Annotated in this window: 172 protein-coding genes and 7 pseudogenes; 81 read left to right on the top strand and 98 right to left on the bottom strand. The window is 57.2% G+C overall.

The annotated features are described in order from the left end of the window. Nucleotides 1–224 precede the first annotated feature (224 nt). The 10 genes from DYL61_RS04190 (at nucleotide 225) to DYL61_RS04145 (ending at nucleotide 9,328) form a co-directional block, all read left to right on the top strand. Entirely contained in the window at nucleotides 225–731 is a 507-nt protein-coding gene (locus DYL61_RS04190) for a CinA family protein (RefSeq protein WP_027616378.1), read from the top strand. After that, nucleotides 731–1,249, top strand: coding sequence for a hypothetical protein (locus DYL61_RS04185; RefSeq protein WP_135307307.1), 519 nt, complete (start codon nucleotides 731–733; stop codon nucleotides 1,247–1,249). The genes DYL61_RS04190 and DYL61_RS04185 overlap by 1 nt, the downstream gene beginning before the upstream one ends. 7 nt (nucleotides 1,250–1,256) lie before the next feature. After that, on the top strand, nucleotides 1,257–1,703 hold the full coding sequence (locus tag DYL61_RS04180; RefSeq protein ID WP_135307306.1) for a DUF421 domain-containing protein: 447 nt from the start codon (nucleotides 1,257–1,259) through the stop codon (nucleotides 1,701–1,703). Nucleotides 1,704–1,798: 95 nt separating this feature from the next. Further along, the gene (locus tag DYL61_RS04175) at nucleotides 1,799–2,026 is read left to right on the top strand and encodes a PLD nuclease N-terminal domain-containing protein (RefSeq protein ID WP_027616381.1); all 228 of its coding nucleotides are present in this window, start codon (nucleotides 1,799–1,801) and stop codon (nucleotides 2,024–2,026) included. Between the two features lie 98 nt (nucleotides 2,027–2,124). Next, nucleotides 2,125–3,054: a ZIP family metal transporter gene (locus DYL61_RS04170; protein WP_135307305.1), complete on the top strand. Its 930-nt coding sequence runs from the start codon at nucleotides 2,125–2,127 to the stop codon at nucleotides 3,052–3,054. 153 nt (nucleotides 3,055–3,207) lie between these two features. Continuing rightward, on the top strand, nucleotides 3,208–3,708 hold the full coding sequence (locus tag DYL61_RS04165) for a YciE/YciF ferroxidase family protein (RefSeq protein ID WP_078828204.1): 501 nt from the start codon (nucleotides 3,208–3,210) through the stop codon (nucleotides 3,706–3,708). A gap of 157 nt (nucleotides 3,709–3,865) precedes the next feature. Further along, nucleotides 3,866–4,882, top strand: coding sequence for a zinc-binding metallopeptidase family protein (locus tag DYL61_RS04160; protein ID WP_238704524.1), 1,017 nt, complete (start codon nucleotides 3,866–3,868; stop codon nucleotides 4,880–4,882). 944 nt (nucleotides 4,883–5,826) lie between these two features. After that, nucleotides 5,827–7,206 (top strand): iron-containing redox enzyme family protein, encoded by a 1,380-nt coding sequence (locus DYL61_RS04155; protein ID WP_135307303.1) that lies wholly within the window; start codon nucleotides 5,827–5,829, stop codon nucleotides 7,204–7,206. Nucleotides 7,207–7,225: 19 nt separating this feature from the next. Beyond that, complete coding sequence (locus DYL61_RS04150; protein WP_045792175.1) at nucleotides 7,226–8,203, top strand: methyltransferase; 978 nt, start codon at nucleotides 7,226–7,228, stop codon at nucleotides 8,201–8,203. 6 nt (nucleotides 8,204–8,209) lie between these two features. After that, nucleotides 8,210–9,328: a carboxylate-amine ligase gene (locus DYL61_RS04145; RefSeq protein ID WP_078828207.1), complete on the top strand. Its 1,119-nt coding sequence runs from the start codon at nucleotides 8,210–8,212 to the stop codon at nucleotides 9,326–9,328. Between the two features lie 38 nt (nucleotides 9,329–9,366). Here DYL61_RS04145 and DYL61_RS04140 read toward each other — a convergent pair whose 3' ends face one another. Together DYL61_RS04140 and DYL61_RS04135 are read right to left on the bottom strand one after the other, a co-directional pair. Then, nucleotides 9,367–9,621 carry a metallothionein family protein gene (locus DYL61_RS04140; RefSeq protein WP_078828208.1) on the bottom strand — a complete coding sequence of 85 codons (255 nt, stop codon included), beginning with the start codon at nucleotides 9,619–9,621 and terminating at the stop codon, nucleotides 9,367–9,369. A 318-nt stretch (nucleotides 9,622–9,939) separates the two neighbouring features. Further along, nucleotides 9,940–10,122 (bottom strand): con-10 family general stress protein, encoded by a 183-nt coding sequence (locus tag DYL61_RS04135; protein WP_057428464.1) that lies wholly within the window; start codon nucleotides 10,120–10,122, stop codon nucleotides 9,940–9,942. Nucleotides 10,123–10,478: 356 nt separating this feature from the next. Between DYL61_RS04135 and DYL61_RS04130 the strand changes: the two genes are divergently transcribed. The 4 genes and pseudogenes from DYL61_RS04130 to DYL61_RS04115 all read left to right on the top strand — a co-directional run. Next, the gene (locus tag DYL61_RS04130; protein WP_073637678.1) at nucleotides 10,479–10,739 is read left to right on the top strand and encodes a hypothetical protein; all 261 of its coding nucleotides are present in this window, start codon (nucleotides 10,479–10,481) and stop codon (nucleotides 10,737–10,739) included. A gap of 166 nt (nucleotides 10,740–10,905) precedes the next feature. Further along, nucleotides 10,906–11,790 (top strand): manganese catalase family protein, encoded by an 885-nt coding sequence (locus DYL61_RS04125; protein WP_078828209.1) that lies wholly within the window; start codon nucleotides 10,906–10,908, stop codon nucleotides 11,788–11,790. A gap of 65 nt (nucleotides 11,791–11,855) precedes the next feature. Beyond that, nucleotides 11,856–12,365, top strand: a complete 510-nt coding sequence (locus DYL61_RS04120) for a ferritin-like domain-containing protein (RefSeq protein WP_027616390.1) — start codon at nucleotides 11,856–11,858, stop codon at nucleotides 12,363–12,365. Nucleotides 12,366–12,497: 132 nt separating this feature from the next. Then, nucleotides 12,498–13,994, top strand: a pseudogene (locus DYL61_RS04115) (histidine kinase famiy protein); the annotation flags it as partial. On the opposite strand, the gene cyoE reads toward DYL61_RS04115, so the two are convergent. The 5 genes from cyoE to cyoA are packed head-to-tail and all read right to left on the bottom strand — an operon-like array spanning nucleotide 13,927 to nucleotide 18,761. Continuing rightward, nucleotides 13,927–14,946, bottom strand: a complete 1,020-nt coding sequence (cyoE, locus tag DYL61_RS04110) for a heme o synthase (protein ID WP_420825061.1) — start codon at nucleotides 14,944–14,946, stop codon at nucleotides 13,927–13,929. The pseudogene DYL61_RS04115 and the gene cyoE overlap by 68 nt on opposite strands. Further along, nucleotides 14,904–15,242: a cytochrome o ubiquinol oxidase subunit IV gene (gene cyoD / locus DYL61_RS04105; RefSeq protein ID WP_135307302.1), complete on the bottom strand. Its 339-nt coding sequence runs from the start codon at nucleotides 15,240–15,242 to the stop codon at nucleotides 14,904–14,906. The genes cyoE and cyoD overlap by 43 nt, the downstream gene beginning before the upstream one ends. Before the next feature lies 1 nt (nucleotide 15,243). Then, nucleotides 15,244–15,858 (bottom strand): cytochrome o ubiquinol oxidase subunit III, encoded by a 615-nt coding sequence (gene cyoC / locus DYL61_RS04100; RefSeq protein WP_027616394.1) that lies wholly within the window; start codon nucleotides 15,856–15,858, stop codon nucleotides 15,244–15,246. Nucleotides 15,859–15,861: 3 nt separating this feature from the next. Further along, entirely contained in the window at nucleotides 15,862–17,835 is a 1,974-nt protein-coding gene (cyoB, locus tag DYL61_RS04095; protein ID WP_034103402.1) for a cytochrome o ubiquinol oxidase subunit I, read from the bottom strand. A 2-nt stretch (nucleotides 17,836–17,837) separates the two neighbouring features. Further along, on the bottom strand, nucleotides 17,838–18,761 hold the full coding sequence (cyoA, locus tag DYL61_RS04090; RefSeq protein WP_027616396.1) for a ubiquinol oxidase subunit II: 924 nt from the start codon (nucleotides 18,759–18,761) through the stop codon (nucleotides 17,838–17,840). A gap of 401 nt (nucleotides 18,762–19,162) precedes the next feature. On the opposite strand from cyoA, the gene DYL61_RS04085 reads away from it, so the two are divergent. Further along, the gene (locus DYL61_RS04085) at nucleotides 19,163–19,477 is read left to right on the top strand and encodes a hypothetical protein (RefSeq protein ID WP_135307301.1); all 315 of its coding nucleotides are present in this window, start codon (nucleotides 19,163–19,165) and stop codon (nucleotides 19,475–19,477) included. A gap of 133 nt (nucleotides 19,478–19,610) precedes the next feature. Further along, entirely contained in the window at nucleotides 19,611–20,942 is a 1,332-nt protein-coding gene (locus DYL61_RS04080; protein ID WP_167497933.1) for an APC family permease, read from the top strand. 90 nt (nucleotides 20,943–21,032) lie between these two features. Here the strand turns inward: DYL61_RS04080 and DYL61_RS04075 are convergent, their stop codons facing one another. After that, entirely contained in the window at nucleotides 21,033–22,202 is a 1,170-nt protein-coding gene (locus tag DYL61_RS04075; RefSeq protein ID WP_054068926.1) for a zinc-dependent alcohol dehydrogenase, read from the bottom strand. Next, nucleotides 22,202–22,975: an SRPBCC family protein gene (locus DYL61_RS04070; RefSeq protein ID WP_238704523.1), complete on the bottom strand. Its 774-nt coding sequence runs from the start codon at nucleotides 22,973–22,975 to the stop codon at nucleotides 22,202–22,204. Before DYL61_RS04070 ends, DYL61_RS04075 begins: the two co-directional genes overlap by 1 nt. A 508-nt stretch (nucleotides 22,976–23,483) precedes the next feature. Between DYL61_RS04070 and DYL61_RS31515 the strand changes: the two genes are divergently transcribed. Next, the gene (locus DYL61_RS31515) at nucleotides 23,484–23,753 is read left to right on the top strand and encodes a DUF6555 family protein (RefSeq protein WP_073637676.1); all 270 of its coding nucleotides are present in this window, start codon (nucleotides 23,484–23,486) and stop codon (nucleotides 23,751–23,753) included. Nucleotides 23,754–23,803: 50 nt separating this feature from the next. Here DYL61_RS31515 and DYL61_RS04060 read toward each other — a convergent pair whose 3' ends face one another. The 8 genes from DYL61_RS04060 to DYL61_RS04025 form a co-directional block, all read right to left on the bottom strand. Continuing rightward, nucleotides 23,804–24,019 carry a hypothetical protein gene (locus DYL61_RS04060; protein ID WP_027616401.1) on the bottom strand — a complete coding sequence of 72 codons (216 nt, stop codon included), beginning with the start codon at nucleotides 24,017–24,019 and terminating at the stop codon, nucleotides 23,804–23,806. Between the two features lie 196 nt (nucleotides 24,020–24,215). After that, entirely contained in the window at nucleotides 24,216–24,455 is a 240-nt protein-coding gene (locus tag DYL61_RS04055) for a DUF2934 domain-containing protein (RefSeq protein WP_027616402.1), read from the bottom strand. Between the two features lie 29 nt (nucleotides 24,456–24,484). After that, on the bottom strand, nucleotides 24,485–25,036 hold the full coding sequence (locus tag DYL61_RS04050) for an ATP-dependent Clp protease proteolytic subunit (RefSeq protein WP_027616403.1): 552 nt from the start codon (nucleotides 25,034–25,036) through the stop codon (nucleotides 24,485–24,487). 53 nt (nucleotides 25,037–25,089) lie between these two features. Further along, entirely contained in the window at nucleotides 25,090–25,440 is a 351-nt protein-coding gene (locus DYL61_RS04045) for a con-10 family general stress protein (RefSeq protein ID WP_027616404.1), read from the bottom strand. 331 nt (nucleotides 25,441–25,771) lie between these two features. Then, complete coding sequence (locus DYL61_RS04040) at nucleotides 25,772–25,945, bottom strand: con-10 family general stress protein (protein WP_027616405.1); 174 nt, start codon at nucleotides 25,943–25,945, stop codon at nucleotides 25,772–25,774. A gap of 536 nt (nucleotides 25,946–26,481) precedes the next feature. Next, nucleotides 26,482–26,721: a hypothetical protein gene (locus tag DYL61_RS04035; RefSeq protein WP_054068923.1), complete on the bottom strand. Its 240-nt coding sequence runs from the start codon at nucleotides 26,719–26,721 to the stop codon at nucleotides 26,482–26,484. Continuing rightward, on the bottom strand, nucleotides 26,718–27,020 hold the full coding sequence (locus tag DYL61_RS04030; protein WP_081010148.1) for a hypothetical protein: 303 nt from the start codon (nucleotides 27,018–27,020) through the stop codon (nucleotides 26,718–26,720). The genes DYL61_RS04035 and DYL61_RS04030 overlap by 4 nt, the downstream gene beginning before the upstream one ends. Before the next feature lie 191 nt (nucleotides 27,021–27,211). Then, nucleotides 27,212–31,357, bottom strand: coding sequence for a CheR family methyltransferase (locus DYL61_RS04025; protein WP_135307300.1), 4,146 nt, complete (start codon nucleotides 31,355–31,357; stop codon nucleotides 27,212–27,214). Nucleotides 31,358–31,654: 297 nt separating this feature from the next. Between DYL61_RS04025 and DYL61_RS04020 the strand changes: the two genes are divergently transcribed. From DYL61_RS04020 to DYL61_RS03955, 14 genes are read left to right on the top strand one after another with little or no spacing between them, the layout of a single operon-like run. Then, complete coding sequence (locus DYL61_RS04020) at nucleotides 31,655–32,512, top strand: SDR family oxidoreductase (RefSeq protein WP_054068921.1); 858 nt, start codon at nucleotides 31,655–31,657, stop codon at nucleotides 32,510–32,512. A gap of 17 nt (nucleotides 32,513–32,529) precedes the next feature. Next, nucleotides 32,530–34,323 carry a thiamine pyrophosphate-requiring protein gene (locus DYL61_RS04015; protein ID WP_135307299.1) on the top strand — a complete coding sequence of 598 codons (1,794 nt, stop codon included), beginning with the start codon at nucleotides 32,530–32,532 and terminating at the stop codon, nucleotides 34,321–34,323. 59 nt (nucleotides 34,324–34,382) lie between these two features. Continuing rightward, the gene (locus DYL61_RS04010; RefSeq protein WP_135307298.1) at nucleotides 34,383–35,039 is read left to right on the top strand and encodes a cytochrome c3 family protein; all 657 of its coding nucleotides are present in this window, start codon (nucleotides 34,383–34,385) and stop codon (nucleotides 35,037–35,039) included. Continuing rightward, the gene (locus DYL61_RS04005; RefSeq protein WP_135307297.1) at nucleotides 35,036–37,906 is read left to right on the top strand and encodes a TAT-variant-translocated molybdopterin oxidoreductase; all 2,871 of its coding nucleotides are present in this window, start codon (nucleotides 35,036–35,038) and stop codon (nucleotides 37,904–37,906) included. Before DYL61_RS04010 ends, DYL61_RS04005 begins: the two co-directional genes overlap by 4 nt. Further along, nucleotides 37,896–39,260, top strand: a complete 1,365-nt coding sequence (gene nrfD, locus DYL61_RS04000) for an NrfD/PsrC family molybdoenzyme membrane anchor subunit (protein ID WP_135307296.1) — start codon at nucleotides 37,896–37,898, stop codon at nucleotides 39,258–39,260. Before DYL61_RS04005 ends, nrfD begins: the two co-directional genes overlap by 11 nt. After that, on the top strand, nucleotides 39,253–39,777 hold the full coding sequence (locus DYL61_RS03995; protein ID WP_167497932.1) for a DUF3341 domain-containing protein: 525 nt from the start codon (nucleotides 39,253–39,255) through the stop codon (nucleotides 39,775–39,777). The genes nrfD and DYL61_RS03995 overlap by 8 nt, the downstream gene beginning before the upstream one ends. Continuing rightward, nucleotides 39,774–40,307, top strand: a complete 534-nt coding sequence (locus DYL61_RS03990; protein ID WP_135290143.1) for a c-type cytochrome — start codon at nucleotides 39,774–39,776, stop codon at nucleotides 40,305–40,307. The genes DYL61_RS03995 and DYL61_RS03990 overlap by 4 nt, the downstream gene beginning before the upstream one ends. After that, the gene (locus DYL61_RS03985; protein ID WP_135290142.1) at nucleotides 40,304–41,296 is read left to right on the top strand and encodes a hypothetical protein; all 993 of its coding nucleotides are present in this window, start codon (nucleotides 40,304–40,306) and stop codon (nucleotides 41,294–41,296) included. Before DYL61_RS03990 ends, DYL61_RS03985 begins: the two co-directional genes overlap by 4 nt. Then, nucleotides 41,286–41,636, top strand: coding sequence for a hypothetical protein (locus DYL61_RS03980; protein ID WP_135290141.1), 351 nt, complete (start codon nucleotides 41,286–41,288; stop codon nucleotides 41,634–41,636). The genes DYL61_RS03985 and DYL61_RS03980 overlap by 11 nt, the downstream gene beginning before the upstream one ends. Then, complete coding sequence (locus tag DYL61_RS03975; RefSeq protein ID WP_135290140.1) at nucleotides 41,626–42,426, top strand: SCO family protein; 801 nt, start codon at nucleotides 41,626–41,628, stop codon at nucleotides 42,424–42,426. Before DYL61_RS03980 ends, DYL61_RS03975 begins: the two co-directional genes overlap by 11 nt. Then, the gene (gene coxB / locus DYL61_RS03970; RefSeq protein WP_135307294.1) at nucleotides 42,423–43,355 is read left to right on the top strand and encodes a cytochrome c oxidase subunit II; all 933 of its coding nucleotides are present in this window, start codon (nucleotides 42,423–42,425) and stop codon (nucleotides 43,353–43,355) included. The genes DYL61_RS03975 and coxB overlap by 4 nt, the downstream gene beginning before the upstream one ends. Further along, nucleotides 43,352–44,950 (top strand): cytochrome c oxidase subunit I, encoded by a 1,599-nt coding sequence (locus DYL61_RS03965; RefSeq protein ID WP_135307293.1) that lies wholly within the window; start codon nucleotides 43,352–43,354, stop codon nucleotides 44,948–44,950. The genes coxB and DYL61_RS03965 overlap by 4 nt, the downstream gene beginning before the upstream one ends. Next, nucleotides 44,937–45,563, top strand: a complete 627-nt coding sequence (locus DYL61_RS03960; protein WP_135307292.1) for a cytochrome c oxidase subunit 3 — start codon at nucleotides 44,937–44,939, stop codon at nucleotides 45,561–45,563. Before DYL61_RS03965 ends, DYL61_RS03960 begins: the two co-directional genes overlap by 14 nt. 1 nt (nucleotide 45,564) lies before the next feature. After that, entirely contained in the window at nucleotides 45,565–45,819 is a 255-nt protein-coding gene (locus DYL61_RS03955) for a hypothetical protein (protein WP_135307291.1), read from the top strand. On the opposite strand, the gene DYL61_RS03950 is transcribed toward DYL61_RS03955, so the two are convergent. Beyond that, nucleotides 45,791–48,103, bottom strand: a complete 2,313-nt coding sequence (locus DYL61_RS03950; RefSeq protein WP_135307290.1) for an FdhF/YdeP family oxidoreductase — start codon at nucleotides 48,101–48,103, stop codon at nucleotides 45,791–45,793. The genes DYL61_RS03955 and DYL61_RS03950 overlap by 29 nt on opposite strands. A gap of 178 nt (nucleotides 48,104–48,281) precedes the next feature. Here DYL61_RS03950 and DYL61_RS03945 point away from each other — a divergent pair. Next, nucleotides 48,282–49,207, top strand: a pseudogene (locus DYL61_RS03945) (NADP-dependent oxidoreductase). A 231-nt stretch (nucleotides 49,208–49,438) separates the two neighbouring features. Here the strand turns inward: DYL61_RS03945 and DYL61_RS03940 are convergent. The 5 genes from DYL61_RS03940 to DYL61_RS03920 all read right to left on the bottom strand — a co-directional run bounded on the left by DYL61_RS03940 (nucleotide 49,439) and on the right by DYL61_RS03920 (nucleotide 52,510). Further along, the gene (locus tag DYL61_RS03940) at nucleotides 49,439–49,678 is read right to left on the bottom strand and encodes a hypothetical protein (protein ID WP_135307289.1); all 240 of its coding nucleotides are present in this window, start codon (nucleotides 49,676–49,678) and stop codon (nucleotides 49,439–49,441) included. Continuing rightward, nucleotides 49,678–49,932, bottom strand: a complete 255-nt coding sequence (locus DYL61_RS03935) for a DUF6555 family protein (protein ID WP_135307288.1) — start codon at nucleotides 49,930–49,932, stop codon at nucleotides 49,678–49,680. The genes DYL61_RS03940 and DYL61_RS03935 overlap by 1 nt, the downstream gene beginning before the upstream one ends. A 101-nt stretch (nucleotides 49,933–50,033) precedes the next feature. Then, the gene (locus tag DYL61_RS03930; RefSeq protein ID WP_078828226.1) at nucleotides 50,034–50,315 is read right to left on the bottom strand and encodes a hypothetical protein; all 282 of its coding nucleotides are present in this window, start codon (nucleotides 50,313–50,315) and stop codon (nucleotides 50,034–50,036) included. A 41-nt stretch (nucleotides 50,316–50,356) separates the two neighbouring features. After that, nucleotides 50,357–51,667, bottom strand: a complete 1,311-nt coding sequence (locus DYL61_RS03925; RefSeq protein ID WP_135307314.1) for an SDR family oxidoreductase — start codon at nucleotides 51,665–51,667, stop codon at nucleotides 50,357–50,359. Between the two features lie 81 nt (nucleotides 51,668–51,748). Beyond that, entirely contained in the window at nucleotides 51,749–52,510 is a 762-nt protein-coding gene (locus tag DYL61_RS03920; protein WP_135307313.1) for an OBAP family protein, read from the bottom strand. 188 nt (nucleotides 52,511–52,698) lie between these two features. Here DYL61_RS03920 and DYL61_RS03915 point away from each other — a divergent pair, with 188 nt between their 5' ends. Beyond that, nucleotides 52,699–53,199, top strand: coding sequence for a CinA family protein (locus DYL61_RS03915; RefSeq protein ID WP_135307287.1), 501 nt, complete (start codon nucleotides 52,699–52,701; stop codon nucleotides 53,197–53,199). On the opposite strand, the gene DYL61_RS03910 is transcribed toward DYL61_RS03915, so the two are convergent. Both DYL61_RS03910 and DYL61_RS03905 read right to left on the bottom strand, forming a co-directional pair. Then, entirely contained in the window at nucleotides 53,196–53,723 is a 528-nt protein-coding gene (locus DYL61_RS03910; RefSeq protein ID WP_054068900.1) for a cupin, read from the bottom strand. The two genes, DYL61_RS03915 and DYL61_RS03910, sit on opposite strands and share 4 nt — an antisense overlap. Before the next feature lie 25 nt (nucleotides 53,724–53,748). Next, nucleotides 53,749–54,186, bottom strand: a complete 438-nt coding sequence (locus tag DYL61_RS03905) for a hypothetical protein (RefSeq protein WP_078828228.1) — start codon at nucleotides 54,184–54,186, stop codon at nucleotides 53,749–53,751. 269 nt (nucleotides 54,187–54,455) lie between these two features. Between DYL61_RS03905 and DYL61_RS03900 the strand changes: the two genes are divergently transcribed. Beyond that, nucleotides 54,456–54,698 (top strand): hypothetical protein, encoded by a 243-nt coding sequence (locus DYL61_RS03900; RefSeq protein ID WP_238704520.1) that lies wholly within the window; start codon nucleotides 54,456–54,458, stop codon nucleotides 54,696–54,698. A gap of 336 nt (nucleotides 54,699–55,034) precedes the next feature. On the opposite strand, the gene DYL61_RS03890 is transcribed toward DYL61_RS03900, so the two are convergent. Further along, the gene (locus DYL61_RS03890) at nucleotides 55,035–55,289 is read right to left on the bottom strand and encodes a hypothetical protein (RefSeq protein ID WP_135307286.1); all 255 of its coding nucleotides are present in this window, start codon (nucleotides 55,287–55,289) and stop codon (nucleotides 55,035–55,037) included. 191 nt (nucleotides 55,290–55,480) lie between these two features. On the opposite strand from DYL61_RS03890, the gene DYL61_RS03885 reads away from it, so the two are divergent. Both DYL61_RS03885 and DYL61_RS31505 read left to right on the top strand, forming a co-directional pair. Next, nucleotides 55,481–56,191 carry a glycosyltransferase family 2 protein gene (locus DYL61_RS03885; RefSeq protein ID WP_135307285.1) on the top strand — a complete coding sequence of 237 codons (711 nt, stop codon included), beginning with the start codon at nucleotides 55,481–55,483 and terminating at the stop codon, nucleotides 56,189–56,191. A 4-nt stretch (nucleotides 56,192–56,195) separates the two neighbouring features. Continuing rightward, nucleotides 56,196–56,444 (top strand): hypothetical protein, encoded by a 249-nt coding sequence (locus DYL61_RS31505; RefSeq protein WP_054070033.1) that lies wholly within the window; start codon nucleotides 56,196–56,198, stop codon nucleotides 56,442–56,444. Between the two features lie 7 nt (nucleotides 56,445–56,451). Here DYL61_RS31505 and DYL61_RS31500 read toward each other — a convergent pair whose 3' ends face one another. Then, nucleotides 56,452–56,655 (bottom strand): hypothetical protein, encoded by a 204-nt coding sequence (locus DYL61_RS31500; RefSeq protein WP_135307312.1) that lies wholly within the window; start codon nucleotides 56,653–56,655, stop codon nucleotides 56,452–56,454. A 227-nt stretch (nucleotides 56,656–56,882) separates the two neighbouring features. Between DYL61_RS31500 and DYL61_RS03870 the strand changes: the two genes are divergently transcribed. Both DYL61_RS03870 and DYL61_RS03865 read left to right on the top strand, forming a co-directional pair. After that, nucleotides 56,883–58,022, top strand: a complete 1,140-nt coding sequence (locus DYL61_RS03870; protein ID WP_054070027.1) for a glutathione-independent formaldehyde dehydrogenase — start codon at nucleotides 56,883–56,885, stop codon at nucleotides 58,020–58,022. Nucleotides 58,023–58,326: 304 nt separating this feature from the next. Beyond that, complete coding sequence (locus DYL61_RS03865) at nucleotides 58,327–58,704, top strand: termination factor Rho (RefSeq protein WP_073637659.1); 378 nt, start codon at nucleotides 58,327–58,329, stop codon at nucleotides 58,702–58,704. A gap of 437 nt (nucleotides 58,705–59,141) precedes the next feature. Here DYL61_RS03865 and DYL61_RS03860 read toward each other — a convergent pair whose 3' ends face one another. From DYL61_RS03860 to DYL61_RS03835, 6 genes are all read right to left on the bottom strand, one after another. After that, nucleotides 59,142–59,375 (bottom strand): hypothetical protein, encoded by a 234-nt coding sequence (locus DYL61_RS03860; protein WP_027616433.1) that lies wholly within the window; start codon nucleotides 59,373–59,375, stop codon nucleotides 59,142–59,144. A 58-nt stretch (nucleotides 59,376–59,433) separates the two neighbouring features. Then, nucleotides 59,434–59,652, bottom strand: a complete 219-nt coding sequence (locus DYL61_RS03855; RefSeq protein WP_033865887.1) for a hypothetical protein — start codon at nucleotides 59,650–59,652, stop codon at nucleotides 59,434–59,436. A gap of 453 nt (nucleotides 59,653–60,105) precedes the next feature. Continuing rightward, nucleotides 60,106–60,471, bottom strand: a complete 366-nt coding sequence (locus tag DYL61_RS03850) for a hypothetical protein (RefSeq protein ID WP_135307284.1) — start codon at nucleotides 60,469–60,471, stop codon at nucleotides 60,106–60,108. 26 nt (nucleotides 60,472–60,497) lie between these two features. Further along, nucleotides 60,498–61,115: a hypothetical protein gene (locus DYL61_RS03845; RefSeq protein ID WP_135307283.1), complete on the bottom strand. Its 618-nt coding sequence runs from the start codon at nucleotides 61,113–61,115 to the stop codon at nucleotides 60,498–60,500. A gap of 38 nt (nucleotides 61,116–61,153) precedes the next feature. Continuing rightward, nucleotides 61,154–61,426 carry a hypothetical protein gene (locus DYL61_RS03840; RefSeq protein ID WP_135307282.1) on the bottom strand — a complete coding sequence of 91 codons (273 nt, stop codon included), beginning with the start codon at nucleotides 61,424–61,426 and terminating at the stop codon, nucleotides 61,154–61,156. A gap of 399 nt (nucleotides 61,427–61,825) precedes the next feature. Beyond that, nucleotides 61,826–62,155, bottom strand: coding sequence for a hypothetical protein (locus DYL61_RS03835; protein ID WP_135307281.1), 330 nt, complete (start codon nucleotides 62,153–62,155; stop codon nucleotides 61,826–61,828). 251 nt (nucleotides 62,156–62,406) lie between these two features. Between DYL61_RS03835 and DYL61_RS03830 the strand changes: the two genes are divergently transcribed. Continuing rightward, nucleotides 62,407–63,237 (top strand): hypothetical protein, encoded by an 831-nt coding sequence (locus DYL61_RS03830; protein ID WP_135307280.1) that lies wholly within the window; start codon nucleotides 62,407–62,409, stop codon nucleotides 63,235–63,237. 54 nt (nucleotides 63,238–63,291) lie between these two features. Here the strand turns inward: DYL61_RS03830 and DYL61_RS03825 are convergent, their stop codons facing one another. Then, nucleotides 63,292–65,298, bottom strand: coding sequence for a UvrD-helicase domain-containing protein (locus DYL61_RS03825; RefSeq protein WP_135307279.1), 2,007 nt, complete (start codon nucleotides 65,296–65,298; stop codon nucleotides 63,292–63,294). Next, the gene (locus tag DYL61_RS03820) at nucleotides 65,295–67,469 is read right to left on the bottom strand and encodes an ATP-dependent nuclease (RefSeq protein ID WP_135307278.1); all 2,175 of its coding nucleotides are present in this window, start codon (nucleotides 67,467–67,469) and stop codon (nucleotides 65,295–65,297) included. The genes DYL61_RS03825 and DYL61_RS03820 overlap by 4 nt, the downstream gene beginning before the upstream one ends. A gap of 280 nt (nucleotides 67,470–67,749) precedes the next feature. Between DYL61_RS03820 and DYL61_RS03815 the strand changes: the two genes are divergently transcribed. Further along, the gene (locus DYL61_RS03815; protein ID WP_135307277.1) at nucleotides 67,750–69,081 is read left to right on the top strand and encodes a DUF5623 domain-containing protein; all 1,332 of its coding nucleotides are present in this window, start codon (nucleotides 67,750–67,752) and stop codon (nucleotides 69,079–69,081) included. Nucleotides 69,082–69,249: 168 nt separating this feature from the next. Here DYL61_RS03815 and mobH read toward each other — a convergent pair whose 3' ends face one another. Beyond that, nucleotides 69,250–70,968 (bottom strand): MobH family relaxase, encoded by a 1,719-nt coding sequence (mobH, locus tag DYL61_RS03810; RefSeq protein ID WP_135307276.1) that lies wholly within the window; start codon nucleotides 70,966–70,968, stop codon nucleotides 69,250–69,252. A gap of 221 nt (nucleotides 70,969–71,189) precedes the next feature. Between mobH and DYL61_RS03805 the strand changes: the two genes are divergently transcribed. After that, nucleotides 71,190–71,387: a DUF7740 domain-containing protein gene (locus tag DYL61_RS03805; RefSeq protein WP_014338715.1), complete on the top strand. Its 198-nt coding sequence runs from the start codon at nucleotides 71,190–71,192 to the stop codon at nucleotides 71,385–71,387. Between the two features lie 130 nt (nucleotides 71,388–71,517). Here the strand turns inward: DYL61_RS03805 and DYL61_RS03800 are convergent, their stop codons facing one another. Beyond that, nucleotides 71,518–72,480, bottom strand: a complete 963-nt coding sequence (locus tag DYL61_RS03800) for an ArdC family protein (protein ID WP_135307275.1) — start codon at nucleotides 72,478–72,480, stop codon at nucleotides 71,518–71,520. Between the two features lie 131 nt (nucleotides 72,481–72,611). Next, nucleotides 72,612–72,941 (bottom strand): hypothetical protein, encoded by a 330-nt coding sequence (locus tag DYL61_RS03795; RefSeq protein ID WP_135307274.1) that lies wholly within the window; start codon nucleotides 72,939–72,941, stop codon nucleotides 72,612–72,614. Nucleotides 72,942–73,396: 455 nt separating this feature from the next. On the opposite strand from DYL61_RS03795, the gene DYL61_RS03790 reads away from it, so the two are divergent. Further along, nucleotides 73,397–73,762: a DUF3742 family protein gene (locus DYL61_RS03790; RefSeq protein ID WP_135307273.1), complete on the top strand. Its 366-nt coding sequence runs from the start codon at nucleotides 73,397–73,399 to the stop codon at nucleotides 73,760–73,762. A gap of 8 nt (nucleotides 73,763–73,770) precedes the next feature. On the opposite strand, the gene DYL61_RS03785 is transcribed toward DYL61_RS03790, so the two are convergent. The 5 genes from DYL61_RS03785 to DYL61_RS03765 form a co-directional block, all read right to left on the bottom strand. Further along, nucleotides 73,771–75,327, bottom strand: a complete 1,557-nt coding sequence (locus DYL61_RS03785; protein ID WP_135307272.1) for a conjugal transfer protein TraG N-terminal domain-containing protein — start codon at nucleotides 75,325–75,327, stop codon at nucleotides 73,771–73,773. A gap of 10 nt (nucleotides 75,328–75,337) precedes the next feature. Continuing rightward, complete coding sequence (locus DYL61_RS03780) at nucleotides 75,338–75,646, bottom strand: hypothetical protein (RefSeq protein WP_135307271.1); 309 nt, start codon at nucleotides 75,644–75,646, stop codon at nucleotides 75,338–75,340. A gap of 3 nt (nucleotides 75,647–75,649) precedes the next feature. After that, nucleotides 75,650–77,038 (bottom strand): integrating conjugative element protein, encoded by a 1,389-nt coding sequence (locus DYL61_RS03775; RefSeq protein WP_135307270.1) that lies wholly within the window; start codon nucleotides 77,036–77,038, stop codon nucleotides 75,650–75,652. Further along, nucleotides 77,035–77,991, bottom strand: a complete 957-nt coding sequence (locus DYL61_RS03770) for a TIGR03756 family integrating conjugative element protein (protein WP_135307269.1) — start codon at nucleotides 77,989–77,991, stop codon at nucleotides 77,035–77,037. Before DYL61_RS03770 ends, DYL61_RS03775 begins: the two co-directional genes overlap by 4 nt. Nucleotides 77,992–78,096: 105 nt before the next feature. After that, on the bottom strand, nucleotides 78,097–78,351 hold the full coding sequence (locus tag DYL61_RS03765; RefSeq protein WP_135307268.1) for a helix-turn-helix domain-containing protein: 255 nt from the start codon (nucleotides 78,349–78,351) through the stop codon (nucleotides 78,097–78,099). 169 nt (nucleotides 78,352–78,520) lie between these two features. Between DYL61_RS03765 and DYL61_RS03760 the strand changes: the two genes are divergently transcribed. Further along, nucleotides 78,521–78,772 (top strand): LasR-specific antiactivator QslA, encoded by a 252-nt coding sequence (locus DYL61_RS03760; RefSeq protein ID WP_135307267.1) that lies wholly within the window; start codon nucleotides 78,521–78,523, stop codon nucleotides 78,770–78,772. A 47-nt stretch (nucleotides 78,773–78,819) separates the two neighbouring features. On the opposite strand, the gene DYL61_RS03755 is transcribed toward DYL61_RS03760, so the two are convergent. Genes DYL61_RS03755 through DYL61_RS03715 form a run of 9 tightly spaced genes read right to left on the bottom strand, consistent with a single transcriptional unit; the run spans nucleotide 78,820 to nucleotide 86,287 of the window. Further along, nucleotides 78,820–81,573, bottom strand: a complete 2,754-nt coding sequence (locus DYL61_RS03755; RefSeq protein ID WP_135307266.1) for a conjugative transfer ATPase — start codon at nucleotides 81,571–81,573, stop codon at nucleotides 78,820–78,822. After that, nucleotides 81,573–81,989, bottom strand: a complete 417-nt coding sequence (locus tag DYL61_RS03750) for a TIGR03751 family conjugal transfer lipoprotein (RefSeq protein ID WP_135307265.1) — start codon at nucleotides 81,987–81,989, stop codon at nucleotides 81,573–81,575. The genes DYL61_RS03755 and DYL61_RS03750 overlap by 1 nt, the downstream gene beginning before the upstream one ends. Further along, the gene (locus DYL61_RS03745; protein ID WP_135307264.1) at nucleotides 81,952–83,469 is read right to left on the bottom strand and encodes a TIGR03752 family integrating conjugative element protein; all 1,518 of its coding nucleotides are present in this window, start codon (nucleotides 83,467–83,469) and stop codon (nucleotides 81,952–81,954) included. The genes DYL61_RS03750 and DYL61_RS03745 overlap by 38 nt, the downstream gene beginning before the upstream one ends. Next, nucleotides 83,459–84,271, bottom strand: coding sequence for a TIGR03749 family integrating conjugative element protein (locus DYL61_RS03740; protein ID WP_135307263.1), 813 nt, complete (start codon nucleotides 84,269–84,271; stop codon nucleotides 83,459–83,461). Before DYL61_RS03740 ends, DYL61_RS03745 begins: the two co-directional genes overlap by 11 nt. Further along, entirely contained in the window at nucleotides 84,268–84,909 is a 642-nt protein-coding gene (locus DYL61_RS03735) for a PFL_4703 family integrating conjugative element protein (protein WP_135307262.1), read from the bottom strand. The genes DYL61_RS03740 and DYL61_RS03735 overlap by 4 nt, the downstream gene beginning before the upstream one ends. Continuing rightward, nucleotides 84,906–85,319 carry a TIGR03750 family conjugal transfer protein gene (locus DYL61_RS03730; protein ID WP_135307261.1) on the bottom strand — a complete coding sequence of 138 codons (414 nt, stop codon included), beginning with the start codon at nucleotides 85,317–85,319 and terminating at the stop codon, nucleotides 84,906–84,908. Before DYL61_RS03730 ends, DYL61_RS03735 begins: the two co-directional genes overlap by 4 nt. Before the next feature lie 7 nt (nucleotides 85,320–85,326). Further along, a complete protein-coding gene (locus DYL61_RS03725) occupies nucleotides 85,327–85,698 on the bottom strand; it encodes a TIGR03745 family integrating conjugative element membrane protein (RefSeq protein WP_020300904.1) in 372 nt (123 codons plus the stop codon). A gap of 17 nt (nucleotides 85,699–85,715) precedes the next feature. Beyond that, the gene (locus DYL61_RS03720; protein WP_029290855.1) at nucleotides 85,716–85,955 is read right to left on the bottom strand and encodes a TIGR03758 family integrating conjugative element protein; all 240 of its coding nucleotides are present in this window, start codon (nucleotides 85,953–85,955) and stop codon (nucleotides 85,716–85,718) included. Then, nucleotides 85,952–86,287, bottom strand: coding sequence for an integrative conjugative element protein, RAQPRD family (locus DYL61_RS03715; RefSeq protein WP_135307260.1), 336 nt, complete (start codon nucleotides 86,285–86,287; stop codon nucleotides 85,952–85,954). The genes DYL61_RS03720 and DYL61_RS03715 overlap by 4 nt, the downstream gene beginning before the upstream one ends. 307 nt (nucleotides 86,288–86,594) lie before the next feature. On the opposite strand from DYL61_RS03715, the gene DYL61_RS03710 reads away from it, so the two are divergent. Next, on the top strand, nucleotides 86,595–86,966 hold the full coding sequence (locus tag DYL61_RS03710; protein ID WP_135307259.1) for a histone-like nucleoid-structuring protein, MvaT/MvaU family: 372 nt from the start codon (nucleotides 86,595–86,597) through the stop codon (nucleotides 86,964–86,966). Nucleotides 86,967–87,252: 286 nt separating this feature from the next. Here DYL61_RS03710 and DYL61_RS03705 read toward each other — a convergent pair whose 3' ends face one another. The 33 genes and pseudogenes from DYL61_RS03705 to DYL61_RS03535 form a co-directional block, all read right to left on the bottom strand. Then, the gene (locus tag DYL61_RS03705; protein WP_135307258.1) at nucleotides 87,253–87,984 is read right to left on the bottom strand and encodes a TIGR03747 family integrating conjugative element membrane protein; all 732 of its coding nucleotides are present in this window, start codon (nucleotides 87,982–87,984) and stop codon (nucleotides 87,253–87,255) included. A gap of 89 nt (nucleotides 87,985–88,073) precedes the next feature. After that, entirely contained in the window at nucleotides 88,074–90,179 is a 2,106-nt protein-coding gene (gene traD / locus DYL61_RS03700) for a type IV conjugative transfer system coupling protein TraD (protein ID WP_135307257.1), read from the bottom strand. Between the two features lie 9 nt (nucleotides 90,180–90,188). After that, on the bottom strand, nucleotides 90,189–90,704 hold the full coding sequence (locus tag DYL61_RS03695; RefSeq protein ID WP_135307256.1) for an integrating conjugative element protein: 516 nt from the start codon (nucleotides 90,702–90,704) through the stop codon (nucleotides 90,189–90,191). Continuing rightward, the gene (locus DYL61_RS03690; RefSeq protein ID WP_135307255.1) at nucleotides 90,701–91,249 is read right to left on the bottom strand and encodes a lysozyme family protein; all 549 of its coding nucleotides are present in this window, start codon (nucleotides 91,247–91,249) and stop codon (nucleotides 90,701–90,703) included. The genes DYL61_RS03695 and DYL61_RS03690 overlap by 4 nt, the downstream gene beginning before the upstream one ends. After that, nucleotides 91,231–91,950: a TIGR03759 family integrating conjugative element protein gene (locus DYL61_RS03685; protein ID WP_135307254.1), complete on the bottom strand. Its 720-nt coding sequence runs from the start codon at nucleotides 91,948–91,950 to the stop codon at nucleotides 91,231–91,233. The genes DYL61_RS03690 and DYL61_RS03685 overlap by 19 nt, the downstream gene beginning before the upstream one ends. A 9-nt stretch (nucleotides 91,951–91,959) precedes the next feature. Continuing rightward, the gene (locus tag DYL61_RS03680; RefSeq protein WP_135307253.1) at nucleotides 91,960–92,631 is read right to left on the bottom strand and encodes a chemotaxis protein; all 672 of its coding nucleotides are present in this window, start codon (nucleotides 92,629–92,631) and stop codon (nucleotides 91,960–91,962) included. Next, a complete protein-coding gene (pilL2, locus tag DYL61_RS03675) occupies nucleotides 92,628–93,170 on the bottom strand; it encodes a PFGI-1 class ICE element type IV pilus protein PilL2 (protein ID WP_135307252.1) in 543 nt (180 codons plus the stop codon). Before pilL2 ends, DYL61_RS03680 begins: the two co-directional genes overlap by 4 nt. Before the next feature lie 183 nt (nucleotides 93,171–93,353). Next, nucleotides 93,354–93,698, bottom strand: coding sequence for a hypothetical protein (locus tag DYL61_RS03670; protein WP_135307251.1), 345 nt, complete (start codon nucleotides 93,696–93,698; stop codon nucleotides 93,354–93,356). Nucleotides 93,699–93,814: 116 nt separating this feature from the next. Further along, entirely contained in the window at nucleotides 93,815–94,309 is a 495-nt protein-coding gene (radC, locus tag DYL61_RS03665) for a RadC family protein (RefSeq protein WP_135307250.1), read from the bottom strand. 100 nt (nucleotides 94,310–94,409) lie between these two features. Continuing rightward, nucleotides 94,410–94,667 carry a hypothetical protein gene (locus DYL61_RS03660; protein WP_135307249.1) on the bottom strand — a complete coding sequence of 86 codons (258 nt, stop codon included), beginning with the start codon at nucleotides 94,665–94,667 and terminating at the stop codon, nucleotides 94,410–94,412. A gap of 70 nt (nucleotides 94,668–94,737) precedes the next feature. Continuing rightward, nucleotides 94,738–95,319 carry an STY4534 family ICE replication protein gene (locus DYL61_RS03655; RefSeq protein ID WP_135307248.1) on the bottom strand — a complete coding sequence of 194 codons (582 nt, stop codon included), beginning with the start codon at nucleotides 95,317–95,319 and terminating at the stop codon, nucleotides 94,738–94,740. Nucleotides 95,320–96,410: 1,091 nt separating this feature from the next. Beyond that, complete coding sequence (locus DYL61_RS03645) at nucleotides 96,411–98,378, bottom strand: DNA topoisomerase III (RefSeq protein ID WP_135307247.1); 1,968 nt, start codon at nucleotides 98,376–98,378, stop codon at nucleotides 96,411–96,413. A gap of 225 nt (nucleotides 98,379–98,603) precedes the next feature. Beyond that, complete coding sequence (locus DYL61_RS03640) at nucleotides 98,604–99,074, bottom strand: single-stranded DNA-binding protein (RefSeq protein WP_090454352.1); 471 nt, start codon at nucleotides 99,072–99,074, stop codon at nucleotides 98,604–98,606. Then, nucleotides 99,071–99,589 carry a DUF3158 family protein gene (locus DYL61_RS03635; RefSeq protein WP_135307246.1) on the bottom strand — a complete coding sequence of 173 codons (519 nt, stop codon included), beginning with the start codon at nucleotides 99,587–99,589 and terminating at the stop codon, nucleotides 99,071–99,073. Before DYL61_RS03635 ends, DYL61_RS03640 begins: the two co-directional genes overlap by 4 nt. Next, entirely contained in the window at nucleotides 99,586–100,341 is a 756-nt protein-coding gene (locus DYL61_RS03630) for a PFL_4669 family integrating conjugative element protein (protein ID WP_135307245.1), read from the bottom strand. Before DYL61_RS03630 ends, DYL61_RS03635 begins: the two co-directional genes overlap by 4 nt. A 146-nt stretch (nucleotides 100,342–100,487) precedes the next feature. Beyond that, nucleotides 100,488–101,678, bottom strand: a complete 1,191-nt coding sequence (locus DYL61_RS03625) for an STY4528 family pathogenicity island replication protein (protein ID WP_135307244.1) — start codon at nucleotides 101,676–101,678, stop codon at nucleotides 100,488–100,490. Then, on the bottom strand, nucleotides 101,675–102,223 hold the full coding sequence (locus tag DYL61_RS03620; protein ID WP_135307243.1) for a DUF2857 domain-containing protein: 549 nt from the start codon (nucleotides 102,221–102,223) through the stop codon (nucleotides 101,675–101,677). The genes DYL61_RS03625 and DYL61_RS03620 overlap by 4 nt, the downstream gene beginning before the upstream one ends. Beyond that, on the bottom strand, nucleotides 102,220–103,806 hold the full coding sequence (locus DYL61_RS03615) for a ParB family protein (protein WP_135307242.1): 1,587 nt from the start codon (nucleotides 103,804–103,806) through the stop codon (nucleotides 102,220–102,222). Before DYL61_RS03615 ends, DYL61_RS03620 begins: the two co-directional genes overlap by 4 nt. A 14-nt stretch (nucleotides 103,807–103,820) precedes the next feature. After that, entirely contained in the window at nucleotides 103,821–104,030 is a 210-nt protein-coding gene (locus DYL61_RS03610) for a hypothetical protein (RefSeq protein ID WP_135307241.1), read from the bottom strand. 83 nt (nucleotides 104,031–104,113) lie between these two features. Next, a complete protein-coding gene (locus tag DYL61_RS03605) occupies nucleotides 104,114–104,956 on the bottom strand; it encodes a ParA family protein (protein ID WP_135307240.1) in 843 nt (280 codons plus the stop codon). Nucleotides 104,957–104,960: 4 nt separating this feature from the next. Then, nucleotides 104,961–105,191, bottom strand: a complete 231-nt coding sequence (locus DYL61_RS03600; RefSeq protein ID WP_135307239.1) for an AlpA family transcriptional regulator — start codon at nucleotides 105,189–105,191, stop codon at nucleotides 104,961–104,963. Between the two features lie 115 nt (nucleotides 105,192–105,306). Then, nucleotides 105,307–106,056 (bottom strand): hypothetical protein, encoded by a 750-nt coding sequence (locus DYL61_RS03595; protein WP_135307238.1) that lies wholly within the window; start codon nucleotides 106,054–106,056, stop codon nucleotides 105,307–105,309. Nucleotides 106,057–106,293: 237 nt separating this feature from the next. After that, nucleotides 106,294–106,858: pseudogene (locus tag DYL61_RS03590) on the bottom strand (TetR/AcrR family transcriptional regulator). Nucleotides 106,859–108,050: 1,192 nt separating this feature from the next. After that, nucleotides 108,051–109,499: an NAD(P)(+) transhydrogenase (Re/Si-specific) subunit beta gene (locus DYL61_RS03580; RefSeq protein ID WP_135307237.1), complete on the bottom strand. Its 1,449-nt coding sequence runs from the start codon at nucleotides 109,497–109,499 to the stop codon at nucleotides 108,051–108,053. After that, nucleotides 109,499–109,822 carry an NAD(P) transhydrogenase subunit alpha part 2 gene (locus tag DYL61_RS03575; RefSeq protein WP_003187010.1) on the bottom strand — a complete coding sequence of 108 codons (324 nt, stop codon included), beginning with the start codon at nucleotides 109,820–109,822 and terminating at the stop codon, nucleotides 109,499–109,501. Before DYL61_RS03575 ends, DYL61_RS03580 begins: the two co-directional genes overlap by 1 nt. A 15-nt stretch (nucleotides 109,823–109,837) precedes the next feature. Beyond that, the gene (locus tag DYL61_RS03570) at nucleotides 109,838–110,959 is read right to left on the bottom strand and encodes a Re/Si-specific NAD(P)(+) transhydrogenase subunit alpha (RefSeq protein ID WP_135307236.1); all 1,122 of its coding nucleotides are present in this window, start codon (nucleotides 110,957–110,959) and stop codon (nucleotides 109,838–109,840) included. Nucleotides 110,960–111,067: 108 nt separating this feature from the next. Then, entirely contained in the window at nucleotides 111,068–112,009 is a 942-nt protein-coding gene (locus DYL61_RS03565; protein WP_135307235.1) for an electron transfer flavoprotein subunit alpha/FixB family protein, read from the bottom strand. Beyond that, a complete protein-coding gene (locus tag DYL61_RS03560; protein WP_135307234.1) occupies nucleotides 112,010–112,759 on the bottom strand; it encodes an electron transfer flavoprotein subunit beta/FixA family protein in 750 nt (249 codons plus the stop codon). A gap of 53 nt (nucleotides 112,760–112,812) precedes the next feature. After that, nucleotides 112,813–113,964, bottom strand: a complete 1,152-nt coding sequence (locus DYL61_RS03555; RefSeq protein ID WP_135307233.1) for an acyl-CoA dehydrogenase family protein — start codon at nucleotides 113,962–113,964, stop codon at nucleotides 112,813–112,815. Beyond that, the gene (locus DYL61_RS03550) at nucleotides 113,964–115,061 is read right to left on the bottom strand and encodes an enoyl-CoA hydratase/isomerase family protein (protein ID WP_135307232.1); all 1,098 of its coding nucleotides are present in this window, start codon (nucleotides 115,059–115,061) and stop codon (nucleotides 113,964–113,966) included. Before DYL61_RS03550 ends, DYL61_RS03555 begins: the two co-directional genes overlap by 1 nt. Next, complete coding sequence (gene mmsB, locus DYL61_RS03545) at nucleotides 115,058–115,957, bottom strand: 3-hydroxyisobutyrate dehydrogenase (protein WP_135307231.1); 900 nt, start codon at nucleotides 115,955–115,957, stop codon at nucleotides 115,058–115,060. The genes DYL61_RS03550 and mmsB overlap by 4 nt, the downstream gene beginning before the upstream one ends. A gap of 33 nt (nucleotides 115,958–115,990) precedes the next feature. Next, nucleotides 115,991–116,764 carry an enoyl-CoA hydratase gene (locus DYL61_RS03540; RefSeq protein ID WP_135307230.1) on the bottom strand — a complete coding sequence of 258 codons (774 nt, stop codon included), beginning with the start codon at nucleotides 116,762–116,764 and terminating at the stop codon, nucleotides 115,991–115,993. Between the two features lie 46 nt (nucleotides 116,765–116,810). Beyond that, nucleotides 116,811–118,334, bottom strand: coding sequence for a CoA-acylating methylmalonate-semialdehyde dehydrogenase (locus tag DYL61_RS03535; protein WP_135307229.1), 1,524 nt, complete (start codon nucleotides 118,332–118,334; stop codon nucleotides 116,811–116,813). Between the two features lie 154 nt (nucleotides 118,335–118,488). Between DYL61_RS03535 and DYL61_RS03530 the strand changes: the two genes are divergently transcribed. Further along, nucleotides 118,489–119,394: a LysR family transcriptional regulator gene (locus DYL61_RS03530; protein ID WP_135307228.1), complete on the top strand. Its 906-nt coding sequence runs from the start codon at nucleotides 118,489–118,491 to the stop codon at nucleotides 119,392–119,394. A gap of 142 nt (nucleotides 119,395–119,536) precedes the next feature. Here the strand turns inward: DYL61_RS03530 and DYL61_RS03525 are convergent. Next, nucleotides 119,537–119,646 (bottom strand): annotated as a pseudogene (locus DYL61_RS03525) (methyl-accepting chemotaxis protein); the annotation flags it as partial. A 522-nt stretch (nucleotides 119,647–120,168) separates the two neighbouring features. Between DYL61_RS03525 and DYL61_RS03520 the strand changes: the two are divergent. From DYL61_RS03520 to DYL61_RS03395, 26 genes and pseudogenes are all read left to right on the top strand, one after another. Next, entirely contained in the window at nucleotides 120,169–121,368 is a 1,200-nt protein-coding gene (locus tag DYL61_RS03520; RefSeq protein WP_135307227.1) for an NAD(P)/FAD-dependent oxidoreductase, read from the top strand. Nucleotides 121,369–121,396: 28 nt separating this feature from the next. Beyond that, nucleotides 121,397–122,674 (top strand): aromatic ring-hydroxylating oxygenase subunit alpha, encoded by a 1,278-nt coding sequence (locus DYL61_RS03515; RefSeq protein ID WP_135307226.1) that lies wholly within the window; start codon nucleotides 121,397–121,399, stop codon nucleotides 122,672–122,674. Nucleotides 122,675–122,676: 2 nt separating this feature from the next. Continuing rightward, on the top strand, nucleotides 122,677–123,165 hold the full coding sequence (locus tag DYL61_RS03510) for an aromatic-ring-hydroxylating dioxygenase subunit beta (RefSeq protein WP_135307225.1): 489 nt from the start codon (nucleotides 122,677–122,679) through the stop codon (nucleotides 123,163–123,165). Between the two features lie 13 nt (nucleotides 123,166–123,178). Next, nucleotides 123,179–124,078 (top strand): VOC family protein, encoded by a 900-nt coding sequence (locus DYL61_RS03505; protein ID WP_135307224.1) that lies wholly within the window; start codon nucleotides 123,179–123,181, stop codon nucleotides 124,076–124,078. Continuing rightward, nucleotides 124,075–124,851 (top strand): SDR family oxidoreductase, encoded by a 777-nt coding sequence (locus DYL61_RS03500; RefSeq protein ID WP_193559421.1) that lies wholly within the window; start codon nucleotides 124,075–124,077, stop codon nucleotides 124,849–124,851. Before DYL61_RS03505 ends, DYL61_RS03500 begins: the two co-directional genes overlap by 4 nt. Next, on the top strand, nucleotides 124,848–125,237 hold the full coding sequence (locus DYL61_RS03495; protein WP_135307223.1) for a non-heme iron oxygenase ferredoxin subunit: 390 nt from the start codon (nucleotides 124,848–124,850) through the stop codon (nucleotides 125,235–125,237). Before DYL61_RS03500 ends, DYL61_RS03495 begins: the two co-directional genes overlap by 4 nt. Beyond that, nucleotides 125,234–125,944 (top strand): class II aldolase/adducin family protein, encoded by a 711-nt coding sequence (locus tag DYL61_RS03490; RefSeq protein ID WP_135307222.1) that lies wholly within the window; start codon nucleotides 125,234–125,236, stop codon nucleotides 125,942–125,944. The genes DYL61_RS03495 and DYL61_RS03490 overlap by 4 nt, the downstream gene beginning before the upstream one ends. Before the next feature lie 78 nt (nucleotides 125,945–126,022). After that, nucleotides 126,023–126,658: a TetR/AcrR family transcriptional regulator gene (locus DYL61_RS03485; protein WP_135307221.1), complete on the top strand. Its 636-nt coding sequence runs from the start codon at nucleotides 126,023–126,025 to the stop codon at nucleotides 126,656–126,658. Nucleotides 126,659–126,759: 101 nt separating this feature from the next. Then, entirely contained in the window at nucleotides 126,760–127,626 is an 867-nt protein-coding gene (locus tag DYL61_RS03480; protein ID WP_135307220.1) for an alpha/beta fold hydrolase, read from the top strand. Between the two features lie 8 nt (nucleotides 127,627–127,634). Then, complete coding sequence (locus DYL61_RS03475) at nucleotides 127,635–128,429, top strand: 2-keto-4-pentenoate hydratase (RefSeq protein WP_135307219.1); 795 nt, start codon at nucleotides 127,635–127,637, stop codon at nucleotides 128,427–128,429. Between the two features lie 14 nt (nucleotides 128,430–128,443). Then, a complete protein-coding gene (locus DYL61_RS03470; protein ID WP_420825062.1) occupies nucleotides 128,444–129,385 on the top strand; it encodes an acetaldehyde dehydrogenase (acetylating) in 942 nt (313 codons plus the stop codon). Nucleotides 129,386–129,388: 3 nt separating this feature from the next. Next, nucleotides 129,389–130,408 carry a 4-hydroxy-2-oxovalerate aldolase gene (dmpG, locus tag DYL61_RS03465; RefSeq protein ID WP_135307217.1) on the top strand — a complete coding sequence of 340 codons (1,020 nt, stop codon included), beginning with the start codon at nucleotides 129,389–129,391 and terminating at the stop codon, nucleotides 130,406–130,408. A gap of 291 nt (nucleotides 130,409–130,699) precedes the next feature. Beyond that, nucleotides 130,700–132,652, top strand: a complete 1,953-nt coding sequence (gene prpE, locus DYL61_RS03460; protein ID WP_135307216.1) for a propionate--CoA ligase — start codon at nucleotides 130,700–130,702, stop codon at nucleotides 132,650–132,652. Between the two features lie 104 nt (nucleotides 132,653–132,756). Further along, the gene (locus DYL61_RS03455; protein WP_135307215.1) at nucleotides 132,757–133,512 is read left to right on the top strand and encodes an SDR family NAD(P)-dependent oxidoreductase; all 756 of its coding nucleotides are present in this window, start codon (nucleotides 132,757–132,759) and stop codon (nucleotides 133,510–133,512) included. 45 nt (nucleotides 133,513–133,557) lie between these two features. Beyond that, complete coding sequence (locus DYL61_RS03450) at nucleotides 133,558–135,042, top strand: aldehyde dehydrogenase family protein (RefSeq protein WP_135307214.1); 1,485 nt, start codon at nucleotides 133,558–133,560, stop codon at nucleotides 135,040–135,042. Nucleotides 135,043–135,100: 58 nt separating this feature from the next. Then, nucleotides 135,101–136,231 carry an alkane 1-monooxygenase gene (locus tag DYL61_RS03445; RefSeq protein WP_135307213.1) on the top strand — a complete coding sequence of 377 codons (1,131 nt, stop codon included), beginning with the start codon at nucleotides 135,101–135,103 and terminating at the stop codon, nucleotides 136,229–136,231. A gap of 15 nt (nucleotides 136,232–136,246) precedes the next feature. Then, the gene (styC, locus tag DYL61_RS03440) at nucleotides 136,247–136,753 is read left to right on the top strand and encodes a styrene-oxide isomerase StyC (protein ID WP_338053099.1); all 507 of its coding nucleotides are present in this window, start codon (nucleotides 136,247–136,249) and stop codon (nucleotides 136,751–136,753) included. Between the two features lie 24 nt (nucleotides 136,754–136,777). Then, entirely contained in the window at nucleotides 136,778–137,827 is a 1,050-nt protein-coding gene (locus DYL61_RS03435; protein WP_135307211.1) for a 2Fe-2S iron-sulfur cluster-binding protein, read from the top strand. 38 nt (nucleotides 137,828–137,865) lie between these two features. Continuing rightward, complete coding sequence (locus DYL61_RS03430; RefSeq protein WP_135307210.1) at nucleotides 137,866–139,248, top strand: OmpP1/FadL family transporter; 1,383 nt, start codon at nucleotides 137,866–137,868, stop codon at nucleotides 139,246–139,248. A 395-nt stretch (nucleotides 139,249–139,643) separates the two neighbouring features. Further along, nucleotides 139,644–140,948, top strand: a complete 1,305-nt coding sequence (locus tag DYL61_RS03425) for a phytoene desaturase family protein (RefSeq protein WP_135307209.1) — start codon at nucleotides 139,644–139,646, stop codon at nucleotides 140,946–140,948. Nucleotides 140,949–140,970: 22 nt separating this feature from the next. After that, a complete protein-coding gene (locus tag DYL61_RS03420; RefSeq protein ID WP_135307208.1) occupies nucleotides 140,971–142,275 on the top strand; it encodes a protoporphyrinogen/coproporphyrinogen oxidase in 1,305 nt (434 codons plus the stop codon). Between the two features lie 524 nt (nucleotides 142,276–142,799). Next, nucleotides 142,800–144,143 (top strand): FAD-dependent oxidoreductase, encoded by a 1,344-nt coding sequence (locus DYL61_RS03415; RefSeq protein ID WP_135307207.1) that lies wholly within the window; start codon nucleotides 142,800–142,802, stop codon nucleotides 144,141–144,143. 339 nt (nucleotides 144,144–144,482) lie between these two features. Then, nucleotides 144,483–146,132, top strand: coding sequence for a methyl-accepting chemotaxis protein (locus DYL61_RS31400; protein ID WP_135307206.1), 1,650 nt, complete (start codon nucleotides 144,483–144,485; stop codon nucleotides 146,130–146,132). A gap of 223 nt (nucleotides 146,133–146,355) precedes the next feature. Further along, nucleotides 146,356–146,670: pseudogene (locus DYL61_RS03405) on the top strand (group II intron maturase-specific domain-containing protein); the annotation flags it as partial. A gap of 145 nt (nucleotides 146,671–146,815) precedes the next feature. Next, a pseudogene (locus tag DYL61_RS03400) lies at nucleotides 146,816–147,319 on the top strand (IS66 family transposase); the annotation flags it as partial. Continuing rightward, on the top strand, nucleotides 147,316–147,624 hold the full coding sequence (locus tag DYL61_RS03395; protein WP_135307205.1) for a peptidylprolyl isomerase: 309 nt from the start codon (nucleotides 147,316–147,318) through the stop codon (nucleotides 147,622–147,624). The pseudogene DYL61_RS03400 and the gene DYL61_RS03395, both read left to right, overlap by 4 nt. Before the next feature lie 168 nt (nucleotides 147,625–147,792). Here DYL61_RS03395 and DYL61_RS03390 read toward each other — a convergent pair whose 3' ends face one another. From DYL61_RS03390 to DYL61_RS03370, 5 genes are all read right to left on the bottom strand, one after another. Then, entirely contained in the window at nucleotides 147,793–148,755 is a 963-nt protein-coding gene (locus DYL61_RS03390; RefSeq protein ID WP_135307204.1) for an alpha/beta fold hydrolase, read from the bottom strand. 29 nt (nucleotides 148,756–148,784) lie between these two features. Continuing rightward, the gene (locus DYL61_RS03385) at nucleotides 148,785–149,183 is read right to left on the bottom strand and encodes a helicase (protein ID WP_135307203.1); all 399 of its coding nucleotides are present in this window, start codon (nucleotides 149,181–149,183) and stop codon (nucleotides 148,785–148,787) included. A gap of 22 nt (nucleotides 149,184–149,205) precedes the next feature. Further along, a complete protein-coding gene (locus DYL61_RS03380) occupies nucleotides 149,206–150,090 on the bottom strand; it encodes an alpha/beta fold hydrolase (RefSeq protein ID WP_238704518.1) in 885 nt (294 codons plus the stop codon). 73 nt (nucleotides 150,091–150,163) lie between these two features. After that, nucleotides 150,164–151,423, bottom strand: a complete 1,260-nt coding sequence (locus DYL61_RS03375) for an NADH:flavin oxidoreductase/NADH oxidase family protein (RefSeq protein WP_135307202.1) — start codon at nucleotides 151,421–151,423, stop codon at nucleotides 150,164–150,166. A gap of 205 nt (nucleotides 151,424–151,628) precedes the next feature. Beyond that, nucleotides 151,629–152,288, bottom strand: a complete 660-nt coding sequence (locus DYL61_RS03370) for a winged helix-turn-helix transcriptional regulator (protein WP_202978022.1) — start codon at nucleotides 152,286–152,288, stop codon at nucleotides 151,629–151,631. Between the two features lie 452 nt (nucleotides 152,289–152,740). Between DYL61_RS03370 and DYL61_RS03365 the strand changes: the two genes are divergently transcribed. Both DYL61_RS03365 and acuI read left to right on the top strand, forming a co-directional pair. Beyond that, on the top strand, nucleotides 152,741–153,640 hold the full coding sequence (locus DYL61_RS03365) for an alpha/beta fold hydrolase (RefSeq protein WP_135307201.1): 900 nt from the start codon (nucleotides 152,741–152,743) through the stop codon (nucleotides 153,638–153,640). Nucleotides 153,641–153,733: 93 nt separating this feature from the next. After that, nucleotides 153,734–154,719 (top strand): annotated as a pseudogene (gene acuI / locus DYL61_RS03360) (acrylyl-CoA reductase (NADPH)). A 126-nt stretch (nucleotides 154,720–154,845) separates the two neighbouring features. Here the strand turns inward: acuI and DYL61_RS03355 are convergent. The 4 genes from DYL61_RS03355 to DYL61_RS03340 form a co-directional block, all read right to left on the bottom strand. After that, nucleotides 154,846–155,040 carry a hypothetical protein gene (locus DYL61_RS03355; RefSeq protein ID WP_135307200.1) on the bottom strand — a complete coding sequence of 65 codons (195 nt, stop codon included), beginning with the start codon at nucleotides 155,038–155,040 and terminating at the stop codon, nucleotides 154,846–154,848. 56 nt (nucleotides 155,041–155,096) lie between these two features. Beyond that, nucleotides 155,097–156,095, bottom strand: coding sequence for an NADP-dependent oxidoreductase (locus DYL61_RS03350; RefSeq protein ID WP_135307199.1), 999 nt, complete (start codon nucleotides 156,093–156,095; stop codon nucleotides 155,097–155,099). A 106-nt stretch (nucleotides 156,096–156,201) separates the two neighbouring features. Next, the gene (locus DYL61_RS03345; protein WP_135307198.1) at nucleotides 156,202–156,990 is read right to left on the bottom strand and encodes an SDR family NAD(P)-dependent oxidoreductase; all 789 of its coding nucleotides are present in this window, start codon (nucleotides 156,988–156,990) and stop codon (nucleotides 156,202–156,204) included. Between the two features lie 72 nt (nucleotides 156,991–157,062). Next, on the bottom strand, nucleotides 157,063–158,163 hold the full coding sequence (locus DYL61_RS03340; RefSeq protein WP_135307197.1) for an alkene reductase: 1,101 nt from the start codon (nucleotides 158,161–158,163) through the stop codon (nucleotides 157,063–157,065). 148 nt (nucleotides 158,164–158,311) lie between these two features. On the opposite strand from DYL61_RS03340, the gene DYL61_RS03335 reads away from it, so the two are divergent. After that, nucleotides 158,312–158,899 (top strand): TetR/AcrR family transcriptional regulator, encoded by a 588-nt coding sequence (locus DYL61_RS03335; protein ID WP_135307308.1) that lies wholly within the window; start codon nucleotides 158,312–158,314, stop codon nucleotides 158,897–158,899. 158 nt (nucleotides 158,900–159,057) lie between these two features. On the opposite strand, the gene gcvA is transcribed toward DYL61_RS03335, so the two are convergent. Further along, on the bottom strand, nucleotides 159,058–159,996 hold the full coding sequence (gcvA, locus tag DYL61_RS03330; RefSeq protein ID WP_135307196.1) for a transcriptional regulator GcvA: 939 nt from the start codon (nucleotides 159,994–159,996) through the stop codon (nucleotides 159,058–159,060). A gap of 186 nt (nucleotides 159,997–160,182) precedes the next feature. Between gcvA and DYL61_RS03325 the strand changes: the two genes are divergently transcribed. The 3 genes from DYL61_RS03325 to DYL61_RS03315 all read left to right on the top strand — a co-directional run bounded on the left by DYL61_RS03325 (nucleotide 160,183) and on the right by DYL61_RS03315 (nucleotide 162,109). Next, nucleotides 160,183–160,956, top strand: a complete 774-nt coding sequence (locus tag DYL61_RS03325) for an SDR family NAD(P)-dependent oxidoreductase (protein WP_135307195.1) — start codon at nucleotides 160,183–160,185, stop codon at nucleotides 160,954–160,956. Between the two features lie 39 nt (nucleotides 160,957–160,995). Continuing rightward, nucleotides 160,996–161,373 (top strand): carboxymuconolactone decarboxylase family protein, encoded by a 378-nt coding sequence (locus DYL61_RS03320; protein ID WP_135307194.1) that lies wholly within the window; start codon nucleotides 160,996–160,998, stop codon nucleotides 161,371–161,373. Between the two features lie 67 nt (nucleotides 161,374–161,440). Beyond that, nucleotides 161,441–162,109 carry a cupin domain-containing protein gene (locus DYL61_RS03315; RefSeq protein WP_135307193.1) on the top strand — a complete coding sequence of 223 codons (669 nt, stop codon included), beginning with the start codon at nucleotides 161,441–161,443 and terminating at the stop codon, nucleotides 162,107–162,109. Nucleotides 162,110–162,480: 371 nt separating this feature from the next. Here the strand turns inward: DYL61_RS03315 and DYL61_RS03310 are convergent, their stop codons facing one another. After that, nucleotides 162,481–163,749 (bottom strand): tyrosine-type recombinase/integrase, encoded by a 1,269-nt coding sequence (locus DYL61_RS03310; RefSeq protein ID WP_135307192.1) that lies wholly within the window; start codon nucleotides 163,747–163,749, stop codon nucleotides 162,481–162,483. 152 nt (nucleotides 163,750–163,901) lie between these two features. Then, complete coding sequence (locus DYL61_RS03305) at nucleotides 163,902–164,816, bottom strand: LysR family transcriptional regulator (RefSeq protein WP_135307191.1); 915 nt, start codon at nucleotides 164,814–164,816, stop codon at nucleotides 163,902–163,904. A 247-nt stretch (nucleotides 164,817–165,063) separates the two neighbouring features. On the opposite strand from DYL61_RS03305, the gene DYL61_RS03300 reads away from it, so the two are divergent. The 4 genes from DYL61_RS03300 to pgm all read left to right on the top strand — a co-directional run bounded on the left by DYL61_RS03300 (nucleotide 165,064) and on the right by pgm (nucleotide 171,367). Then, nucleotides 165,064–166,086 carry a zinc-dependent alcohol dehydrogenase family protein gene (locus DYL61_RS03300; RefSeq protein ID WP_135307190.1) on the top strand — a complete coding sequence of 341 codons (1,023 nt, stop codon included), beginning with the start codon at nucleotides 165,064–165,066 and terminating at the stop codon, nucleotides 166,084–166,086. A gap of 706 nt (nucleotides 166,087–166,792) precedes the next feature. Next, nucleotides 166,793–168,217 carry a hypothetical protein gene (locus tag DYL61_RS03295; protein WP_238704517.1) on the top strand — a complete coding sequence of 475 codons (1,425 nt, stop codon included), beginning with the start codon at nucleotides 166,793–166,795 and terminating at the stop codon, nucleotides 168,215–168,217. Beyond that, the gene (locus tag DYL61_RS03290) at nucleotides 168,214–169,620 is read left to right on the top strand and encodes an aminotransferase-like domain-containing protein (protein ID WP_135307189.1); all 1,407 of its coding nucleotides are present in this window, start codon (nucleotides 168,214–168,216) and stop codon (nucleotides 169,618–169,620) included. Before DYL61_RS03295 ends, DYL61_RS03290 begins: the two co-directional genes overlap by 4 nt. 103 nt (nucleotides 169,621–169,723) lie before the next feature. Beyond that, nucleotides 169,724–171,367, top strand: a complete 1,644-nt coding sequence (pgm, locus tag DYL61_RS03285; protein ID WP_135307188.1) for a phosphoglucomutase (alpha-D-glucose-1,6-bisphosphate-dependent) — start codon at nucleotides 169,724–169,726, stop codon at nucleotides 171,365–171,367. Nucleotides 171,368–171,414: the final 47 nt, after the last annotated feature.

Here is a 171,414-nt window from a genome sequence, read left to right as displayed (position 1 = left end):
GGGGGGAACCGTGCGAATTTCATGATTGTGGACCCCTGTTGTGTGTACAAATAGACCGCCCAAAAGCTTGAAATTCTTTCTTACATTTTAACCGTTCGTCGGCTACCGAAGTTACCGCATAAGAGGTGGGCGTCCCATTGCGCTCTAAATTTTATTCTTGGAAATCTTTGGAATGTTCCGCTTCTGTAGTGGTCGATCGAACAACGCCCTGTTGAGTTCAGCTCATGCCCATCGCAAATGAAATAGTCCAATACTTGCGTGAGCACGCCTTGGTCGTGACCACTGCAGAGTCCTGCACCGCAGGTAAAATCGTCACGCTGTTGTCTGGAGTGGAAGGCAGCGGCGAATTCATCGAATGTGGTTATGTGGTCTATTCGCCACAGGCCAAGCAACGATTGCTCCATGTCAGCCCCCAGACTATCGAGACGTTCAACTTGACGAGCGTCGAGGTCGCTAAGGAAATGGCGAAGGGGGCTTTACGAGACAGCACTGCAAATGCCGCCATCGCGACTACGGGGATACTCGGCCCCGACGATGTGGATGGAATTCCTGCGGGCACAATTTGTTTTGCCTGGGCGTTTCAGTCCGATGAAAAGTGCTATCTCTTCAGTCACGAGCACCGATTCTCCGGCGGACGTTGTCGGGTTCAAGAGGAAGCCACGGAATACGCATTACGCCAGCTTCCTCACTTTCATCGCCGCGCACGGCTCGGCGATACAGGTGAAGCCTGATGAGCGAAGACGCCGATCATCCAGACTTGAAAAGCCGAAACCGTCCCCTTCGTGAGGACATGGCCTATCAATTGAAAGTTTGGCGTTTCGAGCGGGTCGGCTGGTACGTGTTGGTTCTAATTTTGGTGATGGCGCTCGGGGGCGTGTTTTCCAGAGGACTGCTCAGTTCGAGAGATGTGCGTAGCGACGATGGGAAGGTGAGGGTCGAATATGAAATGCTTCATCGAAACGGCTCTACCAACTCAATGAAAATCACGCTAACAGAAAGGCCAAACTCACCCGTTGAGCTGGAGCTGGCTGGGCAGTTGCTAGAGGGCTTCAGCATTGAAACATTACAACCTCAACCGTTGCGCTCACGAAGCTCTTCTCAAGGCATGAAACTCTGGATGCAAACTGATGCTGATGGACAGGCGACGCTGTACATCACTTTGCGCGGCGACGCGGTCGGTCTCTTCCGCAGCCAAATCACCTCAGCTGGCACTCGCAGCGTAAGGCTTGTTCAATTCATTTTTCCTTAGGTGGCCTATGGACTCTGTCTTGCGTGCAGGAGCAATGTATTTAGCCCTTATGGTGCTCTTCAAGATTGCTGGGCGTCGCTCATTGGCAGAGCTGACGACCTTCGATTTCGTCTTGCTGATGATGATCGGCGAAGCCACCCAGCAAGCGCTGCTGGGCGATGATTTTTCCATTACCAACGGCATACTCGTCATCGTGACGCTGATCGCCATTGATGTCGGTCTATCGCTGCTTAAACAGCGTTCTGGCTGGGTATCAAGGCTGATCGATGGTGAGCCAACGATCATCGTCGAGAATGGCAAGCTCCTGCACAGACGCCTGCGGCACGCCCGATTAATCGAAGCTGATGTAATGGAGGCTGCGCGCTCCAGCCAAGGTATCGAGAGGCTGGAAGAGATCAAGTTCGCGATAATTGAGCGCAACGGAAAAATCTCCATCATTGCCAAAGAAAATTAAAACTCAGATCCGTGCTTGCTGGAGGCCTGTGATTTTCTTGGAACGTCCGTATTCGAGCGGGGCCTAAGCGTTAACACCCTAAGGAGGGCTAAACCATGTCTGAAGCCACCAGCTATTTTGCGATTGCTGTCGCCGTGTTCATTCTGCTTGTCGATCTATGGGCCATTGTCAGCGTGTTTCGGAGCGACAAAACCGTAGGGATAAAAGCCGCGTGGGCGCTCGGTCTGATCATTTTCCCGGTATTGGGTTTGGTCGTCTGGGGAGTCGCCGGACCACGGGGTATTAAGGAGGGGCCATCTTCGCCCGAGCACAGTAAAGGCTGACTGCAATCTTTGCGGATCAGAGCCTCTGCATTTAACGCGAAAGGTGGTTTCCCATTGCTGCGTTTCATGCTCATAACGCAGAAAGCTGTGGAGGAAAAATGTCAGAGCCCTCTCCATCGTTTGGAGCGCCTTTGCGCGCTTGGTTTGTACACATTTCCCGCTCGGGGTGGGGAGGATTGTCGTTCTGGATACTCTTGTTGTGTGTGGCTGTTTTCCTAATCATCTCCGGTTATGGCGCATTAATCGGTGCCAATAAGGCGAATCTCCACCTTGCTTTTCTGGGCGGACTTTCCGGTTTCGCTGCGACAGCTATCGGCGCAGCCGCAGCCATAGCATTGCGAGATATCGCCGCCCGTACGCAAGACATCATGCTTGGCTTTGCCGCCGGCATGATGCTGGCCGCCAGTTCCTTCTCGCTCATTCTCCCTGGTATTGAAGCAGCACAGGCCCTTTGCGCAAACCAATTGCTCGCAGCATGCGTTGTTGTTGCGGGATTGGGATTGGGCGTAGCGCTGATGGTCGGCCTTGATCGTTTCGTCCCTCACGAACACGAGAAAAGCGGACGCAGGGGACCGGGTGCGCAGCGTATCAATCGGGTTTGGTTGTTCGTCTTGGCAATCACGCTGCATAACCTGCCAGAAGGCATGGCTATTGGGGTGAGCTTCGCCAACGGCGATATGAAGGTGGGGCTGCCTCTGACAACCGCAATTGCCATACAGGACATTCCGGAAGGGTTAGCAGTCGCCCTGGCATTACGAGTGACAGGCATCAGCGCGCTTCGAGCCGCGCTGATTGCGGTTGGTTCGGGGCTGATGGAACCCTTGGGGGCAATTGTTGGTTTAGGGATTTCCAGTAGCTTTGCCTTGGGGTATCCCATCGCTCTCGGCTTGGCAGCTGGCGCCATGATTTTTGTAGTGTCCCATGAGGTCATTCCCGAGACACATCGCAATGGTCATGAGACACCAGCGACCTTAGGCCTGATGCTGGGTTTCGGCGTCATGATGTTTCTTGATACAGCCCTGGGCTAGCTCTGAACCTTTTATCAGTCACCCCGAAAATTTTCGGAACACCTCTTAAATTGAGCAGGTCGGTTTTCATGCACGGCAAATATTGCTTGCCGGTGAATCCCATACGGACGCCGCGATTAGGCGACGCCCGACTGACCAGAAGGAAGTCTCGAAATGGCTAGAAAAACTGTCGAAGATTTGTTTATCCACGAACTCTCTGATGTTTACAGCGCGGAAAAGCAAATCACCAAAGCCTTGCCGCGCTTGGCGAAAGCGGCGACCAACCCGCTGTTGGCGGAGGCCTTTACCTCACACCTGGAAGAAACCCAGGGCCAGATCGAGCGCATTGATCAATTGGTGGAACTGACCGGGATAAAATTGAAGCGCATGAAATGCGTGGCGATGGAGGGGTTGGTTGAAGAGTCGAAAGAGCTCTTGGAAGAGATCGAGAAGGGCGCCGTTCTTGATGCAGCGTTGATTGGCGCGGCGCAGAAGGTGGAACACTATGAAATAGCCGCCTATGGCACCCTGATAGCGATGGCCAAACACCTCAAATATGACGACGCTGCAAAGTTGTTGGCTGCGACGCTCGCTGAGGAAAAAGGCGCCGATGAAAAGCTGACAAAGATTGCTGAGCAGGGTGGCAATCAGGCTGCAACATTGGAATCCAAGTGACGGCCGTGATTTGAAACCAGGCGGCGCCGCAATGGCGCCGCTTGCCACTTATAAGTGCCTGCGCGAGAGACCGAAAATGTCTGATGCACAACGTGGAGCTATTTCCAGAGCCTCCAACCCGCAAAACACGCTTTCCGAGTTGTTAGCTCAACTCCTGATGGCTCGCGGGCCAGGTGGGCAGGAAGATGAGGTTCGCGAAATATGCTTGCAAACCATTACTCCTCTCTGCGACGAAACATGGGTTGATGCCGCAGGTAACGTCATAGGACTTATTAAGGGGAAGCGGAAGGCTACCGAATCGCGCGGAGCTGTAAGGGTCATGGCGCACATGGATGAAATCGCGATGGTGGTTAAGAGCGTCAATGAAGATGGCACATTGAGAGTTATCGCCCTGGGAGGCGCGAACCCGGTGAATTTCGGTATGTGTCCGGTTGATATTCTGGGTGATAACGAAATTATCCCAGGCGTTTTGTCTTTCGGCTCAATGCATGCGACGCAGAATGCGCCTCAAGGCGCTGATGTGTTATCGGGAGATGTGCATTGGAATGACGTTCATGTGATTACGCGATCTTCACCCCCGGTCCTGCGCATTCAAGGCGTACGTCCAGGTACGCGGGTCGTGTTGAGTCGTCATTGGCGTGAACCGTTTCGAGTGGGTGACGCCATCGCGGCGCATTTTCTGGATGACCGCGCACCCTTGGCGGCCATAATTGATGCCGCGCATCAATTGAGCCATCGCCGAGATGAGCTGGCATGTGATGTATATTTTGTATTTACGACGTCGGAAGAAGAATCCAATGCAGGGGCGATGTTCGCATCCGCGTCCCTACCAGGTGAAACCACCATCGCTGTAGAGGTCGGGCCAGTGATGGATGAGTATGGAACGAAGCTTAGCGTCGATCCAATCATCAATACCGGCGACGAAAAGGGTTATTACACACGCGACATCGTGATGGCCTTAGCCGCCGCAGCAGAGCGCTGTGGTTACAGCCCTCAATATGCGTTACTCGTCGATTTTGCCTCAGATGCGAGCGCCGTATTAAGCAATGGCTCGTCGGCTAGAGCGGGGTGCGTAGCAATACCTACCGAAAACACTCATGGTTATGAGCTGATTTTAGACGGCGCAGTTCGGGCTTGTTCGGCGACGCTTTGCGAGTACCTGATGACTTGCTAAAGGCAGGAAATGAACCCGGTGTGCGCTTCGATAGATTTGGTTTATCTACCCAACTTCCATGCGTTTATCTTAAAGCATCGACTTACCATATGATTTTACGCTTCGCTTGTTAATCGCGCCTTTCGTCGCCTTTCGTTGAAAAAAATAAACCGCTGAATAGTTTTTGGCTTCTTAATACTGAGCCTGTTCACTCAGACAGCCTCTAGGTATAACTCCTTTTTGCCCGTACTCAGTGCGGGCTTTTTTTCTATGGGTTTTATATGGCTAAAGAGTTACCAGCTAATGGCGAGCGCCCATCGAGCGGTTGTAGCCACCCTTATATACGTAAAGGTTATTATCTTGGCTTAAGCCCAGATGTTTATGTGTGTATGTATTGCGCAGAGCAACGAAAACCTGAGCAATGGGACAATTTTGAGCACCGACGTCGGCCACCTACAGGAATGCTTAATGATGTGGAGCGATAATAAGCTTTCGCTGGCCGGACCCTGTATTTGATCGTTCTGTGATGGTCAACTGCGCAACGATGCCGGCATAGCCTGCCAGCGTTTGACAGCGTCAGCCTTGGCTCAATGACGATGATCGCGTACCCCTGAGTAGATGAGGGCAAACCGATTCAGCAACTGGTGGCGCACGCTTCAGCCACCGCTTGAAGCCTTCCAAAATTAGCCGCCAAGGGTTAACCCATCACTTTGTCAGAACTTAGCGCATGCCGATGGAATTATTGCGTCGTGTGCGGCTCTTTCTGAATAGGACGCGCAAAAAAGCGCCCCCCGTAATAGGTGCCGGCAGTCGCTGGCGCTTGAAAAAAACAAGCGGATGGAGCCAGTCATGCGTGCGTTGCCCGGTTACTTAGTTTTTCTGTTTTGTCCCGTTGCTCTCGGGGTGTATTTGCCTGCCGGTGGCCGTTGGCGGATATGCCTTGCACGCCATCAAAGGAGTCTCTCATGACTGTCTTTCAATCCCTGCTTAGTAGTTCTGACCAGAGGCTACGGGAAGGCCCATTGCGCAGCCAGTACCAGCGTCTCCTCACAGATTGGAACACGGAATCTTCCCAATGGGCGGCCGAGTTTTTGCAAGCGCAGTTGGACTGCCTCGGTCCCGTTGAAGACAATCCGCTGCCTACGTCGCCCGACCAACTTATGGATTGGGTGGTGCTCAACTGCTCTAGCGTTGCTCAGGAATACGCGCGTTACTTGCATGGTCGGATGCAAGGAGGCGGCCGCCGGTATTTTCTAAACAAAGCTCATGCCTTGTACTTTTTGCAATGCGTGGCACCCACCAAACAAGTGGACGGTGCCTGGCTATACGGTGTACTTGCGCACTGGCGGGACTACCGCTACGACGGGCTTTTGACCACTTATTTGGAAGAGCTCGGCGATGGTGAACCAATGCAAAATCATGTCGCGATATACCAGCGTCTGCTGGCCGAGCAAGGCTGCGACGGCGATTTCGCATGGCAAGACCAGCACTTTCACCAAGGCGCCATCCAGCTGGCATTGGGTCAAAGCGCCGAGTCGCACTTGCCGGAGATCCTCGGGTATAACCTGGGTTATGAGCAACTGCCGTTGCACTTGCTCATCTGCGCCTACGAGCTCAAGGAACTGAGCATCGACCCCTATTACTTCAGTTTGCATGTGACCATCGACAACGCCAGCAGTGGCCATGCTCGCCGGGCCGTGCAAGCGGTCCTGGCATTGATGCCGCGCGGGATGGACGCGCAGGAATATTGGCAACGGGTACGGCGGGGTTATCAACTGAACGACCTTGGACTGGGCTCTACGGCGGTGATCCAGGCGTTTGACTTGGAAGACGAGTTGGTAGCAATGCTTGAGCGCAAGCGACTGTTCGGCCAGCACATGCATTCGGATTACTGCCGCTTTGAAGGTAAGAGTGTCAACCAATGGCTGGCGCACCCCGGGCAGGTTCGCGGCTTCTTGCAGGCCCTTCAGGACAAAGGCTGGATCAAGCGCAACCGCGCCCCTGAAGACAGTCGTTTCTGGCAATTGATCGAAGGCGCGGGTGCCGCCATGTTCGGCGTGTTCAGCGGTTATGAAAAACAATTGCTGCGGGACTGGATCGCCGGTGACTGGCGTGATGAAAAAAGTACTGCGCACGCGCGCCCGGCGCGGCCCGTATCGCTGGACGCAAACACGCAAATGTTGGATGACCCTGAAACTCAGGCACTCCGTAAGGCACTGCAGGAGCCCGACGGCGAGCAACTGCTTTCCCTGTTATTACCGTGGCTGGGCCCTGACCGCCATCATCGGCCCGCCGGCTTGTTTGCCACCCGCCGTTTTATCGCATTACGCGCAGCTCTGCGCTGACTGACAAGGAGCCCTGCCAATGGTCGACTCACTGTGCCCAACGCCCTCCGGGTCATCGGCCCAATCGCATGCTGATCGGGTACTGCTCAATCTGGGCCGCCGCCTGCAGGCGCAGGGCTATCGCTTTATAACGCCCACACCGCTGACCCATCAACGGGTCATGGCGCGTTGGGATAATGCACCGGCTAGCGATACGCGCGGGATATTCGGTTGGTCGCGGCCCTTCGATGCTGAGGTTTTCGAGGCTGCCGAACGACAGGAACTGCAACAGGCTGAAATTATCGTCAAGACGCATGGCCGCTGGCGGAGCCGGGTGCGGTGGTCGAATCTGGGCCCGTTGCTGTTGGCGCATTCGGCGTTTCCGACAGAAGCCGCTGATGCGGTTTTTTTCGGCCCCGACACTTACCGCTTCGCCAGCGTAATCGAAGAGAGCTTGCGCCAACGCTTCGCGCCGATCCGCCGCGCCGTGGACATCGGCTGCGGTTCGGGCGCCGGTGCCTTGCTGGTGGCGCGCGCCCGGCCTGACGCAGAGGTGCTCGCGGTGGACATCAACCCAAAGGCGTTGCGCATGAGTGCGGTCAACGCCGAACTCGCCAACGCACCGAACGTCAGCGTATACCACAGTGATGTGCTCGACGGCGTTGATGGTCGCTTTGACCTTATCCTCGCCAATCCGCCCTACATGAAGGACAGTCAGCAGCGGTCCTACCGCCACGGTGGTGGTGAATTGGGCGAAGCGTTGTCGCTGCGCATTTTGCGCGAAGCGCTGCCCCGTTTGGAACGCGATGGCACTTTATTGCTCTACACCGGGGTGGCAATGGTCGATGGCCGCGATTTGTTCCTTGAATCCGCTCGCGCCTTGTTGAGTAGCGATGCTTTTGGCTGGACCTACCATGAGCTTGACCCGGACGTGTTTGGCGAAGAGCTGGAAAAACCAGGGTACGAGCGCGTCGAACGCATCGCAGCGGTGGCGCTTTCCGTTACTCGACTGAGTTGACTGCGTATGGATCGCACTCAGCGCTTTGGCATTGAAGAAGAATATTTCATTACAGATCTGCGCAGTCGGCGAATGCTCGCCGAGCCGCCAGCTCATGTGCTTGCGGCGTGCCGCGAGGTCATCGGCGATGGCTTCTCTTATGAGATGTTCCAGGGCCAGGTCGAAGTGGCGTCTCCAGTGTTTGACGACGCCGCAGAAGCGGCCACTTACCTGGGCCGGGTGCGCCGCGAGTTGAGCCAGGCGTTGGCCGGATATGGACTGGGGTTTATATGCAGCGGCGTACACCCATTGGCCGATTGGCGGGCGCAACGTGCTACGCCTCAGGTCCATTTTCAGCGCTTGTTCGAGGAGTTCCAGATCGTCGCGCAGCGCAGCGTGCTCAGTGGTCTGCATGTTCACGCAGAGATCCCGACGGGTGTTGATCGAATCGCAGTGCTGAACGAGGTGTTGCCCTGGTTGCCGATGCTGCTGGCTCTGAGCGTTTCATCGCCGTTGTGGCAGGGTCAGCCCAGTGGGTATTGCAGTTATCGGCAAGTAGTCTGCGATGAGTGGCCGCGCATGGGTATCCCTGAGTTTCTATCGGATGAGCAGAGCTTCGAGCAATACCTGGGCTTATTGAAACGTAGCGGGGCGCTGGCAAAGGATGCAAATGTCTGGTGGGGTTGCCGGCCCTCGTTGAGCTACCGGACGCTCGAGTTGCGCATGACCGACGCGTGCCCGCGTTTGAGCGACGCGTTGGTCCTGGCGGGACTGTTCCGGATCATGATCAAACACGCCTGCCAGATGCCGGCACCCGGCAGCCAATACAGCCTTGAACGTCTTTGGCTGCTTAAGGAAAATCGCATTCGCGCTCGTCGTTGCGGACATCATGGGCGCTTCACGCTGGCTCCGGACACCGAGGCAATATCACTTGAACAGTGGCTGATTCTGGCTGAGCAGCAATTCGGCGAAACCGCCCGTGTGTTGGGAGAAGACGTCGTGTTCGACCACGCACGGCAAATGCTGCGCGACGGCAGCAGCGCCGAGCGTCAACTGCGCGTCTTTAGTGCACAGTCTTCGCCCGGACTGCAAGGCGGGCAAGCAGTGGTTGACCTGTTGTTGGAAGAAAGCCGGGAGAACCCGTGAAAGTGCTGTCCGGCAGATTGAAATCTGCGCTAAAAAAACTAAGGGGAAATAGGATCACTGGCGGGGAACGTTTCTTCGATAGCTTCATCGAGCTGGCTGTCGCTTATGGCACGCTCATGGAGGGTGACGCTCGATTCGCAATGGCAGTCAGCGGCCGGGCAAGGTTGCCCGTGTGGGTGCAGGTTGGCACACGCTTGACTGCAGTAGCGCTTTCCGTCCCGTTGATGGTCTGCCAAGGCGTCGCACTGACAAGTAGCGCAAGCGCATTGACCGAGATGGGTAGTGTTTGACATGGTATCTCCTTACTGCCGATCTCCTGGTTTAAGTTGCCTGATTTTCATCAGCGCCAAGGAAGTTTTAATATAAAGATGGGGCCGTAGGCGTGGTTATATTATTGGCCTTGAGTTTACGTCAAAATAGGCTGCCGAGCAGGGGGCAACGGTGCTCCGAATAGTACAGAAGTGCTGCTTCTCGCCGACAGTCACCCGGTTTGTTTCGGTCAAGCGATCGATAAGGAGCTATCGACGGCGCCGGTATATCCGGTTACGCCGCGGTTATGAGCACGCCGAAACGAGCCTCAAAGGGCGGCGAGGCCGCCCTCTGTATGAGCACTAAGATCCCGACTTTCGGCCGCCGCCATGGCTGTGTTGACCGCCCTTGCGTCCTGCTTCAGACGCTTTCTCGCGGTCATTGGCAAAGTTTCCGCCCGATGATTGGCCGCCTTTTTTCCCGGCTTCGGAAGCTTTTTCGCGGTCGTTAGCAAAGTTGCCTGGATTTTTGTTGCCTGTAGTCATGAGAGTTCTCCATTTACTAAGGTAGCGCTTCGTTAGTTTCCCATTTTCTGCAATGGGCATTTACTGGGATGTCGCTCGGCGAAAAAATGTTTTAAGAATTTTACCGGAAGGCGACAGGCGGTAGTTAATAATACGTATCTCATAGAGTGCCGATTCTGAGAGGGCGCTAGATATTAATTTGATGGCAGCCACCGATCGCTCCGCTTCGCTTAGTTGGCCTCACCCATACTTTTCGCTGAAGCTTGCACTTTTAAGTCGGCACGTCGGGAATACCTGGCCGTTCGTCTTTTACATGGCACCGCAAACTGCTGGGCGATACCAAATGGTTTCATACGTGTACACAGGAGAAGCTTGCTATGAACCATGACTCATCCAATGGTCAAGACCTGCCGCCGGAAAAGTCGCCTGAGCCGAATGAGGATGGTTGCGTCCTGGGAACGGCCGGGCGCAACGAAGATCCGAACGCAACAACTGACTGGGACCACCCCGATGACACATCACCTGAACGGGCGCCTGAGGAGCCAGACGGTGGAAAAAATCAGGGTGTCACGCTTCCGCCCAACGGCACCCCTGGGATAGACACCGTTCCTTGCCCGCAGAACGACGACGGGAAGTGAGCCTACAAATGCTCTAGGCCACGGTTTCGCTTGATGCGCAGCACTCGACCGCTGGTCGCGCAGCAAAGGTTTATTTTGAAATTTATCAACAGGGAGGCGCCTCACAAAAAGGTAGGCAGCGCTCCAACCGGGCGCTGCCCCTTCTTAAGCCTGAGGAGATTTGTTCATGTTTCTACATAACAAGCGACTTCAATACACCGTACGTGTGGCCGAGCCTAATCCGGGCCTGGCCAACCTGTTGCTGGAACAGTTTGGCGGCGCTCAAGGGGAGCTGGCGGCAGCGTCCCGCTACTTCACCCAGGCCTTGGCTGAAGACGATCCGGGCCGCAAGGATCTGCTGATGGACATCGCCACCGAAGAGCTCAGCCATCTGGAGATCGTCGGGTCCATCATCGTGATGCTCAACAAGGGCGCCAAGGGGCGAATAGCCGAAGGTGTGGAAGAGGAGGGCGAGTTGTATCGCTCCCTTAACGGCGCCGGCAATGACTCTCACATCACCAGCCTGCTGTACGGTGCCGGTGCTCCATTAACCAACTCCGCGGGAGTGCCCTGGACAGCGGCCTATATCGACACTATCGGTGAGCCCACCGCGGACATGCGCTCCAATATCGCGGCCGAAGCCCGCGCCAAAATCGTCTACGAGCGGCTGATGAATGTCACGGATGATCCGGGCGTAAAAGAGGCGCTGGGCTTTTTGATGACGCGGGAAATCGCGCATCAATTGTCTTTTGAAAAGGCGCTGCATTCGATCCAGCCGAACTTCCCTCAAGGCAAGCTGCCGGGCATGCAGGAATTCACGCAGGTTTATTACAACATGTCCCAAGGCGCGGAAAGTATGCGTGGCCCGTGGAACCAGGGCGAAGAGTGGGAGTTCGTGGAAAGCCCGCAACCGGCGGTCGACGGTGGTGATGGCTTGGCCACTGTGCAACTGAATGCCGATGACGAAGCGACATTGAGCGCGATGAAAATCCGCACCGCCTCGGACGCGACGAGCGACCCCGTTACCGGCGCTGACCTGGGCTCGGGAATGCAACCAAAACCCGAAATTTGAAGCTTGGCAGCCGCACGCTTTCGGGCGTGCGGCGCCTGCCATTTTTTATCAAGAGGACTAACGACATGGCGACTCCACAGGAAAACCTGCTTGATTGGCTACGTGATGCCCATGCGATGGAGCAGCAGGCCGAAAAAATGCTCAAGGCGCAATCCGAGCGCCTGGAACATTACCCCCAGCTCAAGGCACGGATCGACCAGCACATTGAGGAAACTCTCGGCCAGCAGCAACTTATTGACCAGTGCCTGGCACGTCTGGGCGGCAGCTCATCGACCCTGAAAGACATGGGGGGCAAGCTGATGGCGTTCGGCCAGGCAGTCGGTGGCTCATTGATGAGTGACGAAGTCATCAAGGGCGCGATGGCCGGTTACGTCTTCGAAAACATGGAAATTGCCAGCTATACGGCGCTTATCGCCGCTGCGAAAGAGGCCGGTGATTCGGAAACTCTAGCGGCCTGCGAAAAGATCCTGCCGCAGGAAATCGCCATGGCCGAGTGGCTGCTACAGCACTTACCAGAACTGACGCAAGCGTTCCTGCGTCGCTCAGCCGACCCCGACAAAGCAGCCAAGCGCTGACGTAATGCGCGGCGCCCGACCGCCTGCGGCGGGCGCCTGTTCAGCGCAGGGTGGCACTGCGCGACGTTTTCACGGTCCATGGAACACGCACCACGTAACTGGAGGTGAACCTTGGCAAGCAAGAAAAAGCCCGTGGTCGACCGTATCGATCCGGCGCGGCTCTCTTCCAGCCGCAAAGACCTGTTTTTCGCGGCGATGGAAACCAGCCAAAGCGCGATGATCGTTTGCGACCCGGCACAAGCCGACAACCCGATCATCTTCGCCAATCAGGCGTTCCTGAGGCTGACGGGGTATGAACAGGGTGAAGTGATCTGGCGCAATTGCAGGTTTCTGCAAGGACCTGAAACCGATAAGCGTGCGTTGCGGCAAGTGCAGCATGCGATGACATGCCGCCATGAGGTATGTGTGGAAGTACTCAACTACCGCAAGGACGGTTCGACGTTCTGGAATGAACTGTTCATTTCGCCGTTGTTCAATGAGAGCGGCCAATTGGTGTACTTTTTTGCCTCTCAGCTTGACGTGAGCCGGCGCCACGACGCAGAACTGCGCGTGCGCCGCGTTCAGGACCTGGAGGCCCTAGGGCAACTGACCGGCGGCATCGCCCATGACTTCAATAACCTGCTGCAGGTGATGGTCGGTTATCTCGAACTGATCCAGCAGAGCGCCAAGCGCCCCGGTACCGACCCGCAGCGCATTCTCAACAGCGCCAGCCGCGCCAGGGCCGCCGCCGAAAAAGCTCAAACCTTGACCCAACAGCTACTCGCGTTCTCGCGCAAGCAACGTCTCGACAGTCGCGTAATCAACCTGAACACCTTGCTGAGCCGCACCGATTTTTTGGCGCAGACACTGCAGGATGTCCAGCTGCATGTGAATCTGGCTGAGGACCTGTGGAACTGTCGTATTGACCCTGCGCAGGCGGAGCTGGCGGTGCAGCATTTGTTATCCAACGCCCAGGATGCGCTAGGAGGACATGGCGAGCCGACCGTGACAATCAAGACGTGCAACGTTCAGGTTCCGGGCGATGCCAATGCGCAACGCGACGGCTTGGCCGAAGGCCGCTACGTGGGCCTCTCGATCAGCGATAACGGCAACGGCATCGATGAGAGCGTCCAGGAGAAAATCATGCAACCGTTCTTCACCACCAAGGAAGAGGGCAAGGGTTCAGGTCTGGGATTGTCGATGGTGTATGGCTTCGTCAAGCAATCGGGCGGTACTGCACGCATCCATTCCTACCCAGGCGTTGGCACGACGGTATGCCTGTATTTTCCGGCGAACGACAGCCAGCTCTGGGTCGAGCAAACGCCCGCGACTACTTCGCTTCAAGGCGACGAGCACATCTTGATTGTGGAGGACCGGCCCGAAGTGGCCGAGCTCGCGCAGGAGGTTCTGTCTGACTACGGTTATAGCACCGACATTGCGCACACTGCCGCCGAGGCGCTGGATCGGCTCGCCGGCGCGACCTATGACCTGGTGTTCAGTGACTTGATCATGCCCGGCCAGATGAATGGCGCGGAACTCGCGCGCGAGATAGTGCACTTGTATCCGCATACCAGGGTGCTGCTTACGACGGGCTATGCGAAAGACTCGCTGGAGCGCGCGGATATACAGGTGCATGAATTCGAGTTGATTGCCAAACCCTACCAGCCCGCTGATCTGCCCAGGAAGATTCGCAGCTTGCTCGACACAGCGTGGACAGCGCCAGCATCAGGTTGAGGATCATCACCAACAGAATCGAGAAGCCGAAGATCGAGCGCGCCCAGCGCGCTGGATCGACCCGGCGCACGCTGCTGTTGGCCAGCGCCAGCCAGTAACCACCCAAGGCGCTGATCACGGCGAAATACAGCATGCCCATCTGGGCTACCACTCCCAGCAGCAGGGTGCTGGCGAAGAAAGCCAGGGTGTACGCCTGTATTTGCCGGTGGGCTTGGGACAGGGTCAGCAGCGGCAGGCGCGCTGCGCGGAAGTCTTCGCGGCGCATCACGGTGATGGCGTGTGAATGGGGCATCTGCCAGCAGCAGAACACCAGCACTAACATCATCGCCGTGGCGTCGAACCTTGCGGTGACCGCGCAATAGCCGATCACCGGCGGCATTGCCCCGGAGAGGCTGCCGACCAAGGTGCCCCAGTGGGAACGGCGCTTGAGCCAGAAGGTGTAGACCCCCGCATAGATCACCAGCCCGACCAGCGCCAGGCAGCACGCCAGCAGGTTGCTGCCCGCCCAGAGCAGGCCGAAACCACTGACGCCCAGTGCGATGGCATAGCTGGCGGCGGTGGGCACCGCGATGGTTCGCAGCGCCAGTGCGCGATGGCAGGTTCGCACCATGCGCCGATCAATGTCTCGATCGGCGCAGTTGTTAATGACACAACCGCAACCGATCACCAATGCAGTGCCGAGCAGGGTGGCAACTAGGTGCGCAGGGTCTGCCAGGCGCCCGCCGCCAGCGAGGAAATAACCCCCCAGCACCGACGTGAGATTGCCAAAAATGATCCCTGGCTTGGTCAGTTGAATTCCTGCATTGAGCAGCCCCAGCCAGTACCTCAGTGCGCCAGCATGTTGTTGTGAATACTGTCCATGATCCATAGCGAGAGCCCTACCAGCAAAAGAATGATGACCGCCGAAAAAATCAGTGCAATCAGGTTCCAGCGTTGTTCCTCGGCCGTATCCAGATGCAGGAAGAACTTGAGGTGGACCACGATCTGGATAACCCCCAGCGCCACCACCAGCCAGGCGGTGATGGTGCGCGGCAGCGAAGGGAACATCACCAGGGCGAAAGGGATCAGGGTCAGCAGCACCGACAGCATGAACCCGACCAGGTAGGAACGGCTGCTGCCATGGCTGGTACCGGCGCTGCTGTGAATCGAACTTTGCTTGTACATGTCACACCACTCCCAACAGATAGATCACGGTAAACACGCAGATCCACACCACGTCCAGGAAGTGCCAGAACAGGCTCAGGCAACTGAGCCGGGTGGCGGTGGTGTTGGTCAGGCCTTTCTGGCGAATCTGCACCATCAGCACAGCCATCCAGATCAACCCCGTCAACACGTGCGCGCCGTGGGTGCCGACAAGAGTGAAAAAAGCGGTCAGAAACGCGCTGCGGTCCGGTCCGTAGCCTTCTGCGATCAAATGGCGGAACTCGTTGATTTCCATGGCAATGAAGCCGGCGCCGAGCACGAACGTGAGTCCCAGCCAACGCAGCACCTGGCTTTGCTGGCCACGGTTCATCGCCAGCATCGCGTAGCCGTAGGTGATGCTGCTCAACAGCAGCAGCATGGTTTCAGCGAGCACATAGGGCAGTTCGAAAATATCCACGCTCGAAGGACCGCCGGCCACGCTGTCGCGCAACACCGCATAGCCGGCGAACAAGCTCGCGAACAGGATGCAGTCGGTCATCAGGTAAATCCAGAACCCGAAGACGCTCAGCGAACCCGCGTCTTCATGTCCGTGTTCCTGAGTATGAGCGATGTCTTTTTCAATCACGATATTGGACATGGATCAAGCCTCTGCCAGGTCTTTGAGACGTGCCGTTTCGATGCGCGCCACCTCTTGCGCGGACACGAAGTAATCAGTGTCTTCGTCGTAGCTGCGCACCACGAACGCGACCACCGAAGCCACCAGGCCGAACGCCGCCAGCCACCAGATGTGCCAGACCAGGGCGAAGCTGCAGATCAGCGCGAACAGGCTGATCACCAGGCCCGAGGCGGTGTTGCGCGGCATGTGAATGCTTCGGTAGTCGGTGTGGCTGAGGGTGCTCACGCCGCGCTCCTTCATGCCCCAATAAGCGTCCAGGTCATTGACCTTGGGTTGCTCGGCGAAGTTGTACAGCGGTGGCGGAGAGGCGGTGGCCCATTCCAGGGTGCGCCCGTCCCACGGGTCGCCAGTAAGGTCGCGGTATTGGTGGCGGTTACGGATGCTGACGAACAGCTGCAGAGCCTGGGAAATTACGCCGCAGAGGATGATGAGCACGCCCAGCACTTCCAGCAGCAGCCACGGCCGCCATTCCGGGTTGTCGAAATGGTTGAGGCGCCGGGTCATGCCCATAAAGCCCAGTACATACGACGGCATGAACGCGAAATAAAAGCCGATCAGCCAGCACCAGAAGGCGATGCGGCCCAGCTTGTCGTTCAAGCGGAAGCCAAAGGCCTTGGGGAACCAGTAGGTCAGGCCGGCCATGTAGCCGAACACCGCGCCGCCGATGATCACGTTGTGAAAATGCGCGATCAGGAACAGGCTGTTGTGCAGCATGAAGTCAGCGCCCGGCACTGCCAGCAATACCCCGGTCATCCCGCCGATGCTGAAGGTCACGATAAAGCCCAGGGTCCACAGCATGGGGGTCTCGAAGCGCACCCGGCCACGGTACATGGTGAACAGCCAGGTGAAGATTTTCACCCCGGTCGGCACCGCGATAATCATGGTCATGATGCCGAAGAACGCGTTGACGTTACCCCCTGCGCCCATGGTGAAGAAGTGGTGCAGCCACACGATGAACGACAACACGGTAATCGCAATCGTCGCCCATACCAGCGACACGTAACCGAAGAGCCGCTTACTGCTGAAGGTCGCGGCAATCTCGGAAAACACTCCGAACGCCGGCAGGATCAGGATGTACACCTCCGGATGCCCCCAGGCCCAGATCAAGTTCACGTACATCATCGGGTTGCCGCCGGCTTCGTTGGTAAAGAAATGCATGCCCAGGTAACGGTCCAGGGACAGCATCAGCAGGGTGGCGGTAAGAATTGGAAAAGACGCCAGGATCAGCACCGAGGTGCACAGCGCATTCCAGGTGAACACCGGCATTTTGAACAACGTCATGCCTTCGGTGCGCATCTTCAAAATCGTGACGAAGAAATTCAGCCCCGTCAGTAACGTGCCGACGCCGGATATCTGCAGTGACCATATGTAGTAGTCCACCCCGACCCCGGGGCTGTATGCCAGCCCGGATAACGGCGGATAGGCGACCCAACCGGTTCGCGCAAACTCACCGATCCCCAGTGAGACGTTGACCAGCGCGGCACCGGCCACGAACAGCCAGAAGCTCAGCGCGTTGAGAAACGGGTAGGCCACGTCGCGTGCGCCTATCTGCAACGGCACCACTACGTTCATCAGGCCGACCACGAAGGGCATGGCCACGAAGAAAATCATGATCACGCCATGGGCAGTGAAGATCTGGTCGTAGTGTTCCGGCGGCAGATAACCCGGCCCGCCACTGGCGGCCATGGCTTGCTGGGTGCGCATCATGATTGCGTCGGAAAAACCGCGTAGCAGCATCACCAGCGCGACGATGATGTACATACATCCGATCTTTTTGTGGTCCACCGACGTGAACCACTCGCGCCACAAATAGCCCCATTTGCGTTTCCAGGTAATGGTGCCCACCATCGCCGCGCCGATCAGCCCGATGAAGGCCAGCGTGTACATCACAATCGGTTCAGTGGTTGGAATCGCATCCCATGACAGTTTTCCGAACATTGTTATTGCTCCTCGGCCAGTAAACTGGGGTGTTTATCGACGCGCTTTTCAGTACCGCTCAATGGCGCTCGCCTGGTTTTATTGGCCTTGTTCATGCCTTCGTATTTATCGACGATGTCCAGGAACAGCCGCTCCTGCACTGCCGAGTAATAGGTCACGGGGTGCTTGATGGTGGGCTTGGCCAAGTGCGCATAGCTCGTTTGGTCAAGGACTGTGGAGGCGCCCTTGACCTTGTTCGCCCAGGTCTGGAAGTCGGTGGGGCTCAATGACAGCGTGGTGAAATGCATGTCGGAAAAACCGGGGCCGTTGTAGTTGGCGGCGATTCCCTTGAACTCGCCGGTTTCGTTGGCGATCAGGTGCAGCTTGGTCTGCATGCCTGCCATCGCATAGATCTGCCCTCCCAGCGCCGGGATGAAGAAGGACGTCATGGCCGCGTCGGAGGTGATGGTGAAACTCACAGGCGTGTGCACCGGCAAGGCCAGTTCGTTGACGCTGGCGATACCCAGGTCGGGGTAGATGAACAGCCACTTCCAGTCGATGGCCACCACTTGGACGTTGATCGGTGGCGTGTCCGAGTCGAGCGGGCGATAGGGGTCGAGGGCGTGGGTGGTTTTCCACGTCACCCAGCCCAAGGCGATGATGATCAGCAGCGGCACGCCCCACACTACTGCTTCGATTTTGTGGGAACTGGCCCAGCGCGGTGAGTAACGAGCCTTTTTATTGGTGGCGCGGTAGCGGTAGGCAAACACAAACGTCAGCACGATCACCGGCACCACCACCAACAGCATCAGGCCCGTGGCGAGGATAATCAGGTCGCGCTCATCGGTTGAAATCTGCCCCTTGGGGTTGAACACCACTAAGTTGCAACCGCTTAACAAGAAGACGCTGGCGAGATATGCCAGGCAATAGCCAATCGCTCGTTTCATGCCTTGCTCCTGTATGGAAAACGTCCGTTGTTACGGCGCCGAAAGTCCGGCGACAGTGTTCGTAAATTACTTAAGCGAAACGCTGGCGCTGCGCTTGTTAGTTCCTGACGCCAGGCAATACGGCGCCATCAATGGATAAAACCCATCAGCTGCCCGGATCTGTTGGCTTTCGCTGCTGCTCTGCGGTGCGTTTTTCACCGCGCTGCCGAATATTTTGAATAGACGTCACGGGGTTGGTTTAACAATTTGTTACTTCGCCTGACGAACGGCTTAACAAGCGAAACGGCACTAGAGCTTTATAGGTGCATGATGCAATTTCCCTTGTAAAAAAGACGGAATCCCTCTTAAGGCATTCAGGTCTTACTTGAAGGTCAACCCACTAACGGTCCGGGAGAACAGTTATGTTTATTCGTGGTAATACTTATAAGGCATGGGCCCAAAAGGCATTGGAAGAAGAGTGCTTTACTCAGGAAGTGGAAAACGGGTGCCATATCGAAGTCAGGGCCCGGGAGCGCGAAGACGCCGATATCGAAGTGCTGGTCAGCGTCTATACCGCGACGGGGCAATGCGTGATTGAACGCACCAGCCAGTTGCCGGGCGCCGAATGGACCGTGCACGACGCGCTCAAGCGCGGCATTGATCAGGCGGAACGGATTGCGGGCGGCGAATCGGGGCGTTTGCCCTGCGCTGACGCGCACCTGCACGAGGACGATTGACGGGGCGCCTGCGCCGGGGTTGCAGCGGAAAACGGAACTTTGGCGGCGCGTGGATTTTCCATTGTAGAGAGCCCCGCGTCAGCCGGCCCGCGCCCGCTGATTGCTGATAACAACCCCGCCGCCCGAGCCGCCCATGTCCGAGTTCAGCTTCAGCCAAGCCGCACCCACAAAACCGTCCTTGCGCCGCGCCGTGACGGGCCCGATGTTGTTTCTGTTCATTCTCGGCGATGTGCTCGGTGCCGGCGTGTACGCGCTGGCCGGCACCATCGCTGGCGAGGTGGGTGGGGCGATCTGGGTGCCGCTGCTGGTGGCGTTGTTCTTCGCCATGCTCACGGCAGGTTCGTACGCGGAGCTGGTGACCAAGTACCCCTATGCCGGCGCTGCTTCGGTGTTCGCCGAGAAGGCATTCAAGTCACCGCTGATTTCGTTCCTGGTCGGCTTTTGCATGCTGGCGGCCGCCGTCACCAGCGCGGCCGGGCTGTCCCTGGCATTTGCCGGCGACTACCTGGCGGCGTTCGTCGACGTATCACCGCACCTGGCCGCGCTGATATTCCTGATGGTGATAGCGCTGCTCAATGCTCGCGGTATCAAGGAGTCGTTGGGCGCCAACATGGTCATGACCTGCATCGAACTGTCCGGGCTGCTATTGGTGGTGGTGGCTGCGGCCTGGTGCATCCAGTCGGGCGAAGCCAACCTCGGCCGCGCGCTGGAGTTCAAGGCCGGCGTCAACCCTATGCCTGCGGTGCTGGGCGCTGCATTGCTGGCGTTCTATTCGTTTGTCGGTTTTGAAACGTCGGCTAACCTGGCCGAAGAAATACGCGGGGTGCGCAAGGTGTATCCGCGTGCGCTGTTTGCCGCGTTGGTGACGGCCGGCATCGTGTATACGGCGGTCGGTGTCGCTGCTTCAATGGTGCTGCCGATGGACAAACTGACGGCCACCTCGGCGCCGTTGCTCGAGGTGGTACGCGCCTCGGGCTTGAGTATCCCGCCCCAGCTCTTCGCCTTCATTGCACTGGTGGCGGTCGCCAACGGTGCGCTGTTGACCATGGTCATGGCCAGCCGCCTGGCCTATGGCATGGCCCGCATGAGCCTGTTGCCGGGGCCGCTTTCGCGTGTGCTGCCCAAGCGGCGTACGCCTTGGGTCGCGATCATCGCCAGCACCCTGGTGGCCATCTCCTTGACGTTGACCGGCACGCTCGCAGCGTTGGCCGAGACGGTCGTGCTGTTGCTGCTTTTCGTGTTCCTCAGCACCAACCTGGCGGTGCTGGTATTGCGCCGCGACCTCGTCGCAGAACACCATTTTCGTGTGCCGACCTGGGTGCCAGTGCTGGCGATTGTTTCCTGCCTGATCCTGCTCAGCCAGCAAGGCCTCGACACTTGGTTGCGAGGCGGCGCGTTGATGCTGCTGGGTAGTGCGCTGTACGCGTGCAATCGCCTGGCGACGCCGGTCGCGGAGCCTGGCTAAACCGCTCATCGGAGCATGGGTATCGGCATCTACGGCTCACACATCCTCCGCTGTTCGGCGTGCCAGGCATTGAAACCACACGCACGACCCTCAGGGCTTAAACACCACCCGCAGGCAATTATCGGTTTTTTCCTTGAACAGCTTGTAGCCTTGCGCCCCGTCTTCCAGGCTCATGGGATGGGTCAGCAAGTAGGCAGGGTCAAGCTCGCCTTTGCGAATATGCTCGAACAGGGTCGGTGCGTAACGCTGCCCCGGTTGCTGTCCGGATCTTAGCGTCAACGCCTTGTTGACGATCGCGCCCATCGGGAACTTGTCGAGCAACCCACCGTACACACCGACCACCGATACCGTGCCGCCTTTACGGCAGGCACGTATGGCCTGCCTTAGCACGCTGCCGCGTTCGGTGTGCAGCCTGAGCAACTGCTTGGCCTTGTCATAGGCATAGTCGATCTCGGTGCCATGCGCCTCCATGCCCACACAATCAATGCAGCGATCCGGGCCGCGTCCGCCAGTCAACTCCAGCAAGGCTTCGTGCACGTTGGTTTTCTCGTAGTTGATAGGGATCGCCTTGCCGCGTTCTTCGGCAAGGCGCAGCCGGTCGGGGTAACGATCAATCGCGATCACCCGCTCGGCGCCCAACAGGTAAGCACTGCAGATCGCCATCTGGCCAACGCCGCCGCAGCCCCACACTGCCACGGTGTCGCCGGGCTGGATATCGGCATTGTCCGCCGCGAAGTAACCGGTGGGCGCCGCATCCGAGACAAACAGCGCCTGCTCATCGCTCACGCCTTCGGGCACCTTGAACAGGTTGACGTCGGCGAACGGCACCCGCACGTAGGTCGCGTGACTGCCCGGGTAACCGCCAAAAGCGTGGCTGTAGCCGATGATGCCGCAGCATGGCTGGCCATACATCAGGTCCGTCGCCGACGGGTTTGGGTTGGAGTTGTCGCAGCAGGAGAAATCGCTGCGCTGGCACGGCTCGCAGTTGCCGCAGCCGATGATTGAGATGGTGATCACTTTGTCACCCTTGCGCAGTTCGGTGACGCCTTTGCCGACCTCGACCACTTCGCCCATGAATTCGTGGCCAATGATATCGCCGGGCTTCATGGCCGGTACGTAGCCGCCGAGCAGGTGCAGGTCCGAACCGCAGACAGAGGAGAGGGTGACGCGAATGATCGCGTCCCGTGGGTTGAGGATCGCAGGGTCGGCGACATGGTCGACTCGCAGTAGATTAGGTGCTTGCCAAGTGAGTGCGCGCATCAGTGGGGTCCTCCTTCGATAACAACGCCGGTTTTGGCTGACGGATGATCGGTTGCGACCTGGTCAGCGCCGGCGTGTACGTAAAAAAAATCATCGTCCTGTTCCGGCCTGGAGCGGTTGTTGCTGACCTCGCCGGTCTCCAGCTGCTGCTTCACTGCCTGCAGGGCGTTGAGCAAGGCTTTGTCGCTGAACAGGCTGATCGCACGCGCCAAGCCATAGCCCAACTTGGACATTGCCGGCTTGCACACCACCACCGCCTTGACCTGGGTTCCACGGCCGGCCGGGGCGGGGCTCAGCGAGACGGTAATGTCGTGAGCCCATCGCGCGTCGCCTGGTGTTTTCCAATGCAGTACATGGCGATCCTGTGTATCGATCTGCACAAGCGCGCACTGCAGGCGCCGGCCGGCCGGTGCGCGGAGCTTCCAGAGCGCGGTGTCCGGAGTCAGTTGCTCGACACTGTCGACCCAGCGCAGCAACGGGCCGATGTTCTCGGGCCTGGCGATGAAGGCAGACACCTCATCCGATGGGCGCAAGATCGTGATACTGCGCGTGATTGCCTCGCTGATCGGCCACTGATGTTCGCGGCTGAATTGTGTTTCGTAGGGGGTTGGTGTCAACACCCGCTTCAGTGCGCAGTGCCCGGCTGCACCGCGAATCACACCGTAGGCGCCCGCCGCAACCTGGAGTGCACCACTCAACCCACCCTTGCGACAGCCATGCAGTAATAGGGCAGCGCCAGCGGCCAGCGAAAGTGTGCGCTCAGCCTTGGTCATTGTGCCGCTTCGGTGCGCGTCAGGAGGGGTGTGGGTGGATATTAGTGGCTGGTCAGTCATGGTCAATCCTCCGATGGATGTGTCTGCGATAGAAAAACCTGCGCAGCTTGAGTTCCACCGCATTTCACGATTAGAGATGAAAGGTTTCGCGCCCTTGAAGTTCAAGTTACTCATAGCAGCGCATTGGGGCGCGGCGAAACAAGCCGACGTTGTGTATATAAGTGCGGCGCACTAGTCACCGGCTCGCCGAACAGCGTCACGGCTCTATGAACTGCTCAAAAAAAGCCCGCACGGAGTACGGGCAAGACAGGAGTTTTACCAGAGCCTGGAGGGAACAGGCTCAATAGTAAGAAGCGATAAAGCGATAACGGTTTGGTTTTTTTCAGAAGGCGCCGACGAATGGTCATATCCCGATAGTGCCGCAAGTTGGCGCAACTAAAAATACACATCAAGAGGGAAAATCTGAACCTTCGCGCTGCTCCAATAACAAAAATCAGAAGGAGGGCATATGAAAAATTCTTTATATATTATCGAGTACGAATACCATCATAAGCCGAGATCTTTCATTATAAGAGCGGATGTCATGAATAATGCAGAGGCGTGGCATTGGGCATCTTGCGATGCTGGGATCGGTATAATTCCTCGGTCACGCCATGAAAAGATCAAACGGGTCAGCAGACCCCTTGCAGAACGCTACGGCCTGGAGAACGTCAGGTGGCGTCCTTCTGGAAGTATTCCGTTTATTGCGCAGCCCTATGTACCACCACCCCCTGAATGAGCGTAACTTTTAACAAATACGCACACATTTGAATAGGGTGTTGGTTTGAGTCAAGCCTTATTGTTTTTTCGACGTTCCTGCAGCATGCATAACTTGAGGGCGCTGCGTTGAAGTGCATCCATCATCAAGTCCGCCAGATACTGTTGCCTGCATTGCGGGCAGAGCATCTCGGCGGCGGTGGACACCAGATAGGAGGGTTCGTCCGTCGTCGGCTCGAAGGGCTGTTTACATTGGGCGCACTGGCCGTTCGCTTGTAGACCAGACATCTTCGATTCCTCCCTGAATTAAAAGCTCACTCACGATCCATGATGAGGTGAATGATTTCAACAAAAAAAAGGAGGAGTTTCAAACAAGCGATTAATTGATATTAAAGTGCCAATATTCGAGTTTCAAAGGGAAGGCGTGCGCATGACTGTCGGCAGGTGTTACGACAGACGCGTCCGCACGCCTGATCTGGCCCGCTCAGGCTTCGAGCTTTTTGCTGCGTGCTTTTCGCGTTGTGGAGGAGGGCGCCGCCTGGCGCTTTGATTGGACCGGTACAGGCTGCGTAACACTGCTTTCGATCGTGCCCGAAGAGCTATCTATTTGCCCGGGCGTCAGTTCGTCTCTGGCTTGCAGCCAATGCAAAAAATCCTGACCGTCAGGCTTACCTTGTTGTTCCCAAATACGGTAGGCGGTGAGTCGAATCGTTTCTTCGTCCATCGTGGTGCTCCTGTTCCAGTTTAAAAACGCTAGGAGTGAATGAAGCTGCTTACAAACTCAGCCTTGATGACCGGTAGTTCGATCCCATGGATCAAGCCGGCTGTCATGGCTTGTTGCGGGTCGAGAATGCGCGGCGCCGCGATCAGGTACTTTTCTGTTTCGAGTTTTTCCCTTGCATCCCGGGTACGCTCTTCGACGATGCGCGCATACAACTGCAAGTCGTAGTCAAGGCTCATGGCGTATTCGGACATGCGCGAATGGTCGACGGCGCCTTGCACATGCCAATGAAACGGATGAAACAGAAATTTACTGTGCTTGCACGCCGTCCTGCGCTCACCGGCCAGAAAGATGATATTGCCCATCGACTCCACGGTGCCCAGATTGTGGGTGTGCACCGCGATCGGCAGCGCCAGCAGGAAGTTGTACATGGTAAAACCGTAGCTGCATTCGCCGCCCATAGTGGCGATGTTCACTACCAGGCCCGAAGCCTCTTGCTGAACGGCCAACGAGGCTTTTTCGATAAGTTGGCTGCAGGTAGAGGCGGTGACCGGCCCGGTAAAGTTAATGACGTGTAAAGGCATGGTGTCCTCCGTCCATCAAGGCAGGGGAGCACGGCTCCCCTGAATCAAGCACATTAACCGTTGCGTCCGCCACCATGGCTGTTCTGGCCGCCTTTACGACCAGCTTCCGCGGCTTTCTCACGGTCGTTGGCAAAGTTGCCGCCACTGTTCTGGCCGCCTTTGCTACCTGCTTCGGCGGCGCGCTCGGGATCATTCTTGAAATTGCCCCCGCTGTTCTGGCCGCCTTTGCTACCGGCCTCGGCGGCGCGCTCGGGATCATTTTTGAAATTGCCGCCGCTGTTTTGGCCACCCTTGCTTCCGATCTCTTGATAGAACTCTTTGTCATGGGAAGCCGAAGTTGCATCGCCGCCTTTTTTACCGGCTTCGTTGACGCTCATTTGATTTTGCTTGTCGTTAGTAGTCATTTCAGTAATCTCATCGTTATGTCGTTGATATATATTTCATCTCGATCTACAGGCACCTAAATACTGATGGTCGCTCAGGTTATAAATGCCTTTCGCACAGCGGTAGTGTTTGCGACGCATCGACAGTCGCTTCAGCGAGTTCCACGACGCGCTGATGTTCGTAACACGGCAATGTGTTCGCGCGTTGGCTTTCCCCCGCGTCAGTTCGCACTTGCGTGCTCGGCTGGTGAGGCAAAACGCTTCGCTGATAGTCTGGTGATGCACGCATGCTTAGTTCTCCTTTGCTATTAACAGAAGGGGCAGCATTGCTGCCCCCTTGTGACCACGCTTACTACTTGCGGCCGCCGCCATGGCTATTCTGGCCACCTTTACGGCCAGCTTCCGAAGCCTTTTCGCGGTCATTGGCAAAGTTGCCGCCAGATGCCTGGCCGCCTTTCTTTCCCGCCTCGGAGGCTTTTTCGTGATCGTTGGCGAAATTACCTGGGTTTTTATTACTGGTCGTCATAATGCTACTCCAACTGTAATTGAGGTTTCGCTTAAGCCCGTTTATTGCAACGGACATAGTTTCCGATAAGGGCGACCGTCTAAATGTTTCGAGATTTTTTAAAAAGGACGATGAACGGTCTTTGATTGAGAGAAACTTGTACAGATGCGCGGTGTTCGCGCCGCTTCGTATAAGTTTTTACTTTAGGTGGGGCGGGAGTGATATTAAATTAATAGCAATGGTTGCCGCTTCGCTTAGTGTCGAAAATGCTTTTAATTGAGGGCTCTTGTACGGGTCGACTACCGAAAATACATCACGGAGGTTTAGACGCTTTATGCCAAATATATAGGTATGAAACAGACTGATCGTGGGGCGGGGCTGGCCAGGAAAGCGGAGGCTAGCAAATGACCTGAAGCTCGCACCGACCCCTCGAACCGCCAATAATGGATTTGATTAAAGAGTAACGCCCCGTCAGCTCATTTACCCGCCGACGCGCAGCATTCCGCCAGCGCGTGTTGAGCTCTTTTCAGCGGCCCGATACTGTCCCTTGACGATGGTCAATCGGCACCTACCAAGGCACGGCTGCGGCCAACCTGTTTTTGCAGGCAACGCTGACCCAGATTTTCGGCAAGCGAGGTTTCGGCCAAAATCGCCTCTTCACGAAGTGCTGTCTCCAGCGCCTCCAAATGCCGCGCAAGTATTTTTACCGATCCGCTCAAATTGGCGGGATCGAAAGGAATTTTACCATTAGCAATCAGAATCATCGCCAGGTCCCAGGCGCGCTGAGAATTTTTCATTCTGCAATCTCCTTTTCGCGCCTGGCAGCTTTTCCACCGTCGGCGACCACGCTTACGGTGGGCAATGGAAAATGCTTGTTGAGCACGCCAAGATGGTCAATCGCTTCACGGAAAAGCGCTTCGGCTTTGCCGCGAAGGCGCAGATATTCATCAAACATTTCGCTATCGAAATCAGGCTGCTCCAGCAGGTCGAATGCGCTGCGGCTTAGGGCGTTGGCCTCGTTGAAAAGCTTCTGATTCTGCTCCATGGCCAACTGGCGGCAGGCCATCGTTTTTTCGTCGATGTCGTTGTGTTGCATGGCTTGAATCCTTCATCAGCAGGTCTCTGTATAACTGTGTGACCCGCTTGCAAAGCCCGTGTATCAAAATGGTTTTCTCTGAAATATCGATTAATTCAACGATTCAGTTTGCCTTAAATTATCGTCTTTTTAGATGGAGCTACGCGTTTAACCCCCAAGGGCCCGTCTTATCTCTACTGAGAAAGTCTCAACTAACGACGTAAGCAACACAATTTTTCGATCAGAACAATCAACGAATCGTGGACGACCGGTTTGCTCAAATGACTGGTGAAGCCCGACTCAGCCGCCCTTTTCTGATCACTGCCGGCCCCATAGCCTGTGAGTGCGATCGCGGGAACCTGACGCAGATGACCTATCGTGCGCAGCTTGCGCATCAGCTCATGGCCATTCATTTTCGGCATGCCAATGTCCGAAATGATCAAGTCGTACTTTGCATCGCGGGCCGTTTCCAGCGCAGTCTGTGGGTCATTGAAGGCGCTAACCTGGGCGCCTTCCATCTCCAGCAGCAAATTCAGCACTTCAAGCACCTCGGCAGAGTCATCCACCAGCAACACCTTGACGCCATGCAGGCGTTCATCCGCGTCCTGTTCAGCGTCAGAAAGTGGCAGATGATCCTGTTGTTCGCACAGCGGCAGCCATATCGAGAAGGTGCAGCCAAAACCCAGCCCCTTGGAATGGACACTGACCGAGCCTTCGTGAGCCTCAACCAGTTGGCGTACTAAGGACAAGCCTATCCCGAGGCCCTCGCGCTGATGCGTCAGATGTTGGTTTTCTGCTTGCCCGAACAGGTCAAAGATCTTCTCCAGACTTTCGTCGACCAAACCGATGCCACTGTCGATCACGTCCAACTGGGCGCGTCCTTCCGAGCGGCTGAGTACCAATTGCACCTGACCACCCTCCGGGGTGAATTTCAGAGCGTTGTTGACCAGGTTCCAGATCACTTGCTCGATGCGCGTCGGGTCGACCTCGACGATCAGGGGTCCATAATCCGAAGGCGTTTGCAGCGTCACCTGACGACGATGCCCGTCGGCGAGCACTACGCTATGGATATCCTGTAGCGTGCGAATCAAGTCAACCGGTTGTTTTTTCAACTTGAGCTTGCCCGTGCGAACCCGGGCGACATCCAGCAGGTCGTCAATGATCCGCGCCTGGCTGGACACGGCCTCGCAGATCGTATTCACGGCTTTGATCGCCGAGCCCGCCGCCTTGGTAGCGGGCAAGCGACGCAGTAACTCCGCGTTCAGTTGGATCAGATTCAGTGGATGTTTGAGTTCGTGAGACATCACCGCGAAAAACTCGTCCTTGAGATGGCTCTTCGTCTGGGTCTCCATCAGGCGCTGGCTCTGCTCATCCTGGGTGCGTTTGTGGCCGGTGAGGTCGCGAGCGATCTTGACGTAGCCCTGCAAGCTGTCGCTCTTGAGGAGCGTGACCTCACCGCTGCAGTAGAACCGACTGCCATCCTTGCGCACATGCCAGCGCTCATCTTCACCGCGACCATGTTCGCGGGCCGCGCGCAGCTCGCTCTCCGGGACACCGGAGGAGCGGTCCTCCGGTGAAAATATCAAGTCGTAATAGGCGCCCAGGACTTCGTCCTTGGTGTAGCCGAAGATCAGTTCTGCTCCCGTGTTCCAATCGGTGATGGCGCCGTGGTCATCAAGGATGATGATTGCAAAGTCATGGGTACTCTCGGCGACCAGGCGCATGCGCTCTTCTCCCAAGCGCAGTTCTTCCTCGGCCTGGCGCCGCTTGGTGATATCGATGAAGGTCAGCACCGTACCATCGATGTGATCCTCGCTGGAGCGGTAGGGCAACAACCGCGCGATGTACCAGCGGTTGTCCTTACCGCTGATTTCCCGCTCGATCATGCTCAGCGATTCAAACACCGTCGCAGCGTCTTCGGTGATTTCCGGGTAATCCAGGCGGTGGGTGATGTCCATCAACGAGCGTCCAGTGTCCACCGGGAGCATGCTGAATATATCGGTGGCGCGGGGCGTGAACCATCGGATGCGCATATTGCGGTCGACGAATACGGTGGCGATGTCGGTGGAGGCGATCAGGTTGGTCAGGTAGTCATTGACCTTGTCCGTCTCTTCTACCTTGGTTTTAAGTTCATAGTTGACGGTCAACAGCTCTTCATTGATCGACTGCAGCTCTTCCTTGCTGGTTTCCAGCTCTTCGGTGGCCGAACGCAATTCTTCGTTGACCGCCTGCATTTCTTCGTTGGAGGCCTTGAGTTCTTCGCTTGAGACTTCCGACTGTTCGATGGTGTCCTGCAAGTGCAGCTTGGTGCGTTGCAGCTCCTGCTCCAGGTTGCCCATGATGGCGTTTTCAGCATGGCTGACGGCAGTGGAATCGGTCTGTTGGGGGTCGAAAGGGCTTTCCTGGAAGATCACCAGCACATAGTCGCTTTCGGTCGCGTCATCGCGGTAGGGGCGGGCGGTAATGTCCACCATGAAGGGGGCCTGCTCGCGCTGAACGCGGATCTTGCGGGAGGTCACAGGCATGTTCGATTGCTGGACCTGAAAGAGTGTGGTGCGGATGTCGAGGCGCAGGTCGGGATGAACCAATGCCAATAGGTTATGCGTTATCTCGCCAGCCACATAACGCAGGAACCGCCCGGCACCTTCGCTCATGTGCAGGATCTGCGCGTGGATGTCGACTATAACGCTTGGCGGTGCGGCTTTCTCCAGAGCCCGCAGATGAATATCCGCGAATGAAACTTTGTTAGGGGCCTTATTTTCGAGCGCAACCGACGGGGCGCTTGGGCGCAAGTAGCCGCCTCGCGGCATGGTCGGGGCGCGGCGAATGCCTGAGGATCCGGCACGCACCCGAAAAATGCGGTTTCGTTTGTCGACCGGCACAAACAGGTCCAGGCAGCCGTCGGCCGACTCCGAGGATCCAAGGAACAGATAGCCACCGGGGCGCAGCGCAAAGTGGAACATCTGCAGGATGTCGCGCTGCACTTCGCGGTCAAGATAGATCAACAGGTTGCGGCACACGATCAGGTCGATCTGGGAGAACGGCGGGTCGGCCAGCAGGCTGTGTTTAGCGAACAAAACCTTCTCGCGGATTTCTTTACGTACCCGATAGTGCTGGTTTTTTTCCTTAGCAAAATACTGGCGCAAGCGCGGCGGCGGTACGTCGGTGATGATCGCCTCGGGGTACACGCCGTTGCGGCCGTGGGTGATTGCGCGCTCGTCAATATCAGTGGCAAATACCTGCATTTTGGCGCCGCTGGCATCCAGCGCCAGTTGCTCGGCCACCAGCATCGCGAGGCTGTAGGCTTCTTCGCCGGTGGAACAGCCGGCCGACCAGATGCGCACCTCTTCACGGTGCGGCACGCTGTCTTCCAGCGATTTCACCAGGTTGGGTATCACGTCACGTTCAAGCGCTTCGAAGGCCTCGCGGTCGCGGAAGAAGTTGGTCACGCCGATCAGCATATCGCCGAGCAGGGCCTTGGTTTCGTCTGGGTGCCCCTGGAGGAAATTGTAATAGGCCGCGAGGTCCGGCTGGGCGGTTACCTGCAGGCGACGCTCAATACGGCGCAACACTGTGGCGCGCTTGTAATGCTTGAAGTCGTGCCCGGTGCTGGCGCGTAGCTGGATCAGGATATCCAGCAACAACTGCTCAGCCACGGCTGCATCGCGTTCGGTTGCAGGTGGGGTGGTTTTAATTTCGGGATCGTCGGCAGTGGGCAGGATGATTGACTGAGCATTGCGCCATAGCTCCAGCAGCTTCTGCGGCATTTCCACAACAGGAAGCACGAGATCGACCATTTGCGTTTCGATGGCAGCCCGCGGCATGCCATCGAACTCAGCATCTTCTGGTGTTTGTACCAGAGTGATCCCACCTTGCTCCTTGATTCGAGAAAGGCCAACCGCCCCGTCCGCTCCGGTCCCTGAAAGGATCACGCAAAACGCCCGTTCTTTATGCGCATCTGCCAAATCGCGAAAAAACAGGTCGATGGCTATGTGCGAGCCGCCCTCGCGGGTTGATGGGGATACCGCTAAATAGCCATCATTCATCTTCAAATGGTGAGCAGGCGAGATGACGTACACCTGATTTTTTTCGATGGGCGTCGTGTCATTGACCTGTGACACCGGTAAGCGGGTCGACTCCTGGATGATCTTATCCGCCACGCTTTGATGATCGGGGGACAGGTGCAGGATCACTACAAATGCCATGCCGCAGTCTTTGGGCATATGCTCAAAAAACGCCTTCACTGCTTGCAGCCCGCCCGCGGACGCGCCGATGCCCACCAGCGGAAAGTCCAAGTTGCTGGGGATCAGATCCTTGCGTTGCGGAACGTTAGGAGACCGCGGGGGGGCAGACTTCATAAATACCAACCTTGGTTAACTGCGCACGCAAAGAGCGTGGAGGAAAAAAATTAAGCGAGGGCGAGGCTTGAACCGAAAGTGAAATATAGCGGAAAACCTGGGTTCAGAAGAATGCCTCGAATCGCTAAACCTATAAACCTTACCTTGCGGTTGAGGCACGCCACCTTCAGAAGGTTTATTCATTCTGACCAATGGCACTGCCGTGCCTGAACGGTCATCTGATTTTTTCGAAATTCATCTGAACTTACCCTCCCGGCCGTCCCTCGCAAAAAGTAATCACAGCCAGGAGGGAGACCCATGAACAGTTATCCAAAACCGCCATTCAAGACCCAACAGCAGCCCGTACCCGGTGAACAGCGCAAGATGGATCCAACGCCCGATTGTGGTGAGCAGACCTACAAAGGCTCGGGCCGCCTCGCCAACAAAATAGCCTTGGTCACTGGGGCCGACAGCGGTATCGGGCGTGCGGTGGCCATCGCTTTTGCACGCGAAGGCGCGGACGTGGCGGTCTCCTATCTGGATGAGCATGAAGACGCCAAGGAAACCGCGCGGTGGGTCGAGGCGGCGGGTCGTCAATGCCTGTTGCTACCCGGTGACCTGGGCAACGCGGATCAGTGCACGGCGATCGTCGCTGACACCGTGGAGAAGTTCGGACGCATCGATGTGCTGGTCAATAACGCGGCGTTCCAGATGACCTACGACAGTCTGGAAGACATCCCCGACGAGGATTGGCTAAAGACCTTTAACGTCAACGTCACCGCGATGTTTCGCATCTGCAAGGCCGCGCTGCCGCACATGGCCGAAGGCAGTTCGATCATCAACACCAGCTCGGTCAATTCCGATGCGCCCAACCCCACGCTGTTGCCCTATGCGGCGAGCAAAGGCGCGATCGCCAACTTCACTGCGGGCCTGGCGCAGATGCTCGGCAAACGCGGTATTCGCGTCAACAGTGTGGCGCCCGGGCCAATCTGGACGCCATTGATCGTATCGACGATGACCCAGGAGTCCGTCAAGAACTTTGGTGGCAATACACCGCTGGGACGCCCCGGCCAGCCAGTCGAAGTCTCGCCCATCTACGTGCTGCTGGCGTCGGATGAGGGCAGTTATATCTCCGGTGAACGCTACGGCGTAACAGGTGGCAAACCCATTCTTTGAATGAAGCGAGGCATTCGATGACGACGACAGTAGGCGACTTTCTGGTTGAGCGGCTCAGCCAATGGGGCGTTACCCGAATCTTTGGTTATCCGGGTGACGGTATCAATGGTGTATTCGGCGCGTTGAGCCGGGCGCAGGGCAAGATCGAATTCATTCAGGCCCGTCATGAGGAAATGGCCGCGTTCATGGCGTCGGCCCACGCCAAATTTACGGGAGAGCTGGGCGTTTGTATTGCGACTTCAGGGCCAGGAGCCTCGCACCTGATCACCGGGCTCTATGACGCGCGAATGGACCATATGCCGGTGCTGGCGATTGTCGGGCAGCAGGCGCGGGCGGCGCTTGGGGGGCATTACCAGCAGGAGCTGGACCTGGTGTCGATGTTCAAGGATGTGGCAGGGGCATTTGTGCAGCAGGCTACGGTGCCATCCCAGGTGCGTCACTTGGTGGACCGGGCCGTACGCACCGCGGTCGGTGAGCGCCGAGTGACGGCGATCATCCTGCCCAACGATTTGCAGGAGGCGACCTACGAACCGCCCGCCAGGGCCCACGGCACAGTGCACTCGGGGGTGGATTATTCAAAGCCGCGAGTGGTGCCGTATGAGGCGGATCTACAGCGCGCCGCAGACGTGCTGAATGCCGGTGAGAAAGTTGCGATTCTCGTCGGCGCAGGGGCGCTGGCGGCCACCGATGAAGTCATCGCCGTCGCCGAAGCGCTTGGCGCCGGGGTGGCCAAGGCGTTACTCGGCAAGGCTGCAGTCCCTGACGATTTGCCCTGGGTTACCGGCAGCATCGGCCTGTTGGGCACCGAGCCCAGCTACAAGCTGATGACCGAATGCGACACCTTGTTGATGATCGGCTCGGGTTTTCCCTACTCCGAGTTCCTGCCCCAGGAAGGCCAGGCCCGTGGCGTGCAGATTGACCTGCAACCGGACATGTTGAGCCTGCGTTATCCCATGGAGGTGAATCTGGTGGGCGATGCCGCCGAGACGCTGGGTGCGCTGTTGCCGTTGCTCACCCACAAGACCCAGCGTAAATGGCGCAAAAAGGTCGAGGGTTGGCGGGCTACCTGGGAGAAAACCCTGGAGAAACGCGCCCTGGCAAAGGCCAAGCCGATCAACCCACAGCGGGTGGTCTACGAGCTGTCACCACGCTTGCCCGACCGCGCCATCATCACCAGCGATTCCGGCTCCTGTGCCAACTGGTATGCCCGCGACTTGAAGATTCGCCGTGGCATGCAATGTTCTCTGTCCGGTGGCTTGGCGTCCATGGGCGCGGCTGTGCCGTATGCCATCGCCGCCAAGTTTGCGCATCCGCAGAACACGGTGATCGCGCTGGTGGGCGACGGCGCGATGCAGATGAACAACATGGCCGAACTGATCACCGTGGCCAAATACTGGCGGCAGTGGCAAAGCCCTAAATGGATCTGCGCGGTGTTCAACAACGAAGACCTGAACCAGGTCACTTGGGAGCAGCGCGTGATGGAAGGCGATCCCAAGTTTGAGGCTTCACAGGCCATTCCTGACGTGCCGTATCACCTGTTTGCGATTTCGCTGGGGCTGAAGGGGATTTTCGTCGAGCGCGAGGAAGATGTGGCTGCGGCCTGGGACCAGGCGTTGGCCTCGGATGTACCGGTGCTGCTCGAGTTCAAGACCGACCCCGACGTGCCGCCACTTCCCCCGCATATCAAACTGGAACAGGCCAAAAAGTTCGCCACCACGTTGCTCAAAGGCGACCCGGATGAAGCCGGGGTGATTGTGCAAACCGCCAAGCAAGTGTTGGCCAGCGTTCTGCCAGGAGGCGCAAAAAAATAACCAAAGCCTGCGCACCCGCGCAGCCAAAGCGGTAAGGACATGGACATGAGAATCCGGCAATGACGCAGATTTTCAGGCGCTCGGCTGATACCTGGCTGCGCGCAGGACTGTTGCTGCTGATCGCCGGCCTCTCGGGAGGTTTGCTTGTGGCGTTGACTCTGGACAGCACCGACTACCGCACCGGCCGTAACTGGGTGGTCGAGCAGCCGTTGCCCTTCAGCCATGCCCACCATGCGGGCGAACTCAAGATCGATTGCCGTTATTGCCACAGCGCGGTGCAGTCCTCAGCGATGGCCAGTCTGCCACCCACTGAAACCTGCATGAGTTGTCATTCCCAGGTGTGGACAAATGCCGATGTGCTGGAGCCGTTGCGCAAAAGCCTGCGTGAACTTGAGCCCCTGCATTGGCAGCGCGTCGCCAAGCTGCCCGACTACGTGTATTTCCATCACGGCGTCCATGTGAACGCCGGCGTCGGCTGCAGTGAATGCCATGGTCAGGTCGACCGCATGCAACTGATGTTCAAGGCGCAGCCGCTGAACATGGGCCAGTGTCTGGCCTGTCACCGTGACCCGGCGCCCCATCTGCGTCCCCTGGAGCAGGTCACCAATATGCAGTGGAAACCTTCCGAGGACCGTCGCCGGTTGGGTGAGCGCCTGATGACAGCGCGGCATATCGATACCCGGGGCCTTACCGACTGCGGGACGTGCCACCGATGAGTAAGCCGCTGGACTTCTCGGTTGTGCGTGAACAACTGGCCGGACTTGAGGGGCAGGCTTATTGGCGCGGGCTTGAGGCGCTTGCCGAGTCCCCTGACGCTCAAGCACTGATAGAGGCGGAATTTGCGGGTATGGCGCCGCTGATGGATCGACGGCGTTTCCTGCAATTGATGGCGGCGTCCATCGCCATGGCGGGGCTGGCCGCCTGTGGCAAGACCCCGGAACAGGCGGTGACGGCGGTCCGTCAGCCGGTCAACCTGACGCCAGGCGTGCCGGCCTGGTACGCCACTGCGATCCCGTTTGGCGGTGTTGCCCAGCCGGTGTTGGGCAAGACCGTTGCAGGCAGACCGATCAAGCTTGAAGGCAACCCGGACCATCCGGTGTCGGGCGGCGCCTGCGATGCTTTTACTCAGGCGGCGATACTGCAACTTTATGATCCGGACCGTTCCCAGGCGCCGCGCTTCAAAGGCCGGGAAATCAGTTGGCCGGATGTGCGCGCGGCGTTGGCCCATGAGCAGCAGGTGTTGGACAGCGCTCGCGGCAAGGGCTTGCACATCGTCTGCGGGGCCAGCAGTTCACCGACCCTCAAGCGCCAGCTCGACCAGTTGCAACAACGCTGGCCTGAGGCGCGCCTGTACCATGGCGAAGCCTTTGCCGAGACGGCCGCCCTGCGAGCCAGCGAACGCGCGTTCGGTCAGCCATTGGCCGCGCAGGTTCACCTGGAGCAGGCCGAGGTGCTGGTGTGCCTGGAATATGACCCGCTGGGCAGCGGTCCGTATCAGACGGTGCTCCAGCGCGGCTGGGCTGAACGTCGCCGCCAGGCAGCGAAAGGTGAGGGCGCCGCGTTGGTATTCGTGGCTGAAAGTGTTCCGAGCCTCACCGGCGCTTCCGCCACCGCCCGCTTGCCCACGGCGCCGTCGCAGTTGCCCGGCCTGCTGCTTGCGCTGAGCCAGGCGCTGGGCCAGGACCTGCCCGGAACGCCGCGCCTGAACTCGGCGCAACGGCGGTGGGTGCAGGACGCTGCCGCTGCGCTCAAGGCCCACCCTGGGCGCGGCCTGATCGGTATCAGCCAGCAGGCATCCGAGGCGTTGCAGGCGCAGGTCATGCAGCTTAACCAGCGCCTGGGGCACGCAGGCCAAACGTTGGACTGGCAGCTACCGAGGTTGTTGGGTTACGAGCCCGATCAATCGTGGGGTTCACTTGAGCAACTGAGTCATGAAACGGTGACTCATTTGCTGATACTCGACTGCAACCCGGTGCTGAATGCCTACCTGCAGGATGTGCTGCCTCAGGCGCCATTTCGCTTGCATGCCGGGCTTTACTACGACGAAAGCGCCGCGCAGTGCCATTGGCACCTGCCGCTCAATCACGCTCTGGACGGTTGGAGCGATGGCCGTGCGGCGGACGGCAGTGCCTGCATCGTCCAGCCGCTGATCGAGCCGATGTATTCGACGCGCACCTTGCATCAGGTCCTCGAATTGCTGATGCACTCAGCCGAGGCCGATGCATTGGCGCTGGTGCGCGCAACCTGGGCGCATATCCCGCAGCAACAATGGCGCGAGGCCTTGGCCAATGGCTGGATTGAACCGGCCCCAGAGCCAGTCAAGGTGGAGGAGGTGACGGCAATTGCTCCCACGTCGGCCGACGTGGGTGAATTAGAGGCCGTAATCCGTCCTGACCCGACCGTGTGGGACGGGCGCTTCGCCAACTCCGGCTGGCTGCAGGAGCTGCCCAAGCCCATCAGCACCCTGACCTGGAGCAACGTGATCGGGCTGTCGCCGCACCTGGCCGAACAGTTGGGCGTGAGCAACGGTGACGGCGTGCAGGTGACGCTGGCCGATCAGACCGTGCGCGGACCGGCCTGGGTTGAACCGGGGCAGGCCGACCAGGTCATTGCCTTATACACCGGCTACGGTCGCAGCCACGCCGGGCGCGTCGGTAATGGCCTGGGTTACGCGGTGAAGCCCACCAGACAACTCTCCGTCAGTGCCTCCCTGCGAAACACCGGCGAGCACTTTCCGTTGGCAATCACCCAGTCACATCACCGGTTGCCTGAAGCGGAGGAACCGCCCGTTCGTGTAGTTTCGCGAGCCAAACCACACCTCGCGACCCAGGCCATTCCCGCGTCGCTCCACAGCCCGGTGGCCGACAGCGGCCCGCAGTGGGGCATGGTCATTGATCTGGACCTGTGCACCGGCTGCAATGCCTGTGTGGTGGCCTGCCAGGCCGAGAACAACATCGCCGTGGTCGGCGCCGAACAGGTCGCCCAGGGGCGCAGCATGCACTGGCTGCGCATCGACCATTATTACCAGGGGCCGTTGGAGGCCCCGCGTTCGCGCTTCCAGCCATTGCCCTGCATGCACTGCGAGCAGGCGCCCTGCGAAACCGGCTGCCCGGTCAACGCCACCGTGCATAGCCGCGATGGCTTGAACCAGATGGTCTACAACCGCTGCATCGGCACACGCACGTGCGCCTCTTACTGCCCGTACAAAGTGCGACGCTTCAATTGGCTGGACTGGAGCGCCGACGCCGCGCCGTCGATTCAGGCCCAGCGTAACCCCGAGGTGACGGTACGCTCCCGCGGCGTGATGGAGAAATGCACGTACTGCATCCAACGCATCAGCAACGCCCGCACGGACGACAAGCAACACGGCGACGATTTCGACCCCTCTGCGGTGGTCACTGCTTGCCAGCAAACCTGCCCCAGCCAGGCCATCCAGTTTGGCGACATCCACAACCCCGTCAGCGCTGTCAGCCTCGCACGCCGCGATCCCCGTCATTACCGCTTGCTGGAAGCCCTCGGCACCCGGCCGCGTACCAGTTACCTGGCGCGCATCGAGGAGGAGGGCGCCGGCGATGAAGGCTGAACCGCTGCTGCACGCCACCGGGCATTTCCTGCCCAGGGATTTGAGCGACCAGCAGGTGTCGCGGCAGGTGTTCGGGCCATTGCAGCAGTTCCCGCGCCGGGTTGCCTGGCGCTGGATGTTCGGTGTCGGCCTGGTGTTGTTGCTGATGTACCTGGGCTCGATCGCTGTGCTGTTGGGCAACGGCGTGGGCATGTGGGGCAATAATCAGCCGGTGCATTGGGGCTTTGGCATCCTCAACTACATCTGGTGGCTGGGGATCGGCCACGCGGGCACCTTTATCTCGGCCTTGCTGTTGCTGATCGAGCGGCCCTGGCGCCATACCCTCAACCGGCTGGCCGAGCTGATGACGCTGATGGCGGTGATATGCGCCGCGCTGTACCCGATCCTGCACCTGGGTCGTCCCTGGCTGTTCTACTGGACCATGCCCTACCCGAATGAAATGGGGCTGTGGCCGCAATTCAAAAGCCCGACGGCCTGGGATATGTTTGCGATCCTGTCGTACCTCACGGTGTCGGTGCTGTTCCTGATGGTGGGCGCCATTCCGGATTTTGCTACCGCCCGTGATCGGGCCAGGACGCCGTTTCGCCAGGTGGTCTATGGCTTGCTGGCGCTCGGCTGGCGCGGGTCGCAACGGCATTGGGCGCTGTGGCGGCGCACCACGCGGGTGCTGGCGATCCTCGCGATACCGCTGGTGTTTGCGGTGTCGAGTGGCTATTCGTTTTTGCTGACCATGGGCACCCAGAGCGGTTGGCATTCCACCCTGTTTCCCGCCTATTTTGTGGCCGGGGCGGTGTTTTCCGGGTTCGCCCTGGTGGCGCTGCTGGCGATTGCCGTGCGCTGGCTGCTGTGCATCCAAAGCCTGATTACCCCACGCCATCTGGACATGCTCGGCCGTCTGTTGCTGGCCACCGGCTGGCTGACTACCTACGGGTATCTGGCCGATCTGTTCATGCCGTTCTATAGCGGCGACGCCCATGAAGTCGAGGTATTGCTTGCGCGCATCAGCGGCGCGCATGCCTGGAGTTTCTGGTTGGCGATCGTCTGCAATGTCGGGGTGCTTCAGGCGCTCTGGTGGCGAAACGTGCGCCAAAGCCCGTCGCGATTGGCACTGGTGGCGCTGGCCGTACTGGTGGGGATGTGGGCCGAGCGTTTAATGCTGCTGATCCCGCCGCAGACGCGTGACTTGCTGGTTTCCAGCTGGGGCGCCTACACGCCGACTCTGTGGGACTGGACGTTGTTTATCGGCAGCTTCGGGGTGTTCCTGGTGCCCTATAGCCTGTTCCTGCGCTATGTGCCGATGGTCTCCGCGTTCGAGGTCAAGCAGGCGCTGCATCAGGAGCGCGGCGATGGCTGAGTGCCTGGGTTTGCTCGCGCGATTTCCGGCGCCACAGCCCTTGGTGGATGCCGCCGCGTGCGCGTGGGGCCTGGGTTATCGGCGGCTGGATGCCTTCGCGCCGTTTGCGCTGGAAGCCTTGGAGCCGGTACTGGCAGTCGACGCCAAGCGCGTAGGGCGCATGGCCTGCCTGGGGGCCGGGCTGGGCGTCGTCCTGGCACTGGTGATGCAGCTCGGTTCGGTGTGGGCGTATCCCTTGAACATCGGCGGGCGCCCCTTGGTGGCATTGCCTTCATTCGCAGTGGTGACGTTTTTGTTCGCCGTAGTGTTTGCAGCAACGGCGGCGGTGTTGACGTTATTGCTGTGCAGTCGCCTGCCGCGCTTGCATCATCCGTTGTTCGGCGTCGAGGGGTTTGAAGCGGCCAGCGACGATGGGTTCTTCTTGTTTATCGATGCGCGCGATCCGTTGTTCGACGCGCACCAGACCCACGCCTGGCTGGCCGAACGCGCGCAGAGCGTGCAGGAAGTGGCGCCATGAATGCCTGGCCATGGGCATTGAGCCTGGTGCTGCTGTGCAGCGGCTGCGATGACATGTCACGCCAGGCCAAGGTGCTTGAACAACGCGCCGGCGCGTTGTTTGGCAATGGCCTCAGCAGTCGCCAGCCTCCCGCCGGCAGTGTGGCGCGCGGGCAACTGCAACGTGAAGCGCTGGCGCGCCAACGGCCGGCCCTGAGTGCGGACTTGCTGGCACGTGGCGAGGCGGGCTATCAAACATTCTGCACGCCGTGCCATGGCCTGGGCGGGCTCGGCGATGGGCTGGTGGTGGGTCGTGGTTTTCCGGCGCCGCCGTCGTTTATCGAACCGCGGTTGCTGAACGCCTCCGATGACCAATTGATGCAGGTGATTGCCGACGGGCGAGGCTTGATGTACGGCTACGCGTCGCGCATTCAGCCCGATGAGCGCTGGGCGATTGTCGCCCACTTGCGTGTGCTGCAGTTGAGCCAGCACGCCGACCTGCAAACGCTGCCGCCGACTGTGCGCCAGGCCTTCGAGGAGTCCGGCCAATGAGCCGGTGGTGGTTGCTGGCTGCCGCCATCGGCCTTGCCGTGCTCGGCGTATGGCAGCCTGCCTGGGTCGGTGCGGGCACCCTGGCGGCAGCGGTCAATGGCAGCAATATCGCGCTGGGTTGCCTGCTGCTTGCGTTGCTGACGCCTCTGGTCAGCGGTCGCTGGCAGCCTTTGCTGGATCCCGGCAGTCGCTTGGGTGCAAGCGCCGTGTTGCTGATCATCCCGATGCTGTTGCCGGTGCTCGTCACGATGCCCTGGGTGTACCCCTGGTTCGATCAGGCGGCCCCGGGCTTTCGTGGCCTGTGGTTATCGCCGTGGTTTTTTGTGCTACGCACTCTGGTGTACGGCGGGCTTGCCTGGGTGGTGCACGGCTGGGTGGGCAAGCGCAGTGCGGCGGGGCTGATCCTGTACGCTCTGGTGGCGAGCCTGGCCGCCGTGGACTGGCTCATGTCGTTGCAGGCGGGGTTTGTCTCCAGCGTGTTCGGCCTGTTGTTGATCGCCCGGCAACTGCTCGACGGCCTGGCCTTTGCCGGGTTGTGTGTCTTGTGCTGGAACGTGGTGCTGCTGCCCGCACGCCAGTGTGTGCTGTTGCGCGGTCTGCTGGTAAGCGCCTTGGCGTTCTGGATCTACGTGCAGTTCATGCAGTACCTGATTATCTGGTCGGTGAACCTGGCACATGAAACAGCCTGGTACCGCGTGCGCGAGACGGGTGCGTGGGGCGCACTGACGGCGCTGGTGATCGCCGGGCAACTGGTGTGCCTGGTGATGCTCGCGTCGCCATGGGGCGGGCGAATGAATGTGTTGACGTGGGGCTGTGGGGCGATCCTGTTGTTGGGGGTTGTCGAGTCGATGTGGATCAGCCTGCCGTCGATTTTTCCCGACGCGACCCTTGGCATGCTCCTCACCGCGGTGCTGTGCCAGGGGGTGTATGCCGCGGGCTTGTTTGCCGTGTGGCGGCGGCAGTGGCAAAGGAGGCGTCATGACCGCTGAATACCAAGCCAACGATTTTGACGGTAAAAAAGCCGCCCGGGTAATGGTGCTGTTGGGTGTGGCCATAGCCCTGAGCCTGGGCGGCGTGGCCTGGTTGTTGAGCGGATACCGTCAACAGGTGCAACAACCGCCGATGAGCACACTGGAACGCCAGCGCCTATTGCCGCCTGAGCCGCGTCTACAAGCTGATCCCCGGCAGGAGGGTGAGCGGCAACTGGCCCGCCAGCGTCTGCACCTGGACAGTTATGGCTGGGTCGACCGTGAGCATCACATCGTGCACCTGCCCTTGGCACAGGCCCGGCAATTGCTGCTGGAGCGAGGATGGCCTGATGAGCATTGAGCGCCTGCTGCTGGTCGTCGCACTGGTGTGCTGTTGGCTGCCGCAAGCGGGCGCCGCGCAGCCATTCGACCCCTTTACCGCCGCCGGAATCGACACGGCACACGTCGGCCGTTCCTTGGCGCTCGACAGTCGCTTCACCGACCAACAGGGCCGCTCCGTGCGTCTGGGCGAGCTGCTCAACGGCCAGCCCACATTGCTGGTGCCGTTGTACTACCGTTGCCCGAACGTCTGCGGGGCGGCGCTCTCGACCCTGTTCAGCCAACTGGCCAACCAGCCTTATCGCCTGGGCCGTGACTTCCAGGTGATCGCCTTCAGTTTCGACCCCCGCGAAGACGTGGGCGCCGCCCGGGAAGAGCTGGCCAAGCTCAGCCAGCATTGGCCAGCGCTGGCTGACGAACCTGGCGTGCACCTGCTGACTGGCGATGCGTCGGCCAGCCAGGCCTTGGCGGACTCGATCGGCTTCGGCTATCGCTTCGACCCGCAACAGCAGCAATACGCCCACAGCTCGGCAGTCGCGGTGGTAACGGGTGACGGGCGCCTGTCGCGCTGGCTCTACGGCCTGGGCTATCAGCCCAGCGACCTGCGCCTGGCATTGACCGAGGCCGGGCAGGGCAAGTTGGGGGCCATCAAGGAACAACTGTTATTGCTGTGCTACCACTACGACCCGCAGAGCGGCACCTACAGCAGCCGGATCATTTTGCTGCTGCAAGTGGCAGGTGTGTCGACGGTGCTGGTGCTCGGCCTGCTGATTTTGCGGGCGGTGCGGCGCGAACGTCGGGAGGCGCGATGAACGAACATTTTCTGCGCCTGTGGCCGGCGCAAGCCTCGGATTACGCGGTATCGGTCGACTGGCTGGTGATCGGCTTCACCGCCATGATGGCGCTGTTCGTGGTGCCGGTGTTCGTCGCGCTGTGGGTGTTTATCTGGCGCTATCGGCGCGGCCGTCCCGCCGACCGCGACCATCGCCCGCAAAGTAATCTGCCTATCGAGCTGGCCTGGATCATCTTGCCGTTCATAGGTTCGCTGGTGGTCTTCCTGTTGTCGGCGCGGCTGTTTTTCATCGCCCGCACGCCGCCGGAGGATGCGCTGGAAGTGCAGGTCACCGCGCGCCAATGGATGTGGAAATTCCAGCACCAGGGCGGCCAGCGGGAGATCAACACCCTGCATGTCCCGGCCCGGCGCCCGGTGAAGTTGACCATGATTTCCGAAGACGTGATCCACAGCCTGTTTTTCCCCAGCCTGCGTATCAAGCAAGACGTATTGCCGGGGCGCTACAGCATGTTGTGGTTCCAGGCCGAACACAGCGGCACCTACGGGGTGTATTGCGCCGAATACTGCGGCACCGACCACGCGGCAATGCTGGCGCGCCTGGTGGTGCTCAACCCCGCCGATTACGAGCACTGGCTGGCAGACAACGGCAGCAGCGCCGACCTTGCCCGTCAGGGCGAGACCCTGTATCGCCAATACGGTTGCGCCAGTTGCCACGACTCAGGCAACGCGCCGCCGCTGGCCGGGGTGTTCAACCGTTCGGTGCAACTGGCCGACGGCAGCCAGGTAAAAGCGGATGAAGCCTACCTGCGCGACAGCATCCTGTTGCCGCAAAAACAGTTGGTAGCCGGCTACCTGCCGATCATGCCGACCTACAGCAATCTGTTGGATGAAGAGGCCGTGCAGCGGCTTGTCGCTTACCTGCGCGAACTTGCGGAGAAACATCAATGAGCCAACCCAGCTATTTGCATGCACAGGGCCTGCGGTCATGGTTGCTGACCCGCGATCACAAACGTATTGCGGTGCTGTACATGCTCACCGTGACCTTCTTTTTCTTTGCCGGGGGGCTGGCGGCGAGCCTGATCCGCATTGAACTGGTCACGCCGGAAGGGGATTTGCTCACCGCCGATGGCTACAACCGCGCGTTTACCCTGCATGGGGTGATCATGGTGTGGTTTTTCCTGATTCCGTCGATTCCGAGCGTGTTCGGTAATTTCCTGGTGCCGATCATGATCGGCGCCAAAGACATGGCCTTTCCGCGCCTGAACCTGTTCAGTTGGTACTTGCTGCTGGGTGGCGGCCTGTTCACCTTGCTGGCGCTGCTGTTCGGCGGGGTGGACACCGGCTGGACCTTCTACACGCCGTTGTCGACGATGTTCAGCAATGGCCATGTGGTGGCGGTGATCTGCGGCATATTCATTGCCGGGTTTTCGTCGATCTTCACCGGCGTCAATATCATCGCCACCGTGCATACCCTGCGCGCGCCGGGCATGACGTGGATGCGCTTGCCGCTGTTCATCTGGTCGATGTACGCCACCTCGATCATTCTGGTGCTGGCCACGCCCGTGCTGGCGATCACTTTGGTGCTGGTGGCCGCCGAACACTTGTTCAACATCGGTGTGTTCGACCCTAAATTGGGCGGCGACCCGCTGCTGTTCCAGCATCTGTTCTGGTTCTACAGCCACCCGGCAGTGTACATCATGATTCTGCCGGCCATGGGCGTGGTGAGCGAGTTGATCACGGCGGCGGGGCACAAGCGCATCTTCGGCTACCGCTTTGTCGCCTGGTCCAGCGTGGCGATTGCGGTGATCGGTTTTCTGGTGTGGGGTCATCACATGTTTGTTGCCGGGCAGTCGATGTATGCCAGCCTGGTGTTCTCATTGCTGAGTTTTCTGGTGGCGATTCCGTCGGCGATCAAGGCCTATAACTGGAGTGCCACGCTGTACAAAAGCGACTTGACCCTGCATGCGCCGTTTCTGTTTGCGTTGACCTTTATCGGGCTGTTCATCGTCGGTGGCGTCACCGGACTGTTCCTTGCGCTACTGGCCGCCGACCTGCATGCCCATGACACCTATTTTGTGGTCGCGCACTTCCACTACATCATGGTCGGCGCCGCCGTGGCCGGGTATTTCGGGGCCTTGCATTTCTGGTGGCCGAAAATGACCGGCCGGCTTTACTCGCAACTGTGGGGCAAGATCACCGCGATCCTGATTTTCTGCGGCTTCAACCTCACGTTTTTCCCGCAGTTTCTCCTGGGTTACCTGGGCATGCCGCGTCGCTATCACAGTTACGATCCGGATTTTCAGTTCCTCAACGTGATGTCGTCGGCCGGCGCATCGATCTTGGCGTTGGCCTACGTGTTGCCGTTTTTCTACCTGCTCGGCTCCCTGCGCTGGGGCGAGCGGGCACCGATCAATCCCTGGGAGGCGGCCGGGCTGGAGTGGCGCGTGGCTTCGCCGCCGCCGCTGCACAACTTCGAAGCGCCGGTGACGGTGGATTTCGAGGCCTACGATTATTCCCCTGGGGCCCGCCGTGATCCGCTCTGACGAGAGGCCCGCCGAACCGTTCGTGGCCTGGGCCCAGCAACGCGAGGCCGCCCGTCTGGGCATGTGGCTGTTCCTGGCCAGCGAAGCGATGATGTTCGGCAGCCTGATCATGGTGGCGTGGTTCTTTCGGCTGCGTCATCCGGACGGGGTGGCGGAGGCCGTGGCGGGCCTGCATTACCTGTTGGCGACGGGCAATACAGTCCTGTTGTTGACCAGCAGCTTGTTGATGACCCTGGCCGCCAGCGAGCCACGCCGGGTGCGCCGGTGTCTGCTGGGTGCGGCCGTATTGGGCGTGTTGTTCCTGGGCTGCAAGGGTGTTGAATACGGCCTGGAGATCCACGAAGGCGTGCTGCCCGGCTTTACCGATCACTCAACCTGGCAGGCGCCGTCGGCGCAGCTGTTCATGAACCTGTACTTCATCGCCACGGCGCTGCACGGGTTGCATGTGTTGATCGCCGTCGGCCTGGCCCTGTGGCTGTACAGCGCGTTGAAGCGCGACCGGTTGACGCCTCATCAGGGCGCGATGCGCCTGGAAATGATCAGCCTGTATTGGCACCTGGTGGACGGGATCTGGATCCTGTTGTTTCCCACTCTCTACCTGGTGGGACGTTGAGATGAGCATGGCGGGCGCGTTGAAAGTCTATGGGGCGCTGCTGCTGTTGCTGGCCGTGCAAATATTGTGCGTTCGCTATCAGCCCGGGTTGGGCGGCGTGATCATGCTCGCCGCCGTCGGCCAGTTCCTGCTGTTGTTGCTGTTCTATTTAGGGCTTTACCGGCACCGCGGCTGGGTACGCCTGTTTGGATGGGTGTACCTGCTGTGGTTGCTGGTAATGGTGGTGTTCATCCTGGGTGAGTCGGCGACGCGCTGAGCCGCACCGGCACCGATTTGGCGGCAGGCACCTTGCTGCGTTCAGCGTGGTGCCAGAGCGGCACCAGCGGGTTGCATTCGGGGTAATACGCGGCGGCGCAGCCTTCGGGAATGTCGTAGGCGATGATTTCGAATGGCCCGACCTGGCGCTTGACCTCCGGTTCGATGGCAGTGGTCAACATCACCTGCGCGCCGGGCGTGAAGCCCAGGCGCACGATGTCGTTGCAGTGCATGAAAATCACCTCGCGCGTGCCGCTGACCCCGCGAAAGCGATCGTCATAACCGTAAATGGTGGTGTTGAACTGATCGTTGCTGCGCAGCGTCATCAGTTGCAGGACATCCCGTGCCGGTTGCGCAAGGTTCACGTCGTCATCTTCGGCCAGGGTCACGGGCTTGACGAACTGCGCCTTGCCGCTCGGGGTCAACCACTTGCGGTGCGCGGCGGCAATCGGGCGATGGAAGCCGCCAGGCTCGGTCATACGGCTTTCCATGTCGTGGAATATCTGCGGGTAGATCTGCCCGATGGCCGTGCGGACCTTGGCGTAGTCGGTGCTCCAGGCCTGCCAATCGATGTTGCAGGGATGGGAGAGGGTTGCCATGGCCAGCCCGGCGACGATGCTGGCTTCGGCGCGCACATGAGGGCCGACCGGCTCGCTGCTGCCACGCCAGCTGTGGATGCAGCCGGTGCTGTCTTCTGTGGTGTAGGTTTGCGCCACGCCATTTTGCCGGTCTATTTCGATGCGACCCAGGCATGGCAGCAGCCACTGGTGACGCGCAGGCAGCAAGTGCGTGCGGTTGAGCTTGGTGGCGACCTGTACGTTCAGGTGCAACCCTTGCCAGGCGGGCTCCATGCGCGAGGTGTCCGGAATTGCCCGCAGAAAGTTGCCGCCCAGGCCGACAAAACCGCGCACCTGGCCGCTGAGAATCCCTTCGCACGCATCCACCGTACACACGCCCATTTTCTCCGGCACCTTGAAGCCGAAGTGCTGTTCGATCAACTCCGTCGGCACTTTTTTCGGGTCTTCGGTAATGCCCACCGTGCGCTGGCCTTGCACATTGGAGTGGCCGCGCACCGGGCAGATCCCGGCGCCGGCCTTGCCGATATTGCCGCGCAGCAGCATCAGGTTGACCAGCATCTGCACGTTGGCCACGCCGTGTCGATGCTGGGTCAGCCCCATGCCGTAGACGAACATCACGCTTTGGCTGTGGGCATACACGGTCGCGGCGGCTTCCAGTGCGCCGCGCGTCAGCCCGCTCTGGTGCTCGAGGTGAGCCCAGGTACAACCACGCACGTAGGTGGTGAAGGTTTCGAAGCCTTCGGTATGGCGGGCGATGAAGTCATGATCGAGTACGGCCGGGCTGCCTTGTTCGGTGGCGAGGTCATCCATTTCCAGCAACGCCTTGGCGATACCGGTGATCGCTGCCGTATCACCGCCGATTGCCACTTGATGGTACTGGGTGCTGATCAAGGTCGAGTCGGGCGTGAGCATTTCCGTGGGGGACTGCGGGTTGACGAAACGCTCCAGGCCGCGTTCGCGCAGGGGGTTGAAGGTGATGATGGGCACATCGCGTCGCCGCACGTCCTGCAGTTGATGCAGCATCCGCGGGCTATTGCTGCCAACGTTCTGGCCAAAGAAAAACAGGCAATCGGTGTGCTCGAAGTCTGCCAGGGTCACGGTGCCCACCGGCACGCCGATGCTTTCCTGCAACCCTACCGAGGTACTCTCGTGGCACATGTTGGAGCTGTCGGGAAGGTTGTTGGTGCCGTAGGCGCGCGCGAACAACTGGTACATGAACGAGGTTTCCAGCGACGCCCGCCCGGAGGCATAGAACACCACGCTGTCGGGGTCCATGGCCTTGAGTTGGGCGCCGATTTCACGGTAGGCCTCTTCCCAGGAGGTTTCCTGGTAATGATCAGTGTCGGGGTCGTAGCGTAGCGGGTGGGTCAGGCGGCCATGCTGCTCCAGCGCATAGTCGGGCCAGGTACGCAGGTCGCTGAGGCTGTGCTCGGCAAAGAACGCCGGGTCTGTCTTGAGGGACGTTAGTTCCCAGGCGGTGGCCTTGGCGCCGTTCTCACAGAACTCCAGCGCATGGGGATGGCCGGGCTTGGCCCAGGCGCAACTGACGCAGGCAAACCCGTCGGGCTTGTTCTGTCTGAACAGCGCGGCGGGCGCCTTGGCCAGCGCTTGTTCGCGCCACAGGATCTGCATTACCGACTTGGCCGAACCCCAACCGCCGCAGGTATTGGTATAAGGCTGGAAATGGCTTTTGGGGTAGATAAGCATCAGGCACTCCCGGGTCTTGGCTGAATACAGTTGGGACGGGCCGGTAGACGCAAAGGTTCGAGTGGATTCGTGGGTGGAAGCTGCCGTTTGTCAGTGTTGCTCGACATCAAGTGAACCCCTGGACATCGACGGTCCTCCACACCCCTGTGTGCTTTGAACAGACAACGAGGTGCGTAACATGAAAGCAATCAGGATTGAGCAGTTTGGCGGCCCCGAGGTCATGCGGTTTTGTGACGTCGAGGTGCCGGAGCCTCTGGCAGGCGAGGTGCTGGTCAAGAATTTTTTCGTGGGCATCAACCCTGTGGACTACAAGATTCGTGAAGGCCAATACCCGGAGGTCAAGCAGGACAAACTCCCGCTGACCCTCGGCCGTGAAGTCGCCGGCCTGGTAGAAAAAGTCGGGCAGGGCGTCAGCGATTTCAAGAAGGGTGATCGGGTGTTTGCGATGATTGGTGCCGACGGTGGCTATGCCGAGTATTCGCGGGTACCGGCGGTGCATCTGGCGCGTATTCCTCATGCGTTGGATTGGCCGGTCGCGGCTGGCGTACCGTTGGCGGGCCATACCGCTTGGCAGGCCCTGGTGGAGCACGGACAGATCGAGCAAGGGCAGAAGGTCCTGATCCATGGCGGGACCGGCGGGGTGGGCCACTTGGCCGTGCAGTTTGCCAAGGTCAAGGGTGCCGAGGTATACGCCACCGCGTCCACGGACAGCCTGCCGTACTTGCGCGAGTTGGGGGCAGACCGCGCGATCGACTACAAGACCGAGCGTTTTGAGGACATTTGCAAGGAGTTTGACCTGGTGATTGATTTGATCGGCGGCGACACCCAGGCCCGTTCCTGGCAAGTGCTGGGGGAGGGGGCCGGCTGGTGTCGACCCTGACGATGCCCGAAGCCAGCCATCCGCAGGCAGCCGGCAAGACCGGCGCACGTTTTACCGCGGCGCCACGTGGCGAGGAGCTGACAGAGATCGCCGGCTTGATCAAGGCCGGCAATGTGCGGGTCTACCTCGCCAAGGTATTCGAGTTGGAGGCTGCGGTGCAGGCGCTGGATTACCTGGCCAATGAGCATGTGCACGGCAAGGTCGTGCTGCATATCAGTGATTGAGGAGGCGTCATGAACCCACCATCCACACCCCATACGTCGGGGCAAACCGGGCAAAAGGTGCGGCCCGATACGGCAAAGCGCAACGACAAATCGGAGGACCCGACGGTCGACCGCCCCTGGAAGGCGGACGTCGATCAAGGCGGCGTCGCCCCTGGCGGGCCTTCAAAAGACCCTGAGTCAGGGGCGTGATACTTGACCGGGCGTCAGCCCTGTTTTTGACAGGGCTGACGGCTATCTTCGCTTTGTACGATGGATGCGCATCCACTCTTGGTAAGCGGCGGTGCGTTGCGCATCTGCAGCTTTCTTCGCTTCGATGAAGCGCGCCCATGTCTGCGCGTCGCCGCTGTAGGACTCGATAATTTTGTACGCTTGCGCATCCAGTCGATCGGCTTCGAAAAACATCTCGTTATTTCGCGCGACCTCATCATCGCGTGCTTGTCTTTTCGTATAACCAAGTGCCTGGCTGTTCATCACGTAAGGCCCTCCGCCCACTGAACCTGCGTCGCGGCGCTCCAGCGTACCTGCGTGATGCCGTATTTCTCCGCCATCGGCTTGGAAACACGCTTGAGTGTGTGTTGGCCAAATTTGGGTGTGACGGCGACACCTGCATCGCAGCTGGCCCAATGCCAAGCCTCGGCATTGTTCATTTGCGATGCGCGCACGATGAAGGACTTCGGTTCACCGTGAAGCTGATACTCGATGGTAAATAGATTGCTATCTTTCATGAGACCTCCCTATGCTCATGAATTACAGATATTTGACGTCAAAAAAAATTCAAAAAAATTGTCCGACAATTCGATGGATGAGCTCCGGCGCTTGTCACACCTCAATCATCTACTGTAAACGTGACCCATCCGGGCGCATTCGTGGGCCGATCTATATCGACGATGACGCCACTCACGGTGGAGCCATCGGGTAAATGGACTGCGACAAAGTTAGGATTACCCGGCCAATCCAGTGGCTTGTCGAAGTCCAAACGCGCAATCGTTGGTTTTCCACTGCTGCTCAGATGGATCTCCGCTGACTCATTCAAACATTCATCCGATGGTGTGCCCAAATGACGAGAGGCAGTCATTACGCTCGCGTTACCTTGGAAGTTGTAAGACATGCTGATTTACCTCATTTAAACGGGGCGGCTGCCCCCCAATTTCAGTTATGCGGCTTGTTGTTTGTTGAATGCTTGCGAGCAATGACCACACCGCCGAGTAACAGCGCTGCGCTTGCTGCAACCAACCAATAAGGTAAGCGGCGTGTTTGCCGCCACCCGCCTTCAATGCGGCGCTCACCGCTGGCGGGTCCAAACAGGTTGCCCGACGAAGTCGCAGAGTGGGGTGCCCGTTGTAGGGCGGTGCGGGTGAGCCAGCCTGATACCTGGGGAAAGGCTGGCAGCAAAAAATGCGCGACTCGAGCGATGGTTGCGGCGGCACCCACAGTGGTGCTGTTCCTCGGTTGCAGCGCACAAGCGACCATCGCCCGCGCCACCTGACGCGGATCATAGACCGGAGGCGGCGGCGTCAATGCATGGCTGGTAAAATTTGCGCCATCGCGAAAGCCTGGTGTATCCATCACGGCGGGATAGATGTCGCACACATGAATATTCGGGTAGCCAACCAATTCGCCGCGCAGTGCTTCGGTCAAGCCACGCAGGCCATATTTACTGGCTGAATACGCGGCAGCAAAAGGCTGGGCGACCCAGCTTCCCAGCGAGAGTGTATTGATCAGAATCCCGCTTTTCTGGCCTTTGAAATAGGGCCACGCCACGTGGGCTCCACGCAGGTAACCGAGCAGGTCTGTTTGCAGTACTTGTTCGTGTGCTTCCAAAGGCGTGTTTTCGAAGCTGCCGACGGCCCCTACACCGGCGTTATTGATCCAGATATCGATGCGGCCATTTCCGAAAGCCGCAGCCTTTTCCGCCAGCGCGCGCATTTGGTCGCCATGTGTCACATCGGTTTTAACGGCGATCGCCTGCGCGCCGCGTACAGCACATTCCTCGACCACTTCTGCCAGCGCCTTTTCATCACGAGCCGCCAAGACTAACCGGGTACTTTGTTCTGCGAATGCGTGAGCAGCAGCACGACCTATGCCGCTTGAGGCGCCGGTGATTACCACCGTTTTGCCGTGTAACTGGCCATTGTTTTTTCCCATTACAGGCGCGCGTGCATGCATATCCTTGGGCACATGAACAGGTATCGGATGGAGTTTCAAACGGGCACCGTCGGCCAGTACGAGGGTAAGGTTTTCAATCGTGCCAGCGACACGGTCGGGGAATACCGGGTCGCCTAAGGCGTCGAGCTCGTCGTAAATAAATGTTTGGCCCTCAAGCCACCCGACAGCCGTCAAGAGTTCGGGACCCAGGTAATATTTTCCATCCAGGAAAAAACCGCAAAAGCTCCTTGTTCGCTCCAGGCTCTCCACTGCGTATCGTTCGCCAGGACTCATTCCGGTTGCTGAATCAATCATCATGACATCCTCCTATCGCTGGTCTTGCGATAGAGAAGGGCCAGCAAATGATCGTTCAATCCAAATGACTGAGTGGTGCGTTCAGTGCTGATGGGCCGTTACAGTCGGATCGGTGATCTGAATAACGGTGCCCTGTTGCCATGCGTCCGCACCCGGTGCGATGGGTGGCGCAACTATATCGATGCGTGTCTTCTTCTTTTCGGTGCTGTCGATACCCATTCGCTGATCTCGCTCGGCAACCATCCGAGGGTCGGCCTGGCCATCGGTGGTAAACCCCATCATCAGTTGCGGCGCACCCAGCGGCAGGCGTTTGTGGAGATCGGTATGCCAGGTATGCCAGGTCTTACCGTAGGTATGTACCAGTTTTTCCATCAACGCGTGCTCGGCCACTTCGGGGATTCCCGGCGCGACCAGTTGTCCTGATTTCACTTCGTGCACGTGGCTGTGCCAAAGCGCCTTTTCAGGGGTAGGCAGTGTGTTGAATAACTGCTCGCTGATGATGTATTCCACGCCCATCAACTTTGCATCCTTACGATTGCCGTCGTAGATCACGCATTGAATCACCTCTTCGTTGAGAATCGCGCAGTAGTGATGCGCTTCCATCTGCACCTCAGGATGGCCGTTATAAAAGTGAAAACCGTCCAGATAGGCGTTCAATGCATCAACAGGCGGACGAGATTGGAGCAGGGCTGCACCGGCTTCCAGGGTTCGGGTAGATGGAGCAGTGGGTTTACCGGGTGCCCCCACGTTCGAGGGAGAATCATTGCCAGCGCAGGCGCTTAGCAGGGTAAAGGTTGCCGCCAAGGAAAATGACATCGCCATTCTGACTGTTTTGGTAATCATTGTCGTAGGTTCCATCCTCTTGCCTTCTCTCAAGCGAAATTTGGGAAAGTCAGGTTCAACTCTGTAGACGTTGGAAAACCTGACGCCGTGCACGTTCAAAACACTTTCGCTTGAACATTGATTGATTTGAAAGGTCGGTTTTTGGAACAGGGTGATGGCGCATTCGCTCGTGCGCAGGAGCAATTATCATGTTTGTCGCCGCTTCTACCGTGGAGTACCTCAAACGCAATCGACTGGTTATTACGACGGCCGAATCTTGTACCGCGGGAAAAATTATCACTTTGCTTTCGGAGGTCGACGGAGGTGGGTCATGTATTGAGAGTGCTTATGTCGTCTATTCGCCAGAAGCGAAACAGCGGCTATTAAAAGTCCGCGCATACACCATAAATACTTTTAATCTCACGAGTTGTGAGGTTGCTCGGGAGATGGTTCTCGGCGCGCTGGACGACAGTCCGGCAAATGTAGCCATCGCGACCACGGGCATACTGGGTCCTGATGTGATCGATGGGATACCTCCTGGAACTGTGTGTTTTGCCTGGGCCTATCGAGTAGGGCGAGGTCTGAGCGTGTTCAGTCGAAAGGAACGCTTCATGGGATCGCGCGAGGACGTCCAATTGGCGGCATCCCTCCATGCCCTGAAATCATTGCCGCATTTTCACCAGCTAGCCATGGCGGGAGAGGGCGCTTAGCGATCTCTGACCCACAGCCTGCGAAAAACACGTTGATCGCCCGTTACTGGCCCCTCATCAGGAAATGGTAGCCGTTCGATATTTCTCAATTGTGCCGGGGTGGGCGCCTCGCGGCAGATATCCGCATGCTGGCCTGGCGGATAGGCGCCTACTACGAGGAAGTCTTTGCTGGCGCTCAGACTGCAATGTCCGGTGCCTGCCGGCAACAGCAACACATCGCCTGTACTCACGTTCAGAACCTGCCCGTGCTCGCCACCCAGCATCAGCTGAGCATGGCCGCTTGCGACACCCAGCACTTCGTGCCCCTGTGTATGGTAATGATGATAGTTGTAGATCCGATCACGCCACTGAGGTGGCCAACCTTGGCTGGCGAACATTGCTTCAAAGAGTGCCGCAGGGTCGTCGAAGGGCTTGGACAGTGCCTCTGAATAAAAAAGTACTGGCAGATCTGGGTTATTGGGCACCGTATCACCGCGCTTAAACATAAGCGGTATTGGCGCAGTACCATTCTCAAAGCCGTTCATATGGGATGCGCCATTTGAAATCCGGTTATTGAGCTGACTGCCACGTCCACTGCCCGCCGTCTTTCTCACAATCGATTTTGGCTTGCTTAAGGTCCTGTGCGGCGTAGTGATAGGTCACCACCCCAGCGTTGCTGGGAAGCATCGCGCCCGCGTGGCCAGGAACTTTGGCAGTTGCATGAGGATTCGCAAGTGCCTCCTGTGTGAGTGTTGCCTTGCAACTGGCGGTATAGTCGCCGGCGCATTGAGCGATCTTGGTTTTTTTTGTGTTCGTCATGTCCTTGTTTTCGTTGCTGCACGACCAATCGATAGCGTCGGAAGGCACGCCTTCGTACGTGTAGCAGGTGTGCTGTTCAACCACGGGTACCTGATCGCTCTGAGAGTGCGTGTAGACATCACACGCCGCAGCCAAGGCGTTTGAAAAGGTAAAACACGAGATCAAAAACATGGGTAGGCGCAGGTTCATGATTGTCATCTCCACGCAGCGTTCACACTGTCGGATTCAATTGAATCGATTCATCTAGGAGAAAATTCTTTTCTCTTCACAAGTGGGAGCGTGCAACGGTAAATAAAGTTTTAACGCTGTGCATATCCCTCGACGAGTGGCGTGCAGCGCTATCCACCAATGCTGAATAGGGGGGCTTTGGGGTGATTGTGTTTGAACATTCAGGTCGGCGACGCTCTCACATAGAAATAGGCGAAAAGACAAACCCTGCTCCAAACAGGATGAGCATTATGAGCCACTTACCCCAACGACCCGAGCTCAAAGCTTGGTACAAGGCGTTGAACGACTACGATTACCGCGCCAATTCTCCGGATGCTTACCACCGTGCTCTGCTGGACGGTGCCAAAGCGCTGTTAAGCGGCGGTGTCATTGATTGGGACCAATGTGAGGAACTCAAACGGCTGGCTGATTCGGCGCATGCCCGGGCCGTGCTGGAAGCCAAAGCCCATCTGAAGCGTGACCCCTCGGCGTAACAGCAGCGGCAGGCGCAATTTCCACCTTCTCCGCCATCACGACTGAGCTTGTGGGGCGACGTCCAACAGCAGCTCTCCACTGGGAAGTTTTTCAGTGTGGTGCACCACCCCACGGTAGGAGCCGCCCTCCCATTCGAAGGTAAGTGTGTGGGCATGTTGTAGCTCGCAAGGCCACGGCAGTGCGAGTTGCAGCTGAAATCCAGACGCTTTGCGCATTATGCGTGCTCTGCATTCGCTTGCGAGTGGATTCACTCCGAATAGCGTGTCCATTAGGTATTCAATTTTGATTGAATGCATCGTCGCTTCAGTAGAGTCCGGCATATGAATCCCTGTTTATTACCCCACAGATGAACGCCTGGAAGACTGTCTCGACATGACCATTTCTTCCAGTATTTCCCGTATGAGCCTATTGATTCCTGATTCCCCGTGATAGTGGGCGCGATTGATATTGGCGATGGTGAACTGATCAGCATCGTGCGCCGTCACGGTCACCGAAAGGCTGCCGTCGGGATTGAACGCACAGTGAACTGTGCAGTTAGGAAGGCGAGCGGAAAGGGCTGCTTCAACCTCCACTCTGGTTAGCGTGTCCATCAGTTCTCCGGATTAAAAGCCTAAACACGACAAGGCTAGTTCAGAACGCGGCGGCGTAAATACTGGCAGGATAATGGCGCTCCGAAACGTTCCTTTAGATGCAGCTGCTCTCGCTACGATAGATTCTTTAAACCTTCCTTATCAGGGCGGTGTCGATTGCTGGGCACACGTCGCGAGGTAAGGGAGAGAAAATGATAGGGATCGTGATACCTGCTCATAACGAAGAACGCTATATCAGCCAATGCCTTGAGTCCGTACTCCTCGCGGTTGAACACCCGTCGCTAAAAGATCAGTTGGTCGAGATACTTGTCGTCTTGGATGACTGCTCAGATAGCACGGAGGCAATCGTCGCGGCGATGGGCATACAGTCGATTGGTGTCTCTTTTCAAAACGTGGGTAAGACGAGAGCTGTAGGTGCTGAGCAGTTACTGAAAGCTGGTGCACGGTGGCTTGCTTTCACGGATGCCGATACCGTTGTACCGCCCGATTGGCTAGCGCGTCAGCTTGAGTTTGACGCTGACGCGGTGTGTGGAACAGTTGAGGTCGACAGCTGGAGAGAATACGGCGAGGCGGTTCGCACTCAATACCTGGCGTTGTACCAGTTCATCGAGAACCATCGCCATATCCATGGGGCCAATCTCGGCCTGAGTGCCGAGGCTTATCAGAACGCTGGTGGGTTCAAGCATTTGATGGCACACGAGGATGTTCAACTGGTTGCAGACCTCGAGAGGATTGGAGCACGTATTGTCTGGACCGCTACCAATCCTGTGCTCACCAGTGCACGCCGGGACTACAAGTGCCGGGGTGGATTTGGAGATTATCTGGCTTCCGTTATGCCTCCCAATACCGACAAAGGTGTCGAGCCGTCCATAGGTTCAGATTCTGGCCTCGGGGTTGGGTGATCTTGTGGATCTGATTGATTGGGTGCAATGGCCCGCCATGGTAGTGACTGTCATGTCAGCTTGGTATATCGGTTCTCAACAACCGCGCCGACGCATGATTGCCTTTTGGGGGTTTATCCTCAGCAACGCGCTATGGGTTATCTGGGGATGGCACACAAATGCCTTCGGATTGATTGTGCTCGAGTGCATTTTGCTTGGCATGAATGTTCGTGGGTTCAGGAAAAATCAGCGCGGTCGCCAGGCCTCAGGATAAATCGCGCCTACTGATTCTTAAAATTCTTTTTAAACCCACGTAGGTTCATCGAGCAAAGACAGATCTGCAGCAAGATCAGCGCGTAGGCCTCAGCATAAGCCCCCCAAACGACCCAAACCACATTACTCAAAATAAAACAGAAGAACCCGGCCATTCTTCTCGCGGGGCGTTGAGACCCGATAAGCCACGCGGCGATCACTGTCACTGCCATGGCGGGCCACTGAACCCAATCCAGATAACTCAAGCCAACCTCTCAATCTCTATCGATAAAAAAAGAGAGGGATACGAGGGCGAATAATTCAGATTTTTTGAGCGATTTTTAGAATGTACCGCTCGTCAGACATGCCTCGAATTTCTTGAACATACGTTTTGCTCTCTCGGACAGATTAAACATGTGCTGACGAAAAACCCCTTTCGTCTTGCCTCTGGGAGAACGCAATGAAAGCCATCGTTTACAACGGCCCTCGTGACGTCAGTGTGCAAAATGTGCCGGACGCCAAAATTGAAAAACCCACCGACGTTCTGGTGCGGGTGACTGCCACTAATATCTGCGGATCTGATCTGCATATGTATGAAGGCCGAACCTCTTTCGAAACCGGCAGAGTGTTTGGCCATGAGAATCTGGGCGAGGTCATCGAAGTTGGCGCCGGTGTGGATCGGGTAAAGGTAGGCGACCGCGTATGCCTGCCATTTAACATCGGCTGCGGCTTTTGCGAAAACTGTGAAAAAGGTCTGACCGGATTCTGCCTGACCGCTAACCCAGGCAGCGCGGGTGCTGCATACGGGTTCGCTGACATGGGCCCTTATCAGGGAGGGCAGGCCGAACTGCTTCGGGTGCCTTATGCAGACTTCAATTGCCTGGTGCTTCCAGAAGATGCGCAAGAGCGTGAAGAAGACTACGTCATGCTGTCCGACATCTTCCCGACGGGCTGGCATGCAACCGAGCTGGCGGGCCTCCTTCCTGGGGAGAGCATTGCCATCTACGGCGCCGGCCCGGTGGGTTTAATGGCCGCCCACTCAGCAATCATCAAGGGCGCCTCTCAGGTGTTCGTGGTCGACAATCATCCCGACCGTTTAAAGCTCGCCGCTCAGATGGGTGCTACGCCCATCAACTCGCTTGAGAAAGAGGCAGTGGACCAAATCTTAAATCTGACTCACGGCAAAGGCACCGATCGAGGCTGTGAGTGTGTTGGTTACCAATGCTGCGACCGCCACGGTCATGAGGCCAATCATCTCACTATGAATAACCTTGTCGCCTCGACAAAAGCGACGGGGGGCATCGGTGTCGTTGGAGTGTTTGTACCGCAGGATCCAGGCGCTAAAAATGAACTGGCCAAAGAAGGCAAGATGGCCTTCGACTTCGGCGCTTTCTGGTTCAAGGGGCAGCAGATTCGAACTGGGCAGGCTAACGTCAAAGTCTATAACCGTCGCTTGGCCGAGCTTATCCATCACGGTCGTGCCAAACCATCTCAGATCATTTCTCATCGACTCAAGCTCGCCGAAGGCCCAGATGCCTATAAGCACTTCGACGCACGTGACGATGGCTGGACGAAGGTCGTACTCAAGCCAGCAGCCTGAAATGAACAGCCAAATTCACTAGTAGGTAAACGATCATGAAAAAGTTGAGTATGTGCTTGGTCTTCTGCAGTGTATTCATGCTTCATGGATGCTTTGACAGCGCCGATAATGCAACCAAAGACAACTCCAGCGGCACCAAGTCCTCTGTACAGCTGCAGGAAGGAAAGGCGGACGACAGTAAGCGATAATTGATGGCCCAGGCCGTTATGAACCGCTGGGCCAAAACCCTTTGACGACAATAAAATGTTGGGTTGGATGCTTCACAAATGTAGGCAATGTGCTCAGCCACTAAGAGGATGCGATCATGCCGCGCGGGGATAAAGACAAGTACACCGATAACCAAAAACGCAAAGCGAAACATATCGAAGATAGCTACGAGGCTAAAGGGGTTCCCGAAGATGAAGCAGCACGTCGTGCTTGGGGAACAGTTAATAAACAGTCAGGTGGCGGCGAACGGAAGGGTGGGTCTGGGCAGAAAACCACCAAAGCAAAAAAGGCTAAAGCCCGAGAATCATCAGCCCGGCGAGCTGCAGCAACACGACAGGGTGCCCCGCGAACTGACCAGCGATTAGAGGATATGAGCAAAAATGAGCTTATGGAGCGAGCTCGTAAACACCGAATAGCCGGGCGTTCGACTATGCGTAAGATCGAACTGATCAAGGCGCTGAATGAGGTGAGTTAAGGACTTAACCGAAGTGACCACGTGGCATGAGCGGCGCGACCAATGAATTCACGCTGGCCGCTTCGGTGTAACGGCGCTGGCTGGCCAAGTTTACCCCTCAGGGGCCACCGGTCCGTATGCGCCTGCCCAACACACCTTGCGTGATTAAGTAGCATTTCGGTGCGTCGGCAGTCGCGTGAGCACAGCTTTGAGATAGATCCTTGAGCCTTCAGCCTAGCCAGCCCCTGCTTGATTTGCTCAGGGTTCTCGAAGATCGTCTCTAGAGCACCACCAGTGCTACTCGGTCGCAGATACGGCCCGCAAAGTTCTGCCTTAGCGGTAAAGCATCGCCCATTAGGCCAAAGGGCCTCTCCTAGACGCCAAAAGCTCGCAAATGCTCGACCGCTACCGCCAACAAGAACGTCTTGCCCGCGCTATGGCCTAAGATGATTTCGTCCTCACGCGCTCGCAATTTTATGGAGACGCTTCTCAAGCGCCACCCTGTACAGGATCCTCAGATTATCACCATCAAGCTTGGAGATGGCCTCTGTAACTTGAAGATTCAATATCAACTCCTGCGCGCGAATATTATGGATCCACGCTTCAACTGCGGTAGGTGCTTGCGCAATCAGGGCGAGTAAATGAGCCGATACATGTTTAGCGGGGTGAGTATCTTTACTGGCGCCTAACATGGATTTCCACCCTAATTCTTAACGGTTGCAGCGGGCTAAAGAACTGTCCGCCTTTCAGTTAGTGAGACGACTGCGTCGAACCACGTAAATGATCATAGGGGACATTTAGAAATGAGCTCCAGGCATGAAAGGCCTCATGATGACGCAAAGCTGCGGCATCCCACTTGGCTCCCGCAACCTCCTTAGAAGAAACAAGCATCATCATCGTGCTGGTTGCCGCATCTAGCTCAATTAAAAGGTAGTGGGACTTGAATCTGAAATCATCGATTCCGCTCATACGCTCGCCTTGCGATGAGTCTCGCCGGAAATTCCGGAATGTACCCATCGCTGTAGTGACCGATGAGTCTTGGGAGCATTCAAGTGAACCGATGAACGGTCAATTAGCTTTGTCGATTCGGGGTTGAAGAGGCTTTTCAAAGAGCTGAGTACCTGTGGATTTTTTCGTGGCGTTTTCAGAGCTTCCAAAAAACATTTTGACTGGGCTCTAGCTCGGTAGTTTAAGATCAAAAAATATGAGTTATGCCCCCAATATTGCCCCCAGTCGCGGCGGATCTGCGAGTGATCGCGATTGGCGATTTCTGACATGGACCAGGGTGGTAGTCGACGGATTTCAGTGTACGTCAGTCTGGGGACGGGCGGGAGGTACTTGGGTGATCAGTTGCAAAGGGTGTGGCGCTAGGCGCTGGCTAGAGCTACACCTTGCTAGAGCTTCGCTGGTAGCATGTGGGCATTAGTTGGGCAGGCTAATCCACATCCTCCAATTTGGTAAACGTAATGGCCGTTGAAGCAGGGAAGTACGCGGCACCCATGGATTGTCGGGCAGGAGAACGGAAGCTTGATCTAACCCTTCGTGCTCAGCCACAGCAGCCGTTACGCTCCAAGAACCAGGACTGGCTGGTTCTTCAGTGACGGTGTTCTTGAACCCGGACGATTTGAAAGTACCACCAAATACGAGCCGTTGTGACCGGGCAAAGTCTGCCTCAATGAGCTCCTTGCTGACGGTGATTCGGTAGGGGCCAATTGTAAACCCTCCCTCAGAGGAGAGGTGGTGCTCTAAGTTAAAGACGTCTCGAAATCCGTTCTGCTCGACGCTCATGTTTTCCCCTTGAATAACGTGTGGCGTCAGCGCGCCTCTGACTGTTGCTCAAGAATTGGATGGCCGTTGAAATCGAAGCCTGGCAGCGCCCGCTCTAGATAGCTCAGTGTCTGGATTTGAAGTCGGGCTTTCGCTTCAGATAGGCCCTCCAGCATGTCGGGCTCGGTCGGTGTTCGGCCAAGTTTTTTTTCTTGGATGGCTTTGCTCAAAAAACCGCGGAGTCGGAATGCCATCTGTGTGGGGGCAAGCCGCGCGAACACGGAATTGCGTACGATAAATGTGGGGAAAGCCTCGCGGTACGCGTCTACGAGCCCAATCCATCGGGGGTCGTTGTATTCGCGGCCCACAATGGCCTTTGCCAATCGATGCGCCTCGTACAAAGGCTCTCGGCTTTTTTCCCAAGCCCGGTAGCTTTCTTCCATCTCGACCGCATGCTCATTTAACTGCTCAACAGTCCATTCCTCAATCCAACTGATCACTTCCTGTGCTTCGGTTATGAGCGCTGGAGCATTCATGATGATTCCTACATCGATTGCGAGGAGCGCTGCTCCGCGCAGGTATTCTTCATCCTCCTCCTGAGGATTTTTCTGAAAGGCTGCAAGCTTCATCTGAAGCGCCTTGCTGACGGCCTGTAAAGCGTTCAACCAATGTTCCTTTTGAATATGTGGATCTTGAGCCAGGCTTACCGTGTCGCTTTCCAGGTTGGGGCGACAGGCTCTGGTCGGCGTGCGTTTACCCCCAGCTGGGTATTGATCTTGTCGAAATTCATGCGCGCTTGTTCCTCCATGTTTGCAAACGCCCCATTGGGCAAAATCTTGGTGTCGCGGAGCGATTCGATATATCCGTATGCTCTGCCAAACAACAGCACGAGGCTTTCAAGGTCGGTAGCCGTACCTATGAAATCGATGAGTTCATAGGCCTTTACCAGGCGCTGGCTGTGTACGGTGTCAATCATTGTTGTTTCCTTGAGTAAGCTCAGCGATGGAAGCTGGATTCCATCACGACGTGGCAATACAGATGTTGGGTCGGGTGGCTTGATCGAAAGCTATTTCACTACTGAAAGTGAACTTTTGGATGGATGAGTAGCAAATTGCCCCTCTAACGGTTGCAATTTCATCTCGTTAGGACTCGTAGTAGAGCTGTGGGAGCAGTCCAAAACTTGTATTTGGCGTGCCCCTTCCGGGGCAGCTGTCGTGAATCAAGTCCGGTCATGCTGCCCGGTCTCGGTCCTCCGGGCTTCCATCCTCACGCCTGCGCGCTCCGCTTGCATCGGCCAGTCGAGCTGATCCACTTAATTGCCCTGCCGCGCTGCTAGCCTCCACGACTTGATGTTAGGCCGGACGGAGTGCTGTAATTAAACAGCCTCCAGTCCCTCACGTGCCGCTGCGAGCGCGGCTGTTTCCTCATGGAGTTGGCATACCACGACATTGAGCAAGTCGGCGAAGGTTTCGGCGTAGAATTTTGGTTCAGTTTTGAATGGATGGCCCATTGAAGCCTTGTTGACTCCGAGGTGTTCAGCTTGATCCGTGAGCCGCTTGAATGACTTCATCACACCGCTACCCGTCGTGCTGGGGTACTGGAACACCTCAGCATGCCCGGTTTTGACCAGCGCGTTCATGATGGTGGCGGCGTCGAAGGAGACGCCGTGATCCGCGATTAGGGATTTGAGTGTTTTGGCTTGCATGCAGAGCTTCCGTGCAATTCAGTGATGGCGCTAGGCCATGGATGGTCTTCTTTTCTTCATGCTTTTACAACCCACCCTTCGTCGACTGGCGCGGCGTGGAAGGGGGTGAGCGGGCAGAATTCACGCTGATTGTATTTTTGCTCGTCGGCCCCCATAACCACCCCAGTGCCGCATGTGGGTAGTGGCGTTCAGGACGGTAGTACACGGATATGCGATCACTGCCGTGCAACGTTTAAACAAAGGAAAAGTGAATGACCCTATCAGTCCCTTGGGGAATCGTAGGATTTGTGGCTGGCTGGTGTTGGAGAAAGGTCGAAAAGGCCTTGTCCTATAAAACCTACCTCCATTCTCATCGTCGCTGGACGAGCAAGCATGGGTTAGGTTCGTTTTGGGAGCCGCTTGGCGAGCACTTGGAATACAGCGTCTATCTTGCAGAATCCACTGACGCGCAGCCCCAGGAATCCAAAATCGCTTTGAGAGCAAAGCAAGGCGCCGTCAACCGCTTCGAATGTGTGTTTGAGGGGCGGGGCATGGGGGTTAAGTACCAAGACAGGATCATCGTAGTCGACGTGGACACGACACCTGCCATTTTCAAATTGAATAACCAACCGGTGTGCGAGCTTGTCGACGTGACGGATGACAGAGTACGGTTTTCTTTAGATACCTACCGCCTTCGCCACTGCAGTGTTGAACTGACCGATGGCTGCAACATCCCTATCCCGGATGGTTTGACGCAGACTCTGACTCAAACATCGACATGGAACTCCCAGTGGTCTAAGCGATGGGACATTCATTGGAATTTGGATGTGGTGAAATTTGCCAAGCAGGAAATCGAAATTTATTGGCGATGGTTTGGCTCCTTCTCCTACTCGGGCATGTATGTACCCGTAGCTGATGGCGGGGCCAAATACGCTGCCCCATGGGTGCGTGTGGGTGCCAAGTCCATCGGTTGGGTCATGAGCATCCGCTGGCTGGTGACGGCTCAGTTCTGGCTGGCGATCTGGTCGGGCTTGTGGGTGCTGGATCAGGATGACCGTTTGAGATGGCGTTGGAAGAAGCCAGTGAGTGATTCAGGCGTTTGAAGCGGTCAGGTCATTTCTGTCGCGGGCAATGGGTAGGTGTGGGCATTCAGACTGCTACAAATGCTGGATTTCCCAACCCTGCTCGCGAAGCTGTGCACAGTTGGTCTCGAATGCTTCTCCCTCGCCGAGCGCCCGTCTACTTATTGCCAGGCAGAGCAGGTGAGTCGGGCGCGTCATTGCCACATACATGGCAAGCAGGCGTTGGGTGGTTCTCTTTCCTGGTCGGGGCCCTCCGTGGCTGTTTTGTCCGGTAGCCCATGGCAACAAACTAGTGATGAAGTGCTCATAGTTGAACGTTTCAAGAACAAGCGTCGCAGTGTGGGTCTGTCCCTTGCTCGAATGAATCGAGCCGAGTTTGATGTCCACCACGCCATTTTCTTGAGTGCTTCGGAAGGTATTCACTGCATGCTGTACAGCCCCTTCCTGCACAACCTCTACGCTTTCCGGTACCCAAGCAAGGTACCCTTGTGCTGTCTCGGGTTGTTCATGCGCTCCAGCAAGCACGGATGCCAAATCGGAGAAGCGGCGTGCGTAGGATGACCAGTTGTCGGTGCTGGTGATGTTGGATGTGAACAGCAGCTCAACCACCAATTGTTGGTAGCAGCCCAAGTCTTCGGGGTTGGTAAACAGTTGCTGAACCTGGACGTGCTGCCGGGGCCCTACCTTGATCTTGGTGGTGAGGTTGGTGAGGTTCACCAAGTGGAGAAGCCCCTTAGCGATTTCCTCAACGCTATGGTGTGCGGTATCGCCTTTAACGAGGTTACGCTTCGCTTGACGAATACGCTCAATCAACGTCGGAGGTCGGTATGTCGCCGACCCCGCGTTACGGTCATAGCCTTCCCAATAGTGCCCAACCGTCTTTGGATAATGCAGTGGATCGGCATCGACAGGATCGAAGTCTCTATGGGTATAGCCGATTGCCGAGACTGTGGCCTTGCCATGTAGGTCAGCGGGGAGCTCTTGGAGAACCAGGCACCCATAAGCATCCAGTACACCGCTACAGTCACCATCAGGGAAAACAAAAATGGTGTGGCGAAGTGGCCCTTCCTCACCCGCGTTGCGCCGCCCGGAAAGCCCGTCTACAACAGCACGGAAAGCAAAGGGATTTGCCAGCAACGCGATCGACTCATCGAAGCGAAAGCTGCTGGAGATGTCGACTGCTCTGCTTCGATCCGGAAAGTCACAGCCATTGGTGTGGATGTCCGATTCAAAAATCGCCTGATTGGGATCGCCAACTCGCGTTACGCATATCTCTGGATTGTCGCGGGGGAAAATCGCGCTCAGGTAGTCGTTCTGCATCGCTGAGGTATCTTGCATCTCGTCAATGAATACGCAGGGAAAACGGTGCCTCAACCCCTCCGTGACGCTTGGCCGCTCACTAAGCTGGGCGGTGCCCAGCACGAAAATCTCGTCATAGCAGAAGTAGCCTTGCCGGGCTGTCTTTCCTACCGCTCTCGCCATTATTTGATAGCTCTGAGCATCAGGGCCACACGGGAGGCTGCCCCGAGCGACGTCAATGCGTGGGTTGGAAAAGTCTGTACTGGCTAACCGGAGCAATTTGGTATCGAAGGTTCTATGCCCTAGGAAACTGCGCAGAATCCTCCTGTCTTCTCGTTCCTCCCACATGTACTTTGAGCGCATCCGGTGAGTCAGCTCATCATCGATCGCGGTAAAACGGTGTTGCGCGGAGAGCAGCCAAGGTGTGGCAAGGAAGCGCCTGACGAACCCATGAATCGTGTCGATGTAGTGGGGGTAGCTCAGCAGCTGGCGGCCAACAACAGTGTTCCCCAGGCGTTGCTCGATTTCTTCGCGGGCTACGTTGGTGTGGGATAACACGCAAATCCCGCGAGTGCGGCTTTTCCAGTTGCGGGCAAGGATGGCGAGTTTGGCGACAAGCAATGTGGTTTTACCGCTTCCCGGGCACGCCGATACGTCGAGTGTTTCTCGCGATCGAAGAAACGCCATGCGCTGCTCATCCAGGCCCTCAAGCTTCATAAGTCCTGAGATCCAGCCGATGTCCTCGTCGGTGATTTCGGGCACCAGGTCACGGAACGTGATCATGGTGTATGCCGTTCAGATTGCTGTTGTGATGGCTGGTGCTGCTCGTGGGGCACTGCCAAGCGAGAGGTCACATAGGTGATCGCCTCAACGAGGTAGCCGGGGAGTCTCTCCTCCATCCCCTCGCGCGGCACCACAATCCCCCGATAGCGTTGTTCCAAGATGTCGACGAGGTACTGAGCTGCGATGGCCTTTGAGGCGACCTTGCGGTGGAACAGGGCATAGACAGTAGAACTCACTTGCTCGGGCGACATGTTCGAACTGTAATAGCCGTCATACTCAGCTATGGCCCGCTCAATGATCTGATCATGTGTTTCCCGACCGGCATGAAGTGCCTCATCCTTAGCAGCCAGGCGTGCAGCGATCAACACCTCGCGTGCCATGCCGCTGAAGGCCAAGTCGTATTCCAGCGTCCATTGCCCCGCCACGAACGTTTTTACATTCTGCTCGTCGTTCGCTTTACGCAGGCGGCGTCGCTCCTCCAAGCCGAGAAGCCGGCTATCATCATTGACACCAAAATCGCGCGTTGCGCGCCACTTTCTCTGTGCAGTGTTTTCCCATTTTGGATCGTCTGCACCTTCTACCAACCCCAGAATTTCTGGTGCGCAATCAGGCATGACGTCCATGTCCGAGACGCAGGCTACGGGGATGTTCAGAACACCAGCCCCAGGGGTCGCACGTTGGAGGATTCGAGCATAGCGGCCAAGACCAATGCCCCCTACATTTACAACCGAAACCCCATGGCGGGTTAAGTCTTTTTCGAGCAGCTTCGCCAGCGCCGGCAACAGGATGGCTTCAGCATCGCCCTCGACGATGAGTACCCCACGTGCGAAGAACAAGTTCGCCTTGGTCACGTCCAGGAAACGGGCGAGGAAGCGATAGTCCCCTTCATCCAGCTTCGTGTGCTGCTTCCCGAGCGAATAAGCTTTGCGACCGTGCATCAGCACTAGATTGTCCAAGGCGATCTTGGAGCTGAGGTTGGGACTGTGGGTGGTGAGGATGACTTGTACCGGGCGCGTTTCGCTTTCCTGGCTGACCTCATCAGCAGTTGTTCCTCGATGGCCAGAGGACTCCGCTGACAGGGTTCCGGAGCCTTCGTTGCACGGGAGAGAGTCTTCAACACGCTCACTGTTCACCGTTTCCTGAACGACAGTGGGGGAGGCGACTCTGGGCTTTGCTGATTCGCTCAAAAACTCCATCAGGCGTAGTTGTCGTTGGGGATGGAGATGGGCCTCGGGCTCCTCAATGAGTAATAGCGGCAGCCCATCTGGCTCCTTGCCCAGCAACAGCAACTCACAGGCCATAAACATCAGGTTGTTGGAGCCCAGTCCATACTCGCCGCGAGCTTCTTGTGATCCTTGGTCAAGCAGACTCAGCTCCATGCGTTCCAGTATCTGTCTGAGGCGAGCAGATTCGGAACTGCCGTCGACGAAGTTGATGCGCCCGTGTAACTCATCCCCCTCAAGCGAAAGGTGGGACAGGTAGTTGTCGTTGATTGAGCCTTGTGCAGCAGCCACACCTGGGTGCAGGTTCACGAAATGCCGTAAGTAACCTGCCAACCCAGTGAGACTCAACGATGCGGGGTTTTCCAAAGGGCGATCGGTATCAAATCCACTACCGTCCTTGATGCTTGGGAAGTTTTTGAGCACCTGCGACAGTCGTGATCCACGTCCTGGCGACATTTCCCGTGTGGCATCGCGAAGAGGGCGCAGGTATGCAGCAGCCAGCAACTGCCGGACGTTGGAGTCGAGGCTTGGGCCGCCGCCGCTGTGACCACTGCGCACCGCAATATCCACCCAACGACGTGCAAGTACGTCGTCCGAGAGCCTTCGTGCTGTCCAGTGGATGTAAACGACCGCAGCGTTACCATTGAACGTGACGTACTCAGACAGCGCCCCCTGATCCGCGACGGATAGGTCTGCAAATTTGGCAACGATCGTGATCTGGCTCGCCTGGGGGCCTTCAACTGGGATGTGGAAGTCTTCAGGCTGAAGGCGTACATATTCTCCGTCACGCGTCTGGAGAACGAATCGCAGGGCATCGATGACCGATGATTTACCCGCGTCGTTCTCACCCACCAGTGCCGTCACGCCCTTGTTGAACTCGATGAAAAGGCCGTTTGGATCGGCGCCGAACTGACGGAAATTCTGAACCTTGAGTGCTGACAAATACATCCATGTGTTCCTGTCTCGGAGGCCTGGGGTACAACAGGCGGGTTGGCTAATAATACTGGAAACCGGGTCTCCATCTTGATGACCTGCGAGATTCAGGTGGGCTGTTGCAAATTCAGTGCTGGATCGATAGTCTTTGGGTTGCGCAAGGTAGGCGTACCTCACCCGTCAGTGAAAGCTGGAAACGGCACTACCTGTAATATCACGATCTCCTAGGCCATGATTTTTTACGGCCCCAGTAAGACGTAGGCGGGTGGCGTTGATCACGGGGTTGGAGAAAATTATGAGCACCCTGTCCTCGCTTACCAAGCGTACTAGCTTCAGCAACACCCTCCCGAAGACTATCCAAGGGATCAAGAAAAGAGCCAAGAAGATTTGCCTGCCCGGCCAAAAGCACGCCGAGGCGCTCGATATTGTTGCGCGCGAGATAGGCTATCGCGACTACCGCCAGGCACAGCAGGCATTGGCATCAAATGAAGGGTCGCTGGAAGCAAACCAAACCGGGCACTCAGTATTCCTCTGCGCTTACTGGCGTGATACGGATACCACGCCTCGCTCGGCGGGTTGTGAAACGCTGAAAGTCTACCTGCCTCGTCCGATGAACGACTTCGTGTCGAAGCATCAGGCAACGTATGCGCGCAATCTTGAGGGATTCCGGCAGGAAGCACCCGATCACCTGGAAATGATCTCCAACACGAGCAGCCAAGCGCGGGCGTGGGAGCTGCTGGTGCGCGCAGCGCTTTCGCTCCAATTCATGGAGGTGAGTGGGCTGCGCCCGGCAACCTCTCAAAAGCAGTTGCAAGCCCTTGAGCAGCTTGAAGGCTTTCCATCGAAGGATCACGTTTCGCTATGGATCGACCCAACGTCGGGCATGTGGGTCGCGCTCGACGAGCCTTACGGCCATGTGAATAACGAGCCGGTGATGGAAGCGCGCACCGCTTGGATTACGCATAACACTCTGCATCTGACCAAGCCAGCTTGGGCAGGTCTGTACTACCCAAATCACGCGGTACCGCATCTGGTATCCCCTTCAGAGCACTTGCTACGCAAAACCACCGTAGCACTTGAAGGGCTGTCGCCTATTGCGGTGGTGCCGTCCGAGGAACAGCCGTGGGGTGGCACGTCTGAGCCCTACAGCTCGCAGTTCATCAGCCCGGAAAGGTTGGCCAGTGGCATTGCGCGGCGGGCTCGACCTGGCACCACCTACGGCTTCAGCATAGGTGCAGTCGAATATCACCGTGAAGCTGGATACCCATCGCTCTGGCGTCCAGAGACGCCACTGAGCCAGGCAGATCACAGAAAGGTTGGTGCAGAGCTTCAGTGTCTGATGATCTCGCCCATGCCCTTCAAGGCCTATCAGAAGATCCGCACTTGGTGCTCTACCCTCGAAAACTGGATGTACTCGGAATACCGGGACGGTGACCGCAACCAGGACTTCGACAATGCCTACTACGGCGGGAAACCTTCCGTATACCCCACGGAGCCGGAACAACTCTCCGCCCTGAAGCGTATTCGAACGATCGTCATCAATGGGTACGTGGAATGCAAGCCACGTAGAGACCTGCTGAAGGGCCTCGACATCGCTACGGCAATCATCGAAGGGCAGGCCACTTAGGTCTACTCTTGCAAACTGTCAAACAGGCCTTCTATCGCCATACCAGCAGAATTATGGCGGTAGATGAGCTTCGCAAATACCACAAGGGTACGCCATTGTGCCGCAACGGAGCTGGTTCCGCCGCCGGAGCGTAGACTAATCACTCCAGTAGGAAACTATAGAAATTTACTATTTTTCGAGTTTAAGAAAGGGGTTATCGGCAGGCATGGACCCAGCTTCGAAAAATAATGCTGAGTTTTCTAGAAGATAGCCTTTGAGCTTTGCTCTTTTTCGAGGCCCTTCGACCTGACAGAGCCAGATATTCAAACCATCGTCGCGCTTTTTGTGGGTCTTCAGTTTCTCGAACTGTTTCTGCACCCATCGCCATTCTTCACCCTCGTAATCGGCACCCATGGAGATGTCCGGGAACTCCTGCACATAGCGCTGAAAAATGCCAGGCGTGACCAGAAATACGCTGCCACACACCGTGTGAATTTTGGCCTTACTGTCGTTGATGATCAGCTTGTGACTCTGGATGCCTTCCTTGACCCAATTCAGGAATCCCTGACCAGGGTTATCCGAAGGGGGCGTTGAGGCTTCGAGAGCGCTTGCTGACGGTGCATCACGTGTTTCGGGTTCTGCCATTTCGAACATGTCCAGCAACGTTCCTAAATAGTCGTTATCTTCCATCGCAAGTGGATCGGATTGCGATGGGCTTTGAGTTGACCTTGTACTGCCTGCCATGGAGGATGCCGGAGCGTTAGTCGAGTGATCATCGGCTGCAACGCTCACCGTTCCGCTGAAAGCCTCGGGGCGATCATCGTTCCCCCAGATCAACGCCGGTTGAAGTCGCAGAAAGGTGAAGCTCTGCTGCCAGTTCCCCTGCGCCACAAGCGCGGTCCAGATGGCTTTACCTTCCGGGGTCGACTCGACTAGCCCATGGGATTGCAGTTCGTCGAACACGGCGATATTGGACGAGGGAATGCCCTCAATTGATTGCGCCAGCAGATAGGCTCGCAGCTTGTCCGTGGCCGTCTTGCTGACGAGCCAGAGCGCGTCTTGAGTCAACCAGCCCGCAGCACCCGGCTGGTTGAGTTTCAGCTCGTGTTGAACCAGATGACGGAGTCCGCTGATCAAGTGATGTTGCAGCGAATGAATCGGCGCTTGCAGCGCCTTGCTTGGATTGCCGCCGATATTCTGAGCGGTGGAGATACGGTCGGCCTGAATGACCAACTCACCGAGCACGCCGGCACGTTCGTACTGGCCCGCCAGGACATACAGCAGGCCGGCCCACAGTGATGGAAATCCGCTGAGCCAATCGAGGATTGGGCCGTCGAGAATATGGGTGTAGAGCAAGCCTGCGGCGGCGCCGTGCAGGTGGTAGTCGCGACCTTTGACATAGCGAAAACGGTAGGGCTGATCCAAGGGACCGTGCCAAGGATGCCAAAGACGGCCATCCTGGCGTTCGACCAGCAGGTCTACGGAGATCTTGCCGATGTCATGCAGTAGGGCACCATAAGCGATGCCGGCGGACCAGGCATCAGTTTGGGCGGCTTGGTCTTCAGGCGCGGCACCGGTGGGCAGCAGATACGACTGACGCAGTTTCAAACTGCAAGCGACCAGCTCCAGGCCATGGTCGAGCATGCCGCCGAGATACGCATGATGGTGCGTCTCGCTGGCCGGGAGTTGCTGGACCTGTTCGGCGTAGCGATGGATCGGATTTAAGTAGAGCTGGGTGAATTGGGCGTGGGAGAGGGCGGTGTATTGCCAGATGCGATCGAGCAACTGACGGCGGTGTTCCGCTGCCAACAAGCTGTGGGCCGACTCGATGGGCAGGTAACCTTCGGCGACGCTCACGGTCGGTGGCGGAGGGGGCTTCTGCCTTTTGCGGAGAAAAAAACTGAGCATCGTGACCCCCGGGAGGTGGCTCGGTCAGTGGCCTTTTAGCCTTTTCGGATAGGGCTCTTACCCTTGAGTTCCCATTCCCTTCCAACCCTTACCCATCCTTTTGGTGCGTGTCCTTTTGTGCGGCAATCGGAATATTGATACGGCTAGACATCGTTTTTTGGGGGTAGTATGGAAAAGAAAAGAGTCGGTACACTGCGGTGCATATTTTTTTGGGTCTTGCCATGAACCTTACTGATGCCACGCTCGTGCTGCTGCTCGCGGCACGTATCCATGGGACTGACGAAGCCGTCCGTGCCTCGGCGAAGAGCGTGGTCAAGAAGTTGCCGCGCAGTAAGCGTGATCTGATCTACAAAGTAATCGAAAGCCGAAGTCCGCTCGAGCTGGTGGATTTTCTGGCGCAGAACCTGGATGCGGAATGATAGGCTGCGGGTGTGTGCCCATCCCTGACCCTTTGCATCAGAGCCCCGCGGCATGGGTTTTCTGGGTGTCAGAAAAAAGGGCCCAACTCGCGTTGGGCCCTGTGATGCGATTGCAGCGGTGAGGTAACGATCAAACTCTATCGTTCATGCATCGTGAGTCATCCATTACCATCTGCTTCAGTTGCTGCTCGAGGTTGAGCACATACTCCGAGGCGCTTCGGGCGTGACCACTGGCGCGAAAGATCGCGCGTTTGTCAGCCTTGAGCAGGCTGAGCCAGGAGTCGATGTAGCCCTCGTGTCGCAACTCTCCCTGTATACCGGCGTAGGCACATAAAAAAGCGGCACCCATTTCGGCGATCAGCTCCTCAAATGCATAGCCTGGCGAGCCGAATGGACAAGGAGAGGTCCCGCTCTTGCGCTGCAATCGAGAGTGGTGTCCGGTCCAGTGCGTCAGCTCGTGCAGTGCGGTGGCGTAGTATCCACCTTGATCGTGAAACTGCGCTTTTGTCGGCAGTTGGATGAGATCCCTGATCGGGTGGTAAAAGGCTTCGTCGGAAAATCGATGAATGATATTTGCGCCCGAACTTAGCAAAAAACTTTCCGCAGCACTGTTGGGGAAGAAGGGATCGCTCGGCTCCGTCTCGAGCAAGGTTTCGTTTAGCGTTTCGAGCCCCTCCGTTTGCTCGATGTTGAACAGGAAATGCGTCCTGAGAATGCCAAAATGAGCGACCTTAGGTTGACCGTTTTCATCGAGTACGGGTTGACCTGCCTCGGTCTGTTCCTCGCGCTCCATCGGCTTGTAGAGCACTGCCAGGGCGCTGTGCTCACCCTTACGGATGTGCCCACCGGCCTTTTTGGCTTGGTTGAAGGTCAGCCAACGATCTTGAGTGAACCCCTGCAACCTGGCCTCGGCCCAGAGCAGCGGTAAATTGATCCCCGAATACGGACGACGCGTGATGGCATTGATGGGGAAGGGTTGATGATGACTGACGTCAGCTGAGCCACTTGAGGACCAGGGTTTGATCCAGGGGGTAACGCCTTGGTCCAAAGCTTTAACGATCTTGTCTGTCACGTCTTGGTAGATATCGCGCATGGCAATTTCCTCGAGAGAAAAACGGAGGAACGCCGTGCCCGTCGGGGAGGGTTCCCCGGTTGGGTGATGTGCTGGATTGATGCAGGTCTTGCATGCCGTCCGAATGTGGAGGTGGGCGCCGCCAATTGCGCTTAGCGCTGGTGTTCTCCTGCAAGCGCTATCAGCAAGGCGCCAGGCTGATCCGGTTCTTGGAGTAGGCTCAGACTCAATTGCAGCAACGGGTCGTGGTCTAAGTAATCAGTTGGTTCAATGTGGATTACTTCGAACAGCACGTAAGGCTTGTGTGGATAGGCCAGGTGGGCTTCGAAGGCTGCGCGCAATACGTGGCTCAACCGATCGACCTGCAGCTTCTCAGCGTGATCGGGTTGCTCGAGCAGTACTGCGCGTTGCCACGCGCCGGGGGTGAACACGATGGGCAACCGAAGGGTGTTCAGAGTTTCCGGTGTAAGTGAGTCGGGCATGGTATGTCTCCGTTGAAAACGCGAAGAAACCTGTCCTGTGCGGGGAAAGATTTCCCCGCAGTGGGTTGAAGAAAATCAAGAGGGCTTATCTCACGAGCAGCGCTCGAAAGGCGCTCAGTAGAGCAGTAGGCGTTCATCACCGTAGCAACGGTCACCGTGCGAGCCACCGAACGCTAATCGCACTTGGGGGGAACCATCATCGAAGTGACGTAGCCTTGAAGGTTCTGGCTACCTGGGAAAGTGCTGTCGATAACAGCGATCCGTACCTTGTATTTAGCTGGACGATTTATCTGGGTCAATCACTGTAGAGACGCTGTTTCACGGGGTCTGTCTTCTGGCTTCCAATGAAGATTTTTCGGCCGGAAAAACTGATAAGCGGTCAAGCACGGGCCGTTTTCAGTAGTAGGCTGTTACTCTTGTCTCAACCATGAAAACGCTCAGAAGAGGGCGAGACCATGCCGACTCAGCAACCTGTTCAGAGATCACGTGCCCACCGCTGGGCGTACACCTGTGGTCTGTCGGTGAAGCGTGGCTGCCGTAAGTTGAAAACGTTTGAATCCCGCGTGGTTGAGCGTGCGGAAACGGCAGGTATACCCGCAGGTAAATTACTTGTTCGCGGGAGTTTTCTGACTGCCAAGTTTGCTCTGCTCGGAGCATTTCTTTTTGTTAGCTTCTGGTTGTTTGTGCTCATGTGCACAATCGTCGTATTAGCAGCTATCCCAATTCAAGATTCAGACACTCCAGGTATTGACGATCTCGATGATCCAACGCATAGAACGTCTTGGCCTGAGCGGTACGATAAATGGGGTTCTCTGAAGTAGCCTCTTGGTTATTTCGAGCTCGATTTACCCGAAACAATTCTTGCACCGCTCATCAACTGAGAGGTTCCGTTAGAACTCGCTGTCTGTGCTGCATGGGTTCCCCTGCTGAGCATTCCTTCTACGCCTGAACCTACGCTATATCCGGCCCAACTCATGGCCCCTAGAAACAGCATCGGCAGCACGATGAACATCGCCCCCATCACATACTCGATCACCTGTGCCGTGACGGTTCCATCCATGAAGCCGGACGTAGGCAGCGACAACAGAACCTGATTGGAAGTCGAAACCTGGTTGTACAGTGTATCGAGCATGCTGGAGTCGACCCAGCGAGCCAGCTCCCACCAGAAGCTCAGCATGTGAAGCGTGAACAGCGCGAACGTCACCGTCATGACGGCTTTTAGCTGGTAGGTACTGACCAGCAGGATCAGCGGCAAGCTGATGATGACTCCCATGATTAGGAAGGCCTGCACCATCGGCAGGGCGGCGCGTAGCGCGTTCATTGCCGGGAAGTTGCTGAAGGAGCCGAGCGCCAACCCGGTATTGGTGGCCAGGTTATTAAGTCCCTGATTGATCGAGCCGCCACGGGCGCTGGAGCCATAGTCCTGGTACACCTGTCCGGGCGACATGGACATCGATTGCTGGCGCGGGCTGACCAGCTCGCGCAGGGTGGCATCCTCAATCTCGTTGCTCGAACGGCCAGTCAACCAACCTTTCAGCTGAGTCAGCAGTGAAGGATCGACCTGCTCGATCAAACGCTCGCGCAAGCCGACACCACTGTCACTCCACCACTGCTTGCAGTTGGGGTAGCCCGCGCCATTCTCCAGCCGAGGCAAGGAAATATCGCGGCTTTCGTCATACGGCCAACTGACTCGCGGTATACGTGAGCGATCAGTGTCGTAGTAGCCAGGCGTGTCGAGAAAATAGCTTGAGCCGATCCAGGACGCGTCGTGACTTTGCGCCTTGTCCAACTGGGGGCGATTGGTGAACAGCCGAGAACGGGAATAGCCATAACAGTCACGAGTGAAGTCGGCGACTTCCTGCAGCAGGACCTGACTGTCGATGCGCGAACTGTCGATCTCCATGCGCATCTGCCGGATATCCGGTGCACATGGAATGGAAGCGGTGGCCGCCGCGGCTATGCCTTTGCTCAAGGCATGCACCAGAAACCACCAGGTCGGCACATTGGCGGAGCGTTCGCCAATGGTATTGAAGGTCGTCCCCCAGGCGGTTTCTGCTGGCTTGGCGACACTCACGCCGCAGCGTTGGCTCGCCGCATCATCGAACGTCATTGAGGCGAGGCTCAACGGAAAGACCGGCGCGCAGCCAAATAACACGACGATGTAGGCCAGCCACAACCGGTTCTCGATCCGCGGCACCGAGAGCAGTCCCTTGTTGCCCTCATCCGCACCTTGCTGACGAGCAGACAACCATTCCTGCAAGATGATTGCACCAAAGGGCGCGGCAAACAGCCCGGTGTCGGACAGGACGCTCCAGAGTCCGTTGTTAATGATCCAGGCCAGCAGGGAGAGGTAAAATTCCAGGTAGCTGTTGGTGCTCAGGAGCATGGTGGTGACCTCACAGTCGGGTGAGTTCGGCGCAGGTAAAGAGCAATAGCCCTAATGTCCCGATGCGTTTCACGCGAAGTCGATCCTGGGGTCGCTGTCGGTAGCGCTGAAGCAAATCCCACCAGAGCGCAAAGAGGGCGCCGTAGAGCAGGGCACGCCACCCCCGCAGATAGGGTCGTACGGATTCAAATGCCTGCTGCCAGGCCTCGAAACTACCCAGCGCAGTGCGGCCGATCCAGGCGACCAGTACAGCGGTCAGGATCATCACTGCGGCAATCCCCAGACTCGAAAGCAAAGTGAATAGCGGTGAGCGTTTCATGGCTCACTTGCGCCTGGCGTCAGCATCATTGAGTCGACCGGGCTCGGGGTCGCCTTGCTCGACGGTACGCGATGCGTCGGCACCACCGGCATGCCGGTCGAGCACCAGGCTGGCGGTGTTGGTGGCGAGCATCTGCCGGACCTGCAGTTCAGTCTGCAGCAGGCGTATTTCGCGCTCCAGAGCGTCGATATTTTTCGTCAAGGCGGTTTGGGCCGGCTCGGCGGAGGCGATGTTCGGTTCGTGACTGCCCGCCAGCAGGGTGCGCAGTAGCAGCAACGCTTTGTCGAGCACGCTGGACAAGGCTGTCTCACTGGCCAGGCGGCGTGCCAACAGATCTTGGTCGGGATCGTCGCGCAGGGCTTCAATCACGCCACGGGTCACCGGCAGCATCGGGCTGGAGGCTTTCGCCAGGTTGTCAGGGGTAGGCCGCAGTGAGCCCGACAACAGCCCTTGCAGGGCCTTGAGACGTTCGCTGTAGGCCTCCTGGATCAGCGGCGTTAACCCACTGCCAGCGGTAGCGCGCAGGGTTTCACAGGCGTCGCAGGTCGTAACTTCGCTCTCGCCCAACACCCGAACGGCCCATTCGGATTCCTCTTGGGGCGAGGTCCATGTCTGGCAAATAGCCCCACCCAGACAATCACTGCTACTGATCGAGGCGCTGTCATCCACCGAACGGTTATGCAGCAGGTTATAACCCGCGCGCACCACGTCGGCGGTCACCCGAATGGGCGTCTGCCCATTGCCTCCAGCCTTCGAGCCGCCGACCCAGGACACGCCATTGTTGCCGTTGCGGGCCTCGGTGTTTTTCACCGCAGCCACCGCATCGCCACCGGTTTGCTCCAGGTTGCCCTGCATCTCCTGGTTCTTGGCCAGCGCGCCCCAGCCGGCTTGACCAACCTTGTCCGCCATCTTCTCGGCCATGGCCTGGCAGGTCAGCTTGGATCGGTCGAAGTCGATGCGACCCTGCATAACGCCGTTACTTAGCAACTCATAGAGACCGGGATTGGCGCGCTGGATGATCAACGCTGGCAGCGACATTACCGCTTGGGTCGCGTTCTGCACGATGCTGCTCATGATCTGCTGGAAACCTTCGGTGGCGCCGTTCAGCTGGTTTTGCAGGGTGTTGGTGAGACTCATGTTTCCGCACATCATGTTCGCTCGCCAAGATCCGCCGATACCGAGCCCGCTGGGACGGTAAAGCGAACTCGGTGAGCCGACTGCCGAGCCGCCACCAATGGTGTACATGACTCGGTCGTCGAGTACTTCGCCTTGAGTACCCAGGCGGTAATCGCCCTCGCCCTCGCCGGCGTGGGTAGGCGTGGCCATGGCGAGCAGTCCGCAGAGCAACAGGCTCATCACGCCCAACCATGATCGCGCGCAAAGCCGACTCATGACGCACCGCCTTCGAAGTCGATACTGAACAGAAAGGTCTGCCCCTCACGTTTGCAGCAGCTATAGGGGCGCCACAGCGACCAGGCGTAGCCGCCATCCGCGCTCTGTACCGGATCGCTGGGGAAGATGGCGCACGTCGGCTGAACCAGCGGGTAGAGCAATTGCCATGTGTGGGTCGACGCGTCGTTTTCAACGATCGGGCCCGGTGGCCAGTAGCCGTCGCGTTTGGCAGGCGTCAGTGGTACGTACACATGCGGCTGCCCGTTACGGGTAATCACATCGCCGGCCCGTTGCGCCATGACGGCGGCCGCCTTGAAGTCGTCGGGCTGTACCAGAAAGCCCTGCCGGGGATAAACGTTGGCCCACATGTTTCCCGAAGCCTGACGGCCAATTTCACGGATTCCCGGCATGAGCGACTCGGGGTAAAGACTTTCTGGGATGCCATGGCGCCAGGCCAGTGAGTCCAGGGTACTCAGGTAGTAGGGCATGAACGCAATAGCGCCGCTGGCGCAGGCATAGCCGGATTGCGAAGCCAATTGCGTGGCGGCCCAACCTCCCGGGTGGCCGATGCCATCAACGTTTTTGAAGCGAGGCAAATTGTCGCGCTGGGTGTTCGGCGTGATCAGGTTGCCGCCCCCCTCCGCACCGCTGATGGGCGCGGAGAGGGTGGCCATCTCGGTCCAGGGGTTATTGCCCGTGATGGCATAGCTCGAGACCACGAGTTCAGGAATGAAATGACGAACCTTGGTCGAGGTTTTGACTGTGCAACCTAAGGGCGTGCAGAGGAGCCAGAAACAAATGCCGACGACCCTGTAGGCGAGGCAATTTGGCGAAAGCACAGAGGCGGTGATGCTGCCGGTATCCAGTGCCATGCTTGGGCCGCACGCCAGCAGGATACATAGCGCCAAAGGCCTTAGCTTTGTGGGCGGGATTGACGAGCAGGCAACAGGCATGATCCAGGCTCTCGGTGTATGGCCTAGGCAGGTTCGGTTACAGCCTGAAGACTGTCAGTGGAAATTATGAAGGCGGATCTATCGGATTTGTGAGCCGTGAGACTATTATTTGACGTGAAGGGCGCTGCGCAGAGTATCGGGTTTTGCAAGTAGCTGATCTGTGGTGATTTCGAGAATATTGGCGAGCTTGCACAGGACCAACAGCGACGGATTGCCCGTGCATCGTTCGATTTGACTGACGTACGTGCGATCTACCTCGGCCATGAGCGCGAGCTGCTCTTGGGTAAGGTTTTTCACGCGTCGCATCAAGCGGATGTTTTCCGCCAGCTGAAGACGAAGCTGTTCGTAGTCTTGAGTCATGCGCGCAAATTGCGCCTTGAGGGACTCTCAATCCACGGGATATAGTCTACATTGGCATTGATCTAGGCCATTTGATGCTCATGCCTGTTATCGAGCGTTCATTTGGCTTCGTTAAGCTTTTCGAAGCTGGGCCCAACGTCTAACAATAAATCAGAAATCTAGGGTGTGTATGGACGAAAACTACATTTCAATTCCTGCGGCGGATGGTTGCCCAAGTCTTCTGACACCTTGGGGCAACGAATTTGCCCCAATGATCGAACGTGGCGTGCAATGCGCCCAGGCCTGGCTTGATACGCCCGGCGAGATTCCACTGTGGTGGGAGTTGGCGCAAGCGCGCAAAACCTTTCCTGTCGGTGACTGCCAAGATGCTTTTGAAGCTGGATTCCTGTTGAGGATCCAGCAACGGCTTCAAGGCGCATGACAGTAACCTGTCGCTCGCTTTAGAGCGCGATAGCTGAATAGATTTCCCTATACGGGTTCTATTCCTCGGGCTCTATCAATCCGTTCAGCTACCCGATAAGCCGCTTCCAACTCCGAGCAGCAGTTGTCTTGCATCAGTGTCCAGCGCTCAGCTTTTTCCTCGGGCTCCGTCATGGCCAGGGCGAGATAGAGGCTGGGTGGCACGGCTCGAAACAATGTTTCGAGTTTCTTCGACAGCACCACTCCTTCAGTGTATTTGCCCGGTTCTTTGCTGGCGGAGAGCAGCAGGGCTTTCTGTGCCGGCGTGAGCTTCTTGAAGCGAGCGATCTCTTCGATTTCCGCGGGCGGCATGTTTAAACAAATCCACCATTCAATCATGTTGAGCATGGTCTGCGCGGCGGTGGGAAAGTCGGCAAGGTTCTGTGTGGCCAGCCAGAACCAGGCGCCAAGTTTGCGCCACATCTTCGTGCCCTTGACCACGAACGGCGCCAGCAATGGATTCTTGGTGATGATATGGCCCTCATCGGTGACCATGATGATCGGTCGACCCAGGTACTGATCGCGCTCGGCAAGGTTATTCACGGTGTTCATCAGGCTGATGTAGCTGATGGACATTTGTGCCTCGTAGCCTTCGCGAGCGTAAGTGGCCAGATCGACAATGGTCACATCGCTCTCGGGCCAAGGCGTGCCCTCGCGATCGAACAGTTCGCCCTCGAAACCCTGGCAAAAAAGGTCGATGGATTCCCCCATTTCCTGGGCGCGCTCGCGACGTTTCTCCGGCAAGTGCGGGTCGGTGGCGACGCGCAGCAAGGCGTCACGCACGTCGCGGGTCAGTACTTGACGGCCTGCTGTGACACAGGTCTGTGCCGCATCGAGAATGCACTCGCGGATCAAGCTGCGATCGGCTCGACTCAGGCGCGCCTCTTCCTTGGCCTCGCCGCCGGTGATCATCAGGCGGGCGGTGATTTCCAGTTCGCCGAGAACATCGCGCTGGTCTTCGCGACTGGTTACCACCTCATCGTCCAGCTCATCGATAGACAGACTCGCTACCTGATCCGGCTGCTCGACCAGGCGCCAAGCGTCGGCGAACGGTGCGAGGCTGACCGAGGCGCCAGGTTTCAATTGGACCTTGTTGACCGACAGGCCCTGTGTCGCGAAGTAGTCGCCCTGCAAGCCGAATGAGTTGCCGGCCTCGACGATAAACAGGCGAGGGCGGTACACGGCCATGACCTGCATCAGTAGGGTGACCAGAGTGGCCGACTTGCCGGCGCCGGTGGGGCCGAACAACAGCAGATGACCATTCATGGCTCGGTCCAGGCGTGATAACGGATCAAAACTCAACGGCGAACCAGCACGATTGAACAGGGTGATACCTGGGTGGCCGGTGCCGGTGCTGCGGCCCCACACCGGAATCAGATTCGCCAGGTGCTGGGCAAACATCAGGCGGGTGTACCAGTTGCGCGTGTCGCGGGCCGGGTTGTAAGCCATCGGTAACCAACGCAGGTAACTGTTGCAGGCGGCGACTTCATAGCCTTCGCGTACCGGTTGTAGGCCCGCACCCAGTAGTGCGTTAGCCAGGCTGACCGAGCGCTGGTGCAATTGCTGTTCATCGTTACCGCGCAGGTAGAACGCCAGGGTGCCGCGGTACAGCTTGTGCTGGCGACCGATGATTGCACGAGCCTCTTCAACATCTTGGCGGGTCTGGGTCGAGGCCAGGTTTTCACCGATGGCTTTGCGCGCCAGGCGGTTCAACTGCTCCTCAAGTACATCCTGCGGTTTGACCACCAAGGTTAGACTCATGACTGTACCTTCGGGTAACTGGTCGAACAGTGCATTCACCGCGTCACCTTTGCGGGTTTCTCCGGTGAGTTGACCAATCAAGGGCGCTCGGCGCAGCTTGTCCACCACCATGACCCGATGGGGTTGATCATCGAAAAACCAGAGCCCGTGCTGGACATCCGAGCGCGGTTCGTTGAAGAACAGCCGCTCGGCGAAGTCATGATCGAAGGGCAGTTCCAGCGACTCGCCGTCGCCCGACTCCGGATAGGTCACGCGGCGGTAGAACTCCTCGGGCGCTTCATCAGTGAGCCTGGGTGCCGGATTGAACCAGGGCACTAACCAGGCATACAGAGCTCGGCCATCGACTCGCGTTGTTTGCACCCCGCATACCTGCAACGAAGCAGCAATACGTTCGCAAGCCTGATGCAGGGATTGCATCGGGTTGAGTCCTGTCTCCTCAGCGTCAGACTCAAGCCAGCGATAGACCACCAGTCGCACCCGACGGTTATTGCCGCGCCAGGGCAGGCGCGTCACCACCTTATCCTCAAACAGACCACCGGGCTTGGCGATGGCCTTCAGATGACGGCGGCTGAGCTCTAAATACACCTCGGTGAAGACCGTGGCTCGCGCGCTGTCCTGGATATAATCGGTGAGCCGGGTCAGGTAGGGGGTGAAGTCGTTGTCGTCCTGACAGAAAAACTGCGCCACCCACGGCGCTTGGTCCAGCTCGTCAAAGCTATCCTGCAGGGCATCCTCGAGGGCATCGCGGGCGGCCATCAACCAATCGGGTTCGCGCCCTTCAGTGCCAATGGGCAGCAACTCGAACACGGCACCCACCGAGCGGTTGTCATCCAGTAGAAAACACTGCTCGGTGTCGAGGTATTCGACCCATGGCAGGTGATCGGTGAAGCTGGGGTTATGCGCATAGAGTGCAGCTTCATCGGCCAAGGTGGCGCGAGGGCGCAATGGGTGGCGCCAGGCTTTCCATGCAGAAGTGCGGTTGCCCGCATCGCTGGTACGCACTACAAGTCTTCCTGACGTTCACCGGGTAATGCGTACTGCACCCGTTGGTAGAACGGAAAGACGGTCGAGTAACCCGGAACCGGTGCCTGCTCGGTACCACTCAAATGCGGATACACGTACAGCACCAGATCGGGATTGGGCAGGCGCGGGAACAGGTTGCGGATCTCGTTCGCCGCTGTGCGCGTGTACGGTTCCTGGAGAGCCGCGGAGACATCTGCCTGAGCCAGCGGGCGGCGTAACTGCTGTCGAGCATCCAGCAGTTGCTGCTGAGTGCCTTGCGAACCGGCGCCGTTCCAAATATCCATCATGGTTTGCTCGCCATGGGGCAGCAGCGTGTCTTTGTCGGTGGAACACCCCGTCAGGACCCAGCAGAGCAAGCTAATCCAGGTCAGGCAGAGAAGCATGGTCTTTTTCATGGCGAACGCTCCGGCCCTTGGGCTCGTAGTCGATGGTGATCTCATGGTCGAGGTGCAGTGCGACCTGTGCTGCAGGTGGTACGTACACGGCAGCAAAGGCTTCGCCATACAGTTTGTTCACCCACTCGCGGATGTCGCTGACCCCACCACTGAGAATTGAATTCAGTGCGCTATTGCCACTGCTGCTGGTGACTCCGAGCGTACTGCCGCCCGAACTGATCACACTGCTGTTGTTCCGCTCATCCCCGAGCAGCGCTGCGACACCGGCACCGGCGGCAGTGATCAGGCTTTGGCTGCCGAGGTATTGCTGGGCGTTCGAGCGGCGCTCGCCAGCGATGCAAGGAATGCCATACGGATCGGACAGGTAACCGAGCCCGCCACGGATCTTGTCGGTGTTCGAGCTCTGGGTGGTGGACGCAGTGCGGCTGGCTATCGCCTTCGGCTGAGGCACCGTGCGGATGGTGCCATCGGTAAACACAAAGGTAATTGACTCGACCTGTCCGCGTACGCAGGACAGGGTCCAGTCACCGGACGCCGTGCCGCTCATCACGGCCCCCGCGACGTCCGGCAGGTCGATGCCGTTGGCGGTCAGGTTCTCCGGACCGACCAGCACCTTGAAGGGATAGGGGTCATTCACGGTGCCGTCCACCGGGACTCGGCCGATCAGCGCGGTCATGGCGACCGAGCCCATCAGCGTGGCGTTTTCGGGGATCGTGTAGACCGGCTTCGCGCCTTCGGTACGATCAACGGATCGCGTGAGGTCGCGCTCACCCTTGGTAACTGCACGTAACTGTTTCTGGCTGCGATCAATCGCGTTGTCTTTCAAGCCTTCCAGAGAGTTGAAAGCGGTAGGCAGGCTCAGTGCGGAGGAAGTCGTGGTTTTGCCTCTGGCGTCGGTGGACGGAGCATCCGAGGGTTCAATCCACTGCAGCGCATCATTGGTAGAGTGTCGCCCTTCGAACTGAGCGCCGTCGCCGGGCTCAAGCCCCAATCCGATCGGCATGTCCTTGCTTTTGCCAGCTAGCCCCGACAACTGTTCCTGCAATTGCGTCAGCAGGCCACGAGCCTGACGACTGTCTTGTTCCGCTTTGAGTCGGGCCTCGTTGGCTTGGCGGCGGCCTTCGTCGACCTGCTGGGTCACACTGCCAAGCGCCGTCTGGATACGCGAGTCGACACTGTTTTCCCGCTCGCGTAGGCGGTTGTTTTCCGTCTGCAGTGAGTCATTGTGTTTCTTCAAACCGAGCATGTCGCTGCGCATGGCCTTCACCTGGCCGACCAGGGTGGCGACCGTGTCGCGTGGGGTATCGCCCGCAATGCCGAGCGACTTGGCTTGCTCGGCGGATAATTGAATATTGCCCTGATCAACTGGGTGCTCTGGAGAAGGTGTGCTGCCACCCGGGACCCAGATTTTCAGGATGATCAGCACCACGCCCAGCAGCGCAGCCGGTACCAGCCATTTGAGCAAGGCGTTAGCTTTCATCGTCAGCACCTCGCGCAACGGGCGGGAGCAGCACCGCTTGTTCGAGGCCGGCACCGCGAGTGACGAGATAGGCGATCGTAGTGTCTTCGGCACTGCCGACCGGCCCGAGGAAAGCATGCTGGAAGGCCGCGGCGAACAGCTTGGCCTGAAGCCGGCGCGGATCGAGTTGCACCGTCGCTGGACCACGATTGCGCAACTTCACCGCCGTCACCCAGTAATCACCGAGTCGCCAGGCGGCGATGGGCGTGCTGGACACGTTTTCGGTCGGCAGCAAGGTCGGCAGTTCGCTGCGCAGCTTGAGTGGTACGCGGCTTACGCCGGGTAGGGATTCTACGGTGCGCAGCGACGCGTACAGGCTCTGTGCGGCATAGCGGGTCAACGCGACCGGGATCGGCGTACGTTCTTGAACAGGGGCGGTGCTCGATTCAGTCTCGGCAGCCTGCACCGGAGCATGCTTGAGAATGCGCACAGGCTCCAGCGGTTGATCGCCGGGCGTGGTCGCGATATCCAGCAGGATGATCTCACCCGTCGCGACCGATTGCAGTTGCAGTCGGGTCGGGGCAATGGCTTCCGACGCGCGCAGGTACAGCGTGCCGCCGGTGGATTGCACGCGCAGCTTGCCCGTCAAGGTTGAGGGCACGCCGACGCGAACAGCCTCATCGACAAAGACCACTCGCTCCTGATTGATCACCAGCGGGACCGCGAGGGGGAGGCGTTCCCAATGCATCAGCTCGACGGCCTGTGCCGCGACTCCCCACAGCGTTAGTGCGACGGTGAGTCCCAGGGTCGACATCCGCTTCATGGTTCACCTCCAGGCAGGAAGATTTTTTGCGGAGTGCCCTGGTAGCAGTCCAGCGCCAGCCCCCACTTGTTGCGCTCGGGATCCAGGTCAAAACGCACCACGCGCAATGGATAGCGCACCACCACCCGTTTTACCGGTTCGGCGGCGTAATACTCATCGGCGTTGAGGTCGAGCTTGACCAGCCAGCTGTCGCGGTCGAGTTGCTTGACCCTGAGTTCCGGATCTTCGCTGTAGCCGCGGCCCAGAATTTCGTAGACGCCACGCACCCGCTGGCGCAACTCGCCGGCGGCCTTGCGGTACTCGTAGTCACCGTCGAGGAAGGCCTTGCAGGCGGGTGTCAGGTAGGACTGCAAGCCATAGATGGCGCGGCGATAGTCCTGCTCGCCATCCGAGGGCCAGCGGTTGAGCTGACCAAAGATGTACAGGGCAAAGGCATACACATTCTCCGAGGGGATATCCCACCACTTGCGCGTGCTGCCCGAGCGCAGATCTGGCGGTACATGTACGGTCAGATCGGTCGGTGCCGAGCGCCAGCCATACCAGAGTCCGGCACAGAGCAGAGTAAGGATCACTACCGCCAGACGCAGGCTGAAGATATGGGCCTGTTGGGCATCGACCTTGTTCCGAAATCGGCTCATGGCTGCCACCGTGACAGGGCAGGACGCAGCCGACGCGAACGGCGAACGGTCCAGGCACCGGAGTGGAGGATCAGACTGCCGCGACCCAAGCGCCAACGGCTGGCGAGCATCCATTCGAGTTTGCGGTACAACCAGGTCTCGGGGCGAGCCCGTTTGGCCCGGCGCAATAGCGTGCCACCGGCCAATAACACCAGCGCCATGCCGGCGATCATGCCGGTCGGCGCTATGGCAATGGAAGCGGTGGCAATCGCTAGAGGAACGCCCAGCAGCAGGCCAATGACGGCGCCGGCGCCGAGTGCTACCCACATCTCATCATTGGTCAACCCTCGCAATACGGCGGGATCACGATTGAGTCGCTCTGGAAGAAAGACCAAGGTGCCGTCGGCAAGGCGTTCGATAGTGTCGTTCATGCCGACCTCACAGAATGGCGGCCGCCTTGGTCAGGAACCAGATGATGATCACCACCAGCAGGGCACCGATGCCGACCACTGCACCCAAGTCCTTCCAGGTCTTTCGTTGGTTTTGCACGTCGGCGTACACGGTCAACGAGTGCCACGCCACCCCCAAGAAAGCGAGTAGGGCGATCAGCAGACCGAGCAGGATGCCGCCGTCGTAGGCATAGTTTTTGATCGTCTCGATCAAACCGGATCCTTCGCCGCGCGAAGGGGCTTCCATGGTGGGGAGCTCGGCAAAAGCCAGGCTTGGGCCGAGCACCAGCAGCAGTCCGATCAAGCGCTGGCTCGCACGATCACGCAGGTTGTTTTTCAGAGGGGTAAAGCACTTGAGCATGGCGGCGATCTCCTGGGTTAGGACAGGGTGAAGAACATCAAAACCAGCAAGGTGAGCAGCACGCGTGCGGCGCTGCCGCCGAAGGCTCCAAAGCGCACGCTGCCGCTCGCCCAACCCCGGTAAGCCGTCCACATCACCCAGGCGCACCACAGCAAGGTCAGGACGAGAACCAGGGACAGCCACAGCGTCGAACTGCTCTGCGGTGCGAAGCCGGCGGCGTTTTGGAACGCAGCGATCTGAACGTCAGTCATGCTCATGGCGAGGGCTCCGCAATCGGAGTGTCGAGGCGGTAATTACCGACCAGTTCACTGGGGTCGCGGGGTTGCGCACGGGAGGGGAACAGATAGCTCTGCACCCCTTGGTGGATGCGCTGAATGTCCTGGGTCAGTCGGGGGTAGTCGAATCGATAGCGTTCGATTGGTTCAAGGGTACGGGCTGCCTCCGCTCGCGTCGCAAGGCGTTCGAGAGTGTCGAGTTGCTGCTGGACTAGGCTGAGCTGTTCCTGCTCATGAGTCGATGCGGCAAAGCCGCTGCCATGAGCGATGGCCAGTGAAAGGAATAACAAGCAGCGAAAGACGGTAGTCGACATGATGCTGGTCCATGTGGAGATGGCGCCAGCATCAAGTTAGGGGTTGAATTAATCAGTATAAAACGCGAGATGGGATGTATCGCTTTTTTGGAGGCGAGCGGAAGAAACTTACCCACACATACACTAGCAATCGATTGGGCGAAAAAGAGAGCCCAGTCTAGCAATCCTTCCCCATTAGTAATGTGTTGCTCATAGGGCAATGAGTGGATTCACTTCTGCTTGAAACGCGTATGGGTGACGAAGAGTCCATCATCGCTTAGCATGGGGGCGTTCACTTCTCATTTCCCTAACCTGAAGGAAGTTTCACATGTCTCGTTTGGCTGAATTTCGCAAGCTTGAACAACAACTGGCCGAACAGCTCGCAGAGCTCGAGTCGATGAAAAGTGACTCCGGTCTGAAAAAAGAAATGGAATTTGAGAGCAAACTACGTGCGTTGCTTGGCGAGTACGGCTTCAGCTTAAAGAACATCATTGGCATCCTGGATCCAGAGGCTGGCTGTCGTACCTCGGCACCAATAGTTGCCTCCGTAAAGGCCATCCGTAAGGCTCGCGAAGTGAAGATTTACAAGAATCCAAACTCGGGTGAGGTGATCGAAACCAAGGGAGGAAATCATAGACAACTGAAAGAATGGAAAGTCGAGTTTGGCGCAGACGTTGTTGACTCGTGGCGTACTCAGTAAGATCGGTTTGATGACCAAGGGCCTGTAAGGGCCCTTTTTTATCGGTGAGAATGATAAATCCAGAGTGCAAGTCTTGACCCGGTCCTGCACCAGTTTAATTGCTGGTTAGATCCTTGAATTTCGCCCAAATCTTGGAAGCCTACATTTCATATGATGCTCTAACCCATAATGGGAGTCGTGGACGACCTCTAGCAGTTTTATTTGCATTCGTATGGTGTGTCAGTTTTGGGTCGCAGGATAACTATCCTGGCATCGGGATATGTAAAGAAAAACCGGTTTTTCCGAATCAGAGATACTTCTTGAATGTCGTTGCCGTGATTGCCGTAATGATGCCGAGCATCACAGCACAAGGGAAAAACACAGCCATGGGATTGAGCGAAAAGGGTAGGGACAAGTAGATAACCCAGGGCACGATCAGCAGTGGTATCACGGCTCGTTTAGCTCGATGGTAGACAAAGCTACTTTCTCGCCCTGCGCCAAATTTACGTAGGTCCCGGCGCATCAGTCCATCGACAAAACCAGTGAACATGGCCAGCAGAAACAGGGGGATGGCCAGGACCAGAATGGTCAGGCGCACCACGAAGGTAAAGGTCACATATACCGCTGCCAACACGAAATCCTCAATGCTCACGTAGAGCTGGTTGATCCAGCTCCAGACGCCGTTGCCCTGGCTCGACAGCCGCGCCTGCTGGGCAAAATCCGCAAAGCCGGTCTTGACCAGCAGCCACTGATTAAGGAAATCCAACCACTGGACAATCGTTTGCCCGGGTTGTTGGAGGATGAGTGACGATTTGAAGTGCTCGCTGAGCCAGCCCAGTTCGCTGGTCAGCATGGCCTGACTATGCAGCCAGCCTTGATCTCCCCAGAAGAGCAACAGACCGACGAATTCGATGAGGATCGAAAACAGCAATGAGGCGACCAGCAAACCAATGATTCGCAACATCAGGCTAATCGTCGAGACAATTAGCCCCGGATGTTGGATCGGTTGTGGCGGCGTGTTTTGTGTGGAAGTCGCCATCGTTCACTCCATTGTGCGCCGCAGAGTTGATGTCGTCCTTACGCCTTCCGAATGTGTGTTTGCGTAATCGAAACCTAGTCAGAGTAGGGTTACCGCACCTGATCTAAATCGAAGTTAATGGTTGGGCCGCCACCGCTTGCGCTCCACCATTGTCCTGCCTGCGCGTTGTAGGTCGCCCGCATCCGTTGAGTGAGTTCTTGCAGATCCTTGGGCATGGCATCGTCCTTGGAGGGTTTAGGCAAAGGCATACGGACTTTCCAGAGCTGGCCACCGCCCTGGAAGGAGAACATTTGTCCCTTGGGCAAACTGACAATGTGAGCCGGCTCGATCAGGGGCACGCTGGTGCTGCTGACGCGATCCTGGGAGGACGAAGTGAAGTCCGTGTTGGCCTCAGGATCGGAGGTGTCGGTGGCGCCTGACACCAAGGTCTTGGTCAGCACGTTAACCTTGGGCAACTGCTGGGTGAGCAGTTCCGCAGTGGCGGTCTCGCGCACGCGGAGCATCTGCAGGGTGTTGAAGTTGCCAATCACCTGACCGGCCTTGGCGCGGTTACCGATGCGCGCTTCGATATCGCTGAGGGTCTGGGTGTAGGCCGTCACTTGGATACCGGCGCCACCGCCCTTGTTGATCAGAGGGATGAATTCATCGCCCATCAGCTCATTGAACTCGTCAGCGTGCAGGTTGATTGGCAGCTTGTCGGTGCTCCTGCTCGATGTAGGCAGACCATGGTCGATACCATGTTTGTAGATATGGCCCGCGACCGAGACAAGGTCGGCGAACATGGAGTTGCCCACGGCGGCAGCGACCTCGGCGTCGGTCAGCGCATCCAGGCCGACGTAGACGATCCCGCGTTTTCGGATGATCTGCATCCAGTCGAAGATCGGCCGTGGGTCGTCCAGATCGGTGTAGTCGGGGGCCAGCAGTTGGGCTGTCTTGCCTGTGGTGAGTTTCTCCAGCAGCGGCAGTAGCGAGGCCACGATTTTGTCGAAGTAAGTACGGTCATAGCGAACCGCCGAACGCAGTCCATCCAACACTGGATCGAATACCCGTTTCACCGCCAGGTACTGCTCGATGGCCACAACACGCTTTTCGCGCCCGATCATATGCCGGGGAATGTTTTTCTCGGTGAGCTTGCCTTCAAGCTGGACGATTACTTCCCATGCTTTCGGATCGGTTTTGGCGAAAAACTGCTGGGCGTATTCGATGAACAGTGCGTCGATGTTGACCACATGTCGCTGGATCTGCAGGTAGTCTGGACGTCGGCCCAGCTCGATCAAAGCACGGGCGATGATGTTGACGAATCGCCAGGCAAACTCGCGAAAGGCCGCAGAGTTGCCTTCACCGCTGAGCTGTCCAGCGATACGCGATGCTACCTCCGAGATGCGCCCGAAACGTCCCACGGCGTTGTAGCGGGCGGAGATCTCCGGCCAGCCCAGATGGAACACATAAAACTCTTTCTCCCGACCGGCGCGTTTGGCTTCGACGTACATCCGTTTGAGCAAGTCGGCGTCGCCCTTCGGATCGAAGACGATCACCACCTCATGTTCGATGCGATGAATGTCCTGCGTGATGTACACCTCGGCGAGTCGGGTCTTGCCGACACGGGTAGTGCCCAGCACGAGGGTGTGTCCGACCCGTTCGCCCAGCGGCAGACTGACTTCCGTTTCGTCGGGCTCGACCCCATGCAACAGCGGCGAACCACCGACTGGGGGCAAAGGGCGCAACGGATTGAACGCGCTATCCCAGGCGGTGACACGGGCCAATGCCGAGAGTAGAAACGGTGCATGTTCCAGGCGCCGTTCGAGTCCACGGGCCAGGCGGTAACAGGTCGGTTGGTCGACATAGTGAGCGACCGCCGGGTCTTGAGCTTCGACCAAGCGCTGGGTGTGCAGACGGCTCCAGCGAAAGCCGCGCCCCATGAACAGACGCTTTCGGCTGATCGGAATCTGGCGACTGGTTAGTTCGTAGCGGGGCAGCCGGCGGATATTGCGCCGATAACGCAGCACCTCCCAAGCTTGTCGCAGCCGGATAAGGCCGAACAGGGCATAGGATAGCGCTGCAACCAGACCGATCTCGGGTGACAGGGCCACAGCCCAGGGCGAGTACACGCACAACACCGCGGCAGCGATACAGATTGCTACGGTATACAGCTCCACCGCTGGCCGGAGCTTGGACTCCATCGCATGTTCGGCCATGACCTGGACTCACTGTTCCAGTGAGGTGGCAGTGATCAAGACGGGATAGTGCTCAATCTGCAGGCGGATGGCGATGTCGTTGCCGTTGACCGGCAGGATGGTGATGCCCGGAGCGGCTGCTCGAATCCGGGCCAGGGCTTCATTATCGGCCACTTCAACGGCGAGGCCAGCCGCGCCCATTTCCTGCAGTTCAGCAGCGCGTTGACGCAACCAAGTCAGCGACTGGGAATCGTCACCGATTAGGAAAAATGGCCGCAAACCAGGCATGCTCAGAGCGCGAGACGTGATCTGGCCGGGGCTCAAGTGGGAGCTGCGGACGGGCAGTATCCAGGCTTCATCGGCAAACGTGGACAGGTCCGCATGCATGGCCCGATCAGGCTGGGTCTTGTTGTTTATTGGCGGCCTGGAAACTTGAAAATGGGGTCGGGTGAAGTCGCTAGGCTGATCCTCGGCAACGGTCAGTTCCGGCTGGGCGAAAAGTGCCAAGAGCAGGATGCAATAACAGACACTGGGGATTCGCTTCATGGTGGTGTGCCCTGTTCAAAGGAAATCAGCAGCTGTTCGAGTCTCTGGGAAAAGCCAGCGCGGTAACGTGCGGCCGGCGCGCCTCCTGCCGGATGGTGATAGCGCCCGGCAGCCAAGACCCAATCACCGGTGGCATCGTGATGCTCCTGCAGCAGCGCGGCGGTCACGGCGAGATTTCGGTAGGGATCAAGGGCTTCGCAAGGGCTGGAAAAACGTTGTCCGTGGTAACCCAGGTTGGTTTGCCCGAGACCGGCATCGACCCGCTTGGCGTCATGTCGGGCGAGTGCCTGAAGCAAGGCGTGACAGGCGGCCTGGCGAGTGGCGAAGCGGTAGGGTGTTCCAGCGATGTTCAGGGTCCAAGGCCAGGGCAGCAGTCGACCACGGACGCGGGTACCACTCTCCTGCAGGGCAATAGCGAACAGCACCGTAGAAGGGATGTCGGCGTCATGCGCCGCCAGTTGGTAGGCAGGAGGCGGAAGTTCGTCAGCCTGGACGGCGAGCATCGTCAGCATGAGCGCAATGCCACTCAGTCGAAGCGTCGCCATTGTCCATTCACCTGTTGGTACGTGGCGGGCAACGGCCCCGGGGCACCCAGGCTGAACCAGCGACCACGGTCATGGTTCAAGGTGATCTGCTGGCGTTGGACCTTGACCGGATCGATGTCCGCTTGCCGAGCCCAGCTACGGACGCGTTCATCCTGGCCTTGGCTGCCCACCAGGTAGATATCGAACGCCGTGTCGCTGCTTTGCAGACGCTGCGCTTCGGCGGTGCACTCTGGGCAGTGGTCCTCCACAAACAGGGCCTGGCGCGGCATGACCGATGAGCTGGCAGGGGGCGGGGACGCCATGCCCTGGATCGGCAGCAGCCCGGGAAACAGCTTGGCCCAGGTCGCGGTGTAAGCGTTTTGGTAAGCCAACTCGCGCTCGGCGCGTTTGGCTTCCAGCGCTACCTGTAATTCGGCATAGCGCTTGCGCTCTTGGTCGGTCTGGGCCTCGACCCCGAGTGCGGTCAACGGATCGAGGTTCGGGCTCCAGAAACCGCGCGGGCCGGCTTGGATCTGTTCGAAGCGCGTCCACTCCTGCTCCGTCAGACCCCAGCTCGCCGCCTGTTCAGAGTCAGAGCGCCCCAGCGGAGCAGACTGCGTGTCCTGGGTCCGTGACTGTGTCGTGACGGGGTTGCCCACCGCAGCGCCCATGGCCAGTAGCGAAGCGAGACAGACAACGGTTGGCAGTAGCGTTCTGTTCATGATCACTTCTCAAGGGAGGTGCACGGTCTGATCTGGCTGAGCGGCCACCGCGAAGATGGCTGAGTTCGGCTCCAGTATTTTTAGGCGCCAAGCCCCTTGCTGCTCGCCGCTATGTAGCAGCCGGACATCCGTGAGCGAGCGACTGTCATGAGGTGCGACCGCAAGAAAGCGCTCACCACCGCGGGACTCGACACTCAATACTGAAAACGGTGGCGAGAGCGGGGTGGGTTTGGGGCGAGCGGTCTTTTTCGGTTTGGTCGCAGAAGGCGTCGGCGGTGGAGGGAATGGCTTGGTCCTGAGGTCCAGGAGCTGCTGCTCGACCTGTTCAATGCGTGCGCGCAGCGCTGTCAGGTCTGCCTGGGTGGCGCAGGCTGCGAGACCATCACGCAGTTCCTGTAGCTCTTGCGCCCACTGATCCAACATCGGATCGAGGGTACTGGCCTGTTGCTCACTAGTATCGACCATCTGCTTCAGGTCTTTCAGCGCGTACTGCAGCTTCTCCTGGGCGTCCTTGAGGGCGCTTGAATCATGTTGCAGGGTGTCCAGGGTTTGTAGGTGTTGGGTGTTCGTGCTCTGCAGTTCGGCCACGCGTTGATACAGATTATACAAACCACCGCTCAGGCCGGCGACCGCCAAGCAAAGCAGCCCAATTATGAGGGTTTGAAACGTCGAGGCTCTCATGGGCGTGCCTCCAACAGATGGGGCGAGACGGGTGTGATCAGCGCGACGCCGGCCTCCGTTTTCTGCTGTTCGAAGCAGACCGAACGGCTGACTTCATCGGTCGTGAGTTGCCAGGCGGGGCCAGCCAGTACTTGTAGCGCGCGGCGCAAAGGGATTGGACCAAGCCGGTAATGGGTTGCAGGCAGGGGCCGGGTAAACAGCACCTTCACCGACGCAGTAACAGGGCAAAGCGCATAACCAGAGCGCAGCAGCACGTACTGCAACGCATCCTGCACCGAGGGGGTCAGGCGGGACGGGATGTTCACTTCAATGATTTGGGCAAGAAGATCGCGTTGCTCCGTGGTGGGCTCGGTGCTGACCAGCGTGTAGCGGCCATAACGAAGCTCTGCTGGATGGCTTTCTTCGGCTATGCCCCTCGAGTGCTGGGCCCGATTGGAGCCACTGTCGATCTCTGGATTGGTCGGCAAAGGGTTGGGGATTTGCGCGGTGCAGGCGCTCAACAAACCCAGCAGGCAGACAGGCGTGAAAAAACGCTCCATGGAAGAAACCTCATGTCAGATTCAGTGCAGAACCTGACATGAGGTGAAGAAGCGATTCAGTGAGAAAGTTGATTCAAGATGGACCGTTTTAAAGTTACGCGCTCTCGTTGTCATCCGCTGCCTGCGCAGTATCAACCGACTTGGTTCTTCAGGATTTTTTGGGCGGCTCGGAAAGGACTGCCGCTAAAGAAAACCTAAGGCCGCGTAAATACTTTCAAGCGTGATGTGTTTGAGCGCGATGCCTGACAAAAGTGTTACGCCGAGCATAAAAATACCGACTCTTAGCGCGAGCTTTACTGTGTTAAGTACGCCGGGATAGCGCCTTAGGTAACTGACGACGATTTTTCGATAATCTGCTCCGTTCCAGAATACCCATATAGAAATAACAGTCAGGAAAAACCAAGCAATAGGTTCAGGATGTTCAAAGCGAATAGCTGTGGCTGCAAGGCCAATAGCCGTGAGACCGACTCCATTGGCGAACTTGAAGTACTTTCTTGCTATCAGCTCATCGTGATCTTCTATAAACATGGCTTGTCTCACTGTGTTTGATGGCTAGACGATAGCGCGTCGTACGAACGAATCAAGCGGCTGTGAAAAATTGTGAAACAAAAAACCGAAAGGCGCCCCGAAGGCGCCTGTGATGGTTAAAGCCAGCCATGTTCGGCAAGGGAAAGCGGACGACCTTCACCCACGATGAAGTGATCCAGTACGCGCACTTCGATCAAGGCCAAGGCCTCTTTCAACCGTGCGGTCAAGACGCGATCCGCCTGGCTGGGTTCTGTACAACCTGAAGGGTGGTTGTGAACAAAAATGACGGCCGCAGCGTTATGCGCTAGGGAACGCTTGACGACTTGGCGGGGGTAAACGGCGGCGCCATCAATGCTGCCGTGAAAGAGGACTTCGAACGCCAACACCCGGTGTTTGGCATCGAGAAATATCACACCGAAGACTTCATGCTCTTGTTGCACAAGATGCAGTTTTAGGTATGAGGCCACTGCGCCAGGCGACGTCAGGTTAGGGCCGCGGGCGAACAGCCGACGATCCAGAATATGCAGTGCTTCGTCGATCACCTGGTTTTCTTGGACGATACGATCAGCCTCGAAATCCGAGGTCTCAATCAGTGTGAGTTGGGTGCTCATGGTGGTACCTCCGAAGGGAACAATCAGGGGTACACGCCCGAGGGGAGTGGTGTCCCCTAGGTGGGTGTGGAGTTGCGGGCGTTAGCAGATGGCGCGCTGTTTACAGCCGCGTGAATCGGTGGCGTTGACCGTGTAGGTGTGAACCACAACCGTCGCAGGGCAATGGGGAAAATGCTTTTATTCCCCAGCCAGTTTCGGGATCGAAGTCGGCACTGATGGGCATTAACTGAACCAGTCCTCGATGGTTGCCGGCGATGCGTTTCTCAATTTCATCCGTCGTGTAATAGAGCGATAACGTGCTGTAGTCCTCGTAAGCAGTAGCGAACAGGCAGTCGTCGCAAAGCCAGAAGGATTCCATGTGGTTCTCCTGTGCGGATTGAAGAAAAGGCGCTCGACGGAGCGCCTTGCTGAGGAACATCGTGGACTGTTCAGGCGGACTGAACGGTACGGGTGGCATCACGGCGGGCCGTGCGGGGAGTGGGTGGAGATTCAGGTTCGACCCGAGCCTCTGTTGGGTTTGCGGTCTCCTCAGCTTCGGTATCAGCCGATGAAGGGGATGGCTCACTGTTTGGCGCTTGCTCAGCAGGTGCTGTTACTTCCTGCCTGGCGGGCGCTTTGTATTCGAACGTGCCGTTGACCTTGATCCAGTCAATGAACAGCAAACGACCTTTCAGGCTGGAGCCCGGTTGACCTTGTTTAACGCCTTTCTCGTAGAGAAACGGATCGATCCACAGGTCGCCGATACGGAACGACAGCAAGACCTTTTTCTCGGCTTTGACGGCGCCCATATAGAGACGAATCAAGCGTTCAGCTTCACCCCCAGCGACTTTGCAGTCGAAACGGGTGTACTCCACCGCATCGGTGGCACCGTGCAGGGCTGCGATATCGCAAGCCATGAATGGCTGGCCGCGGCGGACTTGTACTTCACGAACACGGTTGAGATAACCGATACCGACGGTGTGCAGATTGAAGTAAGTGGTCGCTTCTTGGGAGTGGTTGGCGTGGGCCATGGTGGTTCTCCTGTTTCAAGGGAAAACGGCGACGCACAGCCCCTGACGGGGAAGTGAGCCCCCGTCAGGGTGGGTAAGGTGAAGGCAAGCGATGAACGACTCTGCACCGGCAAGCCGATGACGATCAGAACGATGCGTCTGGAGAAATAGCGGTGCAGCAGAGGAGCATCTGCGGTGGTGATCCGCAAGCATAGGGTAGTGGGCATTCATCACCGCTGAAGCGGTAACCGCGCGAGCTTCCGAACGCTGATCGCACTTGGGTAAACCACCACGAACGTGGCGTAGCCTTGAAGGTTCTGGCTACCTGGGCTGGGCTGTCAACGACAGCGAACCACGCCCTTTGTATAAGCCTGTCATAGGGGAGCGTCAAGACGCTGCCACCCGATTTTTTATGGCCGGAATATAGTGGGAGTCACTGGACTGAAGAAAGTGAAGAGTGCGCCTGGCGGGGTGCCAGGCGAAGAAGAGAAAAGCCACCTTTGACGGTCGTACGCAGTCGACAAGCGCCTCGCAAAACTTTATTCACTACGTCACGCTTCGCCAACCGACCCTTGTCGTGGCCCGGGTCGGAACATGCTGGCACGCATCCGCGCACAAAGGGTGCCCAGTGTTTCCCCGGTGGGCTCCGGAACTGAATACGATCGCTGAAGCGGATGACCGCTGTTGCCGGGCAGAGGCAACAGTGGTCATCCGCCACAGTGATCAGGTCGAGCACAAATCAGGAATGAAATTCCGCAGAAAGAGAAGGCTCCGAACTCAAGGAGTTCGACCGAGCTGCCCGGAGCGATTCGGTCTTGGGTCGCCGTTGGCGATGATACTGAGACACTACAGCAGAGAGGGTGGGATCACGTCAAGCCAGTGGGCGATCCCGCATAAGCCACTACATTGAGCACGATGAAAGAGGTTACTTACTGCCGAGATGAGGGGCCAATTGTTCGACGGTTGCCAGGATAAAGGCGCGGTCACTTTCTGCGCCTTGGCCCGTGAAATCGGACAACACTTTATCGACTTAGAGAGGGATCAGCCGCCGTTGATGATGATGCACTGATCAGCACATCACCCCAATACTCATGCCGATCTACAGTGAAGCGTCATGAGCGACGCGTATCTTTTCTGATCGGCACTGTTCCCTTACAGTCGGGGTAGTGGGTGCATGACCAGAACGGCCCTGATTTCCCCTTTCGCCTGCGCATTGAGGCGTTGCAAATGGGGCAGGTCGGGCCGGCTTCGACCGGTACCGCCAAGGTGAGTGCGCCACACTGTTCGACCAATTGTGCAATCCAGTTCGCCTGCTTGGCGACGAACGCATCCAGGGTCAGTCGTCCCGCTTCGATTTCGTCCAGAGCCTGTTCCCAGATCGCGGTCATACCCGGATCCGCGACAGCAGCGGGTACCGCTTCGATCAGAGTATGGGCCGCTGCGGAGGCCATTAAGGCGCGTTTTTTCTTCAGCAAATAGCCGCGATCAATCAAGCCCTTGATGATGCCGGCTCGCGTGGCTTCGGTACCGATTCCGGTGGTGTCCCGAAGTTTCTGTTTCAGGCGTGGGTCGTTGACCAGCTTGGCCACGTTTTTCATCGCCTTGATCAGATCGCCTTCGGTGAGAGGTTTGGGAGCGGCAGTGCGCACGGACTTGAGTTCGGCGTCGTTCACTGCGCACTGAGTACCCTGTTGCAGGACGGGTAATACTTGGTGCTTTTGACTGGGCTCATCCTCCTCGGTGTTTTCGTAGAGCAAGCCTTTCCAGCCCTGGATCAGGATCTGTTTGCCAACAGCGGTCAATCGCTCTGTGCCGCACTTCAGTTCGACCTGAGTTCGATCAAACTCATGATGCGGAAGAAATTGCGCGAGGTAGTGGCTACGAATCAGTTCGTAGACTTGGCGTTCTTGTTCGGACATCCGCGCCAGGTTCGCCGGCTCGGTGGTGGGGATGATGCCGTGGTGCGCGGTGACTTTGGCATCGTTCCACACGCGGGAGTGCAGTGATCGATCGAGTCTTCCGAATGTGGGCTGCAGCGCCGGATCCGTTTTGAGCAGGGCATCGAATACCGCGGGTACCTCATTGAACATACTCTCTGGCAAATAGCGGCAATCGCTGCGTGGGTAGGTGGTGGCTTTGTGGGTTTCATACAGGGCTTGGGCGATGTTCAGGGTTTCCTGAGCGCCGAGTCCCAGCTTGCGCGAGCAGACTTCTTGCAGTGTGCTCAGGTCGAAGGGCAGGGGCGGAGGTTCTCGGAAACGCTCAGTCTGCAGCGAGAGCACTGTGGCGGTCTTACCGCTAGAAATCTCTTGGGCCGCCTGAATGGCCAGCGCTTGTTGCAGGCAACGACCTGCCTCGTCCTGCCCTGAGCTGGGTGGTAACCACGACGCGATGAAGGGTTGCCCCATTGAGGACAGGTGCACCTCCACTTCCCAGTAGGGCACCGAGATGAAGCTGGCAATCGCACGATCCCGATCGACTACCAGACGTAAAGTGGGTGTCTGGACGCGTCCAACCGACAATACACCGTCGTAGCCCGCCCGCCGACCAAGAAGGGTAAACAAACGACTCAGGTTCATGCCGATCAGCCAGTCGGCTCGGCTGCGGGCGAGGGCTGAGTGGTAAAGCAGGAAGGTCTCCTGACCAGACTTTAGTGAGGAAAGTGCGTTGCGAATCGACGCCTCATTGAGTGCGGACAACCAAAGACGTTGAACGGGACCTCGATACTTGCAGAGTTCCAGTAGCTCGCGGGCAATCATTTCACCTTCTCGATCGGCGTCGGTCGCGATGACGACAGCAGAGGCTTCACTGAGCAGGCGCTTGATGACTTTGAACTGTGCCGCAGTCTTGGGTTTGACCTCGACCATCCACTGCGCGGGGATGATCGGTAGATGATCCAACGACCAACTCTTGAATTGCTCGCCATAGGCTTCAGGCGATGCTGTCTCCAGCAGGTGGCCGATACACCAGGAGACGGTTGTCTCTGTGCCGATCAGGCAACCATCACCACGCCGAGTGGCCCCGAGTACCTTGGCGATGTCCCGACCCTGGGAAGGTTTTTCGCAGAGGAAGAGGCGCATAGAACTGCTCCGGATTGAGTTCGGAGCAGCGTTGTTGGAAACAGCAGTTGCGAGATATGAGAAACCTGAATTACAGGTTCCTCATATTAGAAGGTGAGGGCAGGCTTGAATGGGCCGAGGCTGCTAACCCGTTGCGGTTGGACGGCAGTGCGGATCTTCACGAGCAGCGTGTAGAAACACGCCAGCAACTTCGCGCAAAGGCGCAATTTTTATGCCTGAAGTCTGTCAGTCCGCAGGCGGCTGCCCACTGCGCTTTCTGGGTTTCGACGCTGGTGAACTGGCCTGTTCTGTACTTTTCCCGACGTGTGTCGCAGATGCCGCGGGTTCACTGGATCGTTCCCGCATAACCACGCTGTGCACCCGGTGAGGCAGAATGCCGACTCGACGGGCCTCGATCTTGAAGGTCACCCGCGCATTGTCTTCGCTGTCCTCCCACTCATCGCGTACGGTGCGGCCTTCGACCAGCACACGCATACCTTTCTGGTACAGGGTGCTCCAGTGTTCAGCCTCGCGGTGCCAGAGCTCAACCGGCGCCCAATAGCCGCCTCGATCTTCATAGCTGCCATCGCGTGGCACGGGGTTGTCGAAGTACACATTCAGCCGTAGCAAACGCCGTGGCTCGTCATTGCCTGAGGCGAATTCCTGGAACTCTGGTGCACTGCCGATGTTGCCTTCGCCGACGAAAAAAGTACTCATCGTGATATCTCCACTGCGGTTGTGAACTGGCGCAGCAGCCGTTCGGCACTGTCCATTTTGATCGCGCAGGTCGTGGCCTGGCGGTAGAGCGAATGCACCACACTCATCTGTAGGTTCAGTGCGATGCGATTGCATTCGAAACGGCGCAATCCCTCGCGTACGACCTGCGGCAAGGCTTTGTTGCAGACCTGGCGTTCCCAGACCGAGACTCCCATACGGGCAAAGTCACGGGTGCGCCAACGCAAAAAGGTGCTGCCAGCGCTGGTGTTCTGCAGCACCAATCGGATATCCAGCAGTGAGTAAGGGGGATTTCCGGCTTGCTGTACAACAGCCTCCATCAAGTCACATAACTGCGCCTCGATTTCCCTCGCCACCTGCGCCAGGTGCTCCAACTCCCCCTTACCCTTAAAAGGTTTTAAAAGGCCTTTTAGGGAGGCAGCGTGTTCGAGCTGCCGATAGGCATCCGGTGTCAACGCTTCGAAGGGCATTGGTTGAATCGGGATCATGGGATTCATGCTTCGTCCTCCGGCTCATCCACTGTCGCAGATGGCTCTCCGGCTTCCTCTGCCAACGCGTCAGCGTCATCCACTGCTACCGCACCGCGACGAATGATCGGTGGCGCGAACTGGGAGCGGCGATGACCCTCAAGGATGTCTATCGGGGGTAAGCCCAACTTCTCGATGGCCGCATTGGCACGGGCATTATTCGCCGCCATGTCATCACGCGTGACGCCTGCATGCCGATAGCGCTGTGCCTGACCGAACAGGCTGCGCAGCAGATGGGCACCGTCGTCGATCCAGGCTTCCATGTCGACGCGGCCAATCAGGGCTGTGTGATGGGCCAATAGGGTACGACGCACCAGGGTGTCGTAGTCGGTCAGCAGGTAGACCGCGAGAAAACCCAACTGGCTGCCGATATACAACGGCAAGGTGACGGGGTGGATGTTGAGGTTGTCGCCCATGTCGATCTGTGTCGGCAGGTCCTGTCTGATCCGATCCAGCTGCTGGGTCAGTCCCAGCATTCCAGCTTTGGCCTGCATCAGTTTTTCTTCGAGTTGCACGATGGCCCAGTCGGCATAGGGATCGTCCTGGGCCGCGGTTTGTTTGATCAGGTTGGTGACGCTGATGTAACCGGCCATGCCCATGATCGAGTGGACGCCTTCGCGTGCGGTCCGGCCTTGCCAGATACGGGCAGCGTGGTGGGTGTGCAGGGTCAGGGTGATGCTGCTGCGCAACGAGCCCAGGTTGAGTTGGTAGTGATCGGCCACGGTGTTGTCCTCGCATAAGCTTGGACGGGAACGTTGCAACAGATGAGGGGTAAAGACAGCCAAAAAGCTGAATGCGGTTTGTTCGGTTTGGTTTAAGAGTGCTAACTATGTAGACGTCAGTAGATTTGATGCCAGTGGCATCAAATCTATTGACGTCCACCGCGTTTGCCACGCAGTTGGCGTAGCTCATTCAGGCACGCTAGTGCGAGGGCGGATGCGGGTTCGCCCTGTTGTCGAGTTGATCGCGAGGTGGCCGGTAGGGGCGGTTCTGCAATGGGTAAAGGTTCTGCCTGACCTGCCCAAGGACGAAAATCGCCTTTCAGCGCACGCTGGATTAGACCCATCAGATAGGCCGCTGGCTTGCGGATTCCACCGGCCGCACAGCGTGCCCCCGCTTCGTTGAGCACCGCCTGCCGATCCGCTGGCTTAAGTTTGTTCAACGCCACGGTGACGGCCTGATGCTCGCTTGGGCTCAGGTGCAGTGGGGTGGGCCAGAGCAGGTTATCCACCGCAGGGGTCGCGCGCGGTACAGTACAAATACTTTCTTTTAATACAGTACAGGCGGCGTTCGGATTCCGAACGGTGCCGGAAACGCTGCTGTTCAAGCCTGGTTCGGATTCCGAACGAAGGTCTGCACGATTCCGAACGCGGTGATCGCCACCCCGTTCGGAGTCGCGTAACGCGTCAGCGGTTGCCTGATCCAATCCTTGCTGTGTCCAATGTTCGCCCCAACTGTCGAGCCGCGTCGGTAACCGATCCCGATCGATATTCGTGTCCTGGCGGACCTCCTCCACTACGTGCTGGGCGACAATACGCACCGCCTTGGTGGCATGAGCGAGGGCATGTCCGACCAGCTCCAGGTAATCCTGATCCAGTTCCATGGCCTCTGCGGGGGTTAACGGCTCATCGTGTAGAACATACAGAGAACCTTGATGACGTCCGCTGATCTGATCGCGGGCGTGACTCACCAAGCTGAGCCAGCGGGTCAGTCTGAGCATCGTCAAGACGCGGGCGATGGTTTCACGGGAAGCTGATGCACCGTAGGGCACGCTCGACAGGTACGGCTGCAAATCTTCATAGCGCGGCGTGACCACGCCCTGGCCTTGCAACATGAGTCGAAATACTTGCCAGGCATTACGTTCCAACGGCGTCAACCGACTATCCAGCAGCAGTCGACGCGGCACGACTTCGTGTGATTGACCACTGAACAGAAAACCAGCTTGCAGAGCCTGGTTAGAGGGTTGTTCAGTGGTAGGGCGCGCTGGCCAGCGTTCACTCAGCTGTTGGGTGCATTGCTGCAGGACACGCTGCCAGCGACTGGAAGGGGCGGTGTTCATATTTCGTTGCTGTAATGGTCGATCTGCTGCCACACGATGGTCAAGCTGATCTGTTGTTCTTCGGCCAGCATCATCATGGCGTCGAGCTGATCCTCGGTACCGTCCTGCGCGCGTAGCTGGCACCATCGCTGCCAGAGCGCATGTTCCTGGGCTTCGCTCAAATGCTGAGGACGGCCCTTACGGGTTTCTATCTTGAGCAGGCGTCGACGCAGGGCGGTATCCGAATGCGCCAAGCCGAAGCACCGATACATGATGGTGCTGCTGGCGCCCAGCTTGAGCGCTCGATTGATCAGCCGTTCGTTCTGCTCGTCGCGTTCGGCTTGCTCGATCAACCGATGTAGCACCGGCGAGTCAATCTTGACCTCAACCCAGGGTACGGTGGCATGGGCCAGACGCGACAGCGTGGTGGGCGGTAAGGATTGCAACAGGTAGATGTCGTCCTCACCCAAACCGAGTGCTTTGCAGCGTTGCAGGTTACCCAGGCGCAACTCGTGAAGGACCTGGGTCAGCATGGCCTGGTTGAGCACATTGAAGGATAAGCTCATGGCAGTTCCTTCGGTGAGTTGACTTCATGGGGAAGCGTTAAGTCGATCAGGCGACGGGCTAGGCGGATCAGGCGATACAGTTTGATGAGCAAACCGTCGGGCAGTCGCTCCAGTCCCACATCCACGGCGGGACGACCTGTCAGCGGGAGTTGGTAGACCCCCAACAACAACTGGCCGAACAGGGCTGAGGGCAGTTGCTTGCGGTCCTCCCAGTTCACGTCGTCTTGAGCGCGCAGCAGGGCCAGGAGCAGTAGGTGAACGCCGGTCGCGCGAGGCGCTGCAAGATCAAGTGGCTCGATGTTGAGGGCAAAACCCAAGCCATGCGTCTGATCGATGATGCTCTCGGGATGTCCGGCATAGGTCGCCATTTCCCGCGCCAGTCCGGCAATGGCTAAACGCAGTTCTTCGGGGCTATCCAGTGTGGGTGGGATGATCCAGATGTCGTCGATCGCGCATGCCTCGACGGTCGGTGCTGTATCGATTGAGATCTCGCGCTCGATCTGTTCACGAATCTGTTGAACACGTGACAGAGGGCTGATCTCTGAAACGACATTCGTTTCGTGCGGTGTGAGCCGTTCCTCTCGCGCTGTTTCGGTCAGGGACTTGGTCTCAGTTGATTTGGGATGAGGATCGGAGGAGAGAGGTTCTGCCGCGGCTTCATTAACACTCGGCAGATGGCTGTTCTCTGAGGGCGTGGTGATGACAATGCCAGGCGTCGAGATGACCCTTTGGGTATCGCTCAGCTCCAGGGCCAACATACGGTAGGACTGTCCGAGTAAGCGGCTCATGCGTTCAAGCAGTTCATCCTGGAGCTGCTCAAGATCGAAGGACTCGGGGTCGTTGTCAAAGTCGCCCAGGGTATCGAGCCAAAACTCGGCGAACGCAACGGTGACGGTTGGATAATGGTTCCAGGTTCGTTCGGCCTGGCTACGCAGACCGATTAGTCGTTCGATCTGTGGTTTACCCAATCCGGCATACAGGGTTTGTGGAATGGCGGGTAGTACGTGTTCAAGGGTGTCCAACATGCGGCTGATGTGTGATTGCGAAATCGGATAGCCTCCAGCGGCAAGACGTCGTGCCAGCTCACGTTGTGATAGCACAGCTCCCTCTGGTTCGAGCATGGCTTTGAGTTTGGCTACCGCCAGAGCCCGTTCGATGAACGTGAGTTGGCCATGTAGATCGCTTTCAGCCAGATGGCCGAGTAGGGCGGTGATTTCATTGCTCCAAGGTCGGAACAGGCAATGAATCCGAAAGAAGCGCTCATCACGGGTTTCCTGCCACAGCTCGCCGAGAATCGCCAATCGCGTATTACCGCCGTTGCGGATGATGAAATAGGTTTCTCCGGGGCGGCGGGTAATCGGTGGCGGTTGATCCAGCCCGCGTTCACGGATCGAAGCCTTGATATCGTCGTACAGAGGATTTCGGATGAAGCGCGGGTTGTGTTCGTAGGGCCGCAACTGCTCCAGCGTCACCAACATAGGCGTGTCAGCAAGTGGATCGGACAGCCGCTCCAGTTCTGAAGCTCGAGGAAAATGGTCCTGATGCAGCTTGTCGGTGACTTCCTCCTGACTGAGCTTTTTCATCTGAATAACCTCAGTTAACGGCGGTTGTGCAAATGATCACCGACCTCGAACTTGACGATCTCGGCAGTCCCCGAACCTTCGAAATGTTGGGAGAGTTCTGCGAGGAGCCAACCCATGGCCGAGCGTCCACCCTGCAGATGAAAGACTACGGTGCAGTACTCCTCGCAAGGTGGATGACGTGATCGAATGGATGGCTGAACGATGATGGGAAGTTGATCCAGCATCAAAAAACTCCTTGCCAAACGTTATTGGCAGCAAGGTTTGATAAGAATGATTCGACGAGAAATGGCCGGCTTGGCGACTCGTTTCATTGAACCTCCGCGCATCTGTTCACCGTAGATATCGCCTCGCGCCATTCCGGAAACAACTCAATGGCCAGCGCTTGCATGGTTTCCAATGCTGGTGGCGAGCGTCGTTCGCGTGACCGGCGCGTCTCGATTCGGTGGACTGGTAGGCCGAGGGAGGCGGCATTGAGATACGCCACTCGGTCTGGAACTACGGTTTCTAGAACCGAGATGTTGGTAGCCCCAGCGAAGGTCTCGCGCAGGCCACGGATGATCATTCGCGTGTCTACCCGTATGCTATTTACTTGGTTCAGCAGCAGTCGCAACGGTGGCGGTGTAATGCCCATGTGACGGAACGGTTCGAGCTCACTCAGCAGTTTCAAGGTGCCGCGGCGCAGTTCGCGGGCGGCGAGCATTTCCGGCGTGATGGGTGAGAGGGCGAGATCGGAGGCCAGGATAGCCATCTCCAGCAGCACGCTACGTGCGCCTTGGGTGTCGATCAAAAGCAGGTCATAACTGGGGCGGAAGGCGTCCAACAGATTGCGTAGACGCAGTCGCCCGTCAGGGGCGTGCAGCAGCAAGGTACTCAGTCGACCGTGATCATCATTGGAGAGGATCAGGTCGAGACCGGCAACCTTAGTTGTGGAAATTATCTGAGCAGAGTCTGTCAGGTTGAGCGCAATAAGCTCGTACGCGCCAGCGACAGCCTCATGGCTCAACGTATAATAGCTGGAGAGGGTGGGCTGGCTATCCAGATCCAGCAGTAGGACACGCAGGCCAGCATCCGCCAGCAGACCGCCGAGATTGGCAGCTACTGTGGTTTTACCGACCCCACCTTTGGTGGAAATCACCGAGACCACACGCATGGCGTCAGCCCTGCTGGCCTAGGCGTTCAACGACCCATCGATCGATCTCCAGCGAGTCCCAACCGACTGCGCGGAGCCCGATGCGTTTGGCTTGGGGAAATTTACCTTCCTTCATCAAGTTGTAGATGTGCGCGCGCTTGAAACCGGTTTTTCGCTCGACCTCCTCGCGCCGCATGATATGGCGCTCGACCTGTGGTTGAGGTGCTTCAGCGAAGGTTGAGGAATGGTTGGACATGCTGGTCACTCCTGGCGCCGATTGGCGCGTGGTGGGAAGTGACCTGAATTGAATAGCATAAAAATGTGAGAGTCATTGCAACGCAATCGAGAGCTTTGCATTGCAATACGGTGGCTTAGGTAGTTTTTTTGAGAATACGATTCGCCGCAGCGAATTTCTCGTCCAGCGTTCGTTTGCTGAGTCCCGGAACATCTTTATGGCGAGCGGTTATGGCATCGACGATAGCGGTTTGACTCTTGAATACGGAGAGGGGTTTGCCTGCCGGTGAAGAATCCAAGAAGGTGCTGAGCAAAGCACCAATGATTTGCAAATAGTTGTATTCGCTTCGCTCACTGAACTGTCCTTGCGTCTTCACCAGTGCTTTGAGGTTTTCCTGCTCAAGGCCTAAAGCCTGAAGATCAGCTTCAATGTTCTGAAGTTGCCGTTGCAGGGTGTTTCGCTCGCGCAGGAGGGCATCTCGCTCGGCCTGGAGAGCGAAGTACACACCCAGGCTGACTTTATCCTGAGTGTCGTCGACTGACGAGAATAAAAAATGGGGCCGCTGATCGGGATAGTGGATCTGCATCCAATAACGCAAATCAGAATGTCGTACCGTCAACAAATTAGGCTCCACGGGGGTGCCCAAGGGTACCGAGATACCGAAATAACCATACGGTAATTCGCCATGGCGGACGGCATCATAGATTTTTTCGGTATTGGCCTGCAGGCAAGGCCACTGGGGAAACAGGATACTGAGCTTCTCTGGGCTGGCCCCAGCAGCCTGCATGATCTGCGTCTCGTAATGGATGAGGTTGCACCAACGCAACGCGGCATCGATGGGGCGATAGAAGGTTTTAGCCTGCGGGTTAAAGTTGTTTGACGACATCTGCGAACGGACCTCCATTCCTGATGGATGGCCTCTCGCGAAATAACTCTAAGTCGCCTACTTGCTGGGAAACTCCTAGCAGTGGCTGTTTTATTCGCATTTTTACTCGATGAGGTCATTCCATTTACCTTTACGTAAGGTATCTAACTTTGATTTCTAATGCCTTCGTGCCAGACGGTTGGGTCAGGACCTTGTCGCACACAGTGTTGACTTGACGAGCCTGAATACCTCAGCCAGCTAGTTAGTCAGCGACGGCAACAGGGGCGCGAGAGTTTCCACGCGGCAGACCTCCAGAATTTGATCCGCCAGGGCAGAGTCATCCGGGCAGGCACGCGACAATACGACCGCGTCGATCGCATGGGCCAGAATGTCAATCATCTTTGTTCGTACGTTGTGTTTATCCGCCTCGGCCAGGGTTGCGCCCTCACGCTCAAGAGCAGCCAGCCTGCTCCGAGCCCACCAGCAAGTGTCGCCTGATCTCCTCTGATTGACGCATAGCGTCCCCGCAAAGGGCTGCCATTTTGCAGCCGACACTTCGGGCATCACGGTGATCCCGTGACACGTAAAGTTTGAAGAGTTCGGTGACGTCGAGGCCTTCGTTATTGGCTAAGGTCTGCGCAAGCCTGCTCGCTGTTGCTTCAACCATCAGGTTGGCCTTGGAGCCGAAGTGCTTGTAGAACCGCCATGCGTGAAGTCGGCAGCCGCCATCAGATCCGCCACCCCCACGCTCACGAAACAGGACGGAGGCCATTTCAACAATGCGCGTCCAATTCGTTTGTATCTGCGCTTTGCTGACCTTCATATCCACCGGCCTCTTTGTTTACGCCAACAATTCGGTGGTTATTATACATTGATGTCGATTAACATCAAAGCCCATGAGGATTATGATTGGCATCATAATCGCCGACTCGTTTTTGGAGGAGCTTAAGCCATGGCAGGTTTCCAGCGTGTGATGCCGACCCACTTCTTCGAAGTCGATGGCTGCAGATTCGTCTACCGCCGGTGAGGAAAACCCTCCTGCGTCTCGCCATATTTCGTACAGTATTTCCCCAGCGCCCTGAACCACAGGGATCCTCGTAGTGGATCGTGTCCAGCAGGTTGACGAAGCAGTCGTTGGTCAATGCGTCAGGACGCTGGGTGAAAACACCGATGACTTTTTCTTGCATGCGTCAGTCTTCCATCCAGTTGTTAGTTTCAATTCAACATCTGTCATGGCTCTTGATTACCGTCCGCTGTCCAGACCGGAGCTCCATATATCTGACGATCTAGTCAGAAGCATGCAGATGTATGTTAACGGGCAAGAAACTCGAGCGCGGAGGATACAAAATCGGTATGAAACTGAAATACGCCGCCATGACCAACATCGGGATAGATGATCAAATCGCTATTCAGGAGCCCTCGCGCGCGATCGCGTGAGTTCTCGGTTGGAACTATTCATCATCTAACGATAAGCACTGGTTGCATCACAGCAGAGGCCAACTCTCCATAAACCCTAGAAAAGTGTCTTGAGCAAGCGTTGTTTGAGCTCAAACTAAGCAGTACGGTCGATTACGGGTATCAGCAGGCTCTTTCCAAAACTACAAAAGGTGAGCAGGCCGGTACCTTGGGCAGCTACAGCTTTGACTACCTCGCGCTCCCCCAGGTACACCGCAAGCCCCGCCGTAAAATGCGGAGCGAGCAAGATAGTGATGTGTAATCGCCCCTGCACACCTTGCGTAGTTAGACTAGTGCCCATGCATGCAGCAGTAGTTCAGCATTTTCACTCGCCCTGTGCGTCTGGCGGTGTGTGAGAACGTACTAAGATCAACATGCAGGCAATGCCCATTCGGCGGCGCTGGCTGGACCATGGCAACTCGCGAGTGTCGATGCCTTGCATGAGGTGCTCCAGCCACAGGGGATCTCAATTGAACGGAGGTAAGGCCGATGAGATCGCGCATAATCATCTCGACCCTTTCTATCAGGAAGCGGAACAAATCTGGAACATTTATTAGCCGTCATTCGACCGCTTTGACCATGTCCTCGATGACCTTCTTCGCGTCGCCGAACACCATCATGGTCTTGTCCAGGTAGAACAGTTCGTTGTCCAGGCCGGCATAACCGCTGGCCATCGAGCGTTTGTTGACGATGATGGTCTTGGCCTTGAACGCTTCGAGGATCGGCATGCCGGCGATCGGCGACTTCGGATCGTTCTTCGCGGCCGGGTTGACCACGTCGTTCGCGCCGAGCACCAGCACCACGTCGGCCTGACCGAACTCGGAGTTGATGTCTTCCATCTCGAACACCTGGTCGTAAGGCACCTCGGCCTCGGCCAGCAATACGTTCATGTGACCAGGCATGCGCCCTGCCACCGGGTGGATCGCGTATTTCACGGTCACGCCACGGTGGGTCAGCTTCTCGGTCAGCTCCTTCAGCGCATGCTGGGCCCGCGCTACTGCCAAGCCGTAACCCGGGACGATGATCACGGTGTCGGCGTTGGTCAGCAGGAAGGTCGCGTCGTCAGCCGAGCCGGATTTCACCGGACGGGCTTCCTTGGCGCCTGCCGGGCCGGCGTCGGCTGTGTTGCCGAAACCACCGAGCAGCACATTAAAGAAGGAGCGGTTCATCGCTTTGCACATGATGTACGAGAGGATCGCACCGGACGAGCCCACCAGGGAGCCGGCAATGATCAGCATCGAGTTGTTCAGCGAGAAGCCGATACCCGCCGCCGCCCAGCCGGAGTAGCTGTTGAGCATCGACACCACCACCGGCATGTCGGCGCCACCGATCGGGATGATGATCAGCACGCCCATGACGAACGCCAGGGCCAGCATCAAGGCGAAGGCGCTGAGGTTGCCGGTCAGCATGAAGGTCACGCCCAGCGCCAGTGTGGCCAGGCCCAACAGCAGGTTCAGTTTGTGCTGGCCGGCGAACTGTACCGGTGCACCCTGGAACAGGCGGAACTTGTACTTGCCGGACAGTTTGCCGAACGCGATCACCGAACCGGAGAACGTGATGGCACCGATGGCTGCGCCGAGGAACAGTTCCAGACGGTTACCCGCCGGAATCGAATCACCCAGGTGCTTGACGATGCCCAGGGACTGCGGCTCGACGACGGCGGCAATGGCGATGAACACCGCGGCCAGACCGATCATGCTGTGCATGAACGCGACCAGTTCCGGCATCTTGGTCATTTCAACGCGCTTGGCCATGATCGAGCCGGCGGTGCCACCGATCAGCAGGCCGACAATCACGTAACCAATGCCGGCTGTCGCCCCGCCTTGTCCAAAAGAGAGCGCGCCCAGCTTATAGATGAGGCCCACGGTGGTGAGGATCGCCAGCGCCATGCCGAGCATGCCGAACAGGTTGCCGCGACGCGACGTGGTGGGGTGCGACAGGCCTTTGAGGGCCTGGATGAAGCAGATCGACGCGATCAGGTAGAGCGTCGTTACGAGGTTCATGCTCATTACTTCGGCGCCTCTTCTTTTACGGCTTTCGGGGCTTTTTTCTTGAACATCTCAAGCATGCGGCGGGTGACCAGGAAGCCACCGAACACGTTGACCGCGGCCAGCGCGACCGCGAGGGTGCCCATGGTCTTGCCCAGTGGCGTCACGGTCAAAGCCGCCGCCAGCATGGCGCCGACGATCACGATCGCCGAAATGGCGTTGGTCACGGCCATCAAAGGCGTGTGCAGCGCAGGTGTAACGTTCCAGACCACGTGATAACCGACATAAATCGCCAGCACGAAGATGATCAGGTTGTAGATACCGGGGGAGATAAGCTCTTCCATCGTCTGAATCCCTGCTTAGGCGTTTTTGCGGATGACTTGGCCGTCGCGGCACATCAGGCACGCGGCGACGATGTCGTCTTCGAGGTTGATCTCGAACTGGCCTTCCTTGGTGAAGACCAGTTTCAGGAAGTCCAGCAAGTTGCGGGCATACAGCGCCGACGCATCTGCCGCGACCGCGCCGGCGAGGTTGGTCGGGCCGACAATGGTCACGCCATTTTCGACGACCACCTGATCGGCCACGGTCAGCGGGCAGTTGCCGCCCTGGGCGGCGGCAAGGTCGATGACCACCGAGCCCGGCTTCATCTGTGCCACGGTTTCCGCGCTCAACAGCGTCGGCGCCTTACGGCCCGGAATCAGTGCGGTGGTGATGACGATATCTGCCTGCTTGGCGCGTTCGTGCACGGCCACGGCCTGACGCTGCATCCAGCTGGCGGGCATGGGGCGCGCGTAACCGCCAACGCCGACGGCGCATTCACGCTCTTCGTCGGTCTCGTAGGGCACGTCGACGAACTTGGCGCCGAGGGATTCGATCTGCTCTTTTACCGCAGGGCGCACGTCAGACGCTTCGATCACGGCACCCAGACGTTTCGCCGTGGCGATCGCCTGCAGCCCGGCCACGCCGGCGCCGAGAATCAGCACACGCGCCGCTTTCACGGTACCTGCAGCGGTCATCAGCATCGGCATGAAGCGCGGATAGTAATGAGCGGCCAGCAGCACGGCTTTATAGCCGGCGATGTTGGCTTGCGAGGACAGCACATCCAGGCTTTGGGCCCGGGAGGTGCGAGGCGCCGCTTCCAGGGCAAAGGCAGTCATGCCGCACTCGGCCATTTTGGCGATGGTTTCATTGCTGAACGGGTTGAGCATGCCCACCACAACGGTGCCGTGCTTGATCAGCGCCAGCTCGCTGTCGCTGGGTGCGACCACCTTGAGAATCAGCTCTGCACCAAACGCATCGTTGGCGCTGCCAATGGTTGCGCCTGCCGCTTCATAGGCACTATCGACAACACTGGCATTAATGCCGGCGCTGCTTTGCACAGTGACCTTATGACCCTGGCCGATCAGCTTCTTGATGGTTTCGGGGGTCGCGGCAACCCGCGTCTCGCCGACATGGGTCTCGAGAGGAACACCGATATGCACTTGTTGTTCTCCGGTGATAAATCCTGAAAAGGCCCTCCCGCTGAATGCACCGAAATGCAACTATCGGCAGGACCAGGTGCTTGTGCCTAATCAGTGCCAGGCTGGAACTCAGAGGGCGTGTGCCAGTTCAGGAACCAGTTCGAACAGGTCACCGACCAGCCCGTAGTCCGCTACTTGGAAGATCGGCGCTTCTTCGTCCTTGTTGATCGCAACGATCACTTTGGAGTCTTTCATTCCGGCCAGGTGCTGGATCGCGCCGGAGATACCGACGGCGATGTACAGCTGTGGCGCAACGATCTTGCCGGTCTGACCGACCTGCATGTCGTTGGGTACGAAACCTGCGTCGACCGCGGCGCGGGAAGCACCGACGGCAGCGCCCAGCTTGTCGGCCAAGGCGTACAGATGCTTGAAGTTGTCACCGTTCTGCATGCCGCGGCCGCCGGAAACGACGATCTTGGCAGTAGTCAGCTCGGGGCGGTCGGTCTTGGCCAGTTCTTCGCCGACGATGGCGGAGGTGCGTGCGTCGAACGTGGCATTGATCACTTCAATGCTGGCCGAACCACCTTCGGCGGCAACGGCGTCGAAGCCAGTGGCACGCACGGTGATGACTTTGACCGCAGCGCTCGATTGCACGGTGGCAATGGCGTTGCCGGCATAGATTGGGCGTTTGAAGGTGTCGGCCGATTCAACGGCGATGATCTCTGAGATCTGATCGACGTCCAGCGGCGCGGCAACGCGCGGCAGGATGTTTTTGCCGTTGGAAGTAGCTGGCGCTAGGACATGGGTATAAATCGTGTGTTGCTCGATCAACAGATTGACCACTAACGGGGCGACATTCTCAGGCAGTTGATGGGTGTAGACGGCGTTGTCGGCCACCAGCACTTTCGCCACGCCGGCGATTTTCGCAGCGGCTTCAGCCACGGCGCCAACGCCCTGGCCGGCAACCAGAACGTGGATGTCACCGCCGATTTTGGCAGCGGCAGCCACGGTATTCAGCGTGGCCGGGGCCACTACTTTGTTGTCGTGTTCAGCAATAACCAAGATAGTCATTTAGATTACCTTCGCTTCGTTTTTCAGTTTCTCGACCAGTTCAGCCACCGACTTGACCTTGATACCCGCGCTGCGTGCAGCCGGCGCTTCGACTTTCACGGTCTTGTTGGTGGAGGCGGTGGAAACGCCCAAAGCGACCGGAGTCAGCACTTCGAGAGGCTTCTTCTTGGCTTTCATGATGTTTGGCAGGGACGCATAACGCGGCTCGTTCAAACGCAGGTCGGTGGTGACGATGGCCGGCAGTTTCAGGGAAACCGTCTGCGCGCCGCCGTCAATTTCGCGGGTCACAGCGACGCTGTCACCGCTGATTTCGACTTTGGACGCGAACGTACCCTGACCGTAACCGCTCAATGCAGCGAGCATCTGGCCAGTCTGGTTGTTGTCGCTGTCGATGGCCTGTTTGCCAAGGATCACCAGCCGAGGCTGTTCCTTGTCGACAACGGCCTTCAACAATTTGGCAACAGCCAGGGAAGTCAGATCTTCGGCGGATTCGATGAGGATGGCACGGTCGGCACCCAGTGCGAGCGCGGTGCGCAGTTGCTCTTGAGCGGTTGACGGGCCGATGGATACGACGACGATTTCAGTCGCGACATCTTTCTCTTTCAGGCGTACGGCTTCTTCCACTGCGATTTCGCAGAACGGGTTCATCGACATCTTGACGTTGGCGAGGTCGACGCCAGAGCTGTCTGCTTTGACGCGAACCTTGACGTTATAGTCGACCACTCGTTTGATTGCAACGAGTACTTTCATAAGGTTTCTCTTCAATAAAAGAACGAAACTGTAAGGCAATTGCTCAAAGGCAATTACAATGCGTAGTGGGCCAGTTCGCGGGCGATAAGCAGGCGCTGGATTTCACTCGACCCTTCGTAAATCTGAGTAATACGTGCGTCGCGGTAGTAGCGCTCCACCGGGTAGTCCTCAAGGTAGCCATATCCGCCATGGATCTGCATGGCCTTGGAGCACACCCTCTCGGCCATTTCCGAGGCAAACAACTTGGCCTGCGAAGCCTCCGACAGGCACGGCAGTCCAGCGCTTTTCAGGCGTGCAGCATGCAGTACCAGCAAGCGCGTGGCATTGAGCCGGGTGTGCATGTCAGCAAGCAGATTAGAAATGCTCTGATGCTCGATGATCGGCTTGGCGAACTGAATGCGTTCGCGGGCATAGCCGAGCGCGGCCTGGAAAGCGGCGCGAGCGATGCCCAGTGCTTGCGCGGCAATGCCGATACGTCCGCCTTCCAGGTTGGACAAGGCAATGGCCAGGCCCTTGCCGCGCTGGCCAAGCAGGTTCGCCTGCGGAATCATGCAATTATTCAGCGTCACCGCGCAGGTGTCTGAGGCTTTGATCCCCATCTTGTGTTCACTACGGTCAACCACGAAGCCCGAAGTGGCGGTAGGAACCAGGAAGGCCGACAGGCCTTTCTTGCCCAGTTCCGGATCTGTGACTGCGAAGACGATGGCCAGTTGGGCACGCTTACCGTTACTGACGAACTGCTTGGCGCCATTGAGGATCCACTGGCCATCGCGCAGCTCGGCACGGGTGCGCAGGTTGTGAGCTTCGGAGCCTGCATGCGGTTCGGTAAGACAGAAGCAACCGATGGTTTTACCGGCCGCGAGAGAGTGAAGCCAAGTTTCCTTTTGCTGCTGGCTGCCATAGCGCAGGATCGGACCGCAGCCGACTGAATTATGGATGCTCATCAGCGCACCGAGAGCACCATCGCCGGCTGAAATCTCTTCGACGGCCAGGGCATAGGCCACATAGTCAATGTAGGAGCCGCCCCACTCCTCGGGGACGACCATACCGAGCAGGCCCAGTTCGCCCATCTGGGCAACCATGCCGTCGTCGATCCAGCCGGCCTTCTCCCAGGTTTGTGCATGTGGGGCGACTTCACGGTGGGCGAAATCGCGCGCCATGTCGCGAATCATGCGTTGTTCTTCGCTCAACTCGATATCGTGCATCAGGTGCTCTCTTGTTCTAGTAGTCGCTCACTGGCGGTGGGCTTGAACCCGGCGAAGAAGTCTCGGACCTTCTCGACTGATGTTGCTTCCAGCGTGGGCGGGTTCCAGCGCGGGCACTTGTCTTTGTCGATCAGCAACGAGCGCACACCTTCCATGATGTCGCCCTTGGCGAACCACTGGCGGCCCAGATGCAGCTCTAGTTCGAAGCATGCGTTCAGCGACAGGGCACGGCCACGACGCAGTAGTTCGAGGGTGACACTCATGGCCAGTGGTGAGCGGCTATCGATCAGCTTGACCGTCTCCTCGGCCCAATCCTGGAGGCCCGGGCGGGTTTCACTGAGCAGAGCCTCACGGACGCTCTGCATGTCCGGCAGGGAGAAGTATTCGTCAATCGCTGGACGGAAGGCTTTCAGCTCGGCCCCGGCGATCTTGTTCGAGGCCAGGGTGGCTAGCAGGCTGCGCAGGGCCTCATGTGGCTCGGTAGTCCAGGCCATTTGGTCGAGGCAGGCATCGAAATCGACGAGAAGATTGCTCGGCAGGCACCAGTCGGCCAACCCCGCATACAAGGCATCGGCTGCACGTACCTGACGTCCGGTAACACCCAGGTAAAGTCCGACTTCGCCCGGCAGGCGCGAGAGAAAGTAGCTTCCACCGACATCAGGGAAAAAACCAATGCCGACTTCCGGCATGCCCATCTTCACTCTCTCGGTGATCACTCGCAGGCTAGCACCTTGTACCAGACCCATGCCGCCACCGAGGACAAAACCGTCCATCAACGCAAGAATGGGTTTGCCGTAATCGTGGATGTATTGGTCGAGCGTGTACTCCTCCTCAAAGAAGATACTGTGTAATTCATCGCCGGCCTGGTAACTATCGTACAGAGCACGGATATCACCACCGGCGCAAAATGCCTTCTCGCCAGTGGCTCGTAGCACCACGGCGAGAATTTGCGGATCATCCTCCCAGACCTGCAGCTGCTGCCAGAGCGCACGGATCATGGGCAGGGTAAGGGCGTTCAGACCAGCCGGGCGATTCAGCGTCAAGTGGCCTATCCGGTTGCGGACCTCTGTCAGAACAGGCGCTTGGACATCACTCATGCACAGGCCTCTTGCTTGCGGTACAGATTGATGATGGCGGAGAAGTCGAGCTCACCATGCCCTTGCTGGCTGAAGGTCTGGTAAAGCTGTTGTGCAGCAGCGCCGAGCAGTACGGGTTGGCGGGCCTGTTTGGCGGCTTCGGTGGCCAGCCCCAGATCCTTGAGCATCAGGTCAGTGCCGAAGCCGCCGCTGTAGCCACGTGCCGAAGGTACGTTGTCCATGGTTCCAGGGAAGGGGTTATAGGTGTCCGAACTCCAGCACCGTCCGCTGGATGTGTTGATGATGCCGGCCATCACCTTGGCATCCACCCCGAGGGAAACGCCCAGGCTCATGGCTTCTGACACACCGATCATGGAGATGCCAAGCAGCATGTTGTTGGCCACCTTGGCCGCCTGGCCGTTACCGGAAGCGCCACAAAGCACGATGTTCTTGCCCATGGCGGCGAGGATCGGCTGGGCTTGATCGAAGTCGGCGTCGCTGCCACCCACCATGAACGTCAGGGTGCCCGTCACTGCGCCACCGGTGCCGCCGGAAACCGGCGCATCGATCATCGGGTTGCCGTGTTTAGCAGCCGCAGCAGCCACTTCCCGGGCACTCATTGGGTCGATGGTCGAGGAATCGATCAGCAGCACATCGGCTCTGACGTTGGCCAGCAGACCGTTTTCGCCAAGATAGACACCTTTTACATGGGACGCCGCCGGCAGCATGGTGATGATCACGGTGACATCGGTTTGGGCCAGCGCGGCGGGGGAAGTGGCCGCTTGAGCGCCCGCCTCTACCAAGCCGGCGACGGCAGCGCTGGAAAGATCGAACACGGTGAGACTGTGGCCTGCCCTGAGCAGGTTACGGGCCATGGGGCCGCCCATGTTGCCAAGACCAAGAAAGCCGATGTGCATGGAGGTGTCCTCTTGTTGTTCTTAAAGTTGTGATCAGTTATGGGTGAACCGCGCCGGGCGTTTTTCGACAAAGGCGGCCATGCCTTCCTTCTGGTCCGCTGTGGCGAAAACCGAATGGAAAACTCGACGCTCGAAACGTACCCCTTCGCTGAGGCTGGTCTCGAACACGCGGCTAATGCTTTCCTTGACCATCATGGTGCTCGGCAGTGACTTCTCGGATATGCAATGGGCGGCCTTGAGGGTTTCTTCCAGCAGGCTGTCCACCGGCAGTACGCGAGCCACCAGGCCGGCACGCTCGGCTTCATACGCGTCCATCTGGCGGCCAGTCAGGCACATTTCCATGGCCTTGGCTTTGCCTAGGGCGCGGGTCAGGCGCTGGGTACCGCCGATGCCGGGAAGTACGCCGAGGCTGATTTCCGGCTGACCGAAACGGGCGTTGTCAGCTGCGTAGATGAAGTCGCACATCAGCGCCAGTTCGCAGCCGCCACCCAAGGCGTAGCCAGCTACAGCAGCGATCAGCGGTTTGCGCCGGCTGGCGATGCGGTCGGCCGGGGCAAAGAAATCGTCCAGATAAATCTGCGGAAATGTCAGGTCGGCCATTTCCTTGATATCGGCACCAGCCGCGAAGGCTTTGACCGAACCGGTAATGACCATGCAGCCGATCTGTGGGTCTTTCTCGAACCGGTCCAGTGCCAGGTTCAGCTCGGCGATCATCTGGCCGTTGAGGGCATTGAGCGCCTTCGGCCGATTCAGGGTGATCAGTCCGACGCGCTCGTGTACTTCGAGGAACAGGGTTTCGAAATCCATGGGACGCTCCTGTAGTTGGCCAAGGGGAATGCCTCGGCCCTGCGGGTTATTTCAGGGTGATGGTGGTATTGACGGGGCCAGTCTCTTCATCCTCGTCGAACCAGCGCTGGGTCACGGTCTTGGTCTGGGTGTAGAAGGTCACCACTTGCTTGCCGTAGGGACCCAGGTCACCCAGCTTGGAGGCGCGCGAACCGGAGAAGGAGAACAGCGGGACCGGTACCGGGATTGGCACGTTGATACCGACCTGGCCGACGTCGATCTCTTCCTGGAAGTGCCGCGCGGCAGCGCCGGAACGGGTGAACAAAGCAGTGCCGTTGCCGTTCGGGTTGGCGTTGATGATCTCGATCGCCTCGTCCAGGTTGGCGGCGTGCATGACGCACAGCACCGGGCCGAAGATCTCTTCGCGGTACACCGACATTTGCGCGGTGACGCCGGAGAAAATGGTCGGGCCGACGAAGTTGCCATCCCGGTAGCCCGGCACGCTCGGGTTGCGCCCATCCAGTTCGAGCCGGGCGCCTTCTTCGATGCCGCTGGCGATCAGACCGTTGACGCGCTCTAGGGCAGCGCAGGAAATCACCGGGCCGATGTCGGTGCCCGGCTCGGTGCCACCGTTGATCTTGAGGGTCTTGGTTCGTTCGATCAGGTCTGGCAGCCAGATCTGCGCTTCACCCACCAGGATCACCACGGGCAGGGCCATGCAGCGCTGGCCGGCAGCGCCGAAGGAGGCGCCCAGCAAGTTGTTCAGGGTCTGTTGTTTGTTGGCATCGGGCAGGACGATGGCATGGTTTTTCGCGCCCATCATGCACTGCGCGCGCTTGCCGTTCTGGGTGGCGCGGTTGTAGACGTGAGTGCCGACTTTGGTCGAGCCGACGAAGGACACGGCCTTGATGTCCGGGTGGTCGCAGATCAGGTTCACCGCGTCGACGCCGCCGTGAATGACGTTGAGCACGCCCTTGGGTACCCCGGCTTCCAGCGCCAGTTCCACCAGGCGCATGGTCACCAGCGGATCCTGCTCGGATGGCTTGAGGACGAAGGTGTTGCCGGTGGCAATGGCCATCGGGAACATCCACAGCGGGATCATCGCCGGGAAGTTGAACGGGGTGATGCCGGCGCACACGCCCAGCGGCTGCAGCAGGGTGTAGGTGTCGACGCCGTTGGCCACGTTGTTGGCCAATTCGCCCATCTGCAAATTGCCGATGCTGGCGGCGTGCTCGACTACTTCCAGGCCGCGGAACACGTCACCTTCGGCATCCGGCAGGGTCTTGCCCTGCTCGGCGGTGAGCAGGGCGGCCAGTTCCTTGATGTTCTCGCGGATCAACTGCTGGTACTTGAGGAAGACACGGGCACGTACACCGATCGGGGTCTTGCGCCAGGTCTTGAAGGCTTTCTTGGCGCTCACCACGGCGGCGTTCATTTCATCCTGAGTCGCGAATGGTACGCGGGCCAGGACTTCCTGAGTGGCCGGGTTGACCACATCGTGCCATTGCGTGCTTTTTGATTCGACGAACTCGCCGTTAATCAGCAGTTTGACGGTGGGCACAGTGTTCTGGGTATTTGCTTGCGCTGTCATTAGGACTCCAGCCTTTCAAGGGCAGATATTGGCAGGTGATCATTGTGGCGTTTGAGAACCTTGGCCTTGATCCTAGCAGTGCGTTTTTATCTATAGCAATGCAGCTGAGTGCAGGGTTATTCTGCATTTTTGCACAGCTAATGTTGGTGGTCGGATGGATTGGGACAATCTGCGTTATTTCCTCGAACTATCCCGTGCTGGCAAACTGACTGCCGCAGCGCGCCGGCTTGGCGTCGATCACACTACGGTGTCGCGCCGTGTCCAGGCGTTGGAAAAGAGCATGGATACTGCGCTGTTCGTACGCGCGGCTACTGGCTACAGCCTGACTGAGGCCGGACGCATTCTCTTGCCGCAAGTGGAAGCGATGGAGAGCGCTTTCTCGGCAATCGAACAGGCTCAAACAGGGCCGCAAGACAGACTGTCGGGACAAGTGCGCATCGGTGCGACCGAAGGCTATGGTTTGATGATGCTCGCTCCGCAGTTGGCCGAGTTAACTCGACGTTATCCAAACTTGGGGATCGATCTACTGGCGGTGCCGCGAATGGTGCAACTGTCGCGCCGTGAGGCGGACATCGTGATAACCCTAGAGCGCCCTGTGCGCGGGCCATTCATAATTACCAGGCTGACCGACTACGTACTCAAGTTGTATGCCTCCGCCAACTACCTGGAGCAGCATCCCCCCATTACGCACCGGGATGATCTGCGCGAACATGCATTTGTCAGCTATATCGACGATCTGCTTTACAGCAAGGAACTCCTCTATCTCGATGAAATCGGCAAACCCAGACATATCGCTGTGCGCAGTACCAGTATTCTCGCGCAGCAGCAAGCCACTTCTGCCGGGGCCGGTATCGCGATCCTGCCGTCATTCTCTGCCGATGCCGATCCACGCCTGAGACGGGTGCTCAGTGAGCAAATCGAATTCACCCGGACGTTCTGGATGTTAATGCCCATTGAACTGAAGGACATTGCTCGGATGAAGGTGACCTGGAATTTTCTGCGGGAAAAGGCGCAGGCAAACCAAGCGCTCTTGCTCGGGGCACTGGATGGCGAAGGATAATGCTGTCGCGAATGCCGTTTTTCGCGATTGCTCTACAAGCAGCCGTCAATGAGGAAGTGCCGTACAGGAGCAGGCCGTAGCCATTCACGTATGAAAATTGATCGTGTCGCGGCCTGAAAGGCGGATTCACTGGTGTGAGCTGCAAGCTGCGCGCTTCCTCGGCAACCTCGGAAAAACCACAACCAGCATCGCCAGCGCGAGCGGCTTCGATGGCGGCATTGAGCGCAGTAGGTTGGTCTGGTTGGCGGTGCTCTAGATGGTTGAGACGATCTTAGTCAGATTTTTCAAGTTTTGTTCAATTTCCGTGCACTGCGACGTTTGGTCATCGTGCAGTTGTTCGCGTTGGCGCGTGACATGGATGTCGACTAGTGCGCCGACTACCCTAATTGGGGTGCCGTTAGCGGTGCGGCACGTCGGGCCGCGCGAGCGGAACTAGAGGATCGCTGTGTTCTGCTTGATCCGATATATCGCCAAGAACGGCTTCCTGCAAACGCGATCGACCAGATACGCGGCGAACAGACGGATCCCTGAGCACCATTTACCTCGGCGTGACGAGTCCATCCAATTACCGTGAGCTGTGAGTTCACTCTGAATCGGCGGTGGGCGTAGCCCACATGTCGCGGCCCCCGCCACATTCCCGTCTTGACGTGTTGACAACTGACTTGGAGCGGCATATCGTTTCTTTAACTTACAGACCGAACTGTCTGTTTGTAAAAACAAGAAGGTACTTGGCCTGTTTCCATGACAGGTTCAGGCTAGAGAGGATTACATTAGATGAAGAGCCTTATTCGTACTGTTCTCATCGCTGGCGCCGGGCAAGCAGGGGCGGCAGTAGCGTTTGAGATTCGAGCTCAGGGGTATGAAGGGCAAGTGATCTTGGTTGGAGCTGAGACGCATTTGCCATATGAGCGGCCGCAGCTTTCCAAGCAAGTGTTGCAGGTCGGTGATAATGAGCTGAGGTTCATTCGAGAGTCCGATGCCTATCGGGAGGCCAATATTGAGCTTCGCCTCGGGCTCGAGATTGTCAGTATCAATTCGGAAGAAAATACTGCCCTGCTATCTGATGGGACTTTGGTGGGCTTTGATCGTCTGGTGATTGCTACCGGTGTGCGCCCACGATTTTTGCCAGGACTGTCTGGGGCAGGTGTCACTTATCTACGGACGGTCGAGGATGCGCTGAATCTTCGTGAAGTGATTAAACCACAAAGTCGTATCGCTATTATCGGTGGTGGGGTGATCGGTCTCGAGGTGGCTTCGGCGGTGGTTGCCGCTCAAGGGAAACCTGTGGTGATAGAGGCTGGCATTCGCCTAATGGCGCGTAGCCTGTGCGAGCGTACGGCAAACTTTCTGGACTCTTGGCATCGCCAACAAGGTGCTGATATTCGCTATGGTGTGACAGTTGCTCGTTATGAGGCGGGGACGCTCACGCTATCTAATAGTGAACAAATTGAAGTGGATCATGTGCTGGTTTGTGTCGGGGTCGAACCCAATCAAGAGCCTTTTGTGGACTGTGAGATTACAGTGCCGCAGGGGGTGCTGGTTGATGAGTTCGGAAGAACCACCAATCCGAGAATTTATGCCACCGGCGATATTGCAGTTCATCAACATGACGGCTCTTTCTATCGGGTGGAAACCTGGGAACATGCGCAATTGCATGCCGAAATGGTTGGCCAAAATATTCTTGGCGTTCAGAACGGTTACAACCATCCTGTCTGGTTTTGGTCTGATCAGGGATCTTTGAACTTGCAGGTTGTGGGAAGTGTTGTCAGCGGCCGGGAAGTGTGTCGTGCGGGAAATCGACAAAGCTCTTTCAGTATATTCAGGATTTCCGAAGATGGGCAAGTTTTGGGCTGTACATCAATAAACTCACCAAAAGATATGGCAATGGCTCGGCGATGGATAAAGCAAGGTGTTCGTATTGATCATCGTGCGCTTGCTAATGTGTCGGTAGATTTGCGTAATTGCATTGTTTAATAAGCGTTTTTGAGCCTCTGAGGAATCTATGAAAACAACAATAAATGAACAATTTCTTGATGTTGATAAGGAACGTTCGGTATTCAAAGTCTCGCGTTCGACCTTTGTCAGGCCCGACCTTCTGGCACGAGAGTATGAGAAGGTATTCGATAAATGTTGGCTGTACCTCGGTCATGTGTCGGAGTTAAGCAAGCCTGGTGACTTTGTTACGCGTACCGTAGCTCGTCGTAACATTCTCTTCACCCGGGATTCCAAGGGTGAGCTCAATGCTTTTTTAAACGTCTGTCCGCACCGAGGGGCAACCGTCTGTCGTGAGCCTTCAGGCAATGCCAAGAACTTCCAATGCTTTTACCATGGCTGGATCTTTGGCAATAACGGTCAGCTGAAAAGCCAGGCCGGTGCCGAGCATTACAGTGATGCCTGCAAAAAAAGCGACTGCAACAACCTGACAGCCGTGCCGCGTTTTGATGTGTTCGCTGGTTTTTGCTTTATCAGCTTTGATCCAGACATTATCTCACTGCCCGACTATCTAGCTGACGCAAAAGACTATCTAGAGCTGATTTCCAAACAATCGGAAAGTGGCATGGCAATAGTCAGCGGCTCTCAGGAGTACTCCATTCGCGCCAACTGGAAACTGTTGGTGGAAAACAGTGTGGATGGCTATCACGCCGTGACCACTCATGCCAGCTACTTCGACTACATCAAGAACACCAACGGAGGCTTGAATCCAGAACCCCTTGCGGGATGCAGTCTGGACTTAGGCAATGGGCATGCGGTGCTGGAATACAGTGCGCCTTGGGGGCGCCCGATTGCGCAGTGGATCCCTCTCTTCGGCGAGGAAGGAAAGCGTGAGATGGACGAGTTGTATGCCCGTCTCGTCGAGTTGCACGGCGAGGAGTTGGCTGAGCGAATGGCGCGCAAGAACCGTAACCTGCTGATATATCCGAACCTTGTGATCAACGACATTATGGCTGTCACGGTACGTACCTTCTATCCAGAAGCGCCGGACTACATGCTGATCAATGGCTGGGCTCTGGCTCCGCGTGAAGAGACGGAACGTGCGCGTAAGTATCGCTTGTACAACTTCCTCGAGTTCCTCGGCCCAGGAGGCTTTGCCACGCCGGACGATGTCGAGGCTCTGGAGGCCTGTCAGAAGGGCTTCCAGAACTATCAGTTGGCGCAATGGAATGACATCTCAAAGGGGATGCATAAAGAGCAGCCGGCATACGACGACGAACAGCAGATGCGTGTGTTTTGGACTCGCTGGAACGAACAAATGCGCGTAAGCGATGAGGCAGAGGATTGAACATGACCAACTCAATTACACGCAGCGATATTGAAGATTTTTTCTACACTGAAGCCGACCTACTCGACAGCTGGAAGCTGAAGGAGTGGCTCGCATTATTTACCAATGACGGCCGATATCTGGTGCCATCGGCCGATTTGCCACGTGATGCCGATCCCGAAAAGAGTCTGTTCTACATCGCTGACGATTGGGCACGCTTGAATGAGCGTGTGATTCGACTCATGAAGAAAACCGCACACGCGGAATGGCCGCGCTCGCGTACCCGGCACCTGGTCAGCAACGTGATGTTCGAGCGTGCGGACAATGGAGAGATCCTGGCTCGCGCCGCATTCGTCACTTTCCGGATAAAGGGTGGCTTCACCGACACCTATGTGGGCACTAGTTATTACCGTCTGGTGAAGGTGGATGGTCAGCTGCGGATTCTTGAAAAGCGGTGTCAACTCGATCTTGAGAATCTGCGTCCTCATGGTCGCGTAAGTATCATTCTGTAATGGGGGCTTGAATATGAATTTTCCATTCCGGTACCGCAAGCTTGCATATGTCGCGCTGAACGTGACAGATCTGCCTCGCTCGTTGGAGTTCTACAAGACGCTGCTGGGGCTTGAGGTCTCCGAACACAATGATGAGATCGCCTATCTGCGTTGTAGTCGTGACCACCATAACATTGTGCTGCACGCTGCGCCGGAACGTGGTGTCAAGCGTGTGGGATTCGAGTTGGAAAGCGACGATGATGTGGAGGCAGCATTTATTCACTTCCAGGAGCTTGGCTACAAACCGGCCTGGGTGTCGAAGGATGAAACTACGCTGCTCAAGCAAGGCCGTAGCTTTCGTCTACGCGAGCGGCACAGCCTGCTTCAGTTGGAGATGTTCAGTAAGTCCACCCAAATGGCCAAGCCGTTTCTACCGACGGTTGCCAACATTGCGCGCGTTGGGCATGTGGTGATCGGCGCTGTAGAGTTCGAGAAGGCCTGCGACGCCTTCATTCAGGACTTTAACTTCAAGGTTTCCGATTTGATCGAAGACCGAATTTCCTTCATGCGCTGCCATCCTAACCCGCTCCACCATACCTTTGCGGTGGGACCGGCCAAGGAGAACCAGTTGCATCATGTGAACTTCATGGTGACCGATATCGATGATATCGGTCGAGCCCTGTATCGCATGAAAAAGAACAACGTTCAGATCGTTTACGGCCCCGGACGGCATCCGCCGTCTAATAGCGTATTCATCTATTTTCAAGATCCAGACGGCATGACCTTGGAATACAGCTTCGGCATGGAGGAGTTTCCCGAGGTTGGGGCACGAGAGCCGCGGATGCTTGAGGCCGTGCCGGAGTCTCTGGATACCTGGGGGGCGGTACCGCATCCAGAATTTGGCAAGAGCGGTGTTATCGAGGTGAGCTCATGAACACGATGTCAGTAGTTACTCCACTGGCCGGACAGGTGGCAGTCGTCACCGGCGCAGCGCGGGGTATAGGTTTTGGTATTGCGCGCAGGCTGGCTGCCAGTGGGGCCGATCTGGTGCTCTCGGACCTCGACGTCGATGCGCTGCTCGGTGCCGAACATGCCCTCAAGGAGGAGTTTCCGGTCAGCGTGATCAGTTGCCCTGGTGACCTGTCCCGCGAGGATGTGGTGGCGCAATTGCAGACGCAATCGCGTGAGCGCTTTGGAAAGGTACAGATACTGATCAACTGCGCGGGCGGCGGGGTGATCCGCCCTTTCCTTGACCACACTGCAGAAACACTCAAGGCTACCGTGGACCGCAACCTGTGGACCGTGCTGTGGTGTACCCGGGCCTTTCTGCCCGAGATGCTGGAGGCAGGTTACGGCCGTGTCATCAATCTCGGCGCGGATTCAGTAAGGAACGGTCTCTGGGATCATGCTGCCTACAATGCAGCTAAAGGCGGTGTGCATGCACTGACTTCCGGGCTGGCCCGTGAGTTTGCCACCAGTGGCGTAACCTTTAACACCGTGGCGCCTTGTGCGGTGGCAACGCCGCAACTCATCCACTTCATCGAAACCCAACCCGATCTGGCGCAGCGTTTCATTGACGTGATTCCTATGGGCAGGGCTGCTGAAATAGATGAAGTAGCGTCAATGGTTCACTACTTAGCGCTGCCCGAATCAAGCTTCGTGACTGGGCAGGTTATCAGCGTTAATGGTGGGAGCAGCATGCAATGAGCGCTCAACTTATCGAAGTCGTTGCCATTGATGATGTGGCCGGACATCAGTTTCCGGTCGCTGTCTGTGTCGCGGACGATGTAGCCCCCGGCGATATCTATTCGGCACTGCTGCCCTCAGGGCACAAACTGGCGGTTTACAACGTCGACGGTGAGTTCTATGTCACTGACGACACCTGCTCCCATGGCGAAGCGTCTCTATCTGAAGACGGTATGCTGGAAGGGACTGAAGTCGAATGTACCTGGCACTTCGGTCGTTTCGATGTACGCACCGGACAGGCTTGTGCCATGCCATGTACACATCCTCTGCGTACGTGGGGTGTTGAGATAAGGGATGGCAATGTGTGGGTGACGGGCGTTCGTCCATTGGCTGGAGAACTGAAATGAGCCAAGCAGCACTTGAACGATATGTACGTGTTGCTGCTAGAGCACTGGCCAGACATGGCTTGGTTCAGGCGTGGGGGCATTGCAGTGCACGGATTGATGAGAGGCACTTTCTCGTCTGTGCGGCGCGGCCAATGGGGTCCATCGGACTGCAGTCCGGAACAGTGGTTTCAATCGATGAGCCGTTGCCGCCTGGTGTACTAGGAGAGGTGCGCATCCACCAGCAGGTTTATGCGCGGCGCCCAGAGGTGGGTGGGATATGCAGGATTATGCCCCACTACACCATGGCGCTATCCACTCTTGGGCAGGTACCCAGCCCTAGGCATGGCGTCGGAGCCTTCACTGCGGACTGTCGTTATTGGGATGACCCGCGTTTGCTACGTGATGATGGCTTGGCAAAGCAATTGGCTGAGACATTGGGTGAGGCCAATGCATTGGTGATGCGAGCCAATGGTGCGGTCACTGTCGGACCAACACTGGATGTTGCCGTCGGAATTGCCTGGTGTTTGGAGGATGCTTCTCGCATCGAGTGCACTCTTCGCTCAATGATCCAGGACGTCAATGCCGGGCTGCTTTCGCCTGACGAGGTGCGGGCAAGGCAGGTTAGCACGGGCCAGGTATTCGAGAGACTATGGACACATCTGACGTTTGGCGATCAGGAGCAAGCCGATCCTGCAACGGATTGGCGGCAGGTTGTTCAGACAGACTAAGCAGAACTGGTCGATGTGCTTCGTGTTTGTGTGAGACTCGACCATAATCAACAGTTTTCTGTTAAAGAGCTATTTGCCATGCATTCGACTTCCACCGTACCGACAAAGATTACGCGACGTACCCAAGCTGAGCGTAGAGACGCAACTCGGGAAAAAATCCTGAATGCTGCAGTAGAGTTGCTCCTTTGCAGAGGGTATGCAAGCTTTCGCGTGAGCGATGTTGCCGATGCGGCGCAAGTGTCCAGGGGCGCGCAAACCCATCATTTTCCGACTAAGAGCAGTTTGCTGTTGGCTGTGCTTGAACGGGTGTATGCAGACTCAACTGCTTCCAGTATGAGTCGCATACAAATGCTCCGCCCAGGCGACGACCCACTGGACCTGCTCTTTGAAGAGGCCGAGGGGTTTTTTATGGGGCCCAATTTTGCGATTGCCCTGGACTTACTGAATATGGGGGATGCAGATCCTGAACTTCGGAAGACCGTACAAGAGCTGTCGCGAATTCATCGCCTTCCCCTTGAGCAGGGTTGGATTGGAGTACTAATTAAGTTTGGTGTTGATCCGGAGCGGGCCAAAAATATCGTCTGGATGAGTTATGCAATTTATCGTGGGCTTGCGATGCGTGCCATGATCCAGGTAGATCCTGAGCATAATGCACAAGTGATATCCGAGTGGAGAACTATTGCCCATCAGCAGATTGCATCAGCTGTACAATAGTCTGAAATAACAAAAGAGTTTAATGCGGGAGGTTGGAACCACATGGCTGTGGGGTGCTCGCTCGTTCTTAATTTAAGAAATATAAATATAAGGAGTTGATTATGAGTTTGTGGTTAGATTTTTTAGGTGTTGAAATTCGATATGTAAAAACCCGAAACTTTGGAACTATTCGAGTGGCGGAAGCGGGCGCTCATAATGAGCGCGCCATTATATTTCAACATGGAATTAATGGTCATTTTGAAGCCTATGCCAAGAACCTTATTCCTCTGTCCAAGCATTTCCACGTAATTGCGTTTGATTTTGTAGGACATGGTTTGTCGAGTAAGCCTGACTGCGAATACACGCCGATGATGTTGGCTGAGCAGTTGGGTGAGCTGATGGATGCCATGGGGATCGCCAAAGCACATCTATCGGGTGAATCCCTTGGAGGCTGGGTATCTGCACTGTTTGCGGTGCGGTGGCCAGAACGGGTTGATCGCTTGATGCTTAATACGGCGGGTGGTCTGCCGATTGTGACTGAGAAAGGACGACAGGATCTCAAGCACTTTATCGAGTTGAACAAGCGCAACATCGATAACGTACCGAGCTATGAGTCGGTTCAGGCGCGCCTGCACTGGCTGATGCACCCTGACAACCATCACATGGTCAACGACGAATTAATCAACCTGCGTCTGGGGATTTACCTGCAGCCAACCAGTCGTTCGGTGCTTCCACGTTTGAACGAGATCCTGGCTCATCACGATGACTACCTCATCCCGCTCGAAAAACTGCCGCAAGGTACGTTGTTCCTTTGGACCGAAGACAACCCTATCCACGACATGGAAACGGTCAAGGCCGCCCATGCTCGTGTCGAAGGTAGCCTGTTGTATGTCATGAAGGGGCTAGCTGCGCATTGGCCGCAGTACGAGCAGCCTGAGGAGTTCAACGCGGTTGCCACGAAATTCTTCACTGACGGTAGCGTGGCGTGAGGTGTGACATGACTGACAAACAAACGATCGCCGACCAGCTCTGGCGGGCGGAGCAAACGCGCCAGGCATGTACGCCTGTGCGCGAGTTTTTTACCGAACAGGATCCGCGGGCACTGATTGACGCGGCATATGCCGTACAGCGCATCAACATTGAACGACATCTGGCGGAGGGGCGTCGGGTGGTCGGACGCAAGATTGGTCTGACCTCGCTCGCGGTGCAGCGCCAACTCGGAGTTGACAGCCCGGACTTCGGCACTCTGCTGGACAGCATGAGTATTTGCGATGGTGAGGAGATTCAGACCTCGCGTCTGTTGCAACCTAAGGTTGAGGCGGAGCTGGCCCTGGTGCTAGAGCGTGATCTTACCCACGAGAAGCACAGCGTTGCTGACATCATTGGTGCGACGGCCTATGCCTTGGCGTCGATTGAGGTCGTGGCCAGCCGCATCGAAGGCTGGAATATCCGACTGGTTGATACCGTGGCGGATAACGCCTCTTCGGGTCTGTTTGTGCTGGGCACTCAGCCGATGAAGCTGTCGAAGTTGGACCTGGTGGGCATGAAGATGGCGATGCATGCAGGCGACACTCTGGTCTCCGAAGGGCAGGGCAGTGCCTGCCTCGGCAACCCACTTCATGCTGCGTGTTGGCTAGCCGACACGATGGTGCGTGCCGGCACCCCACTGCGTGCCGGTGATATTGTTCTAACTGGTGCGCTCGGCCCGATGGCTGCGGTTGTTCCTGGTACGACTTATACCGCTCGTATCGAAGGCTTTACCCCGGTACGTGCCATCTTTTCCCAGGAGTAGCTGCGATGAATAAGATGAACAAGAAAACTGCGGTGGCGATTATTGGCTCGGGCAATATCGGCACCGACCTTATGATCAAGGTTCTACGCCATGGTCAGCACATCAAAATGGGCGCGATGGTTGGTATTGACCCTACGTCCGATGGTCTGGCGCGTGCTGAGCGCATGGGCGTTGCGACAACCTCTGGCGGTATTGAGGGTCTGCTGGCGCTGCCGGGGTTCTCCGAGATCAAGATCGTCTTCGACGCTACCTCGGCTGGTGCCCATGCCCATCATAACCAACTGCTGCAGGAGTACGGCATCAAGGTTATCGACCTGACGCCGGCGGCGCTTGGACCCTATGTCATACCGGCGATTAACCTTGATGACGAGTTGGATGCGCCAAATATCAACATGGTGACCTGTGGCGGTCAGGCTACGATTCCTATCGTTGCTGCCGTTTCTCGGGTGACGAAGGTGCATTACGGAGAAATCGTCGCGTCGATCTCCAGCAAGTCGGCTGGGCCGGGCACTCGCGCCAACATCGACGAATTCACTGAAACCACCTCCAATGCCATCGAGAAATTGGGTGGGGCGACGAAAGGCAAAGCCATTATCGTTCTCAATCCGGCCGACCCTCCGTTGATCATGCGCGACACGGTGTTCATTCTATCCGAGATGGCCGATCAGGCAGCGATTGAGCGTTCCATTCAGTCGATGGTTGAGGTGGTGCAAAGCTACGTACCGGGTTATCGCCTCAAGCAAAAGGTGCAGTTCGATGTCATTCCAGTCGATGCCCCGGTAAACGTGCCGGGCCTGGGTCTGCGCTCTGGTCTGAAAACCTCGGTCTTCCTGGAAGTCGAGGGTGCTGCGCATTACCTGCCAGCTTACGCCGGTAACTTGGACATCATGACCAGCGCCGCCATGGCATGTGCCGAGCGTATTGCCGAAACCCGCCTCAACGCGTCGGAGGTCTGAGTGATGACTGACAAGAAGATTTATATTTCTGATGTGACCCTGCGTGACGGCAGCCATGCGGTTCGTCATCAGTACTCGATCCAGAACGTCCAGGACATTGCCCGCGCACTGGACAAGGCCAAGGTCGACAGTATCGAAGTCGCCCACGGCGACGGTCTGCAAGGCTCAAGCTTTAACTACGGTTTTGCTTCCCACACCGATCTGGAATGGATCGAAGCGGCCGCCGATGTCATCAGCCACGCCAAAATCACAACCTTGCTGTTGCCGGGCATCGGCACGGTGCATGACCTAAAAGCCGCGTACAACGCTGGTGCTAGAGTGGTGCGCATCGCCACCCACTGCACCGAAGCCGATGTCTCGAAACAGCACATCGAATACGCACGCGAGCTGGGCATGGACACCGTCGGCTTCCTGATGATGAGCCACATGATCCCGGCTGAGCAGTTGGCTGCTCAGGCCAAACTGATGGAAAGCTACGGCGCGACGTGCGTGTACATGGCCGACTCCGGTGGCGCGATGAACATGCAGGATATCCGTGACCGCTTCCGTGCGTTCAAGGCCGTGCTCAATCCGGAAACCGAGACGGGTATGCATGCTCATCACAACCTGAGCCTTGGCGTGGCCAACTCGATCACAGCCGTGGAGGAAGGTTGCGACCGCATCGATGCAAGCCTGGCGGGCATGGGAGCTGGGGCCGGTAATGCGCCGCTGGAAGTGTTTATCGCGGCCGCCGAGCGCCTAGGCTGGAACCACGGCACTGATCTTTACACGCTGATGGATGCCGCCGATGACATCGTCCGTCCGCTGCAGGACCGTCCGGTGCGGGTCGACCGCGAGACCTTGGCACTTGGGTATGCCGGCGTCTACTCGAGCTTCCTGCGCCACGCCGAAATCGCTGCTGCCAAATATGGCCTCAAGACCCTCGATATCCTTGTGGAGCTCGGCAAGCGGCGCATGGTCGGTGGCCAGGAAGACATGATCGTCGACGTCGCGCTGGATCTCCTGGCGCGCAGCAATAACTGATTGTTTTCGTTGGCTTTAAGGGCGTGGGCATGAGCGCCCCTATTGTCACGGCAAGATGTTTCTGTCGCTGTCTGTGAATACTGAGACAGCTGCGAATTTTAGCGTCGATAGGCTTCAGTTCCGAAAGATTCTCCACGGCCAAAAATGTTGTTGACATTGCACAGCCGTAGGGCAATATTTGACACATAAGATACAGACAGATTGGTCTGTTTATAAAAACAAAAAACTGCCACGCCATGTCATGCATTGAGAAGTGCGACAAGCTGGGCAGCAAGCCGAGAGTGCATAGCCATGAGTGCTCCTATCCATGCCACCGCGACCACGCAAGATGGTCTGCTTGAGGGTTCTTCGTTGGCAACAGGTGCTTACGAGGAGCTGTATCGCCGCTCTGTTGATAGCCCTGAAGCTTTCTGGGAAGAGCAATCTCAACGCATCCACTGGCGCAAAACTCCCGAGATTATTCTCGACTCACAACCGCCATTCCGACGCTGGTTTGTAGGCGGAGAAACTAATCTTTGTTACAACGCAGTTGATCGGCACCTGGCGAGTCGCGCAGACCAGCTGGCGCTTGTTGCTATCTCCAGCGAAACCGGCGTCACTCGTGAGTTCACGTATCAGCAGTTGTACATCGAAGTAAACGCATTTTCCGCCGTGCTAAAAAAGCTAGGCGTAGGTCGTGGCGATCGCGTAGTTATATACATGCCCAACATGGCCGAAGCAGTGTTTGCGATGCTTGCCTGTGCCCGCATCGGAGCTATCCATTCGGTTGTATTTGGTGGGTTTGCCGCGCATAGCCTGGCAGTGCGCATTGATGATGCTGAGCCCAGTCTGGTCATTGCTGCAGACGCGGGGATCCGCGGCGGCAAGATCATTCCCTACAAGCCACTGGTTGATGCGGCTTTGGCGCAGGTCAGTAAGCTGCCGTCGAAGGTGTTGATCGTTTCTCGCGGATTGGATCAGAACCTTAGCTGGGTAGCCGGTCGTGATGAGGATTACGCAACTCTGAAGGCTGAAGTTGGTGACACCCTGGTACCAGTGGAGTGGTTGGAGTCGAATGAGCCGAGTTACCTGCTGTATACCTCGGGAACCACCGGTAAGCCCAAGGGTATCCAGCGTGATGTTGGAGGCTATGCGGTAGCCTTGGCACTGTCCATGCCGACAGTCTTCGACGTGCACCCAGGCCAGGTCATGTTCTCAACCTCTGACGTGGGTTGGGCGGTCGGCCACTCTTACAATGTCTATGGCCCGCTGCTGGTGGGTGCTACTTCTTTATTGTACGAAGGTCTACCGATCCATCCGGATGCCGGTGTGTGGTGGAGCATATGCGCGCAGTACAAAGTGCGCACGATCTTTTCCTCGCCGACCGCTATTCGCGTCTTGAAGAAACACTCGCCGGAGTTTATCGAGCGTCATGATCTGAGCGAGCTGAAGTATCTATTTCTTGCTGGTGAGCCTCTGGACGAACCAACAGCGCACTGGATCAGCGAAATCCTCGACAAGCCGGTAATCGATAACTACTGGCAAACCGAAACCGGTTGGCCGGCGCTGACAATGTTGCCAGGCATCGAAATGAAGCCGATCAAGTTTGGCTCGCCAGGTCTGCCAAATTTTGGCTATAAGACCAGAGTCATCGACAGCGTTACTGGTGTGGATGTTACGCCGAATCAGAAAGGTATTCTGGTGTTTGTGCCACCACTGCCGCCTGGCTGTCTGACTACCATTTGGCGTGATGATCAGCGCATGGTGGATAGTTATTACAGCCACTTTGACGAGTTGTTGTACAGCTCGTTGGATTGGGCGATCAGAGACGAGGATGGTTACACTTTTATCCTTGGTCGAACCGATGATGTTATCAACGTGGCAGGCCATCGAATCGGGACGCGAGAGATTGAAGAGGTTGTGTCATCACTCCGCTGTATTGCTGAAGTTGCGGTAATTGGTCTTGCAGACCCCGTCAAAGGACAAGTTCCGGCTGTTTTCGTCACGTTGCGCGAACATACCTTGGATGCTGGAGCGCGGCTAGATATATCAACGAGTGTGATCCAGGTAGTAGAAAAAAAGTTGGGTGCAATATCACGCCCAGCCAAGGCTTATATCGTAGAAGCGTTGCCAAAAACCCGCTCTGGGAAGTTACTACGTCGCCTGCTCAAAGCGCTAGCGCACGGCGAAGATCCCGGTGATCTTTCCACGCTGGATAATCCTGTGGCGTTAGAAGATATCAAAAGAGTTTTGAGGGGCACCTAGCTTTTCTAGAGGTGGTTTAGAACTTATAAAGATCAGTCGGTACCCTCCCGGGAAATTTGGCGGAGAAGGTATATTTTCATCAGTTAAAGTCGAGAGTAAAAATAATGAGACTTGAAAATAAAGTTGCTATTGTAACAGGTGCCGCTACTGGTATTGGACGCGCGATTGCTGAATTTTATTACCGTGAAGGTGCCAGCGTTGTTATTGCTGATATCAAGGGGGCGGATGAAGCCGCCAGCGAGATGGGTGAACGTGCATTTGGCGTAGTGGCCGATGTCGCGGACCCGGAAAGTACCAAAGCCATGGCTGCAGCCGCTGTCGAGCGCTTCGGCAAGATTGATATCCTGGTCAATAACGCCGGAATTTTCACGGGTGTTAACTACACCCCAATGGAGAATTTGCAGGTTGCTGACTGGCAGAAGATGATGGCAGTCAATGTTATGGGGCCATGGCTGTGTGCCAGTGCTGTTGCTCCGTACATGCGTGAGGGTGGTGGTGGCCGCATCATTAATATCGCGTCGGTAATTGCACATATGGGTGTTCCCTTCATGTTGCATTACGTGGCAAGTAAGGGGGCGGTCTCTGCGATGACGCGCTCCATGGCACGCGAGTTCGCGGCGACTAAGTCCGGAATTAACGTCAACTCCATTTCTCCTGGTTATATCCATTCGCAGAATGCTGTTGCTAACAGCGGGCAACACGAACAATTCGAGGCGGTTTCTGCGCAAATGCGTACTGTCGAGCGCTCGCAAACTCCCGAAGATATTGCCGGTACAGCCTTGTGGCTGGCCAGTGATGAGTCAGCCACCGTCAACGGGCAGAACATCATCGTTGATGGCGGAATATTCATGAGTCTTTGATGTTAAGTTGCTCGGACGAACACAATAATTACAAGAGTAAATGCCATGAATGATGAGCAAAGAGTCAGAGACATTCTCGACCTGAATAAACGAAAAAACTTGATCGGTGGTAACTGGGTCGACTCACTGTCGGGCGAGACGCTGGCTATCGAAAATCCGGCAACTGGCGAAATCATTGCTCATGTTCCGCGTGCTGGTGCGGCAGACATAGACTTGGCCGTCAAGGAAGCACGCCGCGCCTTCGAAGCTCGTTCCTGGCGCAATATGCGGGCGTCCGATCGCGGTCGCTTGTTGGAAAGTATCGCGCGCAAGCTCGAAGAGCATGCTGATGAACTGGCGTTCCTTGAGGCTCTCGATACCGGTAAGGCCGTGAGTTTTGCCAAGATACTGGATCTGCCAGCGGCGATTGAAGTGTTCCGCTATATGGGGGGCTGGTGCAGCAAGATTGCTGGGAAGACGTTACCGGTGTCTTTTGATGGAAAGGAGTACCACGCCTATACCCGCCGTGAAGCTGTTGGTGTTGTCGGCGCCATCACCCCGTGGAACTACCCGTTGGCGCTGGGGGCGTGGAAGATCGCGTCGGCGCTAGCCGCTGGGTGTACGATGGTTATAAAGCCCACCGAGCTGACGCCGCTGAGTACGCTGCGCTTAGTTGAGTTGTGCTTGGAGGCGGGCCTGCCGGAGGGAGTGTTGAACGTTATCAACGGTCACGGTCATGAGGCCGGTGCTGCACTGGCTCAGCACCCGGACGTCAATAAAATTACCTTCACCGGTTCTACGGCAGTCGGTAAGAAAATTGTCGAGTACTCGCTGGGCAATCTCAAGCGCGTCACCCTTGAGTTGGGTGGAAAGTCGCCAAGCATCGTGTTTGATGATGCTGACCTTGATCAAGTGGGATTGGGGGCCGCGTTAGCGGTGTTCTTCAATTCTGGGCAGATTTGCTTTGCCGCTACCCGTCTGTTCGTACAGGAAAACGTCTACGACCAAGTGGTGGAGGCGGTGGCGGCCGCTGCGCAGCAGTTCACTGTGGGCAACGGTCTGGACCCACAAACCATGCTCGGCCCACTGGTTTCGGCCAAACAGCAAGATCGTGTGTTGGGCTACATCGAGTCTGGTGTGGCGCAGGGCGCTCGATTGGTGTGTGGCGGTAAGCGTATTGGCGACAAGGGCTACTTCGTTGAACCGACCGTATTCGCTGATGCCACTCCGTCGATGAAAATCGTCAGCGAAGAAATCTTCGGCCCGGTCGTTAGCGTCATGAAGTTCAAGGACGTTGAAGAGGTCACCCGCATGGCTAACGACTCTCAATACGGACTGGCTGCCAATATCTGGACCCGCGATATCAAGAAGGCTCACAAGTTGGCGCACCGGCTTGAGGCTGGGTCGGTATGGATCAATTGCCACGGCATTTTGGATCCTGCACTCCCATTTGGTGGGTTCAAACAGTCTGGCTGGGGTAGGGAAGTTTCGGAAGAAGGTTTGCTGGCGTATACCGAAACTAAAACCGTTTGCATGCTTTTGGACGAATAAGCGGTCTTGAAAGAATAAAAAACTATTAGGAATTCGTTATTCCTAAAGGAGAAGACTAATGTTGGATTATATTAAGTACTATTTGGCTCCGTGCATCCAAATATTGGCCACCCTGGGTTTTTATTGGGGAGGCGATTATGTCTGGATCGCCATCGCGGCATTCCCGGCTCTGGCCATTGGTGACGCGCTGCTGCCTTATGATCTAAAAAAACGCAACATGAAGAGTCACTTCTGGGCCTATCTGCCGGTATGGCTATCCACCTTGATGCTACCGGTCATGTACGTCGTATTTGCCTGGTCAATCGCAAATCATGATTTGACTTACTGGCAGATGATTGCAGGGGTTTTAGGTTGTGCCTGGCTTTCTGTGGTGCCGGGTGTGCCGGCAACCCATGAGTTGTATCACTCTCGTGGTCGTCTCGCGCGCTTTGCGGGACGCTATGGACAGATTGCATTCCTAGACACCATGCGCATGGAAGTCCATGTCGTCGGTCACCACCGTGACGTGGGGACAGCCGAGGACTGCGATACCGCATCACGTGGCACCAACCTGTATAGCTTCGTGTTCCGTTCGATGATTATGTCCACTGGGCTGGAAATGAAGCTCGACGCCGACACCTTGGAGAAGCGCGGACATACGCGCTATGGCATCCGCCATTCCGTCTGGCGCGCGTTGCTGACGGTGGTGGTATTCCTCACGGGCATTTACTTCATCGGTGGTTGGGTTGCCGTTGGTCTTTGCTTTGCCGCAATGCTGATCGCTCGTTTCTGGGTCGAGGCGTTCAACTACTACCAGCACTACGGCCAGATTCGCGTGGAAGGCACGCCGATCGAAAAACACCATGTGTGGAATCATTACGGCACCCTGTCACGTTTGGTCGCCTTTGAAATTACCAACCATGCTGATCACCACCTGAACTCGTACATTCCATACTACAAGCTGGTGCCGGACGAGGGTGCGATCCCAGTGCGCAGCATTATCGTGTGCTTCCTGTCTGGCTTCATTCCACCGCTTTGGCACAACGTGATCATCAAGCCTGCGCTGCGTCGATGGGACAGCGAGCATGCCTCGCCGGCTGAACGGCGTCTAGCCCAGGAACAGAATCGTCGGGCGGGATGGGAAGACTGGTTCGATGACCAGGGCGGGCGTGGTAAGAAACCTGACAAATCCGCATTGGCGCATGGTTGAACGGGAGCATGTCGGATGACTCTGTCCACGAACCAAGAAAAGCCCCTGATTCGGGGGCTGCAGAGACGAATGATAGGGCACGGCATGCTGATTCTGCTGATCGGCTTGCTGGCTGGAGTGGGGTTGCTGATCAGTCTGATCGGCGGGCTAGAGGTTTTGCCTGGCAAATTGGTATCGCTGGTTCTACCTGGCAATAGCGATGGTTGGGTGCGATTTCATATCGGGCAGTTGCTCAACGCGTTCCTGATTGTCCTGGTTGCCCTGTCGTTGCCCGTTCTGGGGTTCGACACCCAACGGGCGGGCCTTCTTGGCTGGTGTGTGATCGGGGTTGGTTGGGCGAACACCTTGTTCTACGCGGCTGCGCTGTTCGCACCAAACCGGGCACTGAGCTTCGCAGGCAACGCCCTGGGGACCGCTAATTTGGCATCAGTAATTGGTTTACTACCAGCCTTGGTGTTTGCAGTTGTTTCCATTGTTGTTGTGGGCATGCTGGCAAAGCAGGCCTTCCATCGCCCAGCGTGACTGGCATCTCCCGAGGTTTTTCAAATGCAAAGTTTTTTTCAATCCCTCTTCGGCAAGAAAGCGCCGAAGCAACTGCGAATCCTGCCCCAGGACGTGACGATTGATTTAACGCCGGGACAAACGTTGCTGGAGGCCGCTTTGGCCAACGGTATTGCCTATCCGCACGACTGTACGGTTGGCACCTGTGCCTCGTGCAAGACTCGTCTGAAACAGGGTAGGGTCCGGGAAGCGACTCCATTCGGTTACACCTTGTCCAAGGCGGAGCTGGATGCAGGCTATATTCTGGCCTGCCAGGCTGTCCCACGTGACGAGCTCACCGTCATCGAGATCGATCCACTGTTGGCCGAATTGCCGCCAGTCGAACAGTTCGCCGCCCGTATTGTGGCGACCGAACAGCTTACCCACGACATCCTTAAAGTGACCGTCCAGGCGGATCGCCCGGTCCATTATGTGGCTGGCCAGTACGCCAACCTTCGCGTCCCCGGCGCCGCTCGTTACCGCAGCTATTCGTTCGCCAACGCGCCGCAGCGCAAGGGACGCAGCACCCTCGACTTCTATATCCGCAAGGTTCCTGGAGGTGAGTTCACTGAGGCGTTGTTCCGCGGTGAGCTAGATGATGAGCCGATGGAGATGGAGGCACCGCACGGCACCTTTCATTTACACGGTGGCGACGCTCCGATGATGTGTATCGCCGGAGGAAGTGGCCTAGCGCCGTTGGTCAGTATCCTCGAGCATGCTAGGGCAAATCGCATCAAGCGTGACTGTACGCTGCTGTTTGGCGCAAGAACCCAGGGCGATCTGTATCAGCTCGAGGTCATCAGCAACATCGCCGCTAACTGGCAGGGCGAGTTCCGTTTCATTCCAGTGTTATCGCATGAACCGGAATGTAGCAGTTGGGCGGGCGCGCGCGGCCTGGTAACTGAGCATATTCCTGCTGGGTTCTGCGAGGGGGCGGAGGGCTACCTCTGCGGGCCTCCGCCGATGATCGATGCTGCCATCGCTCGACTTGCGGAGCATGCCATACCACTGGAAAGGGTCTTCTACGACAAGTTTACCGATGGCCGAAATCCATAGACTCCATTCTCAATATAATAAGAAAGAAGGATTGGTACATGAAGAAGATAATATACAGCTGCGGTGTCAGTGGTCTTTTGGCTTGCCTGTGGAGTGGTGTTGCGTGCGCGACTGACGCCTTCAACCTCATCGGAAATGGCCCGATCTCCCTGAGTATGGGAGGAACCGGTGTGGCTCATGACATTGGAGCAGCGGGAATGATGGTAAACCCGTCGACTCTCCTCCTGATGAAGGAAGGTGCGCATCTGGGCGTTGGTATAGACATTATTACTGCTGACCTAGAGATCAAAAATACCGAGACCGGAGAGACAGCTCGCTCACATAGCCATGGTCGAAACAATGGGCCGTACTTTGGGCCAGAGCTTTCCTTTGTCTGGCGTGATGAGCGGTACGCTTTGGGCGTTGGAGCGTTTGCTTCCGACGGTGTCGGAACCCAATTCGGGGACAATAGTTTTCTCTCTCGTACCTCTACCAACAACATTGATACGGGATTGGATAGCTTCTCTCGGTTGTTGGTTTTTCGAGTGCCATTCTCTGCCGCTTACCAGGTGAATGAAAAGTTGTCGGTCGGCGCCTCGTTGGAAGCGGTGTGGACATCGGTAAACTTGGGGCTGCTGCTGGATACAACACAGATCGGTAGTCTGGCTGGGCAGGGGCGATTGGCTGGTTCGTTGGTCCCCGCACTGCTGAGCGTACCGGAGCTATCGGCGGGCTACTTGTCTACTGACAATCACCGTGCTGCTGGTGGTGGTACGGATGCCTGGGGGCTGGGTGGCAAAGTTGGCCTGACCTACCAATTGTCCCCGCAGACACGATTTGGGGTGGCATATAACTTCAAAACGAATGTTGGTGACCTCTCCGGAGATGCCGATTTGACGGCGGTAAGCGCTGCTGCCGGCAACATTCCGCTGTCTGGATCCGTGAAACTGCGCAATTTCGAGATGCCGGCTCATCTGGTGGTCGGCATCAACCATGAGTTCTCGGATCGAGTTGCCGTCTCGTTTGACTACAAGCGCGTCTTCTGGAGCGATGTCATGAAGGACATCAGCGTCCAGTACAAACAGAATGGCTCAGGTGATAACCTCGACCTGAAATTGCCTTTCAACTATCGGGATACCAATGTGTATTCCCTGGGAGCACAATATCGCTATGACGCGCACTGGGTGTACCGTGCTGGCTTTCACTATGCCCAGCAGGCAACTTCCTCCGGTGGAGTATTGCCAATCATACCCTCAACTCCCACCACCAATGTCACGGGGGGTGTTTCATATGCGTTTAGTGCTGACGATATCATCGATTTTGGTGTGTCCTATGGGTTTAAGAAAAAAGTGTCCAATGACAGCCTTCCAATAACCGGTACACCCATCGAAGCGTCGCATTCCCAGACCGTTGCCTCTATTGCCTATACGAAGCGCTTCTAAGTAGTGCAGTGATAAAGCGCCGTTTATCCAGCTTGAAGAAATAAGAACTTGAACTGCTCGAATGTGGTGCGCAATCGACTGTCGGTTAACGATTGTTATCAACATTGCTATATCGCTTAGTCAAAGGCCCTGAAGTATTCTGGAATAGGTAGGGATGCCAAGTTGAACTGAGAAGGCGGGACGATCCAACCAATCCATTACGCAACTGTGCCGTATTTCTGGGTACAGTTTTAACTGCGAGGAATTAACCAAGAACAACAATGACCGAAATTTGGTGGGGGATCGATGAGGAGAGTGTTGGTGGTGACACTCGAATGAATACATTTTCTGCAAAATATTGGTTTGTTATTTAGGAGTGTTGACTTCTAATTGTTTGAGTGGTCCGGAGTTCGCTTATGTCAAATAAAAATAGTAACTTCGATGTGGTTGTGATTGGCGCTGGGGCCGGTGGTCTCTGCGCAGCAGCGCGTTTGGCGCACAACGGCTATCGTGTTCTGGTGTTAGAGGCGCTGGAGGTAATTGGTGGAAGAGCTTCTACCCGAACGGTTGACGGTTTTCTGTGCAACACCGGGGCGTTGGTGATTGAACTCGATGGCGCCGTAGCGGACACCTACCGTGATCTTGGCTTGGAGCTGAAACTCTACGAGCCCCATCGTTCCAGTACCGTACTGCGTGTGGGTGGGCATGATGTCAACATCACTGAGGGGGCGGCGGGCTGGGTCCGCAATATCGCACCGGTTATCCTGCGAAGTCTCACTAATCTACGACCGTCGTTGCGGCCGCTGCCGGGACAGTCTCTCAAGGTCTGGCTCAACAAATTCACTCGCCGTCCGTGGATTCACGGTCTGATGAACAACGTGGTGGGGGCAATGTTTGCAGCCAGCACTGAAGACGCTCCGGCGGATGTGATCTTGCACTACTTCTCCAAGGGCACCTCGTTCAAGAAGATCGGCATGCCGGTCGGTGGCACCATCGAAGTGTGGAAGCCGCTGGTTGACGTGATCAAAAAGAGCGGGGGTGAGGTTTGGCTTGGGAGCAAGGCAAACCGACTCAACTTCTCGGAGGATGGCTTGGTCAACGGTGTAATAGTCGAGAATGGAGGCGACCTGATTGAGGTCTCGACCAGTTTGCTGGTTAGCAATATCGGTCCACTGGCGACCGTTGCGCTTGCCGATGTAGTCGATCTTCCTGAGGGCTACGGGCGAAGCGTGCGTGAAGCTAGTAATCCAGCTGCGATCATCACCGTGCATTTTGCCAGTCCACGACCATTGGCATCCTTCCCGTGCCTGGCGATTTTCAGCCAGAGCCGCCGCATGGTCTATGCCGCCAACTTCAGTGCCCCGGAGCTGCAGCGGGCACCGGCCGGATGGCACCTGTACTGCGGCGCTTCAGTGCCACGCCCAGCACGAGGCGAGTTCGATGTGGAGTTGGAAAAACGTTTGTTGCTTGAGGATATTCGCGAGCAGTTCCCGGGATTCGATCAGTCGATGGTGGTGGCTATAGACGTCACAGCTCACGAATGGCCGGCGCAACGTGCCATCACTGGCTACGATCTGCCGCCAACCACGCCAATCAAGAATCTTTGGAATGTCGGTGATGGGGTGAAGCCGTGGGGGGGCGCAGGCACGGCAGCATGCGCGGAAACCGCCAAGTTGATCGTTGACGAGATCTGCCGCCGCTTCCCGCTCGGTGTCCAATAACTTAAATTCTGTGGGTGACTCGATGAAAATTGCAGTTGTTGGTGCTGGACCGGCAGGTTGTGCTACGACATATACGCTTCGCAAGAATGGCCATGATGTATATCTGTTTGACGCTCAAGACCAAGTGGGTGGTCGAACCAGTCAAATGCAGCGCGAGGGATTCAACCTCGGGACGGGAGCCCTGTTTTTGATGGGGGGAATCTATCCGCGGACCAATGCTATTCTCAAAGAGCTTGGCAAGTATAAGGAGTTGGTGCCCTGGGACGCTAAAGCACACATTATCGACCGTGATCAGCAGCGATATACCGTTGAGTTCGATCAAGTGATGAGCTTTCTCAAGCTTCCTGTCTTCAGTCTTGGCGAAAAACTTAGCGTCGCCTACGGCGTACTAAAGCAATTATTTTCTCCCGGACCTAAGAGCTGCTTCGACGGCGCTGAGTTAGCCAAGCACGACAATGGAGAGAGCCTGCAAGCGTGGTCTGAGCGCGTGCTGGGAGATAAAGCAACGCGGTACATTACCCTGCCATATATGGGTTTTCTGTACGCTGTGCCCTTGAGTTCGCTGAGTATTTCACTTTTTCAGGCGGTTGTGCAGCAGTTCTACAAGCTGTCGCTTTCCGTTCCGCCCAAAGGAATGGGGCAGATTTCGGATTGGTTGATTGAAGGTTCTCAAGGCGTACATTTGAGTCTCTCCAGCAGGGTCGAATCCGTGTGCCGCAAGGGAGCCAGATATGTAGTGACCACTCAGGGCCGTGAGGTGGAGGTCGATGCAGTAGTCTTGGCATCGGAGCCGGGTGTATCGGCTGATCTGTTGCAGGGATTGGCACCGAATTCAGCTTGCGAGAGCCTACGCAACTGCACTTATTCCGAGTATGCCCATGTGCAGGTTTGCTACAAGCAGAACCCATGGCCAGACTTCCCGGTCAGTCTGGCGCTACCAGGTAACCAGGTGAAAACCTGGGGTGCCTGCGTGTTGCAAAGTCGTCGTCACCCAGGGGCCGTTCCTCCGGGGGGAGAGGCAGTAGGCGTTTACTTCTACACCCCACCGTTGAAGGGCATGAGTGAAGAGGACATAAAGCGCGAAGCCCTCATGGCGGTGACCGAGGTATTTGGTAGCGCGCCGGAGCCGTCGTTTGTGGAGGTTTTCTATTACAAGCGTGGGCTTTCGATTGCGGTGCCAGGCCATTACGCCAAAATGGATTCGGTTCATCAACAAATGCCTAAAGGAATATATCTGGCTGGAGATTACTTCGCTCACGCGGGTGTTGAGGCTGCAATTCTCAGCGGAGAGTTGGCTGCGAACCGGCTGGTACGTGACCTGTCCTGATGAGTTTAAAGGTGGTAGAGCGGAGCGTTCGGATTCACGCGTGCCGCTCTAGTAGCCGTTGACGTTTCACCAAGGCCAGTAATTTTGAAGATTACGCAGCAAATGACTCCTCGTTGTTGTGGGACTTGCTGCGGGGGCAATGACTTAGAAAGAGGGTGTGGCTTCTTCCAACTGCTCATCAGCTTTACGATGGGAACTGTAAAAAATGCCATTAAGATTGCAGTGATAAATATAAAGACAAGGCGGGGGGCAGGCGGGAACCAAATCAATGCGAACTGTTATGAATTAACGGTAGCGTGTGGCTAGAATTTATGAAGCGGAAGCCCTGGCCGTTGTTTCAGTTATGTAACTCACTTTACAGTGCGATTCGTTCAATCTGCACTGCGTGGAATTTTACTTTGCATGGAGGCTGAATTCTTAATTCAATCGAACGACTCCCCGTGTGACGGTTCTTAGGCGGTTTTAATCGAGAATCATATAAATCCTCTGCCCGTGTTATTTCTGGCGAATTAATAGGAAAGACAATGATAGAAAATAAGCTTCGATTTGATGCGCTCGTGATCGGTGCCGGTGCAGGTGGTGTTTCCGCTGCGGCGCGGCTGACACAGGCTGGTTATCGTACGCTGCTAGTCGAGTCTCTGGAGCGTGTCGGCGGACGCGCCTCGACGCGGGAGGTCGACGGGTTCCTGCTGAACAGCGGTGCCCTGGCAATCGAGCGCGACGGTGCGGTAGCCGAGTTGTACAAGGACCTTGAACTCAAGCTCGACATGTGGATACCCGAGCCGCAGACCTCGCTGCTTTGGGGGAGGCGCGTGTTTGACGTCGATCCGGGCAAAGGACTGACCGGAACAGCCAGAACGCTAGTACCCTATCTGCTCAAGTTCATCGGATCGGTCGCACCTGCTTTCCGTCCCAAGAAGGGTCAGTCCACCACTGAATGGGTGAACCGGTTCACGCGCAGCAAGCGTATCCACAACTTGGTGGACAACGTCTGCGGTGCGTTCTTCGCAGGTTCCGGTGAGGATGTGCTCGCCGAGGTGTTCCTCTTCTGCCTGACCCAGGGTACATCATTCAAGAGCATCGGTTACACAGTGGGAGGCACGATCGAGGTATGGAAGGGGCTTTCCAACTGGATTGAATCCCAGGGCGGCGAGGTCTGGCTGAACTCGCCGGTGAAGCGGCTGATCTTCGGCTTGGACGGCCTGGTCACCGGTGCCGAGATTGAGCATGAGGGGCAAGCTATCTCCGTGTCAGTAGACGTGGTGGTAAGCAATGTCGGCCCGCTGAACACGGTCCGCATCGCTGGTGCTGAAAACTTCCCTGTCGGCTACGCCGAATCGGTGGAGAAAGCGACCGATGGTGCCGCGATCATTACCATTCATTTCGCCAGTCCCAAGCCGCTGGTGCAGTGGCCCGGCCTAGCGCTGATCGGAAAGAGCCGACGCCTGACCTATGCGGGCAACTTCAGCGCACCGGAGCAGAAGCGCATCCTGCGGCCAGGTGAGTGGTACCTCTACTGCGGGGCATCCACGCCGCGTCCGGCGCGTGGCGACTTCGACCTTGAGAAAGAAAAGCAACTGCTCATCGCTGACCTGAAGGACTACTTCCCGGGCTTCGATGAATCAATGATCGTCGCGATCGACGTGACAGCGCATGAGTGGCCGGCGCAACGCGCGATCACCGGCTATGATTTGCCAATCGAAACGCCGGTCGCCAACTTGTGGAACGTGGGTGACGGCGTTAAGGAGTTCGGCGACGCAGGGACCGCCGCCTGCACGCGCACGGCGAACAGGGCGGTCAAACAGGTTATTGAGAATTTCCCGATAAAGGTTAGGCAAGGACCGGTTTCCGTACCGAGCCACTCCTAGTAACTCTCGGTAAGATCCAATAATAATTCTGAATTGAATCGCGTTCTGAGAATTGAGTGGTTGGTTCGCATTCATTGCGATCGCGGTCAGTTTTATCGGGCTAGTTTTGTTAGGACTGTTGCCATTCCCGCTCGGTCCTGACGGCGCGCAGATCGAAGTCGTCGCCTTCTATTCGGGAAACTCTCTTGTGGTCATGAGGTTGGCTATTGACTCGGTCGGTCTAGGTCTAATCGCTATCCTTGGCGCTGGGACCACAGTTCTGATGTGGAGGACCGAAGGAGAATCGACCGGCAATTGACTGGAAAGGGCTGACTTTTTCGGAGTCTCCTTGAAGGCAGCGTGTTGGAAACACAGAGCTACCATTTTATAACAAAAATAAGGGGCATGATTGTGGCGAATAGTGACCATATGTTGGGAGGGCTTGGGGTTCAATCCAAGTTGATGCTCTTGTTTTCTCTGGTTATTGGTGTAGGACTAATTGTCACGCTTACTGGGTTTTACAGTGTTTTCGCACTCTCCGGTCTGCTAGAGAAAAGTGGGAAAGTTAGTGATCTTATGGTGAAAGTGCAAAATCTAAAGGCGGCGGAAAGGCAATATCTGCTACTTCATGATGAACAAGCTCTTCAAGATAGAGCCTCGTCAATGGAGCGGCTAAAGAGTAGTATTGAAGAATCTTTTCCTTCGTTCGTGTCTCCGGCGACAGATGACTTGAATGGGTTAACTAACGAGCTGGTTGCCCATGATCGGAAGTTTTCTGGACTGGTCCGCGCTGCGTTGCCTAATAATTTCGGATCGGCTCCGGGAGTTCCAGTTTCTTGGAGGGAAGAAACTGAGCAGTTGGCTGGTCAAGCTGCAGGCTTGGAGAGGTCGGTAGACAAGCTGATGTCGCATCTGGTCATGGATCGTGATGATAAGGTGGCTTTGATATACACACTATTGGCTGGGGCTACACTGATAGCTATATTTATCTCTGTGTGTGGTGTCTGGTTCATATCTCATCAACTTGTTCCTCCTCTAAAAGCGACTGTTCAGTGGGCTGAGCGCATTGCCTCTGGTGATTTGGTCGATGTGGAGGAAAGCTGCCGTAACGATGAGATAGGGAAGTTGCAAGGCGCTACTCGTAGAATGGCAAATGGTTTACGTCATCTCGTAGGAGACATCAATCAGGGAGCAGAGCAATTGGTTGCTGCCTCCGAGGGACTTTCGTCGATTTGTGCGCAGGCTCAAACTGATATTGAACAGCAGAAATTGGCAATAGCACAGGTCTCTGCTGCTATAAATGAACTGGTGATAACGGTTCAAGCGATTGCACAAAGTACAGAGGAAGCAGCTACATTGGCAAGCATGGCGGATGAAAAGGCACGCGGCGGAGAGCGAGTAGTAAATGGTGCAGTCGAATATATAGAATGCCTCTCTGAGGATATGGCTAAGTTAGGCGGCGCGATGGAAAGACTTCAGCACGATAGTGAATGCATAAATCAGGTGATTGATGTAATAAAAGCTGTCGCAGAGCAAACTAATCTCTTGGCATTAAATGCGGCAATCGAGGCTGCTCGAGCAGGGGAGCAAGGACGCGGATTTGCAGTGGTTGCGGACGAGGTTCGAGGGCTCGCGATGCGTACTCAGCAATCGACAAAGGAGATAGAAAGTCTCGTAATTTCGCTTCAGGAGGGAAGCCATACGGCGTGGGAGCTTATGCAGCGCGGCAATTTACGAACTAGAGAGGTTGTAAATCTAGCCCAGCAAGCGCGTACCTCGTTGCTTGAGATCACTCAAGCAGTAGCTGATATTCAAGCCATGAACCATCAGATCGCTGCAGGCGCCGAAGAGCAGGGCGCTACAGTGGTTCAGATCAACCAAAATATCATAGAGATTCACAGCATGGCTGACCTGTCTGCAATTAAGTCGGGGCAAACGATGAGTTCTTCAGTAGAACTAGCTCGTTTAGGTAGTGACTTGCAGCAGTCGGTCGGGCGTTTTCGTTGGTAAAAGATGAGAGACTTCAATATAAAACTTTCCCGCGATCTTGCTATGCTGCAGGTGGGTTTTCTTAGCGCGGGTAGTTTATGTTCATACCGCCTTGGCCAAAGGTATTGGATAGCTACAAAATATTTCCATATGTTAAACGGGTTAGGGGAGTGATTCGTTTCACGAAGAGTTCCTCGATCGAACGGCATATTTGCCTGTTGGGTACCAATGATCGAGACCGGAAGCAGTACCTCAAGTCGTGAACGGCCTGCGTCCTTATCTGCTGCGGTGAAAAGCTTACTTTGGATTGTCGCAAGCCCCGCGAAACTGGCGAGAGCTGGACGAATGGATACGACATCGACTCCGAGCTACCCAACTCAAACACTGGAAGCGTGGAACGACTATCTACAGAGAGCCACGAGCACTTGGTGCGCGCGAGGAAAGCGCACGCAACGTTGCGGGAAGCTCGCGCAGCAGGTGGCGTAACAGCCGTATGGAAATGAACCGAGTGCTTGAAATTGCATGGTTCGACCGCTTGGGACTACCACGTCTCTCCTGACCTCAATCTCTCGAACCGCCCGGTGCGGACCCGCATGCCGGGTGGTGTGGCAGGAGTACGGTCTATGAAGACCGTCCCCTATGCCGATTAGCTGGCACCTAGGCTTGCATCTGGCATTGGTACGATGCTCCGTAAGCGATCCATCAAGGGTAAAACCGGTCGGGCCGATGTTGCGCTGACGATGATCAACAAGTTGTACGGTATCGAACGTGATTTGAAAGAAATGACGGATGAGCAGCGCTTTGCCGGTCGCCAGGAAAAGAGCTTGCCGGTGCTCGCGCAGTTGAACTGGCTGGAGAAAACTCAGCCGCAAGTCGCATCGCAAAGTGCTCTCGGCAAGGCGCTCAGTTATCTGGGCAGCAACTGGAGCCGGCTGGAACGTTACGTGGAGGCCGGTTTTTTACCGATCGACAACAACGCCGCCGAAAGAGCAATCAAACCGTTTGTGATCGGTCGCAAAGCATGGCTATTCAGTGACACGCCCAAGGGTGCCACCGCCAGTGCGCAGATCTACAGTCTGGTCGAAACGGCTAAAGCCAACGGCCAGGAGCCCTATACGTGGCTGCGCCATGTACTGGAGCGATTACCGCAGGCTGAATCAGTTGAAGATGTTGAGGCGTTACTACCCTGGAATTGGAGGGCATCATGAGTATCAATATTGATCATCTGAGTGTCGATGAATTAGTGACATTGAATCATCACATTATCGAACGGCTGAAGATGTTGGAGTCGTTGGAGGCTCATAAATCGATGATGCAGTTCCATCCAGGAGCACGGGTAAGTTTCGATTCACCCAATGGTGAGCGCCTGTCCGTTACCGTCATGAAGTTCAATCGCAAGACCGTCACAGTGGTAACCGACACCGGCCAACGCTGGAATATTTCGCCGCACTTACTGTCACCGATCAAAAATGTACAGGCGGGGATGGTGGTGGATATCAGGCCTAAAAAATGAAGTAACTGTGCCGAGAATGGTCTCCGCGCCAGTGACTTGATTACCCCCCCCCCCCTTCCTCACGTGCTGTTTGTTTGGATAGGTGGGGTTTATGGATCAGTTACAAACAGTCAGTTGGGAAGGCCACATCGACGCCTGGCGTTCGAGCCAGGCGGATGCAAAAATGTATTAACGAGCCAGAAACTTGAGCGCGGCGGGTACGAAGTCGGCGTAAAACTGAAATATGCCTCCATGGCCCGCATCAGGGTAGATGAGCAACTCGCTGTGAGGGAGCCTGCGTGCGAGATTACGCGAGTTCTCAATCGGAACCATCAGGTCGTCTTCTCCGTTGGCGATAAGCACCGATTGCTTGACGACAGAAAGATCGGCGGGGGGCTTTTCGCCCCAGGCGCGCAGTGCCTTTAACTGCGCCCGATAAGCGCTAAAGGTGATCTCGTCGTCGCGCTTTTCAGAACGCTCCTTCAACCGTTCCAGGAACGCTTTGCCAGCGGTGATTCCGTTAGCGGTACGCGTGAAGAACAAAAACTGTTTCGGATCCTGGCCCGTGAAGAGGCCCCGAATCAGGGCTCTATTCGAAACGCCGGAGACGGCGCTGATGCCCTCGCCACCTGCCGGGCCGGTCCCGGCCAGGATGATCTTGCGGACAAGTTTCGGCTCCTTGAGTACGATTTCCTGGGCAATCATCCCACCCATCGAGAACCCGAACAGATCGACCTGCGTATAGCCCTTGGCTTTGATGAAGCTGATCGCGTCATCAGCCATCTGTTCAATGGTTGTCGCGGGTTCGCCGGTTGAAGCGCCTATCCCACGGTTGTCGAATACGACAACGTGGTGTTTCCCCGCAATTCCGTCCACTACACGCGGATCCCAGTTGTCCAACACGGCGGCCAAGTGGTTTAGAAACACGACGGGCTTGCCAGCCTGATTTTGTCCAAGTTCACGATAGGCGTAGTAAACACCGCCTGTTGAGATGAACTGGGTGCGGACATTTCGCCATTCGACAGCCGGTTGCGATTCGCTTGATGATGGGCTTGGCGAGCGATAGCCAACTGCCTGGGTCTGTGCGGATGCGGTAGTAAAGGTTGCTCCAAAAGTTAAGCACATTAAGGCCGTTGCAAATAAACGATGCATTTTTTCTCCAGAGTCGAGTGTGTCTAGCCCTAGCGCGTAGTAAAAAAAAACTGCGCGGGGTTTTTAGCGGGCTGTAAGTATTCCGTCAATCCCTGGAACCACATCACCTCAACAAAGTCGCCGCTGATGTGTAGATCGCCTTTACGCAAACCGGTTAGAAATTCATCTTTACTGTCTTTAGCAGACAGAATGGCGAAACCTCTTTCTGCGTTTCTAAACGATAGAGTGAATGCTGGTTTTTCAGTTAAGCCTGCGGCGGACTTTATCTTGCCGTCTGCGACGGTGAAGTAGCGACCCACGCCGCCCTCCGTTTGAATTTGAAAGACCAGCGACTTACCTTTAACAAGTTTTGCGCAGCCGGGGTTTCTCCTGATTGCTCGCTGTAACAGCTTGGTCAACGCCCACAACAAAAATCTAAACTTCAGCATGATGTGCTGACTCCGTAAGTAGTTATTCGTTAAGGAATGTGATGGCGTGTTTCAGAAACCGCTCAGGGCATTGGAATTGGGCGCCGTGGCCAGCATCCGGGTACAAGAATAACTGGGCGTTCGGAATGTTCTGGGCCATGTACCATGAGTTGACCGTTGGAACCATGATGTCATTCATGCCGTTCAGGATGAACGTTGGCTGTTTGATAGCGCGCAGATGATTGAAAGGATCATTAGGGTCCAGCTTGGGCATGAAGTGCATATGGGCTTCGATCTGTGCCTGCATTACCTGCACAGAGCTTGGCGGATCCTGGTCGACACGCTGATGGCGGCGTTCCCAGAAATCGCGTCCTGCCCGTCGCGCCGCCTCGGATCGACCGAAAAACAGGAACAGAAAATCTTCCACTGTTGGTACGGGGCGTGGTGCTGCCTCCAACACGCCAGGGTCTGAGTCTGGATTACCGCCACGAGGCCCTGTACCCAGCAGTATCAGTTTGCGCACCAGATCGGGATGGCGCCGAGCCAGGTCCTGAGCGATAAAACCGCCGAGCGAGAAACCCAGGACATCGACTGTTGATAGACCAAGTGCGCGAATCACCGCAGCAGCGTCGTCGGCCATCAGCTCAATTCGGTTACGCGGTTCGCCGGAAGAGGAGGCTATTCCGCGACCGTTGTAGAGAATGACCTCGCGGCCCGCCGCAAGCCCATCCGTCATGACCGGGTCCCAATGATCCATACCTCCCCGGAAGTGTTGGAGGAGGAACAGTGGCGGCTGATCCGTCTTGTCGTTACCCCAGCGGCGATAGGCAAAAGTGTCCCCATCGACGTCGACATAGAGGGTAGGAGCGGTTAAATGGGTATAGGTCATGTTGAAGTCCTCCAGGAGGTTGTCATGTTGGGCATGCATCGCCGTTGAACCTGTGTACGGACGGAGGCAGGCACAGTGAAAATCGGTGCGATAGGGTCAGCAACCGCAGGGCTCATGCGCGCGTGCGCCGCGTACGGAACGTGCCCCAGCCACTTTTCATCAGCGATTTTGCAAACGCCCAAAGCCCACTCTCATAGGGTTTTGGATCACGGCCGCTGGCTATTCGCTTGAGCTGCAGCGTGTACCAAAGGATTTCCATGACCCCCATCTTATCGATCTGCTTGATGCCGGTGGTGATCGGTCGTACACGCTGCGCGCTGTCCTGCCCTTGCAATAGGGCGCCCGGTGCCTCGGGATCAATCGCCAACAGCCGCGCGAGGCCAATCACATCCAGTGCTCCGGAACGCAGTGCGGCGTTCATCGCAGCGGCACTGCGGAAACCGCCTGTGACCATCAGCGGTACGTTGATCGAGGCGCGCACCTTCTCGGCAAACTCCAGAAAGTAAGCCTCACGCGCTACGGTGGATGCTTTTTTGGTTTCTTTGAGGCCGCCGCTCATGGCGGGCGCCTCGTAGGTTCCGCCGGAAATTTCAATCAGATCGATGCCTGCTTCGGCGAGTGCGTGGATCGTTGCCATGGACTCCTGCTCAGTGAAACCACCGTGCTGGAAGTCCGCTGAATTAAGCTTGATACCGACCGGAAAATCGGTACCGACCTGGCGCCGGATTTCTCTATAGACGGCCAACACGAAACGCCGGCGTTTTTCAGGGCTGCCACCCCATTCATCCGTGCGCCGATTGTGGTGGGGCGACAGGAACTGATTGATCAGATAACCGTGTGCGCCATGGATCTGCACGCCGCTGAAGCCCGCTTTCTTGCAGATGGCTGCGCTGCGTCCAAAGCGCTGAATGATGTCTTCGATCTCGGCCGTCGTGGCCTCGCGTGGCGTCTCGAAGAGAGAGGCCATGTCCTTGCGAAACGGGACGGCGGATGGCGCCAGGTTGCTGCGGTTCAGGCCTTTGGTCGACTGCTTGCCCGGGTGATTGAGCTGCACCCAGATCGCTGCGCCTTGCCCGGTTGCGGCACGGGCCCACTGATGGAGTACAGGCAGGTCGGTTTCATCTTCAATCACCACGTTGCCTGGCTCACCGAGCGCACGACGGTCGATCATGACGTTTCCGGTCATGAGCAAACCAATACCTGACGCGGACCAGCGCCGGTACAGTTCGACCAGCTTCAATGTTGGATGATTGTTGTAAGTGCCCAGCGTTTCGCTCATGGCCGCCTTGGCCAGGCGATTGCGCAAAGCACTGCCGTTCGGAAGGTATAAAGGTTGGTTAAGCAGATTTTCTTCAGGTGAAGAGGCGGTCATGGTGAGTTCTCTACAAGGGGGGACACGCCGCATGAGCGCTTGACGTGCACGGGGTTACCACCGGATGACACCGGATGCAGGTAAACAGGGATAAATAGGTTTGGCTTGCAGCTAAGGCGCCCGCGCTGTTGCGCGCGCGGCAACGTGGCGAATTGAGCGCCGGCGGTCAAGGAGGAATGGTTTTCGGGGTGGAGTAGCCCTGGGCTTAGGGCTTGTACTCGAGCACTTTGAACACGCGCGTAAACGCTGGACGATCGCCGTGCAGCAGTTTTGCGTGTCCTTCGCGAAGCGCCTGGGTTGGCGTGATCTGGCGTAGAGCCAGTGCAATGAAAGTTTCCATGTCGCACTGGATCTTGACGTCGGCAAGCTCCGTGCAGGACCCGGACCTCGCCAACAGGCTCCCGTCGCTGACTTGAATATGGAAGATTTCTGCCCCCACCTGAAATTCGTACACCTCGTGCAAACCGACGCTCGCCACCGAGTCGTTCGCGGCGGTCAGGCAAAGTGCTATGAGCTCCGCCCGCGCACTGGACGGATCGATGCGCTCGTCGACCGGCAGGCTCAGCCCCCAGAAACCCAGCGCGAGCACTGGCGTGCGCAGTCGCTCGCCGAGTGCCGTCAGCTCGTAAGCGGGCGTAGCAGCAGGCGTGTGTAGCGTGACGGGTTGAATAACGGCGTTCTCCACTAGCATGGCGAGACGCTCTGAGAGCCGGTTTGGACCCATCGAGGTCAGAATCGCGAGCAGGTCCTTGAATCGCTTGGGCCCCAGCAGGAATTCGCGAATCAAAAGCAGCGTCCAGCGATCTCCCAGCACATCCAGTGAACGGGCGATTGGGCAGAGTTGGCCATAGGTTTTGTTTGTCATGACTTATTGTACATATTTTGCTCAGCCGATACGTAGCGTGATGCGGTAGATGGACGAGCACCAGCCGCTCAGAGCCAGAAGCTTTTCCCTCCGATAGCGCCGCTAACCGCGCAGCTCCCGATTGGAAAGCGCGCAGCGTTTGAACACCTTCTGCTGCCAATCGCATAGCCGTTCTCATGTAGTGCTCGCTGCTTGGGTGGGTCGAGTGTCGCTGTTGAATTAACTATACGTTTTGTATATTTTAAATGCTATACGAAAAGTATAGTTCTATGATCTTTCAAGGAGGGCAGGGCTTCATGATGTCTATACAGGCGCTTTGTCCTACCTTGAGACCGGTCGGGCAAAAGGGAGGGTGATCATTAAGGTCAGATACTCCGTGCTCCGAGAAATCTGGACCGGCAGCAAGCCATTCAAAAGGCCAGGTTTTGAACATTGTCGTGTGAGGGGGGCTTATGTTTGAAGGGTTCAAACGGCATCAGATCAACGTAGGTGAAGTTGAAATTGCCTGTGTCGTTGCAGGTGAAGGCGAACCTGTACTGATGCTGCACGGCTTCCCGCAAACCATGGCCGTTTGGGCGAAAATTGCGCCAGCGCTGGTCGCGCAAGGCCATCGGGTCGTTTGCGCGGATTTGCGCGGATATGGTGCGTCGAGCAAGCCCACGGCTCTGTCAAGCCTGGCGAACTACGGGTTCCGGGCAATGGCGTTGGACCAATTGGCGCTTATGCGTGCGCTAGGGCATACCAGGTTCCACCTTGTTGGTCACGACCGTGGCGCGCGGGTCGCGCATCGCTTGGCGCTCGACCACCCCGATTCGGTCGCAAGCGTAGCGCTGATGGACATCGTGCCAACGACGGTGCTGCTGACCGATCTGCGCAAGGAAGTCGCGCACAGCTACTGGCACTGGTTCTTCTTGTCCCAGCCTGCGCCTTTTCCCGAGCGAATGATCGAGGCTGATCCTGATTTTTTCTTCGAGAGTTGTCTTTTCGGATGGGGGGCGGCCGGGCCTGAGGACTTCAATGCTGAGCAACTGTTGGCGTACCGGGAATCATGGAGAGACCCGGCGACCATCGCTGGCTATTGCAACGACTACCGCGCTGCACTGGCGGTCGATTTTGCGGACGACTCGATTGATCAAGGACGACGTATTGCGGTTCCCGCGCAGATTCTCTACGGCGCGTCAGGCGCAATGGCTCGACACTACGACATTCCTGCTACCTGGTCGGAGCGTTTTACGACCTTGGCCAGCGAGGCCATTCCAGGCGGTCATTTCTTTCCCGATTCTGCGCCGGACGAGGTCGCAAAGCGTCTGGATACGTTTATTGCACAACATCCGTTACAGGATTGGCCATAGGCTGCAGCGCCAGTTTTGAGCTATCAGCGTCTGTATTGATATTGGCCATTACTTTGGTCTGCATCGCGACATCCTCTTGAACAGGAGAACATCATGACCTTCAAAGCACTGCTAACCAGCAAGACGGGCGAGTTGATTTCGACCAACCTGGTCAACCTCAACGATCAGGATCTCATGCCCGGTGATGTCACCGTGAGGATCGAGTACTCCAACGTAAACTACAAAGATGCAATGGCGGTCAGTGGCCGGTCTCCGATCATCCGCCAGTTCCCTTTGATTCCAGGCATTGATTTCGCGGGCATCGTCGAGTCTTCCACCTATCCCGGCATCGTCGCTGGCGACCGTGTGTTGGCCAACGGTTGGGGGTTAAGTCAGACCTGGCACGGTGGCTTCGCGCAAAAGGCGCGTGTCAGCGGTGACTGGCTGATTAAGGTCCCGCAAATGTTTTCGACCAAAGAGGCGATGGCGATAGGCACTGCGGGTTACACCAGCAATGCTGGCTGTGCTGGCGCTTGAACAGGGTGGCTTGACGCCTGAGAGCGGCGACGTTCTTGTGACCGGTGCCAATGGCGGCGCGGGCTCCGTAGCGATCACTTTGCTATCAAGCCTTGGCTTCCGGGTGATTGCTTCAACCGGGCGCCTTAGAGTCCGACTATTTGCGCACGCTGGGCGCGGCCGAGATCATCTATCGCCGGACTCTATCTGAACCGGGCGCGCCGATCGGCAAGGAGCGTTGGGCTGGCGTCGTCGACTCGGTAGGCAGCCACACCCTGGTTAACGCCCTGGCACAGACTCGGTATCGTGGCGTCGTTACGGCCTTCGGTTTGGCCCAGGGCGCCGACCTGCCCGGATCGGTGCTGCCGTTCATCCTGCGCAACGTGACGTTGGCGGGCATAGACTCGGTGCAGGCGCCGCAGCCGGTGCGTTTGCAGGCCTGGTCGCGCCTGGCTGCAGATCTGGATCTGGAAAAACTGGCAAGCACGACTACAGTGATAGGTTTGGCCGAGGTTCCTGCCATTGCCGATCGGGTGCTTGAGGGTAAAGTCCGGGGGCGTACTCTAGTCGATGTAAGCGCCTGACAGCGGTGTACCTGGCGTTGCAGCCCCAAAGCAGGAGTGCAGCTTGGTGCTGCTGGCATGAGCGCTGGCGTTATTTGCGAAGCCTCCGTGGCATTGGCGTTGATACCGCGGTGCGACTTCGCAGTTTTACTGTTGCAACATCAAGCCACGCCAGACTATTACAGGCTGAGTTGTGTTATTGGTTGACGGCTGTATAGCTGTCGCTTCTTCAAGTTTTGACTCTTGAGCCTGATGTTCACTGATGTGTTCTGCATCGGGTGTTTCGCCTGCGATTGATTCAGCGTATTCAATGATGTTGCAGTTATCATTATCCGGTTCCATCTTTTCAGCCTTTTGCGCGCTGCTGTGTTGTTCATGTTTCTGGTAGGAGGGAGCCTCTACGCTATCTGGATGACCACTTTGCCTTTCGAGCGGCCCTGTTCTATGTAGCGCAGAGCCTCTGCCGTTGACTCAAGAGGGTAAGTGCGGTCAATGACTGGCCGCACAACGCCGGACTCGACGAGCTGGGTGATTTTCTGTAGTTGCGTTCCATTTGCCCGCATGAACACGAACGCATAGCGGATGCCCAGCTTGCGTGCCTTACGTCGAATGCTGAGGCTCAACAGTTGCATGACTTGCCTGATTATCCATGGCGCCCCTCGCTCTTGTGCGAACTGCGGGGTGGGTGGCCCTGAAATGGAAATGAGCTGACCGCCGGGCTTAAGTACCTTGAGCGACTTGGCTAAAACGTCCGCGCCCAAACTGTTTAGTACCACGTCGTAGTCACGCAGGACGTCGTCGAAAACCTGCTGGTTGTAGTCGATGACTACATCCGCCCCAAGGGCTTTCACCCACGCCACATTCGCGCTGCTGGTAGTGGTGGCGACAAAGGCCCCGAGGTGTTTGGCGAGCTGGATGGCCACGGTGCCTACTCCCCCGGCGCCCGCGTGAATCAGGACTCTCTGGCCCTTCTTCAACTGTGCGGTTTCCACCAACACCTGCCAGGCGGTGAGGGCGACCAAGGGCAGGGATGCGGCTTCAGCCATGCTGAGATTGGCTGGTTTCAAGGCGAGCGCGTTTTCGTTCACCGCAATCATTTCGGCGAACGTGCCGATCCGGTCTTCGGGCGGGCGTGCATACACTTCATCGCCCAGCTTGAAGCGTTTGACCGCCGAACCGATCCGGACCACAACCCCGGCCAGGTCATTGCCGAGTGTGAGTGGAAAAGAATACGGAAGCAGCAGTTTAAATTCGCCTGCCCGGATCTTTGAATCCAGCATGTTCACGCTGCTGGCATGCAGTTGAATCAGGACGTCATGGACGCCCATCGATGGCTCGGCAATTTCGCCGATATGCCCGGCGTTCTTGCCATAACGGTCAATTAAAAAAGCTTTCATCGTGTGATCCAGTAAGTGGGCGTGTTCCGGGAGGGCTGACGAGCGCGTGCCGGGTGCAGTGGCCGGTGGTCCTGCATCCGGCGGGCCGGTGTCGATTACAAAGTGATCACGAGTGGGCGAGGTAACGCGGTGCAACAGCGGACTGCTTGATCTGTGAGAGTAGGCCCTGACGCGCCGCTTGCAGGGCATCCCAGCGCTCGTCTTCCTGAAGCGGAGGAATGGTCACAGGTTCGCGGCGGTCGAAGCCGACCAGTGCGGCATCGACCAGATCACTCACTTCCATGATTTCGCTTAAGGTGTTGATGTCGATACCGGCGCGATCCCAGATTTCTGTGCGAGTGGCGGCCGGCAGTACGGCTTGTACATAAACCCCTTTGGGCGTCAGCTCCAGGCTCAGGCCTTGGGAAAGGAACAGGACGAACGCCTTGGTTGCACCGTAGACCGACATGCCGAATTCAGGCGCCAGGCCCACCACCGAGCTGATGTTGATGATCGCGCCTTCACCTGCTTGGGCCAGGCGTGGTGCGATGGCGCTGGCGAGCCGCACCAGCGCCGTGGTGTTGAGGGCCACCAGTTGCGCAACGCTGTCGGTGCTTTGCTCGATAAAGGTGCCGGACTGTGCGGCGCCAGCGTTGTTGATCAGGATACCGATGCTAGCGTCATCCCGCAGGCGTGCTTCGACGGTCTGCAGGTCGCTGAGTTGAGTCAAGTCGGCCTGCAGCACATCAATGGCGACGCTGTGCTGGTCACGCAATGTTGCGGCAAGGGCTTCCAGGCGCGAGAGGTCACGGGCGACGAGTACCAGATTATGCCCGCGTTGGGCGAAACGCTCGGCGTAAACCGCGCCGATGCCGGTGGAAGCACCAGTGATTAGAACGGTAGGGCGATTAGTCATGGTGTCAGCTCTTTTTCAGGAACATGAATTAGGATTGATACGCGAATAAAACCAGGCTCGATCAATCAGTGCCTAGTGGGCTGTAGCGCTTGATTCAGCCAGCGTCGGGTAGTCGATGTAGCCCGCCGCACCGCCGCCGTAGAGGGTGGCGGGATCAAAGGCAGACAGCGGCGCACCGGCCTTGAGGCGCTCCACCAGATCCGGGTTGCCGATAAACGGGCGGCCAAAGGCGATGAGGTCAGCCTTGTCCTGCGCAAGGCTCGAGGTGGCCAAGTCCTGGTCATAGCCATTGTTGGCGATGTAGGTGTTCTTGAAGCGTTGGCGCAAGGCGTCGAAATCAAAGGGCGCCACATCGCGTGGCCCACCGGTCGCGCCTTCGACGACGTGCAGGTAAACAATGTCGAGCGCATTGAGTTGGTCTACGATGTAATCAAACTGAGCCTGGGGCTCACTGCTCGACACACCATTGGCGGGCGAGACCGGCGACAGGCGAATGCCGGTGCGGTCCGCGCCAATCTCGGCGACCACTGCGGCCGTCACTTCCAGCAGCAGACGCGCACGGTTTTCGATCGAGCCGCCGTAGGCATCGGTACGCTGGTTGGCGTTGTCCTTGATGAACTGATCGAGCAAATAGCCGTTTGCACCGTGAATTTCCACGCCGTCGAAGCCTGCCGCAATGGCGTTTGCCGCTGCTTGGCGGAAGTCGTTGACGATGCCTGGAAGTTCGTCGAGTTCGAGCGCGCGTGGCTCGGACACGTCGGCAAAGCCGTTATTGACGAAGGTCTTGGTCTGGGCACGGATGGCCGACGGCGCTACGGGCGCTGCACCGCCCGGTTGCAGGTCCACATGGGAGACCCGGCCAACGTGCCACAGTTGCGCAAAAATCTTGCCGCCCTTGGCGTGCACCGCATCGGTGACCAGGCGCCAACCGTCGATCTGCGCCTGGGTGTAAAGACCGGGTGTGTCTTGGTAGCCCTGGGCCTGTGCCGAGATCTGTGTGGCTTCGGTGATCAGCAGTCCAGCCGAAGCGCGCTGGCTGTAGTAAGTGGCTGCGAACTGGCTGGGCACCAGGCCAGTGCCTGCGCGGTTGCGCGTCAGCGGCGCCAGCACGATGCGGTTGGCGAGTGTGAGTGAACCCAAGGTAAAGGCAGTAAACAGATTCTGATCGGTCATGTGATGTGTCTTCTTTGGCTAGGACTGAAGATGAATTTGGCGTGTCTTTATGATGGTGATCACAATCTAAGCTGTCAATAATTTTGATTGCGACCAACATCTATGTACTATGGACGCATGATTTTTGAGCAGAACCGAGGTATTGCAGGTGAGAGTGACCAAAGCCCAGGCGCAGGCAAATCGCGAGCACATCGTCGAGACGGCCTCTGCGTTGTTTCGTGAACGAGGGTTTGACGGCGTAGGTTTGGTGGATCTAATGGGGGCTGCTGGATTCACCCATGGCGGCTTCTACAAACATTTTGGCTCAAAGGCCGATTTGATGGCCGAGGCGTCAGTCAGCGGTCTTTCCCGCTCGCTGGCCAGCACCGAAGCGCTTGATATTCAGGCGTTCGTCGATATTTACGTGTCGAGGAGACACCGCGACGGGCGTGCCGACGGGTGCACCATGTCGGCCCTGTGTGGAGATGCGGCGCGTCAGCCGGATGAGTTGAAGAACGCCTTCGCCGATGGAATAGAGCGCATGCTGCAAACGCTGGTGGAAAAGTATCCGGCCGTCGAAGACGCTGCGCCGGGCGAGACGAGGGCGAGGATGATGGACGTCCTGGCTCATGCTGTGGGCGCGATCATGTTGTCGCGTGCGTGTCCGGATGACTCGCCGCTTGCTGATGAAATACTCGAGGTTTGCCACGCCCGTATATCGGCCTCCTTACCGGTATCGCCAGCGAGTGAGCCATAGGCTGGGCAGCCGGAAGACCTCAAGTGCGCCTGGCGATGCAGGCGCGTCTGTGAGGGTCAGATAGCGGTGGTCAGGTAGCCGCCATCGACCGGCATAACCACGCCAGTCACAAATGAGCGAAGCTGCGGTAGCTGGCTTCACTCTTCCCCCTAATAGAACTATGTCAATCCATCGCGAGATCCAAGCGATGAATCAGCCTCCTCAAATAACCAATCTCGAAAGGCTTTCAATCTCGGCAAGCTTGCACATTCCGGGCGATAGACAACGTAATAGGCCAATGGAGAGACAAACTGAATGCCTGGAAACAAGCGAATCAGTCGGCCAGCAGCCAGATCATCTCGGGCCATAACGCTTCGAGCAAGTGCGATACCCTGCCCATCTATCGCCGCTTGAAGCACCGCTGCACTGTTGTTGATCTTCATGCCCCGGCGTGTCGATACATCTTTCATCGCCGCCATACTAAGCCAAGTATCCCAGGTCGTGAACTCGGCGCTCCCGTCCATCGATAGGTCGTGGATCAGCGTTTCATTGGCCAGTTCGGCCAGAGTGTTCAAACAATCCGGCGTGGTTTTCAGCTGAGGTGAGCAAACAGGGAAGATGTCCTCATCCATCAGTTTTTCTGCGATAAGGCCAGGCCATTGGCCGGCCCCATATCGCACTCCGATATCTATTCTGTGAGCCAGGAAATCTACCGCTTTGAGCTGCGCATCAAGCCGAACGTCGGTATCTGGCCAGGCGGCATGGAAGCGCTCGATTCGCGGTAACAACCATTTAGCAGCAAAGGCGGGACTGACCGTGACAGTTAGAACCCCGTTAGGTGAGCTCTCTCTCATCCGCTCTATCCCTAACGTGAGCCGCTCGAATCCGGCCTGAATGTCGGGAAGCGCACGCTCAGCAGATTCCGTAGCAACCAACCGTGCCTTTCCGCTGGTGCCTCGATGAAACAGAGGCGTACCTAGCCACTGCTCAAGAGTACGGACTAACTGCCCTACGGCTGCGGGGGTGACGTTTAACTCCTCAGCAGCGGCAGAAAAGCTTTGATGCCGGGCACTGGCTTCAAAGGCCCTCAGTGCGTTGAGATGAACGGGCGCGGCCATTACGGAAAACCTTTTCTTTATCGTACAGATACTTTATCTCGTTTGTTCAGCTATCGGTAGAGGACAATAATTCACTCATACCTAAGCAGCAGATGGTGGACTGAACGGTTGTAATTCATGTTTTAAAGGCTGGAAACTGGTTCTCGGTTTTTTGCATGGCCTCACTCAATTTTTTGGATTATTAAAATGAGCAATCAATTCATCGGAAAGAAATTGTTAGTCGTTGGCGGTACCAGTGGCATGGGGCTGGAAACCGCCCGACTCGTACTACAGCAAGGCGGTAACGTAGTTATCGTGGGCAGTCGCGCAGAGAAAACCGAGCAGGCTCGCCAAGAACTGGCATCAATAGGGACTGTAAGCGCGCTCACCGCAAACCTGAGCGATCCAGCAGGCCTTGCGACGCTGTTGCAGGAAATTGATCAGTGCCACGCTGACCTGGATCTTCTGGTCAACGCGGCGGGCGTATTCTTCCCTAGGCCTTTTCTAGAGCATCAGGACGCTGACTACGATCAGTACATGCAACTGAACAAAGCCTCCTTCTTCATCACCCAAAAAGTCGCTGCTAACCTCGTCGCCAAGGGGAACCCCGGCGCCATCGTCAATATCGGCTCCATGTGGGGCAAGCAGGCAATCGCCGCCACCCCGTCTTCCGCCTATTCGATGGCTAAAGCTGGCTTGCATTCGCTGACTCAGCACCTGGCGATGGAGCTTGCATCCAAGCATATCCGCGTTAATGCCGTATCACCCGCGGTGGTACAGACGCCAATCTACGAAGGGTTCATTCCTAAAGCTGAGGTTCATTCCGCGCTGCAGGGCTTCAACAGCTTCCACCCAATCGGACGAGTAGGTACTCCTGAAGAGGTGGCCGAAGTAGTTGCTTTCCTGCTCTCCGACAAGGCCAGTTGGGTCACCGGCGCTATCTGGGACGTCGATGGCGGCGTTATGGCCGGTCGCAACTAACTTGAATCCGGGCATGCCTGCTGAGGCAGGCGTGCTCGATTGCTATCACTTGAATTTCTTGGAGACACTGCAACGACGCAAGACTGGAATGCCTATCGCGACGCTCTTCTTGACCGCGTTGGTGAATACGCGAAACAAAGCCCCGATGTGGTGCGTGGTTTGACGACGATGGACGGCGCAGCTGCCAAGACTGGCCATCTGGATGCCAAGACGCATGAGTTGATCGCCTTGGCTGTGGCGGTGACTACCCGCTGTGATGGCTGTATCAGCGTCCACACCAAGAAGGCTGTCGAACATGGCGCAACCCGGGGCGAGATTGCCGAGGCGCTAGACGTAGCCATCGCGCTCAATGCGGGCGCTGCATTGGTGTATTCGGCAAGAGTCCTGGAAGCGCACGCTCAACTGCCTGCTGCTTGAGAATCGATACGCGGCGACGGTGATCACCGTCGCCCAATACCTGCATTCAATTCGCTGGAGAACAGCCGTGCTCATCAATGCAGACTTCACCCAGCGCGCTGCTGTCGCTACTCATGACTACAACTGGGTGGCATCGCCACAGCCAGGCGTTGAGCGAGTCATGCTTGATCGAGTCGGCGGCGAAAGAGCTCGTGCAACGAGTATTGTTCGCTACTCAGCCGGTTCCAGTTTTGCCCCTCATCAACACCTTGGTGGAGAGGAAATCCTCGTCCTTTCCGGTACGTTTGCAGACGATGACGATAGCTACCCCGCAGGCCGGTATCTGCGTAATCCTCCTGGTTCCAGTCATGCGCCTTCCAGCCCCGACGGCGCGGTCATTTTCGTGAAGCTTTGGCAGATGCCCACGGATGAGCAGCGCAAGGTGCGGATCGACACTCGGCGACCAGAGGCATGGCAACAGGCAGGCGACCGCGAGGTCTGTCAGTTACATGTTTGTGAATCCGAGTCTGTTTGTCTGGTTCGCTTATCTGCTGGTACTCTGACATTTGATTCTGCCGTTGAGCATGCTGAAGTCCTGGTCTTGTCTGGAAGTTTGGTCGAAGCCGGACGGCACTACGAAGCTGGCAGCTGGTTGCGTTTTCCGCCTGGAGAATACCCGCAGCTGCGTGCGTCGATAGAGGGGTGCACTTTCTACTTCAGAGATGGGTACCTTATTGGTCTCTCAAGCAAGGTTTAACCATGAACCATGTTTGCGCGTAATTTGTTGGGCTTGTTGGCGGTGAGATCAAGATCGTTATTTTTGCCCCGGCTCTCCTGCAGCCTCTATGTCTATATCGGTACTGCAGGAGTGCAGTGACAATTTAGCATCCGAAAAATTGGCCGCTGGTCGAAAAGCCATGCTTCATCCAGGGTGTGGGCTGAAGTGTGGGCTGGCAGGTTTCTCCAAAAACCCAAAAACGACAAAGCCCTGAAAAATCAGGGCTTTGTCGTATAAAGATGGCGGAGGCGATGAACTCCGCCAAGCTTTTCGCCCTATCAAACATTCCTCCACTCGGAGTGTTTAATCAATGAGGAGGTCTCTGGTGGGCGAATGAGCGCCCCAAGTGCTTAATCTGTTGCTTCTCGCGCTGCGTTTTGCCGCAATTGATCCAAGTAGTTGGCCCATTGCTGAGCCGCCTCCCGGCGTTGGAGGAGCAGTTGCGCGCGCGCATACACAGCACCCAGCGCGCCTGGCATGCGGTGTGACAACGACAGCTCTAGCACGATTGGATCGATGCCCAAGTGCTCATGGGCAATGGTCCGGTAGGTGGCGCGAAAGCCATGGGCAGTGATGTCGTACTCCGGCCAAATACGCTGAAAGGACTTGAGCATGGAGGTTGGATTGATGGGGCGGCCCGGATAGACCGGCGAGACGAACACCCAACCTTTGCCCTCTTCATCCACCACGCGGGTTTTATGTAGCTCGCGTAACAGAACCAAGGCTTGCTCAGGCAATGGCACGATGTGTTTGCTCTTATCCAGGTGCTTGGTCTTGCTCACCACGTAACGCCAATCGGCGCCGACTAGGTCGACGTCCTCCCAGCGCATCTGCACTAGTTCGCCAGGGCGGACCGGCAACATAACCAGCAGGCGCATCGCGGCGGCAACGCTGCCGTCGTTGCAGTCGTCCAGACGCAGGAGAAACCTGCCTAGGTCGGCTGGCCTTTCGATTGCCGGGTTGCTGGTAACGATGTGGCGGATCTTCAACTCCTCAATGTTGCTGAGCGCCACGTTGCGTTCCACCCAGCCGCGCCCCTCGGCAAAGCCCAGGACGGCACGGATGATGGTGCGCACGCGCCGGGCCATGGCCATGATGCGCTGGCGGCGCAGCTCGGTAATGATCGTGGTGATGTGCTCCAGCTTGATCTCGCTGACAGGTTTTTTGCCAATGGCAGGCAAGATGTGGTTGTTCAGCGCTCCGCTAAACCCCGAGATGGATTTGGTCACCAGTTCGGCAGACTTGAATGCCAACCATTGCTTTGCCACGTACTCAAAAGTGCGCACCTCGTTGAGGAGTTGCGCCTCGATTTTGGCGGTCTTGGCCTTGAGCGGGGCGGTATGGTTGGCAACGTCGCGGCGTGCGCCGCGGGCGATGTCGCGCGCCTCCTTCAGACCGATGTCGGGGTAAGCGCCGATGGAAAAGCGGTTTTCCTTGCCATGCAGCCGATACTTCAAGCGCCAGAACTTGGAAGGGGATTTTCCGACCTTACTCGACGCCCTAACCTCCAAGTAGAGACCAGGGACTTCGCCGTCGGCGTATTTGCCGGGTTCGGTCAGCGAGCGGATCAAGGCATCGCTGAGTTTTCGTTTGAAAACAGCCGCATTATCTGGGGGCATCGGTGGGGGCATCCTTTTTAAGGAACCGAAATTTGCCCCCAATTATGCCCCCACGAGCTCTGGATTTCATTGGATTTAGACAGGCGGCAGTAGACTGATTTGCCTTTAACATATTGTTATTAAATGGTTTTATGGAATTTGGTGGAATTCCATTACAGGCTATCGGGGTCCCCGAAAAACATCTGAATCCTGGACCGCAACCACCGCTCCCCCGGGTCATTATCCTGCGAGCCCCGCCACGCCATATGCAGCTCAAAGCTGCGCACCGGTAACGGCGGATCTTCCGCCCGCAGCCCGCCCGCCGAGGTCAGCGCTTCGGCGGCGTAGTCCGGCACGGTGGCCAGGATGTCCGTGCCTGCCAGCAACGTGCCCAGCCCGTTGAACTGCGGCACTGCCAATACCACGTGGCGCTTGCGCTCGAGCTTTTCCAGCTCTTCATCGATAAACCCACTCAAGTCACCGGCAAACGACACCAGTGCATGGGGGCGGGCGCAGAAGTCGTCCAGGCTCAGGGAGCCCGGTACGCTGTCGGCGCGCAGCAGTTTCGGCAGGCTGCGGCGCAGCACTTTGCGTTTGGCGTTGGCCGGCAGGTCGGCGGTGTAGCTGACACCAATGGAGATTTCGCCGGAGGCCAGCAGGCCCGGCATCAGGATGTAGTTGACGCGGCGTACTACCAGCACGATGCCTGGAGCTTCGGCACGCAGGCGCTTGAGCAGTTGGGGCAGCAGGGCGAATTCAACGTCATCGGACAGGCCGATACGGAACACCGCGGTGCTGGTGGCCGGGTCAAATTCGGCGGCACGGCTGACGGCGGTGGAGATGGAGTCCAGGGCCGGGGAGAGCAGGGCAAAGATTTCCACCGCGCGCGCTGAAGGCTCCATGCTGCGGCCAGTGCGCACAAACAGCGGGTCGTCGAACAGCCCGCGCAGGCGTGACAACGCCGCGCTGATGGCCGGCTGGCCCAGGAAAAGCTTCTCGGCAGCGCGGGTTACGCTGCGCTCATGCATCAAGGTTTCGAATACGATCAAGAGGTTCAGGTCGACACGACGCAGGTCGTTACGGTTCATCTTGTGTCCTGGAAGAGTCAGCAAACTTGACGAGAGCAGTCACCTAAAAACAATGACCGGCATGAATCTTACGGGGAAAGGCTGGTACTCTGCACCGGTAAATTGACTTTTCCTACGATACTTGAGGTCTATTCCTCGAATGTGGAATCAATGGTAGGCATGTCGACTATTAATGGTGACCGGTGGCCTTACCCGGAAAGCCCAGATAGAGTTCATGGCATTAGAGGTTACTTTGACGAGGTTTGCGATGTCCCGCACGATCCGTTTTCACAAGTTTGGTCCGGCCGAGGTGCTCAAGTGCGAAGAGCATGCAGCCGCGTTGCCCGCACCGGGCGAAGTGCAGGTGCGCGTCGAAGCAATTGGCATCAGTTGGTATGACATTTTGTGGCGCCAGAACCTGGCGTCGTCCCATGCACGCCTGCCTTCCGGCCTTGGTCACGAGATGGCCGGGGTGGTTGTCGCCGTGGGCGACGGCGTGGATGACTTGGTCGTGGGCGATAAAGTGGCCAGTTTTCCGGCCGAGAGCCCGAATGATTACCCGGTGTACGGCGAACAGATCGTCTTGCCCCGTTCAGCGTTGACCCGTTACCCGGATGTGTTGAGCCCGATTGAAGCCAGCGTGCATTACACGCCGCTGCTGATTGCTTACTTTGCATACGTAGACTTGGCGAGGGTCAAGCCTGGGCAGTTTGCCTTGGTGACCGACGCCAGCCACTGTGCCGGCCCGTCTTTTGTACAACTGGGCAAGGCCCTGGGTGTGCGAGTGATCGCCGCGACCAAAGACAGCGAAGAGCGTGAGTACCTGCTGTCCCTCGGTGCGGAAAAAGTCATCGTCACCGAAGAGCAGGACTTGCTGATGCAAATCAACAAGTTCACCGACAACCGTGGCGTCGACGTGGTGTTCGATGGCCTGGGCGGCCCACAGATGTCGTTGCTTGGCGATGTGCTGGCACCGCGTGGCAGCCTGGTGTTGTATGGCCTGCAGGGTGGCAACCAGACACCGTTCCCGGCGTGTGCGGCGTTCCAGAAGAATATTCAGTTCTTTGTGCACTGCATTGGCAACTTCACTGGCAAGCCTGAGCTGGGCATTATTCAGGATCAGGTGGCCTTGCAGCGCGCCCTGCGAGACATCAACCAACTGACCGCCGACCGTGTGCTCGTACCGCTGAAAACAACGGTATTTCCCTTCAACAAGTTTGTGGAAGCACACCGCTATATGGATGAGTGCCCCTGCCGCGAGCGCGTAGCGTTGCAGGTCGAAGCTGTTTAGCGCGTAGGAACATTCGCAAACAGCTGTTCCAGCCTGTTGGCGCATGGGGTAAATGCGCCAATTCACAGGGCAGGCCCGCGCTCTGCTGAACCGTTGACTTGGTGCTTCAACCCCCCTGTTACCTGCCTTCCTCCCTGACGCCGCGCCGCATTGCAGTGCGGCGTTGCTGTGTGCAGGCCATCCTCTCTTCGCGCTTGCGTTGATCTGGACTGGTTTTGGCTCCCGTTCTGTATCTGTTAATCAATATTCCAGCACTGATAATTGCGTCTTCACTTTCATCTCAAGGACTGAGCAATGATTGAATGTCTGAGACCAACGCAGGACGTACGTGCAACTAACGCTGCGGCTTTCGTGCACGCCAAGGAAAGGGGAAGCACCCTAAAAAGTTCCAATCCAATAACTTGGAAAGTTGATCGGAATTTACATTGTGGGATGCTTCTTTAATTGGGTGGTTAGGCGTGCGTAGGAACTTGTCGGAATAGTCCTAGGGCCTCTATTTAACACCTTGAAACGCCCGTATTTGCTGACTTTCCCGCTATCAGGAAGGCGGGGTTTTCGCGTGACTGGGCATCGCTGTATTTTTGTTTCCAGGTGCTAGTGTCTATTGGTCGGAGTACGGTTCAACGAGCAAATCTCCTACGCAGGCAATAGGTCGAGCAAATAGACAGTTGCTTGAAACTGATATTTCAACTCAGGTAGTAGAATTATGAGCGCTATTCACGAGCAGGCTATGAATTATGTTTACCAGCAAGTTCTGCAGCGTTTGGTCGGGCACTTTTCGCGCGAGGAACGCACGGCATTGCAATTGTTGGTCCAGCGAATCATTGTGGCGGCAGGTGGCATAGATCAGGTCGGAAGTTACAAGGTGCTGATCGCCCATGGTGGCGGTGAGGTCAGCAGCTACACCCTGGCCTTGCTGCGGGCCGCGCAACTGACCATCGCCGGCCGTGCACCGAGCACCTTTCAACTACGGGTCGCGACATTGCGCCACGCCGGGATGACCCAAGCCACGCTCGACACCCTCAATCTGGGCTACAGCCGTTTGTTTTTCCATGATGATCCGCGCGTCGAATTGCTGGTGGTGGAAAACCAGGAGGTCCAACCCTTCAACCACCAGCGTCCAGCGTCCGCCGGTGGGCGCGAGACCTGCCAGCGCAATATGTTGATGGTGGGGCACCTGACCTCTGGCGATTGTCGTGCAACGTTGTGTACCGACACCTACCTGGCGCTGGGTGATTTCTATCAGCGTGTAACTACCTGGCACGGGGGGGTGCATGCCCTGGTCAGCGGCGACTCACCGCGCAAGCAAAGACAATTGCTCGCCTGGCTCAAGAAGACCGCTCAAGGCTCCAGTCTTCCAACTGCCAACGGCCGTCCACTCTCACTCAATGGTTTATTCGCCCGAATGGGGGAGTGGAGCGACGAATACTATCGTGATGTCTATGGCGACCATTACGTGGAAAGTGCTTCACCCAGCAAGGCGAGTCATCGCCACTTGGCCTATATCGGCATCGCGGACCTGCTGGACAACATGGACCTGTCATCCACGTCCTTGTTAACGGAGTTCATGGCCTATGCACCTGACCCACTCGGGTTCCATTTCAGCCAGCCTGCGTACGCGAACCTGTTGCTGATGGCCCACCTGCGTGGCTTGCAGGCCCAATGCCTGCGAGACCTGGACTATGAAGAAGGCGTAGAAGGCTTTCTCCAGCACGCCACGGACTATATGCGCAGCCGGCAGATGCCCGATGAATTACTCTCCCAGGCCGCCACTCATGAAGGACGCATCCTGTCGAGTACGTATGCGCATCAATTCTTCGGCCTGGATGAAACCCAACTGATCTGCATGCTGTTCTCGCCATTTGTCCAGCATGGCGAGCGGCTGGAGGGCTATTTGCGCCAGTGTCATCCCGGCATGCTGGTGGCACTGCCCGAGTTGCACAAGGTATTGCAGGGCAAGGCGTCCTCCGACATGTTGCAGCAGTGGCTGGTAGACGCCAGTGGCTTGCCAATGTCTTTACTGCAACACCTTTACCGTAAACGGCCACTGGTATCTGACGGCGTGCTGTCAGCCGGCGCCGATTTTGCGACGCGAAGCAAACGGAAGGCTTTTCAATTGTCCGAGCAATGACCCGGCACGGCGAACGACAGGCCGATTTCGCATATCAGGCGGTGTATCGCTACATGATCAACCTGATCAATGAGGTGAGCACCGATGCGCGCGTGAAGCTGCCTTCTCTGCGTCAGTTGGCGGTGCGTTTGAACGTGTCGATTTCGACCATTCAATACGCCTATTCGCTGCTGGAGAAGGAGGGCAGGGTCTACTCGGTGCCGAAGTCGGGGTATTACGCCTGGCCCATTACGTTGCGCGCGCAACAGGCTGGGGACGGCGACTTGCTCGACCGCCTTTACGCAGCGAGCCGGCGGCCGGGGATGCGAGTACTCAGTGGGGATGAGCCAGCGTTGCTGGCGTCCCTGGATGGCACGCTGTTACGACTGGAGCGGGAGTTGGTGCGCCAGTACCCACGCCCGTTGCAACCCTGGACACAGGCGTGCGGTGTATGGGAGCTACGGGCCGCGTTGGCGGCACGCTACACCTCATCACCGACACGTTGCTGGCAGGCCGACGACGTGTTTATCGGTGCCGATTTACGCAGCGTACTCGACATCCTGATCGAGGTGTTGGGCCTGCGAGGCACCACAGTGATTGTCGAATCGCCGTGCGATTGGCTGGTGTTGCGACTGCTCCAGCATGCCGGTGTGCGCATCGTCGAGTTACCCTGGCTGTCAGAGCGCCGGCTGGACACGGCAACCCTCGAGCAACACTTGCGGGATGAGTCCGTCCACCTGGCGCTGCTGTCGTCGACGGTCAGCTTGCCATCGGGTATTGCCTGGACGCCCGATGACCGTAGGGCGGTCGCACATTTGCTCGACCACTACGGTTGCTGGTTGCTGGAAAACGACACGTCGGGTGAATTGAGTTTCGACCGGTCGCAGGAGCCATTACGTGATCAGGTGAACCCGGAACGGCTGATGGTGTTTTCCTCGTTCGAGAAAGTACTCGGTTTAGAAGCACCGTACGGGTATCTCCTGTCCCGGCACCTGAATGGCGAACTGCAGCGTCAGTTTTTACTGCGTTCATTTCGCCTGTCGTCGATCCGACAGCGCGCGATTGCCCGCCTGTACCAGAGCGGTCGGATCGACCGGCATTTGTGCACGCTGCGTGATCAGTTGCACGCGCAATCGATACACACGGGACAGCGCCTGGAGCACTATGTGGGGGACCAGATGACCTACCAAATGCCAGCCGCAGGTGCCACATTCTGGCTGGAAGCGAACCGGGCGGTGGATATGCGCGAAGTGTTCCAGCGGTTGCTGGCCCGGCAGGTGGTAATAGCCCCTGGCGAACTGTTCAGCCTGGGTGGCCTGCATCACCAGCACCTTCGATTGAGTCATACCTTCCAGGGGCAATCCGAGCTGGATACTGCACTGCTGGCGCTGAGCGACGCGTTGCGCCAGGCACAGATTGGGTAGTCAGTGAAATTTCTCTTTTTATCGTAGGACTTATAACGTCGCGCGGTAGTCCAAGTCCCAGTAAACTGCCTTTTTCCCGAATCCTTCTTTCCGAGGTTTATGCATGACAATCAGTCCTTTTGCGGGCAAGCCGGCGCCAGCGCAGTTGCTGGTGGATATCCCGCGACTGGTCACGGCCTATTACACCGGCCAGCCTGATGCAGCAATCTCCACCCAGCGTGTGGCTTTTGGCACCTCCGGCCACCGTGGCAGTTCCTTTGAGCTGAGCTTCAACGAATGGCATGTGCTCGCGATCAGCCAGGCCATTTGCCTGTACCGCGAAGCCCAGGGCATCAATGGCCCATTGTTCGTGGGGTTGGACACTCACGCACTGTCGACGCCTGCCGGTGCCAGCGCCCTCGAAGTACTGGCCGCCAATGGCGTACACGTGATGCTGGCCGAAGGCGACGAGTACACGCCGACCCCAGCGATTTCCCACGCCATCATTTGCTACAACCGCGGCCGTACCACCGGCCTGGCGGACGGCATCGTCATCACGCCGTCCCATAACCCGCCACAAAGCGGCGGCTACAAGTACAACCCGCCCAATGGCGGCCCGGCCGACACTCACGTCACCAAATGGATCGAAGCCAAGGCCAACGAACTGCTGGCCAACAAATTGGCCGGGGTCAAGCGCATCACCCACGCCCAGGCACTCAAGGCGGACACCACCCATCGCCATGACTACCTCAACAGCTACGTGGCCGACCTGGTCAATGTGATCGACATGGACGCCATTCGCAGCGCCGGCCTGCGCCTGGGCGTAGATCCGTTGGGCGGAGCAGGGGTGCGCTATTGGTCGGCGATTGCCGAGCATTACCGCCTGAACCTGGAGGTGGTGAACACCGAAGTCGATTCGACCTTCCGCTTCATGAGCGTCGACTGGGACGGCCAGATTCGCATGGACCCGTCGTCCAGCTACGCCATGCAAGGCTTGATCGGCCTCAAGGAACGCTTTGACGTGGCCTTCGCCTGCGACCCGGACCACGACCGTCACGGCATCGTCACGCCATCGGGTGGGCTGTTGGCACCGAACAACTGCCTGGCAGTGTCCATTGACTACCTGTTCCAGAACCGTCCCGACTGGCGCGCAGACGCGGCCGTGGGCAAGACCGTGGTCAGCAGTGGCCTGATCGACCGGGTTGCCGCGCGTATCGGCCGTCGCCTGTATGAAGTGCCGGTAGGTTTCAAGTGGTTTGCCGATGGGCTGTTCGAGGGTTCGCTGGGCTTTGGCGGGGAAGAAAGTGCTGGCGCATCGTTCCTGCGCAAGGACGGCACGGTGTGGAGCACTGACAAGGATGGCTTGATTCCGGCGCTGTTGGCGGCAGAAATGACGTCACGCAAAGGCCAGGACCCGAGCCAGATCTACCGCGGCCTGACCGATGCCCTGGGCGAGCCGTTCGCGATTCGTGTCGACGCCAAGGCCACGCCAGCGCAGAAAGCGCTGCTGGGCAAACTGTCGCCGGATCAGGTGACGTCCACTCAGTTGGCCGGGGAAAGCATCCAGCAGATCCTCAGCCATGCGCCGGGTAACAACCAGGCGATTGGCGGCTTGAAGGTGATGACTGAGAACGGCTGGTTCGCCGCACGCCCATCGGGCACCGAGGACATCTACAAGATTTACGCCGAGAGTTTTATGGGTGAAGATCACCTCAAGCACTTGGTGGAAGAGGCCCAGGTATTGGTAGACGGCGCAATCTCCGCCTAACACCGCAATCCCCCCTGTGGAGTCGGGCTTGTGTGGGAGGGGGCTTG

It is taken from the genome of Pseudomonas nabeulensis, assembly GCF_004682045.1.
Taxonomy (GTDB): Bacteria; Pseudomonadota; Gammaproteobacteria; order Pseudomonadales; family Pseudomonadaceae; genus Aquipseudomonas; species Aquipseudomonas nabeulensis.
The sequence above is the reverse complement of the archived record's forward strand: the minus strand, read 5'-3'. Positions and strand labels throughout refer to the sequence as shown.

Coding starts and splice junctions, on each gene's coding strand:
- DYL61_RS03830 (WP_135307280.1), top strand. CDS start 62,407: ATGACCCTATCAGTCCCTTGGGGAATCGTAGGATTTGTGGCTGGCTGG.
- pilL2 (WP_135307252.1), bottom strand. CDS start 93,170: ATGGAGCGTTTTTTCACGCCTGTCTGCCTGCTGGGTTTGTTGAGCGCC.
- DYL61_RS04020 (WP_054068921.1), top strand. CDS start 31,655: ATGAACAGTTATCCAAAACCGCCATTCAAGACCCAACAGCAGCCCGTA.
- DYL61_RS03670 (WP_135307251.1), bottom strand. CDS start 93,698: ATGTTTATAGAAGATCACGATGAGCTGATAGCAAGAAAGTACTTCAAG.
- DYL61_RS03480 (WP_135307220.1), top strand. CDS start 126,760: ATGAGTTTGTGGTTAGATTTTTTAGGTGTTGAAATTCGATATGTAAAA.
- DYL61_RS03775 (WP_135307270.1), bottom strand. CDS start 77,038: ATGAGTCGGCTTTGCGCGCGATCATGGTTGGGCGTGATGAGCCTGTTG.
- DYL61_RS03930 (WP_078828226.1), bottom strand. CDS start 50,315: ATGTCTTACAACTTCCAAGGTAACGCGAGCGTAATGACTGCCTCTCGT.
- DYL61_RS03885 (WP_135307285.1), top strand. CDS start 55,481: ATGATAGGGATCGTGATACCTGCTCATAACGAAGAACGCTATATCAGC.
- DYL61_RS31515 (WP_073637676.1), top strand. CDS start 23,484: ATGAAAAATTCTTTATATATTATCGAGTACGAATACCATCATAAGCCG.
- DYL61_RS03695 (WP_135307256.1), bottom strand. CDS start 90,704: ATGAAGCGAATCCCCAGTGTCTGTTATTGCATCCTGCTCTTGGCACTT.
- DYL61_RS03745 (WP_135307264.1), bottom strand. CDS start 83,469: ATGAAAGCTAACGCCTTGCTCAAATGGCTGGTACCGGCTGCGCTGCTG.
- DYL61_RS03620 (WP_135307243.1), bottom strand. CDS start 102,223: ATGAGCTTATCCTTCAATGTGCTCAACCAGGCCATGCTGACCCAGGTC.
- DYL61_RS04135 (WP_057428464.1), bottom strand. CDS start 10,122: ATGACTACAGGCAACAAAAATCCAGGCAACTTTGCTAACGACCGCGAA.
- DYL61_RS03815 (WP_135307277.1), top strand. CDS start 67,750: ATGAGCACCCTGTCCTCGCTTACCAAGCGTACTAGCTTCAGCAACACC.
- DYL61_RS04005 (WP_135307297.1), top strand. CDS start 35,036: ATGAGTAAGCCGCTGGACTTCTCGGTTGTGCGTGAACAACTGGCCGGA.
- DYL61_RS04040 (WP_027616405.1), bottom strand. CDS start 25,945: ATGACGACCAGTAATAAAAACCCAGGTAATTTCGCCAACGATCACGAA.
- DYL61_RS03425 (WP_135307209.1), top strand. CDS start 139,644: ATGTCAAATAAAAATAGTAACTTCGATGTGGTTGTGATTGGCGCTGGG.
- DYL61_RS03980 (WP_135290141.1), top strand. CDS start 41,286: ATGACCGCTGAATACCAAGCCAACGATTTTGACGGTAAAAAAGCCGCC.
- DYL61_RS03840 (WP_135307282.1), bottom strand. CDS start 61,426: ATGATTGACACCGTACACAGCCAGCGCCTGGTAAAGGCCTATGAACTC.
- DYL61_RS04070 (WP_238704523.1), bottom strand. CDS start 22,975: ATGACCAAGGCTGAGCGCACACTTTCGCTGGCCGCTGGCGCTGCCCTA.
- DYL61_RS03365 (WP_135307201.1), top strand. CDS start 152,741: ATGTTTGAAGGGTTCAAACGGCATCAGATCAACGTAGGTGAAGTTGAA.
- DYL61_RS03390 (WP_135307204.1), bottom strand. CDS start 148,755: ATGCATCGTTTATTTGCAACGGCCTTAATGTGCTTAACTTTTGGAGCA.
- DYL61_RS03995 (WP_167497932.1), top strand. CDS start 39,253: ATGGCTGAGTGCCTGGGTTTGCTCGCGCGATTTCCGGCGCCACAGCCC.
- DYL61_RS03915 (WP_135307287.1), top strand. CDS start 52,699: ATGTTTGTCGCCGCTTCTACCGTGGAGTACCTCAAACGCAATCGACTG.
- DYL61_RS03355 (WP_135307200.1), bottom strand. CDS start 155,040: ATGGAACCGGATAATGATAACTGCAACATCATTGAATACGCTGAATCA.
- DYL61_RS03520 (WP_135307227.1), top strand. CDS start 120,169: ATGAAGAGCCTTATTCGTACTGTTCTCATCGCTGGCGCCGGGCAAGCA.
- DYL61_RS03625 (WP_135307244.1), bottom strand. CDS start 101,678: ATGAACACCGCCCCTTCCAGTCGCTGGCAGCGTGTCCTGCAGCAATGC.
- DYL61_RS03380 (WP_238704518.1), bottom strand. CDS start 150,090: ATGCATGCCCAACATGACAACCTCCTGGAGGACTTCAACATGACCTAT.
- DYL61_RS03430 (WP_135307210.1), top strand. CDS start 137,866: ATGAAGAAGATAATATACAGCTGCGGTGTCAGTGGTCTTTTGGCTTGC.
- DYL61_RS03385 (WP_135307203.1), bottom strand. CDS start 149,183: ATGCTGAAGTTTAGATTTTTGTTGTGGGCGTTGACCAAGCTGTTACAG.
- pgm (WP_135307188.1), top strand. CDS start 169,724: ATGACAATCAGTCCTTTTGCGGGCAAGCCGGCGCCAGCGCAGTTGCTG.
- DYL61_RS03905 (WP_078828228.1), bottom strand. CDS start 54,186: ATGAACCTGCGCCTACCCATGTTTTTGATCTCGTGTTTTACCTTTTCA.
- DYL61_RS03595 (WP_135307238.1), bottom strand. CDS start 106,056: ATGTCGTCAAACAACTTTAACCCGCAGGCTAAAACCTTCTATCGCCCC.
- DYL61_RS04150 (WP_045792175.1), top strand. CDS start 7,226: ATGGTCGACTCACTGTGCCCAACGCCCTCCGGGTCATCGGCCCAATCG.
- DYL61_RS03645 (WP_135307247.1), bottom strand. CDS start 98,378: ATGCGCCTCTTCCTCTGCGAAAAACCTTCCCAGGGTCGGGACATCGCC.
- DYL61_RS04160 (WP_238704524.1), top strand. CDS start 3,866: ATGGCTCGCGGGCCAGGTGGGCAGGAAGATGAGGTTCGCGAAATATGC.
- DYL61_RS04025 (WP_135307300.1), bottom strand. CDS start 31,357: ATGAAGTCTGCCCCCCCGCGGTCTCCTAACGTTCCGCAACGCAAGGAT.
- DYL61_RS03920 (WP_135307313.1), bottom strand. CDS start 52,510: ATGATTACCAAAACAGTCAGAATGGCGATGTCATTTTCCTTGGCGGCA.
- DYL61_RS03765 (WP_135307268.1), bottom strand. CDS start 78,351: ATGACTCAAGACTACGAACAGCTTCGTCTTCAGCTGGCGGAAAACATC.
- DYL61_RS03470 (WP_420825062.1), top strand. CDS start 128,444: ATGAACAAGAAAACTGCGGTGGCGATTATTGGCTCGGGCAATATCGGC.
- DYL61_RS03835 (WP_135307281.1), bottom strand. CDS start 62,155: ATGCAAGCCAAAACACTCAAATCCCTAATCGCGGATCACGGCGTCTCC.
- cyoC (WP_027616394.1), bottom strand. CDS start 15,858: ATGTCCAATATCGTGATTGAAAAAGACATCGCTCATACTCAGGAACAC.
- DYL61_RS03785 (WP_135307272.1), bottom strand. CDS start 75,327: ATGCTCCTGAGCACCAACAGCTACCTGGAATTTTACCTCTCCCTGCTG.
- DYL61_RS04045 (WP_027616404.1), bottom strand. CDS start 25,440: ATGACTACTAACGACAAGCAAAATCAAATGAGCGTCAACGAAGCCGGT.
- DYL61_RS03535 (WP_135307229.1), bottom strand. CDS start 118,334: ATGACAGCGCAAGCAAATACCCAGAACACTGTGCCCACCGTCAAACTG.
- DYL61_RS03805 (WP_014338715.1), top strand. CDS start 71,190: ATGAACCTTACTGATGCCACGCTCGTGCTGCTGCTCGCGGCACGTATC.
- DYL61_RS03295 (WP_238704517.1), top strand. CDS start 166,793: ATGAGCGCTATTCACGAGCAGGCTATGAATTATGTTTACCAGCAAGTT.
- coxB (WP_135307294.1), top strand. CDS start 42,423: ATGAACGAACATTTTCTGCGCCTGTGGCCGGCGCAAGCCTCGGATTAC.
- DYL61_RS04035 (WP_054068923.1), bottom strand. CDS start 26,721: ATGAAAAATTCTCAGCGCGCCTGGGACCTGGCGATGATTCTGATTGCT.
- DYL61_RS04010 (WP_135307298.1), top strand. CDS start 34,383: ATGACGCAGATTTTCAGGCGCTCGGCTGATACCTGGCTGCGCGCAGGA.
- DYL61_RS03540 (WP_135307230.1), bottom strand. CDS start 116,764: ATGGATTTCGAAACCCTGTTCCTCGAAGTACACGAGCGCGTCGGACTG.
- DYL61_RS03935 (WP_135307288.1), bottom strand. CDS start 49,932: ATGAAAGATAGCAATCTATTTACCATCGAGTATCAGCTTCACGGTGAA.
- DYL61_RS04050 (WP_027616403.1), bottom strand. CDS start 25,036: ATGCCTTTACACGTCATTAACTTTACCGGGCCGGTCACCGCCTCTACC.
- DYL61_RS03940 (WP_135307289.1), bottom strand. CDS start 49,678: ATGAACAGCCAGGCACTTGGTTATACGAAAAGACAAGCACGCGATGAT.
- DYL61_RS03510 (WP_135307225.1), top strand. CDS start 122,677: ATGACCAACTCAATTACACGCAGCGATATTGAAGATTTTTTCTACACT.
- DYL61_RS04145 (WP_078828207.1), top strand. CDS start 8,210: ATGGATCGCACTCAGCGCTTTGGCATTGAAGAAGAATATTTCATTACA.
- DYL61_RS03415 (WP_135307207.1), top strand. CDS start 142,800: ATGATAGAAAATAAGCTTCGATTTGATGCGCTCGTGATCGGTGCCGGT.
- styC (WP_338053099.1), top strand. CDS start 136,247: ATGACTCTGTCCACGAACCAAGAAAAGCCCCTGATTCGGGGGCTGCAG.
- DYL61_RS03490 (WP_135307222.1), top strand. CDS start 125,234: ATGAGCCAAGCAGCACTTGAACGATATGTACGTGTTGCTGCTAGAGCA.
- DYL61_RS03300 (WP_135307190.1), top strand. CDS start 165,064: ATGTCCCGCACGATCCGTTTTCACAAGTTTGGTCCGGCCGAGGTGCTC.
- DYL61_RS04015 (WP_135307299.1), top strand. CDS start 32,530: ATGACGACGACAGTAGGCGACTTTCTGGTTGAGCGGCTCAGCCAATGG.
- DYL61_RS03730 (WP_135307261.1), bottom strand. CDS start 85,319: ATGAACGACACTATCGAACGCCTTGCCGACGGCACCTTGGTCTTTCTT.
- DYL61_RS03900 (WP_238704520.1), top strand. CDS start 54,456: ATGAGCCACTTACCCCAACGACCCGAGCTCAAAGCTTGGTACAAGGCG.
- DYL61_RS03515 (WP_135307226.1), top strand. CDS start 121,397: ATGAAAACAACAATAAATGAACAATTTCTTGATGTTGATAAGGAACGT.
- mobH (WP_135307276.1), bottom strand. CDS start 70,968: ATGCTCAGTTTTTTTCTCCGCAAAAGGCAGAAGCCCCCTCCGCCACCG.
- DYL61_RS03855 (WP_033865887.1), bottom strand. CDS start 59,652: ATGAGCGGAATCGATGATTTCAGATTCAAGTCCCACTACCTTTTAATT.
- DYL61_RS03505 (WP_135307224.1), top strand. CDS start 123,179: ATGAATTTTCCATTCCGGTACCGCAAGCTTGCATATGTCGCGCTGAAC.
- DYL61_RS03685 (WP_135307254.1), bottom strand. CDS start 91,950: ATGAACAGAACGCTACTGCCAACCGTTGTCTGTCTCGCTTCGCTACTG.
- DYL61_RS03735 (WP_135307262.1), bottom strand. CDS start 84,909: ATGAGCCGATTTCGGAACAAGGTCGATGCCCAACAGGCCCATATCTTC.
- DYL61_RS03325 (WP_135307195.1), top strand. CDS start 160,183: ATGAGCAATCAATTCATCGGAAAGAAATTGTTAGTCGTTGGCGGTACC.
- DYL61_RS04175 (WP_027616381.1), top strand. CDS start 1,799: ATGTCTGAAGCCACCAGCTATTTTGCGATTGCTGTCGCCGTGTTCATT.
- DYL61_RS03660 (WP_135307249.1), bottom strand. CDS start 94,667: ATGGAATCCTTCTGGCTTTGCGACGACTGCCTGTTCGCTACTGCTTAC.
- DYL61_RS03345 (WP_135307198.1), bottom strand. CDS start 156,990: ATGACTAATCGCCCTACCGTTCTAATCACTGGTGCTTCCACCGGCATC.
- DYL61_RS03720 (WP_029290855.1), bottom strand. CDS start 85,955: ATGAGCATGACTGACGTTCAGATCGCTGCGTTCCAAAACGCCGCCGGC.
- DYL61_RS04055 (WP_027616402.1), bottom strand. CDS start 24,455: ATGGACGAAGAAACGATTCGACTCACCGCCTACCGTATTTGGGAACAA.
- DYL61_RS03530 (WP_135307228.1), top strand. CDS start 118,489: ATGGATTGGGACAATCTGCGTTATTTCCTCGAACTATCCCGTGCTGGC.
- DYL61_RS03790 (WP_135307273.1), top strand. CDS start 73,397: ATGCCGACTCAGCAACCTGTTCAGAGATCACGTGCCCACCGCTGGGCG.
- DYL61_RS03615 (WP_135307242.1), bottom strand. CDS start 103,806: ATGAAAAAGCTCAGTCAGGAGGAAGTCACCGACAAGCTGCATCAGGAC.
- DYL61_RS03610 (WP_135307241.1), bottom strand. CDS start 104,030: ATGCTGGATCAACTTCCCATCATCGTTCAGCCATCCATTCGATCACGT.
- DYL61_RS03565 (WP_135307235.1), bottom strand. CDS start 112,009: ATGACTATCTTGGTTATTGCTGAACACGACAACAAAGTAGTGGCCCCG.
- dmpG (WP_135307217.1), top strand. CDS start 129,389: ATGACTGACAAGAAGATTTATATTTCTGATGTGACCCTGCGTGACGGC.
- DYL61_RS03445 (WP_135307213.1), top strand. CDS start 135,101: ATGTTGGATTATATTAAGTACTATTTGGCTCCGTGCATCCAAATATTG.
- DYL61_RS03395 (WP_135307205.1), top strand. CDS start 147,316: ATGAGTATCAATATTGATCATCTGAGTGTCGATGAATTAGTGACATTG.
- DYL61_RS03715 (WP_135307260.1), bottom strand. CDS start 86,287: ATGTCGACTACCGTCTTTCGCTGCTTGTTATTCCTTTCACTGGCCATC.
- DYL61_RS04140 (WP_078828208.1), bottom strand. CDS start 9,621: ATGTCAAACACTACCCATCTCGGTCAATGCGCTTGCGCTACTTGTCAG.
- DYL61_RS03375 (WP_135307202.1), bottom strand. CDS start 151,423: ATGACCGCCTCTTCACCTGAAGAAAATCTGCTTAACCAACCTTTATAC.
- DYL61_RS04085 (WP_135307301.1), top strand. CDS start 19,163: ATGTTTATTCGTGGTAATACTTATAAGGCATGGGCCCAAAAGGCATTG.
- DYL61_RS03820 (WP_135307278.1), bottom strand. CDS start 67,469: ATGTATTTGTCAGCACTCAAGGTTCAGAATTTCCGTCAGTTCGGCGCC.
- DYL61_RS03870 (WP_054070027.1), top strand. CDS start 56,883: ATGAAAGCCATCGTTTACAACGGCCCTCGTGACGTCAGTGTGCAAAAT.
- DYL61_RS03725 (WP_020300904.1), bottom strand. CDS start 85,698: ATGCTCAAGTGCTTTACCCCTCTGAAAAACAACCTGCGTGATCGTGCG.
- DYL61_RS03655 (WP_135307248.1), bottom strand. CDS start 95,319: ATGGCCCACGCCAACCACTCCCAAGAAGCGACCACTTACTTCAATCTG.
- DYL61_RS03965 (WP_135307293.1), top strand. CDS start 43,352: ATGAGCCAACCCAGCTATTTGCATGCACAGGGCCTGCGGTCATGGTTG.
- DYL61_RS03780 (WP_135307271.1), bottom strand. CDS start 75,646: ATGAAACGCTCACCGCTATTCACTTTGCTTTCGAGTCTGGGGATTGCC.
- DYL61_RS03350 (WP_135307199.1), bottom strand. CDS start 156,095: ATGAAAGCTTTTTTAATTGACCGTTATGGCAAGAACGCCGGGCATATC.
- DYL61_RS03950 (WP_135307290.1), bottom strand. CDS start 48,103: ATGCTTATCTACCCCAAAAGCCATTTCCAGCCTTATACCAATACCTGC.
- traD (WP_135307257.1), bottom strand. CDS start 90,179: ATGGCCGAACATGCGATGGAGTCCAAGCTCCGGCCAGCGGTGGAGCTG.
- DYL61_RS03450 (WP_135307214.1), top strand. CDS start 133,558: ATGAATGATGAGCAAAGAGTCAGAGACATTCTCGACCTGAATAAACGA.
- DYL61_RS03975 (WP_135290140.1), top strand. CDS start 41,626: ATGAGCATTGAGCGCCTGCTGCTGGTCGTCGCACTGGTGTGCTGTTGG.
- cyoA (WP_027616396.1), bottom strand. CDS start 18,761: ATGAAACGAGCGATTGGCTATTGCCTGGCATATCTCGCCAGCGTCTTC.
- DYL61_RS03420 (WP_135307208.1), top strand. CDS start 140,971: ATGAAAATTGCAGTTGTTGGTGCTGGACCGGCAGGTTGTGCTACGACA.
- DYL61_RS04185 (WP_135307307.1), top strand. CDS start 731: ATGAGCGAAGACGCCGATCATCCAGACTTGAAAAGCCGAAACCGTCCC.
- DYL61_RS31500 (WP_135307312.1), bottom strand. CDS start 56,655: ATGGCAGTGACAGTGATCGCCGCGTGGCTTATCGGGTCTCAACGCCCC.
- DYL61_RS03705 (WP_135307258.1), bottom strand. CDS start 87,984: ATGGCGACTTCCACACAAAACACGCCGCCACAACCGATCCAACATCCG.
- DYL61_RS03680 (WP_135307253.1), bottom strand. CDS start 92,631: ATGAGAGCCTCGACGTTTCAAACCCTCATAATTGGGCTGCTTTGCTTG.
- DYL61_RS03600 (WP_135307239.1), bottom strand. CDS start 105,191: ATGTCCAACCATTCCTCAACCTTCGCTGAAGCACCTCAACCACAGGTC.
- DYL61_RS03605 (WP_135307240.1), bottom strand. CDS start 104,956: ATGCGTGTGGTCTCGGTGATTTCCACCAAAGGTGGGGTCGGTAAAACC.
- DYL61_RS03475 (WP_135307219.1), top strand. CDS start 127,635: ATGACTGACAAACAAACGATCGCCGACCAGCTCTGGCGGGCGGAGCAA.
- DYL61_RS03750 (WP_135307265.1), bottom strand. CDS start 81,989: ATGAAAAAGACCATGCTTCTCTGCCTGACCTGGATTAGCTTGCTCTGC.
- DYL61_RS03890 (WP_135307286.1), bottom strand. CDS start 55,289: ATGGACACGCTAACCAGAGTGGAGGTTGAAGCAGCCCTTTCCGCTCGC.
- DYL61_RS03640 (WP_090454352.1), bottom strand. CDS start 99,074: ATGAGTACTTTTTTCGTCGGCGAAGGCAACATCGGCAGTGCACCAGAG.
- DYL61_RS03370 (WP_202978022.1), bottom strand. CDS start 152,288: ATGACAAACAAAACCTATGGCCAACTCTGCCCAATCGCCCGTTCACTG.
- DYL61_RS04130 (WP_073637678.1), top strand. CDS start 10,479: ATGAACCATGACTCATCCAATGGTCAAGACCTGCCGCCGGAAAAGTCG.
- DYL61_RS03550 (WP_135307232.1), bottom strand. CDS start 115,061: ATGAGTGATGTCCAAGCGCCTGTTCTGACAGAGGTCCGCAACCGGATA.
- DYL61_RS03800 (WP_135307275.1), bottom strand. CDS start 72,480: ATGCGCGATATCTACCAAGACGTGACAGACAAGATCGTTAAAGCTTTG.
- DYL61_RS03435 (WP_135307211.1), top strand. CDS start 136,778: ATGCAAAGTTTTTTTCAATCCCTCTTCGGCAAGAAAGCGCCGAAGCAA.
- DYL61_RS03485 (WP_135307221.1), top strand. CDS start 126,023: ATGCATTCGACTTCCACCGTACCGACAAAGATTACGCGACGTACCCAA.
- DYL61_RS03925 (WP_135307314.1), bottom strand. CDS start 51,667: ATGATTGATTCAGCAACCGGAATGAGTCCTGGCGAACGATACGCAGTG.
- DYL61_RS03910 (WP_054068900.1), bottom strand. CDS start 53,723: ATGAACGGCTTTGAGAATGGTACTGCGCCAATACCGCTTATGTTTAAG.
- DYL61_RS04080 (WP_167497933.1), top strand. CDS start 19,611: ATGTCCGAGTTCAGCTTCAGCCAAGCCGCACCCACAAAACCGTCCTTG.
- radC (WP_135307250.1), bottom strand. CDS start 94,309: ATGAGCACCCAACTCACACTGATTGAGACCTCGGATTTCGAGGCTGAT.
- cyoD (WP_135307302.1), bottom strand. CDS start 15,242: ATGTACAAGCAAAGTTCGATTCACAGCAGCGCCGGTACCAGCCATGGC.
- DYL61_RS03580 (WP_135307237.1), bottom strand. CDS start 109,499: ATGAGCATGAACCTCGTAACGACGCTCTACCTGATCGCGTCGATCTGC.
- DYL61_RS03555 (WP_135307233.1), bottom strand. CDS start 113,964: ATGCACGATATCGAGTTGAGCGAAGAACAACGCATGATTCGCGACATG.
- DYL61_RS03500 (WP_193559421.1), top strand. CDS start 124,075: ATGAACACGATGTCAGTAGTTACTCCACTGGCCGGACAGGTGGCAGTC.
- DYL61_RS03850 (WP_135307284.1), bottom strand. CDS start 60,471: ATGAGCGTCGAGCAGAACGGATTTCGAGACGTCTTTAACTTAGAGCAC.
- DYL61_RS03340 (WP_135307197.1), bottom strand. CDS start 158,163: ATGACCGATCAGAATCTGTTTACTGCCTTTACCTTGGGTTCACTCACA.
- DYL61_RS03985 (WP_135290142.1), top strand. CDS start 40,304: ATGAGCCGGTGGTGGTTGCTGGCTGCCGCCATCGGCCTTGCCGTGCTC.
- DYL61_RS03770 (WP_135307269.1), bottom strand. CDS start 77,991: ATGCCTGTTGCCTGCTCGTCAATCCCGCCCACAAAGCTAAGGCCTTTG.
- mmsB (WP_135307231.1), bottom strand. CDS start 115,957: ATGCACATCGGCTTTCTTGGTCTTGGCAACATGGGCGGCCCCATGGCC.
- DYL61_RS03865 (WP_073637659.1), top strand. CDS start 58,327: ATGCCGCGCGGGGATAAAGACAAGTACACCGATAACCAAAAACGCAAA.
- DYL61_RS03575 (WP_003187010.1), bottom strand. CDS start 109,822: ATGGAAGAGCTTATCTCCCCCGGTATCTACAACCTGATCATCTTCGTG.
- DYL61_RS03455 (WP_135307215.1), top strand. CDS start 132,757: ATGAGACTTGAAAATAAAGTTGCTATTGTAACAGGTGCCGCTACTGGT.
- cyoB (WP_034103402.1), bottom strand. CDS start 17,835: ATGTTCGGAAAACTGTCATGGGATGCGATTCCAACCACTGAACCGATT.
- DYL61_RS03305 (WP_135307191.1), bottom strand. CDS start 164,816: ATGAACCGTAACGACCTGCGTCGTGTCGACCTGAACCTCTTGATCGTA.
- prpE (WP_135307216.1), top strand. CDS start 130,700: ATGAGTGCTCCTATCCATGCCACCGCGACCACGCAAGATGGTCTGCTT.
- gcvA (WP_135307196.1), bottom strand. CDS start 159,996: ATGGCCGCGCCCGTTCATCTCAACGCACTGAGGGCCTTTGAAGCCAGT.
- DYL61_RS04180 (WP_135307306.1), top strand. CDS start 1,257: ATGGACTCTGTCTTGCGTGCAGGAGCAATGTATTTAGCCCTTATGGTG.
- DYL61_RS03825 (WP_135307279.1), bottom strand. CDS start 65,298: ATGATCACGTTCCGTGACCTGGTGCCCGAAATCACCGACGAGGACATC.
- DYL61_RS04075 (WP_054068926.1), bottom strand. CDS start 22,202: ATGCGCGCACTCACTTGGCAAGCACCTAATCTACTGCGAGTCGACCAT.
- DYL61_RS04165 (WP_078828204.1), top strand. CDS start 3,208: ATGGCTAGAAAAACTGTCGAAGATTTGTTTATCCACGAACTCTCTGAT.
- DYL61_RS03955 (WP_135307291.1), top strand. CDS start 45,565: ATGAGCATGGCGGGCGCGTTGAAAGTCTATGGGGCGCTGCTGCTGTTG.
- DYL61_RS03860 (WP_027616433.1), bottom strand. CDS start 59,375: ATGTTAGGCGCCAGTAAAGATACTCACCCCGCTAAACATGTATCGGCT.
- DYL61_RS03740 (WP_135307263.1), bottom strand. CDS start 84,271: ATGAAGCGGATGTCGACCCTGGGACTCACCGTCGCACTAACGCTGTGG.
- DYL61_RS03495 (WP_135307223.1), top strand. CDS start 124,848: ATGAGCGCTCAACTTATCGAAGTCGTTGCCATTGATGATGTGGCCGGA.
- DYL61_RS03310 (WP_135307192.1), bottom strand. CDS start 163,749: ATGCCCCCAGATAATGCGGCTGTTTTCAAACGAAAACTCAGCGATGCC.
- DYL61_RS04125 (WP_078828209.1), top strand. CDS start 10,906: ATGTTTCTACATAACAAGCGACTTCAATACACCGTACGTGTGGCCGAG.
- DYL61_RS03290 (WP_135307189.1), top strand. CDS start 168,214: ATGACCCGGCACGGCGAACGACAGGCCGATTTCGCATATCAGGCGGTG.
- DYL61_RS03760 (WP_135307267.1), top strand. CDS start 78,521: ATGGACGAAAACTACATTTCAATTCCTGCGGCGGATGGTTGCCCAAGT.
- DYL61_RS03710 (WP_135307259.1), top strand. CDS start 86,595: ATGTCTCGTTTGGCTGAATTTCGCAAGCTTGAACAACAACTGGCCGAA.
- DYL61_RS03990 (WP_135290143.1), top strand. CDS start 39,774: ATGAATGCCTGGCCATGGGCATTGAGCCTGGTGCTGCTGTGCAGCGGC.
- DYL61_RS04155 (WP_135307303.1), top strand. CDS start 5,827: ATGACTGTCTTTCAATCCCTGCTTAGTAGTTCTGACCAGAGGCTACGG.
- DYL61_RS04060 (WP_027616401.1), bottom strand. CDS start 24,019: ATGTCTGGTCTACAAGCGAACGGCCAGTGCGCCCAATGTAAACAGCCC.
- DYL61_RS04120 (WP_027616390.1), top strand. CDS start 11,856: ATGGCGACTCCACAGGAAAACCTGCTTGATTGGCTACGTGATGCCCAT.
- cyoE (WP_420825061.1), bottom strand. CDS start 14,946: ATGGATCATGGACAGTATTCACAACAACATGCTGGCGCACTGAGGTAC.
- DYL61_RS03795 (WP_135307274.1), bottom strand. CDS start 72,941: ATGCCCGACTCACTTACACCGGAAACTCTGAACACCCTTCGGTTGCCC.
- DYL61_RS03635 (WP_135307246.1), bottom strand. CDS start 99,589: ATGAATCCCATGATCCCGATTCAACCAATGCCCTTCGAAGCGTTGACA.
- DYL61_RS04030 (WP_081010148.1), bottom strand. CDS start 27,020: ATGCAACACAACGACATCGACGAAAAAACGATGGCCTGCCGCCAGTTG.
- DYL61_RS04170 (WP_135307305.1), top strand. CDS start 2,125: ATGTCAGAGCCCTCTCCATCGTTTGGAGCGCCTTTGCGCGCTTGGTTT.
- DYL61_RS04190 (WP_027616378.1), top strand. CDS start 225: ATGCCCATCGCAAATGAAATAGTCCAATACTTGCGTGAGCACGCCTTG.
- DYL61_RS03690 (WP_135307255.1), bottom strand. CDS start 91,249: ATGGCGACGCTTCGACTGAGTGGCATTGCGCTCATGCTGACGATGCTC.
- nrfD (WP_135307296.1), top strand. CDS start 37,896: ATGAAGGCTGAACCGCTGCTGCACGCCACCGGGCATTTCCTGCCCAGG.
- DYL61_RS03560 (WP_135307234.1), bottom strand. CDS start 112,759: ATGAAAGTACTCGTTGCAATCAAACGAGTGGTCGACTATAACGTCAAG.